At 64.5% G+C, this 227,724-nt stretch carries 217 protein-coding genes, 2 tRNA genes and 2 pseudogenes (2 of these 221 only partly in view); 142 read left to right on the forward strand and 79 right to left on the reverse strand.

Going from position 1 to position 227,724, the window contains the following annotated elements:
- Positions 1-566, reverse strand: partial view of a LuxR C-terminal-related transcriptional regulator gene (locus tag N2602_RS04245; RefSeq protein WP_260381864.1) — the 5' end (the start) only. The gene continues 1,384 nt to the left of window position 1, outside the view; the window shows 566 of its 1,950 coding nt (coding positions 1-566); it begins with the start codon at positions 564-566; its stop codon lies off the left edge, out of view.
- A 464-nt stretch (positions 567-1,030) separates the two neighbouring features.
- Here N2602_RS04245 and N2602_RS04250 point away from each other — a divergent pair, with 464 nt between their 5' ends.
- A complete protein-coding gene (locus N2602_RS04250; RefSeq protein ID WP_157283331.1) occupies positions 1,031-1,324 on the forward strand; it encodes a DUF718 domain-containing protein in 294 nt (97 codons plus the stop codon).
- Between the two features lie 158 nt (positions 1,325-1,482).
- Here the strand turns inward: N2602_RS04250 and N2602_RS04255 are convergent, their stop codons facing one another.
- Complete coding sequence (locus N2602_RS04255) at positions 1,483-2,085, reverse strand: PAS domain-containing protein (protein WP_172786743.1); 603 nt, start codon at positions 2,083-2,085, stop codon at positions 1,483-1,485.
- 210 nt (positions 2,086-2,295) lie between these two features.
- On the opposite strand from N2602_RS04255, the gene N2602_RS04260 reads away from it, so the two are divergent.
- Positions 2,296-2,535 (forward strand): hypothetical protein, encoded by a 240-nt coding sequence (locus N2602_RS04260; protein WP_172786744.1) that lies wholly within the window; start codon positions 2,296-2,298, stop codon positions 2,533-2,535.
- 432 nt (positions 2,536-2,967) lie between these two features.
- Here N2602_RS04260 and N2602_RS04265 read toward each other — a convergent pair whose 3' ends face one another.
- From N2602_RS04265 to N2602_RS04280, 4 genes are all read right to left on the reverse strand, one after another.
- Positions 2,968-3,189: a hypothetical protein gene (locus N2602_RS04265; protein WP_172786745.1), complete on the reverse strand. Its 222-nt coding sequence runs from the start codon at positions 3,187-3,189 to the stop codon at positions 2,968-2,970.
- 232 nt (positions 3,190-3,421) lie between these two features.
- Positions 3,422-4,468: a lytic transglycosylase domain-containing protein gene (locus tag N2602_RS04270; protein ID WP_260381865.1), complete on the reverse strand. Its 1,047-nt coding sequence runs from the start codon at positions 4,466-4,468 to the stop codon at positions 3,422-3,424.
- 295 nt (positions 4,469-4,763) lie between these two features.
- Entirely contained in the window at positions 4,764-6,788 is a 2,025-nt protein-coding gene (locus N2602_RS04275) for a GAF domain-containing protein (RefSeq protein WP_260381866.1), read from the reverse strand.
- A 225-nt stretch (positions 6,789-7,013) separates the two neighbouring features.
- Complete coding sequence (locus tag N2602_RS04280; protein ID WP_036035076.1) at positions 7,014-7,400, reverse strand: nuclear transport factor 2 family protein; 387 nt, start codon at positions 7,398-7,400, stop codon at positions 7,014-7,016.
- Between the two features lie 864 nt (positions 7,401-8,264).
- Here N2602_RS04280 and N2602_RS04285 point away from each other — a divergent pair.
- Together N2602_RS04285 and N2602_RS04290 are read left to right on the forward strand one after the other, a co-directional pair.
- On the forward strand, positions 8,265-9,398 hold the full coding sequence (locus tag N2602_RS04285; protein ID WP_172786748.1) for a helix-turn-helix transcriptional regulator: 1,134 nt from the start codon (positions 8,265-8,267) through the stop codon (positions 9,396-9,398).
- A 388-nt stretch (positions 9,399-9,786) separates the two neighbouring features.
- The gene (locus tag N2602_RS04290) at positions 9,787-12,666 is read left to right on the forward strand and encodes an FG-GAP-like repeat-containing protein (protein ID WP_260381867.1); all 2,880 of its coding nucleotides are present in this window, start codon (positions 9,787-9,789) and stop codon (positions 12,664-12,666) included.
- Between the two features lie 159 nt (positions 12,667-12,825).
- Here the strand turns inward: N2602_RS04290 and N2602_RS04295 are convergent.
- Positions 12,826-12,921, reverse strand: a pseudogene (locus tag N2602_RS04295) (DUF599 domain-containing protein); the annotation flags it as partial.
- Between the two features lie 635 nt (positions 12,922-13,556).
- Here N2602_RS04295 and N2602_RS04300 point away from each other — a divergent pair.
- Positions 13,557-13,838: a hypothetical protein gene (locus N2602_RS04300; RefSeq protein ID WP_172785216.1), complete on the forward strand. Its 282-nt coding sequence runs from the start codon at positions 13,557-13,559 to the stop codon at positions 13,836-13,838.
- Positions 13,839-14,650: 812 nt separating this feature from the next.
- Entirely contained in the window at positions 14,651-15,172 is a 522-nt protein-coding gene (locus N2602_RS04305) for a DUF4188 domain-containing protein (RefSeq protein WP_260381868.1), read from the forward strand.
- A gap of 629 nt (positions 15,173-15,801) precedes the next feature.
- Here N2602_RS04305 and N2602_RS04310 read toward each other — a convergent pair.
- From N2602_RS04310 to N2602_RS04330, 5 genes are all read right to left on the reverse strand, one after another.
- Complete coding sequence (locus N2602_RS04310) at positions 15,802-17,187, reverse strand: TAXI family TRAP transporter solute-binding subunit (RefSeq protein ID WP_212259559.1); 1,386 nt, start codon at positions 17,185-17,187, stop codon at positions 15,802-15,804.
- Positions 17,188-17,364: 177 nt separating this feature from the next.
- A complete protein-coding gene (locus tag N2602_RS04315; RefSeq protein ID WP_246571939.1) occupies positions 17,365-17,883 on the reverse strand; it encodes a hypothetical protein in 519 nt (172 codons plus the stop codon).
- 275 nt (positions 17,884-18,158) lie between these two features.
- The gene (locus tag N2602_RS04320) at positions 18,159-18,674 is read right to left on the reverse strand and encodes a Spy/CpxP family protein refolding chaperone (protein WP_172785213.1); all 516 of its coding nucleotides are present in this window, start codon (positions 18,672-18,674) and stop codon (positions 18,159-18,161) included.
- A gap of 269 nt (positions 18,675-18,943) precedes the next feature.
- Positions 18,944-19,699, reverse strand: coding sequence for an outer membrane protein (locus N2602_RS04325; protein ID WP_212259558.1), 756 nt, complete (start codon positions 19,697-19,699; stop codon positions 18,944-18,946).
- A 165-nt stretch (positions 19,700-19,864) separates the two neighbouring features.
- Entirely contained in the window at positions 19,865-20,134 is a 270-nt protein-coding gene (locus N2602_RS04330; protein ID WP_260381869.1) for a hypothetical protein, read from the reverse strand.
- Between the two features lie 269 nt (positions 20,135-20,403).
- Between N2602_RS04330 and N2602_RS04335 the strand changes: the two genes are divergently transcribed.
- A complete protein-coding gene (locus N2602_RS04335) occupies positions 20,404-20,742 on the forward strand; it encodes a hypothetical protein (RefSeq protein WP_260381870.1) in 339 nt (112 codons plus the stop codon).
- Positions 20,743-20,767: 25 nt separating this feature from the next.
- Here N2602_RS04335 and N2602_RS04340 read toward each other — a convergent pair whose 3' ends face one another.
- The gene (locus N2602_RS04340; RefSeq protein ID WP_260381871.1) at positions 20,768-21,253 is read right to left on the reverse strand and encodes a hypothetical protein; all 486 of its coding nucleotides are present in this window, start codon (positions 21,251-21,253) and stop codon (positions 20,768-20,770) included.
- Positions 21,254-21,632: 379 nt separating this feature from the next.
- Between N2602_RS04340 and N2602_RS04345 the strand changes: the two genes are divergently transcribed.
- Positions 21,633-21,890, forward strand: a complete 258-nt coding sequence (locus tag N2602_RS04345; RefSeq protein WP_260381872.1) for a hypothetical protein — start codon at positions 21,633-21,635, stop codon at positions 21,888-21,890.
- Positions 21,891-22,658: 768 nt separating this feature from the next.
- Here the strand turns inward: N2602_RS04345 and N2602_RS04350 are convergent.
- From N2602_RS04350 to N2602_RS04360, 3 genes are all read right to left on the reverse strand, one after another.
- Entirely contained in the window at positions 22,659-24,104 is a 1,446-nt protein-coding gene (locus N2602_RS04350; protein WP_260379597.1) for an IS1182 family transposase, read from the reverse strand.
- A gap of 276 nt (positions 24,105-24,380) precedes the next feature.
- Positions 24,381-25,238: an HD domain-containing protein gene (locus tag N2602_RS04355; RefSeq protein WP_172785208.1), complete on the reverse strand. Its 858-nt coding sequence runs from the start codon at positions 25,236-25,238 to the stop codon at positions 24,381-24,383.
- A gap of 721 nt (positions 25,239-25,959) precedes the next feature.
- Positions 25,960-27,981 (reverse strand): YgiQ family radical SAM protein, encoded by a 2,022-nt coding sequence (locus N2602_RS04360; protein ID WP_260381873.1) that lies wholly within the window; start codon positions 27,979-27,981, stop codon positions 25,960-25,962.
- A gap of 224 nt (positions 27,982-28,205) precedes the next feature.
- On the opposite strand from N2602_RS04360, the gene N2602_RS04365 reads away from it, so the two are divergent.
- A complete protein-coding gene (locus N2602_RS04365) occupies positions 28,206-28,343 on the forward strand; it encodes a hypothetical protein (RefSeq protein WP_172784656.1) in 138 nt (45 codons plus the stop codon).
- Here N2602_RS04365 and N2602_RS04370 read toward each other — a convergent pair.
- Positions 28,340-29,014 (reverse strand): GntR family transcriptional regulator, encoded by a 675-nt coding sequence (locus N2602_RS04370; RefSeq protein WP_172785206.1) that lies wholly within the window; start codon positions 29,012-29,014, stop codon positions 28,340-28,342. The two genes, N2602_RS04365 and N2602_RS04370, sit on opposite strands and share 4 nt — an antisense overlap.
- A 7-nt stretch (positions 29,015-29,021) precedes the next feature.
- Positions 29,022-30,434 (reverse strand): FAD-binding oxidoreductase, encoded by a 1,413-nt coding sequence (locus N2602_RS04375; protein ID WP_172785205.1) that lies wholly within the window; start codon positions 30,432-30,434, stop codon positions 29,022-29,024.
- 178 nt (positions 30,435-30,612) lie between these two features.
- Here N2602_RS04375 and N2602_RS04380 point away from each other — a divergent pair, with 178 nt between their 5' ends.
- From N2602_RS04380 to N2602_RS04410, 7 genes are all read left to right on the forward strand, one after another.
- Complete coding sequence (locus tag N2602_RS04380) at positions 30,613-31,497, forward strand: dihydrodipicolinate synthase family protein (RefSeq protein WP_260381874.1); 885 nt, start codon at positions 30,613-30,615, stop codon at positions 31,495-31,497.
- A gap of 203 nt (positions 31,498-31,700) precedes the next feature.
- Positions 31,701-34,040 (forward strand): TonB-dependent siderophore receptor, encoded by a 2,340-nt coding sequence (locus N2602_RS04385; RefSeq protein ID WP_409241910.1) that lies wholly within the window; start codon positions 31,701-31,703, stop codon positions 34,038-34,040.
- A gap of 2 nt (positions 34,041-34,042) precedes the next feature.
- Complete coding sequence (locus N2602_RS04390; protein WP_260381876.1) at positions 34,043-35,263, forward strand: PepSY domain-containing protein; 1,221 nt, start codon at positions 34,043-34,045, stop codon at positions 35,261-35,263.
- 76 nt (positions 35,264-35,339) lie between these two features.
- On the forward strand, positions 35,340-36,572 hold the full coding sequence (locus N2602_RS04395) for a rhodanese-like domain-containing protein (protein ID WP_260381877.1): 1,233 nt from the start codon (positions 35,340-35,342) through the stop codon (positions 36,570-36,572).
- Positions 36,573-36,876: 304 nt separating this feature from the next.
- Entirely contained in the window at positions 36,877-38,121 is a 1,245-nt protein-coding gene (gene serA / locus N2602_RS04400) for a phosphoglycerate dehydrogenase (protein WP_260381878.1), read from the forward strand.
- A 110-nt stretch (positions 38,122-38,231) separates the two neighbouring features.
- On the forward strand, positions 38,232-39,251 hold the full coding sequence (locus tag N2602_RS04405) for a patatin-like phospholipase family protein (protein ID WP_212259549.1): 1,020 nt from the start codon (positions 38,232-38,234) through the stop codon (positions 39,249-39,251).
- Between the two features lie 3 nt (positions 39,252-39,254).
- Entirely contained in the window at positions 39,255-40,709 is a 1,455-nt protein-coding gene (locus N2602_RS04410) for a GntP family permease (RefSeq protein WP_212259548.1), read from the forward strand.
- A gap of 196 nt (positions 40,710-40,905) precedes the next feature.
- Here N2602_RS04410 and N2602_RS04420 read toward each other — a convergent pair whose 3' ends face one another.
- From N2602_RS04420 to N2602_RS04430, 3 genes are all read right to left on the reverse strand, one after another.
- Entirely contained in the window at positions 40,906-42,627 is a 1,722-nt protein-coding gene (locus tag N2602_RS04420; RefSeq protein WP_260381879.1) for an ATP-dependent Clp protease adaptor ClpS, read from the reverse strand.
- A 109-nt stretch (positions 42,628-42,736) separates the two neighbouring features.
- Positions 42,737-44,362 carry a DHA2 family efflux MFS transporter permease subunit gene (locus N2602_RS04425; RefSeq protein WP_172785197.1) on the reverse strand — a complete coding sequence of 542 codons (1,626 nt, stop codon included), beginning with the start codon at positions 44,360-44,362 and terminating at the stop codon, positions 42,737-42,739.
- Positions 44,304-45,554, reverse strand: a complete 1,251-nt coding sequence (locus tag N2602_RS04430; protein ID WP_260381880.1) for an HlyD family secretion protein — start codon at positions 45,552-45,554, stop codon at positions 44,304-44,306. The genes N2602_RS04425 and N2602_RS04430 overlap by 59 nt, the downstream gene beginning before the upstream one ends.
- A gap of 141 nt (positions 45,555-45,695) precedes the next feature.
- On the opposite strand from N2602_RS04430, the gene N2602_RS04435 reads away from it, so the two are divergent.
- The 5 genes from N2602_RS04435 to N2602_RS04455 all read left to right on the forward strand — a co-directional run bounded on the left by N2602_RS04435 (position 45,696) and on the right by N2602_RS04455 (position 50,853).
- Positions 45,696-46,304, forward strand: coding sequence for a TetR/AcrR family transcriptional regulator (locus N2602_RS04435; RefSeq protein ID WP_260381881.1), 609 nt, complete (start codon positions 45,696-45,698; stop codon positions 46,302-46,304).
- 45 nt (positions 46,305-46,349) lie between these two features.
- Positions 46,350-46,799: a MarR family winged helix-turn-helix transcriptional regulator gene (locus N2602_RS04440; protein WP_260381882.1), complete on the forward strand. Its 450-nt coding sequence runs from the start codon at positions 46,350-46,352 to the stop codon at positions 46,797-46,799.
- 14 nt (positions 46,800-46,813) lie between these two features.
- Positions 46,814-47,584, forward strand: coding sequence for an enoyl-CoA hydratase (locus tag N2602_RS04445; RefSeq protein WP_260381883.1), 771 nt, complete (start codon positions 46,814-46,816; stop codon positions 47,582-47,584).
- Positions 47,585-47,705: 121 nt separating this feature from the next.
- Positions 47,706-49,787 carry a methyl-accepting chemotaxis protein gene (locus N2602_RS04450; protein WP_260381884.1) on the forward strand — a complete coding sequence of 694 codons (2,082 nt, stop codon included), beginning with the start codon at positions 47,706-47,708 and terminating at the stop codon, positions 49,785-49,787.
- A gap of 127 nt (positions 49,788-49,914) precedes the next feature.
- Complete coding sequence (locus N2602_RS04455; protein ID WP_172785191.1) at positions 49,915-50,853, forward strand: dihydrodipicolinate synthase family protein; 939 nt, start codon at positions 49,915-49,917, stop codon at positions 50,851-50,853.
- A 216-nt stretch (positions 50,854-51,069) separates the two neighbouring features.
- Here the strand turns inward: N2602_RS04455 and N2602_RS38885 are convergent, their stop codons facing one another.
- Together N2602_RS38885 and N2602_RS04460 are read right to left on the reverse strand one after the other, a co-directional pair.
- A complete protein-coding gene (locus N2602_RS38885; RefSeq protein ID WP_409241839.1) occupies positions 51,070-51,471 on the reverse strand; it encodes a transposase in 402 nt (133 codons plus the stop codon).
- A complete protein-coding gene (locus N2602_RS04460; protein ID WP_260379402.1) occupies positions 51,468-52,322 on the reverse strand; it encodes an IS110 family transposase in 855 nt (284 codons plus the stop codon). The genes N2602_RS38885 and N2602_RS04460 overlap by 4 nt, the downstream gene beginning before the upstream one ends.
- Before the next feature lie 629 nt (positions 52,323-52,951).
- Between N2602_RS04460 and N2602_RS04465 the strand changes: the two genes are divergently transcribed.
- Both N2602_RS04465 and N2602_RS04470 read left to right on the forward strand, forming a co-directional pair.
- Positions 52,952-54,352: a selenium-binding family protein gene (locus N2602_RS04465; RefSeq protein WP_260381885.1), complete on the forward strand. Its 1,401-nt coding sequence runs from the start codon at positions 52,952-52,954 to the stop codon at positions 54,350-54,352.
- 83 nt (positions 54,353-54,435) lie between these two features.
- Entirely contained in the window at positions 54,436-55,023 is a 588-nt protein-coding gene (locus tag N2602_RS04470; RefSeq protein WP_260381886.1) for a hypothetical protein, read from the forward strand.
- Positions 55,024-55,152: 129 nt separating this feature from the next.
- On the opposite strand, the gene N2602_RS04475 is transcribed toward N2602_RS04470, so the two are convergent.
- From N2602_RS04475 to N2602_RS04485, 3 genes are read right to left on the reverse strand one after another with little or no spacing between them, the layout of a single operon-like run.
- Entirely contained in the window at positions 55,153-55,851 is a 699-nt protein-coding gene (locus N2602_RS04475) for a DUF1045 domain-containing protein (protein ID WP_260381887.1), read from the reverse strand.
- A gap of 18 nt (positions 55,852-55,869) precedes the next feature.
- A complete protein-coding gene (locus N2602_RS04480; RefSeq protein ID WP_260381888.1) occupies positions 55,870-57,063 on the reverse strand; it encodes an alpha-D-ribose 1-methylphosphonate 5-triphosphate diphosphatase in 1,194 nt (397 codons plus the stop codon).
- Positions 57,060-57,731, reverse strand: coding sequence for a chloramphenicol acetyltransferase (locus N2602_RS04485; protein WP_260381889.1), 672 nt, complete (start codon positions 57,729-57,731; stop codon positions 57,060-57,062). Before N2602_RS04485 ends, N2602_RS04480 begins: the two co-directional genes overlap by 4 nt.
- Positions 57,732-57,906: 175 nt before the next feature.
- Here N2602_RS04485 and phnC point away from each other — a divergent pair, with 175 nt between their 5' ends.
- From phnC to phnE (N2602_RS04505), 4 genes are all read left to right on the forward strand, one after another.
- Positions 57,907-58,716: a phosphonate ABC transporter ATP-binding protein gene (gene phnC / locus N2602_RS04490; RefSeq protein WP_260381890.1), complete on the forward strand. Its 810-nt coding sequence runs from the start codon at positions 57,907-57,909 to the stop codon at positions 58,714-58,716.
- Positions 58,717-58,782: 66 nt separating this feature from the next.
- Entirely contained in the window at positions 58,783-59,718 is a 936-nt protein-coding gene (phnD, locus tag N2602_RS04495) for a phosphonate ABC transporter substrate-binding protein (protein WP_260381891.1), read from the forward strand.
- 73 nt (positions 59,719-59,791) lie between these two features.
- A complete protein-coding gene (gene phnE / locus N2602_RS04500; RefSeq protein WP_260381892.1) occupies positions 59,792-60,676 on the forward strand; it encodes a phosphonate ABC transporter, permease protein PhnE in 885 nt (294 codons plus the stop codon).
- Positions 60,673-61,521, forward strand: coding sequence for a phosphonate ABC transporter, permease protein PhnE (gene phnE, locus N2602_RS04505; RefSeq protein ID WP_212259533.1), 849 nt, complete (start codon positions 60,673-60,675; stop codon positions 61,519-61,521). The genes phnE (N2602_RS04500) and phnE (N2602_RS04505) overlap by 4 nt, the downstream gene beginning before the upstream one ends.
- A 122-nt stretch (positions 61,522-61,643) precedes the next feature.
- Here the strand turns inward: phnE (N2602_RS04505) and phnF are convergent, their stop codons facing one another.
- Entirely contained in the window at positions 61,644-62,372 is a 729-nt protein-coding gene (gene phnF, locus N2602_RS04510) for a phosphonate metabolism transcriptional regulator PhnF (RefSeq protein ID WP_172785180.1), read from the reverse strand.
- A 119-nt stretch (positions 62,373-62,491) separates the two neighbouring features.
- Between phnF and phnG the strand changes: the two genes are divergently transcribed.
- The 9 genes from phnG to N2602_RS04555 are packed head-to-tail and all read left to right on the forward strand — an operon-like array spanning position 62,492 to position 69,498.
- A complete protein-coding gene (phnG, locus tag N2602_RS04515; RefSeq protein WP_172785236.1) occupies positions 62,492-62,968 on the forward strand; it encodes a phosphonate C-P lyase system protein PhnG in 477 nt (158 codons plus the stop codon).
- A gap of 4 nt (positions 62,969-62,972) precedes the next feature.
- A complete protein-coding gene (phnH, locus tag N2602_RS04520; protein WP_260381893.1) occupies positions 62,973-63,581 on the forward strand; it encodes a phosphonate C-P lyase system protein PhnH in 609 nt (202 codons plus the stop codon).
- A 4-nt stretch (positions 63,582-63,585) separates the two neighbouring features.
- A complete protein-coding gene (locus tag N2602_RS04525; protein WP_260381894.1) occupies positions 63,586-64,701 on the forward strand; it encodes a carbon-phosphorus lyase complex subunit PhnI in 1,116 nt (371 codons plus the stop codon).
- Positions 64,698-65,594, forward strand: coding sequence for an alpha-D-ribose 1-methylphosphonate 5-phosphate C-P-lyase PhnJ (locus tag N2602_RS04530; RefSeq protein WP_260381895.1), 897 nt, complete (start codon positions 64,698-64,700; stop codon positions 65,592-65,594). Before N2602_RS04525 ends, N2602_RS04530 begins: the two co-directional genes overlap by 4 nt.
- Entirely contained in the window at positions 65,587-66,384 is a 798-nt protein-coding gene (gene phnK, locus N2602_RS04535; protein ID WP_260381896.1) for a phosphonate C-P lyase system protein PhnK, read from the forward strand. Before N2602_RS04530 ends, phnK begins: the two co-directional genes overlap by 8 nt.
- 22 nt (positions 66,385-66,406) lie before the next feature.
- Positions 66,407-67,105, forward strand: a complete 699-nt coding sequence (gene phnL, locus N2602_RS04540) for a phosphonate C-P lyase system protein PhnL (RefSeq protein ID WP_260381897.1) — start codon at positions 66,407-66,409, stop codon at positions 67,103-67,105.
- 12 nt (positions 67,106-67,117) lie between these two features.
- Entirely contained in the window at positions 67,118-68,266 is a 1,149-nt protein-coding gene (locus tag N2602_RS04545; RefSeq protein ID WP_260381898.1) for an alpha-D-ribose 1-methylphosphonate 5-triphosphate diphosphatase, read from the forward strand.
- Positions 68,263-68,874, forward strand: coding sequence for a phosphonate metabolism protein/1,5-bisphosphokinase (PRPP-forming) PhnN (gene phnN / locus N2602_RS04550; RefSeq protein WP_260381899.1), 612 nt, complete (start codon positions 68,263-68,265; stop codon positions 68,872-68,874). Before N2602_RS04545 ends, phnN begins: the two co-directional genes overlap by 4 nt.
- A gap of 12 nt (positions 68,875-68,886) precedes the next feature.
- The gene (locus N2602_RS04555; protein ID WP_260381900.1) at positions 68,887-69,498 is read left to right on the forward strand and encodes a pyridoxamine 5'-phosphate oxidase family protein; all 612 of its coding nucleotides are present in this window, start codon (positions 68,887-68,889) and stop codon (positions 69,496-69,498) included.
- A gap of 175 nt (positions 69,499-69,673) precedes the next feature.
- Here the strand turns inward: N2602_RS04555 and N2602_RS04560 are convergent, their stop codons facing one another.
- Positions 69,674-70,405: an SDR family NAD(P)-dependent oxidoreductase gene (locus tag N2602_RS04560; RefSeq protein WP_260381901.1), complete on the reverse strand. Its 732-nt coding sequence runs from the start codon at positions 70,403-70,405 to the stop codon at positions 69,674-69,676.
- A 384-nt stretch (positions 70,406-70,789) separates the two neighbouring features.
- Between N2602_RS04560 and N2602_RS04565 the strand changes: the two genes are divergently transcribed.
- Together N2602_RS04565 and N2602_RS04570 are read left to right on the forward strand one after the other, a co-directional pair.
- Entirely contained in the window at positions 70,790-71,011 is a 222-nt protein-coding gene (locus N2602_RS04565; RefSeq protein ID WP_260381902.1) for a hypothetical protein, read from the forward strand.
- Between the two features lie 21 nt (positions 71,012-71,032).
- Complete coding sequence (locus N2602_RS04570; RefSeq protein ID WP_260381903.1) at positions 71,033-71,986, forward strand: aliphatic sulfonate ABC transporter substrate-binding protein; 954 nt, start codon at positions 71,033-71,035, stop codon at positions 71,984-71,986.
- A gap of 14 nt (positions 71,987-72,000) precedes the next feature.
- Here N2602_RS04570 and N2602_RS04575 read toward each other — a convergent pair whose 3' ends face one another.
- The 4 genes from N2602_RS04575 to N2602_RS04590 form a co-directional block, all read right to left on the reverse strand.
- A complete protein-coding gene (locus N2602_RS04575; protein ID WP_260381904.1) occupies positions 72,001-72,504 on the reverse strand; it encodes a DUF6496 domain-containing protein in 504 nt (167 codons plus the stop codon).
- A 68-nt stretch (positions 72,505-72,572) separates the two neighbouring features.
- Positions 72,573-73,355, reverse strand: coding sequence for an alpha/beta fold hydrolase (locus tag N2602_RS04580; RefSeq protein WP_260381905.1), 783 nt, complete (start codon positions 73,353-73,355; stop codon positions 72,573-72,575).
- A 4-nt stretch (positions 73,356-73,359) separates the two neighbouring features.
- Positions 73,360-74,655, reverse strand: coding sequence for an O-acetylhomoserine aminocarboxypropyltransferase (locus N2602_RS04585; protein ID WP_260381906.1), 1,296 nt, complete (start codon positions 74,653-74,655; stop codon positions 73,360-73,362).
- 265 nt (positions 74,656-74,920) lie between these two features.
- Positions 74,921-75,721, reverse strand: coding sequence for an IclR family transcriptional regulator (locus tag N2602_RS04590; protein ID WP_212259518.1), 801 nt, complete (start codon positions 75,719-75,721; stop codon positions 74,921-74,923).
- A 132-nt stretch (positions 75,722-75,853) separates the two neighbouring features.
- Here N2602_RS04590 and N2602_RS04595 point away from each other — a divergent pair, with 132 nt between their 5' ends.
- The 6 genes from N2602_RS04595 to N2602_RS04620 are packed head-to-tail and all read left to right on the forward strand — an operon-like array spanning position 75,854 to position 80,470.
- On the forward strand, positions 75,854-76,819 hold the full coding sequence (locus tag N2602_RS04595) for a tripartite tricarboxylate transporter substrate binding protein (RefSeq protein WP_260381907.1): 966 nt from the start codon (positions 75,854-75,856) through the stop codon (positions 76,817-76,819).
- Between the two features lie 3 nt (positions 76,820-76,822).
- Complete coding sequence (locus N2602_RS04600) at positions 76,823-77,440, forward strand: flavin reductase family protein (RefSeq protein ID WP_260381908.1); 618 nt, start codon at positions 76,823-76,825, stop codon at positions 77,438-77,440.
- A gap of 52 nt (positions 77,441-77,492) precedes the next feature.
- Complete coding sequence (locus tag N2602_RS04605) at positions 77,493-78,353, forward strand: fumarylacetoacetate hydrolase family protein (RefSeq protein WP_260381909.1); 861 nt, start codon at positions 77,493-77,495, stop codon at positions 78,351-78,353.
- Positions 78,354-78,356: 3 nt separating this feature from the next.
- A complete protein-coding gene (gene hpaH / locus N2602_RS04610; RefSeq protein WP_260383610.1) occupies positions 78,357-79,160 on the forward strand; it encodes a 2-oxo-hept-4-ene-1,7-dioate hydratase in 804 nt (267 codons plus the stop codon).
- A gap of 25 nt (positions 79,161-79,185) precedes the next feature.
- Positions 79,186-79,581: a RidA family protein gene (locus N2602_RS04615; protein WP_260381910.1), complete on the forward strand. Its 396-nt coding sequence runs from the start codon at positions 79,186-79,188 to the stop codon at positions 79,579-79,581.
- Positions 79,582-79,594: 13 nt separating this feature from the next.
- Positions 79,595-80,470 carry an amidohydrolase gene (locus N2602_RS04620; RefSeq protein WP_172785159.1) on the forward strand — a complete coding sequence of 292 codons (876 nt, stop codon included), beginning with the start codon at positions 79,595-79,597 and terminating at the stop codon, positions 80,468-80,470.
- Between the two features lie 30 nt (positions 80,471-80,500).
- On the opposite strand, the gene N2602_RS04625 is transcribed toward N2602_RS04620, so the two are convergent.
- Positions 80,501-81,229 (reverse strand): LuxR family transcriptional regulator, encoded by a 729-nt coding sequence (locus N2602_RS04625; RefSeq protein ID WP_172785158.1) that lies wholly within the window; start codon positions 81,227-81,229, stop codon positions 80,501-80,503.
- Between the two features lie 139 nt (positions 81,230-81,368).
- On the reverse strand, positions 81,369-82,376 hold the full coding sequence (locus N2602_RS04630) for an LLM class flavin-dependent oxidoreductase (protein WP_260381911.1): 1,008 nt from the start codon (positions 82,374-82,376) through the stop codon (positions 81,369-81,371).
- 800 nt (positions 82,377-83,176) lie between these two features.
- On the opposite strand from N2602_RS04630, the gene N2602_RS04635 reads away from it, so the two are divergent.
- The 8 genes from N2602_RS04635 to N2602_RS04670 all read left to right on the forward strand — a co-directional run bounded on the left by N2602_RS04635 (position 83,177) and on the right by N2602_RS04670 (position 88,691).
- Positions 83,177-84,061, forward strand: a complete 885-nt coding sequence (locus tag N2602_RS04635) for a hypothetical protein (RefSeq protein WP_260381912.1) — start codon at positions 83,177-83,179, stop codon at positions 84,059-84,061.
- Between the two features lie 3 nt (positions 84,062-84,064).
- The gene (locus N2602_RS04640; RefSeq protein WP_260381913.1) at positions 84,065-84,349 is read left to right on the forward strand and encodes a hypothetical protein; all 285 of its coding nucleotides are present in this window, start codon (positions 84,065-84,067) and stop codon (positions 84,347-84,349) included.
- 76 nt (positions 84,350-84,425) lie between these two features.
- Positions 84,426-84,965, forward strand: coding sequence for a hypothetical protein (locus N2602_RS04645; RefSeq protein WP_260381914.1), 540 nt, complete (start codon positions 84,426-84,428; stop codon positions 84,963-84,965).
- Between the two features lie 12 nt (positions 84,966-84,977).
- The gene (locus N2602_RS04650) at positions 84,978-85,739 is read left to right on the forward strand and encodes a metalloprotease (RefSeq protein ID WP_260381915.1); all 762 of its coding nucleotides are present in this window, start codon (positions 84,978-84,980) and stop codon (positions 85,737-85,739) included.
- A 127-nt stretch (positions 85,740-85,866) separates the two neighbouring features.
- Entirely contained in the window at positions 85,867-86,370 is a 504-nt protein-coding gene (locus N2602_RS04655) for a Twin-arginine translocation pathway signal (protein ID WP_212259507.1), read from the forward strand.
- Positions 86,371-86,383: 13 nt separating this feature from the next.
- Entirely contained in the window at positions 86,384-87,022 is a 639-nt protein-coding gene (locus N2602_RS04660; RefSeq protein ID WP_260381916.1) for a ferric reductase-like transmembrane domain-containing protein, read from the forward strand.
- A 99-nt stretch (positions 87,023-87,121) separates the two neighbouring features.
- Positions 87,122-87,910, forward strand: a complete 789-nt coding sequence (locus N2602_RS04665) for a class I SAM-dependent methyltransferase (protein ID WP_260381917.1) — start codon at positions 87,122-87,124, stop codon at positions 87,908-87,910.
- Positions 87,911-88,214: 304 nt separating this feature from the next.
- Positions 88,215-88,691 carry a Crp/Fnr family transcriptional regulator gene (locus tag N2602_RS04670; protein WP_172785150.1) on the forward strand — a complete coding sequence of 159 codons (477 nt, stop codon included), beginning with the start codon at positions 88,215-88,217 and terminating at the stop codon, positions 88,689-88,691.
- Between the two features lie 515 nt (positions 88,692-89,206).
- Here the strand turns inward: N2602_RS04670 and N2602_RS04675 are convergent.
- From N2602_RS04675 to N2602_RS04695, 5 genes are all read right to left on the reverse strand, one after another.
- Positions 89,207-90,184, reverse strand: coding sequence for an ABC transporter substrate-binding protein (locus N2602_RS04675; RefSeq protein WP_260381918.1), 978 nt, complete (start codon positions 90,182-90,184; stop codon positions 89,207-89,209).
- Between the two features lie 299 nt (positions 90,185-90,483).
- Positions 90,484-90,951, reverse strand: coding sequence for a nuclear transport factor 2 family protein (locus N2602_RS04680; protein ID WP_260381919.1), 468 nt, complete (start codon positions 90,949-90,951; stop codon positions 90,484-90,486).
- A gap of 274 nt (positions 90,952-91,225) precedes the next feature.
- Positions 91,226-92,671, reverse strand: coding sequence for an IS1182 family transposase (locus N2602_RS04685; RefSeq protein ID WP_260381920.1), 1,446 nt, complete (start codon positions 92,669-92,671; stop codon positions 91,226-91,228).
- A 777-nt stretch (positions 92,672-93,448) separates the two neighbouring features.
- The gene (locus tag N2602_RS04690) at positions 93,449-93,799 is read right to left on the reverse strand and encodes a RidA family protein (protein WP_260381921.1); all 351 of its coding nucleotides are present in this window, start codon (positions 93,797-93,799) and stop codon (positions 93,449-93,451) included.
- Positions 93,800-93,862: 63 nt separating this feature from the next.
- A tRNA-Thr gene (locus N2602_RS04695) sits at positions 93,863-93,937 on the reverse strand.
- Positions 93,938-94,252: 315 nt separating this feature from the next.
- On the opposite strand from N2602_RS04695, the gene N2602_RS04700 reads away from it, so the two are divergent.
- The 19 genes from N2602_RS04700 (at position 94,253) to N2602_RS04790 (ending at position 110,836) form a co-directional block, all read left to right on the forward strand.
- Positions 94,253-94,441 carry a hypothetical protein gene (locus tag N2602_RS04700; protein ID WP_172785147.1) on the forward strand — a complete coding sequence of 63 codons (189 nt, stop codon included), beginning with the start codon at positions 94,253-94,255 and terminating at the stop codon, positions 94,439-94,441.
- Between the two features lie 38 nt (positions 94,442-94,479).
- Entirely contained in the window at positions 94,480-96,186 is a 1,707-nt protein-coding gene (locus tag N2602_RS04705) for an FAD-dependent oxidoreductase (RefSeq protein ID WP_260383611.1), read from the forward strand.
- 136 nt (positions 96,187-96,322) lie between these two features.
- Positions 96,323-96,631, forward strand: a complete 309-nt coding sequence (locus tag N2602_RS04710; RefSeq protein ID WP_172785146.1) for an EthD family reductase — start codon at positions 96,323-96,325, stop codon at positions 96,629-96,631.
- 295 nt (positions 96,632-96,926) lie between these two features.
- Positions 96,927-97,436: a hypothetical protein gene (locus tag N2602_RS04715; RefSeq protein WP_260381922.1), complete on the forward strand. Its 510-nt coding sequence runs from the start codon at positions 96,927-96,929 to the stop codon at positions 97,434-97,436.
- 158 nt (positions 97,437-97,594) lie between these two features.
- Complete coding sequence (locus tag N2602_RS04720) at positions 97,595-98,419, forward strand: alpha/beta fold hydrolase (protein ID WP_260381923.1); 825 nt, start codon at positions 97,595-97,597, stop codon at positions 98,417-98,419.
- Between the two features lie 141 nt (positions 98,420-98,560).
- Positions 98,561-99,004, forward strand: coding sequence for a DUF2948 family protein (locus tag N2602_RS04725; protein ID WP_172785143.1), 444 nt, complete (start codon positions 98,561-98,563; stop codon positions 99,002-99,004).
- Between the two features lie 145 nt (positions 99,005-99,149).
- Positions 99,150-100,445 carry a histidinol dehydrogenase gene (gene hisD, locus N2602_RS04730; protein WP_260381924.1) on the forward strand — a complete coding sequence of 432 codons (1,296 nt, stop codon included), beginning with the start codon at positions 99,150-99,152 and terminating at the stop codon, positions 100,443-100,445.
- Positions 100,442-100,939, forward strand: coding sequence for a UPF0262 family protein (locus N2602_RS04735; protein ID WP_260381925.1), 498 nt, complete (start codon positions 100,442-100,444; stop codon positions 100,937-100,939). Before hisD ends, N2602_RS04735 begins: the two co-directional genes overlap by 4 nt.
- Positions 100,940-100,945: 6 nt before the next feature.
- Positions 100,946-101,413, forward strand: a complete 468-nt coding sequence (locus N2602_RS04740; RefSeq protein WP_172785140.1) for a low molecular weight phosphatase family protein — start codon at positions 100,946-100,948, stop codon at positions 101,411-101,413.
- A 272-nt stretch (positions 101,414-101,685) separates the two neighbouring features.
- Positions 101,686-102,315: a Maf-like protein gene (locus N2602_RS04745; RefSeq protein ID WP_172785139.1), complete on the forward strand. Its 630-nt coding sequence runs from the start codon at positions 101,686-101,688 to the stop codon at positions 102,313-102,315.
- 155 nt (positions 102,316-102,470) lie between these two features.
- Entirely contained in the window at positions 102,471-102,653 is a 183-nt protein-coding gene (yacG, locus tag N2602_RS04750; RefSeq protein WP_260383612.1) for a DNA gyrase inhibitor YacG, read from the forward strand.
- A gap of 186 nt (positions 102,654-102,839) precedes the next feature.
- Positions 102,840-102,915 (forward strand) — tRNA-Phe (locus N2602_RS04755).
- 248 nt (positions 102,916-103,163) lie between these two features.
- Positions 103,164-103,796 (forward strand): DUF1326 domain-containing protein, encoded by a 633-nt coding sequence (locus N2602_RS04760; protein WP_172785138.1) that lies wholly within the window; start codon positions 103,164-103,166, stop codon positions 103,794-103,796.
- A 59-nt stretch (positions 103,797-103,855) separates the two neighbouring features.
- A complete protein-coding gene (locus N2602_RS04765; protein ID WP_260381926.1) occupies positions 103,856-104,635 on the forward strand; it encodes a DUF2182 domain-containing protein in 780 nt (259 codons plus the stop codon).
- Positions 104,636-104,989: 354 nt separating this feature from the next.
- The gene (locus N2602_RS04770) at positions 104,990-107,557 is read left to right on the forward strand and encodes an EAL domain-containing protein (RefSeq protein WP_260381927.1); all 2,568 of its coding nucleotides are present in this window, start codon (positions 104,990-104,992) and stop codon (positions 107,555-107,557) included.
- A 169-nt stretch (positions 107,558-107,726) separates the two neighbouring features.
- Complete coding sequence (locus tag N2602_RS04775; RefSeq protein ID WP_212254010.1) at positions 107,727-107,975, forward strand: hypothetical protein; 249 nt, start codon at positions 107,727-107,729, stop codon at positions 107,973-107,975.
- A gap of 190 nt (positions 107,976-108,165) precedes the next feature.
- Entirely contained in the window at positions 108,166-108,828 is a 663-nt protein-coding gene (locus N2602_RS04780) for an FABP family protein (RefSeq protein ID WP_212254011.1), read from the forward strand.
- A 19-nt stretch (positions 108,829-108,847) separates the two neighbouring features.
- Positions 108,848-109,555, forward strand: a complete 708-nt coding sequence (locus N2602_RS04785) for a RibD family protein (RefSeq protein WP_260381928.1) — start codon at positions 108,848-108,850, stop codon at positions 109,553-109,555.
- 9 nt (positions 109,556-109,564) lie between these two features.
- Entirely contained in the window at positions 109,565-110,836 is a 1,272-nt protein-coding gene (locus N2602_RS04790; RefSeq protein ID WP_260381929.1) for an NAD(P)/FAD-dependent oxidoreductase, read from the forward strand.
- 42 nt (positions 110,837-110,878) lie between these two features.
- Here the strand turns inward: N2602_RS04790 and N2602_RS04795 are convergent, their stop codons facing one another.
- The 6 genes from N2602_RS04795 to N2602_RS04820 all read right to left on the reverse strand — a co-directional run bounded on the left by N2602_RS04795 (position 110,879) and on the right by N2602_RS04820 (position 115,646).
- Complete coding sequence (locus N2602_RS04795; RefSeq protein ID WP_172785131.1) at positions 110,879-111,172, reverse strand: hypothetical protein; 294 nt, start codon at positions 111,170-111,172, stop codon at positions 110,879-110,881.
- 338 nt (positions 111,173-111,510) lie between these two features.
- A complete protein-coding gene (locus N2602_RS04800; RefSeq protein ID WP_260381930.1) occupies positions 111,511-111,858 on the reverse strand; it encodes a DUF3088 domain-containing protein in 348 nt (115 codons plus the stop codon).
- Positions 111,859-111,913: 55 nt separating this feature from the next.
- A complete protein-coding gene (locus N2602_RS04805) occupies positions 111,914-112,492 on the reverse strand; it encodes a hypothetical protein (RefSeq protein ID WP_172785129.1) in 579 nt (192 codons plus the stop codon).
- Between the two features lie 197 nt (positions 112,493-112,689).
- A complete protein-coding gene (locus N2602_RS04810) occupies positions 112,690-114,003 on the reverse strand; it encodes a tetratricopeptide repeat protein (protein WP_260381931.1) in 1,314 nt (437 codons plus the stop codon).
- Positions 114,004-114,017: 14 nt separating this feature from the next.
- Entirely contained in the window at positions 114,018-115,040 is a 1,023-nt protein-coding gene (locus N2602_RS04815) for an aldo/keto reductase (protein WP_260381932.1), read from the reverse strand.
- A gap of 180 nt (positions 115,041-115,220) precedes the next feature.
- Entirely contained in the window at positions 115,221-115,646 is a 426-nt protein-coding gene (locus N2602_RS04820; RefSeq protein WP_212254016.1) for a PaaI family thioesterase, read from the reverse strand.
- A gap of 67 nt (positions 115,647-115,713) precedes the next feature.
- Between N2602_RS04820 and N2602_RS04825 the strand changes: the two genes are divergently transcribed.
- Both N2602_RS04825 and N2602_RS04830 read left to right on the forward strand, forming a co-directional pair.
- A complete protein-coding gene (locus N2602_RS04825) occupies positions 115,714-116,343 on the forward strand; it encodes an NUDIX hydrolase (protein WP_409241911.1) in 630 nt (209 codons plus the stop codon).
- A 56-nt stretch (positions 116,344-116,399) separates the two neighbouring features.
- The gene (locus tag N2602_RS04830; RefSeq protein ID WP_260381934.1) at positions 116,400-117,617 is read left to right on the forward strand and encodes a hypothetical protein; all 1,218 of its coding nucleotides are present in this window, start codon (positions 116,400-116,402) and stop codon (positions 117,615-117,617) included.
- Positions 117,618-117,788: 171 nt separating this feature from the next.
- Here N2602_RS04830 and N2602_RS04835 read toward each other — a convergent pair whose 3' ends face one another.
- Positions 117,789-118,094: a hypothetical protein gene (locus tag N2602_RS04835; protein WP_172785123.1), complete on the reverse strand. Its 306-nt coding sequence runs from the start codon at positions 118,092-118,094 to the stop codon at positions 117,789-117,791.
- A 193-nt stretch (positions 118,095-118,287) separates the two neighbouring features.
- Between N2602_RS04835 and N2602_RS04840 the strand changes: the two genes are divergently transcribed.
- From N2602_RS04840 to N2602_RS04860, 5 genes are all read left to right on the forward strand, one after another.
- On the forward strand, positions 118,288-118,767 hold the full coding sequence (locus tag N2602_RS04840) for a hypothetical protein (protein WP_212254019.1): 480 nt from the start codon (positions 118,288-118,290) through the stop codon (positions 118,765-118,767).
- Between the two features lie 316 nt (positions 118,768-119,083).
- Entirely contained in the window at positions 119,084-120,031 is a 948-nt protein-coding gene (locus tag N2602_RS04845) for a TAXI family TRAP transporter solute-binding subunit (RefSeq protein ID WP_260381935.1), read from the forward strand.
- Positions 120,032-120,186: 155 nt separating this feature from the next.
- Positions 120,187-122,295 carry a TRAP transporter permease gene (locus tag N2602_RS04850; RefSeq protein ID WP_260381936.1) on the forward strand — a complete coding sequence of 703 codons (2,109 nt, stop codon included), beginning with the start codon at positions 120,187-120,189 and terminating at the stop codon, positions 122,293-122,295.
- On the forward strand, positions 122,256-122,675 hold the full coding sequence (locus N2602_RS04855) for a DUF1850 domain-containing protein (RefSeq protein WP_172785119.1): 420 nt from the start codon (positions 122,256-122,258) through the stop codon (positions 122,673-122,675). The genes N2602_RS04850 and N2602_RS04855 overlap by 40 nt, the downstream gene beginning before the upstream one ends.
- An 11-nt stretch (positions 122,676-122,686) precedes the next feature.
- Positions 122,687-123,493, forward strand: coding sequence for an SDR family NAD(P)-dependent oxidoreductase (locus tag N2602_RS04860; RefSeq protein ID WP_172785118.1), 807 nt, complete (start codon positions 122,687-122,689; stop codon positions 123,491-123,493).
- Between the two features lie 60 nt (positions 123,494-123,553).
- Here N2602_RS04860 and N2602_RS04865 read toward each other — a convergent pair whose 3' ends face one another.
- Both N2602_RS04865 and N2602_RS04870 read right to left on the reverse strand, forming a co-directional pair.
- Positions 123,554-124,324: a hypothetical protein gene (locus N2602_RS04865; RefSeq protein WP_212254024.1), complete on the reverse strand. Its 771-nt coding sequence runs from the start codon at positions 124,322-124,324 to the stop codon at positions 123,554-123,556.
- A 162-nt stretch (positions 124,325-124,486) separates the two neighbouring features.
- Positions 124,487-126,031 (reverse strand): sodium:proton antiporter, encoded by a 1,545-nt coding sequence (locus tag N2602_RS04870; protein ID WP_260381937.1) that lies wholly within the window; start codon positions 126,029-126,031, stop codon positions 124,487-124,489.
- 139 nt (positions 126,032-126,170) lie between these two features.
- On the opposite strand from N2602_RS04870, the gene N2602_RS04875 reads away from it, so the two are divergent.
- The 5 genes from N2602_RS04875 (at position 126,171) to N2602_RS04895 (ending at position 131,976) form a co-directional block, all read left to right on the forward strand.
- A complete protein-coding gene (locus N2602_RS04875; RefSeq protein WP_260381938.1) occupies positions 126,171-126,929 on the forward strand; it encodes a tetratricopeptide repeat protein in 759 nt (252 codons plus the stop codon).
- Positions 126,930-127,057: 128 nt separating this feature from the next.
- A complete protein-coding gene (locus N2602_RS04880) occupies positions 127,058-128,443 on the forward strand; it encodes a tetratricopeptide repeat protein (RefSeq protein WP_260381939.1) in 1,386 nt (461 codons plus the stop codon).
- A 190-nt stretch (positions 128,444-128,633) separates the two neighbouring features.
- Positions 128,634-130,544: a propionyl-CoA synthetase gene (locus tag N2602_RS04885; protein ID WP_260381940.1), complete on the forward strand. Its 1,911-nt coding sequence runs from the start codon at positions 128,634-128,636 to the stop codon at positions 130,542-130,544.
- A gap of 229 nt (positions 130,545-130,773) precedes the next feature.
- Positions 130,774-131,043, forward strand: a complete 270-nt coding sequence (locus N2602_RS04890) for a hypothetical protein (protein WP_172785112.1) — start codon at positions 130,774-130,776, stop codon at positions 131,041-131,043.
- Between the two features lie 186 nt (positions 131,044-131,229).
- Positions 131,230-131,976 carry an OmpW family protein gene (locus N2602_RS04895; RefSeq protein WP_260381941.1) on the forward strand — a complete coding sequence of 249 codons (747 nt, stop codon included), beginning with the start codon at positions 131,230-131,232 and terminating at the stop codon, positions 131,974-131,976.
- A gap of 102 nt (positions 131,977-132,078) precedes the next feature.
- Here N2602_RS04895 and N2602_RS04900 read toward each other — a convergent pair whose 3' ends face one another.
- Entirely contained in the window at positions 132,079-132,774 is a 696-nt protein-coding gene (locus tag N2602_RS04900) for a DUF1013 domain-containing protein (RefSeq protein WP_172785110.1), read from the reverse strand.
- A 265-nt stretch (positions 132,775-133,039) separates the two neighbouring features.
- Here N2602_RS04900 and ispH point away from each other — a divergent pair, with 265 nt between their 5' ends.
- Genes ispH through rnhA form a run of 3 tightly spaced genes read left to right on the forward strand, consistent with a single transcriptional unit; the run spans position 133,040 to position 135,459 of the window.
- Positions 133,040-134,008, forward strand: a complete 969-nt coding sequence (ispH, locus tag N2602_RS04905; protein WP_172785109.1) for a 4-hydroxy-3-methylbut-2-enyl diphosphate reductase — start codon at positions 133,040-133,042, stop codon at positions 134,006-134,008.
- A gap of 6 nt (positions 134,009-134,014) precedes the next feature.
- On the forward strand, positions 134,015-134,998 hold the full coding sequence (locus tag N2602_RS04910) for a homoserine kinase (RefSeq protein WP_260381942.1): 984 nt from the start codon (positions 134,015-134,017) through the stop codon (positions 134,996-134,998).
- Complete coding sequence (rnhA, locus tag N2602_RS04915) at positions 134,995-135,459, forward strand: ribonuclease HI (protein ID WP_212254030.1); 465 nt, start codon at positions 134,995-134,997, stop codon at positions 135,457-135,459. The genes N2602_RS04910 and rnhA overlap by 4 nt, the downstream gene beginning before the upstream one ends.
- Positions 135,460-135,569: 110 nt before the next feature.
- Here the strand turns inward: rnhA and N2602_RS04920 are convergent, their stop codons facing one another.
- The 5 genes from N2602_RS04920 to N2602_RS04940 form a co-directional block, all read right to left on the reverse strand.
- On the reverse strand, positions 135,570-136,055 hold the full coding sequence (locus tag N2602_RS04920; RefSeq protein WP_260381943.1) for a peroxiredoxin: 486 nt from the start codon (positions 136,053-136,055) through the stop codon (positions 135,570-135,572).
- Between the two features lie 233 nt (positions 136,056-136,288).
- On the reverse strand, positions 136,289-137,974 hold the full coding sequence (locus N2602_RS04925) for a long-chain fatty acid--CoA ligase (RefSeq protein ID WP_260381944.1): 1,686 nt from the start codon (positions 137,972-137,974) through the stop codon (positions 136,289-136,291).
- Positions 137,975-138,163: 189 nt separating this feature from the next.
- Positions 138,164-139,639 carry a D-alanyl-D-alanine carboxypeptidase family protein gene (locus N2602_RS04930; protein ID WP_260381945.1) on the reverse strand — a complete coding sequence of 492 codons (1,476 nt, stop codon included), beginning with the start codon at positions 139,637-139,639 and terminating at the stop codon, positions 138,164-138,166.
- 191 nt (positions 139,640-139,830) lie between these two features.
- Positions 139,831-141,627, reverse strand: a complete 1,797-nt coding sequence (locus tag N2602_RS04935) for a glucan ABC transporter ATP-binding protein/ permease (protein WP_172785103.1) — start codon at positions 141,625-141,627, stop codon at positions 139,831-139,833.
- Positions 141,628-141,709: 82 nt separating this feature from the next.
- Entirely contained in the window at positions 141,710-142,759 is a 1,050-nt protein-coding gene (locus N2602_RS04940; protein ID WP_260381946.1) for an ABC transporter substrate-binding protein, read from the reverse strand.
- Positions 142,760-142,985: 226 nt separating this feature from the next.
- On the opposite strand from N2602_RS04940, the gene N2602_RS04945 reads away from it, so the two are divergent.
- From N2602_RS04945 to N2602_RS04995, 11 genes are all read left to right on the forward strand, one after another.
- Positions 142,986-143,345 carry a hypothetical protein gene (locus N2602_RS04945; RefSeq protein ID WP_172785101.1) on the forward strand — a complete coding sequence of 120 codons (360 nt, stop codon included), beginning with the start codon at positions 142,986-142,988 and terminating at the stop codon, positions 143,343-143,345.
- A gap of 118 nt (positions 143,346-143,463) precedes the next feature.
- Positions 143,464-143,868 (forward strand): phosphoribosyl-ATP diphosphatase, encoded by a 405-nt coding sequence (hisE, locus tag N2602_RS04950; RefSeq protein WP_172785232.1) that lies wholly within the window; start codon positions 143,464-143,466, stop codon positions 143,866-143,868.
- Between the two features lie 67 nt (positions 143,869-143,935).
- On the forward strand, positions 143,936-144,517 hold the full coding sequence (locus N2602_RS04955; protein WP_246570560.1) for a YqaA family protein: 582 nt from the start codon (positions 143,936-143,938) through the stop codon (positions 144,515-144,517).
- Positions 144,518-144,562: 45 nt separating this feature from the next.
- The gene (locus N2602_RS04960) at positions 144,563-145,102 is read left to right on the forward strand and encodes a hypothetical protein (RefSeq protein WP_260381947.1); all 540 of its coding nucleotides are present in this window, start codon (positions 144,563-144,565) and stop codon (positions 145,100-145,102) included.
- Between the two features lie 30 nt (positions 145,103-145,132).
- Positions 145,133-146,533 (forward strand): aspartate ammonia-lyase, encoded by a 1,401-nt coding sequence (locus N2602_RS04965; RefSeq protein ID WP_260381948.1) that lies wholly within the window; start codon positions 145,133-145,135, stop codon positions 146,531-146,533.
- A 267-nt stretch (positions 146,534-146,800) separates the two neighbouring features.
- Entirely contained in the window at positions 146,801-147,769 is a 969-nt protein-coding gene (locus tag N2602_RS04970) for a nitronate monooxygenase family protein (RefSeq protein WP_172785097.1), read from the forward strand.
- Positions 147,770-147,791: 22 nt separating this feature from the next.
- The gene (locus N2602_RS04975) at positions 147,792-148,565 is read left to right on the forward strand and encodes a thioesterase family protein (protein WP_172785096.1); all 774 of its coding nucleotides are present in this window, start codon (positions 147,792-147,794) and stop codon (positions 148,563-148,565) included.
- A gap of 446 nt (positions 148,566-149,011) precedes the next feature.
- A complete protein-coding gene (locus N2602_RS04980; RefSeq protein ID WP_260381949.1) occupies positions 149,012-149,977 on the forward strand; it encodes a nitronate monooxygenase family protein in 966 nt (321 codons plus the stop codon).
- 134 nt (positions 149,978-150,111) lie between these two features.
- The gene (locus N2602_RS04985) at positions 150,112-150,360 is read left to right on the forward strand and encodes a hypothetical protein (protein WP_172785094.1); all 249 of its coding nucleotides are present in this window, start codon (positions 150,112-150,114) and stop codon (positions 150,358-150,360) included.
- A 132-nt stretch (positions 150,361-150,492) separates the two neighbouring features.
- Positions 150,493-151,206, forward strand: a complete 714-nt coding sequence (locus tag N2602_RS04990; protein WP_172785093.1) for a hypothetical protein — start codon at positions 150,493-150,495, stop codon at positions 151,204-151,206.
- Positions 151,207-151,295: 89 nt separating this feature from the next.
- Positions 151,296-151,982, forward strand: a complete 687-nt coding sequence (locus N2602_RS04995) for a hypothetical protein (RefSeq protein WP_260381950.1) — start codon at positions 151,296-151,298, stop codon at positions 151,980-151,982.
- 3 nt (positions 151,983-151,985) lie between these two features.
- Here the strand turns inward: N2602_RS04995 and N2602_RS05000 are convergent, their stop codons facing one another.
- The gene (locus N2602_RS05000) at positions 151,986-153,566 is read right to left on the reverse strand and encodes a GMC family oxidoreductase (protein WP_172785091.1); all 1,581 of its coding nucleotides are present in this window, start codon (positions 153,564-153,566) and stop codon (positions 151,986-151,988) included.
- A gap of 117 nt (positions 153,567-153,683) precedes the next feature.
- Positions 153,684-155,240 (reverse strand): winged helix-turn-helix domain-containing protein, encoded by a 1,557-nt coding sequence (locus N2602_RS05005; protein WP_260381951.1) that lies wholly within the window; start codon positions 155,238-155,240, stop codon positions 153,684-153,686.
- A gap of 322 nt (positions 155,241-155,562) precedes the next feature.
- Here N2602_RS05005 and pcaB point away from each other — a divergent pair, with 322 nt between their 5' ends.
- A complete protein-coding gene (pcaB, locus tag N2602_RS05010) occupies positions 155,563-156,924 on the forward strand; it encodes a 3-carboxy-cis,cis-muconate cycloisomerase (protein WP_260381952.1) in 1,362 nt (453 codons plus the stop codon).
- A 113-nt stretch (positions 156,925-157,037) separates the two neighbouring features.
- Positions 157,038-158,294: an aminopeptidase gene (locus N2602_RS05015; protein WP_172785088.1), complete on the forward strand. Its 1,257-nt coding sequence runs from the start codon at positions 157,038-157,040 to the stop codon at positions 158,292-158,294.
- Between the two features lie 181 nt (positions 158,295-158,475).
- Here the strand turns inward: N2602_RS05015 and N2602_RS05020 are convergent, their stop codons facing one another.
- Positions 158,476-159,030 (reverse strand): hypothetical protein, encoded by a 555-nt coding sequence (locus N2602_RS05020; protein ID WP_260381953.1) that lies wholly within the window; start codon positions 159,028-159,030, stop codon positions 158,476-158,478.
- 237 nt (positions 159,031-159,267) lie between these two features.
- On the opposite strand from N2602_RS05020, the gene N2602_RS05025 reads away from it, so the two are divergent.
- Positions 159,268-159,723 (forward strand): cupin domain-containing protein, encoded by a 456-nt coding sequence (locus N2602_RS05025; RefSeq protein ID WP_172785086.1) that lies wholly within the window; start codon positions 159,268-159,270, stop codon positions 159,721-159,723.
- Between the two features lie 82 nt (positions 159,724-159,805).
- Here N2602_RS05025 and N2602_RS05030 read toward each other — a convergent pair whose 3' ends face one another.
- The 7 genes from N2602_RS05030 to N2602_RS05060 form a co-directional block, all read right to left on the reverse strand.
- Positions 159,806-160,858, reverse strand: coding sequence for an amidohydrolase (locus tag N2602_RS05030; RefSeq protein WP_172785085.1), 1,053 nt, complete (start codon positions 160,856-160,858; stop codon positions 159,806-159,808).
- A gap of 180 nt (positions 160,859-161,038) precedes the next feature.
- Positions 161,039-161,560, reverse strand: a complete 522-nt coding sequence (locus N2602_RS05035) for a hypothetical protein (protein WP_260381954.1) — start codon at positions 161,558-161,560, stop codon at positions 161,039-161,041.
- A 65-nt stretch (positions 161,561-161,625) separates the two neighbouring features.
- Positions 161,626-162,438: an MBL fold metallo-hydrolase gene (locus N2602_RS05040; protein WP_172785083.1), complete on the reverse strand. Its 813-nt coding sequence runs from the start codon at positions 162,436-162,438 to the stop codon at positions 161,626-161,628.
- A gap of 65 nt (positions 162,439-162,503) precedes the next feature.
- On the reverse strand, positions 162,504-162,899 hold the full coding sequence (locus N2602_RS05045; protein WP_172785082.1) for a type II toxin-antitoxin system VapC family toxin: 396 nt from the start codon (positions 162,897-162,899) through the stop codon (positions 162,504-162,506).
- On the reverse strand, positions 162,896-163,150 hold the full coding sequence (locus N2602_RS05050) for an AbrB/MazE/SpoVT family DNA-binding domain-containing protein (protein WP_172785081.1): 255 nt from the start codon (positions 163,148-163,150) through the stop codon (positions 162,896-162,898). Before N2602_RS05050 ends, N2602_RS05045 begins: the two co-directional genes overlap by 4 nt.
- A 67-nt stretch (positions 163,151-163,217) precedes the next feature.
- Positions 163,218-164,744, reverse strand: coding sequence for a permease (locus N2602_RS05055; RefSeq protein WP_260381955.1), 1,527 nt, complete (start codon positions 164,742-164,744; stop codon positions 163,218-163,220).
- A complete protein-coding gene (locus tag N2602_RS05060; RefSeq protein ID WP_172785079.1) occupies positions 164,741-165,490 on the reverse strand; it encodes an ABC transporter ATP-binding protein in 750 nt (249 codons plus the stop codon). Before N2602_RS05060 ends, N2602_RS05055 begins: the two co-directional genes overlap by 4 nt.
- 274 nt (positions 165,491-165,764) lie before the next feature.
- Between N2602_RS05060 and N2602_RS05065 the strand changes: the two genes are divergently transcribed.
- The 6 genes from N2602_RS05065 to N2602_RS05090 all read left to right on the forward strand — a co-directional run bounded on the left by N2602_RS05065 (position 165,765) and on the right by N2602_RS05090 (position 172,533).
- On the forward strand, positions 165,765-166,640 hold the full coding sequence (locus N2602_RS05065) for a branched-chain amino acid ABC transporter permease (RefSeq protein WP_172785078.1): 876 nt from the start codon (positions 165,765-165,767) through the stop codon (positions 166,638-166,640).
- Between the two features lie 5 nt (positions 166,641-166,645).
- Positions 166,646-167,797 carry a branched-chain amino acid ABC transporter permease gene (locus N2602_RS05070; protein ID WP_172785077.1) on the forward strand — a complete coding sequence of 384 codons (1,152 nt, stop codon included), beginning with the start codon at positions 166,646-166,648 and terminating at the stop codon, positions 167,795-167,797.
- Positions 167,794-168,552 (forward strand): ABC transporter ATP-binding protein, encoded by a 759-nt coding sequence (locus tag N2602_RS05075; RefSeq protein ID WP_172785076.1) that lies wholly within the window; start codon positions 167,794-167,796, stop codon positions 168,550-168,552. Before N2602_RS05070 ends, N2602_RS05075 begins: the two co-directional genes overlap by 4 nt.
- A 4-nt stretch (positions 168,553-168,556) precedes the next feature.
- Complete coding sequence (locus N2602_RS05080; protein WP_260381956.1) at positions 168,557-169,345, forward strand: ABC transporter ATP-binding protein; 789 nt, start codon at positions 168,557-168,559, stop codon at positions 169,343-169,345.
- A gap of 74 nt (positions 169,346-169,419) precedes the next feature.
- A complete protein-coding gene (locus tag N2602_RS05085) occupies positions 169,420-171,258 on the forward strand; it encodes a long-chain fatty acid--CoA ligase (protein ID WP_260381957.1) in 1,839 nt (612 codons plus the stop codon).
- A 75-nt stretch (positions 171,259-171,333) separates the two neighbouring features.
- Positions 171,334-172,533 (forward strand): ABC transporter substrate-binding protein, encoded by a 1,200-nt coding sequence (locus N2602_RS05090; protein ID WP_260381958.1) that lies wholly within the window; start codon positions 171,334-171,336, stop codon positions 172,531-172,533.
- Between the two features lie 165 nt (positions 172,534-172,698).
- Here N2602_RS05090 and N2602_RS05095 read toward each other — a convergent pair whose 3' ends face one another.
- Complete coding sequence (locus N2602_RS05095) at positions 172,699-173,814, reverse strand: lysozyme inhibitor LprI family protein (RefSeq protein WP_260381959.1); 1,116 nt, start codon at positions 173,812-173,814, stop codon at positions 172,699-172,701.
- A 185-nt stretch (positions 173,815-173,999) separates the two neighbouring features.
- The gene (locus N2602_RS05100) at positions 174,000-174,731 is read right to left on the reverse strand and encodes a transglutaminase-like cysteine peptidase (RefSeq protein WP_260381960.1); all 732 of its coding nucleotides are present in this window, start codon (positions 174,729-174,731) and stop codon (positions 174,000-174,002) included.
- 655 nt (positions 174,732-175,386) lie between these two features.
- Between N2602_RS05100 and N2602_RS05105 the strand changes: the two genes are divergently transcribed.
- From N2602_RS05105 to N2602_RS05115, 3 genes are all read left to right on the forward strand, one after another.
- Entirely contained in the window at positions 175,387-183,741 is an 8,355-nt protein-coding gene (locus N2602_RS05105) for a VCBS domain-containing protein (RefSeq protein ID WP_260381961.1), read from the forward strand.
- A 148-nt stretch (positions 183,742-183,889) separates the two neighbouring features.
- Positions 183,890-186,121, forward strand: a complete 2,232-nt coding sequence (locus N2602_RS05110) for a CHASE2 domain-containing protein (protein ID WP_172785069.1) — start codon at positions 183,890-183,892, stop codon at positions 186,119-186,121.
- 139 nt (positions 186,122-186,260) lie between these two features.
- On the forward strand, positions 186,261-186,959 hold the full coding sequence (locus N2602_RS05115) for a nitroreductase (protein WP_212254054.1): 699 nt from the start codon (positions 186,261-186,263) through the stop codon (positions 186,957-186,959).
- Positions 186,960-187,061: 102 nt separating this feature from the next.
- Here the strand turns inward: N2602_RS05115 and N2602_RS05120 are convergent, their stop codons facing one another.
- Together N2602_RS05120 and N2602_RS05125 are read right to left on the reverse strand one after the other, a co-directional pair.
- A complete protein-coding gene (locus N2602_RS05120; protein WP_018316216.1) occupies positions 187,062-187,610 on the reverse strand; it encodes a sigma-70 family RNA polymerase sigma factor in 549 nt (182 codons plus the stop codon).
- Positions 187,610-187,843 (reverse strand): NepR family anti-sigma factor, encoded by a 234-nt coding sequence (locus N2602_RS05125; protein WP_025032292.1) that lies wholly within the window; start codon positions 187,841-187,843, stop codon positions 187,610-187,612. Before N2602_RS05125 ends, N2602_RS05120 begins: the two co-directional genes overlap by 1 nt.
- Before the next feature lie 231 nt (positions 187,844-188,074).
- Here N2602_RS05125 and N2602_RS05130 point away from each other — a divergent pair, with 231 nt between their 5' ends.
- The 11 genes and pseudogenes from N2602_RS05130 (at position 188,075) to N2602_RS05180 (ending at position 199,021) form a co-directional block, all read left to right on the forward strand.
- A complete protein-coding gene (locus N2602_RS05130; protein ID WP_172785067.1) occupies positions 188,075-188,881 on the forward strand; it encodes a response regulator in 807 nt (268 codons plus the stop codon).
- A 158-nt stretch (positions 188,882-189,039) separates the two neighbouring features.
- Positions 189,040-189,665: pseudogene (locus N2602_RS05135) on the forward strand (nuclear transport factor 2 family protein).
- A gap of 238 nt (positions 189,666-189,903) precedes the next feature.
- Positions 189,904-190,326, forward strand: coding sequence for a hypothetical protein (locus N2602_RS05140; RefSeq protein WP_260381962.1), 423 nt, complete (start codon positions 189,904-189,906; stop codon positions 190,324-190,326).
- A 108-nt stretch (positions 190,327-190,434) separates the two neighbouring features.
- Positions 190,435-192,312, forward strand: a complete 1,878-nt coding sequence (gene htpG / locus N2602_RS05145) for a molecular chaperone HtpG (protein ID WP_260381963.1) — start codon at positions 190,435-190,437, stop codon at positions 192,310-192,312.
- A gap of 176 nt (positions 192,313-192,488) precedes the next feature.
- A complete protein-coding gene (locus N2602_RS05150) occupies positions 192,489-192,770 on the forward strand; it encodes a DUF3551 domain-containing protein (protein WP_260381964.1) in 282 nt (93 codons plus the stop codon).
- 210 nt (positions 192,771-192,980) lie between these two features.
- Entirely contained in the window at positions 192,981-194,795 is a 1,815-nt protein-coding gene (locus tag N2602_RS05155; RefSeq protein WP_260381965.1) for a long-chain-acyl-CoA synthetase, read from the forward strand.
- Positions 194,796-194,939: 144 nt separating this feature from the next.
- Positions 194,940-195,185, forward strand: coding sequence for an acyl carrier protein (locus N2602_RS05160; protein WP_015688794.1), 246 nt, complete (start codon positions 194,940-194,942; stop codon positions 195,183-195,185).
- Positions 195,172-196,554 (forward strand): class I adenylate-forming enzyme family protein, encoded by a 1,383-nt coding sequence (locus N2602_RS05165; RefSeq protein WP_260381966.1) that lies wholly within the window; start codon positions 195,172-195,174, stop codon positions 196,552-196,554. The genes N2602_RS05160 and N2602_RS05165 overlap by 14 nt, the downstream gene beginning before the upstream one ends.
- Positions 196,547-197,269 carry an SDR family NAD(P)-dependent oxidoreductase gene (locus N2602_RS05170; protein WP_260381967.1) on the forward strand — a complete coding sequence of 241 codons (723 nt, stop codon included), beginning with the start codon at positions 196,547-196,549 and terminating at the stop codon, positions 197,267-197,269. The genes N2602_RS05165 and N2602_RS05170 overlap by 8 nt, the downstream gene beginning before the upstream one ends.
- 126 nt (positions 197,270-197,395) lie before the next feature.
- Positions 197,396-197,605 (forward strand): hypothetical protein, encoded by a 210-nt coding sequence (locus N2602_RS05175; protein WP_172785028.1) that lies wholly within the window; start codon positions 197,396-197,398, stop codon positions 197,603-197,605.
- 264 nt (positions 197,606-197,869) lie between these two features.
- Positions 197,870-199,021 (forward strand): DUF3095 domain-containing protein, encoded by a 1,152-nt coding sequence (locus N2602_RS05180; RefSeq protein ID WP_260381968.1) that lies wholly within the window; start codon positions 197,870-197,872, stop codon positions 199,019-199,021.
- On the opposite strand, the gene N2602_RS05185 is transcribed toward N2602_RS05180, so the two are convergent.
- The 3 genes from N2602_RS05185 to N2602_RS05195 form a co-directional block, all read right to left on the reverse strand.
- On the reverse strand, positions 199,018-199,452 hold the full coding sequence (locus N2602_RS05185) for a DUF2147 domain-containing protein (RefSeq protein WP_172785026.1): 435 nt from the start codon (positions 199,450-199,452) through the stop codon (positions 199,018-199,020). The genes N2602_RS05180 and N2602_RS05185 overlap by 4 nt on opposite strands.
- A gap of 108 nt (positions 199,453-199,560) precedes the next feature.
- A complete protein-coding gene (locus N2602_RS05190; protein WP_260381969.1) occupies positions 199,561-200,946 on the reverse strand; it encodes an MATE family efflux transporter in 1,386 nt (461 codons plus the stop codon).
- An 82-nt stretch (positions 200,947-201,028) separates the two neighbouring features.
- A complete protein-coding gene (locus N2602_RS05195; RefSeq protein ID WP_260381970.1) occupies positions 201,029-201,556 on the reverse strand; it encodes a GNAT family N-acetyltransferase in 528 nt (175 codons plus the stop codon).
- Between the two features lie 245 nt (positions 201,557-201,801).
- On the opposite strand from N2602_RS05195, the gene N2602_RS05200 reads away from it, so the two are divergent.
- The 12 genes from N2602_RS05200 (at position 201,802) to N2602_RS05255 (ending at position 210,575) form a co-directional block, all read left to right on the forward strand.
- Positions 201,802-202,398 carry a superoxide dismutase gene (locus N2602_RS05200; protein ID WP_172785023.1) on the forward strand — a complete coding sequence of 199 codons (597 nt, stop codon included), beginning with the start codon at positions 201,802-201,804 and terminating at the stop codon, positions 202,396-202,398.
- 257 nt (positions 202,399-202,655) lie between these two features.
- Positions 202,656-203,267: a permease gene (locus N2602_RS05205; protein ID WP_172785022.1), complete on the forward strand. Its 612-nt coding sequence runs from the start codon at positions 202,656-202,658 to the stop codon at positions 203,265-203,267.
- Positions 203,264-203,764 (forward strand): hypothetical protein, encoded by a 501-nt coding sequence (locus tag N2602_RS05210; RefSeq protein ID WP_172785021.1) that lies wholly within the window; start codon positions 203,264-203,266, stop codon positions 203,762-203,764. The genes N2602_RS05205 and N2602_RS05210 overlap by 4 nt, the downstream gene beginning before the upstream one ends.
- A 56-nt stretch (positions 203,765-203,820) precedes the next feature.
- Positions 203,821-204,063 carry a hypothetical protein gene (locus N2602_RS05215; protein WP_172785020.1) on the forward strand — a complete coding sequence of 81 codons (243 nt, stop codon included), beginning with the start codon at positions 203,821-203,823 and terminating at the stop codon, positions 204,061-204,063.
- A 2-nt stretch (positions 204,064-204,065) separates the two neighbouring features.
- Positions 204,066-204,821, forward strand: a complete 756-nt coding sequence (locus tag N2602_RS05220) for a metal ABC transporter ATP-binding protein (RefSeq protein WP_260381971.1) — start codon at positions 204,066-204,068, stop codon at positions 204,819-204,821.
- Between the two features lie 6 nt (positions 204,822-204,827).
- On the forward strand, positions 204,828-205,697 hold the full coding sequence (locus N2602_RS05225; RefSeq protein ID WP_212254067.1) for a metal ABC transporter permease: 870 nt from the start codon (positions 204,828-204,830) through the stop codon (positions 205,695-205,697).
- A 2-nt stretch (positions 205,698-205,699) separates the two neighbouring features.
- Entirely contained in the window at positions 205,700-206,563 is an 864-nt protein-coding gene (locus N2602_RS05230) for a metal ABC transporter substrate-binding protein (protein WP_260381972.1), read from the forward strand.
- Between the two features lie 56 nt (positions 206,564-206,619).
- Positions 206,620-207,669 (forward strand): GTP-binding protein, encoded by a 1,050-nt coding sequence (locus N2602_RS05235; protein WP_260381973.1) that lies wholly within the window; start codon positions 206,620-206,622, stop codon positions 207,667-207,669.
- The gene (locus tag N2602_RS05240) at positions 207,669-208,688 is read left to right on the forward strand and encodes a WD40 repeat domain-containing protein (protein WP_172785230.1); all 1,020 of its coding nucleotides are present in this window, start codon (positions 207,669-207,671) and stop codon (positions 208,686-208,688) included. The genes N2602_RS05235 and N2602_RS05240 overlap by 1 nt, the downstream gene beginning before the upstream one ends.
- A gap of 132 nt (positions 208,689-208,820) precedes the next feature.
- A complete protein-coding gene (locus tag N2602_RS05245; protein ID WP_172785015.1) occupies positions 208,821-209,537 on the forward strand; it encodes an MgtC/SapB family protein in 717 nt (238 codons plus the stop codon).
- A 79-nt stretch (positions 209,538-209,616) separates the two neighbouring features.
- Positions 209,617-210,177 carry a hypothetical protein gene (locus tag N2602_RS05250; protein WP_260381974.1) on the forward strand — a complete coding sequence of 187 codons (561 nt, stop codon included), beginning with the start codon at positions 209,617-209,619 and terminating at the stop codon, positions 210,175-210,177.
- Between the two features lie 59 nt (positions 210,178-210,236).
- Complete coding sequence (locus tag N2602_RS05255) at positions 210,237-210,575, forward strand: hypothetical protein (protein WP_260381975.1); 339 nt, start codon at positions 210,237-210,239, stop codon at positions 210,573-210,575.
- Positions 210,576-210,726: 151 nt separating this feature from the next.
- Here the strand turns inward: N2602_RS05255 and N2602_RS05260 are convergent, their stop codons facing one another.
- The 5 genes from N2602_RS05260 to N2602_RS05280 form a co-directional block, all read right to left on the reverse strand.
- Entirely contained in the window at positions 210,727-212,169 is a 1,443-nt protein-coding gene (locus tag N2602_RS05260) for a homospermidine synthase (RefSeq protein WP_260381976.1), read from the reverse strand.
- Between the two features lie 78 nt (positions 212,170-212,247).
- Positions 212,248-212,637 carry a RidA family protein gene (locus tag N2602_RS05265; RefSeq protein WP_172785229.1) on the reverse strand — a complete coding sequence of 130 codons (390 nt, stop codon included), beginning with the start codon at positions 212,635-212,637 and terminating at the stop codon, positions 212,248-212,250.
- 146 nt (positions 212,638-212,783) lie between these two features.
- Positions 212,784-213,371 (reverse strand): GNAT family N-acetyltransferase, encoded by a 588-nt coding sequence (locus tag N2602_RS05270; RefSeq protein ID WP_260381977.1) that lies wholly within the window; start codon positions 213,369-213,371, stop codon positions 212,784-212,786.
- Positions 213,372-213,503: 132 nt separating this feature from the next.
- Positions 213,504-214,646 (reverse strand): type III PLP-dependent enzyme, encoded by a 1,143-nt coding sequence (locus N2602_RS05275; protein ID WP_260381978.1) that lies wholly within the window; start codon positions 214,644-214,646, stop codon positions 213,504-213,506.
- A 688-nt stretch (positions 214,647-215,334) separates the two neighbouring features.
- Positions 215,335-215,589 carry a hypothetical protein gene (locus tag N2602_RS05280; RefSeq protein ID WP_172785010.1) on the reverse strand — a complete coding sequence of 85 codons (255 nt, stop codon included), beginning with the start codon at positions 215,587-215,589 and terminating at the stop codon, positions 215,335-215,337.
- A gap of 137 nt (positions 215,590-215,726) precedes the next feature.
- Between N2602_RS05280 and N2602_RS05285 the strand changes: the two genes are divergently transcribed.
- The 4 genes from N2602_RS05285 (at position 215,727) to N2602_RS05300 (ending at position 220,173) form a co-directional block, all read left to right on the forward strand.
- Positions 215,727-217,808, forward strand: coding sequence for a M3 family metallopeptidase (locus N2602_RS05285; protein WP_260381979.1), 2,082 nt, complete (start codon positions 215,727-215,729; stop codon positions 217,806-217,808).
- Entirely contained in the window at positions 217,808-218,446 is a 639-nt protein-coding gene (locus N2602_RS05290; RefSeq protein ID WP_260381980.1) for a DUF1007 family protein, read from the forward strand. Before N2602_RS05285 ends, N2602_RS05290 begins: the two co-directional genes overlap by 1 nt.
- Positions 218,443-219,564, forward strand: a complete 1,122-nt coding sequence (locus N2602_RS05295; RefSeq protein WP_260381981.1) for a nickel/cobalt transporter — start codon at positions 218,443-218,445, stop codon at positions 219,562-219,564. Before N2602_RS05290 ends, N2602_RS05295 begins: the two co-directional genes overlap by 4 nt.
- Positions 219,565-219,735: 171 nt before the next feature.
- Positions 219,736-220,173, forward strand: a complete 438-nt coding sequence (locus tag N2602_RS05300; protein WP_172785006.1) for a thioesterase family protein — start codon at positions 219,736-219,738, stop codon at positions 220,171-220,173.
- A 7-nt stretch (positions 220,174-220,180) separates the two neighbouring features.
- Here the strand turns inward: N2602_RS05300 and N2602_RS05305 are convergent, their stop codons facing one another.
- Positions 220,181-220,579, reverse strand: coding sequence for an MAPEG family protein (locus tag N2602_RS05305; RefSeq protein ID WP_172785005.1), 399 nt, complete (start codon positions 220,577-220,579; stop codon positions 220,181-220,183).
- Positions 220,580-220,659: 80 nt separating this feature from the next.
- Between N2602_RS05305 and hemH the strand changes: the two genes are divergently transcribed.
- The 4 genes from hemH to N2602_RS05325 all read left to right on the forward strand — a co-directional run bounded on the left by hemH (position 220,660) and on the right by N2602_RS05325 (position 224,405).
- Positions 220,660-221,697, forward strand: a complete 1,038-nt coding sequence (gene hemH / locus N2602_RS05310; RefSeq protein WP_260381982.1) for a ferrochelatase — start codon at positions 220,660-220,662, stop codon at positions 221,695-221,697.
- A gap of 10 nt (positions 221,698-221,707) precedes the next feature.
- Positions 221,708-222,685: an ABC transporter substrate-binding protein gene (locus N2602_RS05315; RefSeq protein ID WP_311738920.1), complete on the forward strand. Its 978-nt coding sequence runs from the start codon at positions 221,708-221,710 to the stop codon at positions 222,683-222,685.
- Between the two features lie 252 nt (positions 222,686-222,937).
- Entirely contained in the window at positions 222,938-223,936 is a 999-nt protein-coding gene (locus tag N2602_RS05320; protein WP_260381984.1) for an SPFH domain-containing protein, read from the forward strand.
- A gap of 25 nt (positions 223,937-223,961) precedes the next feature.
- On the forward strand, positions 223,962-224,405 hold the full coding sequence (locus tag N2602_RS05325; protein ID WP_260381985.1) for an NfeD family protein: 444 nt from the start codon (positions 223,962-223,964) through the stop codon (positions 224,403-224,405).
- 117 nt (positions 224,406-224,522) lie between these two features.
- Here N2602_RS05325 and N2602_RS05330 read toward each other — a convergent pair whose 3' ends face one another.
- Complete coding sequence (locus N2602_RS05330; RefSeq protein ID WP_260381986.1) at positions 224,523-224,861, reverse strand: helix-turn-helix domain-containing protein; 339 nt, start codon at positions 224,859-224,861, stop codon at positions 224,523-224,525.
- A 72-nt stretch (positions 224,862-224,933) separates the two neighbouring features.
- Here N2602_RS05330 and N2602_RS05335 point away from each other — a divergent pair, with 72 nt between their 5' ends.
- Positions 224,934-225,485, forward strand: coding sequence for a carboxymuconolactone decarboxylase family protein (locus N2602_RS05335; protein ID WP_260381987.1), 552 nt, complete (start codon positions 224,934-224,936; stop codon positions 225,483-225,485).
- A 116-nt stretch (positions 225,486-225,601) separates the two neighbouring features.
- Here the strand turns inward: N2602_RS05335 and N2602_RS05340 are convergent, their stop codons facing one another.
- Positions 225,602-226,609, reverse strand: coding sequence for an SIS domain-containing protein (locus N2602_RS05340; protein ID WP_212254874.1), 1,008 nt, complete (start codon positions 226,607-226,609; stop codon positions 225,602-225,604).
- A gap of 191 nt (positions 226,610-226,800) precedes the next feature.
- On the opposite strand from N2602_RS05340, the gene N2602_RS05345 reads away from it, so the two are divergent.
- A protein-coding gene (locus tag N2602_RS05345; protein WP_260381988.1) for an outer membrane beta-barrel protein crosses the window boundary here: on the forward strand, positions 226,801-227,724 show its 5' portion. It continues 819 nt past the right edge of the window; 924 of the gene's 1,743 nt are visible here — the first part of the coding sequence; it begins with the start codon at positions 226,801-226,803; the stop codon falls past the right edge of the window.

The raw sequence follows: 227,724 nt of genomic DNA on the forward strand, positions 1-227,724 counted from the left end.
CTTGCGAGTTCCGTCCGGTTCTTTATGCCAAGCTGCGCAGATATCTCTTCGATTCGCGCCTCAACTCGGGCTGGGGCGACCTTGATCTGGCGCGCAATCTGCTTGTTCGACATGCCGCTGGCGGCCAGTCGGATGATCTTGTGCTCCTGGTCCGTCAGTGCTTCGCCCAAGGCGCCATGACCGGTCCTGCGGGCTGCGGCCGGCGCCACCAGCCTCAACGACTGCAACAGGTTCTCCGGCTCTTCGCGCATCGGTATAGCAGCGCAGGCACCGGCAGCGATGGCCGCCGCGAGATCGCCACGGGCGATCGATGCGGTGTAGAAGACCAGCCGTGTGGCAAGGCTTTCGGCATTGACGGCGGCGAGCATTCCAGACGCCGTCACGTCGGAAAATCCGTCCTCGACGAGCGCGACATCCGGCGTCAACGTCCGGACGGCTTCGAGGCATTCGGCTCCATTGGTGCAGGATGCAACGATCTCGAAGTCACGCTCCGTCGCAAATAGCGACTCAAAACCCTGCAGGACGATCGGACGGCGATCTGCGATCACGAGTCGGATACGACGCATCTGGTCTGGCTCGCCTGGCTTCCCGCCTTGATTGGCTCAGCAAGGCGACCGGGTCTTGGCGGCGTCACCTTCAAGAGCACCGCAGCAACGCGGAGCACGTCGCTTGGTTCCGCAAGGTGTGAAGCCCAGGGATGCTGGCACCGGAAGCAGCGGAAGGGGCTCGTCCATCCTGCTACTTCCAATGCTGCCATTTTGCCCCTGTTCTGCCCGACGGTGCAACGGTTTCGTAAAATGAGCAGGACGCGCAGCAATCATTCGATCAGATCGTGCTTCGCGCGAGCGGCCAGGGCCGCGGCGGGAAGCCATCCCATCTCCTCCCGCACTAAGCCGTTGATTTTGCTGCATCCGGCTCCTGTGCAGAGGGTTGTTTTCGACTTTTTGTAACGGGGGTGCAAAAGTATCTGTCCGAACCCGATCTGGTCCGGCGCTCGCATTTTCATCCATTCATTTTTCGGAGACGCATCATGCAGGTTTACAATGTGGTCAAGTTCAAGGTGAAGCCCGGCGAGGAAGGCGCCTTCCTCGATGCGCACCGGGACGGCAAGGCCAAATGGCCGGGGCTGGAGCACGGCGTCATCATCAGGACCGGTGATCAGACTTTCTGCCTCATCGGCACGTGGTCCAGCCAGGATGCGCTGGTGGCGGCACGCTCCGCGATGATCAAGACCCTCGACAGCTTCAGGTCCGTGCTCGAGGACCAGGGCAATGGACGCGGTGTGACGGACGCGGTGTCGGGCGAGGTCGTGCTCGCGCTGTAGCCGGCGAGCAGCCCCGCGACTTCGTCACCCGCAAACCCTTGGTCGTGAACCGCTGCGTCTTGCCGCCGGGGCGAATCGGACGCCTGGTGCCGGCGGCCTTGCCGGTGCCGGGCGCTGGTGCGCAGCGACCAACTGGTGGGACTGCGAGCCGGGGGGTTTTAGCTTCTGGCTTTCATGCCTGCGCGGCATGCCAGAATGCTCTCGTGAGTCTGCCTCACCAGCTCTCGCGCTTCCCAAATCGCCTCGTCGGCCCGTTGCAAGACATCCTCTGACGAGCGGGATGACGAAGGCAGCGGCAATTTCTTTCTGCGCAAGACGGAAGCGGTCGCGTCGGCAACATGATGAACCAGCGCGACTGTTGATCCCTTGTCATCGAGGACTGACCAATTCTTCGGGTACCAATAACGTACCTGCCATGGTCGTCCATCGGGTTGGATGTCATAGCGCTGCAGAGGCATAACGTGTCCCCGCCCTGTGTGCAGCACGGTCTCGAACGACGCGCTCAGATTGCGAACGCCATCCGCCCCCGCACAAAGTGGGTTGTCCGGAAACGCCTCGAACATGTCCAGACCTGCCAGCGTCTCCCGCGAGCGCGAGACCTCGCGGAGGTAGCTCTCGTTGGCGTCGACTATTCTCAAGTCCGGCGCAAGGACCAATATCGGAAGAGGCGAATGCTCGAACAGCCGCCGCCACACGTTCTGTGCTTCGGCCATCACAGCAGCGGGCGACCGGAAGTTCGGTTGGCGAGTGGCGATCGTCATGTCTCGACCCGTTATTCAGCGCGTCTTGCCGCTTGGCTCGGTGCGGGCAACCTTGTTTGTATCGAAAATAGGCGTTCGCAAGCCTTTTTGGAACATGGAACCGATTGCGCGCTTCCCCCGGCTTGGCGGGCGACCTCTACTAGGGGGAAATGGTCGCTTCGGGAACTTCGGCCGTTCGATTTCACTTTCCTAACAGATTGGGAGAATGGCATGTCCTTGGACCGCAACGCCGAGGTTCAGCATCTTGCAGAGGCTGATCGTCACGTCGCCGTCGCAGAACGGTCCATCGGACATCAGCTGATCGAGATAGAGCGGCTACGCGAAGGTGGTCACAACACGGAGTTGGCGGAGCAAATGCTGGAAACTTTCCGCCGTACTCTCCAAGAGATGCAGGAGTACAGGAAGCACATCATCAGGACCATTGAGGGTATTGACGCTGGAGAGCTCTAGGTTCTGCAGGTAATCCCAGGAACACGCGCCGGGAACCTATCCGGAGCCAAGCGGCGTTTCAGGTGTTCCCGAGCCAGTGCGATGAGGTTCGACCGCTCGGATCGCGATGCTTGCAACTTTCCACTTGCCTGCCAGCGAAGGAGGCCACCACTTGAAGCGGCCTGCCTTGCTTCCTGGACAGCTCGTCCGCAATCCGGCTTGGTGGATACAATGAAGCTGCTGGTCTAGCTTCCTTGCCTTTTCCATCGCTGCGTACAGCTCATCGACGAGCCGTTCGCTCGCTGCAATCGCCGTGTCCGCCCGCTGAAGAAGTTCGTCCTGCATCGGACTATAACGCCGCACGACCTCGGCTTGTTCTGCAGAACAGTCCGCGCGAAAGCCAAGAAACGAAACTTAGGGCCGTGCCAAAGTTCTGCGGCGGTCAGCCCGCGACTATCGCCGCGCGGCGTGAAGGAAACGGTCAGCAGGCGCGCCGACGCCGTCGATTTGATGACGCTCCCGTTCGCGCAATTCATCGACGAGACGTTCGAGGTAGGACGGCAGTGGCGAGGCTTCGTGAAGTAAATGCTGTTGCAACCTGTCGCCCACCTCGTCGCAGATCGACCGGGCAGTCTTACGGTCGATGTGGTCCGATATTCGGTTGGCTGGTTCCATATCGAGACCTTTCGATTAGGCCCCACGATTAACTTAAGTTAGTGGAGTGAAAAATGTTTCGCGAAATTTCCGAAGCAGCCGGTGGTTCCCTCAAACGGAACACTTGGCCTCGCCGAGGCGGCGCAGCCTCATAAGGCCGCCAAAGCGCCGCCCCTTCGCGATGTACGCGGCAGACTTGTTGCCACCGTCAGCGCTGGTGTCTGCAACCCGTCAAGTTAGTGAAGCTTTTAAATTATTGGGGTGCCGCCGCCGCAGCAGTCGCCACGTATTTCGTGTAGAATTCGGCGACCCGGCCGCGCCACATGCCGACGAACGCCTCTGACGTCACGTTGTCGACCGATTTCCAGCTGCGCTTGAAGGCCGGAAGTGCATTGCCCCAGATCGCGCGTTTGCACCACCGCTCACCCTTCTCCTTGCCTTCGCTGCTGGCGCACATGGATTTCCAGGCGAGGCGAGCGGGCTTGCTGATGTGCTCGGCGGCGCCTTCCCAGCCCTGCTGATGGATCAGGTAGAGATCGCTCATGTCCGGCTTGCGGCGCGTGATCCACTCGAACTGGACGCCCTCGGTAATGATTTTGTAGGCGGCCGCAACGGCGTTGTCCCGCGGACTGCGAATCTGCCCGAAGCCGAATTTGCCGAACTCGTAATGGCTCAGCTGAAACAGCCCGATATACGACCCGGTGCGTTGATTGGGGTTGAAGCCGGATTCGATCTTGGCAACCGCCATCATGAAATTGAAATCGAGACCAAACGCGTCGGAAGCGCGCTTGATCTCCTCAGTCGGCGTTCCGACCGGAATGTCCTTGAACGCACGCAGGACGATCTCCGCCGGTTTCTCGGCGGGCGGCAGTTCGGACCAGACGTAGTAGACCAGATAACGGAAATCTGGCGTCGACGCCGCTTTCGGAGCAGCGTTGGACGCCTCGCGTTCCGGCGGCAGCGGTTGGACGACATCCTGTCCCAACGACGCCAATTTCGGCGCGACGGGTTCGTCGACGATCTCGGCTTCGGTGCGTGGCGGCCCGGAATCTGCTGACGTCACCGCGCCCAGCTCTGCGCTTTCTGCCCGAAGCGCTGCCGCGAGTCTGGCGGATGCCTCAGCGTACACCGCAGGCGCCACCACGTTCGCAGGAGCCGCTATGCGCGCTGCAGCCGGTATGCTCGCTGCCGCTTCCGGCATGACATCCGGCAATGTCGCGGCCGGTCTGTTACCGGCGGCCAGATAGAGTCCCGCGGATGCGACAACAGCCACGATGCAGCTGGTCTGCCAGACCTTCATTGCCCGAAGTCCACCGATGGCTTCCGTATGAAGGCTGTTGGCATGGTCCTGCGGCCTGTGGGTCAGTACTCTTCGTAGAATCTTAAGGTTTAAATGTGGTGAACGAGGGCAGGCTTTCGGCTCGCAACTCGATCTGTCCCCCTTTGGGTCACCGGCGACCGCTGGCGGGAGACGCTCGTAGGGTCGGCCAGGGGTCAAGCGTGTCGTTTCGGGCGGGCCTCAAGCATTTCCGATCTGGCTTCAAGTGCGGACGTTCCGGCCGAGACCGCGGTCGTCGCCTTCGGGCCAAAAGAGGTCATCGCGGCAGCGTGATGATGAGCTCGGTAAACACACCCAGCTCGCTCTGGACATCGATGGTTCCGCCGTGTTGTTTGACAATGATGTCATGGGTCATCGACAGACCGAGCCCCGTGCCTTCACCAGCTGGCTTGGTAGTAAAGAAGGGATTGAACATTTTTTTCTTCACCTCGATCGGAATCCCGGTGCCGTTGTCGCGGATGCGAATTTCGACCTTATCGTCAAGGTTGTTCGTGGTCGCACTCAGCACAGGCTCAAAGGTCTCGTCTCCCGCCTCGGACTTGCGCCTGGTCGCGGCATAGAAGCCGTTGGAGATCACGTTGAGCAGCGCGCGCGTGATCTCCTGCGGATATACCTCGATTTCGCCTGCGTCGGGATCGAGGTTCTGCGTGAGCGTGATGTTGAAGTCGGACTTCTCTGCGCGCGCGCCATGGTAGGCGAGATTGAGACTCTCCTGGACCAGGGCGTTGATGTCGACGAGGCGACGCTCGCCCGGTCCCTCGCGTGAGTGCAGCAGCATGTTCTTGACGATGGAATCGGCCCGCTTGCCGTGCTGCACGACCTTTTCGAGGTTGCTCTTCAAAAGCGCCGTCAGCTCGTCGACTTCGGTGCGGATCTTGTCGGCGAGTTCGGCGGGCTTGAGGGCCTCGTTCAACTCCTCGGTCAACGCCGCTGAAAGGGTTGCGAAATTATTGACGAAGTTGAGCGGGTTCTTGATCTCGTGCGCAATGCCCGCGGTGAGCTGGCCGAGCGAGGCAAGCTTTTCGGTCTGCACCAGGCGGTCCTGTGCGGTGCGGAGGTCGTCGAGGGATTGCGAGAGATCGTCGGTTCGCTGCCGCAGCTCCATGGGCAGTCGTGTGTTTTCGATGGCGATCACCGCTTGTGCCGCAAAATGTTCCAGCAACTCGACCTGCTTGTCGCTGAACTCTTGCACTTCCTTGCGGTAGACAGCAAAGCCACCGACAAGCTCGCTCTCCTTGAGCATCGGCACAATCAGAACGGTGCGGGCTGCGGCGACCTTGTAGATCAGATCGTCGGGATGCTCTGTGGCGATATCGGCAATGTGAACCAGCGCCTTGGTCTCGACGAGGCGCCCCAGCGAGGGCGCCCCATCAAACGGCGCGATGAAGTGTGGCGGCGTTTCCTGGTCGGGCGCGTACAATTGCGGCACGTTTTGCGCGGCCATTCGCGCCACCCGCCGCAACCTGTCGCCTTCGTATAGGAGCAGCGTCCCAAAACTGGCACGGCAGATGCGCACGGCATTTTCCAGCATGGCCTCGAACACCGGCCCAAGTCCGCCAGGCGAACTGGATATGACTTGTAGCACTTCCGACGTCGCGGTTTGCCGCTCCAGCGCTTCCCTCGCTTCATTGAACAATCGCGCGTTCTCGATCGCAATCACCGCCTGGTCGGCGAAGGTCTGTAGCAATTGCACGTGATGGTCGGCGAATGAACCGGTTTCGACTCGCGTCACGGTGATCAAGCCGATAGGCACCCCATTGCTCATCAACGGCGTGAACAACATGCTGCGAAAGCCGCGCAATCGCGCCAAATCCCTGGCCAGTATGTTTGGCGAGGATTCGGTATCGACAATCTGCATTGGTTTGCCATCACGCAGCAACTCGAAGGGCGCCGCAGACGTTGTGAGATGCCGCGGGAACGAAGCTCGCAATGCTTCGTCAGCGACCGGATTTGTCGGCGTGAACGCCTCTAGGTGCTGCATGCCGTCGATATAGCGAAACACTGCCGTAGAGAAACCGCCAATCAGCCTGTTGGCGCTGATCGCAATCGCCTCGAATACCGGATGTACATCGTCGGGCGAACTTGCGATGACCTTCAATATTTGGGCCGTCGCCGCCTGCTGCTCGCGGGCCTCCTTCAGGTCTTTGCTCAGACCGGCGACCGAACGACGATTCGCTCGGCTGGCCGCTGGCGCAATGCGGCGCTTGCTCTTGGTGGTCTTGCTGCCCTTGCGGGTCTTCGCCTGGCTCGTCTTGCTGCCCGTTCTTGATGGCCGCGCCATATCCGTCCCCAAAGGGTCAAGAAGGGTATCTTATCGGTCCAAACCATCATTCAGGAAGGGCCGGGATAGCCTGAATCGCATGTCACCGGGCCGGGCTGATGTCCGAGAAGGGTCATGAGCGCCGTTTTGACCAGCGGTCGAGCGCTTCCGGTTTACCTCCGACTCCGGACAACTCGCGGCTACGCCCTAATGGAAGCGATGGGCCACATTCGGACATGTGCGTCGTCAGGCTGACGAAGGTCCTTCAACAATCTTCCAATACGAGTCCTTGCGGATCACCTCGTCCGCGCGAAAAGTGTAAAAGTCACATCCTCGGACCTCGATCTTTTTTCCTTCGCCTGTCGTGCCCGTCAGCGTCCATTTTGAAATGCCCGTGTTTGCCATCGTATCCACAAAATGCTCGGCGTCGCCGTAGTGAACATCCGGTAAGCCTTCAAAGCGCGTCGCGAGCCCGTCTCGTACGTTGCGTTTGCCCTCGAAGCGGGAGCCCCAAGGCTTGCTTCCCCTCGGCATCTCCAAGACACAATCGTCGGCAAAGAACTCCATGATGGAATCCAAGTCGTGCGCGTTGAACGCTTCACACAGCGCCGTCAATTTCGATCGAATGTCCATCCTTCCCTCCATCGAGTTCTCGGAAGGGATACAATAACACAAGGGCACACAGGTGAGTTGAAGGGCCGATTAGACGTCTGGTCGATGTCGCCTTCGGGTCGAAAGCGCCGTTTTGACCAGCGGTCGGGCGCATCCGGTTTATCCCCGACTTCGGACAACTCGCCGCTACTTGGAAGCGGTGGGCCAGGAGGAGACATCCTGTGAGAAGTGGGTGGCGCCAAGGCATTCAGCGGAAGCGCTCGCAGATGCCCTGAAAGGAACTGGAGGGCAGGTGTCGGGACGGTTGAGCAGCGCGCCGTTTTTCAGCCGGTGCTGTTTGCAGCCTTGTGATCATCTCGATCTCGCAGTTGATCGCAGGATCGTACACGCTCGAAGCCATGCATCGGTCTTCCGTTCATGGTCGCTGGCATATGGATCGGCTCTAGGCTGTACGGAACAATCAACGATGAGATGTTCCGAAAGACTGTATTGGCATTGGGGGAATCCATTAGCATCGCATTAGCCCGCCTCCTACTTCTCGCCATGTCAGCCAAGAGCGCGCTGGAAGCCTGCCAGCCCTACAAGATGCTGCCGGCGGAGAATTATGAGGAATGGAAGGTGCTCGACCTGTCGTTCCCCCCGCGGGAGCGGGTCGTAGAGCTGCTGTCCGCGCTAGCTTTCGTGAGAAAAAGCGGGAGTTGTTCTCCCTGCCTGCCGTGCGTCAAATAACGTCCATTGATGTTGAGTAGGGCTTCGCGCACAAAGGACGTCTGCCCGAGAAAGGTCACCGTTTCTCACAGTATTAATGCGGGGTTGTTGTTCCGCGGATAGTTTGATGCAGTTTTGAACAGGCTAGCAGCCAACACGACCGGACGCGAGGCAGGCATGCGTACCTCGTGGGACCTAACCGCAATACATGCAGCGATCACCCAGGCGGCGCTCGACCCGTCCTGCTGGACGCCGGCAATGGATAAAATTGCGGCGGCTGCCGGCGCTGTCGGCGCGGCGCTGATTCCGATCAAAACAAGCGACAGGCCCCTCGGCCTTACCTTCACGGCCGGCGTCGCGGAATTGATGGACCGGTACATCAAGGAAGGCTGGTACGAGCACGACGAGCGGAGTCGAGGCATTCCCAAACTGCTCTGCACCGGGATCATGGTGGATCAGGATCATACCTCGCCGGAGGAAATGCGTCGCTCACCATTCTACAACGACCTTCTCGGCAGATGTGGTTTTCGATGGTTCGCCGGCGTGGCGTTAGATGCGGGTGAGGACAATTGGTGTCTTGCAATTCAGCGCAGTCCCAAACAGGGGCCGTTTAGCCCAGCTGAGCAACGACGGCTTGTCGCTCTTCGCGCCCCCTTGACCAGCGCCGCCACTGTAGCACGCGAACTGGGGTTCGTGCGGGCGCTCGCGATCTCCGACGCTTTCGACATGATGGAAACGGCCGCGTTGCTGATCAACCAATACGGACGCGTCGTCAGGACGAACAAGGTGGCCGACAGCAAACTCGGCGATCACCTGCGTATCGTCGACGGGCACCTGATCACAGATGATCGGAATGCCGCGAGCGCGCTCAAGCGGCTGATCGAGCGCGCGCTGGAAAACGCCGACGCGGGCGCGACCATCATGCCGCCCGTTGCCATTGCGCGGCCCGGCCGCCGGCCGATGGCGGTCTACGCGGTGCCAACGAGCGGCGGCGTGGTCCGCGACGTGTTGGCCGTCGTGCGTGCAATTGTGGTTATCCGAGATCTGGAAGAATGCTCCATGCCGCCCGAAGCGCATCTAAGGAACTTGTTCGGCCTGACTTCTGCCGAAGCCAAACTTGCGACGCGCGTGGCATCGGGCGAACACCTCGAGCACGTTGCCGATGAAATCGGTGTTGCCTACCAAACGGCGCGCAATCAGATGCAGGCGATCTTCGCGAAAACGGACACGCACCGGCAGGCGGAAATCGTGGCGCTGTTCGCGCGCTTACACTGCGCTGGCCCTCACGCCATGGACGGCGGAGAGGCTTAGCTTCAAAGGACTGCGCACAGAATTTTTCCCGCTTTGATTTGCTTCAAACGGAGGCGTTGCGCAGAACGTGTGGGCTGCTGAGGAAATTTTGCAACGCATAGTACATTTGCATCATGACTGCGGGAGAGAGCACAGTTACCAACGCAGGCAATATTTGCCACCTGCTGCCCGTAAATCGGCGACGTGCCGAACTCACCGTTTCTTGTAAGCGGCAGCGCTAGTGCCATCGGCAGGCCCTTTCACTTCCGCCTTACCGGCGGCTCCATATTCGTTCCGGTCGCAGACCTCAATGGGGCGACAAATTGGATCTTGGACGCGCGGCATTGATCGCTTCGCGCAGTCTCACACGGAGAAGGCGAGACCCACAGCTTTATTAGCTGAAACCGCGGTGCTGGCCTTCATCGAATGCGCAATGCCCTGCATTGCCAAACCAAAGGAGGCGAAGATGCCAACCGAATTCCAGCAGACGACCTACGCGACCGGATCTGGACCCTATTCGGTTGCAAGTGGAGACTTGAATGGGGACGGCAACCTGGACATCGTCACCGCAAATGCCAACAATAACACCCTGTCGGTGCTGCTCAACAATGGCAGCGGCAGCTTCCTGACACAGACGACGTATGGAACGGGACCTGGACCTATCTCCGTTGCGATCGGCGACCTGAATGGTGACAGCAAGCTGGACCTTGCTGTTGCGAATGGTAATTCGTTTAGCACGGACAGTATCCTGCTCGGCAATGGCGACGGTACCTTCCAACCCCAGACAAGTGTCGAGGTCGGGGAATCTCACCAGGTGGTCATTGGCGACTTGAACGGGGACGGGAATCTGGATCTCGTCAACGCCAACAGCAACTCCGGTACGGTTTCGATATCGCTCGGCAACGGCAACGGGACATTTCAATTCCGGACCACTGAAGCGGTAGCGTCTGCTCCCGGGCCTATTTCGGTTGCGATCGGCGACGTGAATGGTGACGGCAAGCTGGACCTCGCCACCGCAGACTACAGTGTGAATACGGCGTCGGTGCTACTCGGCAACGGCGACGGCACTTTCCAAGCGGCGGCCAGCTATGCGGCGGGAAGCCAGCCTGGTCTAGTACAAGTCGCCGACCTGAATGGGGACGGTCGACAGGATATCGTGGTCGCAAGTCAAACCTCCAATAACCTCTCGGTGCTGCTCGGCAATGGCGACGGCACCTTCCTGCCGCAGACCAACTATGATGTCGGAGCCGGTCAAGGTTTCGTTCAGGTCGGCGATGTGAGTGGGGACGGCAAGCCGGATATCGTCGCGGTCGCAAATGGAGTGGCGGTGCTGCCCGGCAATGGTGACGGCACCTTCCAGCCGGTGACCACCTTTGCGGCGGGCTCTGGAACTTCCTCCGATGTGCTCGGCGATGTGAACGGCGACGGCAAGCTTGACATCATCGCTTCAAATTTCGGCGACAATACCGTATCTGTGCTGCTGAACACGACCAACAACGATCCGCCCGTCGTGACGGTGACCGCCACCACCAGCACCGCGACCGAAGGTAATGACGTGGTGTTCACGTTCCATCGCACCGGGAGTCTCAGCAGCTCGATGCAGTTGGACTTCGGCTACAATGGTTCGGCCACCAACGAGGTCGACTTTACGTGGGCCGGCAACAATGGTCTTCCGCCCCGATTTGAGGCCGGCTCGGACACCTACGAGCACCGCCTCACGACTTTCAGCGACGGGATGACCGAGGGATCCGAGTCCCTCGGGGTCTATCTTGTCAGCAACTACGGCTACACGGTTGGTGATCCCGGTACCGCAACAGCAACCCTCTACGACGAGGACACGACGGCGGATGAACCACCAACAGCGTCTGTGACGATCAACGACGGCGACGGCTTCATCAACGCTGGCGAGAGGTCGGCAGTTGGTTTCACGATTGTGGGTGTTGATCCTGATGCGGTTGCGATGGTGAGGTTCTCGGATGGCAATCCTCTCCACGATGTTGTTCGTGGACCTGGCGGCGATGGCTCTAGCGCGGTTGATCTGTCCGGGCTGACTGACGGCCCAATCACGGCGTCGATCTCTGTGACCGACACGGCTGGCAATACGGCTGCTGGCACCGGCGACACCTCCACGAAGGACACGACGGCCCCGGGAACGCCGACTCTGGCCCTGACGAACGATTCCGGCAGCTTGAACAGCGACAAGGTCACCAGGGATCCTTCCATCACCTATACGGCCTCGGCCGAGGGCGACACGCTGTTGTACAAGGCCGACGGTGCGACGAGCTTCTCGACAATCGCGCCGGTGTTTTTGACCAACGGCACGGCCGATGGTCCACACACCGTCTTTGTCCAAGAGCAGGACAGTGCGGGCAACGTCAGTGCGGCTGCGAGCCTGACGTTCAGGCTTGACACCATCGCGCCGGTTGCGCCTTCGCTCAAGCTGCACACGGACAGCGGCAGCTCGAGCACCGACAAGATCACCAACTCGGGCCTCGTCGACGTAACTGGCCTCGAGACAGGAGCGAATTGGCAATACAGCACCGACAACGGCGCGCACTGGCTCAACGGCACCGGCACGAGCCTGACGCTCACGGGTGATGGCCCCAAGAGCGTGATCGTCCACCAAACCGACGTGGCGGGTAACACGTCGAGCAATTCAACGGCGTTCGCCTTCACGCTCGACACGGCCCCGCCCGTGACCGCCATCGGCGATATATTGGTCACGACTTCAAAGGGAACAAACGCGACAATCAGCGGCACGTCGGAAGCAGGGAGCACGATAACGCTAATTAAGGACGGCACTTCCGTAAGTAGTACCACCCCCATCAAAGTGGACGGCAACGGACATTGGAATTTCACGATTTCAAAATTGTCGGATGTGGTTCATACGTTTTTGGCACGCGCAGTGGACGTGGCGGGTAATCAGGGCGGATTGAGCTCAGTCGCAGTGCTCGGCAGCTCGAGCGGCGACAAGATCACGGGCGCGGGTGCTGCTGATCTCATCGAGGGCCTCGGCGGCGCAGATCAGCTCACGGGAGGAGCTGGAACGGCGGACACGTTCGTTTTTCACGCCGGCTTCGGAAAGGATACGATCACCAGCTTCGATCTCACGAAGGACGTTTTGGCCCTCGATCATAACTTGTTTGCGAATGTCGACGCGATTCTGAAAGCAACCGCGGACGTAAAGGGCAATGCCGTGATCACTTACGATAGTGCCGATACGATAACTCTTGTCGGTATCACGAAGTCTGATCTAGTGAACCACGCGAGCGACTTTTACATCCTTTGATGTCGGCTTCGTGCGCGTTGAGCAAGCAGGATGCGCTCTACCGCTGTTTGACCCCGGCACAAAGGCGTGTCGGGGCCATTCAGGATCCACAGGCCGCGGATGCACGCCGCCACTATATTGTCCTCCGGCCCGAGTGCTCTTGCCGACAGGGGAGGCGCCTTCCGGTACCATCTCCGCCCACGCGCTCGACGCAAATTGCCGCCGCCACGTTACGATGACCACCGCTGCGGTCGTGACGAACAGCACCCAGGGGGCTCACGAAGGGCGCGGTCCAACGACAAACTGTCGACCTTTCGTCGTTTCCCGATTTGGTCGTGGTGTATCTCGGCATGCGCGTCAATGCGTGGACCGGGATAAGAACCTTGTTCGGCTTGGGTCCGCAGATTCAGGACGCAGTCGACAACAGGCCTGAAGGGCTTCTCCTGCATGAGAATTTCATCATGTCCTTGTTTCCATTGAGCCCGTTGCGAAATCCATCATGCTTGGCATAAGCGGGGAATTGATGGGTTTCGCTGGCGCTCTACCCATCCTCCGAGCTAGCACGGCCCATAAAGCGGAGCTTACGAAACCGCGCGTGAGCCACCAAACGCTTCCCCAAAAGCGACGAGATGAATTGCGAACTCGACAGCCTCGCGACCGCGCGCTGGTTCCGCAATCGCAAAATTCTCAGACTGCTCTTTTCGTCCCGTTAACCTACTTGCAGCCGGTTGAGGAACGGACCCACAAATCGTCGCTTCCTCTTGGACAAGAATCTTGTTGCAGAGCGTCCCTTTGCGGGCGCCGGGAATTCATGGAGGCGTGTATGCGAATGAAGCTTTTCTATGCAGCCACGGTCTGCGTTGCATTGTCCGCAGCAGCACCACTCGCGCAAGCCCAGGTGGGCGCGGGTGTTGGCGCCGGTGTTGGAGGTGTCGGTGCAGGTGCTGGTGCGGGAGTGGGTAGCGGTGGCGTCGGCGCCGGTGTTGGTGCCGGAGTTGGGGGCGTTGGCGCGGGTGCCGGCGCCGGAGTGGGCGATGGTGGCGTGGGTGCCGGCGTTGGCGCCGGAGCTGGCGGAATTGGCGCTACGGGGGGCGTGGGTGTCGGCGGAGGCGCGGCAGGAGCTGGCGCAGGTGCGAGTGTTGCAGGAGTTGGTGGGGCAGGCGCGGGAGTTGGTGTCGGTTCTAGCAGCGTAGGTACTGGGGGCCTCGGCACCGGCGGGCTTGGCACTGTTGGCATTGGTCCTGGTGCCGCGGGAGCCGTGGGCATTTCAAATAATGGCGTTGCCAATGGAAACAACAGCTCTGGATTGGCAGGCCTCAATCCTGCCAACGTCGGCACAGCCTTCGCGACATTGGAGGTCGCAGAGCAGCAGCGGGTGTTGCGTCGCTGTGCAGCTGTCCTGAAACAGCCGGATCACTACGACCGAGAAACACGGGCCGTTTGCCGTGTGATAGCCGCCAAGTGAAGTAAAGATTCCTTTGTCTTTTCGAGATTGGAGTCGACGGATAGACAAATAGAAAGAAGGCTCGGCGAGAGAACGCCGAGCCTTATCTTTAGGTCGAGCGATCTGTCTCACTGCAAGCTGACCTTCGCTCCCAACTCCTTTGGAGAACAAGACCCAGTCTCCGCGAGCACGCAAAAGCGTGGTGATAATAAGTCATGCGTCCGCCGGCTCTCGCGCTCCCGCACGCGCGGGGATTGCTCTGCCGCGAGGAGCGGACCTCCGTCAGACCCCACGTAACTTCGCAGATGGGCGGGAAGCCGACCTTGCTGACATCGCGGAACTCGCTTACCTTGCGTGATGTGATCTGCCTGACATGCGTTCGAACCGGATGGCCCTTATGCTCCGTCAGCACACGGTGCCGCCCCTGATCCAAATTCGTCGGCGGTTCGCAAGGTGCACGCGATGGCTTGCAGGAACTCTTCGGGTGCAACACGACCACCGTCGTCATAGGCGGAGCTCGCGGCCATCCATGGCGGACCCATCATGCGTCAGGAGGTCAGAATGAAGGGCGCAGTCCAACGACAAACTGTCGACCTTTCGTCGTTTCCCGATCTGGTCGTGATTTATCTCGGGATGCGCGTCAATGCGTGGACCGGGATAAGAACCTTGCTCGGCTTGGGTCCGCAGATTCAGGACGCAGTCGACAAGCGGCCTGAAGGGCTTCTCCTGCATGAGAATTTCATCATGTCCTTGTTTCCGTTGCACCTTGGCATGCGACAATATTGGCGCGACTTTGATGCGCTGGAGGCGTGGTCCCGTTCGATGCCGCACCGCCAATGGTGGCAGGATTTTTTGAAGTCATCGCGCGGCACTGGCTTCTGGCATGAAACTTACTTCATGCGGGGCGGTATGGAGGCCATCTACGATGACCTGCCGACGCCCATTGGCCTCGCACAGTTCGCGCCGCTGCAGCCCGCCCGCGGGCCAATGTTCTCCGCCCGCCACCGGGCCAGATTATCCGGCCAGTTGCTTCCCTCAGTGATCGAAGAGGCCCAATTTTACGGTGGGGACGGACCCGCGTAGTTTTCGCTCTCGATTCCAGTGATGTCTCGTTTGAGGCAAGCGCGTCGGTTTAGTCCGGCCGCGATGGCTTCCGGTCAGATCCGATGGCGGATGACCCGCCAGCCTTGCAAAGGCCTGCGATACCCGCTGCCCGCTTGACCCTAGCCACACCGCGCTCGAGGTGCTCGCTATGTTGGGGTCCGGCGAAACACACTGGCGACCTTCACTCGTACAGAGCGCAAACGCCACCCTGCCAACGCACACACCTGCGAACCGCTCGGCGGGTTTGACGGATGGTCGTCCTTGCCACACATACACCGTTGACTCGCGTCCTGCCCGGACCACAGGCGGCTGCGATTTGCGTAATCTCATCATTTTCGATCGAAGGGAGCGGTGCAGGCCCCATGGCGTGCGCCGATGTTAGAACCGACAAGGTGAAGCCGAGAACAGCGATCAATCGGATCATTCGATCCTCCCTTGGCACTGGCCCCGCTCGAAAAGCTGGCAGCATCGGTCGCTGAGAGGCTTGAGATAAGTCAAGGTTCGCGTCGCGGTGCGTGTGGCTCGGGGGCCATTGCTCCGGGGTACGCGATAGGCGGCGATCTGCGATACTCGCCCAGCCTGCCCAGATCACTCACCTGTCCCGTGCGCTAACTGTCCTTCGATACTGGCCCGAGCGCTGCCCGCTTCGCATTGTGCGCTTCCCCGGGAGGTCGCGCACCGAGTGCCGCGCGACGATCTTGTATGAGGTTCTCGAGCCGATGTGCGGCAACGTTTAGCGTGGCCGTATCGAGGGTGGATACGTCCGCATCTGCTCTGGCGCGTTGCGCGCTCAGTACCTGGTCGATCTCAGTCTCGATCTCCAACAAATTCGCTTCGTTCTCGGCGTGCCTTATTCGTCTCCCCAATGCATAGAGCAAATCCAGCGCGGGTTCTCTCGGCTTGAGATCGCCGGATCTAAGAAACTGCCATGCCGCCGCAAGGATCGTGGCAAGCGCGCCGAGCGCCATTGGCGCCAGGAAGATGGCGTTGCTCCACTTGTCCAGGAAAGTCAGTTGACTACCGTTGTAGAACTCTGCAGCGCCGGGGTGAACGGGGAGGTAGGCGCCGGCGTCAGTATCGGGCGCCTTGAACTGCGCGAGAACCGGCAGTTCGGCCAAAACGTCTCTGCGAGCGCGTGCAATGGCTTGCGTGAAGTCGGCGATCATATCGTTGTCAAGGCTCTTCTTGCCGACGATGTAGAAAGAAGCCTTCAAAGTGGTCACGTCGTCCTCAGGAACGGGAGGAGATCCGCGTAGTGTTCCCTTTGGGATGTCGAAGCTCTCGTAAGCGCGCTCCTTCTCGGCAATTGCACCGGCATTCTCGATCGGAATCAGGACCGGTGCGCTCTTCGGAGTCTGCGGGAATAGACCTCGCACCAATGATACGTACTTCTCGCTCAGCGGCGCTACCAGAAGGACGGCACGTATTTCCTTTGTGTCGAGGGTGCGGCGAACCTGGTCGAGCGCGACACTTTTGAAAGCAACGTTGGCGCGGTCGAGGTCATATGCCTTTGTCAATACGCTGACGATCTTCTCATTGGTCTCGCCCGCAACCACCCCTATTGTTGTGCGCTTTAGGCCAGCCATGTCCTTGATCGTGGATCCCGGCGGTGCAAACAGCAGCGCAACGGCCTCGGCGAGGACGACGATGGCTTGCGCTTGTGAAAGGTCGCCGACATCACCGCGGACCACAGCAAGGTCCGTCTTGCCGGAGGAAAACGCTTCCGCGGATTCAATTGGGCCGGTCGTCTCCACCACCTTCAGCCGGACCGGCGCGTTGTTGAGGACAAGCCTGCTCGCCAGCGCCGACACGATTTTGGGGGCGTCGCCGTCCAATGACCCAACCGCGATCGACAGCGTCACCGGTTGGACGTACCAGCGATACGCGAACAGGCTTGCGCCCGCGGCCAGCAGTGCTAGCGCCAGGACGACGACGATGCGAAGCCAGATCGGCAGTTTGGCACCGTCAATGCGAATTCTCGACAGATCATCCATAGTACCCGGCTGGCCTTTCGTCCCAACGGCAGGCCTTGCAGACTTCCGAGCACCGCCGATTGGTCAAGGTTAGCTACCCGAACAGCGGGACGACTCTCCACACCCACCCGAGTTGCATTTCTGCCACCAGGAGGCGGCTCTTGAGCCGCCCCCTCCAGCCTCATTCGCGCTCGAGTTTTACTGACAGACATGCATCAGGCCATCAGGGCCTTTGATCATGGTGCCGGGATCGCAGACAATGCCGCCGCGAGCCTTGTAGTCGGCCCATCCGCTAAAGCCATACCAGGGGCCATTCGCCGGGTAGGCCTTTTGGAGATAGTAGGGACTGGTTTCAATCGGACCGCCATAGTAGGCGTTGGCCGCCAATGCGCCGCTGCCCACGTATGGCCTGCCATAGTATCCGGTACCACCCCAGTTCCAGGGTTGGGTGGCCGCAACTGCGGCGGCGGTGCCAACCGCTGCAGCGCCTACGCCGGCGCCGACGACGCCCGCCCCGTATCCATATGCAGCCCGCCGGTTTTGTCGGCGTGCAACACCCGCAACGCTCACGGGTGTCAGGGGACGACCGACCCGTGCTTGTGCGCTATCGGTAGAAAGCGAAGCGCCGCCTTGCTCGGACCAACTGAAGGAGAGCAGCATCGCACAAGTGAACGTCGAGGCTGCTAATGCAACGTTTCGTACATTCATCTGCATCATGGACCTTACTCCACCGTTTCCTGCCCCGGTCCGATGATTCAACCTCCTCTTCGAAGCGTGCGTTGCGCTAGATCAACGGTTCCTCCGCTTGTTGTGTCTCAACGAGGCACCAACGCTGACGCACCAGGGGGACTTCCAATCATTGGCTTTTCAAGAGACCCATGACCGTAGACGTTGGCCCGGGGGTGTCGGCTTTGGCAAAGCGGACATCGCCCAGGCCTAAAGTCAGTTAGCCGCGCATGTTCAGACCATCACGCGGCAGGTCTGAATCAAATTCAGTCTTCGTCGTCGGCCTGCGCACGACGTCGCTCCACGACATCACTCATGTCGTGAAGTACAAGGACCGCGATAGCCCCCATGCGCTGCCTCTGTTCGGGATTGAGGGTCTTGTAAAGTGGCTGCCACGCCTCGGCGAGCTTATCCAAATCGGCTGATCGTTGCGCCAATGCCTCCGAGCGTCGTTGCAAGAAGGCGATGGGGTCACGATTGCGGATGGTTTCGACGGCATTTTGGTCGGTCCGTCGACCCACTGTTTCCGAAATCTTTGCAACCCGGGCCTTCCGGTCCTCCGCCCTGGCACGAATGGCGCTCTCGACAGGCGGCCAGAGTTTTTCCTGGTCAGGTGTCAGCTGCAAGGCGGCCTTGGTCAAATCGATCCGCATATCCATCAGTGTATTTCGGTCTACTGCGTTGAGCCGTTCTGGCGTTGTAGCGGAGGTAGCTTGCGCCCTGGCAATCGACGGTGCGGCAAGAAGGAGTGCAACTGTTCCGATCACTACGATCTTCATCATCGGCGACCTCCTTGGTAAGTGGCCCCCAGGCACCGCGCAAACAATCGTCGGCAGGACGATGCCGCGTTGATTCAAATCAAGAGATCTGGAGAAAGAATTGTGGCGCACAGGTCAGGCGCGAACTCCGACATGTCCGTTCTTGCGCCCCATTCGGACGCGCGGCCCTCAACCTTTCCATCGCAGCACAGCGCGACGCGGCGTTCGTCATACGAACAACAGAAGGCCCCGGGGGGAAACCCCGGGGCCTTCTGCCGGGTACCGCTCGTGGACTAGTAACGTGCTGCGACCGGGGCCGTGTAACCGCCGAAGCGATAGTTGAGCCGTAGGGTGATCATATCGACGTCCTGGCTGACCCCGCTGCCCGTAAGCGTCAAGCCTCCGGGCGTGACCACGCCGGCGAAGGTACCGTTGTCGCGCCCCATCCAGAGATGGTCGTATTCCACGCCGAACGACCAGTTCGGTGCAAAGCCATATTCCCAGCCGACACCAAGGGCACCGCCCCAGCGCGTGTGGCCAGCCGAGGCGAGGCCGACACCGGTGACGTTGTTGAAGATGTCAAAGCGATTGTGAGTGACGGCCGCGCCACCCTTCACGTAGAACAGCGACGCATTCCATGCCCAACCGAGTTGGCCCGTGAAAAGGCCGATGCCATCGGTTTTGCCCGTGGTCGAAATGAGCGGATCGACCAGGCTCACACGCGTTCTCTCAATGTCGGCCCAATCGCCCTGTGCTTCGAGGCCGAAGACGAATTGATTGGTCTGCCAGCGATAGCCGATCTGACCACCGATCAGACCACCGTTGCGATCAGCACAACCGGCCGCCACTGTCCCGGCGAGCGTCACGAAATCCACGCAGCTTTCGGCTCGTCCCCAACCGCCGTTAGCGCCGATGTAGAACCCGCTCCAGTTGTAGATCGTCACGACCGGTGCTGGTGGCGGGGCCTTGACGGCCATGTCGGCAGCCGATGCAGGGGCAGCCAGGCCCATGGATGCCACGCTGACAGCGGCTACCAGGAGTTTCCTCATGAGATTGTCTCCGTATCCCTTGTTGTTGATTGATAACGCTTGTGCACGTAATCGTGCATAAGTACTTCATAACAATCGCGAGTTTAGTCGTGACCGCCTTATGCCCATGTAATAAAATGGCAACACCCAAGCGATATCCGACACGGCGCGTGCGGGTCACAGCGCTCATTCGTTGTCAGGAAGCGGCGTGGATTCGACGGAATCCTCCTGCCCTTCGGAAAGCCACTGGTGAACTTGACTGGACGGGATATGCCGCCGCGGCAGATGCGGATTGATCGTTCCCGTTGATACAATCAGCCCTTCCTCGACCTTTGAGCGCGCAAAGATCTTGGCTTCGTCCTCGGTTGCGAATGTTCTGGTTTCGCGCGGGCTTCGCCTTCTTGCGCGCAGGATGCGCGGACGACTCTCAAAAGTGACATACCAGGTTGGCGTCATCTCACGGGGACTCCGAACGCGCAGTCTCGCGAAACTGGCCAACGAGCGCACTTGGTCTGCGGCGTGCTGCCGTGGACGCGCACTTGCCGGCGAACGCGCTCACGTGGACTTGCGCCCTCACGCGACTGATTCCGGCCTACGCCAATCCCGTGTGCCCGCTGCCGCTTTGATTTAGGTCAACGGTTACCCCGCACTGAATCGTTCGATTGGAAGTCGGTACTTCAGTCGCAAGGAGAAGGAGAATGATGCGACTAGGCGACGGAGCCAACATGAAAGCAGCTTCGTTAGGCCTACTCGGTCTTGGAATGCTTGGGCTTTCCGCTGAGGTGCTCGCCGCCCCGTGCTCGTCTTACTACATTTCGGAAGTCACGGTTGTATCGGCGATCGACACCGAGGCCGGGCGTGTGCAGACTTTCGTTGGATTTGGAGCATCAAGGGAGGAGGCCGAGAAGAACGCCTTGGGGTCCTGCTCGCACATTCAGCTCGACCTCCAGACATGCATCGATTCGGATCGCCTCCTCGCTCGTAATGCACCTTCGGATGAGCCTCTCGGTTCGCTTCACATGAAGTACGCGAAGGCGGTGAAGCGCATCACGGGCTGCGATTAGTTCGATCGCAAATCGGTCCCAGAGGTCATGGCGATTTCCCTTTCTGCCCTGCGACGATCGTGATCAGTCGCATGACATCATCGACACTTTCCCGCACACCCTGAAGCTTTCCACTCGCGAAACCAAGTTCGGCATTTGCGCCCGGAATTCGATCTTCAAACCTGACGGTCGTTACTTGTGACACGTTGATGTGGATGAGCTTGCCGTTCGGTTCAGTCAGTTTGATCCAGGACATTTCGCCGCGATGTAACGTCATGATCAACTGCATGACCTCATCGACATTCTCCCGGACGCCTTGAGATTTCCCACTTGCGAGACCTAGTTCGGCGTTAGCACCTGAAATATGCGTGTCAGATCGGACGAAGGTCACCAGCGCAATGTTGATGTGAACCGGCTTTCCACTAGGCTCGGTTAGTTCGAGAGAACCTAGCGGGTCCGACCGCTGCGCCCGGGCCGAGTGCGACCATGCTGCCGCGCCGCAGATCAAGCCAAGAAAATCCCGTCGCAGCATTCCGCGCCCCCAGGATCAGAATGCAACAATGTAGCCTGTCACGCCCAGCGGCAGGAAGATGTCGGAGTCGGAAGGCCTCGCCATTTTCGATAAATCCCCACCTTCCCCGCGGGCCATTTCCAGCATCCGGCATTGTCGCTTGGCCTGCCGAGGAGCAGGACAGCGCCGCGCGGTCTTCGTAATGGAAGTAGCCTCGGCTGCCCAGTGTGCACCGATGGGACAATATTTGTGTCTGTCCTTTCGCAAGTCTCCGACATCGCAAATCGGCCTCAGGGCTTGACCTGGATCAACGGCGGCTATGCGTCGGCAGCCTCACAATGTCAGGCGCTGATCGCAGCCGACGGCATGCGATCAAGCCTCGTGAGATCAGGAGGCGCCGATGCTGCAGTTTCCCCCTCTTACAAAACTTGCATTCTCGGGTCTCGCATGCAGCGCGTTGCTGGGAATTGCGGGCGCAACGTTCAGCAGCAAGCCGGCAGGTGCGGTCGTGTACTGCACGTACGTCGGCTATCCCGCCGGTTGCGTTGCGCGCGCGGGAGTGGTGCTGAGGCCCCGACCGGTGGCTCGCGCTGCGGTCCGTCATAATGTCGGTGGCAATGCAAATGGCGGCGTCAATCGCATTGGGGCTGGTCGCTAAGGTGAAGCAGGATGGTTGAGCGCAACTCGCGCTCAGGCCGAAGATGGCAGGGTCTTACGACGAGCAATCTGCTCCCGGAAGGGCCCGGCCTTTGTCAACGTGTCGCGCATTGAGCCCGAGTAGTTTGAGGGTGCGGAGCGACAGATGCCTTTGTTGGCCTATTTCCGCAACGTCGGCGCCGTGTTGCTCGCGCTGCTGTTGATCGCGGGTTTCTATCTGCCAACCTCGCCCGTCGCCCAAAGAGCGGCAGCTAGTCCGCCTGTCATACACATCCACTCGGAGCGGAAATTACCCGCGCTCGTCGTCTTCGACACAACACAGGCGAGTCTTGCGGCGCCGACACCTGCGCCATGGGACACGAACCCTCCGGCGCCGCCTGGCACTGTACCGGCCGGTCCTAGTAATGATGCCAGAGTGCGCGACGCATTTGCGCGGCTGCCTCTGCCCGGGTCGCATCGCGCAGCATCGCTTGAACAGCGGAAGCGACAACCGAGCAGGAAATATGCTGGAAGGCGGCATGCGGAGCCGCCGATCCTTCTGGCGGCGCGGCAAGGACCGGCCGCTTGGTTTGGCTTTAGATATTGGTGACGATCTGTCGCCGAGTCCGGTCCGCTTTGGGTCTTGGCTGTGTGCAAACGGATGGTCGGCACGCGGCCGTGGGTCGCCAATCATTGCAGGCGGCCGATGTTCTCGCGTCGGATCGTCCAATGACCGGCCAAAGTAGGTATCGCGACGCGGTATTGCGCTTTTGGACGCACTTTCCGGGCTTCAGGCGGCGCGGATGGCTGCAATCAGGCGCGGTTTGCCGACGATGTTCATCACCCGTGTGAGGTTATAGGCGAGAACATGCAGCGCCATTTCGGCGGCGACGTTCCGTAGGCGCTTCATCAGGAAGTGGGTCGCCCCCATACGGGCCTTGATCGTGCCGAAGGGATGCTCGACCGTCTCGCGCCGCCTCCGCATGGCGTCGGGGTCGGAATCGAGCCGTCTCTGGACCTCCTCGACCACATGCTCATGCTCCCAGCGTGTGATGCGGCGCTCCTTGGACGGCGTACATTGGCTCTTGATTGCGCAGCCTTGGCACGCTGCTGTCGACCAGTAACGGCGCAGCGTCATTCCATGCTCGATGTTGGTATAGCGATAGGGCAGCACCTGGCCGGACGGGCAGCGGTAGACGTCCTCGTCAGGTAGATAGGCGAAGTCCTGTTTGCCGAACCGACCCTCCGCCTTGGCGTTCGACGTCATGGGCTTGGGCAGCGTGACTGCAACGCCAGCCTCTTTGCAGGCCAATATCTCCTCTCCGTCGAAGTAGCCACGGTCGGCGACCGCCTCGAGTTTGTCCACTTCGAGCACTTCTTTGGCTTGCTTCGACATCCGAGCAAGCTGCCCACGGTCATTGCCGACGTTTATGACCTCATGCGTAACAATCAGATGGTGTTCGGTGTCCACCGCGACCTGGACATTGTAGCCGACGACACCCGATCCGCGTCCACTGGTGGCCATCGAACGGGCATCCGGATCGGTCAGCGATATCTGTTGATCCGGCGTCTTGCGCATCTGCGCATCGAGCACTTCCAGGCGGCCCATCTCCTGCTTCAGTCGAGCGATCTTTTCCTTAATCCTCGTTGTCTTGATGCTGATCGCTTCCGATGGCTCCTGCCGATCGGCGCTATCCAGTTGACGCAGATATCGCCCGACGCTTTCCTCGATCTGCGCCATCCGCCTCGCCATCTTGGCATGTGTGAAGTTGCGATCGCGGTTGTTCACTGCCTTGAACTTGCTGCCATCGATTGCGACGCTTGGGGTCTGCAACAGGCCCATTTGCCGGCATAGCGCAACGAACTTCGCACAAACCTTCCGAAGCGCCGCACCATTGTCCTTCCGGAAATCGGCGATCGTCTTATGATCGGGAGCCAGGCGGCCGATCAGCCACATCACCTCGATATTGCGGCACGCCTCACGTTCCAGGCGGCGACTGGATTGCACCCGATTGAGATAACCGTAGATGTAAAGCTTCAGAAGGACTGCCGGATGATAGGAAGGCCGGCCCGTCTCCTTGGCGATCACACGCTCAAATCCCATTCCATGCAGGTCGAGCGCCTCGACAAACACGTCGATCACATGGACCGCGTTGCCCTCGTCTACCCAATCCTCCAGACATTCCGGCAAGAGCGTCAGCTGGGATCTGTCCGCGCCTTCAACGAAGCGTCCCATCCGTATCCCCCCATTAGGAAACGGAGGAATCGTAACCGACTCGCGGCTTTTCACACAGCCAGGGTCAAAACGTGAAGAACTCAGGTTGAGCTAATCTGGTCCGCTCTGGTTCAATGAGCTGACTACCGACCGCCGAGGTGCAACTTCGCCGATGGGCCAGGAGCAAACGCGCCGAACACCGGGACCCGACTGGAGCCACCGTCTAAGTCAGCTATTGTCGGTTCTGAGCGTCGGAGAATTGATCGGGATCCACTCGAAATCACGCTATTGGAACGCCTACAGCTCCGGACCAGAAAGTCCGACCTCTCGCTCAGCACGCAGGACATTCCCATAGAGACTGCCGATCCATTGTCTTCCGCTCGAGGTTACATTCAAATAGCGGACGGCAGTTTGGATGTGCGGTGCGACCTTGGTCCAGTAGAACTGAGGATATTTGTACACCACGTCCGCGGGCGTGGTGTATCCGAGCGATTTGTTGAGTCCTATCTCCTCGAACTCGTAGAACAGCGCATTTGATTTCTTCATGTAGTTCGGATCGCCGAGCTGACCGATCAGGTCGGCGGCGCGAAGCAACAAACCCTCCTCTTCGTCAAGATCATCCTTGAGTTCATTCGCTGATGCGTCTGCATAAGGAAAACGAGTGTATTCGATGGCTCGAGCAACGCGAGCGGCGTCAATTTCGTCAACTGCGTCAAGACGCTCCACGGTGAATAATTTTGAGCGGTCGACATGATAGGGCGCAAGCGCTGCATCGGAGGAGCCGACTGGTAATTCAACCGTTCGGCCAGTACCATCAACCACATAGGCACCGTCCTGGTCTCCGTGAACTATTCCCCGAACGTAGCCGATGTCGTGAAGCAGGCACGCCAGGATGAAGTGAGCATAGTCGCTAGCCGTCGTTGGCCTAAGAAGGGAGCGCCCGATCAGGATGTCGTGTCCCACCAGTGTGACCAACAAGGTGTGTTCGACGTTGTGGTAGAGTGCATCGCTGTTACCAATACATTCCAGGGCCAGCTTTGCTGCATAGGGGAGCAATTCCGGCAAGCTGGCGTGGGACGAGCCGAAGCGACCACTTGTCTCCGAGATCAGGAACGCACCGAGCGCCTGAGACGTCAGTTCTGGGATTGTTATCATGAGCAATCTCTCACTTTGATGCCGAACCTTCAGAAGGCCTTCTGCAGGTTCGGGAGGGAGAGGACGACCGAAGTAGTGTGAAGCCAAAGGATGGGTGATAGTTGACTTGGATCAACAGCAGCGACGCCGGACTACGCGTCTGCCCAGTAGCGCCTTCCGCTCAGGGTCAAAACGTGAAGGACTCAGGTTTGGCAATCTGGTCCGCTCTGCCGCGATGAGCGGACCTCCGTCAGACCCCACGCAACTTCGCAGATGGGCCACGAGCCGCGAGCACCTCGAGCGCGGTGCGGCTAGGGTAAAGCCGGCAGCGGGGTGTCGCAGGCTCTTGCTGGGCCGCCGGTGATCAAGCGATCAGGAGCACCGCCGCTTGCAGCGCGTCGAGCCGCTGAACGGATTGCGCGCGACGCAGTCGTGAGCTCGACGAGCCAGCGCTGAGCAACGGAAGGGGCTCCCGATCCCGGTCCTTCCGATGCTGTCATTCTGCTCCTGTTTTGCCCGACGAAGCAACCGTTTCGTAAAATCAGCAGAATGCGCAGCGGTTGTTCGAAAAGATCGTGCTCAATCAACAGGCTAAGGCGAGGTCACGCCTCATTCGACCGTGTGCCGCGCTAAGCCGTTGATTTTGCTGTCCCCGCCTACTGTGCATGGGGTTGTTTTCGAACTTTCTGTTTGGGAGGGCACGAAAGCGCAACCGAACCGCGCCTGATCCGGCCCTCGCGCGCTACTTCATCACCCGCAGGCCCTTGGTCGTGAACTTCTGCGTCTTGCCGCCGGGTCGAACGGGACGCTTCGTGCCGGCGGCCTTGCCGGTGCCGGGCGGCTGGTGCGCAGGCACGAGCTGGTGGGGCTGCGAGCCGATCAGATCGCGGCGGCCCATCTCGATCAGGGCCTCGCGCAGTAGCGGCCAATTATCGGGATCGTGATAGCGCAGGAACGCCTTGTGCAGGCGGCGCTGGCGCAGGCCCTTGATCGCCTCGACCTTGTCGCTGCCGCCGTGGCGCACGCCGCGCAAGGGGTTGACGCCGGTGTGGTACATCGCGGTCGCGGTCGCCATCGGCGAGGGCAGGAAGGTCTGCACCTGGTCGGCACGATAGCGGTTCTTCTTCAGCCACAGCGCGAGGTTCATCATGTCCTCGTCGGTCGTGCCCGGATGCGCCGCGATGAAATAGGGGATCAGGTAATATTTCTTGCCGGCCCGCTCGGCCGCTTCATCGAACATCCGCTTGAACTTGTTATAGGCGCCGATGCCCGGCTTCATCATCTTGTCGAGCGGGCCGCGCTCGGTATGTTCAGGCGCGATCTTCAGGTAACCGCCGACGTGATGGGTGACGAGCTCCTTGATGTATTCGGGGCTCTCGACCGCGAGGTCGTAGCGCACGCCGGAGGCCACCATCACCTTCTTGATGCCACGGGTCTCGCGCACCTTGCGATAGAGCCGGATCAGATCGTCATGCGAGGTGTTGAGGTTCGGGCAGATCTCGGGGAAGACGCAGGACGGCCGGCGGCAGGCCGCCTCGACCTTCGGGTCCTTGCACGCCATTCGGTACATGTTGGCGGTGGGGCCGCCGATGTCGGAGATGACGCCGGTGAAGCCGGGCGTCTTGTCGCGGATGCGCTCGATCTCGCGCAGGATCGAGCCCTCCGAGCGGTTCTGGATGATGCGGCCCTCGTGCTCGGTGATCGAGCAGAAGGTGCAGCCGCCGAAGCAGCCGCGCATGATCGTCACCGAGAATTTGATCATCTCCCAGGCGGGGATACGTGCCTCGCCATAGGATGGATGCGGCGCGCGCGCGTAGGGCAGATCGTAGACCGCGTCCATCTCTTCCGTGGTCAGCGGGATCGGCGGCGGGTTGAGCCAGAGATCGCGGTCGCCGTGGCGCTGCACCAGCGGCCGCGCATTGCCGGGATTGCTTTCCCGGTGCAGCACGCGCGAGGCGCGCGCATAGGCTTCCTTGTCCTGCTCGACCTGCTCCAGCGCCGGCAGGCGGATCACGGTTAAGCCCTTCTGGCGCGATGCGCCCTCGTCGGCGGAATCGAGATCGTCGGCGTGCAGCTCGGTGTAGCCGTCCGGGACTTTTCGGAACAGCGCCACGCCCCTGATGTCGTCGAGCTCACGCGGCGCTTCGCCGGCGGCAAGCCGATGCGCCACCTCGACCACGGCACGCTCGGCATTGCCGTAGAGCAGCAAGTCCGCCTTGGCGTCCGCCAGCACCGAGCGGCGCACCTTGTCGGACCAGTAATCGTAATGCGCGATCCGGCGCAGCGAGGCCTCGATGCCGCCGAGCACGATCGGCACGTCCTTGAACGCCTCGCGGCAGCGTTGGGCGTAGACGACGGTCGACCGGTCCGGCCGCTTGCCGCCTTCGCCGCCCGCCGTATAGGCATCATCGCTGCGGATGCGCCGGTCCGCAGTGTAGCGGTTCACCATGGAATCCATGTTGCCGCCGGTGACGCCGAAGAACACCCTTGGCTTGCCGAGCGCCCTGAACGGCTCGGCCGAATGCCAGTCGGGCTGCGCGATGATGCCGACCCGAAAACCCTGCGCCTCCAGCAGGCGGCCGATGATGGCCATGCCGAAGCTGGGATGGTCGACATAGGCATCCCCGGTCACCAGCACGATGTCGCAGGCGTCCCAGCCGAGCGCATCCATCTCGGCGCGGCTCATCGGGAGGAACGGCGCCGGCTTGCGCGGGCGGGCCTGGGCCATCAGCGGCTTTTCGGCGGTGATCATCTGGGTGTCCATGGCGCCTACGCATAGGGCGAGGGACGGGCGAATTCAACCGCTCGCTGTCCGATGATGCGGTTCCGGCGCCGGTTAAACCGGCCGCAGGAACCAACCGTGCCCGCGCGCATTCTGGTTACGGGTTCGACGCGGGCCCGGGTTGCGCGCGCCTCCATCGTTTCGGCGTCCGTGACGTCGCCTCTGGCGATGGGGGAATCGTGGGTACGGTCATAGAGAACTTGCTGATGCGGAAGCAGAAGCTGGTGGAGCAGCTGGAAGCGGCGCCGTCGGTGGAGGATCGCGACAGAATCGAGCATCAGCTCGAGCAGATCAACACCGCGCTGGATTTTCTGGACAGGCCGGGGTCGAAGGAGGAGCGCTAGACGCGCTCATCCACCTTCAGCGCCTTGGCGTAGACGATTCCCGAATTCGTGATGTGCGTGGTCATCAATTCGCCGAAGGCGGCGAAGTCGCCGCGTGCGAACAGATCGAGCAGCTTGCGGTGCTCGTCGAAGGAGGTGCGGGTGCGCACGTCGATCGGCGAGGTCAAGCTGGTGCGGAGCGCGGCGACGCGGCCGGAGACGAGCTGATAGGATTCGGCGAGATAGCGGTTGCCGCAATGGGCGAACAGCGCCTCGTGAAAAGCGGTGTCGGCGCGGCCATAGGCGATGTTGTCCTTTGCCGCGACGGCCGGCTCCATCGCCGCGATCGCGGCGCTCATGGTCGCAAGTGTGCCGTCGCGGTCGTGGCGGAAGGCGAGCTCGGCGGCCTTGGGCTCCAGCGCGATGCGGAAGGTGCAGAGCGCGTTGATGTCGTCCGCACTCGGCGTGAAGACGAAGCTGCCGACCTGCGGCCGGATCACGACGAGCCCCTGCGCCTGCAACTGTCCCATCGCCTCGCGCACCGGCGTGCGGCTGACGCCGAAGGAATTGGCCACCATCTCCTCGGAGATGGCCGCTCCAAGCGCAAACTCTCCGTCGATGATGGCCTGGCGCAGCCGCTGCATCACCCGCTGCGACAGCGATTTCGGCGTATCGAGCTTGAGCGATCGCATGGTGCGCTCAGATCACCTTGCCGGGATTGAGCAGGTGATCGGGGTCGAGCGCCGCCTTGAGCGTCCGCATCAGCGCGATCTCGGCCTCGCTCCTGGCATGGCCCAACCATTGCTTCTTCAAGGTGCCGATGCCGTGCTCGGCGGAGACGCTGCCGCCGAGCTCGCGGACGAGACCGTAGATGATCGCGTCCATCTCCTCCTTCGGCTGCTGCGCGACGGCAAGGCCCGCGACCCAGGAGACGAGATGCAGATTGCCGTCGCCGATATGGCCGTAATAGACGCTCTCGCAGCCATTGATGCCGGAAGCGAGCGCCGCCTTGCAGCGTGTGACGAACTCGTCCATGCGCGCCACCGCAAGGCCGATGTCGTAGGAGATGTGCGGGCCGAGCACCTGGCCGAACTCGGCGCAGATGTCGCGCACGCGCCAGAAGGCTTGCGTCTGCGCCAGCGACTGCGCCACCGCGGCATCCGCCAGCAGCCCGCGCTCCATCAGCTCCTCGAGCCAGCTCTCAAAGCGCGGCGCATCGACACTCTCGTCGGTGCCCTGCGCTTCCACCAGCACGTAGAGGCCCTGGCCTGCGGCGACCGGCGGCTTCACGCCGGCGCGCGCCGTGATCACGTCCCAATAATCCGGCCACATCACCTCGAAGGCGGACAGCAGCGGGCCGAGCCCCGAACGTGCCGCATCGAGCAGCGCGATCACGGCCGGGTAATCCTTCAGCGCGCACAGCGCGGCCATGGTCGAGCGCGGCTTCGGGAACAGCTTCAGCACGACGCGGGTGATGATGCCGAGCGTGCCTTCCGAGCCGATGAACAGATGCTTCAGATCGTAGCCGGCATTGTTCTTCATCAGCTTGTTGAGGCTGGTGATGATGGTGCCGTCGGGCAGCACCACTTCGAGGCCAAGCACCAGCTCGCGCGTCATGCCGTAGCGGATCACGCGGTTGCCGCCGGCATTGGTCGAGAGATTGCCGCCGATCGCGCAGGAGCCGCGCGAGCCGAGATCGAGCGGAAAGAAGAAGCCGGCCTCGTCCGCCGCCTTCTGGATCGTCTCCAGCGGCGTGCCCGCCTTCACCGTCATCGTCGCGGAGGCGCGATCGATCTCCTCGATGCCGGTCATGCGCTCCAGCGAGATCGCGACCCAGCCCGCTTCCGGCGAAGCGCCGCGGCACAGGCCGGTCAAGCCGCCCTGCGGCACGAACGGCAGATGCGCCTGCCGGCAGGTCGCAATCGCATCGGCAACGCCCTGCGCATCGACGGGGCGGATCACCGCCAGCGGCGTCTGCGGCAGGCTCGCGCTCCAGTCGTTGCAATTGCGCGCCGGCACATCGGTGCCAACGAGCACCGCGGCCGCGCCGAGCCTGTCGCGCAACGCGCCCAGCAATTGGTCGGGATGCTCAATGGGGCTCACCATGTTCATGCGAGACCTCCTTTAGGATTCGACTGCGCCGCATGCGCGCCGCGACGTGGAAAGGGTTTGCACCCGTCTTGTATGTAAGGTACAAGATAGAAAGTAAAGCAAAAACGAGGCTTCGCCTCGCAGAGAAGATCGTTTGGGATCAGAGGCTTAGCTGGCGGCCGCAACAAAGGGTGGTGTGATGACGGAGGCGATTCGCGGGTTCTGGGTGGCGTCGGCGACGCCGCTGGCAGCGGACGGCAGCGTGGACGCCGCAAAGCTGGCAGCACACGCCAAGCAGCTGTTCAGCAAGGGCGTTGACGGCGTCGTGCTGTTCGGCACCACCGGCGAGGGCACCTCGTTCAATGCCGCCGAACGCGTTGCGACCGTTGAAGCCGTCCTCAAGGCCGGTGTGGCGCCGGAGCGCATCGGAATCGGCGGCGGCTTTCCCGCCATCAGCGACAGCATCGCGCTGACGCGCGCCGCGCTCGGGCTCGGCCTGCGCCACGTTCTGTTGCTGCCGCCCTATTTCGACCGCAGCGTCACAGCCGAAGGCATCGAGGACGCCTTCGCTGCGATCATTGACGGCGTCGGCGACGATCGCCTGCGCGCCTATCTTTATCACATCCCGCAGATCTCGGGCGTTGCGATCCCGACCCATGTCGCTGCGAACTTGCGCAAACGTTACGGCAGGGTGGTCGCCGGTCTGAAAGACTCCAGCGGCGACTTCAAGCAGTTCCAAGCGTTCCGTGCCGCCGCGCCGGAGCTTGCCATCACCGTCGGCAACGAAGCCGATATCACCCGCGCGATCGCCGCCGGCGGCGCCGGCACCATCTGCGGCATGGCCAACATTGCGCCGGAGCTGGTCAAGGCGATGGTTGACGGCAAGGACGTCGAAGCGCGCATGCAGGCGGCGATCGACATCGTGGTGAAGTCGCCGTCCTTCCTCACGACGCTGAAGGCGATCCTTGCGGCGCAGACCGGCGATGCAAGCTGGCTGCGCGTGCGACCGCCGCTCCGCGCCTTGGCCGACGGCACCGCGCTCAAGCGGAAGCTCGACGAAATGGTGGCGCCCGCCATCGCGTGAGATCGCGCTGGCGTCCCGACAAGTTGCCGCGAATTCGCGTGCAGCGTGTCGCCATCGCTGCGGGGGCAATCGGTGATTGTTGCCCCGCGCCTCACGGTGCTTAGAACGATTCAACACTAGAGCGATTCAAGCTCGGCTACGGTTCTCTTCGATTGCGGCGACTGTTACAGGCGCACACTTCAACGTTCTTGACTTGAAGTGGAATCAAAGTGCGTGCCTTCGTGGATGGCTGCGTCAGCGGCCATCGAACCCGTGCCGGCAAGAGCCGAGCAGGTCTTCTCATCGGTGTGGCCGTGCTGCTTGCCGAAAGCCCCTCCAACACCACGAGCGCTCAGGCGCAATCGGCTCTGCCGCCGGTGACGGTTGAAGCGCCGGCGCTGCGGCCGAAGCCGGCCCGTGCATCGGATCAGTCTTCACGTCGCAACCAAGCCGTCGTGCGCCGCCAGCCCAGTCGCAATCCAGCACCCGCGGCGCCGACCTTGTCGGAGCGCGCCACCGCCGACGCCGCCGCGCAACAGGCGGCCAAGCTCGGCTATCGTGCAATGCCGAGCGCGACCACGCTCCGCAGCGGCGCCTCGCCGCTCGACACCTCGCAGTCCGTCAACGTCGTTCCTGCGCAAGTGTTGAAGGACCAGCTGCCGCGCAACATCGACGACGCTCTCGTCAATATATCCGGCATCACCCAGACCAACACGCTCGCCGGCACCCAGGACGCCGTGATCCGCCGCGGCTTCGGCGACAACCGCGACGGCTCGATCATGCGCAACGGCATGCCGCTGGTGCAGGGCCGCAGCCTCAATGCCGCGGTCGAGAGCGTCGAAGTGCTGAAGGGCCCGGCCTCGCTGCTCTACGGCATCATGGATCCCGGCGGCATCGTCAACACCATCAGCAAGCGGCCCGAGCTTTATCAGCACGGCTCGGTCACGCTGCTTGGCTCGACCTACGCCAACAACCGCAACGGAGCCGACGGTACGCTCGACATCACCGGTCCGATCGGCGACGGCGGTCTCGCCTATCGTTTCATCGGTTACGGCGTCAGCGAAGATTATTGGCGCAATTTCGGCCGTCACCGCGAGATGCTGGTGAACCCCTCGCTGGCTTGGTACGGCGACACCACGACGGTCCAGCTCACCTATGAGCACCGCGAGTTCATCTATCCGTTCGACCGCGGCACCGCTTTCGTCAACGGCGCGCCGCTGGCGATCCCGAAGACTCGCCGGCTCGACGAGCCCTTCAACAACATGTGGGGCACCTCCGACCTGATCCAGGGCTCGGTCGAGCAGAAGCTGGACGACAATTGGAAGGTCACGGCGGCCTACAGCTACAACACCGAGACCTACAGCGCCAATCAGCTTCGCATCACCGGCGTCAACGCCAAGACCGGCGTCGAGACCCGCAGCAACGACGGCACCAGGAACTCGCTGAGCAACGCCAGCTACGGCACCTCCTATCTGCAGGGTGACGTCTGGGTGGGTGGCTTCCGCAACGAGATCCTGTTCGGGGGCGAGGCGCTGTATCGCACGATCGACCGCCACGATTTGATCCGCCAGGCGACCCCGAGCTTCAATTTTTACAACCCCGTTTACGGATTGATCACACCGGGAACGACCGTTTCGGCAACGGACAGCGAGCAGACCGACAAGCTCGGCACCCGTGGCTTCTTCGCCCAGGACACGTTCCACGTGACCAGCTGGCTGTCGGTGGTCGGCGGCGTGCGCTGGATGGAATACGAGCAGCTCGCGGGAAGAGGCCGGCCTGTGTTCGTCACCAACACCAATCTGTCGGGCGACAAGGTGCTGCCGCTCGGCGGCGTCATCTTCAAGCTGAACGATCAGCTGTCCTACTATGTGAGCTACACGCAGTCGCTGAAACCGACCTCGACCATCGCGCCCTTCACCGGTGCTCCCATCGGCTTCGTCGTCGACTCCACCATTCTGCCCGAAGAGGGCACCCAATGGGAGACTGGCGTCAAGTTCGATGTCAACAAGCGGCTGTCCGGCACTCTTGCGGTCTACGATATCGAGAAGAAGAACGTGCTGGTCTCCGACCCTTTTACTAGCGGTACGGTCTTGGTACGAACGTCCGCGAAGGCGCGGTCGCGCGGCGTCGAGTTGGACGTGACCGGCAAGCTGAGCGATCAGTGGAGCATGATCGGAAGCTACGGCTATACCGATGCCCGCCTGGAGAACGATCCCATCAACGGCAACGCCAAGTTGCTGAATGCTGCGATGAACACGGCTTCGCTCTATCTCGTCTACGATTTCGGCGACAAGCTCCCCGGACGCCTGCGGCTTGGCGGCGGCGCGCACTATGTCGGTGACCGGCCGGGCGACTCCGCCAACAAGTTCTTCTTGCCGGCTTATACCGTCGCAGATGTCTTTGCGACTTACGACACAGAGATCGACAATCTGCCGGTGACCTACCAGTTCAACATCAAGAATCTGTTCGACAAGGTCTACTATACCTCCAGCACCGGAAACGCGCTCAATGTTGCTATCGGCGACGCGCGGCGCTTCTCGCTCTCGGCAACGGTGAAGTTCTAGCGATGGCAGTGCGGCCGGGGCACATGATCAAAGCTGTCCTGCTCCAGGTCCATTCCATCGCGGGCCTGGTGCTCGCGCTGCTGCTCGCCCTGATCGCGCTAACTGGCGCGATCATGAGTTTCGAGGACGAGATCGTCGATCATCTCAACGCCGGCATCATGCACGTAGCACCGCGCGAGATGCCGGCGCTGATGCCGGACGAGCTGGTCGCGCGGCTGATGGCGGGGCAGGATTTCGGCCAAGTCTCGGGTCAAGTCTCGGGTCAGGTCTCGGCCGTCATGCTGTCGAGCGATCCGGCCGCCGCCGTGCGCATCCGCTTCGCGCGCGACGAGCAGGGCGCGCGGCCGAACTCGCTCTATGTCGATCCCTATGATGCGCGCGTGCTGGGTGCGCCGCGTGGCGAGGCGTTTTTCGCGACGGTTCGGAAGCTGCATCGCTGGCTGCTGATCCCCGGCGATGCCAAGGGCTGGGGCCGCCAGATCACCGGTGTGGCCGCGCTCGGCCTGATCGTCATGCTGGTCTCGGGTCTCGTGCTGCGCTGGCCACGTCGCGCGCGCAGCGTGAAGATGTGGCTCAAGCCCAATCTCGGTCTCAGCGGGCGCGGGCTGCATCGCTCGCTGCATGCGGTGATCGGCACCTGGGTGCTTCCGGTCTATCTGGTGATGACGCTGACGGGCCTGTGGTACTCGTTCGACTGGTACAAGGACGGCGTCGTCTGGCTGCTGTCGCGTCCAGAAGTCTCTGCCGCGAAGATGCCGCCAAAAATGTCGGCGAAGGCGCCGCGTGCGGCGGCCCGTTCCGAGCCGGCCCGGCCGATCGGGTTCGACCTGGCATGGACGACGTTCCGGCGTGAGGAGGGCGACTGCTTTGCCAGGGCTCTGCTGACGCTGCCGCCCAGCCCCGGCACGGTGATACGGATCCGGTCGTGGGGAAGGGATTCGGCGCTCGACACCACGCGCGACGAATTCCGCATCGATGCCGTCACCGGTCAGGTCGCCTCCGCCGAACGTTATTCCGACAAGACGTTCGGCGAGAAGATCATCGCCAACGTGCTCGATATCCATCGCGGCGCTGTCCTGGGCTGGCCCGGCAAGCTCGCCTTCATGATTGCCGCGGCCCTGATGCCGCTGTTCTCGGTCACCGGCATTTTGCTCTATCTGTCGCGCCCCAGGCTGCGGCGCCCGGCGCAGGCGCCGCAGGGCCGGCTCGTTCCGGGCGAGTGAGCTGCTGCCGAAGAGGCTAGCCAACACCTCGACAATCGTTCAAAAGCCCGTGGCACGTCCTTGTCAGGTTCACGCCATGAAGCTTCCCACCGTTACCCCCGCCGATATCCGCCGCGCCTTGCTCTTGCGCAAAGAGATCGCGCTGCTCGATCTCCGATACGAGGCGGCCTTTGCCACCGGCCATCCGCTGTTCGCCGCAAACATGGCTGCGGACCGGATTGCAGTTGAGGCCGAGATGCGGCTGCCGCGCAAAGACGTTGCGATCGTGCTCTATGATGACGGCGAGGGGCTGGTCGTGACCGGTGCCGAGCGTCTGGCTGCACTCGGCTACACGAATGTCAGCGCACTCGACGGAGGGCTGACGGCGTGGCGCGATGCGGGCTTCGAGGTGTTCGAGGACGTCAATTCCTATTCCAAGGCCTTCGGCGAACTGGTCGAGTCGCGTCGTCACACGCCCTCGCTCAGCGCCGACGAGGTGGCAAAGCTGATCGCCGACAAGGCCAACATCGCCATTCTCGACGTCCGCCGCTTCGACGAATACGCGACCATGAACATCCCGGGCTCGGTCAGCGTCCCCGGCGCGGAGCTGGTGCTGCGGGCAGGGCAGGCCGCGCCCGATCCCGACACCACCATCATCGTCAATTGCGCCGGCCGCACCCGCTCCATCATCGGCACCCAGTCGCTGATCAATGCCGGCGTGCCCAACAAGGTGCGGGCACTGCGCAACGGCACGATCGGCTGGACGCTGGCGCGGCATGCGCTCAATCACGGCGCCGACAGGCGCGGCGCGATCGGCCCGTTCGAGGGCGGACCGGCCAAAGCCCGCGACGTCGCCTATCGCGCCGGTGTCCGTCATATCGGCGCGAACGAGATGGCGGCGCTGGTCGCAGAGACCGATCGCACGCTGTATCGCTTCGACGTGCGCGATGCCGAGGACTATGCGGCCGGGCATCTCCCCGGCTTCCGCCATTATCCCGGCGGCCAGCTCGTGCAGGAAACCGACATGGCCGCACCGGTGCGCGGCGCGCGCATCCTCCTGACCGACGACAGATGCGTCCGCGCTGACATGACGGCGTCCTGGCTGGCGCAGATGGGTTGGGAAGTCTACGTGCTCGAAGGCGGCTATGACGGGGCGCTGGAAATCGGTCCACCGCTGGTACGGCCGAAGCCCGACCCGGCCCACCGCTACCGCCGTCCCTATGAAGGCACCGATGTGGCCGAAGCTGCGATGCAGGCCTATCTCGATTGGGAATACGGCCTCGTCGAGCAGCTCCGCCGCGACGCCACGCACGGGTTCTATGTGATTTGACGCTGACGGAGGGGGGCGAACCCGTCTCCGTCACCCTGAGGTGGCCGCCTCTTCGGCGGCCCTCGAAGGGCGACGGCCCGGCTGCATCGGGGCGTTCATCCTTCGAGGCTCCCGGCGCGATGCCGGGCATCACTCCACTCGCACCTCAGGATGACGGGCAGCGTTGGGGATGCGCGGATAACGGGTGTGGTACACCAAGCATATCCATCGCTCCGGCCATCTTCTCCCCGTATCCAAGCCCTATTGTGCTGCGTATCGCCCGCGGTCTATGAGCTGCGGCAAAGCTGCCATTTACGGAGATGCCATGTCCGCCCCCGGCCAAAGCCCTGAGCGAAGCGCCAAGGCGCTGCTGCTCGAAGGCGTCAATGATAGCGCTGTCGATCTTTTCAGGAGCGCAGGCTTCACCAATGTCGAACGGCTGACCCAGGCGCTGGACGGCGCGGATCTGCAGCGCGCGCTCGAGGGTGTGTCGCTGCTCGGCATTCGTTCGCGCACCCAGATCACCGATGAGGTGCTGGGGGCGGCCGACCAGCTTCTCGCTGTCGGCTGCTTCAGCGTCGGCACCAACCAGGTCGATCTTTCGGCGGCGCGCAAGCGCGGTATTCCCGTCTTCAACGCGCCGTTCTCCAATACGCGCAGCGTCGCCGAGCTCGTCATCGGCGAGATCGTGATGCTGCTGCGGCGGATCTTTCCGCGCTCGGTGTCGGCCCATGCCGGGGGCTGGGACAAGTCGGCGGCCGGCAGCCGCGAGGTGCGCGGCCGCACGCTCGGCATCGTCGGCTACGGCAATATCGGCTCGCAGCTTTCGACCTTGGCCGAAGCCATGGGCATGCGCGTGATCTATTTCGACCGCACCGACAAGCTTCGCCATGGCAACACCGAGCCGGTCGAGAAGCTGGAAGAGCTGCTGGCGCAGAGCGATGTCGTCAGCCTGCACGTGCCGGAGACGCCGGAGACCGCGGGCATGATCGGCGAGAAGGAGCTCCGGGCGATGAAATCAGGCTCGTTCCTGATCAACAACAGCCGCGGCACCGTCGTCGATCTCGATGCGCTGGCGCGTGCCTTGCGCGATGGCCATCTCGCCGGTGCCGCCGTCGACGTCTTTCCCGTCGAGCCCTCGTCGAACGCCGATCGTTTCAACAGCCCCATTCAGGGCATCGAGAACGTCATCCTCACCCCTCATATCGGCGGCTCCACCGAAGAGGCGCAGGAGCGGATCGGCGGCGAGGTCGCGCGCAAGCTGGTCGACTATTTCATCACCGGCTCGACCATGGGCGCGGTGAACTTCCCGGAAGTGCAGTTGCACTTGCGTCCCTCCGGCGCGCGCTTCAGCCATGTCCATCGCAACGTGCCGGGCATGCTGCGGCGGCTGAACGAGGTCTTCCTCCAGCGCGACATCAACATCGCCGCGCAATATCTGGAGACCGCCGGCGATCTCGGCTACGTCGTGCTCGACGCCGATCTCGGTGGTCAGGACTCGGCGGCGCTGCTCCAGCAGATCCGCGCGCTCGACGGCACGGTCGGTGCGCGGCTGGTATTCGAGCACTAGACTGCCACCACGTTCCGGTTGCATTGTGCGGCCACTGCTCCCACACTGCGGTCGAATTCGACGTGTTCCAATCAGGTCGAATTTGAGCTTCAGTTGCGTGAGTGTCCGCCATGGAACGGGACGCCGTACTGATTGATCTCGCGCTTCAGGGCGGCGGTTCGCACGGCGCCTTCTCCTGGGGTGTGCTTGATCGCCTGCTGGAGGAAAACTGGCTCAGCATCGCCGCAATCTCCGGAACCTCCGCAGGCGCGATGAATGCGGCGGTGCTGGCGGACGGCTGGACCGCCGGCGGCGCCGAGGGCGCGCGTGAGGCGCTCGACCAATACTGGCGCCGTGTTTCGAAGGCTGCGGCCTTCAGCCCGCTGCAACGCTCACCGCTCGACCGCTTGATGGGGCGCTGGACCCTCGACACGTCGCCCTTCTACATCTTGACCGATTTGATGTCGCGCGTGCTGTCGCCCTACGATCTCAATCCGACCGGCTACAATCCGCTGCGTGCGGTGCTGGCCGAGAGCATCGATTTCGAACGCCTCGTGCGCTCGCCGATCCAGCTGTTCATCACCGCGACGCGGGTGCGCACAGGGCGCGGCCGCATCTTCCGCAACGCGGAGATCACGGCGGATGTGCTGCTGGCATCGGCCTGCCTGCCGACTATGTTCCGCGCCATCGAGATCGACGGCGAGCCCTATTGGGACGGCGGCTTCGCCGGTAACCCGACGATCACGCCGCTGGTCCGCGAAAGCGACGCGCACGACACCATCCTCGTCCAGATCAATCCGACCGAGCGGCTGGAGGCGCCGCGGACGGCCGCGGAGATCCTCAACCGGCTCAACGAAATCTCCTTCAACTCGCCGCTGATGAAGGAGCTGCGCATGATCGCGCTGCTGCGGCAGGCGGCCGATCCCGGCAGCGGCGAGGGCGCGCGCTGGGCCAAGATGCGGACGCACCGGGTCAAGAGCGACATGCTGGCGAAGTTCGGGGCGTCCTCGAAGCTCAACGCGGAATGGGAATTCGTCTCGATGCTGCGCGCCGAGGGGCGCATGGCCGCAGACGCCTTCCTCGCCGAGCATGGTGCCGACATCGGCCGTCGTTCGACCGCCGATCTCGACGTCCTCCTGTCGGAGTGTTGAGGCATGGGTCTCCTCGGCCTCCTCGTCGGGCTCGGCCTGCTCGTCCTGTTCGCTTTCCGCGGCTGGAGCGTCCTGCTGCTCGCGCCGTTCGCGGCCCTCGTTGCGGCGCTGTTCGGCGGTGAGCCGCTGCTCGCCAACCTGACCCAGGTGTTCATGGTGAACGCAGCGGGATTTCTGGCGCAGTTCTTCCCGATCTTTCTGCTTGGCGCCGTCTTCGGCAAGTTGATGGACGACAGCGGGGCGGTGACGTCCGTCGCCGGCTTCATGGCGGAGCGCCTCGGCGAACGGCGCGTGATCCTGGCGGTCGTGCTTGCCGGCGCGCTGGTCACATATGGCGGCGTCAGCCTGTTCGTAGCGTTCTTCGTCATCGTTCCCATGGCCCGTTCGCTGTTTCGCGCCGCTTCGATTCCGCGTCGCCTGATCCCGGCTGCGATCGTGCTGGGAACGTCGACCTTCACGATGTCGGCCCTGCCGGGCACGCCGTCGATCCAGAACGCGATCCCGATGCCGTTCTTCGGCACGACGCCGTTTGCAGCACCGGGCCTGGGCATCGTCGCCTCCCTCATCATGCTCGGCGCGGGATTGTGGTGGCTGCATCGCGCCGAAGCGTCGGCGCGCCGCACCGGAGAAGGCTACGGCGATGACGTTGAGGACTCGGCCGAGCGCGCAGCCGCCGACGAGCTCGTGCGCGAGCGCGCGACGACCGCCCGCGAGTTCGACCCGGCGGAGCTACAGCACGGTCATCGCAGCAAGCGGCCTTCGCCGGTGCTGAATGCCATCGCGCCGCTGGTCGTCGTCGTGACTGTCAATCTCTTGATGTCGCTCCTGGTGTTGCCGCGGCTCGATGTCAGCTATCTCGCCGAGCAACGCTTTGGAGATACCACGCTTGCAGCTGTTGCAGGCGTCTGGTCGGTCGCGGTTGCGCTGGCTGCCGCCATCGCCACCACCATCGCGCTGAACTGGGCGCGCCTGCCGGCGCTGCGCCGGACCATGGACGCCGGGGCCAATGCGTCGGTCCTGCCCGCGTTCAGCGTCGCCAGCCTCGTCGGGTTCGGCGCCGTCGTCGCCTCGCTGCCGGCATTCACGATCGTGCGCGACTGGGTGCTGGCGATCGAGGGCGGACCGCTGGTCTCGCTCGCCGTCGCGACCAACATCCTGGCCGCGCTGACCGGGTCGGCGTCGGGCGGCCTCACCATCGCCCTCGACGCTCTCGGCCCGACCTATGTCGAACTTGCCGCGCGCAACGGCATCGACCTTGCGTTGATGCATCGCGTGGCGGTGATCGGCGCGGGAACGCTGGACATCCTGCCGCACAATGGTGCTGTGGTCAGCCTGCTCGCGATCTGCGGCCTGACTCACCGCGACAGCTATTTCGACATCGTCATGGTGGGCATCGTGACCTCGCTCCTGGCGCTGGTGGCCGTGATTGCCCTGGGCAGTGCGCTGGGGTCGTTCTGACGGAAAGCCGGCGTCAGCGATTGACGGACGGGCGAAGGTTGCACGCGTTCCCTGTCGTCCGCGCGCTGCCACTGTGCCGCTGGCCGGCCTGGCCGCACTACAAGTCGGGACCGGTGACGGAGGCGTCGAGCTATTTCTGCGCGCAGTGACCCTTCACCTCTCCCCGCGAAGACGCGGAGAGGGAGACATGCTCCGCTCATCCCGCCGCCATCGCCTGCGCGCCGCCGAGCAGTCGCGCATTGAGCCGGCCGCCGGAGAACAGCATGTCATCGAGGGCTTCGTCGATATCGGCGGAAATGACGGAATTGCCGCCATCGCGCGCGAGGCTCGCTTGTGCCAGGCGCCGCATCAATTCCTTGATGAATGCGCAACTCGTGCCTTCGCTGCGCCTGGCGGCTTCGGCGACGACGGCGTCGTCGAGTGGCAGTCCCTTGCCGTAGAGCCGGACCAGTTTGTTGCGGCCGGTCTCGTCGGGAAGCGGCACTTCGATGGCCTGATCTATGCGACCGGGGCGGCCCGCTAGGGCGCCTTCGAGTTGCTGAGGCCGATTTGTTGTCAGCACGAACAGGATGTCAGCGTCCTGCTTCAAGCCATCCATCTCGTTAAGTAATCGGTTGAGCAGCGGTTCTTCGCAGCCGCTCATGTTCTCGCGCTGCCGCGCGATGAGATCGACGTCTTCGATCACAACCATGGCCGGTTGCAGGAGGCGAGCGAGATTCATATAGGCGCCGAGCAGGCCGATTTGCTCCGCAGTGATGATCAGCGTCGTATGACCGGGCAGATGGGCCGCGAGATAGCGGATGGTGTGAGTCTTGCCCGTGCCGGGTGGGCCGTAGAGTAAGATACCCTTCCGGGTCGACTGTCCGAGGCGGCGCAGCACGTCCCGCGTGCCCACGAAGTTCAGGACGTTACGATCAAGTAGCCGTAACGTCTGTCCAGGCAGGATCACCTCGTCACGACTGACGGAAGGAAGCCGGTGCACTGTGATCCCGCGCGAGCGCCCACGGTAGTCGGAATCGGCATCGAGAGAGAGAATCTTGCCACGGTAGGTGCGCGCGGCCTGAACGGCGTCCTCCAGCGCGCTGAAGCACTGCTGGACAAGCGCTGAGCCTGCGGCCCCGGCCGGCGCCATGATTTCGATCCGCACGCCGACCTCGCGGCTGTATTCACGATGAATGGCCAGAAGCACCGCGTAGCGGAGACCAGCGGTTGCGCAAAGCCAAAGACCATTGTCGAGGCACTTGGCTGGTGTCGGTTCGCCGATATCGACGTCGTTGTACTGAAGCGGTGCGATCGTCGCCGCGAAACCGTCGTTCTGCATCAATCTCGACATGGATAGCGTCTCGTAGCGGCGGTCCTCGGCGATACCGAATAGCCGGACCGGAGACGCAAATAATCGGTCGATGGCGGCCTGGACGTCTGCCCGCATGTGGCCAGGAAATTGGCGTACCGTGGTCACCAGCTGACTCCGCGGCACATCGGCGAAGTGCCAATTCAAGACACCGAACGTGTAATTGAACTCCTCCGAGGGGAGGTCCCGCGATGCGCTTGCTGCTGCGAGTACGCAATCGGCGCACAGCCACACTGTGCGGTCCACCAATTGTGCTTCCGACTGCGCGATCGGTCGGCCGCAAAGCTCGCAGCAGGGCTTCGCCGTTTCGCTTGTGATCAGGAGTGGGTGGCCGGCGGCAGCGACACGACGCCTTGCAGATTCCAGCAGGGCTCCTGCGACCGGTGGTGGGTAGGGACCGCAGGCTGCCGCGCCATGCCTCTCCATGTCGGCAATCACGGAGACGGCTTCACTTTCCGACTTGCCGAAGACGCGACGCAACAGGTCAACGATGAATTCACGCGGAGTATCTTCGTCAGCATGCAGCACGAGCTGAGCCGGCACGGCCTCGACCTGAGTATCGCTCATGAAGTGTCCCCTTGAGCAACCTATAATTGATATGAACAAATAGGGAACATAAAAGGACGCGGCCGTCAAGCGTGACGGCCGCGTCGATTTGGTCGTTCGTTTTCGAGCTCTAATGCGCGCCACCTCCGCCACCCGGCGCCTTCACCCTTCGCGTCAGCAGCACCGCGATCGCGGCGAGGACCAGCACCACGCCGATCACGGCAAAGGTGTCGGAATAGCCCATCACCAGCGCCTGGCGCTTCACGGTCTTGCCGAGCGCGATGATGGCCTGCTCGCGTGCGGCGTTGGGATCGGGGACGCCGTGGGCCATGAAATAGTCCGTCATCTGCGCGATGCGGGCGCGGACCTCCTCGCGGCCGAGCGTGACCGAATGGCCGATGATGTTGGAGTGGAACTGCTCGCGTTTGGTGACGATAGTGGCGAGCACCGCGGTGCCGATGGCGCCGCCGAGGTTGCGCATCATGTTCGAGATGCCGGAGGCGGCCGCCGCATCCTGCGCCGCGACGCTGCCGAGGCTGAGTGCCGAGAGCGGCGCGAGCGTCAGCGCCTGGCCGACCGCACGCACGATGTTGGGCATCAGGAACTGATCGCCGGAATAATCGAGCGACATCTGGATGTTCATGAAGGAGCTCGCGGCGAACAGCAGCAGGCCCACGGTCGCGACATAGCGGCCGTCGAAACGCTGCATCAGCTTCGGCACCAGCGGAATCAGCAGAAGCTGCGGCAGCCCGGTCCAGGCCAGCACGTTGCCGATCTGCTCGGCATTGTAGCCCTGCACTTGGCCGAGATAGGCGGGCAGGAGATAGACCGAGCCGAACAGTGCGAAGCCGAGGAACACCGCCGCGATGGTGCCGATGCCGAAATTCCACTGCGTCAACAGGCGCAGGCGCAGCAGCGGCTTCTCCACCATCAGCTCGTTGGCGATGAACAGCGACAGGCTGATCACGGCGATGACCGCGAGCCGCACGATGAAGGGAGAGCCGAACCAGTCGTCCTTGTTGCCTTCTTCCAGCACGGCTTGCAGCGAAGCGAGGCCGATCGCCATGGTCGCGATGCCGAACCAGTCGCCTTCGCGCAGCAAAGCGAGGTTCAGCGGTTGGCGCTCCAGCGTGAAGAACAGCGTGGTCACCATCACCGCCGTGGGCAGCACGTTGACGAAGAAAATGGTCTGCCAGCCGTAATTCTCGGTGAGATAGCCGCCGATGGTCGGCCCGATCGCCGGTGCGAAGGTCACGGCGAGCGAGAACATGGCAAGGCCGATCGGCTGCTGGCCCTTCGGCAGCTTGGTGAAGACCAGCGTGAACGCCATCGGGATCAGCACGCCGCCGAAGAAACCCTGCAGGCCGCGCATCGCGATCATCGACGGCAGATCATGGGTGAAGGCGCAGGCGACCGAGAAGGCCGCGAACAGGCTCGCGAAGCTCAGGATGATGTTGCGGAACGAGAATACCCGAGACAGATAGTCGGTCAGCGGGATGACGATGATCTCGCCGATCAGATAGGACGTCGAGATCCAGGATCCGTTGTCGGCGCCGGTGCCGATGCCGCCCTCGATGTTGAGCAGCGAGGCGTTGGTGATCTGGATGTTCAGGATCGCCATGAAGGCGCCGATCATCGCCGCGAACACGGCGATCCAGATCGTGGCGCTGGCCCGATTGGGGTCGGCGGCGACGCGCTCAGGCGTCGCGGCCGGAATTGCTTGTGCTGGCGTCGATATTGAGAGGCTGTTTGACATGGCACGACCCTCCGGAAACAGGTTTTGCTTTGGGCGTCGCTGCCGCCTGAGCGGCCGGCGCTGAACGCGTTGCGATCGTCGGGATCACGGACATGCCGGGCCGCAGCGCGATCGGAGGCACCGTCCCGGCGTCCAGCGCGATCTTCACGGGAATGCGCTGCACGATCTTGGTGAAATTGCCGGTGGCGTTGTCGGGCGGCAGCAGCGCGAACTCCTGGCCGCTGGCCGGCGCGATGGAATCGACGTGACCATGCACGACTTGGCCCGGGAAGGTGTCGACCTCGATCTCGACGCTCTGACCGGCGCGGACATGCGTGAGCTGGGTCTCCTTGAAATTGGCGACGACATAGGTGCCCGTGGCCGGCACGATCGACATCAACTGCGTGCCCGCCTGCACATACTGGCCGACGCGCAAGGTGCGGTTGCCGACGACGCCGTCGATCGGCGAGACGATCGTGGTGTAGCCGAGATTGAGCTCGGCCTGGTGCTGGACCGCGGTTGCGCGGGCGGCGGCGGCCCTGGCCTGCACGATCTCGGCCTTGAGAAGATCGACCTGCTTCTGTGCGGAGATGAGGTTGGCGTTGTCGCGCGCGATCGCGGCGTCCGCGCCGGCATCGCGCGCCTGCGCCTGCTGCGCATTCTGCACGCTGCCATAACCGGTCCTGGCGAGATCCGTGTAGCGCTTGTTCTCCTGCTGGGCGAAGGTCTTCGCGGCCGTGTCGACATCGATGGTCGCTTTCGCGGCTGCGATCACCGCCTCCTGAACCTCGAGCTGGGCCTGCTTGCTCGTCACCGTCGCGTTCGCGGCGGCGACGTCGGCCCTTGCCTGATCGAGCGCGACGCGGAAGTCGCGATCGTCGATCCGGGCCAGCACCTGGCCGGCCTTCACATGCTCGTTATCGCCGACCAGGACGCGGTCGAGATAGCCGCTGACCTTCGGCGCGATGGTGGTGTTGTCGGCCTTCACATAGGCGTCATCGGTGGAGACCAAGAAGCGCCCGACCGTCCAGTAATCGTAGCCGTACCAGCTCGCGCCGGCGAGCGCGGCGACGGCCACTCCCGCCAGCAACAGCTTGCGAAAGTTCAGCTTTCGGCGCGGGGCGGGGACCGGCGCGGCGGGCAGAATGCCTTCGGGCGGGCTGGTTGGCGCCACGATGGTTTCGCTCTTCGATGGATTGGTATGCACGGTCATGGCCGGCTCCCTGAATTAGGAAACTTGACGATTTCCAAAATAGGGCTAGCTTGAGGACTGTCAATGGAATGACAGGCATCATCTAAAAACATGGCTCAGGCAAAATCGTCATCAGAAGGCCGCCCGCGTGGGCGGCCACCAGTGCGCACCGACGACGAGACGAAGCGCATCGTCATCGAGGCGGCACGGCACGCCTTCGCAGTCGATGGCTACGCAGCAACCAGCACCGAAGAACTGGCGCGTGGCGCCGGCATCTCCACCAAGACTCTCTATCGGCTGTTTCCGGGCAAGGCAGCGCTGTTCGAAGCGATGTGCGCGGACCGGCTCGATCGGTTGCTCTCCGACGTCAATCTTCAGGCCGACAATCAGGCCGACGTCGAGACGAGTCTGGCTGCCGTGCTTGTCGCCTGTGCCGATCTCGCGCTCGATCCGGAGGTCGTGGCACTCCAGCGTATGGTACTGCAGCAATCGGCCACGTTCCCCGACCTTGCCGCGAATTTCTACAGGGATGGCATCTCCCGTACCGTGGCGGCGCTCGCGGGCTGGCTTCGCGATCAAGTCAGGAAGAAGCGCATCGCGCTCGATAACGTCGATGAAGCCGCCGGAATGATGATAGGCATGATGGTGTCGGCGCCGCAGCGCGCGGCGATCTACGCCAGCCTGGCACTGCCCTCGCGCAAGGAGATCGAGAGGCGGGCGCAGACATGCGCCGCAATTCTGCTCGACGGTTGTCGCGCCGCGTCGGCCTAGCGGCCCTGATTTGACAATCGGGATCCGTTGGGCTAGATATTTCGCATGCGAAATAATGAAGCCGCAGCGAAGCACCATCGGCTGATCTATTTGTTGAACGTCGCACAACGCCGTTTGCAGCGCTGGATGGCCGCGCAGCCTTCGAGCGAGGTGACGCCGGCGCAGGCGGGGTTGTTGTTCATCCTCGGCAGGCAGGACGGCATTCTGATGGGCGAGGCGGGTGCGGCACTCGATCTCGGGCCGGCCGGGATTTCCGGCCTCGTTGATCGCAGCGCAGCGGCGCGGCTGGTCGAGCGGCGGGCCGACCGCGAGGATGGCCGCGCCTTTCGCATCTGGTTGACGCCGAAGGGGCGCACCGCGCTGGCGCAGGCGAAGACTGGCGCGGCCGAGATCAATGCGGCGCTGACGGAGGGATTCACGGCCGCGGAAATCGACGTCGTCGCGCGCTGGCTGACGAGCATTCAGGACAAGTTTCCAAGAAGTTTAGACGACTAACACGGAGCAGACCAATGACCGAGCACGTCCGGATCGAGAATAACAACGGAATTCTCACCCTCACCCTGGCGCGTCCCGACAAGAAGAACGCGCTGACCGATGCGATGTACGGCAAGCTGGCCGACACGATCGAATCCGCCGAGCTCGACCCGTCCGCCCGCGTGATCCTGATCCGCGGCGAGGGCGACATGTTCACCGCCGGCAACGACGTCGGCGAGTTCGCGGCCGTCGCGGCCGGCAAGTCCGAAGGCAGCCGCAACGTGGTGCGCTTCATCCAGTCGCTGGCGCGCTGCACCCGGCCGCTGGTCGCGGCCGTGCAGGGCCGCGCCGTCGGCGTCGGCACCACGATGCTGCTGCATTGCGACCTCGTCGTGCTCGCCGACAACGCGCAATTGTCGACGCCCTTCGTCAGCCTCGCGCTGGTGCCGGAAGCCGCCTCCAGCCTGTTGATGCCGGCGCGCATCGGCTATGCCCGCGCCTATGAGATGTTCGCGCTCGGCGAGACCGTGCCGGCCAAGTCCGCGCTGGAATGGGGCCTCGCCAACCGCGTGTTGCCGCTGGACAAGCTCGATGCCGGTGCGCTTGCGCTGGCGCAGCGTCTCGCCCGCCAGCCGGCCGGCGCCCTCATCGCCACCAAGCGGCTGATGCGCAACGGCGAGGCGCTGGTCGCGCAGATGCAGGCCGAAGGCGAGCAGTTCGCGCAGCGACTGCGTACCGCCGAGGCGCGCGAGGCGTTTACGGCGTTTGCGGAGCGCCGCCCGCCGGATTTCACGAAGGTGGCGTGAGCCGGCTGCCCCGGACAGGGCCGGCAACTCCGGGGCGCTTATCATTTGATATAAACCTTAACGAAACTTTGGCATGTGGCCGTGCAAGGTGACCGCTCTCGGCGAGCGGGTCTTTGGGTCCATGTCCATTTTTAAGAAATCGGTAAGCACGCTTCTCCTGGTTCTGATGACGCTGCTGGCGGCCGGCGCGCTGACCAGCACGGCCATCCAGATGGTCGGGGCTTTCGGCCGCTATAGCGACAGTCTGGAGACCGAGCGGCTCGCGAATGCCGACAAGTCGATCTTCCACGGCGTGGTTGCCCTGCGCAGCAATCGCGGCGATGCCCAGAGCGCGCTGCTCGGCGAGGACGATCCGCGCGCCAAGCTCGGCGCCGCCGAGAAAGCCGAGCAGGCCGGTTTTGACGCCATCAGCGCTGCGCTCTCCACCGTCGAATTCGCGGCGCGCGACGAGCTCGCCAGCACGCTGAAGCAGCGCTGGAGTGAGGCCGCACCAAAATTCCAGTTGTTCTACGACGAGGCCAAGCTGCCGCGCGCCGAGCGCAAGCTGGAGCGCACCGCACCCTGGTACGATGCGGTCACCAAGGTGATCGAGACCGCCAATCTCGCCTCCACCGCGGTGTCGAACCGCGCCTGGATGAACGATCCTTACATCGCCCGCATGATCCAGGCCCGCCGCCTCGCCTGGCAGGTGCGCGACCGCTACGGCATCCAGTGCTCGACCCTGCGGCCGAACGTCAACGCCAGCAAGCCGCTCGACGACACCCAGAAGCAGACCGTGGCCGGATGGAACGGCGTCGTGACCGCCGGGTGGACCGGCATGGAGGAGCTCCTGGCTGCGCCTGACGTGCCGGCCGAACTCGTCAACACGGCCAAGGATGCGAGGGCCAAGACTGACGGCGCCCTCAAGCAGATCGGCGAGCTCACCAAGGGCTTCGACGGCAGCGGCCGGCCCGCGATGCCCGCCTCGGAATGGAACGCATTGTGCCAGTCCCCCTTCGCGTCCATCGTCGCGGTCGCGAGCAAGGCGCTCGACCTGTCGATCGCGCGCGCTGAGGCGGTCCAGGCCAAAGCGTTGACCAATCTCATCGTGCAATCCTTCGCGTTCCTGCTCGCGCTGGCCGTGACCCTCGCCGGCGTGTTCGTGGTGCGCAATCGCCTGATGCGGCCGGTGCGCGCCATCCTCGACGCCATCGCCCGCATCAGCGCCCGCGACTATGCGACGCCGGTGCCGCAATCGCGGCATCCCGACGAGTTCGGCACCATGGCGGCTGCGCTCGAAAGCCTGCGCGAGAGCGCGGCGACCGCGGAGCGGCTCGGCCGCGAACGCGAATCGCAGCAGGCGCTTCAGCTCGCCCGCTCCGGCACCGTCGATGCCGCCTGCCGCAGCTTCGACGATACGGTGCAGGCCGTTATCCAGAGCGTTGCGGCCTCGACGCGCGAGCTCGACGCCACCGCAAGCGGCGTGCGCTCGCTGGTCTCGGAATCGAGCAACCAGACCGCGGCGGTCTCCTCCGCCGCCGAGCAGGCCACCAACAATCTCGAGACCATTGCCGCCGCGACCGAGGAGCTCTCCGCTTCCGTGGGAGAGATCTCCGCGCAGGTGCAGTCGAGCGCGCGCGAGGCCCGCGAGGCCGTGGCCCAGGCCGAGCAGACCAATGCGACGGTCGAGATCCTCGATCAGACGGCCAGCCGCATCGGCGAGGTCGTGAAGATGATCAACGCGATCGCCGCCCAGACCAATCTGCTGGCATTGAACGCCACCATCGAAGCCGCGCGCGCGGGCGAGGCCGGCCGCGGCTTCGCCGTGGTCGCGGGCGAGGTCAAGAGCCTCGCGACGCAAACCGCGACCGCGACGGAAGAGATCTCGCGCCAGGTCGAGGAGATCCAGGGCGCGACCGGCCAGGCGGTCGCCGCGATCCGGTCGATCGGCGGGGCCATCGGCGGCATCGACGAGAAGATGACGGCGATTGCTGCCGCGGTCGAAGAGCAGCGCGCGGCGACGACGGAAATCTCGCGCAACTTCCAGCAGGCGGCCCAGGGCACCCGCGAGGTCACCGACACGATCGGCAGCGTCGCCAGGCTCAACCAGGAGACCGGCAATGCCGGGACCGTGCTGTCTGAGTCCGTCAAGAAGATGTCGGCGGATGCCGATCGTCTTCGCGTCGCCGTCGAGGGCTTCCTGGGCGCCGTGAAGAGCGCCTGATTTTGGTCCTCTTTCCATCGGACGTCGCGCGGGCATTGCCGCAGCCCGGCACTGCGGGTACATCTGTGCCGCCTCGCTCCCGCGAGCGCAGCGACAGACGCAAGACACATCAGGGATGGAGAGTTCGATGCCGGTCACCCCACACAAGGCCCAACGCCCTTATCGCGGCGTGTTCCCGGTCGCGCCCACCATCTTCGACGAGCGCGGCGAGCTCGACCTCGAGGGCCAGCGCCGTTGCATCGACTTCATGATCGATGCCGGCTCGCACGGCATTTGCATCCTCGCCAATTTCTCCGAGCAGTTCGTGCTTACCGATGCCGAGCGCGAGACGGTGATGCACACGGTGCTGGAGCATGTGGCCGGCCGGGTTCCCGTGATCGTCACCACCACGCATTTCAGCTCGGCCGTGTGCGCGGCGCGCAGCAAACAGGCCGAGGCGGCCGGCGCCGCCATGGTGATGGTGATGCCGCCCTATCACGGCGCGACCTTCCGCGTCCCCGAGAAAGGCATCGTCGAATTCTTCAAGGTGCTCTCCGGGGCGATCAATATCCCGATCATGATCCAGGACGCGCCGGTGGCCGGCACGCCGCTGTCGGTCGAGTTGCTGGCGCGGCTGTCGCGCGAGTTTGCCAACATCCGCTATTTCAAGATCGAGGTGCCGGGCGCGGCCTCGAAACTCCGCAGCCTGATCGAGGCGGGCGGCAAGGACATCGAAGGTCCCTGGGACGGCGAGGAGGCAATCACGCTGCTCGCCGATCTCGACGCCGGCGCCACCGGCGCCATGACCGGCGGCGGTTATCCCGACGGCATCCGCCAGATCATCGATCCCTATTTCGCCGGCGATCGCGAGAAGGCGAAGGCCGCCTACGAGCGCTGGCTGCCGCTGATCAACTACGAGAACCGCCAATGCGGCCTGATCGCCTGCAAGGCCATGATGCAGGCCGGCGGCGTGATCAAGTCGGAGGCGGTGCGCCATCCGCTGCAGCCGCTGCATCCGGCAACGCGGGCGGGTCTGCTGGAACTGGCCAAGGAGCGCGACGCACTGGCGCTCAGGTGGGGGAAGTAGAGCCACATACCCCGCGGCCGTAGGACCTCCTACCCTTGGTCAAGGGGAACGTCCTTATAGGGCAATATGGTAGCGCCGTGCTCGATGCAGTCCAGGACGCTGCGCGCCGGCTTTGCCGGTGCCTTCGGCATCCTGGACAGCATCTGCGGGCGGCGCTCTGGCGCTCGGCAGGTCGGGACGAAGGAATGGTCGCCCGGCCGAACAAAGGAATGGGGCTCACCCGTTCGCGGAGTTCTTTGTGCCGTTATGGTCCGCATCGTATGGGGTCTGTCGCTTGAGCGTCGTGCACAGGGCAAAAAGCAAGCGATCTCCCACGCTGCGCAGAGCCCGCGCGTGACCGTGTCCTTTTCTGCGCAAGGCATCATACCGTCGCCTGCTGGCAGCGTCGTGTTGGATGGCGACACGCGACCAGTGATGGACGGCGCTCTGTAGCCGCCTGTTGCAGGCGAGGCGGCGGATCACGAAGCGTTGTTTGCCGCTTTGCCGCGTCACCGGCGCAGCCCCTGCCAAGGCGCGCAGAGCATGGTAATCTCGTCTGCGCAGGGGCTCTGCGGCCTCGGCGAGCAGTGTGGCGAGATTGATCCTGCCGATTCCTGGCCAGGAGCGTAGGATCGTCACGTCGCACTGCTCCGAGCTCTGCCCCGACGGCTTCTCCTCTCCTTCGAACTCGGCACATAGCCGGTCCAGGTTCTGATGAGCCTCTTTGATCTGCCGATTGACCAGGTGCAGACGTGCCGCCAGGCTGCGGATGTGAGCGCAGGCTGCCTCCGTCGTGCCGGGGCTACGAACAGCGGTGCCTCGCGCAAAGTCCCGAGCACCGTCGCCGCATTGAGACGGCGGATACGATAGTCCCTGAGAACACCTGCGATGGCCTTCTCGCTGGCCTTGACCGCACTGGCGGGGGTCGGCACCTTCTGCCAAAGCGCCAGGAACCATTCGTCGGCGACATCGTCGGTCAACTTGGTGGCCTGGGGATAATATCGCCACAACTGCTGACGCAAGCGGTTGGCAAGCCGCGTGCGTTCCTGCTGCAGTTCGTCCGCCAGGCGCGACCACTCCCGCAGCTCAATCATCGCCGCATCGTCTGCCACAAGCCGACGGAAAGCAGCACGGTCAGTGCGCAGCGAGGCGCCGAGCACATGAGCATCGCGGCGGTCGTCCTTGGCACCGGCCACCGTGAAGCGATCGCGGAAGCGATCCAGTTGCTTGGGATTGATGGCAAACACCGCAAACCCGTGCTCGAGCAGCATCTCCACCACCGGGCCGTGCGGCATCTCGATCGCCACGGCGATCTGTCCCGGTGCGGCCTTGGTCTTCTCCAGCAGCCAGTCACGCAACTCCGTCAGCCCGGCGCCGCCATGGTCGAACTCGTGCTGCGCAACCTGTCTTCCCGCGGCATCCAGCAGGCAAACGCTATGGCTCCGCGTTGCCCAGTCGATCCCGACGAACCAGCGTACATCTTCGATCATTGTTGAGACCTCCTTGCTCGCAAGGCGGGCCACCACGATCCTGATCAGTCCCTGTACCGGCGCTCTTGGCGCGACCTCCTACCGGATCTCGATCGCGGTCGCTCCGCCGGGGCGCGGTTCCTACGTCGGTGCTCGAGGCACAGGTGGACAAGGCTGCTCCCGGCGGATCGGCCCGGACGGCCAGTCTACATCCGAAGGCCGCCACGAACCCCACAAGGGTACAGGGTGGGCAAAGCGAAGCGTGCCCACCACCTGTTGCCATCGCGAAAGTTGGTGGGCACGGCGCAAGCGCGCCTTTGCCCACCCTACGAAGGCTGCGCTGGGGGAAATAGGTCTCTCCCCGTCATTGCGAGGAGCGAAGCGACGAAGCAATCCAGACTGTTTCCGCGGAGACAGTCTGGATTGCTTCGCTTCGCTCGCAATGACGGGGGCGCTCATTTCGCCTGAAGGCGTCGAATTAACGCAATTCCGCCAGTTTCCGCCGGCCCGGCGATGGCATATTGTACGCCCGCCAACCGGCCCTGCGGAGAATCCCAGGCATCGCGTAACAGGACATCGCGCAACAGCTCTTCTTTTGCCACGATCCCGAGCCAGGTTGGTGCAAACCGACAGAACAGGGAGGCAGTGCCATGACGATGAGGCCGGATCCCACCTTTCACGCATCGCCCAAGCTTGCGATGGAAGCGCCTGCGGAGAACTTCGCTTACACCTTGCTGCTCAGTCCGGATTTCTCAAAGCCGGACGCTCTCGCGGTCATCGACGTCAAGCCGGGATCGCCGACCTACAGCCAGATCGTCCACACCGTCACAATGCCCAACAAGGGCGATGAGTTTCATCACTTCGGCTGGAATGCCTGCTCCTCCGCTCTGTCGCCGCTCGCCGGACACGCCTTCATCGAGCGGCGCTATCTCATCATCCCCGGGCTGCGCTCGTCGCGGATCTACGTCATCGACACCAAGCCCGATCCGACCCAAGCCAAGATCCACAAGATCATCGAGCCAGAGGAGGTCTTCAAGAAAACCGGCTACTCGCGGCCGCACACGATCCATTGCGGGCCGGACGGCATTTACGTGAGCACGCTGGGCGGCGGCGGCAAGGACGGCACCAACGGACCTCCGGGGGTCTTCATCATGGATTGCGAGACGTTCGAAGTTCTTGGACGATGGGAGATCGACCGTGGCCCGCAGACGCTGCATTATGATTTCTGGTGGAATCTGCCGCGCGACTACATGGTGACGAGCGAATGGGCGTTGCCGCCGCAGTTCGAGAACGGAATCGTCCCGGAAGATCTGCTTGCGAACAAATATGGCCATCGTCTCCACTTCTGGGACCTTCGCGCCCGTCGCAACGTCCAGACCATCGACCTCGGCGCCAATCATCAGATGGCGCTGGAGGTGCGGCCGGCGCACGATCCGGTTCGCGAATACGGGTTCGTCGGTGTGGTGGTCGACACCACCAACCTCGAAGCATCGATCTGGACCTGGTGGCGCGAGGATGGAAAATTCCATGCCGAGAAGACGGCGACGATTCCTCCTGAACCCGCGCCCAAGGAGCAGCTGCCGCCGCTGCTGCAGGGATTTGGCGCCGTGCCGCCGCTGGTGACGGACATCGACCTGTCGATGGATGACCGGTTTCTCTATGTCTCGTGCTGGGGCACGGGTGAGATGCGCCAGTACGACGTCAGCGATCCCAGAAAGCCGAAGCTTGCGGGCTCAGTCCACATCGGCGGTATCGCGCGGCGCACGCCCCATCCGAACGGCAAGGCCTTTGCGGCAGGTCCGCAGATGGTCGAGATCAGCCGCGACGGCCGGCGCGTGTACTGGACCAATTCGCTCTATTCCACCTGGGATGACCAGTTCTATCCCGACGGGGTTCCGGGCGTGGAAGTCATGGCGAATGTCGGTCGCAACGGTGGCCTCGAGCTCGACAAGAACTATTTCGTGAGTTTCCCCGACGGATATCGTGCGCACCAGATCAGGCTCGAGGGCGGCGACTGTTCGACGGACTCCTTTTGCTACCCGTCGGTCTAGATGGGACGCATGCGAGCCCGGCCCTTGGCTGGCTGTGGCCCGCGCTTGTTGCGAGCGGCCTCTACCACGGGGTCAATCCGGGAATGGGATGGCCGCTCGCCGTTTCGGCCGGGCTCATGGACAAGAGCCCGCGCGCGCTCTTCCGTGCATTGTGGGCTCTGGCGGCCGGGCATCTCCTGGCAACATTTCTCGTGCTGCTGCCGTTCGCCTTCCTGCTCGTGCTGGCCGCGTGGCAGCGCCCGATCCAGATCGGTGCGAGCCTTCTCGTCATCGGCTTTGGCGTCTATCGGCTGATCGACCGGCGTCATCCGCGCACGCTGGCACGAATTCCGCCGACGCAATTGGCGCTCTGGTCATTTGCCGTCGCCATCGCTCACGGCGCCGCCCTGATGCTCGTGCCGATCTATCTCGGGCTCTGCAAGGCCTTCGATCTCGATGCCGGCCATGAGGCGGCGGGCGCGCTGATGAAGGCAAATCTCGGGATGGCGGTGCTAGTGTCCCTGGTGCACGTTGCCGCCATGGTCGGCGCCGGCGGATGTCTGGCGTGGCTGGTCTACCGCCATCTGGGATTGAGGTTCGTCTCGCGAAGCTGGTTCAACCTGGATGCAGTCTGGGCGACCAGCCTCGTTGTGGTTGGCGCGGTGGCGCTCGCTTTCAATCTTGCGAGCTAGCGCTAAATTAGGCTGAGTATGTCTTTCCAACGTCATTGCGAGCGAAGCGAAGCAATCCAGACTTTCCCTCTGGAAACGGTCTGGATTGCTTCGTCGCTTCGCTCCTCGCAATGACGGAGGACGTGGTGACTATCTTGCCAGAGCCCACTCGCCGATGATGCGGAAGCGCGCCTTGGCATCATCCTGCTTGAACAGCGCGATGCGGTCGACCGCTAGCGCGTCGAGCTGCAGCGCCGCAAAACGCTCCCGCAACATCTGCAGGATCGGCCCGCGCCGTTCCGCATCCAGGCGCCCCGTCAGCGTCATGTGGAAGCGGAATTCTTCCATCACGTAGGGATAGCCCCAGCGGTCGAGATAGTCGCGCTGCCGCTCGCTGAGCTTCTCCGGCTTGCGCCGGGCGCGATCTTCCGCCGTCAGCGCGGCGCGAAATGGGTCGAACTCGCGAACGCAATCGGCGGCAAGTTGCTCCAGCGCCTCGACCGGCTCGGCCGGAATCACGGCAATGAAGCCGCTGATGGAATCCACAATTGGCGAGATCACGGGATGCGGCCGCGCCTCGGCGGCGAAGGCCGCGCAGGCAGCCTTCAGATCGGCTTCGGTCTTGCCAGGCGACAGCGCCATCGGCGCCTTCAGCGTGGCGTGAAAGCCGTATTTGCGGGGATCGGCGCTGACCTCGCGCCAGTCCGGCGCGACATGCAGCGCTTGTTGCGGAAACGGCAGCTCGTCTCCGGTATAGGCGTCATAGCCGAGCAGCTCCGCGCCGAAGCGGGAGAGGGCGCTGTCGCTGCCGGCGGCAAAATAGATCGCGTAGCGGGGGAAACCTGTCATTACCTCAGCATAACCAATTCATGCCGCAACGATAGCCTCGCGCGGCGTTGCTGCCGTGGTGAGCAGCCGCGTCGCGTCGGTGAGATACACGAGCTTGCCGCCTGAGATCACCGCGATCAGCCGCGGCCGCAGCTCCAGGCTGTCGTCGACGAGGAGAATGTCAGCGCGGCGTCCCTCCGCGAGCAGGCCGCGATCGGTGAGGCCGGTTGCGCGCGCCGGGCCGGCGGAGACCAGATCCCAGGCCTGAGCCAGCGGCACCACGCCATCGGCGGCCAACCGGAATGCGGCGAGCAGCTGCGCCGGATAGTAATAGTCCGACGCCAGCACCGAGCAGAGCCCTTTGGCGATCATGTCGGCGGCCCTGGTCCAGCCGGTGTGGCTGCCGCCCCGCACGACGTTCGGCGCGCCATAGACGATGGCATCGCCGTGGCTGGCCGCAGCCCGCGCCGTTTCCTCGTTGATCGGAAATTCCGCGATCAAGGCGCCGAGCTCGCGAAATTCCCGGCGCATCGTTGGGCTCGCGTCGTCATGCGAGAGCATCCGCACCTCGGCTGCGCGGGCAAAAGCGGCCAGCCGTGATACCGAAGCCGGCACCTCGGCGGCGCGCGAGACCACACGCTCGACCAGCTTGTCAAAATCCTCGCTCGACAGCCCGGTGCGCTCCACCATGCGGTTGCGCTTGCGCGGCTTGGCCATGTCGGCGACCGTGCCGTCCATGTGATCATTGAAAGCGAACAGGTCGACGCGGCCCTCGCTGAGCCATTGTGCGATCTCGGCCTCGGCATCGAGATTGTAGGTCTCGTGCCGCAGGTGGAAGCGGGTGTCGGCGGCGAATTGCGGGCGCTGCCGCTCGATCGCCTCCATCAGGCCGCGCGCATTGTCGGCGCTGCGCAGGCCCGGCTCCCAGGAGCAGGTCGTGGCGTGAAACACGGTGGTGATGCCATTGCTGATCGCCTGGCGGTCGCTGTCGGCGAGCGCAACGTCGGTCGGAAAGTCGACGCCGGCGCGCGGCATCATCTGCCGCTCGAAGGCATCGCCATGCAGATCGACGATGCCGGGCAGCACCAGCAGGTCACGCGCGTCGAGCGCCAGCCGCGCCCGGCCGCGAGAGGCATCGATCGCTGCAATGTCCGTTCCGGAGACGAGAAGAGAGGTTTCGGCGAGCTCGGCGCCGATCAAGGCCCGGCCGCCTTCGATGAATATGTCTGTCACGCGACCGCGCTTCGTTTGCTGGCAGGGGAATTGGCGAGTGAGCTTGCCCGTGCTTCGTATGTCGAGAGGAAATCTTCAATCCCGAGCTTGCGGAAATCGGGCAGCGTCGCGCGCAATTTGTCGTGATCCCAGTCCCACCAGGCAAGCTTTGCAAGGCGTCCGGCGATCTCCTCCGAGAACCGCCGCCGTACGATACGGGCTGGGTTGCCGGCGACGATGGTGTAGGCCGGCACGTCCTTGGTGACGATCGCGCCGGCGGCGATCACCGCGCCGGTGCCGATGTTGCGGCCCGGCAGCACGATCGCGCCATGGCCGATCCAGACGTCATGGCCGATATGAACGTGATGCTGGCGCCGCCAGTCGAAGAACTCGGAATCGTCGCTCTCACCCTCGAAATAGGCGCTGGAGCGGTAGGTGAAGTGCGCCTGCGTGGCGCGATGCATCGGATGGTTGCCGGGATTGATCCGGATCATCGCCGCGATCGAGCAGAATTTTCCGATGGTGGTGTAAGTGATCTGCGCGTCGTTCACGACATAGGAGTAATCGCCCATCGCCACTTCATGCAGGATGGTGCGGGCGCCGACCTCGGTATAGGCGCCGAGCTTGGTCTCGTGCAGCTTGGCCGAGGGATCGACGGTCGGCTGAACCGAAAGAGCTTTGGCGGCCATGTTGCATCCGAAGTGCGAGGGCGGGGCGTTTTTCTTCGAGCGGCTGGATGACGATGTCATGACAACGAGATGACAGGGGATGACGTGCGTAGGATCGCCGCATCGCAGCGCGTGTGTCACACAAGTGTTAAGCACGGGCGTTAGCGGTTGGCTCCAGCTACTCTGGAGCCCCTGTATGCTGGTGGTTGAAGGCCTGACGTGTCGCTTCGGCGCGAAAGCCGCGGTGGACGACGCTTCGTTTCAAGTTTCCCCCGGTTGCTTCGTCGGTGTGATCGGGCGATCCGGCGCCGGCAAGTCGACATTGCTGCGGACCATCAATCGCCTCGTGACGCCGACCGGGGGACGCATCCTGTTCGACGGCGTCGACGTCACCTTGCTGCGCGGCAAGGAGCTGCGGCAGTGGCGCGCCCGCTCGGCGATGATCTTCCAGCAGTTCAACCTGGTCGGTCGGCTCGACGTGCTCACCAATGTCCTGATGGGCCGTCTCGCCACGATGCCCGCCTGGCGCTCGCTGTCGCAGGCCTGGCCCGAGCAGGACAAGGCGCTGGCGATGTCGGCCCTCGAGCAGTTCGACATCGCTTCGCTCGCTGCCCAGCGGGCCGACCAGCTCTCCGGCGGCCAGCAGCAGCGCGTCGCGATCGCCCGCGCGCTGGTGCAGCAGCCCGACATCATCCTCGCCGACGAGCCGATCGCCTCGCTCGATCCGCGCAACACCAAGATCGTGATGGATGCGCTTTTGCGCATCAACAAGCATTTCGGCATCACGGTGCTCTGCAACCTGCATTCGCTCGATCTGGCCCGCACCTACTGCGACCGCCTGATCGGCATGGCCGCCGGGCGCGTGGTATTCGACGGCGCGCCTGCCGCGCTGACCGATCACGTCGCGCGCGAGCTCTACGATCTCGAAGCTGCCGACGTCGTGGGTGGCCTGCCTGTCCCGGCGCCCGAGGGCGTGCCGGCGCTCGGAACCGCCGCAGCCGCCTAAAGCCGCATCGCACCTGTTCAATTGCCAGTTTGCGTCAACCGACCCCCAACCGATGAAGAGGGCATCATGATCACTCGCAGATTAATCCTGGCCGGCGCCGCTGCGCTCGCTTTCACCGCCTCCGCCTCGGCCGACGACTGGAAGGCCAAGTATCCCGAGCTGACCTTCGCCGTCGTCCCGGCCGAGAACGCGTCGGGCGTCACCGAGCGCTGGGCACCGTTCATGACTTATCTATCGAAAGAACTCGGCGTAAAGGTCACGCTGCGCATCGCCAACGACTATGCCGCGGTGATCGAAGGCCAGCGCGCCGGCAATATCCACATCGCCAGCTACGGCGCGGCCGCGTTCGCGCGTGCCCGCCTGACCGGCGTCAAGTCCGAGGCCTTCGCCAACGACATCAACGCCGACGGCTCGACCGGCTACTATTCGGTGTTCTTCGTCAAGGCAAGCAGCGCCTACAAGAAGATCGACGACCTGAAGGGCAAGAACCTCGGCCTCGTCGACCCGAACTCGACCTCCGGCAACAACGTGCCGCGCTTCGAGCTCGACAAGATGGGCATCCACGATGCCGACGCCTATTTCGGCAAGGTCGTCTTCACCGGCAGCCACGAGAACGCGATGCTGGCGCTGGCGCAGGGCACGGTCGAAGTCGCTGCCAACCAGTGGACCAGCGACGACGATTCCACGCTGGCGCAGATGCTGACCAAAGGGATGCTGAAGAACGCCGACGGCTCGGCGATGAAGAAGGACGATTTCCGCATCATCCACAAATCGGCGCCGATCATCAACGGCCCCTATGCCTACAATTCCGACCTGCCGGAAGACGCCAAGACCGCCATTGCCAAGGCGTTCTTCGACGCGCCGGCCAAGGACAAGGCCGCGTTCGACCGTCTCTCCGACGGCCAGAAGAAGGGCTTTCATCCCGCCACCACCAAGGACTGGGATGGCACGATCGAGCTGATCAAGTTCGTCGACGCACTGCGTAAGAAGAAGGCGTCCTGAGTCTTCGGGACGATGCACCTGAGCCGGGTCCCAAAGACCCGGCTCTTTCTTTGACGGGACCTGTTTCGACCCCATGACGACAGCGGTTTCGATCCTCCCCGAGCAGCAGCTCGCCGCGCTCAACGCTGCCTATCGCCAGGCGGTTTCACGCAGGCGGCTTCGTCTCCTGTTGGGAGCGGGCGTGTTTGCCGCCGCGCTGGCTCTCGCCGCGATCGGCGCCGAAGTGAATTTGCGCACGCTGTTCACCTATTTCGGCAACTTCGTCAGCTATTTCGACCGCATCCTCACGCTCGACAGCGGCCAGCGGGTCTGGACCGATGTCGGCGAGTGGTTCTGGGGCTGGCGCAAATGGCTGAAGATGCTGGGTGAGACGCTGCTGATCTCCTATGTCGGCACGCTGATCGGCGCGACCTTCGCCTTCGCCCTCAATTTCTTCGCGGCCGAGAACACCTCGCCCGCGCCCTGGCTGCGCTTTACCGTGCGGCGCCTGCTCGAATTCGCCCGCACCGTTCCCGGCATCGTCTTCGCGCTGGTCTTCGTCATCGCCTTCGGGCTCGGGCCGATGGCGGGCGTGCTGGCGATTGCGATCCACTCCACCGGCGCGCTCGGAAAACTGTTCTCGGAGATCGTCGAGAATGCCGACATGAAGCCGGTCGAGGGCATCCGCTCGACCGGGGCGAGCTGGTTCTCCTGCATGCGCTTCGCCATCGTGCCGCAGGTCACCGCCGGCTACGCCAGCTACGCGCTACTGCGCTTCGAGATCAATGTCCGCGAAGCCTCCGTCATGGGCTTCGTCGGCGCCGGCGGCATCGGCCAGGAGCTCGTCGTCGCGATCCGCAAGTTCTACTATTCGGACGTCAGCGCCATCCTGCTCACCATCATCGTCACGGTCTTCATCATCGACATCACCACCGGCTGGCTGCGCGGCCGCCTGTTCGGCAAGGAGGCGCGGACGTGACGAGGCCGCAGGAGGTCGATACGCGCGAGATGCGTGCACGCTACCCCGATGTGTTCGATCGGCCGGCCTCGGCGCGGCTCGCGACGCCCGCGATGATCGTCGCGGCGTTCGCGATTCTCATCTACGGCCTCGTCGATCTCGATTTCTCGCCGTCGCGCTTCTTCGCCGGCCTCAGCCAGCTCGGCTGGATTAGCCTGATGATGATCCCGCCGGATCCCGGCTCCTCGCTGCCGGTCTATCTGAAGGCGCTCGGGGAGACGCTCTCGATCGCGCTGCTCGGCACCACGCTGGCAGCGGTGTTCGCGCTGCCGGTGAGCTTGCTGGCCGCGCGCAACATCGTGCCGTCGAACATCCTGCGCTTCCCGGTCCGTCGTTTCCTGGATTCGATCCGCGGCGTCGACACCCTGATCTGGGCGCTGGTGTGGATCAACGTCGTCGGCCTCGGCCCGTTCGCCGGCGTGCTCGCCATCGCGGTGTCGGATTTCGGCGCCTTCGGCAAGCTGTTCTCGGAGGCGATCGAGGGCGCCGACCAGAAGCAGGTCGAAGGCATCCGCGCCTCCGGCGGCAGCGCGCTGCACGAGATCCGCTTCGGCCTGCTGCCGCAGGTGCTGCCCGTGATTGCCGGACAGGTGCTCTATTTCATCGAATCCAACACGCGCTCGGCGACCATCATCGGCATCGTCGGCGCCGGCGGCATCGGCCTCCAGCTCGCCGAGCAGATCCGCGTGCTGGAATGGCAGAAAGTGTCGTTCCTGATCCTGATGATCCTGGTCGCGGTCGCCGCGATCGATTTCATCTCGGGCAAGCTGCGCTTTGCGATCATTGGGCGAAGGGCTGTGGCCTGAGCAAAGGTGCCGTAGGGTGGGCAAAGCGAAGCGTGCCCACCACCTCTGACGATCGAGAAAGATCGTGGGCACGGCGCAAGGGCGCCTTTGCCCACCCTACAGGTCCGGTGTCGTGGAGAGAGCTACGACTCCACCAAAAACTCCACCCGCTCTGCCGCAAACCGCGAGTGCTTGGTCACCAGCGGCCTACCCGTGAGATCGTGGTCGGTGGCGTCCACCACCAGGATCGGCCGCCCCAGCGCTAGATCGAGACGTGCCGCATCGGTCGCGTCGACGATGCCCGCGGTGATTCGGGTTGCGCCGCGGCGATAGTCGCGGACGCCGAAATGCTCCAGCAGCTTCGTCATCGAGCGCGTCGCCGCGAACACGGCGCCGGCACCCGGGAACAGGTCCGCCGACAGCCAGGTCGTGGAAACGCAAATCGGCGTACGGTCGGCAAGGCGGATCGCCTCGATCCGCACCAGGGGCGCGCCGGTCTTTAGTCCCAGCTCCCGCGCGAGCTCGCGCGTCGCGACGTCATCGGTCGCCTCGATCAGCCGGCCATGCGGCTCGCGGCCATCCGCGCCGACGATCTCGGAGAAGCGCGTGCGCGAGCGCAAGGGATAAGCGAGCTTCTGTGCCTCGACATAGGTTCCGCTGCCGCGCTCCGCGCGCACCAGGCCGCGCTCGGCAAGTGCCGCGAGCGCGCGCCGTACGGTGTGGCGGTTGACGCGATAGGTTTCGGCGATCTCCATCTCGCCCGGCAATTTGTCGCCGGCCGCAAAGCGGCCGTCGGCGATGCCGCGCTCGATGCCGTCGGCAACGAGGCGCCATAGCGCGACGCCCGACGAGGCTGTGTCCTGCATGCTCATGTCGCGGGAAACCTACTCCAGAAATCACAGCATTGTCACGAAACAGTCATGGCGCGTCCTTATGAAGTTGTCTATTATCATAGACAACTTCGATGCGGCAAGTTCTGTCAAAAGGTTCGGTGGACCAGGTGACCCAGCACAACAATCAGCAAGCCCAGCGCAAGGCCGCAATGGCGGTGCTGGCGCACGCGGAGGCGGGCGAGATCGCCGCTCGCCTCCGCAACTTGGCCTCGGACCGGGCCTTGCCGGACCATCAGGACCTGCGCACGCCGGAGAACGGCCTCGTCATGCTGCGCGGGCGGGTCGGCGGCGACGGCGCGCCGTTCAATCTCGGCGAAGCCACGGTGTCGCGCGCCGCGGTGCGGCTTGCGAGCGGCGAGGTCGGGTTCGGCTACACGCTCGGCCGCGACGGTGAGAAGGCGCGGCTGATCGCGCTCTGCGATGCGCTGGTGCAGTCCCGCGATTTCGGCGGAGCGGTGGAGCGCGACGTTATCGCGCCGTTGCGCGAGCAGCTTATGGTCAGGCGCAAGCAGGCGGCGGAAGCGACCGCCGCGACGAAGGTTGATTTCTACACCATGGTGCGCGGTGAGGGGTGAGATCATGACCACGATTGCGGAACTGCCGCCGGGTTTCGCCGACAAGGTGCTGTCGGCGCAATCGACCTTTCGCTCGGTCATGGACGCCATGGCGCGGCCGGGCTCGGTTCAGCGCATCGTGCCGGTGGCGGGGGCGCCTGATACGATGATGCGCGGCACCGCCGCGATCGCGCTGACGCTGTTCGACCACGACACGCCGCTCTGGCTCGATGCGCGGATGGCGGAGAGCGCGGACGTGACGAAGTGGCTCAAGTTCCACACCGGCGCGCCGGTCGTGCAGGATTCGTCAATCGCCTCGTTCGCGCTAATCGGCGACGGCGGTGCGCTGCCTTCGCTCGAGCGCTTCGCGCTCGGCACGAGCGAGTATCCGGACCGTTCGACGACCGTGATCATCCAGGTCGACAGCCTCGCCTCCGGCCGGAGCTTCGAGCTGCGTGGCCCCGGCATCGATGGGGTCGCCACGCTGCGGGCGTCGATCAAGCCTTTCGACCTGTTCGAGCGCCTGCATATGAACGAAGCGCTGTTTCCGCGCGGTATCGATGTGGTGCTGGTCGCCGATGACGCCGTGGTCGCGATCCCCCGCACCACGCGCGTCGTGAGCAAGGGAAGCTAGAAGCATGTATGTCGCAGTCAAAGGCGGCGAACGCGCCATCGAGAACGCCCATCGCTTGCTCGCGCATAAGCGGCGTGGCGACGAAAGCGTTGCGGAAATCGCTCTCGACCAGATCTCGGAGCAGCTCGGCCTTGCCGTCGATCGCGTCATGAGCGAAGGCTCGCTCTATGACCGCGAGCTCGCGGCGCTTGCGATCAAGCAGGCGCGCGGCGATTTGATCGAGGCGATCTTCCTGGTTCGCGCCTTCCGCGCCACGCTGCCGCGTTTCGGTGCCAGCGAGCCAGTCGACACCGGCGCGATGCGGGTGCAGCGGCGGGTGTCGGCGACCTTCAAGGACATCCCCGGCGGCCAGATCCTGGGGCCGACCTTCGACTACACGCACCGCCTGCTCGACCCTTCGCTCGCTGAGGGCTTCGTGCCGGAGACGCCGGCCGCGGCCGAAGCTTCGACCGCGCCGACCCCGCGCGTGACCGACATTCTAGGCCGCGACGGGCTGATCGAATCATCGCCGGAAGCCGAGGACGGCGCCAGCGTCGGCGATCTCACCCGCGAGCCGCTGAATTTCCCCGCGGATCGCGATTTGCGCCTGCAGAACCTCGCGCGCGGTGACGAAGGCTTTCTGCTCGCGATGGGCTATTCGACCCAGCGCGGCTACGGCCGCAACCACCCCTTTGTCGGCGAGATCCGCTTCGGTGAGGTCGAGGTCGACTTTGTCGCGGAAGACGTCGGCTTCGCCGTGCCGCTCGGCGCGATCGAGCTCACCGAGTGCCAGATGGTCAACCAGTTCAAGGGCTCCGCGACCGAGGCGCCGTGCTTCACCCGCGGCTATGGCCTCGCCTTCGGCCAGAGCGAGCGCAAGACCATGTCGATGGCGCTGGTCGATCGCGCGCTGCGCGCGCGTGAGCTCGGCGAGGAGGCGCTTGCCCCCGCGCAGGACGAAGAGTTCGTGTTGTCGCATTCGGACAATGTCCAGGCAACCGGCTTCGTCGAGCACCTGAAGCTGCCGCATTATGTCGATTTCCAGTCCGAACTCGGCCTCTTGCGCAAGCTGCGCCAAGAGTTCTCTAAAGCGTTCGCCGATGCCAACACGCCCGATGCCATGAAGGAGGCCGCGGAATGAACGCGCCCGCCTACAACTTTGCCTATCTCGACGAGCAGACCAAGCGCATGATCCGCCGCGCGATCCTGAAGGCGATCGCGATCCCCGGCTATCAGGTGCCGTTCGCCAGCCGCGAAATGCCGATGCCCTACGGCTGGGGCACCGGCGGCGTGCAGGTCACCGCCGCGATCCTCGGGCCCCAGGACGTGCTGAAGGTGATCGACCAGGGTTCCGACGACACCACCAACGCGATCTCGATCCGCAAATTCTTCGCCAAGACCGCGGGCGTTGCGACGACGACGGCAACGGACCAAGCAACCGTGATCCAGACCCGCCACCGCATCCCGGAGACGGCGCTGAACGCGAACCAGGTGCTGGTCTATCAGGTGCCGATCCCCGAGCCGTTGCGTTTCCTCGAGCCGCGCGAGACCGAGACGCGGCGCATGCACGCGCTCGCCGAATACGGCCTGATGCATGTGAAGCTCTACGAGGACATCGCCCGCTTCGGCCATATCGCCACCGCCTATGCCTATCCGGTGAAGGTGAACGCGCGCTACGTGATGGACCCGTCGCCGACGCCGAAATTCGACAATCCCAAGATGGACAATAGCCCGGCACTGCAATTGTTCGGCGCCGGCCGCGAGAAACGCATCTACGCGATCCCGCCCTATACGCAGGTGGTGTCGCTCGATTTCGAGGATCACCCGTTCGAGCCCTACCGCTTCAATGCGCCCTGCGCGCTCTGCGGCGCGGAGAATTCGTATCTCGACGAGATCGTGACCGACGACAAGGGCGGGCGCATGTTCGTCTGCTCGGACACCGATTATTGCGAGGGCCGCCAGGCCGCCGGCCATCACGGCAGCCTCGGTGCCGCGCCGTACAAGGAAAAGGCGCAGGAGGCCGCGAATGGCTGATCACAATTTGCTCGACAACGACGAGCCGCTGCTGGTCGCAACATCCCTCAGCAAGTCGTTCGGCCGCATCAATGCCTGCCGCGACGTGTCGTTTTCGCTCTATCCCGGCGAGGTGCTGGCGATCGTCGGCGAATCCGGCTCGGGCAAGTCGACGCTGCTGCAGATGCTGTCGGGCCAGCTCACGCCGACCGCGGGCCACGTGTCGTACCGGATGCGCGACGGCGTCACCCGCGATCTCGCCACGCTGGGCGAGGCCGAACGGCGCTTCCTGTTCCGCACCGATTGGGGTTTCGTGCACCAGGATCCCGCACAGGGCCTGCGCATGGCGGTCTCCGCCGGCGCCAATGTCGGCGAGCGGCTGATGGCGGTGGGCTGGAATCATTACGGCCGTATCCGCGACACCGCCTCCGACTGGCTCACCCGCGTCGAGATCGACACAGCGCGCATCGACGATGCGCCGCGCACCTATTCCGGCGGCATGCGCCAGCGCCTCCAGATCGCCCGCAACCTCGTCACCGAGCCGCGGCTCGTGTTCATGGACGAGCCGACCGGCGGACTTGACGTCTCGGTGCAGGCGCGCCTGCTCGACCTCCTGCGCAGCCTCGTCGCCGAGCTGAACCTCGCCGCAATCATCGTCACCCACGATCTCGCGGTGGCGCGCCTCCTGTCGCACCGCGTGATGGTGATGAAGGGCGGCCGCGTCATCGAGACCGGCCTGACCGATCAGGTGCTCGACGATCCACGCGAACCCTATACCCAGGTCCTCGTCTCCTCGATCCTGCCGCCATGAACCTTGCAATATGAGCCCCCCAATGACCGCCATGATCGACATCACCGACGCCGGCAAGACCTTCACGATGCACCTGCAGGGCGGCATCGAGCTGCCGGTGGTGCGCGGGGTAACCTTCCAGGTCAATCCAGGCGAGTGCGTCGTGTTGTCGGGCCCATCCGGCGCCGGCAAATCGTCGATCCTGAAGATGATCTTCGGCAATTATCGCTGCGACAGCGGCCGGATCGGTATCCGCCATCGCGGCGGGGTGGTCGATCTCGCCACCGCCGAGCCGCGTCAGGTGCTCAATATCCGCCGTTCCACCATCGGCTATGTCAGCCAGTTCCTGCGGGCCGTGCCGCGGGTTGCGACCATCGACGTCGTCGCGGAGCCGCTGATCCTGAACGGCATGAGCCGGGCCGACGCACAGGCGCGCGCCGGCGAATTGCTGCATCGTCTCAACATCCCCGAGCGACTTTGGCAGCTGCCGCCCGCGACCTTCTCCGGCGGCGAGCAGCAGCGCGTCAACATCGCGCGCGGCTTCATCTCGGACCTGCCGATCCTGCTGCTGGACGAGCCGACCGCCTCGCTGGATGCCGCCAATCGCGCCGTGGTGGTCGAGCTGGTCGCTGAAAAGAAACATCAGGGCGTCGCCATGGTCGCCATTGTCCATGACGACGAAATCCGTCATCTGATTGCCGACCGCATCGTTGACGTCACCAGCTTTGCCGCCGCGGCCTGAAGGAATGGGGAAATGAAGAAGGAATCCGTGATCGCCAATGCCAGGATCGTGCTGGCTGACCGGGTGATCGAGCAGGGCTGGCTCGCGCTTGCCGACGGCCGCATTGCGGAGATCGGCGAGGGCAGGGCGCCCGCGGGCGCCGAGGATGCCGGCGGCGACTTGATCATGCCCGGCCTGATCGAGCTCCACACCGATCATCTCGAAGCGCATTACGTGCCGCGGCCAAAGGTGTTCTGGAATCCGGTCGCCGCCGTCATCTCCTATGACGGCCAGCTTGCGACCTCGGGCATCACCACCGTATTCGATTCGCTCCGGGTCTGGCGCGAGGACGGCGCCGAGGAGGTCGATGGCCGCGCCGGCGTGCTCGCCGCCGCGATCACCAATGCGCGCGAGGCCAACCTGCTGCGCGCCGATCACTTCCTGCATCTGCGCTGCGAGATCCCGATGCCGAGCGTGGTCGAGGAAGCCAAGGAGCTGATCGACCGTCCGGACGTCAAGCTGATGTCGCTGATGGACCACACGCCCGGCCAGCGCCAGTTCCGCGACGAGGTCAAGCTGCGCGACTATTACCGCGGCAAGGGCGGCGGCAAGACCGATGCCGAGCTCGACGAATTGTTCGCAAAGCGTTTCGAATATCAGAGGCTCTATGCCGCGGCGAACATGCGCGAGATCGTGGCGCTGGCGCATCAGTACAACATTCCGCTGGCGAGCCACGACGATACCACCGAGGAGAACGTCGCGGACGCCGTGCGCGACCGTGTCTCGGTCGCGGAATTCCCGACTACGCTGGAGGCCGCACGCGGCCTGCACCAGGCCGGCATCGACATCCTGATGGGCGCGCCGAACGTGGTGCGCGGCGGCTCGCATTCCGGCAACATCGCCGCGGTCGATCTCGCGCGCGAAGGCCTGCTCGACATCCTGTCGTCGGATTACATCCCGTCGAGCCTTTTGATGGCCGCGCTGCAATTGCCCGAGCATGTGCCCGCGATCAGCCTTCCGGCAGCGGTTCGCACGGTGACGAAGGCGCCCGCCGAGGCGGTCGGCCTCACCGACCGCGGCGAGGTCGCGACCGGCAAGCGCGCCGATTTGATCCGGGTCCATGTCGCAGGCCACGTTCCCGTGGTCCGCAGCGTGTGGCGCGAAGGACACCGCGTCGCATGAGCGAAATGGTGACCACGGCGCAGGGCGAGGCGGGTGCGATCGGCCCCGGCCGGCTTGTGCTCGTGGTCGGCCCCAGCGGCGCTGGCAAGGATACCTTGCTGCGGCTGGCGCAAACTGTCTGCAGCGACGATCCCGACATCGTCTTCCCGCGCCGCATCGTGACGCGTGCGTCCTCGGCCGATGAAGACAATATCGCGGTCAGCCCCGACGAATTCCGCCGCGCGCGCGAGCACGGCGACTTCGCCGTGCACTGGGAGGCGCATGGGCATTGCTATGCACTGCCGCTCGAGATCAACGACGACATCCGCGCGGGCCGCACCATCGTCGTCAACGTCTCGCGCACCGTGATCGAAGCCTTGCGCCGGGCCTATGCCGAGGTCGTGGTGGTCGCGATCACGGCGCCGCCGGACGTGTTGGCGCAGCGGCTTGCCGCGCGCGCCCGGAAGAGCGACGGCGACATCGCCGAGCGGCTGTCGCGCAGCGTCGACGAGGCGTCGGCGCAGGCGGATGTCACCATCCTCAATGCCGGCAGCGCGGATTATCACAGCCGCCAGCTGGTACGCGTGATCAGGAATCAAGGCTGGCAAGACGAGTTGTCGGCGCGATAGAGAGAGTGTGGAATGACGGTGATCGAAACGATCGAACAGCTGGAAGCCATCTACGGCGCCACCAATGACGCCTCGACCGTGAAGGTCGCCGACCACGTCACCCCGCTCTACCGCATCTTCATCGAGAAGGCGCCGTTCGCCGCGCTCGCCACCATCGGGCCCGAGGGAATCGACTGCTCTCCGCGCGGCGATCTGCCCGGCTTCGTCCGCATCCACGACCCCAAGACGCTGATGCTGCCCGACCGCCGCGGCAACAACCGGGTCGATTCCTTGCGCAATATCGTGCGCGACCCGCGCGTGTCGTTGATGTTCCTGATTCCCGGCTCCGGCAATGCGGTGCGGACCAACGGCCGCGCGCATCTGTCGATCGATCCGGAGCTGCTGGCCTCGTTCGAGGTCGAGGGCAAGGCGCCGCGCAGCGTCATGGTGATGAACGTGGAGGAGATCTACTTCCAATGCGCCCGCGCCATCGTCCGCGCCGACCTCTGGAATCCCGACAAGCGCGTCGATCCGAAGTCGTTGCCGACGCCGGGGCAGATTCTTGCGGAGATGAGTGACAACAAGGTCGGCGGTGCGGAGTACGACCGGATCTGGCCGGAACGGGCGGCGGCAACGATGTGGTGAGTTCCTTCTTCCCCTCTCCCCTTGTGGGAGAGGGTGGCTCGCCGCGAAGCGGCGAGACGGGTGAGGGGTCTCCATCCTCACGAAGAGTGTTGCGCGCGGATAGATACCCCTCATCCGGCGCTTCGCGCCACCTTCTCCCACAAGGGGAGAAGGAAGAAGAGCCCGCCGCTCCGCTTCAATTAAACGCCATCCCGCCGCTCAGCGCGATGGTCTGTCCGGTCATGTAGGCATTGTCGACCAGCAGCATCACGGCTTTCGCCACCTCATCCGCCGTGCCGAAGCGGCCGAGGGGGATGCGGCCGACGAGCTGGAGCTGGCCGCTCATCATGTCGGTCTCGATCAGCGATGGCGCCACGGCGTTCACGGTGATGCCCTCCTTCACCAGCCGCGCCGCATAGCCGCGCGTCAGGCCCTCCATGCCTGCCTTTGACGCATTGTAGTGCGGGCCGATCGAGCCCGCACCGCGCGCGGCACCCGAGGAGATGTTGACGATGCGGCCCCATGTCCGCGCGCGCATCGATGGCAACACCGCTTGCGTGCACAGGAAAGCGGATTTCAGGTTGACCAGGATGGTGCGGTCGAAATCATCCTCGGTGAGATCGTCGACGATGCGCGTGATCGCAATGCCGGCATTGTTGACGAGGATGTCGATCGGCCCGAGCCCGGCCGTGACACGCTCGACCATATCAGCCACGGCTTCGCGCTGCGAGACGTCGGCGGCGACCACGATGGCGCGGCCGCCCTGCTTGCCAATCTCCCCCGCCAGCTGCTCGGCCTGGTTAATTCTCTCGCGGCAGTTGATCGCAACCGCTGCACCTGCTTCGGCCAACGCACGACAGACAGCTGCGCCAATTCCGCGCGAGCCGCCGGTCACGAGCGCCGTGCGCCCCTTCAGAGCATCCGCCATGCCTGGAACCTCCCATATCATTGGCGTTGGGAGCGTATCATGCCCGCTGCCCGCGCGCGTTGAACTCATCGCGAGATGAATCCGTCTGTCCGTGCTTGCGGCGAGAGAACCCGCCCAGCGCGCGCGCCGCAAATATGGATAGCCATTTCATTGACCAATCCTGCCGATCGCTCGATATTCGAGGCACCGAAACTGCTCATCGAGCCTGAAGCCGCATTATGAAACCCGATCGCCAGCGCAATCAGAACGACATGCATGCGTGCATGACGCGGCGCTGTTTCTCTGCGGCCACGGGCGCCTGTTGTTGCTGCTGACCGTTTCCTAGCAGCACCTCACACCGAAAATCCCAAGACAGAAACGCCGAACTTCGGCGAACGAGCAGTCATGTCCCAGATCCAGTCGAACGCCTACATCATCGAAATCCACGACCGCGCCGCCGGCATCATCACGCGTGATGAGCGCGGCTTCCGCTTCTTCTCCTCCGAGCGCCTGTTCGACAGCCTCGAAGGCCGCCAGTTCCGTTCGGCCCGCGAGGCCGAGCGCGCCGCCCGTGCGGTGTTCTCCGAGCGTGGCGGTCGCGCGAGCTCGCAACTTTTCGCCAACTGATCCCACCGAAAGGACCGCGTTATGATCAATCGACGACACATTCTGGCTACGACGCTGTTGCTTGCGACGGCCCTGGCTGTACCCGCCCACGCCGAGGACAAGCCGGCGGAAATCCGCATCGGCACGCAGAAGGGTGGTTTCTTCCCGGCGGTGCGCCAGCGCCAGACTCTGGAAAACGCCTTCAAACCGCTCGGCATCGAGATCAAGTGGATCGACTTCCAGTTCGGTCCGCCGCTGCTGGAGGCCATCAATGTCGGCAGCGTCGATTTCGGCTATGTCGGCGACTCCCCGCCGATCTTCGCGCAGGCCGGCGGCGCCAAGATCCGCTACGTCGCTGCGGTGAAATCCGACGGCAACACCCAGGCGATCATCGTGCCGAAGGATTCGCCGATTCGCTCGCTCGCCGATCTCAAGGGCAAGCGCGTCGCCTTCGGCAAGGGATCGAGCGCGCATAATCTGCTGGTCGCCGCGCTCGAAAAGGCCGGCCTGTCCTGGTCCGACATCACGCCTGCGCCGCTCGCCCCGGCCGATGCGACGGCAGCCTTCGTCAAGGGCTCGGTCGATGCCTGGTCGATCTGGGATCCCTATCTGGCGATCGCCGAATTGAAGGAGAGCGCGCGCGTGATCGCCTTCGACAAGGACGTGCACAAGCCGAATGCGTTCTACATCGCCAACACGGATTTCGTGGAGAAGTATCCGGCGCTGGTCGCGAAGCTGAACACGACCTTCGCGTCCGAAGGCGTCTGGGCCAACGAACACCACGAGGACGTCGCCAAAGCCCAGGCAGACGCGACCGGCGTTGACATCGAGGCCGTCAGGCGTTTCGTGGATCGCTCCAACTTCCGCGTAGTGCCGCTCGACGCCGAGGTGGTCAGGAGCCAGCAAGCGGTCGCCGATCGCTTCGCAAAGCTGGGCCTGATCCCGAAGCCGGTCAACGTCTCCGACATCGTCTGGAAATGGACGCCGGGTTCTTGAACCGGCGCGACTGATCAGCTCCGGCGGCGCGCCCTGGTGCGCGCCGCCTTCTTGGCGGCAGCGGAGCGGACCTTTGCGCCTTTGGTGCGGCTCGCCTTCCGCGCCGTGGCCGAGCGGGACGCTGCGGTTCGGCGGCTTGCGGCTCGCTTGGCCTGTTTCGACAGCGCACTGCGCGATGCGGTCGATCGCGGCTCCTTCTTCAGGACGTTCGTGACGGCGCGCGATACTTTCGGCCTCCGCTTCGGCGTCCGTTTGCCCTGGCCGACCTCATAGGCATATTTGGCACTGCGCCGCGTCGCCTTCTTGGTGCGTCCCTTGCGCGGTGGCGGCAGATCGACGCCGGCCCGGCGCGCCTCGGACAGGCCGATCGCGATCGCCTGCTTGGTCGAGCGCGCGCCGTGCTTGCCCTTGCGAATCCTGTCGATCTCGTCCTTGACGAATTCGCCGGCCTGCGTGCTGGCCGACTTGCCGGCGCGCTTGTCTTGCCTCGCTTTGCGAATGACTTCCTGTCTCGGCATGGTCGAGTTCCCCTTCTTGAGTGAGAGGGATGTCTGACCGCAACGCGCAAGACAGGAGATCGATCCGTTTAGTTCCGCAGCGCCGCCAGCAGCTCGTCCGGCCGCTCGGCCATGATCATGTGGCCGGCGCCGGGCACCACGACGGTCTTTGCATGCGGGATCGCGGCGGCGAGCGCCTTGCCCGCCTTGGCCGGCGTCATCATGTCCTTTTCGCCCAGGATCAGCGTTGTCGGCACCTTCACGCTCGCTGCAGCGGCAAGCGCATTCGTATAGGAGTTGCAAGCCGACAGATCCCTGAACAGCACGCCCGGCTCGCATGACTTCAGCACCGCCTGCGCACCGCCATGCATCCACAGACCGGGCGCAAGGCTGCCGCCGAGTTCCGCATTGAAACCGAGGCCCCAGATCGAGACCATGTCGTTGGCATCCTGCGAGTTGGCTTCGGCGGCCTTCAGGAGATCCGGACCCACCGTCATGGTCGCGGCAGTACCGATCAGGCTCAGCGCTGAGACCTTGTCCGGATGCCGCGCCGCCGTTTCCAGCGAGATCAGCGAGCCCATGGAGTGGCCGATCAGATGCGCCTTCGCAGCGCCTGCCGCTTCGAGCAGCGCTGCTGTCCAGTCGGCCATCTCGGCGATGCTGTCGAGTGAAGGCCCAATAGAGCGGCCGTGGCCGGGTAGGTCGGGCGCCAGAACGGAAAAACCGTGATGGGCGAACCAGCGCGTGTGCAGCGCCCAGGTTGAATGGTCGAAGCCGGCGCCGTGGATGAAGACGACCGCGGGCAGGGATTTGTCGAAGTCGCGGCCGCCGGTTGCGACAAACACATCGGTGCCGTTGACGGAGAGCTTCATGATGTCAGGCCTTTTGCGAGATGCGCAGCGCTTGATTGAGGTCGTCGATGATGTCGCTTGCGGTCTCGATGCCGACCGAGAGCCGCACCAGCTCCTCGCCGATGCCGGCCGCCTTGAGCTGCTCGGCGTCCATCTGTTGATGCGTGGTCGAGGCCGGATGGATCACCAGCGTCTTGGCGTCGCCGACATTGGCGAGATGGCTGATCATGCGCAAGCTCTCGATGAATTTGCGCCCGGCGGGGCGCCCGCCCTTGATGCCGAAGGACACGATCGAGCCGGCGCCGCGCGGCAGCAGCGTCTTTGCCAGCTGGTAGTCCGTGTGATCCTCGAGCGAGGGATGCAGCACCCAGTCCACCGCCTTGTTGGCCTTCAGCGCTTCCAACACCAGATGCGTGTTGTGTATATGCCGGTCCATGCGCACGCCGAGCGTCTCGACGCCCTGGAGCAGCTGGGATGCGTTGGTCGGCGACAGGCAGGCGCCGAAATCGCGCAGGCCTTCCGTGCGGGCGCGCATAATGAAGGCGGCCGTGCCGAACTGCTCGTCGAAGACGATGCCGTGATAACCGCCATAGGGTTCCGTCAGCACGCCGAACTTGCCCGATGCGCGCCAGTCGAAGCGGCCGCCGTCGACGATGGCGCCGCCGATCGCGATGCCATGGCCGCCGATCCATTTGGTCGCCGAATGCATGACGATGTCGGCACCCAGCTCGATCGGGCGGCTGAGATAGGGCGTGGCGAAGGTGTTGTCGATCAGAAGCGGAATCTTTGCCTCATGCGCGATCGCCGCAACCTTGGGAATGTCGAGCACCTCGAGCCCGGGATTGCCGATGGTCTCGCCGATCACGAGCTTCGTGTTCGGCTTGATCGCCGACCGGAACGCGTCGTGATCGCGCGGTTTCACGAACGTCGTGGTGATGCCGAAGCGCGGCAGCGTGTGCGCCAGCAGGTTGATGGTGCCGCCATAGAGCGAGCTCGACGCCACGATGTGGTCGCCGGCATTGAGCAGCGTGACGATCGCCAGATGCAGCGCCGCCTGGCCGCTGGCAGTGCAGATCGCGCCGACGCCGCCTTCGAGCGCGGCAAGCCGCTCCTCCAGCACGCCGGTGGTCGGATTGGAGATGCGGGTATAGATGTGGCCGGCGCGCTCCAGGTTGAACAGCGCCGCGGCGTGGTCGGAATCCTGGAACACGTAGGACGTGGTCTGGTAGATCGGCACCGCCCGGGCGCCGGTCGTGGGATCCGGATGCTGGCCCGCATGCAGGCTCAGGGTCTCGAAGGCAGGCGGTTTCGGCGCGGGCATGCGTGGCCTCGTTGGTCGGTCGGTGATGGCGGCCGTTGTGCCATAAAACGGTGTGCCAAGTCAGCCCATTGACAGCGCGACAGCGGCAGTGCGCCCCCTCGCCCCGTTCTTACGGGGAGAGGGTTGGGGTGAGGGGCTGCCTCCGCGAAAACGGTGGCAGTTAGACTCGCGGAGACTCCCCCTCACCCGGAATTCAAGCTTCGCTCGAATTTCGGCCTCTCCCCGCAAGCGGGGACAGGCGAAGAAATGCCGTCCGGTGTCGTCGCTAGCCCCCGATCGCCTGCTCGATGATCCGGGCTTCCCGCAGCAAGATCTCCGCGACCTCCTGCTCGCGGCGGGGGCCGAGCCGCGTGCGAACGGCGGAGACTGTCATCGCCGCAGCCGGTTGGCCGTCCGGCGTCTTGATCCAGGTCGATATCGATTTCGTCCCCTGCACCAGGCCGGTCTCTCTCAGGCCGTATCCGAGGCGCCGTGCGGCGGTGACCTCGCCGAGCACGGTCGCGACGTCGGTCCGGTAGGCCTCGAACCGCTTCTCGTTCGCCGCGACGATCCTTCGTGCCTCCTGCGCCGGCATCGCGGCGAGGATGACAACGCCCGCGCTGGAGACGCCGAGCGGCCGCCGCGCGCCGACCTCGATCGACAGCACCTGGATCGGATAGACGCCGATCCGGCGGTCGACGCACAGCGTGTCGTTGCCGGTGCGCACGGTCAGGAACAGCGTGTCGCCGATCTCGGCAGACGCGCGCTGCAGCGACGGCGTTGCCGCGACCAAGAGCCGCGAGGGCCGCGGGCGCGCCAGCGCCAGCTCCGGCACCTGGTTGCCGATCGCGTAGCGGCCGCTCCTGCCATGCCGCTCGACGATGCCTTCCTCGATCAGCACGTGGACGATGCGATGCACGGTCGGGCGGGTGAGGCCCGTGGTGCGGACCACCTCGGCCAATGGCACACCGTCCTCGCGCCCCGCGGCAAGAATGCGCAGCACCGCGAGCGCGCGCCGGATCGCCTGCGCGCCTTGTCGCGGTTCCACGGCGCTGCGGGCGAGTTTCGTTGCACGTCTCTTGTCCATAATATGGACAAGAACGCCACAATTCCCTCGACAGGGCAAGCGCGCATCGGGAGATTGCCCTCCGATCGGGATGCCATGCACGAAAGTCATCGGCGCCCGATATGGAATTGGAAGCGCCGCCGGGAGGTTAACATGCGATTAATCTGGATTGCCATAGCTGCCGTTACTGCGATGCTGGCCGGGCCCGCGTTGGGCCAGCAATGGCCGGCGCGCAACGTCAAGCTGATCGTGCCTTATCCCGCCGGCGGCAACGTCGACAGCGCCGCGCGCATCGTCGCCGACAAGCTCCAGGAAAAGCTCGGCCAACCCTTCGTCATCGAGAACAAGGCCGGCGCCGGCGGCATGATCGCGGGCGAAGCCTTCGCCAAGTCGGCGCCCGACGGCTACACGCTGTTCGTCGGCGCCAACGGCCCGGTGCTGTTCGCAACCGAGATCAACAAGCGCGACGCCTATAATTGGAAGAAGGACTTTCTCCCGATCTCGACGATCTCGATGACGCCGCTGGTGCTCGAGGTCCATCCGTCGGTGCAGGCGACCACGCTCAAGGAGTTTCTCGATCTCGCCAAGCGCGAGCCCGGCAAGCTGACCATGGCCTCGCCCGGCCCCGGCACCACCAACCATCTGCTGAGCGAGCTGATGCAGTCCAGCCTCGGGCTGCAATGGGTCACGGCGCATTACCGCGGCAACGCGCCGGCGATCAACGATCTCCTGGGCGGCCAGGTGCAGTTCGCGTTCGACCAGCTCACGGTCAGTCTCCAGCACATCAAGGCCGGCCTGTTCCGTCCGCTCGCCGTCACCAGCCCGCACCGATTGAAGTCGCTGCCAGATGTGCCGACCTTCGCCGAACTCGGCTACAAGGACTTCGACGGCCAGACTTTCACCGGCCTGTTCGCGCCAGCAGGCACGCCGGCGCCCATCGTCGAGAAGCTGCACGAGACGCTGGTCGCGATTCTCAAGGACCCCGCCGTGATCGACAAGTTCGAAAAACTCGGCGGCGAAGCCACGCCGATGACGCCGGACGAATTCAAGGCCTATCTCGAGCGCGAGGACGCCAAGTGGATTCCGGTGGTGCGCAAGGCCAATATCAGGGCGGATTGATCGATGCGGATCGACCCCACCGAGCTCGGCGCCGAGCGCATCTACCGTCTGATGACCGGCATCGTGGTGCCGCGCCCGATCGCGTGGGTGACGAGCCTGTCAGCCACGGGCGTGCTCAATCTCGCCCCGTTCAGCGCCTTCACCTTCGTCTCGCAGAAGCCGCCGATGCTCGCCATCAGCGTCGGCCGCAAGGGCGCCGACTACAAGGACACCGCGCACAACATCCTCGATACCGAGGAATATGTCATCCACATCGCCGACACCCCGCTGATGCAGGCCTTGCACGACAGCTCCGTCGAGCATCCACCTGAGGTCAGCGAGGTCGAGCATCTCGGGCTCGAAACGCTCGCTAGCGAGCGCATCAAGGTGCCGCGGCTCGCCGCCGCGCCGGTTGCGATGGAGTGCCGGTTCCGGCAGTGTCTCGAATTCGGTGACGCCAAGAGCCGGCTCATCGTCGGCGAGGTCGTGCTGTTCCATTTGCGCGATGGCCTCGTCAACGACGGCAAGGTCGAGACCAGGGCGCTCGACCCGATCGCGCGCATCGGCGGCCCGCGTTACGCCCGGCTCGGCGAGATCGTGACGCTCAACAGCGTGTTCCAGACTCCCAAATCGAAAGACTGAGCGCGCGGGGCTCATCGCCAGCCGCCGCCCCAAGATCATCGGAGGACATCCAATGCGACTGCTGAGCTATCTCCTGGACGGCGAGGCGCGCTATGGCGCGGCCGTGGACGGCGGCGTGGTCGATCTGACCAGGCGCATCGGCCGCGACTATTCGGATGTGAAGGCGCTGATCGCGGCCAACGCACGCGTCGACGCGCAGGAAGCCGTCGCGGGACAGAAGCCGGACCATGCGCTCGACCAGCTCGTCCTGCTGCCGCCGGTGCTGGCGCCGGAGAAGCTGTGGTGCATCGGCGTGAACTACGCCGAGCGCAATGCGGAATACAAAGACAATTCGGACCTGCCCAAATACCCCAGCCTGTTCGTGCGCAGCATGTCCTCGATATCAGGCTCCGGCCAGCCGATCGAGAAGCCCAAAGTCTCGGATCAGCTCGACTACGAAGGCGAGCTCGTCATCGTGATCGGGCAGGGCGGTCGCCACATTCCGCGCGAAAAAGCGTGGTCGCACATCTTCGGCATGACCTTGTGCAACGAGGGCACGATCCGCGACTGGCTGCGCCACGGCAAGTTCAACGTCACGCAGGGCAAGAACTTCGATCGCTCCGGCAGCATCGGCCCGTGGATCGTCACCGCGGACGAGCTCGACCCGCGTGGTCCCCACGACATCACAACGCGCGTCAACGGCGAGGTGAGGCAGCAGGACACCACCGAGCGGCTGATGTTCCCGTTCGACTTCCTGATCTCCTATCTCTCGACCTTCGCCACCCTCAAGCCCGGCGACATGATCGTGACGGGCACGCCGACGGGCGCGGGCGCGCGCTTTGATCCGCCGCGCTGGCTCAAGGCGGGCGACGTCGTCGAGGTCGAGTCGAGCCGCATCGGCGTGCTGCGCAACACGGTTGCCGCGGAGCAATAGATGATGCTGGATACCGCCACCATCGAACGCCTCGCCGCGCGCCTCGATGAAGCCGAGCGCACCAAATCGCTGATCCCGATGTTCACCAAGGACTATCCCGATTTCAGCATCGAGGACGCCTACGCCGTCCAGCGCGCCTGGACCAAACTCCAGCTCGGCCGCGGCCGCATCATCAAGGGCCACAAGATCGGCCTGACCTCGAAGGCGATGCAGAACGCGGTCGGCATCAATGAGCCCGACTACGGCGTGCTGTTCGCCGACATGTTTTACGCCGATGCCACGCCTGTTCCGTTCGACCGCTTCCACGCGCCAAGAATCGAGGTCGAGCTCGCCTTCGTGCTGAAGGCGCCGCTGCGCGGACCCGACTGCACCATCTTCGACGTGCTCAACGCCACCGACTACGTCACGCCCGCGTTGGAGATTCTGGAGACGCGCATGCACCGCGTCGACCCGGAAACGGGCAAGACGCGCAAGGTCATGGACACGATCTCGGACAACGCTGCGAATGCTGCGCTGGTGCTCGGCGGCCGGCCGATCCGCCCGATGGATGCGGATCTGCGCTGGATCGGCGCATTACTGTTCCGCAATGGCGAGGTCGAGGAGACCGGCCTTGCAGCCGGCGTGCTCAATCACCCCGCCAACGGTATCGCCTGGCTCGCCAACCGCCTCGCGCCCCATGACGAGCATCTCAAAGCCGGCGAGGTCGTGCTGGCGGGATCGTTCACGCGTCCGGTCGACATCCGCCGCGGCGACACCTTCCATGCCGACTACGGCGCCTTCGGCTCCGTGTCATGCCAGTTCGTCTGAAACAACAACAAGCAGGGAGCGCACCATGAGCGGCCAAACGCGGCGCAAGAGCATCCACATCGGCGGCTTCAAGCACGTCAACCCGATTCCGAACGCCTGCCGCATCGGCAATCTCGTGATGTCGGGCGTCATCCTCGGCCGCGATCCCGTGACCAATGCGATGCCGGAAAGCCTGGATGCCCAATGCGCCAACATGTTCGCGCATATGAAGGCGACGGTGGAGGCCGCCGGCGGCACCACCGACGACATCATCAAGATGACGGTGTGGCTGAAGGATCGCGCGCAGCGCGGGCCCCTCAATGTCGAATGGCTGAAAATGTTTCCGGACGAGCATTCGCGCCCCGCACGCCACGCGCTGCCGATGGACAACATGGATGGCGGCGCGCTGGTGCAGTGCGACTTCACCGCCGTGATCGACTGAGGAGTTCTAGCGCATGCCGACCTATCTGCCGTTCGACCCCAACCCGCGCCGTCCGATCAAGGCGCCGCCGCCCAAGACCATCGACAGCCAGTTCCACGTGCTGGGGCCGATCGAGAAATATCCGGAACGTCCCGGCGCCGCCTATCGGATGCCGACCGCGACGTGGGAAGCGGCGCTGCGCATGCACAAGGCGCTCGGCATCGAGCGCGGCATCATCGTGCAGACCACGACCTACGGCGCCGACCATGCCGTCGTGCTCGACGGGCTCAAAGCGATGGGCCCGAACTATCGCGGCTGCGCCAATGCGCTGGTGTTCGCGGAAGCCAGCGACTCCTATCTCGCCAAGCTGCACGACGCCGGCGTGCGCGGCGCCCGCTTCAGCTTCCGCCAGGAACTCGGCGCGGTGCTGTCGGACGCCGATTTCGCCCGCGCCATCGCCCGCATCCGCGAGTTCGGCTGGTACGTCAAGATCCAGCCGGAGAAGGACGGCATCGTCTCCAGCGTCGCCAAATACGAGAACCTCGACGTGCCCGTGCTGATCGACCACATGGCGCGGCCTGACCCTGAGGCCGGCAGGAACGATCCGAACCTGCGCAAGATGCTGGAGCTGCTGGCCAAGGGCAATTTCTGGGTGATGCTTTCGCTCGGCGAGAAGACCTCGAAGGCCGGTGCGCCCTACGACGACGTGATCCCGATCGCGCGCGCCTATATCGAGGCCGCCCCCGATCGCTGCGTCTGGGCCAGCGACTGGCCGCATCCGGTCTCGGTGAAGCAGCCGCCGAACGATGCCGATCTGCTCGAGCTGATGTACCGCTACGCGCTGGATCAGGCCGAGCTGGAAAAGATTCTGGTGCACAATCCGGCCAAGCTGTTCGGCTTTGCCGACTGATCGGCTCCGGTCGCGATCGGCCATTCACGCTCAGGGCGAGATGATCCGGTCGCGCATGGCGATCATCACGGCCTGCGTGCGGGTGGCTGCGCCGAGCTTCTTGCAGCAGCTGCTGATGTGCGCCTTCACGGTGCGTACCGTAATGGTCAAGGCGTCGGCGATCTCGTCGCTGGATCGCCCGACGGCCGCGAGCGTCAGCACCTCGCGCTCACGCGAGGACAGTACGAGCTGCGGAGCCTCGGGCCGGCCGCGCAGCGCCAGCACCCGGTCGAAGGCGTAAAGCGCCATGAGGTGGAGCGCGGGGAGATCGCGCTCCGGCAGGTCGATCTCGGCGCCGCCGAACCACACCTGGCCGGTGCGGCCCGCTGGCGAGATGACCGGGATCACCACGCCATCCACCATGCCGAAATCGCGGGCGCGTCGCACGAGCTCGACGGCGCGCGGCTCCCGTTCCGGATCGTACGGCGCTTCCCTGAACCAGCGGAACGGCTGAAGCGTTGTTCTGCAATGACGCAGCGCAGGATCGTGCCACACATACTGCGCCTCGGAATACATATCGAGAAAGCCGGCCGGCAACCGTTCGGCGAGAACCGCCTCGCGCGGCTGTTCGGTCGACAGCGGGGCGACATATGAAGTGCAGAAATAGTCGAAGCCGTGCTGGCCGAGCGTGCGGCTCATCGCATCCAGAATGCTCGCGGCGTCCGGGAGCTGCCGCACCGTCTCGACGAAATCGAATGCGCGACTGCGGACCACGTCCATCGGCGGCCTACGATCAGGCTTTGAGGGATCGGCGCTACGCTACCCTTCCAGGCACCGAGTGTAGGACGCCAAGGCCGCAACTGCAATCTGCGCGAATTTGCCACGCTCGGAGGGCATCGCCGACGTCCGGCCCCGGTGATCACCGGGCCGGCTGCGCCGCCAGGCGGCCGCGAATCTCTGCTGCGATCTCGAACGAGCGCAGCCGCGCGGAATGGTCGTAGATCTGCCCCGTCGTCATCAATTCGTCCGCGCCGGTCTCGGCGATCAGCGCCTTCAGCTTCGCTTCGACCATATCGGGCGAGCCGACCGCGGAGCACGACAGCGACTGGCCGACCATGGCCTTCTCAGCCGGCGACCACAGCGCCTCCATGTCGTCGACCGGCGGCGGCAACGGGCCGGGCGTGCCGCGGCGCAGGTTGATGAACTGCTGCTGCAGCGAGGAGAACATCCGCTGCGCCTCCGCGTCGCTCTCGGCCGCGAAGACGTTGACGCCGACCATCGCATAGGGCTTGTCGAGCTGTGCCGAGGGCTCGAAGCGCGCGCGATATTCGCGCAGCGCCGGCATCATCATCTGCGGCGCGAAATGCGAGGCAAAGGCGAAGGGCAGGCCGAGCATCGCCGCAAGCTGCGCGCCAAACGTGCTCGATCCCAAAATCCACAGCGGCACCTTGGTCCCCATGCCGGGCACGGCGCGGATCGCCTGGTTCGGCTGCACGTCGCCGAGCAGCGCCTGCAGCTCCAGCACGTCATGCGGAAAGTTCTCGGACGTGGTGGCGAGGTCGCGCCGCAGCGCCCGCGCGGTGAACTGGTCGGTGCCCGGCGCCCGCCCGAGCCCGAGATCGATCCGTCCGGGATAGAGCGATTCCAGCGTGCCGAACTGCTCGGCGATGACCAGCGGCGAGTGGTTCGGCAGCATGATCCCGCCGGAGCCGACGCGGATCGTCTTCGTGCCCCCCGCGACGTGTCCGATCACCACCGACGTCGCCGCGCTGGCGATGCCCGTCATGTTGTGATGCTCGGCCAGCCAGAACCGCTTGAACCCCCACCTCTCCGCGTGCTGGGCCAGATCGAGCGAATTGCGGAAGGCCTGCGCCGCGTCGCCGCCTTGGCGAATGGGGGCGAGGTCGAGCACGGAGAAGGGGATCATGGGGAGGGTACCGGTGAGTGGATGCGCATTGGCCTTTCACATGTAGTGCCCGTCCATGGGAATGTTAGCGCCGCCGCGCAACGCTCGACCATGTCGGTCAAGCATGGATGGATACGGATCGTATTGAAATAGCTGGCGTTTTTCAGGCGTCTGGCAAGCGTCCCTGCGTTGCCGCTGATGCGCGCTGGCAGGGCATCGGTGTGGAGCCTCAGCTCCCTCTCGCGGAGCAGGAACCTGCAGGCCAGCTACGGCACGACGGCGGTTGGGCCTGCGTGCGTCATTACGACCCGGCCCCCAGCCGCGCGGCAGGACCGCCAACTCCGGAATTGTGCGAATTGCCAGTGGCAACCATCGCGAGTTTCATGTTTAGTGACACGTATTGTTTGAAGGCCTGTTTTGTGAACGAAGCCGCATCCTGAGACGCGATTGATTGTCGATGGAGCGACCATCGTGAGTGAGCACCAGCAAAGCTGGGCTCGCGGAAAATGTTTTGGCAAGGCGTCCTGGCCGCGGGGCTGCGCCGCACAATAGAGAGTTGGATCATGGGTGGTCCTCCGGGCGAAGTGGCTCCTCCGGCGAGCGGCATGCCTGCCCCGGCAAGGAACGGTTTCAAGACCTGGATGGTGGTGACGGGCTTCATCGTTGTGGCAGCCGCGACATTCGCTTTGGTGCGTTGGGCCGAGACTGGCGAGCAGCCCAAGCTCTCGGTCGCAAAGCAATGGAACGAGGCGATCCAGAAACTCGGTTTCGAGCCGGTCTATCCACCCATCGAGGACATCCAGGTCGGCGATGTCTTTGCGATGATCTCCGACGACGCGGTCAGCGATTCGGCGACGGACGAGCCGTTCGCGGGGCGCTCCATCAAATTGCTGCATCTCGATATGACCTCGGAAATCGAGGATGCTTATCGGGCCGTCTATCAATTCCCCGCCACGAATGCCCGTCCCGACCATGACGGACAGGTCTGGCCGCAGACGGTCGCCACCGACTCGCTGTTTAAGCCGCCCGCGACCCGGACCACCCTTCCGCTCGTGCTGTTCCCGCGCTTCACCATCACCAATGTGAAGCGGGCAAGCGGCAGCGCCAGCGCGATGTCCCAGTTGTTGGGCGGCGGATTTGGTGCCGATGCAAGCTCGACCGAAACTGTCGAGGTCAGGTTTTCAGCCACCGAAACCTATGGTGTTCCGGCGGTGCCGGCGGAGCTTCGGCTGCTCGACTTCTGCGAAGATGACGCGACGAAAGGGTTCTGCACGCAGCAAGGGTTGCGCAAACAGCTTTCGATCCTGATCGGCAAGAGGATCGACGACAAGGTGAAGGATCGCAAGACTGGCGTTGAGCGGCCGCGCTTCTCGGTCGAGCTCGCGCTTGTCAGCCGCGTGTTCCTGGCACGCTCGATTCAAACCAGCATGGGCGAGGATGGCGGTACGCGGGGGAACGTGGGGGTGAACCAGCAGGCTGTATTGCCGGCGGCGGCCGCGCAGGCGGCCCCCGTGGCTGCAGGCGCGAGCGGCGACGGCAAGCCGCAATCCCCCGCTCCGACGCCGCAGGCTGGCCCGAACGGTGCGCCGGGCGGGGCGATCGCGTTCGAGCGCCGCGCGACGTCGAACGTGCTGTTGCCGGATACGCTGCTGCCGCGCCCGGTCGTGGTCGGTTTCAAGAGCGTTCGATTGAGGCCTGTGGAGTGAAGGATGAGCACACGCAAGACACTGATGCTGGCCAGTCTGGCGCTGATCGCGTTTCAACTGCCTCGCGCTGAGTTGTTCAGCCGGATCGCCGAAGGCTGCACCTGCGACCGAAGCAAGATGGCGTGCAGGATCCAATGCTCCGACATTGGGTCGGGATCCGGCACGGGCGGCGGGTCGAGTACGTTCAGGATTGCTCCTGATGTCGATCGTCCAGTCCCGGAGCGGCCGATCGTCGTGCCCTCGACGGTGCCGGATATCAGGAGTTCGACCGGGCAGATCAACAGGTGATCGGCTGACTGACCGATCGAGATGCCGGTGCATCTGGCGGCTTTGGCTTCGTAGTTTGGGGTGCAGGGGAATGCAGATGATGTCGAAGGGATCGATCCGGTTTTTGATCGCGGCCGTGTTGGCCTGCCTGCTTCAGACGCAGGGGACGCGGACCGCGGCGGCGCAGGCGGACCCGCGGCAAATCCTGACGGCCGTGATCCAGCAATTGCAGACAGGCACGCCGAACTGGACCTGGTACGGCCCGCAGCTCTGGCAGACGATCGCGATGCAGACGGGCAACAGCGGCGTCTACCCGCAACTGGTCCAACTCGGGCAGGTGACCAATGTCGTGCTGAACGGGCAGACCCAGCTCCCTGCGGGACCGGTCTATTCCTTGGTCGCGCAGCATCAGCAGGGCGTGTCGACCTGGCTGTTGGGCATCAGCCTCTATACCAACCGGATCGAATACGCGAACTTCAACATCGGCTCCACGCCCCAGTCCCTGCCGGCTCCACCCGTGCCGCTCCCGCAAACCGCGGCTCCAACTCCCGGAAGCGTGCCAAATCCGCCGGCGAATGCCCCGCCCCAGACAAGCGGCACCTCGGAGGCCTGCCGAAGATTTCCAAATCTCTGCTAGGGAGACATGCAGATGCTGACAAGAAGATGTTGCATCGGCTGCGGCCTTTTTCTCTTCGGCGGCATCGGCGCAGTGGCCGCCGACGCTCGCCACAATCCGGCCTATGGCTGCAGTCTGACCGCGAGCGAAGCCGGCAACATTCTCGGCAACAAGCCTGAGGGGCAGGGCGGCAGCGTGCGCGAGAGGCCGTCAATTCCCAAATCGGGCGACAAGGAATTCGACCGTGCGCTGGCAGAGACGCTGGTCCGGATTTCCGACTGTCTGAACGTCACGCCGAGCTTCGCCTATTTCGACGACTTTGACTCACCGAATGCGTTTGCATTGCGCGAGAAACGCGTGGCCGAGACCGATGGCACGGTGCTGTTCGGCCAACGACTCCTGAAGCAATTGATGGCCGACCCCGAGGCGGGAGATGCCGCGGTCGCCGGCATCTGCGCCCACGAGTTTGGACACGTGCTGCAGTGGAAGGTGGGGGTGGACGAAATTCTCCTCGAGGGGCAGCCCACCGTCAAACGGGTGGAACTGCATGCGGATTTCCTGGCCGGCTACTTCGCAGGCGTTCGCAAGTTGCAGCAATCGAGCTTCAATGCCGCCGCGATTGCGCTGACGCAATTCAACGCGGGCGACAACATGCTCAAGCACCCGAAACACCACGGCACCCCAGAGGAACGCGGCAAAGCGATCGTCAAGGGTTATCAGACCGGACACGACGACAGGAAGTCGCTGTTGGACGCCCTCAATATCGGCGAGAAGTTCATCAAGAACAACTTCTGACGCGGCTCTATTTGCTTTCACAACAGCGTTATTGCGACCCGGGGCGCCCTTCATCGCAACTGGGCGTCTGGCGTCTGTTGCTGTAGTCTCTTTGGTGCCACTGCACTGCTCGCCCGGAGGAACCGACATGACCACGGTCGCACTCACCCGCCGCAATCTCCTCGTCGCTGGCGCCTCCGTCCTGACGACCGGTGTCTTGGCAACCGGCGGTTCCGGCCTCCTGCTGCCGGCCCGCGCCAGCGGCCTCGCGCCGACCGAGTCGATGTCGGGCGGCGCGAACAATTACCGCAAGGGCGCGGCGATCGTGGATCGCATCGGCAAGGGCGGTTTCTGGATGAGCGGCACCGTGCGCCGCGCCGGGGACGGGGCTCCGCTGGCCGGGCAGCGCATCCAGATCTGGGCGCACACGGTCGAAGGGCAGGAGCATGAGCCGCAGAGCCACGGCGCCACGCTCACCGACAAGGACGGCAAGTTCCGGCTGGAGATGCCGCAGATCATTCCGATCTTCGGCCAGCCGCACGGTCATCTCGCCTATGACAGCGGCGAGTTCAAGACGGTCTTCCTGCGGCCGGTGATGCGGAGCGCCAAGGAGACCAGCCTCGAGGCGCACTTCGTGCTGCAGCCGGCTTGAACCCGATTTGCAGATGAAGGGATGGAGATCGGCCCGGGCGCCCCTGATCTGGGCCGCCCTTGCCTTGGCGATCGGCGTGCCGGTCGCCGCTGCCGCAGCCAGCGAGCAGCTCGCCTGGCGCGGTCCTGTCTACATCCTCGCCGGTTTCGCCGGGATCATCGCCCTCGGTCTCGTGCTCGTGCAGCCTTTGCTGATCGGCGGCTACCTGCCGGGCTTGTCGGCCTATCGCGGCAGGCGCGTCCATCACTGGATCGGCGGCACGCTTGCCCTGGCGATTCTGATCCACGTCGCGGGCCTCTGGGTCACCAGCCCGCCCGACATGATGGACGCGCTGACCTTCTCGTCGCCGACGCCGTTCTCCCCCTTCGGCGTGACCGCGATGTGGGCCATCTTCATCGTTGCGCTCCTGGCTCTGTTGCGAAGGCCATTGGGCTTGCGGCCGCGAACCTGGCGCATCATCCATATTCCCCTCGCCATCGTCATCGTCGCGGGCAGCGTGATCCATTGCCTCCTGATCGAGGGAACGATGGAGACGATCTCCAAGGCGGCGCTTTGTGCGCTCGTCCTCGCGGCAACGGTGAAAGTCATGATTGACCTGAAGGTGTGGCGAAAGCGGCGGCTGCTGCGCAGCGAGGGCATTGCGCGACAGTAATCCGGCGGATCAGGTCAGCTTCGGGACTTCCCCCGTCCCATCTCTTGTGAGCAGAATGGCGCGCGCCAAGCATCGTCATCGGGCCGGGAGGATCTCGACATGGCAGAGCAGACCATTCACTTCGACGACGGTGCTGCCTACGAGCAGATGATGGGAATCTGGAGCCGGTTCGCCGGCGAGATATTCCTTGATTGGCTGGCACCTCCTCCCGGCTTGCGGTGGATCGACATCGGTTGCGGCAACGGCGCCTTCACCGAACTCCTGGTCGAGCGCTGCAGCCCCGTCGAGGTCCAGGGCATTGACCCCTCGGCAGAGCAGCTTGCCTTTGCGCGCACGCGACCTGCGGCGCGCGTGGCAAAGTTTCACCAGGGCGATGCGATGGCACTTCCTTTCGCGGATGGCAGCTTCGATGCGGCTGTGATGGCGTTGGTTCTCGTGTTCGTCCCGGATCCCGCCAGGGGCGTCAGCGAAATGGTGCGGGTCGTCGTCCCCGGCGGTACGGTCATGACGTATATGTGGGACATGTTGGGTGGCGGCTTTCCGCTCGACCCGATCTACGACGAGATGAAGGCGATGGGCATTCCGGCAACCCGCCCGCCACGGATGGACGCCTCCCGCATGGACGCGTTGCGGGACCTGTGGCGAGGAGCAGGTCTCGAGGACGTGCAAACGCGAGAGATCACGGTGCAACGGACGTTTTCGGGTTTCGACGACTTCTGGGCAATCAGTCTGAAGTCCCCCGCGCTCCGGCCTGCCGTTGCCGCGATGAGGCCCGCAGACGTCGAGACGCTCATCGCGCGGGTGCGTGCGGCCCTGCCGGCGCATGCGGACGGTCGCATCACCTGCAGTGCGCGCGCACACGCGATCAGGGGGCGCCGGCCCAAATAGCCCGCATTGTGCAGGACGGGTAGAGCACTTCTCGAAACTCATCATCTCCGCCACCGAACGAGCCTGATGGATTTCGCTTCGCGCGGCAGTGGACCAGAGTCGAGAGGCGAAAATCTCTCGCCGCGTCATTGCGAGGAGCCCTTGCGACGAAGCAATCCAGACTGTTTCCGCGGGCACATTCCTGGATTGTTTCGCGGAGCCTGTCATCGGGCCGCGCTTCGCGCGGACCCGTTGGCTCGCAATGACGGAACCTGGCTGCGCCGCTTAGCTTGCCGCAGCCATCGACCGGGCGTAACCTCGCGCAATGCTCGTCACGTCCCCCGATCTGAAAGCGTTCCTGCTGGCGACGCCGTTCTTCGGTGGCCTTTCGGACGAAAGCCTTGACCTCTTGATCTCGATGCTGGTCGAGCGCGACTTCGAGGTGGGCGCGACCGTCGTGGCCGAGGGCGAGCCGGGGCGCTCGATGTTCATCGTCAAGTCCGGCCGGCTCGCGGTGAGCAAGCGGACCCATGCGGGCGGCGTCATCCCGATATCGCGTTTGGAGCCTGGGGATTTCTTCGGCGAGATGACGCTGATCGAAATGCAGAACCGCTCCGCTACGGTGGTCGCGGAGGCACCGACGGTGCTGTACGAGCTGACGGCCCAAAAGCTCTATGCCTGCTACAAGGCCGACATCCACGCCTACGTGATCGTCCTGCAGAACGTCAATCGCGAGCTGTGCCGGCGGCTGCGCCGGGCCGATGATCGCTTCGCGGCACTGCAGGTGAATGGCGACGATTGATGGTGCGCAAGAGAGAGAACCGTCGGGAAACCATCACGTTTCGCCACCGAGATCGGCCTCGACGGGTCCTCGCATCACGACTTGTCGTGCGCGTACTTCTCCAGGACCAGCCGATTATATTCGTCCCTGACGGCCCTTCGGGAAACATGCCCCTTCCGGTCTTTGGCAATTTTCAGAAGATCAGGGTCGGTCGGTGCCTTCGATTTCCGCCGAAATCTCGCAAAGAGAGGGGTCGTCGGCTCCGACAATCTTCCAAACAGGCGGTCGAACCATCCCATTGTGTCCTCCCGGACAGGCCGCGAGCTGAAAGACTATCACCATGAAATGAGGGGTCAACGTGCCGTGTGACCGCAGCTTTTCAAAAAGGCGCGCCAGCACAGTTTGCAACGGCCGCAGGCTTGAGCGACACAGTCAAACATCCGGCACCTCGGACGTCCGCGAAGGGGTGCGATCTTTGGACTGGCCAGCATCCCTTGGACCGCCTAGAGGCGAAGCTTGGCATGGCCGAGTCAAAGTCATTCGATCAATTCATCGGATGCGACAAGGACGGACTGTGGCACTGCAAGCCCAAACGCCTTGGCCGACTTCATGTTGATGACGAGCTCGAATTTCGTTGGCCGCAAGACCGGAAGATTGTCGGGCTTCGCGCCGTGCAAGATCTTGCCGGCATAGACGCCGAGCAGGCGATACGTATCGGAAAGACTGGCGCCGTAGCTCATCAGGCCGCCATCGGCCGGAAACTCTCGAATGTGGAAGATGCCTGGCAATTGATGCTCCGATGAGAGTGCCAATATCTGGCTTCGCCGGGAGTCGAAGAATGGATCGTTCTGCACGACCAAAGCCTTGACGCCAGCCTTGCCAAGCACGCCGAAAGCCGCGTCAAGTTCGGCATCCGTCGTCCCGGCCTGCACGACAAGTTCGCGCCCAAGGGACTTGGCCGCGTTGGCGACCGCCTGCCGGTGCTGCTCGACAACCTCACTCCCAAAGCGTGGATTGACAAGCAAGCCGATGACGCCGGCAGTGGGGACCATCGCGCAGATGAGTTCCAGGCGTTTGCCGCCCAAATCGCCTGTGAAGAAGTTCACGCCAGTTGCTACGCCCGGGCGGTTCATGCTCGTCACCAAGCCCGCGCGAACGGGATCGTCGCCAACGAGAAAGACAAGGGGGATCGCCGAGGTCGCCGATTTGGCCGCGCGGGCAGCGGGATCACCCGCTCCTACAATCAACGAAAGAGGATGGCCGACCAATTCAGCGGCGAAGGACGGCAAGCTGCCGTAGTCACCCTTCGCCCAGCGATACTCGATCTTTATGTTACGGTTCTCGACGTAACCCATCTCTTCGAGGCCGCGCCTGAAAGCATTGGTGTGCGTTGCGGCTTCATCGGGCGAACGCGTGCTGAGAAAACCGATGGTCGGGAATGTCTGTTGGGCTCGTGAAGCAGCAGGGAGCGCAGTCGCAAGTCCCAACCCTGCCATGAAGTCGCGCCTCTTCATAAGCGCCTTCTCCTCAGCCAGCGAACTGGGCGAGAGCTTACGTCGTGCCACAGGGTTGCTCAACGCTCGATTCGGGGCTCAAGCCGACTTCAAGTGATGCCCACCAACGGCCAAGGGACGACGCAAGCCGCCCGGTCGTTCGCCAAGGGCGGGCGCGCTCCATCGAACATAGAACCATCAGTGCGTAGGATGGGTAGAGCACTTGCGAAACCCATTATCTTTCGTCTCCGAGCAGCGCATTGATGGGTTTCGCTTCGCTCTACCCATCCTACGAGCTTCATGCGACGAATAAATCTGGTCTATGGCTGAGGCGCAGGAATTGGAAGGATGCTTGTTATCTTCCAACCGTCGCCTGTTTTCACCAGCACTTGATTCATCAGGAACCGTGTCGGCTGCGCAGTCTGTCCAGGCGGTGAAATCATGAAGGTTACTGGCACATAGAGTTGCGCCACCCCCGTCTGCAATTCGATGACCTTCAGTTCGTCCATTTTCGGGTCGAGGGACCAAGTGCCCTGATACAGGGTCTCGAAGCGCTTGATTGCTGCAGCGTGACCCCAGACAGGGGCGCCACGCGTGATCCACAGGAACTGAGCCGAGTCTTGCAGAAGCTCACCAACCGCCTTGAGGTCATGAGCGTTTTGTGCGGCAACAAATCTTGTGAAAAGAGCCTTCACTTCGTCCTCGCTGCCCGCGCGAACCGCGTCAGCCGTAGTCAGGAACAAGAATGAAGCGAAGAAAGCAAGATGACTTCGTGCACGGAAGGTCATGATCGTCCTCCCTTGATGCCGCGGCGAAATGACCGCCCGCGATGATCAGTTGCAACAGAAAATTACCCCAACGAGGGTCCAAAGACCACGTGATTTCAGGCGCCATGGATAGGCTTTCCGCATCGGGTCTTGGTTGTGTGCAAACAGATGGCCGGCACGCGGCCGTGGTCGCCAATCACCGCAGGCGGCTGATGTTCTCGCGTCAGATCGCCCAATGACGGCCAAAGTGGGTATCGGGACGCGGTATTGCGCTGTTGGACGTACTTTCCGGCCTTCAGACGGCGCGGATGGCTGCAATCAGGCGCGGTTTGCCGACGATGTTCATCACCCGCGTGAGGTTATAAGCGAGAACATGCAGCGCCATCTCAGCGGCAACATTCCGTAGGCGCTTCATCAGGAAATGGGTCGCACCCATACGGGCTTTGATCGTGCCGAAGGGATGCTCGACCGTCTCGCGCCGCGTCCGCATGGCTTTGGGATTGGAATCGAGCCGTCTCTGGACCTCCTCGACCACATGCTCATGCTCCCAACGAGTGATGCGGCGCTCCTTGGACGGCGTACATTGGCTCTTGATTGCGCAGCCTTGGCACGCTGCTGTCGACCAGTAACGGCGCAGCGTCATTCCATGCTCGATGTTGGTATAACGATAGGGCAGCAGCTGGCCGGACGGGCAGCGGTAGACGTCCTCATCAGGCAGGTAGGCGAAGTCCTGTTTGCCGAACCGACCCTCCGCCTTGGCGTTCGACGTCATCGGCTTGGGCAGCGTGACTGCAACGCCAGCCTCTTCGCAGGCCAATATCTCCTCTCCGTCGAAGTAGCCACGGTCGGCGACCGCCTCGAGTTTGTCCACTTCGAGCACTTCTTTGGCCTGCTTCGACATCCGAGCAAGCTGCCCACGGTCGTTGCCGACGTTTATGACCTCATGCGTAACAATCAGATGGTGTTCGGTGTCCACCGCGACCTGGACATTGTAGCCGACGACACCCGATCCGCGTCCGCTGGTGGCCATCGAACGAGCATCCGGATCGGTCAGCGATATCTGTTGATCCGGCGTGTTGCGCATCTGCGCATCAAGCACTTCCAGGCGGCTCATCTCCTGCTTCAGTCGAGCGATCTTTTCCTTGATCCTCGTCGTCTTGATGCTGATCGCTTCCGATGGCTCCTGCCGATCGGCGCTATCCAGTTGACGCAGATATCGACCGACGCTTTCCTCGATCTGCGCCATCCGCCTCGCCATCTTGGCATGCGTGAAGTTACGATCGCGATTGTTCACTGCCTTGAACTTGCTGCCGTCGATTGCGACGCTTGGGGTCTGCAACAGGCCCATTTGCCGGCATAGCGCAACGAACTTCGCACAAACCCTCCGAAGCGCCGCACCATTGTCCCTCCGGAAATCGGCGATCGTCTTATGATCGGGAGCCAGGCGGCCGATCAGCCACATCACCTCGATATTGCGGCACGCCTCACGTTCCAGGCGGCGACTGGATTGCACCCGATTGAGATAACCGTAGATGTAAAGCTTCAGAAGGACTGCTGGATGATAGGAAGGCCGGCCCGTCTCCTTGGCGATCACACCCTCAAATCCCATTCCATGCAGGTCGAGCGCCTCGACAAACACATCGATCACATGGACCGGGTTGTCGTCGTCTACCCAATCCTCCAGACATTCCGGCAAGAGCGTCAGCTGGGATCTGTCCGCGCCTTCAACGAAGCGTCCCATCCGTATCTCCCATCAGGAAACGGAGGAATCCTAGCTGACTCGTGCCTTTTCACACAGCCAGGGTCAAAACCCGATATCGCCAGCAACGCTTCTGACCCGTCGGGCAAAACACCACCCCTCCGCGCAAACCCCGTCAATCCCCTTCTGCAAAAACATTCCACTTTACCGAAATTCGGAATTACGGTATCTATCGCGCATCCCGGTCCAAGGAGAGGGGCGATCGTACGTCGTCACGAACGAGGGCCAGGGTGCGGTGGACGCGGCTGCGTCGGGCACGCGTGGCGGGACCAGGGCGAGATGAACCTCGTGAGGTCCCGGTCGGTGTGCGGAACGGACGGCGCCAACATCCGGCGAAGCCTCTTGGCGGAGCCGGAAGCTGCGTACGGCAAAACCGTGTGGTCCTGACCGTCGTTGCTACGGTCAAGCCTTGCGGAGATGGTTTTGGGCTCAACCGGGCCTGGAAGCATCAATTCGCGAGGTGACGGAGGCCAGAAGGAACTCGGCTCCGGGGAGAGCAGGCATAAGCCGTCAAACCATCGCGCAGGGAAGGCCGGGTGTTTTCCGGCCCACCTGTCGTCCCGCCTGCGCATTTGCGTGTGCAAATTTCTTCGCGCGGCGGATCATGGGTGCCAGCCGGCACCCGGCCTTCCCTGCGCCCTCTTCACAGAGGAGGGTCAAGGAAAACAGCAAAACTCGGACGCTTGCGTCGCGAGAGCGCGGCTTCATGTGCGAACGCAGGAATGATCGGGCTTGCTCGCCTCACCCGTCGCTCGTGGGTCAGCGGCGGGCGGCGACCGCCGTCAGCTCCAGCTTGACGCCCGGGCCGAGATCCGCAACGCCGATCGCGGCACGCGCCGGCAGATGCTCCGCGGTGAAATAGCGCTTCCACACCTGGTTGAACGCGGCCTTCTCAGTGAGGTCAGCCATGAAGATCGTCACCTGCAGAACGCAGGACAGATCGGAGCCGGCCCCCTCGAGCAGGGTCTTCATCTGGCGCAGCACATCGTCGGCCTGGCCCGCCATGTCGAGCCCGGCATCTCCAGGGACGATGCCGCCGAGATAGAGCACGCCATTATGCTCGACGATCTCGTGGAGCAGTCCTTCATAGGGCAGGGAACGTGTGATCACGATGGCATCCGTGGGTGTTGCGGGCTCGCTGCCGGGCGGAGGGCTCGCGTCGATGAGGAAAGCTGGTGCTGCCAGACAGGATTGAACTGTCGACCTCTCCATTACCAATGGAGTGCTCTACCACTGAGCTACGGCAGCATGTGCTGGGACAAGAATCGGCCGCCCGAGGGGCCTACCAAGCGGGCCGATATCTGCCACAAGCCCCCCTCCTGCGCAAGCTTGCTAGCCGCGCCAATACGAGAAAATCGGGCCGATATCGGCGCCAAAATGCCCGGTTTCGCCTGAACTGACCGACTTCACGCCGATTCGGGGTCTGGTATCCCTGCCCAAGAGGTCAGTTGGCCTGGGCGCGGATTCGATCCATCTCGCGTTTCGCAAAGGGCGTATCGCGTTGCCTCTTGAGCTGCCACACTTCGATGGCATCCTGCTGCCGGTTGCTGTGATGGAGCCGCGATGGCTGACGAGACTGACAAGAGCGCGAGGCAGGCGAGGGCGTCCCGGGACGACCGGCTGAAATCGGCGCTCCGCGAAAACCTGAAGCGGCGGAAGGTGCAGGCGCGCGAACGCGCCGCAAGCACCGACCCCTCGCAGAATGAGGATGGTTCCCTAAATGAGGGGGCCGCCGGCAAGATCCGTCGTTGAAAGCCGGCGGCTGGAAATTTGGAGTGCATGCAGTGACCATGGGGCAGGACGAGACACAACGAACCGACCGTGAAGCGCAGCTGGTGCGGTTCACCCGCCCCGAGCAGACCTTTCCGGCGCTGACGCCTGCCGAGATCGAACGGATCAGACACTTCGGCGAAATCCGCACCTATGCGGACGGCGAGTTGCTGTTCGAGACCGGCAAGCCCGGGCCCGGCATGTTCGTCGTGCTCAAGGGCCATGTCGCCATCAGCCAGCGCGACGGCCTTGGTCACGTCATCCCGGTGATCGACCAGGGGCCGGGGCAATTCCTGGCCGAGCTCAGCCAGCTCTCGGGACAGCCGGCGCTGGTCGACGGCCGCGCCGAGGGCGAGGTCGAGACGCTGCTGCTGCCGCCGGACCGGCTGCGCGCGCTCTTGGTCGCCGAGGCCGACCTCGGCGAGCGCATCATGCGGGCGCTGATCCTGCGCCGGGTCAATCTGATCCAGGGCGGCGTCGGCGGTCCCGTGCTGATCGGACCGTCGAACTCCGTCGGCCTGGTGCGGCTGCAGGGCTTTCTCACCCGCAACGGCCAGCCGCATCATCTGCTCGATCCCGATCGCGAACGCGGCGGCGCCGAATTGATCGCGCGTTATTCGCCCAAGCCCGAAGACTGGCCGCTGGTCGTCACCGCCGATGGCGCGGTGCTGCGCAACCCCAATGAGACCGAGCTTGCGCGGGCGATCGGCATGATCGGCGGCGCCAAGGGCGACCGCATCTACGACGTTGCCGTCGTCGGCTGCGGACCGGCCGGGCTCGCCACCGCCGTCTATGCAGCGTCCGAAGGGCTGTCGGTCGCCGTGCTCGATACCCGCGCCTTCGGCGGCCAGGCCGGCGCCAGCGCGCGCATCGAGAACTATCTGGGCTTTCCGACCGGCATTTCCGGCCAGGCCTTGACCGCACGTGCCTTCACCCAGGCGCAGAAGTTCGGCGCCGACATCATGATTCCCGTCACGGTGAAGTCGCTCGACTGCACGCGCAAGGACGGCGCATTTTCGGTGGCGTTGGAGGGCAGCGATCCCTTGCGCTCACGTTCGGTGGTGGTCGCGAGCGGCGCACGCTATCGCCGCCCCGACATCGCCAACCTCGACACGTTCGAGGGCCGCGGCGTCTGGTACTGGGCATCGCCCGTGGAGGCGCGGCTGTGCGCGGGCGAGGAAGTCGCCCTGGTCGGTGCGGGCAATTCGGCAGGCCAAGCGGCCGTGTTCCTGTCGGGCCACGCCAAACGCGTGCTGATGATCATCCGCGGCGGAGGCTTGGGTGCCAGCATGTCGCGCTATCTCATCGAGCGCATCGAAGCGACGCCGAACATCGAATTGATGTTCAACACCGAGATCACCGCACTCGAGGGCGACGAGGCGTCGCTGCTGCGGCGCATCCGCTGGAAGAGCCGGCTGTCGGATGACGAGGATTCCGCCGACATCCGCAATCTCTTCCTGTTCGTCGGCGCCGATCCCGCCACGTCCTGGCTCGACGGTTGCGGCGTGACGCTCGATCGCGGCGGTTTCGTCGTGACCGGCGCGCAGTCCGAGCAGAACCAGGGCAAGCTGGTGGCGCCGCTGGAGACCTCCGTGCCCGGCGTCTACGCCGTCGGCGACGTCCGCTCCGGCTCGGTCAAGCGCGTCGGCGGCGCCATCGGCGAGGGTGCGCAGGTCGTCGCCTCCCTGCACGGCTATCTCGGCGACGCCGCAAAACCGGCGCTTTAGGCAAGGACAAGAGCAAGGACAATACAAGGGAATGGCAAGCCGAATCCGGCTTGCCATCTTGCCGACAACTACAGACTATCCCCTCGTCGCGAGGCCAATCGCGCGCGGAAAAACAAGGATTCAACGGGAGGACTAAATGGCTGAAGTCGTTGTGCTCTACAAGACACCCAAGGATGCTGCCGCCTTCGACAAGTACTATGCCGAGACCCACATTCCGCTCGCCAAGAAACTTCCCGGCCTGAAGAACTACGCCGTCAGCAAGGGGCCGGTCGCCTCTCCCGCGGGTCCTTCCGGAATCCATCTCGTCGCCATCCTCACCTTCGACAGCGTGGCCGACGTTCAGGCCGCCTTCGCCAGCCCGGAAGGCAAGGCGACCGGCGCTGATGTGCCGAAATTCGCCAGCGGCGGCGCCGACATCCTGATCTTCGACACCAAGGACGTGTGAGGGATCGATTCAACTTTCGTTGAATCCTGCAAGCTCGTAGCCCGGATGGCGCGAAGCGCAATCCGGGGCCGCGATTGCTTGTGGCACGATTGTCGGATTTCGCTTCGCTCCATACGGGCCCCAAAACCAAACTGCCGTCGTTTGTGACAGCGCTGCAAAAAGTTCAGCCATGCGTTTTTCGATTTCGCGCGATGACGCATGGCTGCGCGCATGCATGTGACGACAACGCAGGTGGCAATCCCATGAGGATCGTAATACTACTCTCGTCACCTCAACGGAGAGTAGGAGAGATGTCATGATCTTTGGGTTGAGTCTGCCCGCCCTCACGCTGATCCATGTCATCATCAGCCTGATTGCCATCATCGCCGGGCTCGTCGTGATGTTCGGCCTGCTCGGCTCGAAGCCGATGCCGGGCCTGACCGCGATCTTCCTGCTGTTCACCATCCTCACCAGCGCCACCGGCTTCCTGTTTCCGTTCAAGGAGCTGCTGCCCTCGCACATCATCGGCATCATCTCGCTGCTGCTGCTCGCCGTCGCCTGCTTTGCGCTCTACGGCATGAAGCTCGCCTCCGTCTGGCGCCCGGTCTACATCGTGACCGCGATGATCTCGCTCTATTTCAACGTCTTCGTGCTGGTGATCCAGTCGTTCCTGAAGGTGCCCGCGCTTGCCGCGCTCGCGCCCGCCGTGCCGCCGGCGCCGCCATCGGGTCCGGTGTTCGCCGTCGTCCAGGGCATCGTGCTGGTGTTTTTCGTCGTGCTGACCATCGGCGCTTGGCGCCGCTACAAGCCCATGGCGCTTGCCTGACCGTTTGTGCGCGCCATTCGTCATTCCGGGGCATCGCGCAGCGATGAACTCAGGTGCGCAATCGCGCACCTGAGAATCTCGATTTGACAATCTCCAGAATCCGGGTCCGCGCTAAACGCGCGTCCCGGAATGACTCGAGCTTAAAAGGAGCCCCCACCATGCCCATCATCACCACCAAAGACGGCGTCGAGATTTTCTACAAGGATTGGGGTTCGGGCCAGCCGATCGTGTTCAGCCATGGCTGGCCGCTGTCGTCGGACGATTGGGACGCGCAGATGATGTATTTCGTCACACGCGGCTATCGCGTCATCGCGCACGACCGCCGCGGCCACGGCCGCTCGGCGCAGGTCGCCGACGGCCACGACATGGATCATTATGCCGACGATCTCGCCGCGCTCACCGCGCATCTCGACCTCAAGAACGCCCTCCATGTCGGCCATTCCACCGGCGGCGGCGAGGTCGTGCACTACATCGCCCGCCACGGCGAGAGCCGCGTCGCGAAGGCCGCGATCCTCTCGGCGGTGCCGCCGCTGATGGTGCAGACCGCGGCCAATCCCGGCGGCCTGCCGAAGAGCGTGTTCGACGATTTCCAGGCCCAGCTCGCCGCCGGACGCTCGGCGTTCTACCGCGACATCGCCGCCGGCCCGTTCTACGGCTACAACCGCCCCGGCGCGAAACCGCTGGAAGCGGTGATCGAAAACTGGTGGCGTCAGGGCATGATGGGCGGCGCGAAAGCGCATTACGACGGCATCGTCGCGTTCTCGCAGACCGATTTCACCGAGGATCTGAAAAAGATCAACGTGCCGGTGCTGGTGATGCACGGCGACGACGACCAGATCGTGCCTTATGCGGACTCGGCGCCGCTCTCGGCCAAGCTGCTGAAGAAAGGCATCCTGAAGACCTACAAGGGTTTTCCGCATGGTATGCCGACCACGCATGCCGAGACGATCAACGCGGATCTCCTGGCGTTTTTCAAGGAGTGAGGCTTCACGGACCCTCTCCCCCTTGTTGTGGGGAAAGGGTGGCTCGCCGCGTAGCGGCGAGACGGGCGAGGGCTTAACTTGAGTGGAAATTTCGGGGCTCGCGCGCGTTGAGCCCCGTCCACTTCAGGAGAAGCGCCGGCGATGTCGCCCCAGCTCAAACTGATTGCGCTCGACGCCGACGATCTCGCCGTGATCTCGACCCATGTCCAGGACGCCCGGGTCCAGGCGTCCGACATCATCTGGCGTCAGGGCGAAAAGCGGCTTGTGGTCGGAATGAGCCGGCTGGACTGGGAGCAGACATTGGAGGGCGAGACCGAGCCGCGCCGGCTGGTCGCCGCACTGCGTTTCGACCGTGTGCTCGCCTGCAAGTCGCGCAACATCGACCTCGCCGCGCCGGACAAGGTGCTGGATCTCGTCGGCATTGAATTTCACCCCCAGGATGGCCGCGCCGAGGAGCCCGGCGGCAGCGCCCTGCTTTTGTTCGCCCAGGGCGGCGCCATTCGCCTGGACGTCGAGTGCCTGGAATGCGAGCTGACCGACCTCGGCGCCGACACGCTGGGCACGGGAGTCGAGGGGGAGGGGTGAAGCGGCCGGTATACCAGCCGAATGGGCTCCGGCCCGGGCCCGAACGGCATCTCCCGAGGGTTGACGCAGCTTCCCCGCCGCGCCATTGAGCAGGGACCTGGTGCGCCGACCCGCCCCTCAAGACCAGCCGGAAGCCAAGCGAAACATGCCCGTTCGCCTCGACCGCAGCAGCGCCGATTTTGACCAGCGATTCGCCGCCTTCCTCGCCGCCAAGCGCGAGGCTTCGGCCGATGTGGAGGCCGCCGCGCGCGCGATCGTCGACGATGTGGCCAGGCGCGGCGATGCCGCCCTGCTCGAAGCGACAGCCAAGTTCGACCGCTTGAGGCTGGATGCGTCCTCGTTGCGCGTCTCCGCCGCCGAGATCGAGGCCGCCGTGAAGGCCTGCGAGCCTGCGACGCTGGATGCGCTCAAGCTCGCGCGCGACCGCATCGAGACCTATCACCGCCGCCAGTTGCCGAAAGACGAGCGCTTCACCGATCCGCTCGGCGTCGAGCTCGGCTGGCGCTACACCGCGATCGAATCCGCCGGCCTCTATGTGCCGGGCGGCACGGCCGCCTATCCGTCATCGGTGCTGATGAACGCAGTGCCGGCGAAAGTCGCCGGCGTGTCGCGCCTCGTGATGGTGGTGCCCTCGCCGGACGGCAAGCTCAATCCGTTGGTCCTCGCGGCCGCCCATCTCGGCGGCGTCACCGAGATCTATCGTGTCGGTGGCGCGCAGGCCGTCGCCGCGCTCGCGCATGGCACCGCGACCATCGCGCCGGTCGCCAAGATCGTCGGACCGGGCAATGCCTATGTCGCCGCCGCGAAGCGGCTGGTGTTCGGCAAGGTCGGCATCGACATGATCGCCGGCCCCTCGGAGGTGCTCGTCATCGCCGACGATACCGGCAATGCCGACTGGATCGCCGCCGACCTCTTGGCGCAGGCCGAGCACGACGCCAGCGCGCAGTCGATCCTGATCACGGACTCGGCGCGCCTCGCCGCCGACGTCGAAACGGCGGTCGAAGCGCAGCTGAAGGCACTCCCGCGCGCCGCCATCGCCAGCGCGTCCTGGGCTGATTTCGGCGCCGTCATCATGGTGAAGGACCTCACCGATGCCATCCCGCTCGCGGACGCCATCGCGGCCGAGCATCTCGAGATCATGACCGTCGATCCCGATGCGCTCGCGGCAAGGATCCGCAATGCCGGCGCGGTGTTCCTCGGACCGCATACACCTGAAGCGATCGGCGATTATGTCGGCGGCTCCAACCACGTGCTGCCGACGGCGCGCTCGGCGCGATTCTCCTCAGGCCTGTCGGTGCACGACTTCATGAAGCGCACCTCGATCCTGAAATGCGGGCCCGATCAATTGCGTGCGCTGGGTCCGGCCGCGATGACGCTCGGCAAGGCGGAGGGGCTGGACGCCCATTCGCGCTCGATTGGATTGCGCCTCAATCTGTCATGACAAAGCCGCCCGAACAGGACGACTCGACCAATCGCATCGTCGGCGTCACGCTCGACGAGGACTCGATCGGCCGTTCCGGGCCGGACATCGAGCACGAGCGTGCGATCGCGATCTACGACCTGATCGAGCAAAACCTGTTCGCGCCCGAGGGTGCGGACGGCAAGGGCCCGTTCACGCTGCATATCGGCATCACCGGCAATCGCCTGATGTTCGACATCCGCCGCGAGGACGGATCGCCCGTGGTCGCGCACCTGCTGTCGCTGACGCCGTTCCGGCGGATCGTGAAGGATTATTTCATGATCTGCGACAGCTACTACCAGGCGATCCGCACCGCGACGCCGGACAAGATCGAGGCCATCGACATGGGCCGCCGCGGCATCCATGACGAGGGATCGCGCACGCTGCAGGAGCGGCTGAAAGGCAAGGTGCGGGTCGATTTCGAGACCTCGCGCCGGCTGTTCACGCTCATTACCGTTCTCCATTGGAAGGGCTGATCACGGATGGCTGCGCCCCCACGCGCACGCGATCCGCAATCGGTGCTGTTCGCCTGTGCGATGAACAGCGTGCGCTCGCCGATGGCCGAGAGCCTGTTGCAGCACATGTTTCCGCAAGGCCTCTACGTGAAATCGGCCGGCGCCAGGAAGGGCGATCTCGATCCCTTCGCCGTCGCCGTGATGGGCGAGCTCGGCCAGGACATCTCGGCCCACAAGCCGCAGACCTTCGAGGAGCTGGAGGATTGGGAGGGGTTGAATTTCGACCTCATCATCACGCTCTCGCCCGAGGCGCATCACAAGGCACTGGAGCTGACGCGAACGCTCGCGGCCGAGGTCGAATACTGGCCGACGCAGGATCCCACCACCATCGAAGGCAGCCGCGACCAGAAGCTTGCGGCCTATCGCGAGGTCTGCGATCAGCTCCTGATGCGCATCCGCCGGCGCTTCGCCAAAGTCGGCGCGGCGAGCGGGTGATCTCGTGCCCCGGACGCAGTGCAGCGCGCCTTCGCGATGCGCTGCAGAGCCGGGGCCCATCTCACCGCATGTGCAAGACCGTGGGTCCCGGCTCAGCGTCGCAGCATTTCATGCCGCGCCAGCGTCCGGGACATGAGAGCGTCACAGACCGAGGGCACACGCATGTCGGAACCCTCGAATCAGCAAAGTCCGGGTTCCCGGGTTGTGAAATCAGCCCCCTTCCGATAGGTTCCGCGCGCAATTCACCCCTGCCTCATCCCCCAAATCACCTGATGCTCGGCCGCCCCAAATTCGTACTTGCCTCCGGTTCGCCGCGTCGGCTGTCGCTGCTCAACCAGGCCGGCATCGAGCCGGATGCGCTCCGCCCGGCCGACGTCGACGAGACGCCGAAGCGTGGCGAGCTGCCGCGCGCCTGCGCCAACCGGCTGGCCAGGGCCAAGGCCGATGCCGCGCTGAAGTCGGTGCAGCTCGACGACGAGCTGCGCGGCGCGTTCATCCTCGCCGCCGACACGGTGGTGGCGGTCGGCCGCCGCATCCTGCCCAAGGCCAATCTGGTCGACGAGGCCGCGCAGTGCCTCCGTCTCCTCTCCGGCCGCAACCATCGCGTCTACACCGCGATCTGCCTGGTCACGCCGCGCGAGGCCTTCCGCCAGCGCCTGGTCGAGACCCGCGTCCGCTTCAAGCGCCTCTCCGAGGACGACATCCAGGCCTATATCGGCTCCGGCGAATGGCGCGGAAAAGCCGGCGGCTACGCCGTGCAGGGCATCGCCGGATCCTTCGTGGTGAAGATGGTGGGGTCCTACACCAACGTGGTCGGCCTGCCGCTCTACGAGACCACCACGCTGCTCGGTGGCGAGGGTTTCCCGATCCGTTTCGGCTGGCTCAACTCCACCGCGGTGTGAGCCCCGGTGAGGCGCCGACAAAAACCTCGAAAACAACCCCATGCACAGTAGAATGGCCCGGCCGGTCCGCGCAGCGGCGCAGGTGCGGCTGCGCCAGGAACCCGTTTCCCGACAGACTCTTGAACTCCGTCACCCCGCGTAAGCTGCCGACACCCATGGACGAGCAAGTCACCAAGCCCACCGGCCCGCTCAGAACCTGCCCTATCTGCGGCAAGCCGCAGACGCAGGCCACCCGCCCGTTCTGCTCCTCGCGCTGCCGCGACGTCGATCTGAACCGCTGGCTGAAGGGCTCCTACGTCATCCCTGGCCGCGACGACGAGACGGATGACGTCGAATAATCAATCTATATCAATGCCTTAATGGCCTTCCTGAGGTGCCCCGCACCAGCCGCAGCAACCCCACCCGATGTTGTGCACAGAAGGGCCGCGCCCGGCGCAGCCACTTGGCGAAGCCGGGTGGACAGGCCGCTCTCGGCCCACTATAAACCGCCCGCTCGATGGGCTTTGGCCCCTCTCTTGGAGCGCGCCCAGGTAGCTCAGTTGGTAGAGCATGCGACTGAAAATCGCAGTGTCGGTGGTTCGATTCCGCCCCTGGGCACCATGGCTCTGACGTCGGATATCCCCGAGATGTGGCTGCCCCTGAGGCACTACCCTCGTTCGGTATACGTGGCCGGCGGCCGCTGATATGATCCTCGGACGGTAAACGGCAGCTCGCCACATGCTTTTTCTGCGATGCCGGCCTTCTGATCGGATCTCGATCCCGCTCGCGCCTTTCGCCTTGCCTCGACAAGAACGCTGAACAAATTCGTCAACGGCTGCCGCGTCCCCGCTCACATCAGGAGATGTGCCATGGCTGCATCGGACTGGCGTCTCGAAGGCGAATGGATGAAGAACTGCAGCTGCGCGTTTGGCTGCCCCTGCGATTTCAACGCACGGCCGACCCAAGGCTATTGCAAGGGATTGGTCGCCATGCGGATCGCCAAGGGACATTTCGAAGGGACCAGGCTCGATGGTCTCTGCTTTGCGATCACGGTCGATTTCCCTGGGCCGCTGCATGAGGGCAACGGGACAATCCAGCCCATCATCGACGAACGCGCTACGGCGGAGCAGCGTCAGGCGTTGTTCGATATCTTTTCCGGCAAGCATTCGGCCGAAGGCACGCTTTTCCAGATCGTCAGCATGATCGTCACCAAGATCCACGATCCGGTGTTTGTGCCGTTCGAGTTCTCCTTCGACAAGGACGGACGCATCGCAAGACTCCTCGCCAGGGGCGTGCTCGAGACCGATGTCGAGCCGATCAAGAATCCGGTGACCGGTGATCCGCATCGCATCCAGGTGGTCATGCCCGAGGGGTTCGAACATCGGGCGGCCGAGGTCGCATCCGCCAACATCCGCTCGACCGGCGCGATCCCGTTCGAGACCCGCGGTACGCATAGCTCGCTCGCCAATGTCGTGCAGACGCCGGAGGGCGTTGCGGCATGATGCGGCGCTGACACCGACACAAACCTCGGTGTCAGCTCCTCATCGCTATGGACAAGTCGATGCAGGGGCGCTCGATACTGGAACATTTGCTCCACCGCGACCGGCTGATCGTCGCGATCGGGACCGCCGCAGTGGTGGCGCTCGCCTGGGCCTACCTCGCTGCGGGCGCCGGCATGGACACCGAGATGATGGCCGACATGCCGGACATGGCGCCGATGCCATGGACGCCATTCTATGGCGTGCTGCTGTTCGTGATGTGGTGGGTGATGATGGTCGCGATGATGGCGCCGAGCGCGGTGCCCACCGTTCTCCTGTATGCGACCGTCAAGCGCAGGCAAGAGACTGCCTCCCGCGCCGCAACCGATAGCTGGACCTTCCTCGCCGGCTATCTCGTGACCTGGGCCGGGTTCAGTCTCGCTGCCGTCCTTGTGCAAGGAGCGTTCGAACGCTTCGGATTGCTGTCGATGGCGATGGCGAGCACCAGCGCGATCCTGGGGGGCGGCGTTCTGATTGCAGCAGGGATCTATCAGTTCACGCCGCTCAAACAGGCCTGCCTGCGCTATTGCGAGAGCCCGCTGTTGTTTCTCAGCCGACATTGGCGGCCCGGCACGCGCGGCGCATTCCGGATGGGACTTCGTCACGGCAGCTACTGCGTCGGCTGCTGCTGGTTCCTGATGGTATTGCTGTTCGTCGGCGGCGTGATGAACCTCGCCTGGATCATCGGCATCGCGCTCTATGTCGCCGGCGAGAAACTGCTGCCGTTCGGCCAACGACTGAGTTATGCGGCAGGCCTGCTCCTCATCCTGTCCGGCACGATCGTCGTTGCGCGCGCGATGTGAAAAGCGGTCCAAAGACGGTTAAAATGCGCCGCTTTTGACATGCCCATGTGCCTGATTGCTCAAAACCGGCCGACCTCCGTGATGATACGGATGATTTGAGCTGAAGAATTGAGCTACGTCCAAACAGAAACTTAAGGCTGTTTCAGCTACCTTTGCGCCATGAACGGCACCCGCGCGCCGCCTTCGGCCGCGGGTGTCCCTGTGCAGTCGAGGCGGAGACAAGGCGATGCCAATACTGCGAGCGAGCGCAGTTCTGCCCTGGCGGCCGGAGCGGGGGCGCGCGTCGTGATTCCCGCAGGAACAGTCCACAAAGCCGGAAGAACGATCCTGCGGAATGGTCCGCTGCAGATCGCATTGTTCTTTCTGCCCCTGGTCTGGATCGGCTATTTCGCAATCACCGCGTCTGAGCGGATGGATGCAATCCAGCAAGCGCGGTCGCACGGCAACAGCGTCGCCGAACTGTTCGAGGAGAACACCGAGCGCATCTTCGAGCGCGTGGATCAGTCGTTGCTGGTGGTACGGGCACTCTACGCCGAGGATCCGCTGACCTTCCGCCTGAAGTTCTGGTCCGAAAAGGCCCGTATCGCCACCGGCGACGTGGTCCAGCTCGCTCTGATCGGATCGGACGGATACATGATCGAGACGACGGCGGGCTATTCCGGTCCGCCGCTCTATCTCGGTGATCGCGAGCACTTCGTTCATACCATGTCGCAGGCCGACGATCGCCTTTACGTGGCGAAGCCGGTGCTGGGCCGCGCGTCCAAAAAATGGACGATACAGCTCGCGAGAAAGCTGTTCGACCTCGCCGGGAAGCCGGTCGGCGTGGTTGTCGGCTCGATCAGCGTCGACGTCGTCGGCAGGTTCTACGACACCGCAAAGCTCGGCGTCGGAGGAACGCTGATGCTCAGGAATGCGAACCACGTCGTGCTCGCTGCCCGGGGCGTGGACCAGGGCTCCGTGCTGGGACAAAGCGCGCCGAGCCGCGTCGAGAGCGAACTGGGCGACGGCTTCTATGCGCAATATTGGAACGAGAACCGGCCGAACCGCAGCGACCGGCTGATCACGGCGCGCAGGTCGCGCGCGTTTCCGCTCATCTTCACCGTCGGCGTTTCGGAGCAGGAGATTTATTCCCGCTCCGCCTTCAGGCAGAAGGTCTACCTCGGTGGCGCGCTGCTGCTTACGTTCATCATCCTCGCCGCGACGACCTTCCATTGGCGACGGCAGCAGGCGCTGGATCGCGCTCACCGCGAGCGGCGCGATTTCGCCAGCAAGTTCGAGGATGCGCTCAGGAACCTTCCCCAGGGCTTGAGCATGTTCGACGGCCGGGACCGCCTGATCGCGTTCAACGGGCAATGGCTCGAACTCTATGGCCTCGTGCCGGAAGACATTCGGATCGGCATGGACTTCCGGGAGGTGTTCGCGAAGCAGACCGCTGTGCTCGACGTCGAGACGTACCTCGTCGATTTGAAGGACCGGCTCGCTCAGTCGGAGCAGATCTCGAACACCGTGCAGTTTCCGGATGGGCGGGTCGTCTACATCTCCTACGGCCGGCGCGAGGGCGGCGGCTGGGTTGCCACGCATGAGGACATCACCGAGCGCAAGGCGTCGGCGGACCGCATCGAGCGGCTCGCGCATTACGACAGCCTGACCGGCCTTGCCAATCGCAACCTGTTCAAGGAGCGCCTCGACGAGGCGCTGGCCCGCTCGCGCCGGATCGAGCCCGCGTTCGCCGTACTCCTGCTCGATCTCGACAAGTTCAAGTCGGTCAATGATGCGCTCGGCCATCAATGCGGCGACGCGTTGCTGAAGCAGGTCGCCGACCGGATCAAGGCGCAGATCCGTGATGCCGATACGGCGGCGCGAATCGGCGGCGACGAGTTTGCCGTGATCGTGGCAGCGGGCCGGGCGGCGATGCGCGACGGCGCTGCAAGCCTGGCCGCGCGGCTGGTCCAGGCCATTGCCGAGCCCTATCACATCGACGGCCATCCCGTCGTGATCGGCTGCAGCATTGGCGTTGCGCTCGTGCCCGAGCACGGCACGCGGGTCGACGAGATCCTTCGCAATGCCGATCTTGCGCTCTACAGGTCGAAGAATGCCGGCCGAAGTTGCTTCCACGTCTATTCAGCGGAGCTCAAGGCCGAAGCGGATCAGCGCAACGTGCTCGAGATCGAGCTGCGTGAAGCGATCTGGCGCGAGGAGATAGAGCTCTATTATCAGCCTGTGATCGAGCTTGGCACCGGTCAGGTCAAATCGGTCGAGGCTCTGGCGCGCTGGCATCACGCCACCAGGGGCTACATCCCTCCGGCAGAGTTCATTGCGGTTGCGGAGGCGGGGGGATTGATCGTCGAGCTCGGCCAACAGGTGCTCGCCAGAGCCTGTCGCGATGCGATGAGCATGCCGGCCGACGTCAAGGTCGCCGTCAATCTCTCCGCCCTGCAATTTGCCAGCGCCAATCTCATCGACACCGTGACGTTTGCGTTGACGCAGAGCGGGCTTCCGCAAACCCGGCTCGAGCTCGAGATCACCGAGAGCGTATTTCTCGCCGACACCGAGGAGAACCTCAGGACGCTCCAGCGCCTCAAGGCGCTCGGCGTCTCCATCGCCCTCGACGATTTCGGCGTCGGATACTCGTCCTTGTCCTATTTGACGGCCTTTCCTTTCGACAAGGTCAAGATCGACAAATCCTTCATCGACAGGATCGATCGCTGCGAGACCGTCGCCGTGCTGAAATCCATCGTGCAGCTCGCAAAGACGCTGAAGCTGTCGATCGTCGCCGAGGGGGTCGAGTCCTCCGAACAGGTCAGGCTGCTCCAATCACTCGGTATACCGCTCGGCCAGGGATTTCACTTCAGCAAGCCCGTGCCGGTTGCAAACCTCTCCTGGCAAGCCCCGACGGCGCGCCGGAAACGGCGTGTGGCGTGAGCTGAATTCCTCCGGCGTTTGTCATCATGGCCGGCCACTGCAGCCCCTTGGGCCCAAGAGAGCTGCTCAACTGTTGGTCCGGCGCCTCCGCCGTCCTGGCACTCCACTTGCTCAGTCATGACCCAACCCCAGGCCTCGGCGGAGAGGCCGTTTCAGGTTGAGGCAAGTGATGCAGGAAGTGTCCCGTTCTGGTGCTGCTGATGAACTCCGGCTCGACGCGTTGATCGCCGATTTATGGTGGCGAGTTCGGCTGATTAATACCGACATTCTCGAGGAGGAAGCGCGCGCCGGGGTGTTCGACCCGGTTCAGCCGACCTATCCGCTTCTCGCGCTCAACCTTCGCGCGCGGCGCGACAATCTGGTCGCGACGATCGGCGTGCTCGAGCTGCGCGCGAAATCGGTGTCCGAAGCGGCCTGACGACGGCTCGCGGGCGCGCCGGCAGCTCAACGACCTGGTCAACCTGCGCGCTGCAGCGCCCGAGGCAGGCGCGGGATGCAATACGCATCATCGCATGGCTCGAATGCCTCCGGCGCTTTGCCGGTAACAGTTGAATTCAGACCGCCGCCGGCCCGTGTTATTGCTGGTCTCTGCAACTCCGCGAGGCCTCATGCTCCCCATTCCCGCCGATATCTTCACCGAACCCGAGGACGTCTCGCCCGACGGCCTGGCCAATCTCGGCCCGCTTCGGCGTCTTGCCGGCACCTGGCAGGCGGACAAGGGCATCGACATCAATCCGAAGGCGGAAGGGCCGGAGCGCCGGACCTTCATCGAGCGCATCCGCATGGACCCGATCGATCCGCAGGCCAATGGGCCGCAGCTGCTGTACGGGCTGCGCTATCACATCCACATCAACACGCCCGAGGAAGACATCACCTTCCACGACCAGGTCGGCTACTGGCTGTGGGAGCCGGCGACCGGGCTGATCATGCAGACCCTGGCGATCCCGCGCGGGCAGGTGCTGCTGGCCTCGGGCAAGGCCGGGCCGGATGACAGGGCGATCTCGGTCACCGCCAAGCGCGGCGACACCGCCTACGGGATCTGCTCGACCGATTTTCTGGAGCAGGCCTTCCGCACCGACGCTTATCGCTGCGACATCACTTTCAACGACGACGGCAGCTGGACCTATCTGATCCAGACCGAGTTGTTCGTGCGCGGCGCGCCGTTCAATCACCGCGACACCAACACGCTCCAGCTGGTGGCGCCGCCCAGGCTCAATCCGCTGGCGGCGATCGTGCATGGTCGTGCTGCAGGCGATGGACCCGCGGCCTGAGCGCTGCCCGGAGGATTGCATGAAGCCGTATGTCATCTGCCTGATGCACTCCAGCCTCGACGGCCGCACGCATCCGAGCCGCTGGCGTCCGAAAGGCGCGGGCACGGACTGGTTCGAGAAGATCCATGAAGAGCTCGGTGGTGATGCCTGGGTGATCGGCCGCGTCACCGGATCGGAATTCGCCAAGGGCAAGCCCTATCCCGCGACGAACGCGAAATTCCCACGCGAGAGCTGGTTCGCCCGGCGCGATGCGAAGACCTACGGTGTCGTGCTCGATGCAGAGGGCAAGATCGGCTGGGGGCGCGCGGAGATCGGCGGTGATCCGATCGTCGTCGTGCTGACCGAGAACGTCCCGGATTCGCATCTCGCCGGCCTCCGCGGCGAGGGCGTGTCCTACATCTTTGCCGGCAAATCCGAGATCGACCTCGCCCTGACGCTGGACATTCTCAGCCGCGAGCTCGGCGTGAAGCGTCTGCTGGTCGAGGGTGGTGGCGTCGCCAACGGCGCGTTCCTGCGCGCCGGCCTCATCGACGAATTCAATCTGATCCTCAGCCCCGCGATCGACGGCGCAAAAGGCGCCCCCTTCGTGTTCGATTCGACGGAGGCGGACGGCGACCGGCGCGCGCCGCTCACCGCGATGACGCTGGAGAGCACGCGCGAGCTCGGCGGCGGCGTTCTGCTGCTGCGCTATCTGATCCAGAACGATCCGCAAGCCGCGAGCCGGTAAGGCGCGGCCATGTCCGATCCATTCGAGCACATCGTCATCGTCGGTGCCGGCGCGGCCGGCCTGATGGCGGCGCGCGAGCTGGCGCGTGCCGGCCGCAAGGTGACGATCCTGGAGGCGCGCCAGCGCTGTGGCGGCCGCATTCATCCGCTGCCGGCCGCGGAGTTCGGCTATGCTGCCGATGGCGGCGCCGAGTTCGTTCATGGCGAGGCGCCGGTCACGCGCGCATTGCTGCGCGAGGCCGGCCTGTCGCTTCAGGAGATCGAAGGCGAGCGGTGGAGCTTTGACGGGACGAAGCTCACGCGCGCGGCGCGCGACGATCCCCATGAGGCGGAGCTTCAGGCCGTGCTGGGCGACTTGAAGGACGACCTGACGGTCGCCGACTTCCTGCGCCTGCATTTTGCAGGCGATAACTACGCGCCGATGCGCCATTCGATCGAGCGGATGGTCGAAGGCTATGACGCAGCCGATCCCGAACGCGCCTCCACGCTGGCGCTACGCGCGGAATGGATGGACGGCGGACACGCTCCGCAGGCGCGCATCGCCGGCGGCTACGGTGCGATGATCGAATGGATGGCGGCCGACTGCCGCAGGCACGGCGTCACCATCCGCCTCGGCTGCGTCGCGTCGGCCATTGCGGAGGAGGGCGGCCCGGTGACCGTTCGCTGCGCCGGCGGCGATGTGCAGACCTGCGACCGCGCGATCATCACCGTGCCGCTGCCGCTGCTGCGCGACATCGCGCTGCCGGCCGGCGCGCGGGCCAAGCTTGCGGCTGCCGACGACATCGGCTTCGGCAACGTCATCAAGATCCTGCTGCGCTTCGCGCGGCCATGGTGGCGCGAGCGCAAGGCAGACCTTGCCGACATGACCTTCCTGCTGTCGGATGAGGTGATCCCGGTGTGGTGGACGCGCTACCCGGACCAGCATCCCGTGCTCACGGGCTGGTTCGGCGGACCGCGCACGGCGGAGCTGGAAAGCCTCGACGCGCAAGCCCTGATCGATGCCGGGCTCGGCTCGCTGGCTACCGTCTTCGGCCAGCCGCGCGATCACATCGCGCGCGAGCTGGTGGCGTCTGCTGCGACCAATTGGGCGCATGATCGCTTCGCGCGCGGCGCCTATTCGTGGGCGACGCCGCGCACCCGCGAGGCACAGGCGATCCTCGCGCGTGCCGACGGCTTGGTGCTGTTTTCGGGTGAAGCGCTCTATCGCGGCCGCGACATGGGCACGGTCGAGGCGGCCCTGGCGAGTGGCCTGGAGACGGCGGCCGCGATCCTGCAGAGATAACAAAAGAGGCCCGCATCTCTGCGGGCCTCTCGTCTGTCCCTCTTACCAGCGACCGCCGCCGAAGCTGAACGTCACGCCGGGGCCTCCGCCGTAGTACCCATAGGGGCCACCGCCGTAATAGCTATGGCGCGGGTAGTAGCCGTAGCTTCTGTAATAGGGCCGATAATAGCCGTGATGGTGGTGACCGTGCCAGCGGTAGTGCCTGCGGTGCGCGCTGATGTCGGTGGATTGGCTTTCCTGCGCGGTTTGCTTGGCGCTTACGCTGCCGGCCGCGTTCGCCGATCCGCCGGCCAACGCCGCAGCACCGAGGGCGATCGCGGCAATGAGATATTTCATGTCATCACTCCAGTTGAATGTCGTGTGACAACACATGAGCATCCCGCGCGTTCCGGCCGGTGCGGGCGTCGAAACGACGCAGATATCAGTTCCGATGAACGCTCGTTAACGTTTGTGAACGATCGAAGGGCGCGCGTTCTATCGTCGCATGACGAGGCCTCGCCTGCCGATTGGTGCCCCGGACGCAGCGCAGCGTCTCTTCGACGATGCGCTGCTGAGCCGGGGCCTATTTTCCTGGTGGACCCGCTGCATGGGTCCCGGCTCTGCGCAGCAGCGCAAGGAGCGTTGCAGCGCGTCCGGGACACGAGAGTGGGGCATACAGATTTTCGCACACACTATCACGGATGCGGATCGGGAAAGCCGTGCCGCTCGGAGAGCGCGGCGAGGATCGCGTCCTTGTCTGCGATGAAGGCGCGGCCATGATGGCTGCCGGTCTGGTGCGGCGAAGTCGCCCCAGTCGCGAGCACGAGCAGCGGCAGCGACTGATTCTCCTTGCCGACCAGCGCGATCACCTCTTGCCGCGGCCGTGGCCAGGGGATCCGCTCGACGTCGAGCTTTTCGGCCAGCTGTGGAAACGAGGCCAGCACACCCTCGATCAGCGCGCAGTGCCAGCAATAGAAGCGTTGGCCCGGAAAGGCCGGATCCTCGAAGCCGGGACGCAGCAGAAACAGGCGGTCACGTTTCATGGGTCGCTCCGTGGCGGCATCGCCATCGTACGCGTTGACGCCAGCGGACACGGAGCTATTTGAACGGATCCTGGATCGACGGCGACGATTGACGGATGCGGCGCACGCTGACCGGGGTGCCGTCGGAGACGAACAGGAGCTCGTATTTGCGGCCCTGGCTGTCGGTCGCCGAGCAGGTGACGTCGTTCACCTTCCTGGCGGCGAAGTTGCCGGTCTGGCGGCAGATCCCGGTCGAGGTCTGCTCGGCCGGCACCGGCAGGCCATCGACCTTGGGGCGGTCCTTGGAGTTGAGCAGCACGCGGTCGATTGGGAGTTCATAGGAATTGTCGTCGGCGCGCTTGCCGTTCTCGCCGGAGAACGACACCACATGACTGTCATCGGAGGGATCGTCGACTGCGACCGCGAAATTGACCCGGCCCGTGTCGCCATGGGCATAGGCCACCGTCTTGCAGGGCAAGGTGCGGCCTGCGACCCTGAACGTCTTGCAGTGGCCCGACATCAGCGCCAGGAGATCGATGAAGGCGTTCGGCTGCGCCGGCGGATTGTTGACCGGAATGGGCTTGGAAGTCTCAGCAAAACAAGGACTTGCCGAGACCACGAGCAACGCGGCGAGAACCAATCGGCGAAGGCGCATCGTCGGGCTCACGGGGGCCATGGCGGCGGAACAATTCCGCACCATAACTATCGAATCGCAAATTGGTTGCGATCCCGTTTGTGCTGCGAGTCCCGACTGGAATACCACCGCGTCAACCCCGACGGCGATTCGTTCAAATCGCCCGATCCATCCCAGCGGGCACATGCCATCAGGCCGGTGTTTTTTTCGTGGCGGAGCTAGCCCACCGCCGCCTGCCACCGCTGATCGCGGAAGGAGGGGCGGCGGTGGAGGCGGGCGTCCAGCGCGGCGCGGGCGCGGGGCAGCTCGCCACTGCGCATGAGCGCGACGATATAGGTGTCCTCGATCAGCTCGCGCTGGGCGTGGCTGCCGCCGATGCGCACGACCTCGCCGAGCACCGGCGCGAGCATCTGCACGCAGTTCCGGTAATCCTCATCGGCGAAAGCCGCGAGCGCCCGTAAGACCGCCGGCACCACCGGGCCGGCCGGCAGCTTGCCGTCAGCCAGCCGCTGCTCGATCGCCGCAAGGCGGACGGCGAGCGCTTCGCGATTCTGCATCGCGGCCGCGAACAGCGCCATGTGGACGTCGGCAAAGGACAGGCTCGATTTCGGAAACAGTTTTTGCGCGGCGGCGTCGGCTTCCAGCCACAGCGCCTTCGGCACCGCATGGCCGTACATCGACAGGCGCCACAGCAGCGAGGCACTGTCGGTGATGACGTTGAGCGGCGGCGCCTGCGTGGCAGTGGGCTGAAGCACGTCGGCATAGATCGCGAGCGCCCGCGCCGCATCGCCATGCTCGAGCGCGCCGAGCGCCTGATGCCAACGGATATGGCCGTGGAGGAGTCCGGCGCGGCCGTAAGCCGGGATCCATTCCTCGACCAGGCGATCGGCTTCCTCGATCGATCCATCCTCGAACATCGCATGCAGCACCGCATGCGCGGCATGGGCATTCGCCCGACGCAGATTGAAGCCGCGCTCGGTGACGATGCGTCCCCGCGCGACGTCGCCATTCTCCGTCATCGCCCAGCCGGACATCGTGAGGAACCACCAGTCCTCGCCGTAATGCTGCGCGACCCTCTCGCAGAGCTCGTGCCGGGCGCGGTCGTGATCGGCCATGCCGGAGAAGGCGAACAGGCCGAACGCGCCGAGCGGCAGCGACAGCACCACGGCGTCGCGGGGCCATGCGTCGATGTGCTTCAGCGTCGATGCGATCGCCTCCGGTAGCCGGCCCTCGATCGCGAGCGCCAGCGTCTCGACATGCGAGCGCTCGCGCTCGCTGCCGCGCTTCGCCACGAGCTCACGCGCGCGTGCCGCCTTCTGTCGCGCGAGATCGCCCTGCTGGTAGAAGGCATGCACGCGGCCGCGGGCGATATGGGCCAGCGCGAAATCAGGGTCGGCCGCGATCGCGCGCTCCAGCATCTCCGCCGTGCCGGTCCAGCCCGCGAGCATGAGGTCGACGCCGTCACGATAGGCGCTTGCTGCCTCGTGCGATGAGGTGGAGAGCGGCAAGCCGTAGCGGTCTTCAAGCGTCATCGAGGTCGCCATCCTCACGCCGTCCGCGCGCGGCGGCCTTCGATCGGATAGGCCGGGTCGTTATAGCCCGGCGTCGAGGGATGGCCTGATGTCACCAGGCGGTCGATCAGCGCCTCGTCCTCCGCGGTGAAACGATAGTCGAGCGCGCTTATGTAGCCGTCCCATTGCTCCTCGGTGCGGGGACCGGCGATCACCGACGAGACGAAGGCGGAGTTGAGCACCCAGCCGACCGCGAATTGGCCGGCGGTGATGCCTTTCTTCTCGGCGTGAGCCTTGATCTCCTGGGCGAGCTGGAGCGATTCCGGCCGCCATTCCGTCTGCATCATGCGGGTGTCGTTGCGGCCGGCGCGCGTCTCCTTGTCGGGCGTCGCATCCACCTTGTACTTGCCGGTGAGCACGCCGCGCGCCAGCGGGCTATAGGGCACGATGCCGAGGCCGTAATAGGCGCAGGCCGGAAAATGCTCGACCTCCGGCATGCGGTTCATGGCGTTGTAATAAGGCTGGCTCACCGCGGGCCGGTCGATGCCGAGGCGGTCGCAGATGTTGCAGATCTCGGCGAGGCGCCAGGCGCGGTAGTTGGAGACGCCGAAATAACGCACCTTGCCTGATCGAATCAGGTCACCCATCGCGCGCACGGTCTCCTCCAGCGGCGTGGCATGATCTTCCTTGTGCAGATAGTAGATGTCGATGTGATCGGTGCCGAGCCGCATCAAGCTCTCGTCCGCCGCCTGCAGCACCCAGCGCCGCGACAGCCCGCCGCGATTGGGATCATCGCCCAATTCGCTATTCATGGGGTTTGCGAGCTTTGTGGCAAGCACCCAGGCGCCACGATTGCGCGCGATGGCGCGGCCGACGACCTCCTCCGAGCCGCCTTTCGAATAGGCGTCCGCGGTATCGATGAAATTGATGCCGGCGTCGTGGGCCTTATCGATGATCCGCTTTGACGTGGCTTCGTCGGTCGGCCCGCCGAACATCATGGTGCCCAGGCAAATCGGCGACACTTTCAGGCCGCTGCGGCCGAGCTGACGGTATTGCATGAGCGGGTCCTAGATATGTTATGGGCGCAGCATAGCCGCCGGGTTGCGTCATTGCGAGCGCAGCGAAGCAATCCAGAGATGCCTCCGCGGAGAGGTGCTGGATTGCTTCGTCGCAAGAGCTCCTCGCAATGACGGCGGTGGGTGCGGTGAGCAGCGTTGGCGGCCTTGCTGACCGAACAGCTACCCCGGCGCCTTCAAGATCTTGAACACGCCGTTCGCCATCACGATGCAGCGATCGTCTACCGTCAACTCGGTGCTCATGAAGATCAGGCTGCGGGTCGAGCGCACCACGCGGGGGCGGGAGATCAGGATGTCGCCGATCTGGCCGGCCTCGACGAAATGGGTGTCGAGCTGCACCGTCGCCAAGTACTCCTTGCCGGAGACGTGGCGGGCCGTCATGCCGCAGGTGCGATCGGCGAACGTCATCATCACGCCGCCCTGGACCATGCCGCGGCGGTTGTGGTGCTTGTCTTCGGTCGCGAGCGCGAACTCGTAATGACCGTCGACCTTGCGCTCCCACAAGGGGCCGATCAGGTGCAGGAAGCCCGTGGTCTCCAGGATGCTCCAGCCCTCTGATTTCAGCCTTGCGGCGGCCTTGCTGGTCATGTCGTCGTCTATCCTTGCAACGCGATCTCTCCTCGTTTCATCAGATGCGGTCCTGGTGTAGTCAAGCATCATGAGAGCGTTCGACGATGCCACGAGACGGAATATCGCAGAGGCCTGCGCGGCCTTCGCGCGGCTGCCCGAGATAGCCGCGCCGTCGGCGCTGAAGCGCGCCGCGGTGGTGCTGGCGTTGACTGAATCCGACGACGGTGGCGACACCGCCTTCCTGCTCACCAGGCGCGCCTCGCACCTGCGCGCCCATCGCGGCCAATGGGCGCTGCCCGGCGGACGCTGCGATGCCGGCGAGACGCCGGTCGAGGCCGCGCTGCGCGAGCTCGACGAAGAGCTCGCACTCGAGCTTTCAGCCGATGCGGTGCTCGGCCTGCTCGACGACTATCCGACGCGCTCGGGCTATCTGATCACGCCGGTCGTAGTCTGGGCGGCCGACAGTGCTGCGATCCGCCCGAACCCGGACGAGGTCGCCTCCGTCCATCGCATCGCGCTCGACACGATCGAGCGAGACGGTGCCTTCGACTTCACTGAGATCCCCGAGAGCAGCCGCCGCGTGATTCGCTTCCATCACCAGATGAGCCTGATCCACGCCCCGACCGCGGCGCTGATCTACCAGTTCCGCGAGGTGCTGGCGGGGCGGCACACCCGCGTGACCGACCTGGAACAGCCGATATTTGCCTGGAGGTGACGATGGTAAACGGCGCGTTAACGTGACGGTTACCGGATGCCTGCTAAGAAGGCAGCATGCATCATGCGATTCGAAACAAATTGGCGCTGGTTCCGCTCGCGCTCGTCCTGATCTCGCCCGCGGCGCGCGGCGCCGAGGCCGACGCGCTGCCGCCCGCCGTTCGCAATGCCAACGCCCAGCTGCTGTCGCAGTTTTTCGCGCAAGGCGCGGGGGCCTCGCCCGCGGTGCTCGAATATCGCCGCAAGCTCGCGGAATATCAGGCTGCGCGCGCGGCCTTCGATGCCGAGGCCGGCGCTTACTGGAGCCAGATCTCCGAGAAGCGGAAGACGCGGAACGCCAAGCGGCGCAGCGGGCAGCAGATCACGCTCGATGATTACGTTCTGGAGCATCCGCCGCTCTATACCGGGCCGAAGAAGCCGGTGAACCCGGAGCCGGAGGAAACCCCGGACCGGCCGCCCAAGAAGCCCATCCCCGTGGTCGCCGATCTGCTGCGCGCGGCGCAGGAGCACTACCAGTTCACGCCGCAGCGCCCCTCCAGCGAGCTCGAGTTCAAGCGCGCCTATGCGCGCTACGCGCTGGCCTCCGGGTTGACGCGCGAGCAGGCGGTGCGGGTCTATTCGTTCGAGACCGGCGGCACCGGCAGTTACGACGTGCAGGCGGGCATCGAGCATGGCGGCAAGCGCGCGATCTCGACCGCGATGGGCTACAACCAGCTGCTCACCACCAACAGCGTCGAGCTGCTCGCCGAGCAGGGCCATGAATTCATTCGCGCGCTGTCCGAGAAGGTGGCGCGGAGCTCGGGGCCGGCCCGCCAGGCGCTCGAGCACAAGCTCGCCGTGCTCAAGAAGATGGTGGCGCATGCGAAGTCGGTGCCCGACACCTGGTCGGAGCACGAGAAGATCGGCAACACGACGCAGGGCTGGGCCATGCATGCCATGGTGCTGGACATCGACATCGGCCCGATGCTGCAGACCCACAAGCTGCTGACATCCGTGCTGTTCGCCCGCGCCAAGGGCTTCACCCGCCCGCTGTCGGCGGCCGAGCTCGAGATGATGAACCTCACCGGCGACGGCACCGGCCTCGACATGGTGACGATGCCGCAGGCGATGCGCGAGCAGGTGCCGACCTCGAATTTCTTCCAGCGTGGCGGCTACGAGCGCAACCCGGTCGCGATCCGCCACAACACGGTGGCGAAGCTGCTGGCCGTGACGGACGAGCGCATGGACTTCAACAGCAGCAAAGCCGGCGCAAGGGAGCTGGCAGGGGCGTTTTAGGAGCGCCTTCTTCACCTCTCCCCGCTTGCGGGGAGAGGTCGGATTGCATCGTCAGATGCAATCCGGGTGAGGGGGTACAGGTCCCTCGACAATCTCATGCGTGGAGAGAGGCCCCTCACCCCAACCCTCTCCCCGTAAGAACGGGGCGAGGGAGCGCACCGACCGCGACTTCTACTGATCCGGCCCGAACTTGAACTTGCCGTCACCCTCCAGATACGGGCCGCTGCGCATGTAGAGCTGGCCGTTGTGGCCGAGGAAGAACAGCGTGCCCCTGGGCACCTTCTTGGCGCCCTTCAAGAGCTCGCCGGCATTGCTGGTACCCATTTTATAGGAATAGGTCTTGCCGTCCTTGTCATAGGCGTAGCCGGTGTCGGGCTTGAGCTCCCAGGGCATCGCTGCGGTTTGCGCCAATGCGGGCCCAGCCAATGCGCCGAGCGCGGCTGCGATTGCAAATGTCTTGATTGAAAATGCCGTCATCCCATCCTCCCAAGGTCGGGACATTCCAGGCTTGAACAAATCACGAACGATGCGTCCCGGTCAATTTGCGAAAGCGCCGCAGCGCATCACGTCTTGCCCAGCAGTTTGTGATTTTCCCTTCGTCCCCTCGCGACTATGTTCCGCTTTCCGTCTAGAACGCAACTCGACAAAAATATTGGTGGGGGTGATTCGAATGAACCTTGTCGTTAAAGCCTGCTCGGCTGCCGCGGTGCTGCTTACCGCGCTGGCGCCGGCCGCCCAAGCCGATGACTACCAGCTCAGCCACAACCAGCGGATTTCGTGCAGCCGCGGCCTTGCCCCGGGCAAGCTGAACACGGCGACCTGCAAGTCCTACACCTATCTCTTCAACACCAAGACGTCGGAATATTTCCGCTGCCAGGTCTCCCTGGCGCTGACCCGCGACAACAAGGAAGTCATCAACGTCCAGACCGACGGCGGCTGCACCAAGAAGCCGCGCATTTTCGAGACCGACGGCAAGTATGATTTCGACGCCACCGAGACCGAGCCGCCGAACACCAATTCGTTCTTCGGCCCCGGCGGCTATTCGGTCTGGGCGGCCGACGTCGGCGCGCAGAAGGTGCGCGGCTGCATCATCATCTCCTCCGGTCTCGGCTCCGACATCTCCAAATGCCTGGACATGACGTTCCAGTAGCATTCTGCTGAGGGTGTGCTCGACCATCGCCTCGTAGAATGTGCATTCCCTCCCCGCTTGCGGGGGAGGGCTGGGGAGAGGGTGTCTCCGCAATGGGACCCTCCCCTAGAGGAGATAGCCCTCACCCGGGCCTTCGGCGCGACCTCTCCCGCAAGCGAAGCGGGAGAGCTGAAGTGCGCCACCTCACCGCACCGTCGGGTTCCAAAGAAATCAGCGGGAACGGCCCTTTGCCGCAGTCCTGTTTTGCCTTTTGGATGGGTTGACCCGCATCCCTCATCCGGCCAATTTCGCCGCCGGTTTGGGGAGAACAACAACCATGAAACGGACCATTTTCGGCGCGGCCGCGGCTCTTACTCTGGCGGCGTCGGCACCTTGCGCGCAGGCGCAATCCTTCGTCAACGTGCTGACCGGCGGCACCTCGGGCGTCTATTACCCGCTCGGGGTCGCGATCGGAAAGATCTACGGCGACAAGATTCCCAAGGTGAAGACGCAGGTGCAGGCCACCAAGGCGTCGGTCGAGAACCTGATCCTGCTGCAGCAGGGCCGCGGCGAGTTGGCGTTCACGCTGGGCGATTCGCTGAAGGCCGCCTGGGACGGCGAGGAGGAAGCGGGCTTCAAGACCAAGCTCGACAAGCTGCGCACGATCGGCGCGATCTATCCGAACTACATCCAGATCGTCGCGACCGCTGAATCCGGCATCAAGACGCTGGCCGACCTCAAGGGCAAGAGCCTGTCGGTCGGCGCGCCGAAGTCGGGCACCGAGCTGAACTCGCGCGCGATCCTGGCCGCTGCCGGCATGAGCTACAAGGATCTCGGCAAGGTCGAATATCTGCCCTTTGCCGAATCGGTCGATCTCATGAAGAACCGGCAGCTCAACGCCACGCTGCAATCGGCCGGGCTCGGCGTCGCCTCGCTGAAAGACCTCTCGACCTCGAGCCCGATCACCGTGGTGTCGGTGCCGAAGGAGACGGTCGACAAGATCGGCCCGCCCTTCGTCTCCGCGATCATTCCGGCCAACACCTATACCGGCCAGGACAAGGACGTGCCGACCGCGGCCGTGATCAATTATCTCGTCACGAGTTCCGCGGTGTCGGACGATCTCGCCTATCAAATGACAAAACTGATCTACGAGTCCCTGCCGGAATTGCAGAATGCGCATGCGGCCGGCAAGGAGATCAAGCTCGAGACGGCAGCCACCGGCAGCCCGGTTCCGCTGCACCCTGGCGCGATCCGCTATTACAAGGAAAAGGGGCTGATCAAGTAGGATCGGCTCTCTCCGTATCGTCATGCCCGGGCTGTCCCGGGCATCCACGTTCTTAGAGGCAGCGTAACCGTGGATGGCCGGGACAAGCCCGGCCATGACGTGTGCGGGGACGGGCCTTTGCTATAACGACCTCCATCAGGGCGCGGGGAATATCGATGTCGCAGGCAGAGGCCACCGAGGGCCCTATCAAGGTCGAGTTCGACAATTTCGAGCACGGTTTTCCGGAAGGGTTCGGCCCGGGCTGGTGGGGCCAGCTCGCCTACTGGATCGGCATCGCGTTCGCGACCTTCCAGCTCTATGTCGCCGCGTTCAACTATCTGCCGAGCCAGGTGGTACGCGGCGTCCATGTCGGCTTCCTGCTCCTGCTCACCTTCGGCCTGATCGCCAACTTCACTGCGAAGAGCGATTTCGGCCGTGCGCTCGGCTGGGTGATCGGCGGCGCCGGCTTCTTCTGCGGTCTCTACCAATGGATCTTCTATGCCGACCTGATCGCGCGCGACGGCGATCCGACCAGGCTCGATCTCGCCGTCGGCACGCTGCTCGCGGTGCTGATCTTCGAGGGCACGAGGCGACTGATGGGCGCGGCGCTGCCGCTGATGTGCGGCGCGTGTCTCCTCTATTGGTTTTTCGGGCAGTACCTGCCGTCGCCGCTGAACCATCGCGGCTATGATTTCGACCAGATCGTCACGCATCTGTCGTTCGGCACCGAAGGCTTCTACGGCGTGCCGGTCTACGTCTCGGCGACCTACATCTTCCTGTTCATCCTGTTCGGCTCGTTCCTGGAGCGCGCCGGCATGATCCAGCTGTTCACCGATGTCTCGCTCGGCCTGTTCGGCCGCACCCGCGGCGGACCTGCCAAGGTCGCGGTGTTCGCCTCGGGCATGATGGGCACCATCTCCGGCTCGGGCGTCGCCAACGTCGTCACCGTCGGCCAGTTCACGATCCCCTTGATGATCAAGTTCGGCTACCGCCGCGCCTTCGCCGCCGGCGTCGAGGCTACGGCCTCGATGGGTGGACAGATCATGCCGCCGGTGATGGGTGCGGTTGCCTTCATCATGGCCGAGACGCTCGGCGTGCAATATTCGGAGATCGTGAAAGCGGCCGCTATCCCTGCGATCCTCTATTTCGCCTCCGCGTTCTGGATGGTGCATCTGGAAGCCGGCAAGCACGGCCTCGTCGGCATGAAGCGTTCGGAGATCCCGAGCGCCTGGAAGGCGCTGGTGACGCGCTGGTACCTCGTGCTGCCGCTCGCGGCGCTGGTCTACATGCTGTTCGAGGGTTTTACGCCGCTCTACGCCGGCAGCATGGGCCTTGCGCTGACCGTGACGCTGATCCTCGGCACCGCCATCACGACGGGCGCCTCCTCGAACGTGATCCGCACCATCTTCTGGGTCGGGCTCGCGCTCGTCGTCGCGGCACTGTCGCGCGACGGCCTCCAGATCGTGCCGGTCGCTACCGTCGTGGTCGGGCTGATCGTGATCACGGCCTTCGTGCGCGGCGGCTTTGCGGCGTTGCGCGCCTGCCGCGATGCGCTCGCCGAGAGCGCGAAATCCGCCATCACCGTCGGCATGGCCTGCGCCATCGTCGGCGTCATCATCGGCATGATGTCGCAGACCGGCGTCGGCACCATCTTCGGCGGCTGGGTGATCGGTCTCGGCGAGAAGAGCCTGTTCCTGGCGCTGGTCATGACCATGCTGCTGTCGATCCTGCTCGGTACCGGCATCCCGACCATCCCGACCTACATCATCACCGCGGCGCTTGCAGCGCCTGCGCTGGCCAAGCTCGGCGTGCCCTTGATCGCGAGCCACATGTTCGCATTCTACTACGGCATCATGGCCGACCTCTCGCCGCCGGTGGCGCTCGCCGCGCTTGCGGCCGCGCCGATCGCCAAGGAGAACCCGGACAAGATCGGCTGGGAGGCGATGCGCATCGCGCTCGCCGGCTACGTCATTCCCTTCATCTTCGTCTATTCGCCGGCCTTGATGCTGCAGGCCGGCGATCCCATGGCGGCCAAGCTCGGCTTCTACGGCGCGGTGGCGCTGGCGAGCTTGAAGGCGCTGGTGGCGATCGGCCTGTTCGGCATGGTCGCGATCGGCTTCCTGTTCAAGCGGCTGACGCTGATCGAGCGCGTGGTCGCGCTCGGCGGCGCACTCTGTCTGCTCGGCGAATTCCCGTTCAGCGACACCGCCGGCTTCGTGCTCGCCGCCGCGCTCGTGCTGTGGCAATGGCGGCAGCGTCCGCCGGCAACGGTCGAGGCGGTGTGAGTCTCTGTCTTGCGACAGTTGGCGGCGTGAAGGCGCTCGCCCTGTCCGCGTTCACGCTTGTCTGGACGCATTCGATCGCGAAGGTCGAATGGCAGGAAGACTGGCGCCTCACGCCCGCCGGCCTCGAACTGGTGCAGGCCCGCGTCAAGGGCACCGGCCCCGGCATGGAGCCGCCGCCCGAGGCGCGGCTGGTCGATGGCTGGTTTCAATGGCGACCGCACCGGGCGCCGATGCCGGAGGTGGTGCTCGGCAATTCCGGCGCGGCCGGGGAATGGCGACTGTGCCATGGCGGGAAGTGCCGGACGTTGTCGGAGATTGTCGGGCATCCCGTTGGTGCTAACGTGACCAAAATGAGCATCTGCGAACAACAAGAGAAATAAGGGAGATCACGATGGATCGGCTCAAGGGCAAGGTTGCGATGGTGGTGGGGGCCGGCTCGATCGGACCCGGCTGGGGCAACGGCAAGGCGACAGCGGTGACCTTTGCGCGCGAGGGCGCGCAGGTGTTTTGCGTCGATCGCAATGCTGCCGCGGCCGAGGAGACCGCGAAGATCATCACGGGCGAAGGCGGCAAGGCGACGGCATTCACGGCCGACGTGTCGCGCGCCAGTGAGATCGAGGCGATGGTCGCGGCGTGCCTGAAGGCCTATGGCCGCATCGACGTGCTCGACAACAATGTCGGCATCGCCGAGATGGGCAGCGTGGTCGAGGTGAGCGAGGACAGCTGGGACCGCGTCTTCAGCGTCAACCTCAAGAGCGCCTATCTCGCCATGAAGCACGTCATCCCGATCATGGTGAAGCAGGGCGGCGGCTCGATCATCAACATCTCCTCGATCGCCTCGATCCGCCACATGGGCATCTCCTACGTTACCTACGGCACCTCGAAAGCGGCGATGAACCAGATGACGCGCACCACGGCGATCGAGTTCGCGCGTCATCATGTGCGCGTCAACGCGATCCTGCCCGGCCTGATGAAGACGCCGATGGTCGAGCACTCCGCCGGCCTCGCCGCCAGCTACGCCAAGGGCGATGTCGAAGCGATGTGGCGCGCGCGCGACGCGCAGGTGCCGATGGGCCACATGGGCGATGCATGGGACGTCGCCAACGCCGCGCTGTTTTTGGCGTCGGACGAGTCGAAATACGTGACGGGCATCGAGCTCGTGGTCGACGGCGGGATCACGTGCAAGGCGGGGGCGTAGCTTTCAGTCTTCGTCGCCGTCCCGGATTGGCGCTCCACTTGTCCGGGACGACGCCGAGAGCTACTGCGCCAGCGCCAGGATGCCGCCGGCGAACGAATGCCACGCCGCCGTTTCGCTGACCGGCCAGTTCAGCACCTTCACCGCCAAAAGCGCGAGCGTGCCGGTGATGTAGACCGGATGCACGCGCCCTTCGGTGCGCCAGTCGCGCACCATGGCGACGACGAGCAGAAGGGAGGCGACGACAGCCGGCGCGATCGTCACGGGCACCGGCGGCGGGCCGGGCGGTCCGGGAGGCGCGAGGAAGGTCAGGAACCAGCGCGCGATCGCGGCGTCGAGGATCGAGACCGCCGCGAGCAGCATCAGGCGCTTGTGAACCTCGGGCCTGCGCGTATTCATGATCGCCAACACGAACACCACGGCGAAGAACGCGATTCCGCTCATCGGCACGATCGAGAAGGCGATGCCGGCGTCCTTCTGCCCGAGCGCGGCGGAATGCTGCATCACGTGGACCGAGGCGAGGAAACCGAAAATCGTCATCGCGGTCGCGAGCGACACGCCGGCAATGCCGAGCGAGCGGTGGTTGACCACGCGGCCGGAGGCCGCGAGCCAGGTCTGGAGCACGAAATACAGCGACCAGGTGAAGAACAAGAGTCCATGAAAATGAATCACCGGGCTTGCGGAGAATGTCCGGTGAGCAAGCGGCACCCAATAGGTCGGTGCGAAGCCGAGAAAGGCGGTGGCGGCGCAGGCCAGCGCCATGTGGAAATAAAAGTATCGTGCGGGCGACGCATCACGCGCGCGTACACGACGATCGTCGATCAAGGTCGTCATCAGGAGTGAGTCTGGGAAAGCGGGGTCCGGTTCAAACTCCGGGACGCTGTGTGTGACGAGGCGCACGTTGCTGAACGCACCAAACTCGCCGTCGCCCCGGATCTGCGCGCCCCTAGGGCTCGCTCGTCCGGGACGACCCCGAGTTTGTGTCGCGGAGCTGCCTCATCCGCCCGCGCTCAATTCTGCGCGATCGAGCTCCTCCTCGAGCCGGTGAAACGCATCGTCGCCGATCACCTCGGTGGCGCGCAGATCGAAGATCGCCTTGCGCGCGGCCTCGATGGCGCGGCGGCGGAGGGGATCGGCGGGAAGTTCGCCGTTGCTGATGCCGCCGTTCGGATCGGTCTCGGTCTGCATCAGGATGGCGCGATATTCGAGCCGCAGGATTTCCGCCTCCTCCGACGGATCGCTCTCGATCGCATCGAGCGCGGCGCGATAGGCGACCGCGCGGCCGCGGGCGACCTCGATACCGACGGGATCGTCGTCCTTGAGGTTGAAAGCGAGGATCAGCGGCCGCAGCGTCAGGCCCTGGATCACCAGCGAGCCCAGCACCACCGCAAAGGCGATGAAGACAATGAAGTCGCGATAGGGAAAGTTTTCCGGCAGGGCAAAGGCGGTGGCGAGCGTGACGAGACCGCGCATGCCGCACCAGGAGATGATGAGCCCGCCCTTGGGCGAGGCCATCTGCTTCGGATCTTTAGGGCGATAGAGTCCCTGCGCGATCAGCACCCGGAGACTTGTGCGATAGAACGTCACCCAGAACAGGCGCACCAGGATCACCGTGAGCAGGATCCAGGCGGCGGCCACGCAATATTCCCAGCGCACGTCCGCGTCCAGCCGCGTCCAGATCGGCCGCATCTGCATGCCGATCAGCATGAAGGCGAGCACGTTGAGCACGAACACGGTCGTGTCCCACACGGCATAGGACGGCACCCGCAGCCGCGCCGGGATGCGTGCCGGCGCGGTCCGTGCGACCGTGATGGCATAGACCACGATCGTGAGGATGCCGGAGAGGCCGAGATGCTCGGCGGCGATCCACACCAGGAAAGTGGTGGCGAACTGCACGATGATGGCGCTCGGCGCCTCCGTCACCCGCTCCATGAACAGCGGAATGATGCGGCCTGCGGCCAGACCCGCGATGACGCTGCCAACCAGCGCCAGCGCCATGGTCGGCGCGACCTGGCTCCAGGTCAGATGCTCTGTGGCGACCGCGCCGACGGCGATGCGATAGATCAGCAGCGCGCTGGCGTCGTTGAGCAGGCTTTCGCCTTCCAGCACTTTGACCATGCGATGGGGCAGCTTGACCTGGCTCAGGATCGCGACCGCAGCGGCCGCATCCGGCGGCGCCACGATGGCGCCGAGCGCGACCGCGGCGGCCCAGGGCATGTCGGGCATCAGCCGGTGCGCGACATAGGCGACGCCCGCCGTGGTCAAGCCGACCGCGGCGACGACCAGAGTCGAGACCGGAACCCAGTTGTTGCGAAGGTCGCGCAACGACGTGTCGAAAGCGGCATCGAGCAGGACCGGTGCGACAAAAAGCGCCAAGGCCAAGTCCGGCTCCAGCGCCCAGGACGGGCTCGAGGGCACAAAGGCGATCAGCGCGCCGCCGATGGCGAGAAAGGTCGGGTAGGGCACCTTGATCCGCCGCGCCAGCGCCGATAAGCCAACGGCGCCGAGCAGCAGCGCGATGATCCATTCGAATGTCGACACGATGATCCCCGAAGCCGATCTGAGCGTGCCACAAGCTAGCACCAATCTTGCCGTATGATGGATAGTACGGCTTCAAGGCAAGACCTCTTCAAGACAACATCTTAAGAGGATGGACGGCAAGGTTTCGACCGCAACGAGCATGCGTTTTCTCATCCACCTGTTCGGCGCCGGGCTGCTCTACGCGCTCTCGCTCGCCCCGGCCGATGCCGCGACCGGCGGCGAGCCGGTGGCCGTGACGCCGGTCGATGTCGCGCCCTGCCTCGCGGCGGCCGCAGCCGACGACATGGACAAGGCGGCCACGGCCTGCGACGCCGTGATCGACAACGAGAAGACGGTGAAGGGCGACCTGATCAAGGCGCTGATCGCGCGCGGCGCGCTCTATGCGCGGCACGACCAGATCGACCGCGCCATCGCCGACGACAGCCGCGCTCTTCTGCTCGACCCCGGCCTTGCGGACATCTTGAACGCGCGTGGCGAGCTCTGGCTGAAGAAGGGCGACAAGCCGAAGGCGGTGCAGGATTTCGGCGCAGCGCTCAGGATCGATCCGAACCACGAGAAGGCCAAGGCCAATCACAAGGCGATGGCGCGCGAGATCGAGCGGATCGGCGCGCAGATGGCGGTCGCGGGCAAGCCCAGCTTCAATTGCGCGCGAGCGCGTCTGGCGGTGGAAAGGGCGATCTGCGGCAATCGCGAGCTCGCCGATCTCGATCGCGAGGTCTTTGCCTCCAATGCCCGTGCGATCCGTGAAGCGCGCAATGCGGCCGAGGCCAAAGCGCTCCAACGTGAGCAGGACGCGTTCATCGCGCGCCGCAACGCCGATTTCGGCCGCCCGGGGTACGACCTGAAGAAGGCGATGCAGGAGCGCTTGCAGCGGCTGAACGGGGTGGATGGGTATTGAGTCCTTCGCCTCTCCCCGCGTGCGGGGCGAGGGAGAGCAGGCACTGGCCGTCCTGCCAGGCCCGGTTTGAACCCATCCCTTGCCAGCTGCGACAACGGTGAGAACCCGACGTCACGGAGCCCTATGTCATGTGCGGCACTCACGCCTCCGCGCAAGCGCTTTCGCCTGCCAAGATCTCGCTTCGCGCCCTATTCCTCGGCGCGGCAATCAGTTTCGCTCTCGCGGCCCCCGCCGCGGCGAGCACCGAGTGCGTGCTGGGGAGCAAGGCTGACCCGGCCGAGCTGATCCCGGCATGCAGCGCCATCATCGACCAGACCGCCAATCCGGCCGCCGAACGCAGCGCGGCGCTCGTTGCGCGCGCCGACGCCAATGCACGGACCTCCGGCGGCCAGTCCCAGGCGCTGCGGGATCTGGACCGCGCCATCGCGCTCGACGGCAAGAACGCGAAGGCCTGGCGCGTGCGCGGCGACCTCCTGCGCGAGGCCGGCGGCGATCTCAACCGCGCCGCGGCGGATCTGACCAAGGCGATCGAGCTCGACCCTCGGGATGCCGAAGCTTACGAGCTGCGCGGCGTCGTCTACACCAATCAGCGCCGGCTCGACCGCGCGCTCGCCGATTACGACCAGGCGATCAAGCTGAAGCCGGACGATGCGCAAGCCTGGTCCGACCGCGGCGTGGCCTATTATCTCGGCGGCGACAACGAGAAGGCGATCAGGAATTTCGACGAGGCGCTGCGGCTCGATCCAAACCGCGCGCGCACCTACACCAATCGCGGCGCGGCCTACAAGAAGCTCGGCCAGCTCGACAAGGCGGTCGCCGACGACGGCGAGGCGATCAGGCTCGATCCGAAGGTGCCGGAATATTACGACAACCGCGGCCTGACTTATGCTGCGATGGGCGAGTACGACAAGGCGATCGCCGATTACGACCAGGCGATACGACGGGAGCAGCGCGCCAATTTCCTGACCAACCGCGGCGATTCCTACCAGTTCAAGGGCGAGCTCGGGGCGGCGCTGAGCGACTACGAGGCTGCGCTCAAGCTCGATCCGAATTTCGCGAAGACCTACAACAACCGCGCCGTGCTCTACAAGAAGATGGGCGAGCGGAAGAAGGCGCTGGCCGACTATGAGACGGCGCTGAAGCTGGACCCGGGCAACGAGAATGCGGCGAACGGCCGCCGGGTCATGATCGCCGAGATCGCGAAGTTCGGCGCCGAGTCCCCGCGTGCCCTGAATGCGGAGGCGGGCAACGGCCCGTCCTTCAATTGCGCCACTGCCAAGCGCGAGGTCGAGAAGGTGATCTGCGCCGATGCTCAGCTCGGCGTGCTCGATCGCCAGATTGCCGAGACCTATGAACGCGTGCTGAGGGCCTCCAAGGGACGTTCCGCCAGCGACCTGCGCAAGACCCAGCGCGAGTTCCTCACCACGCGCAATGCAAGCTTCCGCCGCCCCGGCTACGATTTGAAGAAGATCATGCAGGACCGCTTGCAGCGGCTGAACGCGATGGAGAGCTGAAAGCCCGTTCTTCGCCCTTGCCCTGCAAGAACGGGGACAGGGAGAAGACGCGTTCTTTTCGGCTTGAACCGCGGCCCGTTCCCGGGAAAATACCCGTCAAACAAGGCCGGCAATTGATCCTGGTCATGGCGGGACGCTCGTCCTGTCGTCAGGTCAGGGCCAGGCGAACAAAGGGAACGGGAGCGCGGGCATGAACGTCCAGGGCAAAAGCAGCTATCACGAGGTCCACGCGCGTTCGCTGACGGATCCGGAAGGGTTCTGGGCCGAGGCAGCCAAGGACATCGACTGGATCGAGCCTGCGAAACAGATCTTCGATCCCTCGCAAGGAACCTACGGCCGCTGGTTTGCCGGAGGCGTCGTCAACACCTGCTACAACGCCCTCGACCGCCACGTCGAACGCGGACGTGCCGACCAGGTCGCGCTGATCCATGATTCGCCGCTGACGGGTTCGGTCACCAAGCTCACCTATGCCGAACTGCTGAACGAGGTCCAGGCGCTCGCCGCAATCATGCAGGATTTCGGCGTCACCAAGGGCGACCGCGTCATCCTCTATATGCCGATGGTGCCGGAGGCGGTGGTCGCGATGCTCGCCTGCGCGCGGCTCGGTGCGGTGCACTCGGTGGTGTTCGGCGGCTTTGCCGCAAAGGAGCTTGCCACCCGCATCGACGATGCGCAGCCCAAGCTGATCCTGTCCGCCAGCTGCGGCATCGAGCCCGGCCGCATCGTGCAGTACAAGCCGCTGCTCGACGAGGCGATCAGGCTTGCCGGCAGCAAGCCGAAGGCCTGCATCGTATTGCAGCGCCCGCAGCTCACCTGCGAGATGACGCCGAGCCGCGATTACGACTGGGCCAGCCTGCGCCGCAAGGCGCTGAACGACGGCAAGCGCGCGGCTTGCGTGCCCGTCGCCGCGACGGATCCGCTCTACATCCTCTACACGTCGGGCACGACCGGCGTGCCGAAGGGCGTCGTGCGCGACAATGGCGGGCATCTCGTCGCGGTGAAATGGTCGATGTTCAACCTCTATGGCGTCCAGCCGGGCGAGGTCTGGTGGTGCGGCTCCGACATCGGCTGGGTGGTCGGCCACAGCTACATCGTCTACGGCCCGCTGCTGCATGGTGCGACCACGATCATGTACGAGGGCAAGCCGGTCGGCACGCCCGACGCCGGCGCGTTCTGGCGCGTGATCTCCGAGCACAAGGCTGTCGCCTTCTTCACCGCTCCGACGGCCTTCCGCGCCATCCGCAAGGACGACCCGGAAGGGAAATTCATCCGGCAGTACGATCTCTCGAAATTCCGCACCCTGTTCCTCGCCGGCGAGCGTGCCGATCCGCCGACCGTGGAATGGGCGGAGCAGCAGCTGAAGGTGCCGGTGATCGACCATTGGTGGCAGACCGAGACCGGCTGGTGCATCGCCGGCAATCCGGTCGGCCTCGGCATGCTGCCGGTGAAGCACGGCTCGCCGACGGTGCCGATGCCGGGCTACCAGGTCGATGTCGTCGATGAAGCGGCAAAGCCGGTCGGCCCCAACACCATGGGCTCGATCGTCATCAAGCTGCCGATGCCGCCGGGCTGCCTGCCGACGCTGTGGAATCAGGACGCGCGCTTCAAGGAAGCCTACTTGAGCGAATTCCCCGGCTATTACAAAACCTCCGACGCCGGCTACAAGGACGAGGACGGCTATGTCTTCGTGATGGGCCGCACCGACGACATCATCAACGTCGCCGGCCATCGTCTCTCCACCGGCGGCATGGAGGAGATCCTGGCCTCGCATCCCGATGTCGCCGAATGCGCCGTGCTCGGCGTCAAGGACGCAATCAAGGGCGAGGTGCCGTGCGGCTTCCTGGTGCTGAAGGCGGGCGTGAAGCGCCCGCCCGCCGAGATCGAGAAGGAGATCATCGCGCTGGTGCGCGACAAGCTCGGCCCGGTCGCCGCGTTCAAGCTCGCCATCACCGTCGGCCGCCTGCCCAAGACGCGCTCCGGAAAGATCCTGCGCGGCACCATCAAGAAGATCGCCGACGGCGAATCCTGGACCATGCCGGCGACGATCGAGGATCCCAAGGCGCTCGACGAGATCGGCGAGGCGCTGAAGGGAAGGGTGTGAGGAAGTTCTGCGGTCATACGGGCGAGGCGCGAGGTCGTCCCCAACTCAACTGTCATCACCCGCGGAAGCGGGTGATTCAGTACCCGCGGCGATTGTGTGAGCCAATGACCGCCGCGGCGTACTGGATTCCCCGCCTGCGCGGGGAATGACAGCGAGCGTGGAACGGCGCCCGGGGACTTACAATCTCCTCATTCCGCGCTAAACAGGGGCGGTCAACAAGGGACCCTCGATGCCACTTGCCGCCGCGCCACGCCTGCTGACCGCCTTAGCTCTCGCCATCGCTCTCTCCGCCTGCTCGGCGCGCTACCAGAATCCGGTGGCGATGGGCGGCGATGATGACGACGCGGTGTGCCAGAGCCGAGGCTATGCGCAAGGCTCGCCGGAATACGTGGCCTGCCGCAAGGACCGCGACGTCCAGCGCAACGCCGCCACCGCGCGCGCCGATCGCCGCCAGCGCGATCTCGGCGAGTACATGTTGAACAACCCCGTGCGCCCATGATGTGAGCTGCGGCACTATGTTGCCGCCCGCTTCGGATTCGCGCCTTCCGTGACACATCTGCAACGCCGGGGTCAAATCGCGTCGCGATGGTCCTGGTTTGATCGGCATCAAATCCTTCACCGTCCTCTTTCTGCTCTGACGCTGATGTCGCGCAACGATGCGCGGACATGGTTGAAGGGGATTGCTATGGATGGAACGATAAGAAACTTGGCGCGGATCGCGACACTCGGCGCGCTGCTCGTGGGCACGCTTGCATCAGTGCAGGCCGCAGATCTGCCGGCCTACAAGAAGGCGCCGCCGCCGGTGGAGGCGTTCAATCCGTGGATGGTGCGCCTGCGGGTGCTCGGCGTGTTGCCGGATGCGGGCGGGAGCACCGTCAATGTCGCGGGCGTGCCGTCGCTGTCGTCGCCGAATTCAGGTCTGTCGATCAGCGACCAGGTCGTTCCCGAGCTCGACATCAGCTATTTCTTCACCAAGAACATCGCGGCCGAGCTGATCCTGGGCGTGACCAGACATTCGATCAGCGGCACCGGCTCGCTCGCGAACCTGCCGATCGGCAAGACCACGCTGCTGCCGCCGACGCTGACGCTGCAATATCACTTCGACCAGTTCGGCGCGTTCGAGCCGTATGTCGGCGCGGGCGTGAACTACACCGTGTTCTTCAACAATTCCGCCGCCAACGTGCCGGCGGCCATCGTCGGACCGCCCGCGATGGTCGCCACCGCAACGAACCTGCACGTCAGCAATGCCTGGGGCGGTGCCGTCCAGTTCGGCTTCGACTACATGATCGACCGGCACTGGGGTCTCAACGTCGACGTCAAGAAGCTCTGGCTGCGCCCGAACTACAGCGCGACCGTCTCCGGCCTGCCGGTCACCGGCACAGCGCATATCGATCCCTGGCTGGTCGGCGCCGGCGTGACGTACAAGTTCTGAGGCGTTTGCGGCGTCCGTCTCGACGCTCGCGCTCTCACACGCAAAAAAACGCGGCAGGTTTCCTTGCCGCGCTTTTCGTGCGTTCGATCGTCGAGGAGGGGGCTACTCCTCCTCTTGGTCCTGCTTCTTTCCGCCGAGCGTCTTCAGCTTGGCGAACACGGCGTCGACGTTGAGGTCGTCGCTCGATCGCTCGGCAGGCTCGAACTCGTCTTTCTTGGTGGTCTCGGACGCCGGCAGCAGGGTGGCGCCGCCATAGGCTGCGTCGATCGGCTTTTCCTTCGCCGCGCGCTGCACCTCGAAATCGAGCTCGATCTGCGAGCACAGGCCGAGGGTGACCGGGTCGATCGGGGTCAGCGACGAGGTGTTCCAGTGGGTACGGTCGCGCACGCTGGCGATCGTGCTCTTGGTGGTGCCGACCAGGCGCATGATCTGAGCGTCCTTGAGTTCCGGATGGTTCCGCAGCAGCCAGAGGATGGCGCTCGGGCGCTCATGGCGGCGCGAGACCGGGGTGTAGCGCGGGCCCTTGCGCTTGGGCTGGGGCGGCAGCACCACCTTGCTCTCCTGGAGGCGGAGCCGGTAGTCCGGGTTCTTCTCGCCCTTCTCGATCTCCTCGCGGGTCAGCTGGCCGTTGGAGAGGGGATCCATGCCCTTGATGCCCTGGGCGGCGTCGCCGTCGGCGATGGCGCGCACCTCGAGGGGATGCATCTTGGTGAAATCGGCGACCTGATCGAAGGTCAGCGCGGTGTTGTCGAGCAGCCAAACGGCGGTCGCCTTGGGCATCAGAGGTGCGTTGCTCATGGCAAATCTCCTTTGTGCTTCGCCCACCCCTCTGGAGGCGAAACCGGTGGTCATCAGCGATGACAGGGAATTCGCGCTATATAAGCCCGGAGGGGGTAGCCATGCAATGGTTCTGCTATAGATAGTGCCTTGACACCGCCCGAAAGGGGGCCCAATTCCCTTTGAACCGCTGTAGGGTTCAAGCCGACAGTTTTAAGCCCAATTCCCATCCATCGACCGCCCCCGCCAGAAGGCGAAACGGGTGATTCGGTCCCGAGATCGCTCAATGTCAGCCAAACCAGACCTCAAGATCGTGCTTTGTTCTCCCCGCGGCTTTTGTGCCGGGGTGGTCCGGGCGATCGACACCGTGGAACGGGCGCTCGATAAGTACGGTGCCCCCGTCTATGTTCGCCACGAGATTGTGCACAACAAGTACGTCGTCGATGGGTTGAAGAAGAAGGGCGCTATCTTCGTCGAGGAGCTCGCCGAAATCCCCGAAAACACCACCGCCCCGGTGGTGTTCTCGGCCCACGGCGTGCCGAAGTCGGTTCCGGCCGACGCCCAGTCCCGCAACCTGTTCTCGCTGGATGCGACCTGCCCGCTCGTGACCAAGGTGCATCGCGAGGCCGCGATCCACTTCAAGCGCGGCCGCGAGATCTTCCTGATCGGCCATTCCCACCATCCCGAGGTGGTCGGCACGCTCGGCCAGCTGCCGCCCGGCGCCGTGACCCTGATCGAGACCGCCGAGGATGCCAAGACCATCACGCCGAAGGACCCCAACAACCTCGCCTTCGTGACCCAGACCACGCTGTCGATCGACGACACCGCGGAGATCGTCGCGCTGCTCAAGGAGCGCTTCCCGAACATCAACGGGCCGCACAAGGAAGACATCTGCTACGCCACCACCAACCGCCAGCTCGCGGTGAAGAAGGTGGCGCCGGTGGTGGACGCGCTCATCGTCGTCGGTGCCCCCAATTCGTCGAACTCGCAGCGCCTGCGCGAGGTTGCCGAGCGCGAGGGCTGCAAGATCGCGGTGCTGGCGCAGCGCGCCGCCGACCTCGACTGGGGCAGGTTCGGCAACATCAAGAGTCTCGGCATCACGGCGGGCGCGTCGGCGCCGGAGGTGATCGTCGAGGAGATCATGGACGCCTTCGCCGAGCGCTACACGCTGCACGTGGAGACGGTCTCGGCCGCGGAGGAGAATGAGTTCTTCCCGCTGCCGCGTCAGGTGCGCCCCGAAGCTGCCGCCGAGTAGACCTTTATGGCGGTCTACACCGACGTCGCCGCCGACGAGCTTGCGGATTTCCTGAAGCAATACGATCTCGGCGAATTGCTCTCCTACAAGGGCATCGCCGAGGGCGTCGAAAACTCCAACTTCCTGCTGCACACGAGCAAAGGCTCGTTCATCCTCACGCTCTACGAAAAGCGCGTGGCGAAGAACGATCTGCCGTTCTTCCTCGGACTGATGACCCACCTCGCCGAGCACGGCGTCAATTGTCCGCTGCCCGTGCGGGGACGCGACGGCGAGGCGTTGCGCGAGCTCGCAGGCCGGCCCGCCGCGATCATCACCTTTCTCGAAGGCGTCTGGCCGCGCAAGCCGAACGCGACCCATTGCGCCGGGGTCGGCGAGGGGCTGGCCCGGATGCATCTGGCCGGCGCCAATTTCACGGTTCGGCGCGCCAACGCACTCTCGGTCGCCGGCTGGCGGCCGCTGTTCGATGCGGCTTCGAACCGGGCCGACGAGGTGCAGCCGGGGCTGCGCGCCTTCCTCGCCGCCGAGCTCGACCATCTCTCGAGCGGGATCTGGCCGAGCAACCTGCCCGAAGGCGTGATCCATGCCGACCTCTTCAACGACAACGTCTTCTTCCTCGGCGACAAGCTCTCGGGGATCATCGATTTCACCTTCGCCTGCTACGACATGCTGGCCTATGACGTCGCGATCTGCCTCAACGCCTGGTGCTTCGAGCCTGATCATTCCTTCAACGTCACAAAGGCGCGCGCCTTCCTCAACGCCTATGGCCGCGTGCGCCAGCTGAGCGAAGCCGAAGAGGCCGCGCTGCCGCTGTTGGCGCGCGGCGCCGCCATCCGCTTCCTGCTGACGCGGCTGGTCGACTGGCTCAACGTGCCGCCGGGCGCGCTGGTCAAGCCGAAGGACCCGCTGGAATATGTTCGCAAGCTGCGCTTCCACCAGAGTGTGACGAGCGTGCGCGACTACGGGCTGACGCCGTCGGGGCTGGTGGCGTGAGCGAGCTTCCCAATGTCACGATCTATACCGACGGCGCCTGCTCGGGAAATCCCGGGCCGGGCGGCTGGGGCGCGATCCTGAAGTTCGGCGACAAGGAGAAGGAGCTGAACGGCGGCCAGCCGCATACCACCAACAACCAGATGGAATTGATGGCGGCGATCTCGGCGCTCGAAGCGTTGAAGAGGCCGTGCACGGTCGATCTCTATACCGACAGCCAGTATGTCCGGCAGGGCATCACCGGCTGGATCTTCGGCTGGAAGCGCAACGGCTGGCGCACCGCCGACAAGAAGCCGGTGAAGAACGTCGAGCTATGGCAACGCCTCGACGCCGCGCTGAAGCAGCACGAAGTCCGCTGGCATTGGGTCAAGGGCCACGCTGGCCACCCCGAGAACGAGCGCGCCGATCAGCTCGCGCGCGACGGCATCGCCATGGCGCGGTTGCAGCAGCGGGTGAGGGAGTAGGTGTCATTCCGGGGCGCCCGAAGGGCGAGCCCGGAATCCATTCCTCTACGCGTTGTGACGTGAGATGGATTCCGGGCTCGCGCTGCGCGCGCCCCGGAATGACCAGAGTCTTACAGCTGCCCGAGCAACGTATCTCCGCCCGACACCTCGACCTTGCCGGGCATCGCCTCGAGGTTCAGCTTCTTGACCACGCCGTCTTCAATCAGCATCGAATAGCGCTTGGAGCGGATGCCGAGGCCGTTGGCGGAGGCGTCCAGCTCCATGCCGATCGCCTTGGTGAAGTCGGCATTGCCGTCGGCGAGGAAGATCGCCTCGTCGCGCTGGTCGGTGTCGCGCTTCCAGGCGTTCATGACGAAGGCGTCGTTGACCGAGACGATGGCGATGGTGTCGATGCCCTTGTCCTTCATGGCATAGGCGTTGAGGAAGATGCTCGGCAGATGCATCTTGTGGCAGGTGCCGGTATAGGCGCCGGGCACCGCGAACAGCGCCACCTTCTTGCCCTTGAAGACGTCGTCGGTGGTCTTCACCTGCGGGCCTTCCGCCGTCATCACGCGGAATTTCGCCTCGGGCAGCTTGTCGCCAATCTGGATCGCCATCGTCGTTTCTCCATGGAAATGGGCCGGGGGCTGTTCTAGAGCATTTTACCGCCGGAGGGAAACGGCTTCACCGCGCTGTGATGAGGCGACGGTCGCAATTTTCTCGTCATTGCGAGGAGCTCTTGCGACGAAGCAATCCAGACTGTCTCTGCGGAAATAACTCTGGATTGTTTCGCTACGCTCGCAATGACGATGGGGCGCGTGGGCGCGCCCCATCGAGCCGAAGCGCGCCTTTAAGCCGCTTCCGCCTTCTTCTCGTCGCGGAGTTGCCGGCGCAGGATCTTGCCGACATTGGTCTTCGGCAGGTCGTTGCGGAATTCGATGTGCTTGGGCACCTTGTAGCCGGTGAGCTGCTCGTGACAGAACTTGATCACGGCTTCGGCGGTGAGGTTCGGGTCCTTCTTCACCACGAAGGCCTTCACCGCTTCGCCGGACTTGGAATCGGGGATGCCGATCACGGCGCATTCGAGCACGCCCGGATGGCTCGCGATCACTTCCTCGATCTCGTTCGGATAGACGTTGAAGCCCGAGACCAGGATCATGTCCTTCTTGCGGTCGACGATCTTGGTGTAGCCCTTCTCGTCCATCACGCCGATGTCGCCGGTGCGGAAAAAGCCGTCCGCGGTCATCACCTTGGCGGTCTCCTCCTGCCTGTTCCAGTAGCCGGACATCACCTGCGGGCCCTTGGCGCAGATCTCGCCGGCCTGGCCGAGCGGGACTTCGTTGCCGTCATCGTCGCGGATCGAGATGTAGGTCGAGGGCACCGGGATGCCGATCGTCCCGGTGAACTCGGTTGCCGTCGCCGGGTTGCAGGTCAGCGTCGGCGAGGTCTCCGACAGGCCGTAGCCTTCGGCAATGAAGCAGCCGGTGATCGCCTTCCATTGGTCGGCCACGGGGCGCTGCACCGCCATGCCGCCGCCGTTGGAGATCTTCAGCTTGGAGAAGTCGAGCTTCTTGAAGTCGGGATGGTGCATCAAGCCGTTGTAGAGCGTGTTCACGGCCGGGAAGCTGTTGACCGGGTATTTCGCCAGCTCCTTGACGAAGCCGGCGATATCGCGCGGGTTCGGGATCAGCAGGTTGCAGCCGCCGGCGCGCACCGCCAGCAGATAACAGGCCGTCAGCGCGAAGATGTGATAGAGCGGCAGCGCGCAGACGATCATGAGCTGCTCGACATGCGGCGGCGCATTGAGCGCCGGCTGCAGCCAGGCGTCGTTCTGCAGGACGTTCGCGACGATGTTGCGATGAAGCAGCGTGGCGCCCTTGGAGACGCCGGTGGTGCCGCCGGTATATTGCAGGAAGGCGACGTCACCCGGCGACAGCTTCGGCTTGTTGAACGTCATGCCGCGGCCGGCGGATAGCGCGTCGTTGAAGGGGACCGAGCCTGGCAGCGACCAGGCCGGGACCATCTTCTTGACCCGGCGGACGACGAGGTTGACGATCACGCCCTTGAAGCCGAGCAGGTCGCCCATGCTGGCGACGATGACGTGCTTCACCTGCGTTCTCGCGATCACCTGCTCGACGGTGTGAGCGAAGTTCTCCAACACGATGATGGCTTCGGCGCCGGAATCCTTGAGCTGGTGCTCGAGCTCGCGCGGGGTATAGAGCGGGTTGACGTTGACCACCGCGAAACCGGCGCGCAGCACGGCGGCGGTTGCGACCGGATATTGCAGCACGTTCGGCATCATGATGGCGACACGCGCGCCGCGCTGCAGCCCGCGGCCTTGCAAGTACGCGGCGAGCGCGACCGACATCTGGTCGAGGTCGCGATAGCTGATCGACTTGTCCATGCAGATGAACGCCTTGCGGTCGGCGAACTTGGTGAAGCTCTCCTCCAGCAGGTCGACCAGCGATGCGTATTGCGTCGGCTCGATATCGGCGGGCACGCCAGGCGGATATTGCTTGAGCCAGATGCGCTCCATGGAAGACTCCCCTCATTGACCAGGGCCCGTTGTCCTCGGGCTTGCCTCGTTGCCGCCAGTATCCAGCTTGCCGGAACGGGTGGCAAGCCATCGTGGCTTAGGGCAAAGGTCGGGGTGTCGCTACTGGAATCGTCGCAAAACCGCGCTGCCGCAGGTGCGAAGCGCGGGCTGGCTCAATTCCGAGAGGCGTTAACTGTTGTTCGCCGGCTTCGCGGCAGCGGCCGGCTTCGCAGCCTTGGGCTTGGCGGGCTTGGCGGCCTGGTCGCCGCTTGCAGGCTTCTCGGCAGGTTTGGCCGCATCGGGCTTGGCAGCAGCATGCTTGGCGCCCGCCGGCTTGGCAGCGGCCGGTTTGGCTGCGGTCTTGCCGTCAGCCTGCTTGGCGTCGGGCTTCACCGCCGCGGTCTTCGTGCCAGCCTCCTTGTTTCCCTCCTTGGGCTTGTCGGCGGCGTCTGGCTTCTTGGCGACGCGCGACTTCTTGCCACGCGGCTTGGACGCGGCCTGCTGGTCGGCATCGGCCGCGACCGCGGCGATCAAGGCCGTGCCGGTGCGGGTCGGGCCGGTATAGACCTGCACGGGCTCTGTGGCCGCGGGGGCCGAGGCCATCAGCTCGGAAGCCTTCATCAGCGGCGGCTGCAGGCCGGCCGTGAAGAAGGTGAACTGGGCGGCGCCGCCGGTGGCGGAGGCGGATCCGGTCGCGCCGCCATTGGCAGCAATCAGCGCATCGTCGTCGTCGCTGGCCGGCCGCTTGCGGTTGGGTCCGCACATCTCGTCGCGCAGATTCGGCGGCGTGGCATCGACCGGCACGAGATTGTCGACGGTGCCGAGCGAGGGGCGCAGCCAGGTGAGGTTGTCCTGAGCGAAGCCGCGCTCCAGCAGCTGCGCCGCCTTCACCGCGCGCGCCGTGCCGGAATTGGCGCCGAGCACCACCGCGATCAGCCGGCGGCCGTTGCGCGTGGCCGAGGCGACGAGGTTGTAGCCGGAGGCGCAGATGAAGCCGGTCTTGAACCCGTCGGCGCCGGGATAGCGGCCGATCAGCTTGTTGAAATTGCCGGTGACGCGCTTGCCGAAGCGGATCGCCGGGATGTGCACGAAGTACTCGTACTCCGGCAGGTCGCGCAGGAACGAGCGCGCCAAGATGCCGAGGTCGCGCGCCGAGGTGACCTGGCCTTCGGCGGGCAGGCCGTTCGGGTTGACGTAGCTCGTCTGGGTCATGCCGAGCTTCCTCGCGGTGTCGTTCATCACCGCGGAGAAGCCGTCGACCGAGCCGCCGACGCCTTCGGCGAGCACCACGGCCATGTCGTTCGCCGACTTGACCATCATCATCTTCAGCGCGTTGTCGACGGTGACCTGCGTTCCCGGGCGGAACCCCATCTTCGAGGGCGATTGCGAGGCCGCGGTTGGCGACACCGTGAGCAGCGTGTCGAGCGTCAGCCTGCCGTCCTTGACCGCCTTCAGCGTCACATAGGCTGTCATGATCTTGGTGACGGAGGCCGGATACCACGGAATGGTCGCGTTTTCGGCCTGCAACACCTTGCCGCTGTCGGCCTCGATCAGCAGGAGCGCTTCGGCGTCCGCCGCGCGCGGTGCGAGCAACGCGGCACAGGCGAGCGTCGCAGCGAACAGGTTGAACAGGGATTTGCGAAGCAGCGGGCGAAGGGCGTGCACTATCCGATTCCGGTCCTTGGAGATCCGTGCCCGAGAGGGTCGGTTCTCGTGATCTGATTGTCGGTTCTGAAATCCAGCGCCGCCGCTTGCGGCGTCGCAAACCTATACCGGCTGGTGCGTCGAGAATAGGGGCTTCGGGCGGGTATTCCGCAACGAAGTAGGCCGAATTTCGACGGTCCTCTCGGGACTTGCTAGGGGGATTTGGCAGCTGTCGCGGCAGCCTCGGCGGCCGTCACGCTGGCCCGCGCGTTCTCCTGCACCATGAACTGGGCCTTGGCCATCTCGGCAAAATGGCCGCCTTTGGCCACGAGTTCCTCGAAAGTTCCGGTTTCGATCACGCGTCCATTCTCGAACACCAGGATCCGGGTGGCGTTGCGGATGGTGGAGAGGCGATGGGCAATCACGAAGGTGGTGCGGCCCCTCATCACTTCGTCGAGAGCGGCATTCACCTTGACCTCGGTGACGGCGTCGAGCGCGGAGGTCGCCTCGTCCAGGATCAGGATCGGCGGGTCCTTCAGCAGGGCGCGGGCGATCGACAGCCGCTGCCGTTCGCCGCCGGAGAGCATGCGGCCGCGCTCGCCGGCATTGGTCTCGAAACCGCCGCTGCGCTCGATGAATTCCAGCGCCTGCGCGCGCTCCGCCGCCTTGCGCATCTCGGCCTCGGTCGCATCCGGCTTGCCGACGCGCAAATTCTCCGCGATCGAGCGGTTGAACAGCAGTGCTTCCTGGAACACCACGCCGATGTTCCGCCGCAGCGAGGTCAGCGTGACGCCGCGCACGTCCATGCCGTCGATCTTGATGACGCCGGATTGCGGATCGAAGGCGCGATGCAGGAGCGCAATCGCGGTCGACTTGCCTGCCCCTGTCGGGCCGACCAGCGCGATGGTCTGGCCCGGCAGCGCGGTGAAGGTGAGGTCCTCGATCGCCGGCCGCTTGCCGTCATAGGAGAACGTGACGTCGTTGAACTCGACGAGGCCCGACAGCCTGCCGGCATCGATTGCGTCGGGTCGGTCGTGCACCGCGGGCACGGCGTCGAGCACATTGAAGAACTCGCGCAGGCGCGGGGCTTCCATGAACACGCTGTTGATGAAGCTCACCACCTGCTCGAGCTTCTGGATCAGCAGCGTCGCGAAGCTCACGAACATCACGATCTCGCCGACCGAGGTCAGGCCCTGGTCGTGCAGCGCGATGCCGAGGGTGAAGATCGCCAGCACCGTGATGGTGGTGGACGCGCGCGTGATCACCGTGACCAGCGCCCACCACGACAGCACCGGCATCTGCGCGGCCAGCAGCTCGTCGGCGACTGAACGCAGTCCTTTGACCTCGGATTCGACGCGCACGAAGCTCTGCACCAGCGCGACGTTGCCGAGCGCGTCCGACGCGCGCGCGGAGAGTTCGCTGTAATGCTCCTCGACCTCCATCTGCATGCCGAAGGTCTTGCGCACAACGAAGGTGGTCAGGCCAGTGAAGACGATGCAGAGCACGAACAAGAGGATCGCCAGCCGCCAGTTCAGGTAGAGCGACAGCGGCAGCAGCACCAGGACCGAAAGGATCGCGGCAAAATGCTCGCGGAAGAAGCCGAGCCACAGCCGCCACAGCGCGTCCGTGCCGTTGAGCATGACCTTCATCAGCCGGCCGGAATGGGTGCCGGAGTGGAAGGTCAACGGCAGCTGCAGGATGTGCTCGAAATAATCGGTCAGCACCGCCTGGCGCTGGCGATGCGAGAGCCGGTCGGCCTGCAAGGCCACCAGCGCGCTGCAGACGATGGTGAACAGCCCGAACGCGACCCAGGCGGCCAGGAACGGCCAGGCCGAGCTCGAGCCGGCCACGGCCTTGCCCGAGAGCACGTCGACGATCCGGCCGAACAGCACCGGCTCGGCGAACTGCGATCCCGCCAGCAGGAGGTTGGCGACCGCAAGCACCCAGCCGAGCCGCGCCTCCTTGCCGAGCAGCTCGAGAACGCGGGTGTAGAGACGGAGGATGGACATGTGGGCGAGGGACTCGGCGACGAGGGAGCCCACATTCTAAGCAGGGACCGGCGCGAGATACAGCGCAAGCTTGCAGTTTTGCTCAGTTGATCAGCCGCTCTGCCAGCGGCGGCAGGAACTGGTCGTCGAAGACGTCGCGAAAAGCCGGCCGTTTGCGGAATTTGAAGTCCTGCGCGATCTGATCGATCGAGCGCTCCAGGCGCGCCGGCTCGATGCCGCCGACGCCGTTGCGCTTGACCTCCTCGGTCAGGATGTTGTCGGCAAGGACGGCGCGCAGGCGCTCCAGCTCCAGATTGCGGTCGCCGTCGTCGATGCGGCTCGCGGCCTCCTCCGCCGCCCGCGCCGGCTCCCTGGCCGTCGCTTTGATGCCCTCGATCAAGGCGCGGACGAAGCCCCTCACGGCATCCGGCTTCAACGCGGCGAAGGCGGTGTTGGCCACCACGGCAAAGCCGTAGGCTTCGCAGCCGTAATCCGCATAGCGCAGCACGACGAGATCGGCTTCGGGCACGCCGCGATCGCGCAGGTTCACCGCCGAGAGGTAGCTGAAGCCGGCGACGGCATCGACTTGTCCTGCGGACAGGATCGGCTCGCGCACCGCGGCGCCGATCTTGTGGAATTTGACGTGCGATGCCTTGATGCCGTTCTGCTGCGCCAGTGCCGGCCACAGCCGCATCGATAGATCGCCGTCGGCAACGCCGACGGTCTTGCCGTCGAGATCGGGCAGGACGCGGACACCGCGGCTCCTGCGCGCGACGATCGCGTAAGGCGCGCGGTCGAACAGCACGAACACGGCCTTGACCGGCGCCGCATCGTCCTTGTCACGAAACCGGATCAGCTCGTTGATGTCGACGAGCGCGAGCTCGCTGTCGCCTTTGGCGATGCGTGCGAGCGCCTCCGGCGATCCGTTCGCGCTGTTGAAGGACACGTTCAGATGCTCGGCGCCGAACCTGCCGTCCTTCGCCGCAAGGAAAAACGGCGCCATGCTCGCATCGATCGGACGGTCGAAGGTGAAGTGGATGGCAGTCGAGGGAGCGCCGCTCTCGGCCGCAATGGCCTTGCGCACACTCAATGCGGGGAACGAGATTGCAAGGGCCAGCAGGCACTGAAGGGCGATCGTCTTGAATCCGGACATCGGTCGCGCCGGCCCCGCATTGTTATGGTTTCGTGACGGCTTGCAGCGCCGGCCCGCGACGAGCGTGCGCGCGCGAACATGAACGGTGGATGAGCGGGCTTGCGGCATCGTTACGCAACCCCGTTCAGCTTGTGTTGGGGTTGGGGAACCTACTTAGGGGGCGAGTGTTTGACAGACATCAGCCTGTCGTCAGGCACAATCCGAGGTCCCAAGGAGGGTCCAGATCATGTTTGACAGCTTTTCGAAGTTCGTCGGCCGCAAGGCCGTTCTTGCCACGGCCGCCGTGGTGGCCCTGACTGCCGCTGCACCCAGCGCCTCTTACGCGGGCGGTCGTCATTGGCATGGCGGTGGTGGTGGCGCCGCCGCTGCCGCGATGTTCGGCCTGGCCGCGACCGGCCTCGCGATCGCAGCCAGCCGCAATGCCTACGCCTATGATCCGGGTCCGGGTTACTATTACGAGGGCGGCCCGGTCTATTACAGCAGCCCCGGCTATGGTCCCTATTATTACGACTCCGGCAACCGCTACACCTATGGCGGCTACAAAAACCCCTGCGCCCACGGCTATTCCGGCTATAGCTGCTATTAACCGATCGGCCATACGTCATCGGCGAACAGGCCGTCGCGCTTGCCGCGGCGGCTTGTTTTTTGCTTATATTGCCGCGTGTTAACACGCCGGCCATTTGTTTCGAGTAGTTTTGAGTACCATGAGTGATTCGCTTGAGCGGCTATATCTGGCTGTGCTCGCGGCCAGAGATCTTGATCCGGCAACATCGCGCACAGCCCGGCTGTTTCAGCGTGGGCCCTCAAAAATGGCGAAGAAACTGGCCGAAGAAGCCATCGAGGTCGTCATCGATGCGGTCAATGGCGATAGTGAGGCCGTGATCCGGGAAAGTGCCGACCTGCTCTACAATCTCACCGTGCTGTGGGCTTCGGCCGGAGTACGCCCCGAGGACGTCTGGCGGGAAATGACGCGGCGGGAGGACATGCTCGGTATTGCCGAGAAACTGCCGAAGACGCCGGCGAAATTGCCCAAAGTCGCGTCACCGCGCATGGCCTCGCGGCGGCCTATTGTCGCGCTCGACGGCCGCGCCGCGCGCAAGCGCCACTGAAAACGTCACAAATCGCCCAAAAACTGGCGATGGACAAATCCGTCCCATGGTGCTTCATCGCGGCGCCATGCTGAAACGTATCTACGACTGGTGCATCGACGCCGCCCACAAGCCCTACGCGCTCTGGATCATGGGCATCGTGTCTTTCGCCGAAAGCTCCTTCTTTCCGGTCCCGCCGGATGTGATGCTGATCCCGATGTCGCTGGCGCGCCCGCAGCGCGCGTGGGTGTATGCAACGGTCTGTACCATCACCTCGGTGATCGGCGGCGTCGTCGGCTATGCCATCGGCGCGCTGCTGTTCGACTCGGTCGGCCAGTGGCTGATCCAGGTCTACGGCCTCGGTGACAAGGTCGACGCCTTCAGGGCCTCCTATGCCGAATGGGGGGCGGTGATCATCCTGCTCAAGGGGTTGACGCCGATCCCCTACAAGCTCGTCACTATCACCTCGGGCTTTGCCGGCTACAACATCATCCTGTTCATCCTGTGCTCGATCGTCGCGCGCGGCGGGCGCTTCTTCGTCGTCGCGATCCTGCTCAACCGCTATGGCGACTGGATCCGGGTTCGGATCGAGAAGCATCTCGGTCTCTGGGTTGCGATCGGGGCCGCGGTGCTGGTGCTCGGCTTCGTCATCGCGGTCAAGCTGATCTAGGGCGGCGGCTTTGCCGCCGCGCCGGCTTCGGTTACGGTTGCCGTCATGATGGTTCGATCCGGCAATCCGGCCGCACGGTCTGGGACGCTGATGTCAGCTGCGCTGCTGCTCCTTCTCGCGGCCGGCGGAACAGCCCGGCCGCAATCCGCCCCGCCGACGCTCGGCCTTCGGGAGCAGGGGGCGCAGGCCGCCCCGCCGCCGTCGACGCCCGCTCCATCGGCGTCGCCGGCAGCTGAGGAGAATCCCGGGCTGATCAACGAAATGGGCAAGCTGTTCGACAAGCTGCCCTCGATCCTGCCGCCGATCAAAAGCCCCAGCGAAACCATGGACGACCTGTCGCGGCTGGCCAAGCCCTCGACCATGGTGTCGGGGCGCGTGATCTGCCCGGTCTCTGCGAACGGCGCACCCGACTGCAAGCAGGCGGCCGACCAGCTCTGCCAGGGCAAGGGCTACAAGGAAGGCAAGAGCCTGAACGCCGATTCCGCGGAAAAATGCTCCGCCAAGGTCCTGATCCCCGGCCGGCAACGCAAGTCGGACGACTGCCGCACCGACACTTTCGTGACCAGCGCGCTGTGCCAGAACTGAAGGCCCTCGCGCGAGAACCAAGGAGCGCCCATGAGCCGTACGGAGCAGGACTTCCTCGGACAGCGTGAGATCGCCGACGACATCTATTACGGCGTCCAGACCATCCGGGGTAAGGAGAACTTCCACATCACCGGCATTCCGATGAACCAGGAGCCTTACTTCGTGAAGGCGCTCGGTTACGTCAAGAAGGCCGCCGCGATGGCCAATCGCGACCTCGGCGCGATCGACGCCAAGGTCGCGGACGCCATCATCCTCGGCTGCGACCGCGTCATCGCCGGCGACATGATGGATCAGTTCGTCACCGATTTCATCCAGGGCGGCGCCGGCACGTCGACCAACATGAACGCCAACGAGGTGATCGCGAACCTCGCGCTGGAATCGCTCGGCTTTGCCAAGGGCGACTACCAGCACGTCAGTCCGAACGATCACGTCAATTACGGCCAGTCCACCAACGACACCTATCCGACCGCCTTTCGCCTCGCCCTGATCCTGCGGCTCGAGAGCTACATGACGGCGTTGCGCCAGCTCCAGGAAGCCTTTTTCGCCAAGGGGCGCGAGTTCGACCGGGTGCTGAAGATGGGCCGCACGCATCTGCAGGACGCGGTGCCGATGTCGCTCGGCGCGGAATTCCGGGGCTGGGGCACCACGATCGGCGAGGAGGTCGACCGTATCTCGGAAGCGCGCGCGCTGCTGCGCGAGATCAATCTCGGCGCCACCGCGATCGGCACCTCCGTCACTGCGGCGGTCGGTTATCCCAAGCTCGCCGTCCGCCACCTCAGCGCGCTCACGGGCGTCGATTTCATCCTCGCCGGCGATCTCGTGGAGGCGACCTCCGACACCGGCGCCTATGTGCAGCTCTCGGGCGTGTTGAAGCGCACCGCGAGCAAGCTGACCAAGATCTGCAACGACATGCGCCTGCTCGCCTCGGGCCCGCGCGCCGGCTTCAACGAGATCAACCTGCCGCAGCTGCAGCCGGGCTCCTCGATCATGCCGGGCAAAGTCAACCCTGTGATCCCCGAGGTCGTCAACCAGACCAGCTTCCTCGTGATCGGGCTCGACACCACGGTGACGCTCGCGGCATCCGCCGGCCAGCTCCAGCTCAACGTGATGGAGCCGGTGATCTCGTTCGCGCTGTTCTTTTCGATTCGCACCATGGAGCGCGCGGTCAACAGCCTGCGCGAGAACTGCGTCGTCGGCATCACCGCCAACGAGGAGCACACCCGCAACATGGTGCTGAACTCGCTCGGCATCGTCACGGTGCTGAAGCCGCTGCTCGGCTACAAGCAATGCGCCGAGATCGCGCGCGAGGGCTACAAGAGCGGCAAGTCGCTGCACCAGATCGTGGTGGTCGAGCGCAAGCTGCTGACGCAGGAGAAGTGGGACGAGATGTTCTCGTTCGAGCGGCTGATCAATCCGGATCTGATCGGGTAGGGTGTCATCTGCAGCTCTCGCCGCGTCATTGCGAGGAGCCCTTGCGACGAAGCAATCCAGACCGTCTCCGCGGATACATTTCTGGATTGCTTCGCTTCGCTCGCAATGACGGGCGGGTAGACCTGGAAGGCTCGAATTCCGCTGCTTGGAATTGCGGTAGCCGCATCGGACACGGCGCCAAAACGCAATACTTGACAGTGGAAAGATTGCCTTGTTGGTATGGCTCCCAGCTTTCAATTCGACCGGCCAACAAAGGATCGTTCCGCAATGTCCATGCCTGCCTTGTTCAAGGGGCGCCTGTCGATCCCCGTGATCGGCTCGCCGCTCTTCATCATCTCGGTGCCCGATCTGGTGATCGCGCAGTGCAAGGCGGGGGTGGTCGGCTCGTTTCCGTCGCTGAACGCGCGGCCGCCGGAGCTGCTCGACGAATGGCTGGCGCGGATCACCGAAGAGCTCGCGGCCTATGACCGCGCCCATCCCGACAAGCCGTCGGCGCCGTTCGCGGTCAACCAGATCGTGCACAAGTCGAACAACCGGCTCGATCACGACATGCAGCTCTGCGCCAAGTACAAGGTGCCGATGATCATCTCCTCGCTCGGCGCCCGCGAGGAGCTGAACCAGGCCGTGCACGGCTGGGGCGGCATCGTCTTCCACGACGTAATCAACCAGAAATTCGCGCACAAGGCGATCGAGAAGGGGGCCGACGGCCTGATCCTGGTCGCGGCCGGCGCCGGCGGCCATGCCGGTACCATCTCGCCGCTGGCCTTCGTGGCCGAGACGCGCAAGTGGTTCGACGGCCCGATCGCGCTGTCGGGGGCGATCGGCAACGGCAAGGCGATCCGCGCCGCGCGCATCTTGGGGGCCGACTTCGCCTATATCGGCTCGGCCTTCATCGCGACCAAGGAGGCCAATGCGGTCGAGAAGTACAAGGAGATGATCGCCGGCTCGAGCGCCGACGACATCGTCTATTCCAATCTCTTCACCGGCGTGCACGGCAATTACCTGAAGCCCTCGATCCTGGCCGCAGGCATGGACCCGGAAAACCTGCCGACGTCCGATCCCTCCAAGATGAACTTCGGCACCGACGCCTCAGGCGAGCGCGCCAAGCCGAAGGCCTGGAAGGAGATCTGGGGAAGCGGCCAGGGCATCGGCAGCGTCGAGGGCATCGTGCCCGCCGCCGAGCTGATCGCGCGCTTCAAGAAGGAATACGACGAAGCGATCGATCCGCCGCTGTGATCGCTCCCGGATCGAGTGCAGCATGACCGCCATCTACCGCGTCGACGGCAACAACGTCGTCACCAGCCCCGATGCGGCCGGTCCCTGGGACCGGCGCATGCAGCACGGCTCGGCACCGGCATCGCTGGTGACGTGGGCGGCTGAGCGCATCCCGACGGCGGCGCCGATGGACGTCGCGCGCGTGACCATCGATCTGATGCGTCCGGTGCCGGTGGCGCCGCTCACGATCGCGACCGAGGTCTTGCGCGAGGGCCGCAAGATCCAGCTCTGCGGAATCAAGCTGCTCGCCGATGGCGTGCAGGTGGTCGGCGCCACCGTGCTGAAGATCAGGCGCCAGGAGCTGACGCTGCCGGACGAGGTCGAGGAGCTGCCGGTCACGTTGCCCGCGCCGGAGGATTCATTGGTCGAGGACGGTCACGCCGCCACCAGCCCGTTCGTGCGATCGGTCTCGATGCGCGCCGCGCGCGGCCGCTTCGGCCAGGCCGGCGCCGGTGCGATCTGGTTTCGCGTCGATCATCCGCTGATCGAAGGCGAGGCCATCTCGCAGGCGATGCGCGCCGTGGTCGCTGCCGACTTTTCCAACGGCACCGCCTCGACGCTCGACTTTCGCGCCTGGACCTACATCAACGCCGACCTCACCGTGAGCTTTGCGCGCCAGCCGGTCGGCGAGTGGATCCTGCTCGACGGCGATTCCTGGATCGGCCCCGACGGCGCGGGCCTTGCGATGTCGCGCCTCGCCGACCGTCAGGGCTATTTCGGCCGCGCGGTGCAGAGTCTGGTGATCGAGAAGCGGTGAGCGTCACGGCGGGGCCGCGATTGCTCCTTCCGAATGAACGGCAGGCTTCCGCCGCCGCGGAAGGGATGCTCGGCATCCTGCCAGTTCACACACCGTAGAAGATCTTGATCCCCCACAGCACCACGATGATAGCCGTGATCAACGTAATCGCGGCGACCGCACTTTCCAGGGAAGCGACTCTCATTTCACTCTCCGCTTCCCCAGCCCCGTCAGCGGTCTAGTTGATTCCCTGATTCGCCGGCAATTGCGCGGGCATCGTCGCCGTAGACTCCGTTGTGCGCTGTGGTGCCGGAGCAACAACGATACCGTAGAATCCCGGAGTATTTACTCTACCATCCGGTCCCGCCGCTCCCGAAGCCCGCGCGCAGCACCTTGTCACAAGCCGGGGACGACGCTGGCACAGAGACTGCGGGAGGACACGAAACGCCCGCGAGAGGGAGGCACGCATGCCATCGGATCGACTGCAACGCTTCCGCGATCGTCTCGCGCTGCCGCTGATCGCGGCGCCGATGTTTCTGGTCTCAGGCGTCGAGCTCACGGTCGCGGCCTGCCGCAACGGGGTGATCGGCAGCTTCCCCACGGCGAATTGCCGTGGCGCGGACCAGCTCGATGAATGGCTGACCGCGATCGAGACGCGCTTGCGCCGGTACGAAGATCAGGCCGGCCGCAGGGCCGCCCCGCTTTGTCCGAATCTGATCGTGCACCGCTCCAATGCGCGGCTGGAGCAGGATCTTGCCGTGCTGCTGCGGCACAGGCCGGAGATCGTCATCACATCGGTCGGCTCGCCCGCGCCCGTGTTGAAGCCGCTGCACGACGCCGGAGCGCTGGTGCTGGCGGACGTCGCTTCCATCCGCCATGCCGAACGCGCGGCACAAGCAGGCGCCGACGGGTTGGTGCTGCTCGCCGCGGGCGCGGGCGGGCAGACCGGCTGGCTCAACCCGTTCGCCTTCGTCCGCGCGGTGCGCGCGTTCTATGACGGCATCATCGTGCTCGCGGGCGGCATCGGCGACGGCTGCGCGCTGCACGCGGCAGAAGTGCTCGGCTGCGATCTCGCCTATATGGGCACGAAGTTCATCGCAACGCGCGAGAGCATGGCGGACGAACGTCACAAGCAGATGCTGGTCGAGAGCAGCGCCGACGACATCTTGCTCACCACCGCGTTCACGGGACTTCAGACCAGCATGCTGAGGCCGTCGATCGTGGCCGCCGGGCTCGATCCCGACGATCTGCCGGCGCGCGGCGCAATCGACATCGCCGAGGATATCGACGTCGCCGCGCGCGAAAGCCGTCCCAAGCGCTGGCGCGACGTCTGGAGCGGCGGGCATTCGACCTCTGGTGTCACCGAGGTGCTCGCGGTCGACGATCTCGTCGCGCGGACCGTCGCGGAATATCACCGGGCGGGTGGGCGGTAGCGTCGTCGCCTCTCCCACGGTGCATCGCACACGGTTAATCCCGCATGCCTCCAGTCCGCCCCACTTAACGGCGGATTAACCATCGCCAGCCAAGAATCCCCTCGTGGCCGCCAATCAGGACGAGAGGACAGGCGATGGACTTCAATTATCTCAACAGCAAGACGGCTGCGACCATGGACGAGATCCGCGTCCGCGTCGCCCACGCACTGGCCCGCCACCCGCTGTGCCGCAACGTCCGCTTCGACATCGTCAGCGTCCCCCAGACTCGCCGCGGCGGAAATTGGACGGTGACGCTGCAATCGGTCGAGCCGCGCGCAGTCTGGGAGGCCTCGGAGATCGTGGCCGACATCCAGGACGCCTATGATCTTGCGGCGGCGGCCTGATTTCGCTGGGATTTCCGGGGGATGTCGCCGTAGTCCGCGCGATTGCCGCCGCATTGGCACGGTTCAGCCTTAATTATCGCCCAGTTACCGGGCAGTGATCACGTGGACTTGAAGTCGGACGCGGAGAGACGTTTGTCCAAAGCCATCACCATCGTCGCGCTGACCTGTTTCCTCGTCCTCGGCGCCGCCACAGCCGCCATCCTCGGCCGCGACAGCGTTCCCAGCGTCAGCGCCGAGATGATAGCCGAGACGCCCCCGCCCAAGCCGCTCGCGACCAACCGCGCCGCCAAGGCCGACCGCCTGGTTCCGACGCTCGCACTGGCCTCGGCCGCGATCGAGCCGGTCCAGGTCGCCGCCGACAAGTTGGCGCAGGCACCGGTCCTGACCGAGCCGCTGCGTCAGGCCTTCGCCGCCGCCACCCCCTCCGATTTCCCGATGCCGAAGGCGAGCGCGCACGAGGCCCCTGCTACTGCCGAGGTTCCGGCCGTCGAAGTTCCGGCCAAGCCGAAGGTCGTCGCCAAGCCGCAGCCGCAAAAATCCTATTCGCTGCTGTCCGACGTGCAGATCGCGGGCATCAGGGATCGCCTGAAACTCTCCTCGTCGCAGGAATATTACTGGCCCTCGGTCGAGACCGCACTGCGCAACGTTGCCCGCAAGATGCAGGCGAACAGGCTGTCGAATCCGAATGCGCCGCCCAGCGCGCAGATCGATCCGAATTGCGACGAGGTGCAGCAGCTGAAGTCGGCCGCGATGCCATTGTTGTTCCAGCTTCGCGACGACCAGAAGGAAGAAGTGCGCAAGCTCGCCCGCCTGATCGGGCTCGAGAAGGTCGCACAGCAGATCTGATACGCGCGGTTCCTCATCGAGGAGCCGCGGCCATCAGGAACATCTGGCAATCCCCACGCGTTGCCCGCTCCAAAAGAGGGAGTGGATGAATGCGCGCCTCGACAGCCTATTTTGTCGGTGCCGGAACCATCATCGGGGCCATCGCCATTGGTCTCGGTGGCGGTATCGTGGCCGGCAACATCATGAATCCCGTGGCGTCCAAGCAGGGGCCGGACACCAGCAAGGTGGCGCAGCGCACGGCGACATCAGCTGCGGCGACGACGAACGCTCCTTCCGAGCGCGTGAACTATCTCACCGGCTCGCAAGCCTTCGGCACGATGATCGCAGCGCCGGCGCAGGCCGAAGCAAAGCCTGAAGCCGCAAAGCCCGACACGCAAGCCACGCAGGCAAATGCTGCGCCGGCGGCGCCGCAGCCCTCGCAAGCCGCCGCCGAGGAGCCGCCCAAGCCCGCCGCTGCATCGTCGCCACTGGCTGCAAAGCCTGCCGAGCAGCAGGCTTCGACCGAGCCGTCGTCCTCCTCGAACAACGCCTATGCCAAGGCGAGGGATTCCGACGTGAAGCGCGCCGCGTCCGAACGGCGCCGAGCCGAGCGTCGCGAGCGCTGGGCCGAGCGCCGCTATTATTACGAGTCCCGCGAGCCGCGCGGCATGCGCGACCGCACCGATTGGGATGACGTCGCACGCAACATCCGCGAGGATTCGGATGCGCGCGATGTCGCGAGCCGGCCGCGCGGCGCCTTCCCCCAGATCAAGCTGTTCGGGCCTGACGACGATTAGCGTCTAAGCCAGGATCGCCGCCGCGGCGCATTCGGCAATCAAGATCGTCGGCGTCTGGATATTGCCTGAGATCATGATCGGGATCACCGAGGCATCGGCGACATGCAGACCGTCGATGCCGCGCACCTGCAATCGTTTGGGATCGACGACGGCGAGGTCGTCCATGCCCATCCGGCAGGTCGAGGCGGCATGATAGAGCGTCGTGCAATGGCCGCGGATATAATCGGCGATCTCGGCATCGCTGATCGCCTCCGCGCTTGGCGTGACCTCGGTTTCGATCATCTCCTTGAGCGGTGATTGCGCGGCGATGCGTCGGTTGATGCGCACGCCTTCGATCATGGTCGCGATGTCGCTGCCGTTCGGGTCCGACGCGAAATAGCCGGGGTCGATCGCGGGGTCTTCGATCGGATCGGACGAGCGCAGCGTGATCTCGCCGCGGCTCTTCGGTCGCTGCAAGGTTGCATGCAGGGTGATGCCCGGCCTGGACGACAGGAAGCGGACATAGTCGCGGTGCGGGCTGATCGCGCCATAGAGCTGGAGATCGGGCTCGACGTCGGGGCGGCTGCGCACATGGGCGCCGGCGGCGACCCAGGGCGAGGTGCGCGGTCCGGTGCGATGCGCCTGCCACTCTGCAAGGCTCGCCGCGAGACTTTCGTCGGTCCAGGCGCCGACGCCGATCCTCTCCTTGGTGTAGAAGGTGATGGGAATGTTGATGTGGTCCTGGAGATCCTTGCCGACGCCGGGCAGCTCATGCAGGACGTCGACGCCGACCGCCCTCAATTCGTCAGCCGGGCCGACGCCTGATAGCAGGAGCTGTTGTGCCGAGCCGATGGCGCCGGAGGCGAGCACGATCTCGGTGGTGGCGAAGGCGCTCTTCAGTTCACCATTGTCGAGAAAGGCCACGCCGATCGCGCGGCCGCGCTCGATGATGATGCGCGTGACGCGTGCGCCGGTCTTCAGGACGAGATTGGGACGCGCCAGCGCCGGGTGCAGATAGGCCTTGCCGGTGCCGAAGCGCTCGCCGTCCTTGATGACGAACTGGAAGAAGCCGGCGCCTTCCTGGGTGGCGCCGTTGAAATCGGGGTTGTGCGGAAGCCCCGCGGCCTGGGCTGCCTCCAGCCATTTCAATTCGTTGGGATCGACGAAAGGGACGTCGGCAACGTGCAGCGGCCCGCTGGTGCCGTGGAAGGGATCGTCGGCGAAGCGGGCATTGTTCTCGAAGGCGATGAATTTCGGCAGCACGTCGCCCCAAGCCCAGCCTGCGCAGCCCGCCCGCGCCCATGCATCGTAATCCGACGGCAGGCCGCGGATATAAATCATCGCATTCATCGCGCCGGAGCCGCCGACCATCTTGCCGCGCGGCCAGAAGATGCGCCGTCCGCGGCAGCCTGCTTGCGGCTCGGTATGAAACCCCCAATCAACCGCCGTATTGAACATCGTCGGCCAGTCGGACGGAATGTCCGAGGCGGGCGGGGCAGCGCGACCGGCCTCCAGCACCAGAACCTTGCGATTTGGATCGGCCGACAACCGATTGGCCAGCACACAGCCGGCCGAGCCGGCGCCCACGATGATGGTGTCGTACATAGACGAGCGCTCCGCGATCATTCACGTCGCGGAGTGCTTGCAAGTTTCGTGCTTTGCGGATCGGCACAGTGCAATTCCTCCCCATCCACAAAGGGGGGATGCCGTCAGCATTGTGCCCTACGTCATGCCTGCACGGCGCAAGCCTTGGAGGTAATGCGCGCGATCCTCTTCCCGCAGCATCGGCAGCTCGCGCGTGATCCAGGCAAGCGAAACCTCGGGCTGGGTGCGGCGCAGGCCTTCCAGGGCGGATGCCGCCAGGGCCGGATCGTCGAGCATGCCGGCGGCCGCCGTCAGCACGCGGTGCGCACCGACGAAATCTCCGCGCTGGCGCATCGATTCCCGAGCCATCTGCACGGCGCCCCCGTAGTCATGGCCGACGAACCGGGCATAGGCCGCAACCCCGCAATAGATCGCCGCGAGCGGGTCGCGCGGGCTCAGCCGCAGCGCGCGGCGGGCGGCGGCATCGCCGTCCTGCCAACGCCCGGCATAGCACAGCGTCACGCCGTGGAAGGCATGCGCCATCGCGAAATTCGGATTGAGCCGCAAGGCCAATTCGAATTCAGCCAGCGCGTCGTCGAAGCGGCGGCGGAACAGGTATGTGTAAGCAAGGCCGTGATGGGCCCAGGCATCCTCGCGATCGGCCTCCACCGCCGCTAGCGCCGCACGCTCGGCGACCGGCACGGTGGCAGCCATGTCGGCCCAGCCCATATGCGCGCCGAAGATATGGCTGGTCGCGAGCAGGCCCAGCGCCTTGCCATAGGCGGGATCGACCGCGACGGCTTCTTCCAGCAGCTTTTGGGCGGCCGCATTGTCCTCGCGGGTGATGCGCCAATAATGCGACAGCGCGCGCATCACGAGGTCCCATGCATCCAGGCTGCCCGGCGGTTTCTGCTGGGCCCGGAAGCTTTCGGCGGCGTAGAGCTGCGGCTCGATCGCGGCGACGATCGCTTCCGTAATCTCGTCCTGCACGGCGAAGATGTCGGCGAGCTCGCGGTCGTAGCGTTCGGCCCAGAGATGGCTGCCGGTCGAGACGTCGTTGAGCTGGGCCGAGATGCGCACCCGCTCGCCACTCCGCCGCACGCTGCCTTCGACCACGTAGCGCACCCCGAGCTCCCGCGCGACCTCGTGGATGTGCACGGCGCGGCCCTTGTAGACGAAGGAGGAGTTGCGCGCGACGACGAAGAACCAGCGCAGCTTCGACAGCGCGGTGATGATGTCCTCGCTGATGCCGTCGGAGAAATAATCCTGCTCGGCCTCGCCGCTCATATTGGTGAAGGGCAGCACGGCGATCGCGGGCCGCTCGGGCAGCGCGAAGGCCGCCTGGGGCGGGCTGATACGGACCGGCCCCGACGCGACCGCGCCGATTTGTGTCTGGACATCGCCGACGAAGCGAAAACCCTTGCGCGTGATGGTGCGGATCAGCGACTGGCTCACGCCATTGTCGCCGATCGCCTTGCGCGCCGCGTTGATCCGGCTGGTCAGGGTGGATTCGGAGACGCTGCGCCCGTGCCAGATCTTATCGATCAGCTCGTCCTTGCTGACGACCCGGTCGCGGTTCTGCATGAGATGGACGACGAGGTCGAAAACCTGCGGTTCCACGGCAATGGGAACCTGCTCGCGGCTCAGCTCGCGCCGGTCGGTGTCGAGAAGGTGGTCCTGGAACAGAAACTGCACGTCGAAAACTCAGGCCTCATTGCGAAATCGGGCAAACAAACAAAATGAAATTTGGGTCGAAAACCGTGTGTCTGCCGAAGGGGGCGCTTGGTTCATCGCAATCGCGTGATGGCTGCCATGCCGTTTTCAGACGGGAATACAACCGCAACTGGAATGTTGCGGCCGCGAGCCGCCGAAATCTGCTTCGCCGAACACCGTCATCCTCAGGCGCCTCGGCACAATGCCCCCACAATAGATGTGGCGAAGGGTGAACGCCCTTTGCCGAATTGAGTGGCCTGCGTAAGTTACCGCTTACAGAAAACACCAACCACGAAGAAACGCCATGCCTGCTTTTCCCGCCGCCACCACCGTGCTCGACTCCCTGCTGTTTCGCGACGCCTTCGGCACGCCCGAGATGCGCGAGGTGTTCTCCGACGTCGCGACGGTCGCGCGTTATGCCGAGGTCGAGGTGGCGCTGGCGAAGGCGGAGGCGAAGTGCGGTGTGATCCCACAGGAGGCGGCCGCAGCGATCGCGGCGCGGACCGACGTCGCCGCGCTGGATTTCGATCTGCTCAGGCAGGAGACGGATGTCGTCGGCTATCCGATCCTGCCCTTGGTGCATCAGATGGTGAAGCAATGCGGCGAGGCGGGCCGCTACGTGCATTGGGGCGCCACCACGCAGGACATCATGGACACCGCCGTGGTGCTGCAACTGCGTGCCGCGCTCGAGATCGTGGAGCGCGACATCGCCGAGCTGCGCAAGATCCTCGCCGATCTGTCGAAGCGCCATCGCGACACGGCGATGGCGGGCCGTACCCATCTGCAGCAGGCGCTGCCGGTGACCTTCGGCTACAAGACCGCGATCTGGCTTGCGATGTTCGACCGCCACGCCGAGCGGCTGGCGCAGCTGAAGCCGCGCGTGCTGGTCGGCCAGTTTGCCGGCGCGGCCGGCACGCTGGCTTCGCTCGGCGACAAGGGGTTCGAGGTGCAGGAGGCGCTCTGTGCCGAGCTGAATCTCGGCGTTCCCGCCTCGACCTGGCACGTCGCGCGCGACGGCTTTGCCGAGGCCGTGAATTTCCTCGCGCTCGTCACCGGCTCGCTCGGCAAAATCGCGCTCGACATCATGATCATGGCCTCGACCGAGCTCGCCGAGGTCTACGAGCCCTTCGTCAAGGGGCGCGGCGCCTCCTCGACCATGCCGCAGAAGCGCAACCCGATCTCCTCGGAGCTGATGCTTGCGGCGTCCAAGGCGGTGCGCCAGCACGCCGGCCTGATGCTCGACGCCATGGTGCAGGATTTCGAGCGTGCCACCGGCCCCTGGCACGCGGAATGGATGGCGATCCCGGAAAGCTTCGTGCTGACCGCCGGCGCGCTGCACCAGGCGAAGTTCGCGCTCGCAGGCCTCATCGTGGACGAGGCGAAGATGAACGACAATCTCGCCATCAGCCGCGGCCTGATTGTGGCCGAAGCGGTCATGATGGGCCTCGCCCCGCAGATCGGCCGGCAGGAGGCGCATGACGTCGTCTATGACGCCTGCCGTCAGGCCAACGAGAAGGGAATGAGCCTTGCTGATGCGTTATCCGCAGATTCACGGATATCGAGCCGCATCGATCGCGCCACAATCGAGGCGCTCACCTCACCGAAAAATTACCTCGGGCTCGCGCCTGCCATGGTCGACCGGGTGCTGGCATCGGCAACGCGTTGAAAACCAAAATGCGTGAAACCGCGTATCTTTCCAAGGCCGCAAGACGCTCGCATACTTGTGTCTCGCGGTGCTAGGTTTAAATTGAGTGAGCGACTTTCGGCAGAGGGCCCGGTATGACTGACCAACGCAATACTTCCACTCCCATCGATCCCGCGAAGCTCGACCGGTTGGCCGAGGTGGCGGTGAAGGTGGGCCTGGGCTTGCGGCCGGGACAGGATCTGCTTCTGACGGCGCCCGCAATCGCGCTGCCGCTGGTGCGGCGGATCGCCGTGCATGCCTACAAGGCCGGCGCCGGCCTGGTGACGCCGATCCTGTCGGACGAGGAGATGACGCTGGCGCGCTACCGTCATGGCCACGACAACAGTTTCGATCGTGCCGCCAGCTGGCTCTACGAGGGCATGGCCAAGGCGTTCTCGGACAACACCGCACGGCTCGCCATCGTCGGCGACAACCCGATGTTGCTGTCGGGCGAAGATCCTTCCAAGGTCGCGCGCGCCAGCAAGGCCAATTCAATGGCCTACCAGCCCGCGCTGGAAAAGATCGTCAATTTCGACACCAACTGGAACATCATTGCCTATCCGAGTCCGTCCTGGGCCAAGCAGGTATTCCCGAACGATCCGGAAGATATCGCCATCGGCAAGCTCGCGGATGCGATCTTCGCAGCGTCCCGGGTCGATCGCGAGGACGCGATCAGCAATTGGGCGAGCCACAATGCGGTGCTGCGCGAGCGCACCAACTGGCTCAACGGCCAGCGCTTCCGCGCGCTTCAGTACTCGGGTCCCGGCACCGATCTCACCATCGGCCTTGCCGACGGACACGAATGGGAAGGCGGCGCCTCGCTCTCCAAGAACGGCATCAGCTGCAACGCCAATATCCCGACCGAAGAGGTCTTCACCACGCCGCATTGCCGCCGCGTCTACGGCCATGTCGTGAGCTCGAAGCCGCTGTCCTACCAGGGCACGCTGATCGACAACATCGCGGTGCGGTTCGAGGACGGCAAGATCGTCGACGCCAAGGCCTCGCGCGGCGCCGAGGTGCTGAACAAGGTGCTCGATACCGACGAGGGCGCGCGGCGCCTCGGCGAAGTGGCCTTGGTGCCGCATTCCTCGCCGATCTCGCAGAGCGGGCTGTTGTTCTACAACACGCTGTTCGACGAGAACGCGGCCTCGCATATCGCGCTCGGCCAGTGCTATTCGAAATGCTTCGTCAACGGCGCCCAGCTGACGCCGCAGCAGATCGCGGCGCAAGGCGGCAACCAGAGCCTGATCCATATCGACTGGATGATCGGCTCGGCGGAGACCGACATCGACGGCATCTTGGCCGACGGCAGCAAGGTGCCCGTCTTCCGCAAGGGCGAATGGGCGAAGTAGCCTTCACCTCTCCCGTAGGGAGAGGTCGGATCGCATCGATAGATGCGATCCGGGTGAGGGGTTACGGTCTCACCGAACGCCGCGGCCCCTCACCCGGATTGCTGCGCAATCCGACCTCTCCCCGCTGGGGAGAGGTAAGGATCGGCCTATAGACTTCAGGAGACTCACGTGAAGCGCGCTCTCACGCCGCCGCGTTGCGCAGCGTTGGGTTGTTGTCGATGCTGAAGCGGTTGAACAGCGTCGTGAACGGGCTGCCGTCGGTGGCTCGCACGATCGCGTCGGACGCCGCCACCGCCTCGTAGAGCGCGCCGATCGGATCGTCCGCCCCCGGCAGTGCGAGCGCGCCGCGGATGTCTTCGCGGGCCTCGTTGACCTCGTCCTCGTCGTCGAGCGTCGCCTCCAGCGCATCCGCCGCGCGCCGCATTTCGGCAAGGTCGCCGCCCCCGGAAAATTTGAGGATGTCGCGCCAGTAGGGGCGGGCGAGGACGAGCTGGATGAATGCTTCAAAGCTCTTCGCGATGATGCCCGCGCGGCCCTCCGATGACACATAGAGCACAGTTTGCGACGGCAGCAGCACGAACGCGCTGCCGGAGCCGTCACTGCCGACGTGCCGAGGGCCTTCGACGCCGTCGATGGCGAACCAGTGCTCCTCGTCCGGCGCGAAGGAGACATCGAGACTGCGGAGCCTGGCGACGACCTCGCTGTTGGCTGTCAGAATCTCGGGCGTGAGGGGCATCGGTGCGGCTCCTTCCCAATACTTTGCGCACTTTGTCGCACCCCGGACAGGATCGGTTCATGTGTGCGAATTCGCAGAGGAAATCGTGACGTTAACCGTTTCGCAGCTGCAACTCAGGGCTGATTGTCGAGCCCCGCGTAAGAAAGAATTAAAAACCGGCAACTAGCGTCCCAGCTTCTTTCGAAAACAATCCGGGCCGAGGCCCGGTCATTCATATTATATCTTCTGGGGAAGCAGATGTCGCGCGCATTGATTGAAATTGGTAGTTGCAATGTCGACCTCGAGCTGCGGCCGATCGAGCCGTCCTGGATCATCGAGGGAAATCCGGTATCCCGCTCTCGCGTCCTGTCGACCAGCGCCGACGGCACCGCGCAGACGATCATCTGGCATTGCACCGAAGGCCGCTTCAACTGGTACTACGACATCGACGAGACGATCATGATCATGGAAGGATCGATCGTGCTCGAAAGCGACGGCATGCCGCCCAAGCGCTACGGCCCCGGCGACGTCATTTTCTTCCGCGACGGCGCGCATGCCAAATGGCATGTCGAAGGCCACGTCAAGAAGATCGCCTTCTGCCGCAAGACTAATCCGGTGATGATCGGTTTCCTGATCCGCGTCGTCAACAAGCTGAAGAAGATCTTCACCCCCACCGGCGAGCGCCGCCCGGCCTCGTTGATGGGCGCCGGCTAGAGCTCGCAAGCGCGTTTCAAGGACGCTTCCCAGCGGCCACGACGAAGAGGGGTCGGGATCAATGTCCCGGCCCCTCTTTTCGTCATGACGGCAGCTCGAGCCGGTAGACGTCGATCGCGGTCTGCGAGAACAACGCCGTCTTTTCGGCCTCGCTCAGCTTTGAGGTGATACGCTTGAAGGCGTTGAAGATCACCTGGTAGCTGCACTGGCCCTTGTCCGGGGGGAAATTGCTTTCGAACATCGCGCGCTTCGGGCCGAACGCCTCGATGCAGGTCTCGACATAGGGCTGCCAGGCCGTGGCAAGCTGCTCGGATGTCGGCGGCCTCTCGCGCAAATGGAAGTCGTAACCAAGCAGGCACATCGCGAGACCACCGAGCTTCACCACCACGTTCTCGCATCTCGCGATCTCCCGGATCGAGGCGCGCCATTGCGCAAACACCTCCTCGCGCCGCCCTGCGAAGCGGCCGGTTCCGGCCGGGCCGCCGCAATGGTCGAGCACGATCCTGGTGTCGGGGAAGGCGCGCGCCAGCGCCGTGAGCTCGCCGATCTGCGGATGGAACAGCCAGGCATCGAAGCTGAGTTTGAGGGGCGCGAGGCAGGCAAAGCCTTTGCGGAAGGTCGAGTCCTGCAACAATCCCTTCGGCCTGTTCGCATACATGCCGGCGACGACAGGATCTTCGTCCCAGGCCGAGGAATGCCGGATGCCGCGAAAGCGGCCGTTGCCGGCGGCGATCTCGGCTTCCAGCACGCCCTTTGCGGCGTCGCCGAGCAGCAGATTGGCGTGGCTGACGATGCCGGCGCAGATCGCGGCCTTGCCGTAGCCACCGCTCGCGCTCATGGCGGCGACGCCGTTGGCGAACTCGACCTCGCCCACGGGGCGGAATGCTTCCGGCCCATGCGCGCGATACATCGAACGGCAATCGACATAGACGGTGGCGATGACGTTGTGACCGGAGGCGATATCGGCGGCCATCTCCTCGATCAGATAGCGGTGCCCGCGATTCCACAGATGGTGATGGGGATCGACGATCGGCCGCAAGGGATCGATGATCTCCTCCCGATGCAGCGCGAGCCAGTCCTCGCGCGGATCGACGAACAGCCCGCTCGTGTTGGCGGGCACACCGCTTGCTGCCATCGGCCTTCGCTCCCTGATTTTTTGTACCCGGAGCTTAGCACCTCATTCTGACGCACAGCAGCGCGCGTTGTTCAGAGCACCATGGCGGCGGCGGAGGAGGTGCGCTCCCTCCCGCTTGCGGGGCCCGCCAGCCGGAGAGGTTGTTTGCCGCCCGATCGATCCAATCAATATCTGTTTGCCTTAGGCCTTGCGCCGTCTTGCTCTGACCTCGACCATCAACCGCCATTCCGCTGCCGTGGCTGGCTTGACCTCCCCACGCCAAAGGAAGGAGTCGCCGGTGATCTCCGTAAAGCTCCAGCGCGTCAGGTCGCCGGCTTCGGTCGTGCCTTCCTGCACGATGTCGTCGCCACGGGGACGGCCGATCTGTTGCCTGAACGCGCGGCGGCCCGGATCGAACCAGGAAATCCGCCACGCATCGATACCCGGATCGTAAACGCGCAGTGTCGTGCCATACCAATTGCCGGCGATCGGAAAGGCCGCGCCGCCCGCCGGCCGGGGAATGATCCAGACGTCCTGCACCGCGCGGCCTTCGAGCACCCAGCCGAAATGGATCTCGCCCGGCGCGGTGTGGCTCGTTCCGTCCGGCCCGAAGGCGGTGATCTCGGCGTCCCAGTCGCCGACGAAGCGGCCATAGAGCTGGAGCGCCGCGGCGTGTTCGGGGTTGGGTCCGTTCGCGTGCAATAGTCGCGCAAAGTCGGTCATATCGCTCTCCTGTTGCAGGGAGATCAGCATGACCCGCCAATGGCCGGCTTGGAGAAAATTGCGCTTCAGACCCCGTCGAGGATGATCACCGTCGGCTTCGTCGGCAGCGTATCCCGCGACATCCGGAACGAGCGCTCGATGCGCCGGTCGATCTCGAACTGCTGGCCGATCCGGCGCATGAAGTCGTCGAGCGGGGTGGCGAAGCGGTGCATCGGCAACACCACCGAGGCGCGCAAGCGCTTGGTGATGTCCGAGATCCCTTCGAGCGACATGGTGTAAGTGCCGTCAATCGGCACCATCACGATGTCGAGCCGTCCGATCTGGGCGAAATGGCTGTCGTCGAGCTTGTGGTGGAGATGGCCGAGATGGCCGATGCAGAGGCCGGCCGCCTCGAAGATGAAGATGGAATTGCCGTCGCGGATCATGTCCGCGCCGACATCGTCGCCGTAATAGCGGCGGATGTCGGTCGTGACGTTGCGGACAAAGGTATCGCCGATGCGCTGCGACACGATGGCCGGCTTGCCGTCGTCGCTCCAGCCGTGCAGCACGTGGGGAATGCGCTTGTCCGGGTATAAGGAGTAATGGGTGCTGTGCGCCCGATTCATGGTGACGACGTCGGGCAGGCGGCCGACCTGATAGGCGCCGCTATAATCGGTGGCGATGCGCAAGCCGCCGGGCGTGTCGATGTAGTAGGTGGAATGGCCCGCATAGGTGATCTCGACCTCGGCAGAGCCGGCGGCCGGCCGGAACGCGACCGGCATGGCCCGCGGAGCAGCATGGGCCATCGCCAGACATTCGCTGCGCTGTGGCTGCTGGGCGAGGGCAGGCGAGAGGAGCAAGCCGAAGAAGGCAAAGATCGTCAGGACCAGTCGAGGCATAACGCGATCACCCGTTGCGCATTCGGCGAGAGTGTATCGTCGAATTTGTGCGACGTCATGCGCCGCTACGGCAGCCGCGCCAATCCGCCGCTTGCCTCTACCAGCTTTACGGCCTTCTTATCGAATGAAATGAAGGTCTCGGCCCCAAGCCAATAGCCTTCATGAGCAATGATCCCATCGACAAAATCGCCGCCAGCATCGAGGAGTGCCAACCCAGCCTCAGCCAGAGGCCGGTTGACGACCACATTGGAGGCGCTGATGAAGTGCCGGATAGACGCCGCAATATTCACAGCGGAAGTTTTGTAGCCTCGCGAGAGGACCCAGGCCAACTCGCACAGTGCCGAGATCGAGATGGCTACTACGTCCGCCTTTTTGAGAACGGCTTCGGCTGCTTTGCTCTGTTCGGCATTATCCCCGACCAGAACCCGTACCAGGACATTGGTGTCTGGTGTGATCTTCATCGCTTGCCGGACCAGCCGTCAGCTATGATCTCGTTCATCTCTTCGATCGAAAGCGATCGACCGTTCGTTTTCCCTTTCAGGAAGCCGAACGCATCCGAAATCTTTCCGGTGGGCCGAACTGCCCTCACCTCAACTCGACCCCCAGGGAGCTTTTCTATCGAAATCTTGTCGCCGGGATGCACACCAAGGTGCTCCAAAAGGTCTTTCCGGAGCGTAACCTGCCCCTTCGCCGTGACGGTGAGCGTGCTCATGGGATTCCTCAATCCTTGAGATCTTCGATAAGTAAGGAAATTTCTCCTTACTTTCAAGGGGCGCCGCTTACTCCCGGCGCGGGCTGAACTTCCAAGTGATGGCAACGAGGCTTGCGGTGATCAGGCCGCTGATGAGGCCGGCGAGCGGCAGGGCGAGCAGCAGTGCGGCGCTGGCTGCCCAGCCGATCGAGGAGAAGGCCTCGGCGAAGGTCGCGAGCCGCGATGAGGTCTGCCGGCGGCGGAATTGGCTGCGCCTTGCCTGCACCCGGAACCAGAGCTGGATCGCGGTCGCCGAGGCCGCGCTGACGATGATCGCGCCGGCACTGACCGCGGCCTGGAATGGCGAGGCAAAGGCCAGTGCCGCCAGCAGCGGACCGAAGATCACGGCGATCGCGATCAGCACTACCTCGATCTTGGCGCGAATGACGGCGGACGGCATCAAGGGCGCGGTCGCGACCAGGTCGGGGGCGTCCTCGCCCGAGATCGTCAGCCAGGCGAGCCCGCCGGCGAGCTGTCCGGCCGCCATCACGATGACAGGTGTGATCAGCGTCAGCGCCGCCGAACTGTCGGCAAAGTTGCGCCAGAGCAGAAGCGCCGGCGGCACAAGATAGAGCAGCTGCATCAAGGTCTGCGAGATCAGCCATGGATCGCGCCACAGCAGCATGAATTCCTTGCGGCGCAGCGCCTGCTGGCGCGATCCGCCGCGGAACGCGCGCTCCTCGGTATGGACGCGGCCCGACGTGGTGTAGGCCGCCGCATCGATCGCCGTGTCGGCAAAGCGGTGCGAGAAGATCGCCATCACGCTGCCGAGCATCACGAGCGCGAGCGCGAGAATCAGCGACAGCGCCTCGTTGTCGCCCATCGCTGCCCGCGCCGGCCACCACCAGATGCTGTCGACGTCGGGGGCGTAGGCGGCCACGCTGCCTGAGGTCAGGATGGTGAAGCGCGAAAGCGTGCCGTAGGACATGATCGCCGCGACCTGAAGCGCGATCACGAAGCCCGCGCCGATGATCGCTGCGAGGATCTGGGCGATCAGGCGCGTCCGCGCCGGGCCGATCAGCCGGAACAGGAGAATGGTGACGGCGATCGCGATCGCCGCCGCCGACAGGCCCATCGCAATGACGACGCCGAAGGCCGCGAGCCAGCGCGCGCCGCCGCCGATCACCAGCACGTCGATGAAGGGTGTCGAGAACAGCAGCGCGAGCACGGTGACGGTCAGCGCAATCGCGGCGATGCGGACCGAGAACAGATTGGCGAGCCGCGCCGGCGAGGACATGATCAGGTCGAGATCGGCGCGGGCGTAAAATACCCGTGTCACCGATTCGATCGCCTGCGACAGCATCAAGGTCCAGGCGAGAAAGATAGTCGCCGAAATCACGATCAGCGAGGATTTGTCGAGCGGCAGCTGCAGGTCGGCGAAACGGCCGATCACCGCCCAGGCCGGCAGGTGCAGCAGCGCGGCGAAGCAGACGAGGCCGATCATTGCCGCGCGCGCCCGTTTGCGCCGCCCGCCCGTCATCATGGCGAGCCATTCGCGCCAGGCGAGCCGCAGCTCGTGGCGGGCAAACCAGGACAGCGCGGTGGCCGAGCTCATGCCGCTTCCTGAAGCGTCACCAGCGCGATGAAGAGATCTTCCAGGCTGGTGTCGGCATGGCCGTTCTGCTGGCGCAGCTCGGTAAGCGTGCCTTCGGCGACCAGGCGGCCGGAGGCGATCACGCCGATGCGGTCGGCCATGCGCTCGGCGACCTCGAGGATATGCGTGGTCATGATGACCGTGCAGCCGGCGCGGACACGCGCGCTGAGCAGGCCCTTCACATGGCGAGCGGAGACGGCATCGAGCCCGGTCAAGGGTTCATCGAGGATGATGAGGCGGGGGTCGTGCACCAGCGCCCCTGCGAGAGCGACCTTCTGGCGCATGCCCTTGGAAAAGCCCTCGCAGCGCTCGTGCCGGTGCGCCTCCAGCCCGAGCGAATCGAGCAGGTCCTCGGCGACCGGTTGCGCGATCGACGGCGCGATGCCCCAGAGGCCGGCGACGAATTCGAGATATTCGAGCGGGGTGAGCTTGTCGTAGATCATGGGCTCATCGGAGACCCACGCCATCACCTGCTTGGCGGCGACGGGATCCTGCAGCGCATCGATGCCGAAGATGGAGACGGCGCCGGCATCGGGCCTGAGCAGGCCCGCAACCATGCGCAGGGTGGTGGTCTTGCCGGCACCGTTGGGGCCGACCAGCGCGTAGAATTCGCCGGCGTGGATGGTGAGATCGAGGCTGTCGACCGCCAGACGGTCAAAACGCTTCGTTAACCCCACCACTTCCAGCGCCGAGTTGTCCGGCTTCATGACGGCCATACCATCCGGTTTGCATCGCCCGCGACCATGACCCGAAGATATTTCGGCACCGTGAATCGCACTGCCGCAAATTCCGTCAACCGGATTGGACTAAAGACAAGGCATCCGGACAAGTCACCGTTTGTTGACAGCGCGCGGGCGTTCAGGCTGAATTGATTCCGGACAAATGGCGCGAACGCGGCGAAACGACTGCGTAGCGACTGGACACAAGATGCGGCAAGGCGGCCAAAAGAACCCGCCGGATGCATCGGGAGGACGCGCGTCAATGCTGGATTTCGTTCAGCAGCTGGTCAGCGGTGTTGCGCTCGGCTGCGTCTACGGCCTGATCGCGCTCGGCTTCGTGCTCGTCTACAAGGCCACCGAGGTCGTCAATTTCGCCCAGGGCGACCTGATGATGCTGGGCGGCTTCTTCGCCTTCACCTTCATCGGCATGATGGGCCTGAACTACTGGATCGGCTTTGCTGGTGCGGTGGCGGCGATGGCGCTGTTCGGCATGCTGGCCGAGCGCGTGGTGGTGCGGCCGATCCTCGGCTATCCGCAATTCTCCATCATCATGGCCACGATCGGCCTCGGCTATTTCCTGCGCTCGATTGCCGGCATGATCTGGGGCACCGACGACCTGAAGATCGAGACGCCGTTCAGCCAGGGCGTGCTGCGCATGGGTTCGCTGGTGCTCGCCTACGACAAGCTCTCGGTGATCGCGGCGACGATGATCCTGTGCACGCTGCTCTGGCTGTTCTTCAACAAGACCACGCTCGGCACAGCGATGCGCGCCAGCTCCGAGAACATGCTGGCAGCCTATTACATGGGCATTCCGGTCAAGCGCGTGGTTTCGGTCGTCTGGGCGATCAGCGCGGCGGTCGCGACCTGTGCCGGCGTGCTGCTGGCGCCGATCACCTTCATCCATTCCAATGTCGGCCTCGTGCTCGGTCTGAAGGCGTTTCCCGCCGCGGTGCTCGGCGGTTTCGGCTCGATCCCGGGCGCCGTGGTCGGCGGCGTTCTGATCGGCGTGATCGAGAGCATGGCCGGCTTTTACCTGCCCGAGGGCTGGAAGGACGTCGCGCCCTACATCGTGCTGCTCGCCGTGCTGCTGCTGAAGCCCGAGGGCCTGTTCGGCCTGCACGTCCGCAAGAAGGTCTGAACGCCATGCGCTTCCTGTTCAAGACCGACTACGAGGACGACATCAAGCTGTTCCCGCATTCGGGCTACGTCGCCACTTACGGCGTCCTGCTCGCGCTGCTGCTGATCGCGCCTTACGTGCTCTCCAGCTATCTGATGAGCCAGCTGGTCTTCGTCTGCATCTATGCGACCGTCGGCGTGGCGCTGTTGATCCTGACCGGCTTCACCGGCCAGGCCTCGCTCGGCCATGCCGCCTTCCTCGCCATCGGGGCCTACACCGCGGCGTACTTGCAGAAGTACAACGTGCCGTTCCCGGTCTATTTCCTCGCCGCCGGGCTCCTGACCGGCATCATCGGCGCGATGGTCGGCTTTCCCGCCCTGCGCCTTACCGGCATCTACCTCGTCATCGCAACCATCTCGTTTGCCCTGATCGTGGAGGAGATCCTGGCGCGATGGGAGAGCGTCACCCACGGCAACGAAGGCATGCGGGTCAAGACGCTGTCGCTGCTCGGCGTCGCCGTGCCGCGCGACAGCCCGACCTTCTATTACCTCTGCCTTGCCGTGCTGGTGCTGACCATCGTCGGCACGCTCAATCTGCTGCGCTCGCCGACGGGGCGTGCCTTCGTCGCGATCCGCGATTCCGAGACGGCGGCGCGCAGCATGGGCGTCAATGTTGCGCTCTACAAGGTGAAGTCGTTCGCGATCTCGGCCGCGATCACCGGCTTTGCCGGCGTGCTGTTCGCGCACAAGCTCTCCTTCATCTCGCCGGAGATGTTCACGCTGCAGCTCTCGATCGAGTTCATCATCGTGATCCTGATCGGCGGCACCTTCAGCCTGCATGGCGCCGTGCTGGGGGCGATCTTCATCGTGATGATCGATCCGTTCCTGACCTATCTGAAGGACGACATGCCCGGCATCATCGCAGGCATTGCCGCGACATTCGGGGCGGGCACGGCGATGGCGGGCAACATCCAGGCGAAGGTCGCGGCCTTCGCCTCGCTCAACGGCCTGAAGGGCGCGATCTACGGCGTCATCATCGTGCTGTTCGTGCTGTTCGAGCCGCTCGGCCTCTACGGCCGCTGGCTGAAGATCAAGCTCTTCTTCCAGCTGTTCCCGCTCTACAAGCGCGCCACCTTCAAGCGGCAGAAGATCTACGTGAAGTCGGAGCGCAATCGATGAGCTATTTCCGCGCCGAGAACCTGTCGCTGCATTTCGGCGGCCTCAAGGCGGTCGATGCGGTGTCGTTCGCGGTCGAGAAGGGCGAGATTCTCTCGATCATCGGGCCCAACGGCGCCGGCAAGAGCTCGATCTTCAACCTGATCTCGCGGATCTACCGGCCGACCTCGGGCCGCATCTTCTTCGAGGACCAGGACATCACCGAGCAGCCGCCCTACGACATTGCCAAGCTCGGCATCGCCCGCACCTTCCAGAACATCGAGCTGTTCGAGAATGCGAGCGTGCTGTCGAATCTTCTGGTCGGCCGCCACCGCCATTCGACCACGCAGCTCTGGCAGGAGCTCTTGTTCCTGCCGAGCGTGCGGGCCAACGAGAAGGTGCACCGGCGCAGGGTCGAGCAGGTCATCGAATTCCTCGACCTCGAACCCTATCGCGACAAGCTGATCTCGGGCCTTCCTTACGGCGTGCGCAAGGTGATCGAGCTGGCGCGCGCGCTGTGCTCCGAGCCGAAGCTGATCCTGCTCGACGAGCCGTCCTCCGGCCTCAATGTCGAGGAGACCGACGACATGTCGTTCTGGATCCGCGACATGAAGAGCGAGCTCGGCGTCACCGTGCTGATGGTCGAGCACGACATGTCGCTGGTCAACCGCGTCTCCGACCGCGTCATCGCGCTGAACTACGGAAGGGTGCTGGCGATGGGCTCGCCCGCCGAGGTGCAGCAGCATCCCGATGTCGTCGCCGCATATCTCGGAGCCTGACGCAATGGATGCCGCCGTGACCCCGGACATCATCCTCAAGCTTTCCAACGTCGAGAGCTATTACGGGCCGATCATGGCGATCCGTGGCATCTCGCTCGAGGTGCCGCGCGGCCGCATCGTCACGCTTCTCGGGGCCAACGGCGCCGGCAAGACCACGGTGCTGAAGACGATCTCCGGCATCCTCGATTCGCAGAAGGGCGCGATCGAGTTCATGGGCAAGCCGATCCAGCGCATGGAGGCCGACCGCATCGTGCGGCTCGGCCTCAGCCACGTGCCGGAGGGACGGGAGGTGTTCCCGTTCCTCTCCGTGCGCGAGAACCTGATGATGGGCGCCTATCCGCGCAAGGACCGGGACGGCGTCGCCGAGGATCTGGAGCGTGTCTACGGCTATTTCCCGCGCCTGAAGGAGCGCATCAACCAGCCGGCCGGCCAGCTCTCCGGCGGCGAGCAGCAGATGCTCGCGATCGGCCGCGCCCTGATGAACCGGCCGACGCTGCTCTTGCTCGACGAGCCCTCGCTCGGCCTGTCGCCGCTGCTGGTGAAGGAGATATTCACCATCATCCGCCGGGTCAACGAGGAGCAGGGCATGTCGATCCTGCTGGTCGAGCAGAACGCCAAGGTGGCGCTGGAAACCGCCCATTACGGCTATGTGCTCGAGATCGGCCGCATCGTGATGAACGACAGCTGCGACCGCTTGATGCATTCCCAGGACATCCAGGAATTTTACCTTGGCGCCAAGGAAGCGGGCGCTAGAGGCGAACGGCGCTGGAAAAAGAAGAAAACGTGGCGTTAGATGGATAACCCCTCCAGCGCAAAGACCGCCGGCAAGGCAGGCAGCGGGGGGAAGGCGACAAGGAGGAGAGGTGCATGGCCGGAGCGGCGGTGCTGACGGTCGCTGATACGATCGCGAAGAGCTTCTTGCGCGCCGCCGAGACGCGGGGCGACAGGCCGGCGATCCGCGAAAAGAAGTTCGGCATCTGGCAGCCGACGAGCTGGCGAGAGTGGCTCGCGATCTCGAAGGAGATCGCCTACGCGCTTCGTGCCGTCGGTTTCATGCCCGGCGACGTCGCCTCCATCATCGCCAATGCCGTCCCCGAATGGGTCTACGCCGACATGGGCATATTGTGCGCCGGCGGCGTCTCCTCCGGAATCTATCCGACCGATTCTGCGTCCCAGGTCGAGTATCTCGTCAACGATTCCGCGACCCGGGTGATCTTCGCCGAGGACGAGGAGCAGCTCGACAAGATTCTCACCTGCCGCGCGCGCTGCCCGAGCTTGCAGAGGATCATCGTGTTCGACATGGAGGGCCTCAGCGGCTTCTCCGACGACATGGTGATGTCGCTCGACGAGTTTCGCGCGCTTGGCCGCAACCACATGGTCGGCCGCGAGGCGTTGTGGCAGGAGATGATCGACAGCCGTGTCGCCGGCGATCTCGCGATCCTCGTCTATACGTCCGGCACCACCGGTCCGCCCAAGGGCGCGATGCACGCCAATCGCAGCGTGACCCACCAGATGCGGCACGCCAACGACTTCATCCCGGCGCGGGAGGACGAGGATCGCCTGGTGTTCCTGCCGCTGTGCCATGTTGCCGAGCGCGTCGGCGGCTATTACATCTCGGTCGCGCTCGGCTCCGTGATGAATTTTGCCGAAAGCCCGGAAACCGTGCCGGACAATCTGCGCGAGGTGCAGCCGACCGCTTTTCTGGCGGTGCCGCGCGTCTGGGAAAAATTCTATTCCGCCATCACCATCGCGCTGAAGGATGCGACGCCGCTGCAGCAATGGGTCTATCGCCGCGCCATCGGCATCGGCTACCGCATGGTCGATTGCCGGCTCGAGGGCAGGGCGCCGCCGCTGTCGCTGCGCATCGCCAACCGCATCGCCTATGTGGTCGCGTTCCGCAACATCCGCCGCATGATCGGGCTCGACCGCTGCCGCATCGCATTCACCGGCGCAGCGCCGATCGCGCCGGAGCTGATCCGCTGGTATCTGGCACTCGGCATCGACATGCACGAGGTCTACGGCCAGACCGAGAATTGCGGGGTCGCCACCATGATGCCCGCGGACAGGATCAAGCTCGGCTCGGTCGGCACCGCCGTGCCCTGGGGCGAGGTCGCGCTGTCGCCCGACGGCGAGATCCTGATCAAGGGCGACTTCCTGTTCATGGGCTACCTGAACCAGCCGGAGAAAACCGCAGAGACGATCGATCCCCGCGGCTGGCTGCACACCGGCGACGTCGGCACCATCGACAACGAGGGCTTCGTCCGCATCACCGACCGGATGAAGGACATCATCATCACCGCCGGCGGCAAGAACATCACGCCGTCCGAGATCGAGAACCAGCTCAAGTTTTCGCCCTACATCTCGGACGCCGTCGTGATCGGCGACAAGCGGCCCTATCTCACCTGCCTCGTGATGATCGACCAGGAGAACGTCGAGAAGTTCGCCCAGGATCACGACATCCCCTTCACCAATTATGCCAGCCTGTGCCGGGCGAGGGAGATCCAGGACCTGATCGGGCGCGAGATCGAACAGGTCAACGGCAATTTTGCCCGCGTCGAGACCATCAAGAAGTTCTACCTGATCGAGCGCCAGCTCACCCCCGAGGACGAGGAGCTGACGCCGACCATGAAGCTGAAGCGCGGCTTCGTGAACAAGCGCTACGCCGCCGAGATCGAGGCGATGTATCGCGAGCGTGCGGTGGCGTGAATAGCTTTCGAAAAAGCGAGGGAGCGATGGCCCCGCCCTTCGCACAATACGGGCCCAAAAGGAGAGGAGACCTCAATGTCGAAGTCGTTCCACGCGTTCGGCCTTGCTATGGGCGCTATCGCGCTCACTTGTCTGCCGGCCGTCGCGCAAACCAAGATCACCAATGAAGGCATTTCGGCAACCGAGATCGTCATCGGCACCCATCAGGACCTGTCGGGTCCGATCAAGGGCTGGGGCGTGCCGGTCTCCAACGGCATGAAGATGGCCGTCGAGGAGGTCAACGCCGCCGGCGGCATCAACGGCCGCAAGATCCGCCTGGTGGTCGAGGACAGCGGCTACGATCCGAAGAAGGCCGTGCTGGCTTCGCAGAAGCTGATCGAGCGCGACAAGATCTTCGCGATGGTGGGACCGATGGGATCGCCCACCGTGCTCGCCGCGCAGGATATCCTGCTCGACGCCGGGGTCATGCAGCTCTTCCCGCTGACGGCAGCCGAGTTCACCTTCAAGTTCGATCCCGCCAAGCCGCAGGAGCGGCTGAAGTTCAACAACCTGCTTCCTTACGTCGAGAGCACGCGCGCGGCGCTCAAATACATGATTGAGGCAAAGAATTTCAAGAAGCCCTGCATCATGCATCAGGACGACGAGTACGGAAAAAACGTGCTCGATGGTTTTAACCAGCAGCTCGCCGCCATGAAGGTGCAGCCGGCCTCGATCACGAGCTACAAGCGCGGCGCCTCCGACTTCTCGGCGCAAGTCGCCAAGATGAAGTCCGACGGCTGTGATCTCGTCGTGCTCGGCGCGGTGCTCCGTGAGCCGATCGGCACGATGAGTGAAGCGAAGAAGCTCGGTTGGGACGTCACCTTCCTCGGCGCCACGCCCGTCAACGTGCTCGAGGTGCCGGCGCTCGGCAAGGAAACGGTGGAAGGCTTGTATGCTGCTTCGAACTTCGAAATTCCCTATGAAGACACCGCAAAGGGAAAGGTGAAGGACTGGCTCGTCAACTACAAGAAGATGTTTGGCGCCGACGCCAACACCCAGGCCATCATCGGCTACAATTCAGTGATGACGTTCGCGCATTATGCCAACAAGGCTGGCAAGGATCTGACTGGCCAGAAGATGCTCGACGCGCTGGAGTCCGGCGACAAGTTCCAGGACATCTTCAATTCGCCGCCGACGGTGTTCTCGAAGACCAACCATCTCGCGACCACCGTCACCCAGGTCCAACAGGTCAAGAACGGCCGCTGGGTGCTGGTGAAGGACAATCTGATGTTTTGATCTCTTGCCTCTCCCCGCTCGCGGGGAGAGGCCGCAGCGCATCGAAGATGCGATGCGGGTGAGGGGGACTCTCCGCGAGTCCAGTTCTCACCGTGATCGCGGAGGCAGCCCCTCACCCCAACCCTCTCCCCGTAAGAACGGGGAGAGGGAGAAGGAAGATAGCCCCTACGATCCCCCGCCTGCGGTGCCCGAGCTCACCGGGGCGAGCTCGTCTTCCCGGCAGCGCCAGCCATCGTCGGCTTTGACGAAGGCGAAGGTTCGCTGGATTCTCAGCCGGCGCGTGACGTTGAAGGCGTCTGCGGCGCGCTCCTTGTTGCCGGCTCCCGGCTGCGGACGACCCGTCGTGGGGTCCCAGCAGGTGCCGGTGCAGATGGAGGCGATCTTGCTGCACACGGTGAAGGGGGCCAGCACGGCCATCTCGATTTCGCCGGTGACCTGCGCCTCCTGGTCGCTCATCTGGCTGTCGAGCGCATAGACGCGGTTGATGCGCAGGAAATTGCCGCAGGAATTGGCCGCATGAATCCGCGCGGCGCAGAAATCGACCGCGTCGGTGTCGGGTGATCGGGCCGCGACCTGCCGGCCGAACACCTTCTTGGGATCGCCTTTCGCCGCGCGGATTTCGTCGGTCTTGCGCTTCAAATGTTCGGCGAGACAGTCCTCCGCGGATTCCAGCTCATGCAGCGGTACGTTCTCCTTGCCGACCAGATTGCATTTGCGGTCGCGCTCGCGTGTCCACCGTCCATATTCGGCGAAGGCAAAGCGTGCCGCGGTCGGGTCCAATTTGCCGATCAGGCCGAGCACCAGGCCATTGAGCTCGGTTTCGGCAAGCGCCAGCGTGGGGTCGGCGCAGATCACCGCGCCCGCAGCGGTGTTGGCCGCAAGGCAGTCGAAATCCGGATCGCGAACGATCGCGGCGCGCTCCTCGGTGACCTTGAGCAGGCACGCCTTGACCTGGTCGAATTCGTCCGGGCGGATCGCGGTCTGGCCGACGATGCCGCAGCTGAGGTTGCGTTGGCGGACCCAGATCGCATTCTCCTCGATTCCAGGCAGGCGATCCGGCAGGCGGGCGAGCCGCGCCTCGATCGCGACGCTCAGCTTCTCGGCGGCGGCGGCAAGGGTCGCATCACCGCAGAACAATTGATTGCCGGGGTCGCGAATCTGCTGGCAGTTGTTCCTGGAGAACAGCGGCAGCCTGTCGGCGATTGCGCGGTCGGATTGCGCCGACGCGGACGCCGCCGGCAATGCCAGCAGCGCAAGCACAGACAGCACGATGAACCGCATTCCAGTCGCCCCCCGCACGGAAGGCGCCATGCTAGCGTCTGGTCTTGCGCGGTGAAATGGGTTTGTGCGGAAGAGCAGCGGGAGGTCTGTAGCCCGCATGGTGCGCAAGCGCAATCCGGACCCGGTGCGAGTGGCAAGAGTCCCGGATTTTGCTGCGCTCTAGCCGGGCTAGGAGGCCGATTCGATCAACGCGCCTCGGCGGCCGCCATCGAGACCTGTACCGGCTCGTCGACATATTTCAGCACGGCCGATTGGTGGAGCACGAACAGCGGCTGATAGCTCCGCGTCGCGTCGTCCCTGATCATCGCCATGCGGCGATTGTCGAGCATGAGCCATTGGCCGTCGAGCTTTGCTGCGGCAATGGCGTGCGCCTCGCCGGCCCTGACGTCGCGCACCACGACCATGCGGAGGTCTTCAGAGGCAAGTCCCGCCAGCCGCAGCGCGGCCAGCTTGGCGATGGCATAGTCCTCGCAATCGCCGGCGCCGCGCGCGAAGGTCGCAAGCGGCGAGCTCCAGAGGTCGGCGCTGCCGTCGTTGGCGGCATGGATGGCGAGATTGATGGCGCGGTTGATCTCGCCGAGCCGCGCACGGCCGTCGCGGGCGCGGGCCTGATCGACGATGGCGAGCAGCTCGAGCGCCGCGGGTGAAGCGCAATTGTCCCGGTCGCCGTCGCACAGCGCGAGCTGCACCATGTCGTCGTCGAGCTTGTCCTTCAGCGCGGACCATTTCTGCTGCAGGCTGCCGGATGAGATGGCGAAGGCGAACACGCCAAACGGTTCGGCGGATTTGCGCACGAGGACGCCGGCGCCCGGCGAGAGCAGCGTGCCGGCGCGAAGCTCGGCGGCCGATCCGAGCAGGATCAAGCCGCACATGACAAGGATTGCGCGAAAGGCGCGCGAGCGAGCAGCGGTCTCCATCTGACATCCCCTTCCCAGGCTTCGCGAGATCCCCCTCGATCTCGTCGTGCCGGGCTTTGTTGCTTTCGCGGAGATAGTGCGAGACGGGCCGTTTTGTTCTGCTTAACGCGCCCGGCAGGGGTCTCAAAACCGGGTGGCAGGCTGAATCGGACCCGCCCGAATTGCGTAAAATTTTACGATTCGACGGCTAGGAGAGCCTCGCTGCCGCGAAATGGAACCAATTGCAGGCAGAAGTTGCGACGGGTGCCGAATCTCACCTATGGCTAACGACCCGCTATTTCACGGGTTCTGTTAGTTAGGTCACAGATTTAACGCCGTATTTGCCGCAGGATGTTGCAGGGCATCACGAACAAAAGATGACGCAAGTATCTGTTCTACCAGTTTTACTTCGAATGACTTGGGGCGGCGGGAAATGCGTGCATCTAACCCTGTTTCGACTTCCGAATTCTTGGAATATGACTTCCGCTCCTCTGGGAATGCACCGCCCGGCGCAGGCTCTTACGGTCAAGTGACGCGAAATCACACAAGCAATAGATGGTTTCGCTAAGGACTTGGTAATGCTAAGCAAGCTTAGGTCGTCGATACTTACATAAATTTTAACCCTTTTTACGGTGCCCGGTTGAATTACGCTGGCAAATTTGACGCCGCGACGTCTTTGGACGGCCAGAGTTCCAACTCGCCCGTCTTTGTCCACGTCGATTCCTTTGCCGCCAAGCCCTTCATTGCCAAGGCGCATGGCCATGTGCCCGACGGTGCATTCGTCGTTCCCGACGCCAATCTGATCTTCAACGGCGAGTTCAAGCGTGCCGGGCTCGACCTCGTGCTGTCGCACGACGGTCACGAGTTCGTCGTTCACGATTATTTCAGGGGCGACAAGCGCGCCGCGATCGCTTCGCCCGACGGCGCCCACCTCGGCGGCGACGTCGTCAACGCCCTCACCGGCCACGTCCAGGTCGCCCAGGCCGCGCCCGGCGCCGGTGCGGCCCAGGTCATCGGTCACGTCACCAAGCTCGTGGGCAGCGCGACCGCCATCCGCAACGGCGTCTCGGTGATCCTGAACAACGGCGACAACGTCGAGAAGGGCGACGTGGTCTCGACCGGCGCCGATTCGACGCTCGGCATCACCTTCATCGACGGCACCGTGTTCGGCTTGTCCTCCAATGCGCGGATGGTGCTGAACGAGATGGTCTACGACCCCAACGGGTCGAACAATTCCTCGCTGCTCAGCCTGGTCGCGGGCACCATCACCTTCGTCGCCGGCGAAACCGCCAAGCACGGCGACATGAAGGTCGACACGCCGGTCGCCACCATGGGCATCCGCGGCACGGCGGTGCTGACACAGATCAACTTCGTCGTTCCCGCCGGCGGCGGCGATCCGCAGCCGCAGGCGAGCTTCCAGGTGCTGGTCGAGCCGAACGGCACGACCGGCTCCTACATCCTGTTCGACAAGGTCACGCTGCTGCCGATCGCGACGGTCAACCAGGCCGGCCAGATGATCCAGATCAGCGGCGGCAACGTCTCGGTCACCAATGCACTGATGTCGCCCGATGTGCAGAAGCTGATCACGGACGTGTTCACGCTGAAGTTCACCGACAACAACACCAACACCAAGCTGACCACGAACTACACCGACACGATCACGCCGTTCGGCCATGAGGTGGTGCTCAAGTCGGGGTCCGGTCCGATCGTCACCGCGACCTTCGTCAATCTCAATCCGCAGACGCAGGAAGGCCCGACCACGTCGACGCCGACGCCCGGCCGCATTCCCGGTCAGCCGATCGCGCAAAGCTTCGACCTCGGCGGCAACGTGAAGACGGCGTTCGCGCTGACCGAACGGGCGGACACCACCGGCGATACGCACGCCGACACGATTTCCGGATTGATCAGATTCCTCGATCAAAACCTCGGCGACCTGCCGACGGTGAGCGTGAGCCTCGCCGAGGCGCCGAACTACGTCTACAAGAGCGCCGGCCAGCAGGATGTCACCGGCTCGCTCACCGCGCTGCAGAAGCAGGACATCGCGGCGACGCAGATTCAGATCAGTGTCGTCGCCGACCCCGCCAACAACAATAACGGCTCGGCGGTCTGGACCTACACGATCCCGGACAAGGTCTTCGATTTCCTCGCGGCCGGCGAGACCCTGACGCTGACCTACATGGTCCGCGTCGACACCAATTTCTCGGTGAACCCCGAGTCCAAGTTCATCCCGATCACGATCACGATCACGGGAACGAACGACAAGCCGGTGGTCACCACCGACGTTCCCGTCATCACTTTCGAAGGCGGCACCAGCGTGCCGGGTGGCCCGCTCACCAGCGACGTTCCGACCTCGGGCACGCTGAGCTTCGATGACGTCGATCTCACCGACAAGCATACGGTGTCGGTGGCGCTGACCAGCGCGACCCTGCCCGGCGGCACCGTTCCGCCCGGTCCGCTCGCGGCATTCCAGAGCGCGATGTCGGTCGCGATCGCTGCGGGCGCCGACAGCACCGGTGACGGCACCGGCACCATCAACTGGTCACTGGCCGATCTCCCGGTCTATCTCGCCGACTTCATCCCGAAGGGCGTGGTGCTGACGCTGGTCTACACCGTCACCGTCACGGACTCGCAAGGCGCGACGGCCCAGCAGACGATCACCGTCACGATCACCGGCACCGACGCGCCCGCCGTGGTCTGGATCGCGACCGACAAGGCGGGCGCGCCCTCCGGCGGCTTCTGGAAGGACGCGGCCAATTGGGAGACCGGGACCGTCCCGACCATCGATGACGACGTCATTGTCATCACCGATCAGCTGCACGGCCTGACGCCGTCCTATCCGGTGACGATCGATGCGGCCGCCTATGCGAAATCGCTGACGATGAACGATTTCGGCGGCCCGCCGCCGAAGCTGATCAACCAGAGCTCGCTGACCATTGCCGGTGCGCTCAACATGAGCGCGGACTCGATCCTCACCAACGCCGCGACCGGCACGATGTCGGTCGGCGGCAAGGCCGAGATATTGGACACGAGCGTGCTCACCAATGCGGGCCACCTGACGCTCGCCGGCGGCGGCGATTTCGCTGCCGGTACCACGATCACCAATTCCGGCACGCTGGAGCTGTCGGGCGGCACCTTGAAGATGCTGGCCGACATTACCAATGCCGGCGGCACGCTGAAGGCTGACGCGGGCACGACGCTGATCGTGGACAATGCGGCCGTCCATGGCGGCACGGTCACGATTCTCGGGACACTGGAACTCGACGGCGCCAGCTTGATCGAGAACGGCTCATTGACCAATTCCGGTACGGTCAACGTCGGGGGCACGGTCGAATTTGCCAACGAGACGGTCTCCAACACCTCCGCCGGCACGATCAAGGTACTGGCGAATGGCTGGTTGACGATCGACCAGGGATCTAGCGTCGCCAACGCCGGCCACGTCACGGTCGATGCCTCGGGCAAGCTGTCGATCAGCGGCGCAACCATCAGCGGCGGCATGATCGACGGTGGCGGCAACATAGACGTCACCGGCGCCAGCAGGATCGACGGCGGGGCGACATTGAGCACGAGCGCCGTCACGGTCGGAAGCGGGGTGACGCTGACGCTCGACGATGTCACCGTTGCGGGGGCCGCGATCGCAAATGGCGGCACCGTCAAGATCGATGCGAGCAAGAAACTGACGCTCTCGGGCGCGAGCGTCACCGGCGGCCAGCTCAACGTGCTCGGTACGCTGGCCTCGTCCGGCGCCAGCACCGTCACCAATGCGTCCATCACCAACAACGGCCTGATCGAGGCGATCGGCGGCGTGTTGACGCTCGCCGCCACGACCTCGGCCGCCATTGCCAATGCCGGCACCCTCCGCGCCAACGGCGCCGAGCTCGATATCGACCATCAGGCCGTCACCAACACCGGCACTCTGGCCGCGATCAACGGCGGCACGCTGAAGCTGACCGCGATGACGGTGACCAACACCGGCGGCACCGTGTCGGTCGCATCGGGCTCGTCGCTCGATCTCGCCGGTTCGACCATCAGCGGCGGCACTGTGACGATCGCGGGCACGCTGGAATCGACCGGCACGAGCGCAGTCGACGGCGCCGACCTCAACAACACCGGCACGATCTCCGTGACCAGCGGCACGCTGACGATCGATCCCGGCCTGCTTCATGCCATCACCAATCTCGGCCTGATCGAGGCGGCGGGCGGGAGCATCCTCAAGCTCGCGACCGCGACGGTCAGCAATGCCGGCGGCACGATCGCGGTCGACGGCGCCTCGAAGCTCTATCTGGCCGACGTCTCGATCAACGGCGGCACCCTGAGCAATGCCGGTCATCTCTACGGCGTCTCCGGCAGCAGCACGATCACGGGCGCGGTCACCAACACCGGCACGATCGAGGTGCAGGCCGGCACGCTGAACCTCGCTGGCGGCATCACCGGCGTCGGGACGCTGCTCGTCGACGACGGCGCGACACTCGCGCTGGGCGGCGCGGATGCGCAGACCGTCACTTTTGCCGGCGGTGCCAATACGCTCCGGCTCGATGCCACGAGCCATGATTTCACCGGCACCATTACGGCCGGGGCCTCGACCGGCGGTACCTTCAGCGTCACCGGTGATGCCGATATCGCCAGCGCGAGCGGCGACGCGCTCACGCTCGCTGCATCCGGCGGAACCAGCGGCAACCATGGCGACGTCATTCTGACGCCAACCGGCGCACTGACCGGCGCGGCCAACGGGCTCGTCGTCACCCAGAACGGCGCCGGCGACGTCTCGTTGACCGCAACCAAGGACATCACGGGCCTCGCCGGCAACGGCATCACGCTGCGCGACAGTGCGACCGGCTCCGGCGACATCACCGTCAACAATCTCACCGGCAAGGCGACCGGCACCGGCACGAATTCGGTCGGCGTTCTCGTCGAGAATTTGAACGCTGCCAATAGCGGCGACATCTCGATCACTCAGCTCGGCGGCGCGGCGGGCGGCGCGTATGGCATCGATGCAGCGACGCTGGGCCACGGCGACATCGACATTGACGCCGGTGGCTCGATCACCGGCGGCTTCATCTACGGCATCCGGACGCGCAGCTATGGCAGCGGCAGCCAGACCGTCACGACGGAGGCCGGCAGCATCGTTACGTCGGCCAGCTCGGGCATCGTCGCCGTCAATCGCGCGACATCGATCAACGCTGCGGCCGATAGCAGCGTCACGGTCACCAGCTACGGCACGATCAATTCGGGAAGCAGCCCGAACCTGGCCGGCAATGTTCCGGCCGGCATCGAAGCCGGCTACACCGGCGCCACCAGTGGCACCCACGCCAATACCGGCGTCAACGGCTCGGTGGTCGTCAACAACCATGGCAACATCACCGCCGCGGCCGGTTACGGCATCAACGCCTATAATTACGGGAGCGGCGACGTCTCGGTGACCAGCTTCGCCGGCACCACGATCTCGGTGTCCGGGGCGCAGAGCATGGGAATCAACGCCGCAGCATTGAGCGGCGGCACCGGTGACGTCACGGTCACGCTCGGCGAGAATGTCACGATCTCGGGTGCGGCCAGCTATGGCATCAGGGCCCACAGCATCGACCAGGGCGACATCAGCGTCACCCTGGCGAAAGGCGACAGCATCACCTCCGGCAGCTCCGGCATCGTGGCCGTCAATTTTGCGACGGCCATTGCCGCCGGCGTTGCGAGCACGATCTCGGTCGAAGCACACGGCACGATTCATTCCGGCACCACGCTCAACAACGACGGCACCACGCCGGGCGCGATCATCGCCGGCTACAAGCCCGGCGGAAACGGCACATTCTCGAACGCGGTCAACGGCGACGTGGTCGTCAACAGCGATGCGAACATCACCGCGGCTGCCGGCTATGGCATCGAGGCGTTCACCTGGGGTGTTGGCGACATCACCGTCACGACCGGCCAGAATTCACAGATCTCCGCCGCAGGCACCGCGATCGCGGCGTTCGATCATGGCGGCGGCGACGTCAGCATCACCAATGACGGTTCGGCCTCCGGGGCGGTCGGCGTGGCTGCCCTCGCCACCGGCGCCGGCGACGTCACCATCGTCAATCATGGCGACATCGGCAGCACGAGCTTCGCCGGCATCAGCGTCACGCAGAATGGGGCCGGCGCGACCGGCTCGACGCACATCACCAATTCCGGCTCGATCTCGGCTCCCACCGGTCACGCGGCGATCTACATCCAGGAGAACGCGACCGGCACGGCGACGATCGACAATTCCGGCACGATCGGTGCTGCGGACGCATCCGGCGTGACCTCGACGACCTATGCGATCGTCGAGACCGGCGGCGCCATCACGATCAACAACTCTGGCGACATCAATGGCAACATCTCCGTCGCCACGGCCACCTTCAACAACAACGCGGGCGGCATCTGGACCGTCTCCGGCACCAGCGTGTTCGGCAGCCTGTCGTCGATCGTCAACGACGGCGATATCGACCTGCTCGATGGGGCCTCGATTGCCGGGACCGGCCTGAGCATTGCGAACTATCATGAGATCGACAGCTGGGGCACGGCGACGATCTCCGGCGCCATCACCAACGCCGGTACGATCGAGGTCAACGCCGGGACCCTGACGCTGTTCGGCTCGCTGTCCGGCGCGGGGTCGGTTACCGTCGATGCCGGCGCGCTCCTGAAGCTCGAAGGCACGGTCACGCAAACGGTCACGCTCGCCGGTGATGGCGCCGCGCTTCAGATCGATACGTCGTCCTTCGGCGGATCGATCGCGGGGCTGTCCGCGGGCGACACGATCGACCTGTCCACGATCAAGTACGGTCTCGGCACCAGTGCGGTCTATGTCGCCAATGCCGACCCTGCGACCGGAGGCGTGCTGACGGTCACCGACGCCGATGGCAACCACATCGATCTGAATCTGACCGGTGCCGACTACAGCAACGCCCATTTCGCCGGCAGCAGCGACGGCCATGGCGGCACCCTGATCACGTTCAATGCGGATGATGATGCACCGGTCTTCACCGCGGCAGAGGCCTCGCCGAGCGTGAGCTTCTCCGAGCTCGAGAGCACCACCGGCGATCCGACGCTCGATCCGGTCTCGGGTGGGACGGGCGCGATCCATTTCACCGACATCGACCTCACCGATCGTCCGACGGTGACGAACGTCGCGTATGCCTTGACTTGGCTCGACGCCGACCACACCACGCAGCTGACGCTGTCGCCGGACGAAATCACCGCGTTGGAGCAGGCGCTGACGCTCTCTGCGCCCGGCAACAAGAACAACGGCGCGATCGGCTGGAGCTATTCCATCGCCGATAGCGCGCTGGATTTCCTCGGCGAAGGCCAGACCGTGACGGTGGTCTCCACCATCACGCTGGCGGACCATCAGGGCAAGACCGATACGGCCGCGGTGACGGTCACCATCACCGGCAAAAACGACGCGCCGGTGATCACGGTCGCAAGCGGCGACAGCGCCGGCGCGACTCTGGACGAGGCCAATGCGGGGCTGGACAAGACCGGCACGCTGACCCTGTCCGACGCGGACGCCACCGATCATGTGAGCGTCGCGCGCGATCACCTCTCGGTCTATCTTGACGGTGTGTTGCAGACCGACGACGTCGGCGGGCTGTCGAACACCGATCTACTGAACTATCTGACCGTTCCGGCTGCCGATATCCTGAACGGCACCGCCACCCACGCGCAGTTCACCTGGACCTTCAACTCGCAGGGGGAGGACTTCGATTTCCTCGCCGCCGGCCAGACCCTGTCGCTGCAATACACGATCGTCCCGTCGGATGCCGATGGCGCCGGCACCAGCAGCACCGTCACGATCGACATCGTGGGCAGCAACGACGCGCCGACGCTCGATGATGCGACGCTGGCGTCCGTCGCCGGCAACGACAGCGATCCGAGCGGAGCTGCGATCAGCAGCCTGTTCACGGACAAGTTCCACGACGCCGACACCGGTGCGACATTCAAAGCCCTCGCGGTGACCTCCGACGCCGCCACCACGGCGCAGGGCGTCTGGCAGTACGAGCTCGCCGGCACGGATCAATGGGCCGACATCGGGTCGGTCAGCAACACGAACGCGCTGGTGCTGGGCCCCGATACGCTGATCCGGTTCGTGCCCGCCAACGGCTTTTCCGGGACGCCGGGCGCGCTGGGAGTCCACGCGCTCGACGACACCTATACCGGTGCCATCACGACTGATCTGTCGACCGCGACAATCGATCTTTCAGTGACCGGCACCGGCGGTGAGACTCCGGTCTCGCAGGATCTCACCACCATCGGCACGGAAGTGACTGCTCCCGCCGACGGCCCGGTGATCAACACCGAGAGCTTCCAGGTCGAGCATATCATCGAGAACAACTCCGACATCATCACCGATCTCATGGTCACCGGCTCGGCGGACCACGACTTCACCGTCACCATGTCGACGGCGCATCCAGGTCTTAGTCAGGTGGACTTCTATCCGGCCTCGGGCTCGCTCGAGGAGATCAACCTCGGTTTCGAGACCGGCGCCACCTACAATCCGACAGCGGCCAGCTCCGATCCTCAAGCCCAGCCGCCGGACATCGAGCAGATCACGCTGACTGTGACGGACCAGGCCACGGGGCTGTTCGACACCGTCCATTTCATCTTCCACGAGGCCGGCGACACCAGCCAGGCCGTTGCCCTGGAAGGCACCAGCGGCAAGGACGTCATCTTCGCGACCGATACGAACAGCACGCTGACAGGCGGGGAGGGCAAGGATCAGTTCGTGTTCGCGCCGGGCTTGTTGTATGACGACAACGGGCAACCCGTCACCGATTTCTCCCACACGATCACCGATTTCAAGGTAGGGCTCGACAAGATCGATCTGCGGCAGTTCTCCGACGTCGGCTGCAAGGGCGACCTCGCCATCGCCCAGCAGCAAAATGGCGACACCCTGATCACCTGGAATCAGGAGGTCTCGCAGCAATCCGGACTGATACAGGAGCACGAGTCGCTCCTGCTCAAGAACGTGGTCGCCGCAAATCTCCAGGCCAGCGATTTCATCTTCGGCACGCATGTCACGTGAGGACGTGCGGGTCCTATCGGCCAACAGGCGCGTAGCTTGACCGCGGCAAAAAATTCACCGTCTACCACCGTCAGGGAATAGCCAATCGCGGGCCGAGGCTCCATGATCGGTCCGCCCGGCGTGGTGCGGGGCGGGAAGTTCGGCTGGCATGAAACGTCTGAGGATCCTGCGGCGGTGGTTTGCGCGGAAGCTCGGCTTTGCGCGGCTGATGTGCCTTGCGCTGCTGGTTCTATTCGCCGTTGCGCGCCTCTGGGATCCGCCGCCGATCCAGGAATTGCGGCTGCGCACCTTCGACATGTTCCAGCTGATCGATCCCAGGCACAAGACGGCGCGGCCGGTCACCATCGTCGACATCGACGACAAGAGCCTCGCCAAGCTCGGGCAATGGCCGTGGCCGCGGACGCGGATCGCCGATCTGATCCAGAGCCTCACCAACAACGGCGCGGTGGCGATCGGCTTCGACGTGGTGTTTTCGGAGCCCGACCGACTCAATCCGGATCTGGTCGCGGGCCAGATGCGCTATCTCGACGACGCCACGCGCGCCAAGCTGCGCGGGCTGCCGACCAACGACCAGATCCTCGCCGAGGCGATCAAGCGCTCGCGGGTGGTGCTGGGCGAGACGGGTCTGCCCGATATCCTGGCCGAGCCCGACAAGTCACTTCCGCTCACGGGCGTGGCGACGGTCGGGGAGGAGGGCGCCGACCGCTTCCTGTTCGAATTTCCAGGCCTGCTGCGCAACGTGCCGGTGATCGAAATGGCGGCCGCCGGCCGCGGCCTGTTCTCGATCAGAAAGGAGCGCGACGGGTTCATCCGCCGCGTGCCGATGGTCATGCGTGCCCAAGGCAACATCATGCCATCGCTCAGCCTCGAGATCCTGCGCGTCGTCACGGGGACACCGACGCTGCTGATCAGGACCGACAAGACCGGCGTGCGGGCCGTGCGCCTCAAGGGCGTCGAGATCCCCACTGACAAGAACGGCCAGTTCTGGGTGCACTACGCCCGCAGGGATCCTTCGATTTACGTCTCCGCGGCCGACGTGCTCGACAACAGCGCGTCGCCGAGCAAGTTCGCCGGCAAGCTGGTGCTGGTCGGGACCTCCGCGGCCGGGCTCAACGACATCAAGACGACGCCGGTGTCCGCGACCATGCCGGGCGTCGAGATCCATGCCCAGGTGCTGGAGAGCGTGCTCAGCGGCGCGGTGATCTCGCAGCCGAACTACGCGCTCGGGATCGAGCTGATCACGGCGCTGGTGATCGGCCTGCTCGTCATCATCTTCACGCCGAATCTCGGCCCCGTCCGCCTGGTGCTTGCGGGTGGGGCCTTCGCCGCCATCCTGGTCGGCGTGTCCTGGTTCTTCTACGTGCAGCACCGCCAGCTCATCGACTTCACCTATCCGCTGCTGTCGACCACCGCGGTCTATCTGACGCTGATCTTCGCCAGCTTCGTGCGCGAGCAGCGCCAGCGCGTGCAGATCCGCGGGCAGTTCGCGCAATACATGTCGCCGGTGCTGGTCGAGCAGCTGGCGCAATCGCCGGAAAAGCTCGTGCTCGGCGGCGAGGAGCGCGAGATGACGATCATGTTCTCCGACGTGCGCGGCTTCACCACGATCTCGGAGAGCTACAAGCACGATCCGCAAGGGCTGATCGCGCTGATGAACCGCTTTCTGACGCCGCTGACCGACGTGATCATCGAGCGCAAGGGTTACATCGACAAGTACATGGGCGACGCCATCATGGCGTTCTGGAACGCGCCGCTCGACGATGCCGAGCACGAGATCAACGCCTGCGAAGCCGCGATCCAGATGCTGGAGCAGATCGACGAGGTCAACAAGGAGCGCGAGCAGGAAGCCGCCGACGGCGGCCACGTCTACATCCCGCTCAATGTCGGGATCGGTCTCAACACCGGCATCGGCGTGGTCGGCAACATGGGCTCCGACCTGAAGAAGAACTATTCGGTGCTCGGCGACAGCGTGAACCTGGCCTCGCGCCTCGAGGGCCAGTCGAAGGCATACGGCTTTCCGATCATCGTGGGCTCGCGCACCGCGCTCGCCGCCAAGGAAAAGTTCGCGATCCTCGAGCTCGACTTCATCATGGTCAAGGGCAAGTCCGAGCCGGAAGTGATCTACGCCATCGCCGGCCGCGAGGACGTGATGCATTCGGCCGCGTTCCAGCGCCTGCGCAACATCACCATCGAGATGCTCGGTTGCTACCGTAGCCGCGACTGGCAGGGCGCGCTGGACGCGATCGAGCGCGGCCGCAAGAGCGAGGACGCCGACACGCTGGAGAAGCTGTTCAGGCTTTACGAGGCGCGGATCAAGGATTTCCAGATCGAGCCGCCGCCGGAGGGCTGGACCGGCGCCTATGCCCTGCTGACCAAGTAATGGTCGCCGTCACCGCCTCCCGCAGGGTGGGCAAAGCGAAGCACGCCTACCATATGCAGGTGCATCGAGGTAAGTATGGCCGAGGGGTACGGCGCCTGGCGCCATTGCCCAACCAGAAGAAAAAAGGGCGAGCTGAGTGATGGACGCACAAGTGAAACAAAACGACCGCATCGGTGTGCTCGAAGAGCTCCTCAACGAGCGCTACTCCGTTCGCGCCTTTCTCCCTAAGGAGGTCGATCGCGCTATCATCGAGCACGTGCTGGCGACCGCGCAGCGCACGGCGTCCTGGTGCAACAGCCAGCCCTGGCAGATCATCATCGCCAGCGGCGAGGCCAAGGAGCGCTTTCGCAAGGCGATTTACGCCGAAGCTTCGAAGGGTCTCGGCGATGATTACGACTTCACGCCACCGCGCGAATATGCCGGCGTCTATCTCGATCGCCGCCGCGAGAGCGGCTTCCAGCTCTACAACACGCTCGGCATCGCCCGCGGTGACAAGGCGGCCTACGCCAAGCAGGCGCTGGAGAACTACAATTTCTTCGGCGCACCGCATGTCGCCATCATCCACACCAACGAGCCGCTCGGCATCTATGGTGCGATCGATTGCGGCGCCTATGTCTCCAACTTCATGCTGGCGGCGCAGGCGCTCGGGCTCGGCACCATTCCGCAGGCCGCGCTGGCGCGGCATTCGGGACTGATCCGCCGCCACTTCGATCTGCCCGGCGACCGCCGCGTCGTCTGCGGCATCTCGTTCGGCTATGCGGACCATGCGCACAAGGTCAACAGCTACCGCACCTCGCGGGCGAGCGTGGCCGAGACCGCGACCTTCGTGGATGTGTGATCGCGCGCCGTGAGCCCGATGCCATCAGCGTCGGACGCGCGCGCGAAGACGGCCGTGGAAACGGCCGTCTTCCTCTCGTCCCGGTTCGATTGACGCCGGCGGTCAGCCGCCGCTGCCGCCGATCACGGCTCGCACGGTCTCGTCCGGGCCGAAATCCTCGGCGCCGTCGACATAGAGCAGCGCGGCGAGCTTCGAGCGGGCGCGGTTGACGCGGCTCTTGATGGTGCCGACCGCGCAGCCGCAGATCGAGGCCGCGTCCTCATAGGAGAAACCGGACGCGCCGACCAGGATCAAGGCTTCACGCTGATCCTGTGGAAGCTTGTCGAGCGCGGTGCGAAACTCCTCGAATTCGAGATGCGCATTCTGCGAAGGCTGGGTCTTCAGCGTCTTGGCATAGTTGCCTTCGGCATCCTCGACCTCGCGCCGCCGCTTGCGATAGTCGGACCGGAACAGGTTGCGCAGGATCGTGAACAGCCAGGCCGGCAGGTTGGAGCCGGGCTGGAACGAGTCGATGTTGGCGAGCGCGCGCAGCAGCGTCTCCTGGACCAAATCGTCGGCGCGGTCCGCATTGCCGCTGAGCGAGATGGCGAAGGCGCGCAGACTGGGCACGGCCGCCAAGATGTCGTTACGCAGGGAGTCCGTGAGAGGCATTAATCCCTCCCATTGTTGTTGTCGTTGGATCCGCCCTCATTTTCCACGTGGGGTGACGCTCCCGGCGCATCAAGCTTCTTGATCAGTTCTGCGAACCGATCTGGAACCCCCTGTCGTACGACATCGTCGTACATGGCGCGCAACTGGTGCCCAATCCGGGATTGAATTTCCGGAGTGAGGCCTCCCTTGCCGGGGGTCGTGCTTCTGCTGGCTTGAGACTTGAGATCTTTCATGACCTGTTCCACGTTTCCCCGAGTTAAGTGACTGTAAAATCGAGAAGTTTTCTCAACCGGGAGCCGTTCCCTGGATAGGCACAATTCCAGCTGCGCCAAAAAGTTCCCAGCTTGGCGGAACTTTTGTTGAGGTGAGGCGTAGACAGCCCAGCAGGGGAACCTGGGCCCCCCGCGTGATGCCTGACCTCAGGATTGGACCTCAAGGTTGGCCCGAAGACGAATGGAGTGGGGATGTCCCGTTCACAGGTAGTTGCTGAACACTTGCCGCTGTTGCGCCGGTACGCGCGGGCTCTGACAGGCAGCCAGGCCTCCGGTGACGCCTATGTCGCCGCCATGTTGGAAGCCATGCTGGGCGATCCCTCGGTGCTCGACGAGAGCCATGGGCCCCGGGCCGGCCTGTTCCGGCTGTTCACCCAGATCTGGAATTCGGTCTCCATCAATGACGATGCCGAGGTGACGACCCTGCCGATGCCACCGGAGCGGCGGCTGTCGAACATCACCCCGCTGCCGCGACAGGCCTTCCTGCTGCTCTCGCTCGAGGGCTTTTCCGAAGAGGAAGTCGCCTTCATTCTCGGCACCGACGTCGCCGAGACGCGCCGTCTTGCCGACGCAGCCGGACGCGAGATGGCCGCCGAGATCGCCACCGACGTGCTGATCATCGAGGACGAGACCTTCATCGCCATGGATCTCGAGAGCCTCGTGAAGAATCTCGGCCATAACGTCGTCGGCGTCGCCCGCACCCATGCCGATGCGGTGGCGCTTGCCAAGAACAGGCGACCCGGCCTGATCCTCGCCGATATCCAGCTTGCCGACGGCTCGTCGGGCCTGGACGCCGTCAACGAGCTGCTGCGCACCTTCGAAGTGCCGGTGGTGTTCATCACCGCCTACCCGGAGCGCTTCCTCACCGGCGAGCGTCCCGAGCCGGCGTTCCTGATCTCAAAGCCGTTCCAGCCCGCGATGGTGTCGGCGGTGGCGAGCCAGGCCCTGTTCTTCCAGCGCAACTCGCGCAACCGTACGCCGAAGGCGCCGGCGGCGTAACAGAGCGCTAGCGGCTTGCCTATTGGCGAGTTTGGTCCGGCGTGCCGCGAGGCACGCCGGATTTTTCATGCCGCCCGCCCGCTTGACGGGCGCTGAATTCGCCGCCCATAGCTGATGCAGCAGCTGCGCGTGCGACCACGCCAATCGGAGACGGGCCCATGGATCAGCAACTCCTCGACCGTCTCGCCATCCGCGACCTCGTCGAGAACTGGGCGGTGTGGCGCGATGCCGGCGACTGGGAGCGCTTGCCACGGTCTGGCACGAAGAAGGCTGGATGTCCGCGACCTGGTTTCAGGGGCCGGCACGGGATTTCATGCGCGTCAGCCAGGAGGGTTTTGCCAAGGGGGTGCGCATCCTGCATTTCCTCGGTGGCACCAGCATCGATCTCGCCGGCGAGCGGGCCATCGCGCAGACCAAGATGACGATCTCGCAGCGCGGCCTCGTGCACGACGTGCTCTGCGACGTCGTTTGCACCGGACGCTTCTACGATTTCCTTGAGAAGCGGCATGACAAATCAGGTACCGGCAAATGGGGCATCGTCCGCCGCCAGCCGATCTACGAGAAAGACCGGATCGATCCGGTCGATCCCGCCGCGACGCTTCGCCTCGACCAGACAGCGCTCGCTGCACTCCCCGAAGGCTACCGCCACCTCGCCTACATGCAGGAGCTGATCGGCTACAAGGTCAAGCGCGACATGCCGGGCCTCACCGGCACTGAGGTCGAGAAGCTCTATAGGGAAGGGCGCGAGTGGCTCGCCGGCAAAGGCGAAGTAGACGCCAGATAAAAGTAAGGCGCGACTGGCATCACCACAGTCGCGCCCTACGTCGCCGGCTTATGGGGCAGGGGGGAATAGCCGGCTGCTGAGACGACTCCCGTGCGCTAAAGTCGTTCCACACGTCGCGAAATATTTTGCCGGTCTGCTGCATTTTTCGCACACGGTTAAGTGATCGTAACGGCCAAGAACCCCCGGTCCTTCGGCGGAGTTGTTCCCGCGATCGCCATGGGGCGAGGGATCGACAGCCATGTCACAGATTCAAAAGGTTTTTTTGAGCGCCATCGCGATCGCCGCGACGCTCGGTGCCGTGCAATTGGCCTCCGGCCACGATCTCGCCGACCGCTGGCAGGCGGTCGGCGAGATCTCCAGCCACAGCTCCAGCATCGCCCCGGGGCACAACGTCAATCGTGTCGCCAAGGCAGACCGGCTCGCCGAGATCAAGCCGGCAGCTGTGCCCACCCGGACGGTGTCGATGCGCCTGAACGACCTCGCCGATACGTCGGTGCTGCTGAGGGTCCCCGCCGTCATCGAGACCGGCAATGCCAAGTCGCCGGTGCTGCTCCAGAACCAGAAGAAGCCCCGCAACAAGCCGACGATCGCCTGTGAGCCGATGGTCAGCTCCCTGACCGAGGTCGCAAGGCTGCTCCAGCCCGGTCGCTGCGTGACCTGACCCGCGCCGCCAGGGTGGCTTGGCGGACCCAGACTTCACATCCTCTTGATCCGCCGTTGCATCGCGCTATATCCGGGTTCCCTCCCTTTTGTTTGACCGGGTAAGCGCATGACGACGTCAGATACGGCTGTGCATACGCAGCCTTTCCAGGCCGAAGTTTCCGAACTGCTGCACCTGATGGTGCACTCTGTCTATTCGGAAACCGACATCTTCCTCCGCGAGCTCATCTCCAACGCCTCCGATGCCTGCGACAAGCTGCGCTACGAGGCCATCGCAAGTCCCGCCCTGCTGGGCGAAGGCGACGCGCTCAAGATCCGCATCATTCCGAACAAGACGACCAAGACGCTCACGATCGCCGACAACGGCATCGGCATGGAGCGGCAGGAGCTGATCGACCACCTCGGGACCATCGCCCGCTCCGGCACCAAGGCGTTCGTGTCCAAGCTGAAAGAGGCCAAGGACGGGCTCGGCCTGATCGGCCAGTTCGGCGTCGGCTTCTATTCCGCCTTCATGGTCGCCGATAAGATCGTCGTGATCAGCCGCCGCGCCGGCGAGAGCGACGTCTGGACCTGGAGCTCCCAGGGCGGCTCCGGCTTCGAGATCGCCCGTGCCAGCGTCGAGGAGACGGCGCGCGTGACGCGCGGCACCGAGATCGTCCTGCACCTGAAGGACGACGCCAAGAAATATCTCGAGACCTACGAGATCGAGCGCATCGTCACCGCCTATTCCGACAACATCCTGTTTCCGATCGAGCTGGTGCCCGAAGACGGCGAGCCGCGCCAGATCAATTCGGCGAGCGCGTTGTGGCAGCGCTCCAAATCCGAACTGACGGCTGACGACTACAAGAAGGCCTATCAGCAGATCGCCTCCGCCTTTGACGATCCCGCGATGACGCTTCACTATCGCGCGGAAGGGCGTTACTCCTACGCCGTGCTGCTGTTTGCGCCCTCGACCAAGCCGTTCGACCTGTTCGAGCCGAACCGCAAGGGGCGGGTAAAGCTCTACGTCCGGCGCGTCTTCATTACCGATGACGCCGACCTGTTGCCGGGGTACCTGCGCTTCATCCGCGGCGTCGTCGACAGCGAGGATCTCCCGCTCAACATTTCGCGCGAGATGCTGCAGAACAATCCGCAGCTGGCGCAGATCCGCAAAGCCGTGGCGACCCGGGTCGTATCCGAGCTCGAAAGCCTCGCCGAGAAGGATCCGGAGAATTTTGCCAAGATCTGGGACGCCTTCGGCGCGGTGCTGAAGGAAGGCATCTACGAGGATTTCGAGCGGCGCGAAAAGCTGCTCGCGCTGTCGCGCTTCACCACCACGTCGGGCGAGAAGCGGTCGCTGAAGCAGGTGATCGGCGATTTCAAGCCGAACCAGACCGAGATCTATTATCTCGTCGGCGACAGCATCGAGCGGCTGAAGTCCAATCCGCGGCTGGAAGCTGCCACCGCGCGCGGCATCGAGGTGCTGTTGCTGTCGGATCCCGTCGATGCGTTCTGGACCTCGATGCCCTCGGAGTTCGAGGGCAAGCCGCTGAAGTCGCTGAGCCAGGGCGATCTCAACCTCGACCTGATCCCGCGTATCGACGAAAAGGACGAGCCGAAGAAGGACGAGCCGGCTGCGGACGAAGCCGCCACCATCGCCGTGATCAAGGCCGCGCTCGGCGAGCGCGTCAGCGACGTCAAGGCCTCGACGCGCCTCACCAGCTCGGCCTCCTGCCTCGTCGCCGACAGCCAGGGCCCGAGCCGCGAGCTCGAGCGCATCTTGTCGCAGCAGAATCGCGGCATGAAGACCAAGCCGATCCTCGAGATCAATCTGCGCCATCCGCTGGTCACCGCGGTCACCAAGGCGCAGGCTGGCTCGACGGTCGTCGACGATCTCAGCCTGCTCCTGCTCGAACAGGCGCAGATCCTGGACGGCGAATTGCCGGAAGACCCGGCAGCGTTCGCGGCGCGGCTGAACCGGCTCGTCTTGCAGGGACTCGGCGGCTAGCGCCGCTTCGCAGCATCGTTCCGACCGGGGGCCGCCCGGGTCGTCAAACCGTTCGGCGCGCATCGGCTCTGGCGCTGCGCGTCCCACTCAACTTGACGTCAATTGGCCCGAGGAACAGTCGCGAACGACGAGATGATGTGTCATATGAAGCGACGTCACTATTCGAGGATTTCCCCATGCGCTTGTCATTCCTCACTCTTACCGCGATCTTCACGCTGCTGGGCGCAGCGGATGCCAGCGCGCAGCGATACGATCCGGCCTATCCCGTCTGCATGCACCGCTACGTCGGTGGCGGCCCTGGTGGCGGAGGCAGTGACTATTTCGACTGCTCATTCACCTCGTTGGAACAGTGCCGCGCCACGGCCTCGGGCCTTGCCGCGACCTGCGACCTCAATCCCTATTACGCCTTCAACGAATCGCCGCCGCCGCCGCGCCGGCGTCCCAAGAAGGTGCACTAGGTGAGTCAGCCGGGCCCAAGCCCGCGACATTCTGCATTCTTTGCTCTTTCGACCTGGTCACACGCGTCGGCGCGCTGCCGGCGGGCGCGACCTTGGCTGCGCGCTGCCGACGACGGTTAATCGCGCCCTAACCGGGTTTTACCTTGTCTCTTAACGCCTGGGTCAGGGCGCGCGGGCTAAGCTGCCGGAAACCGCAGACCGCCCGAAAGAGTGAACAATATGACCACCGGCGTCATCGAGCAGCCGAAAGCCGCGCGCGCACCGTCGGCTTCCAAGATCTGGTTGAGGGCGATCGAGCTCACCGCGCGGATCGAAACGCTGCCGGGCCGACTGTTCGCTGATGTCATCGACGATTGGGCGCAGCGCCAACCGAACCGCGTTGCGCTGGTGGCGGACGAGGCAAGCCTCGATTACGAAGGCCTGTCGAGGAGGATCAACCGCTACGCCCGCTGGGCGCGCTCGGTCGGCCTTGCCAAGGGCGACACCGTCGCGCTGATCATGCCGAACGGCATCGACTATGTCGCGGCCTGGCTCGGCATCAGCCGTGTCGGCGGCGTGGTCGCGCTGATCAACACTAAGCTCGTCGGGCCATCGCTCGCGCACTGCCTCGACGTGGCAAAGCCGTCGCATCTCATCGTTGCGCATGCTCTAACGGGGATGCTGGACAGCGCGGCGCCTCATCTGAAGGCGCAGGCCAAGGTCTGGACGCACGGCGATGGCCGCGGCGAGCGCGCGATCGATGACGCGCTTGCCGTTCTTGATGACGGCCCGCTCGCTTCGGAGGAGCATGGCGACGTCACCATCGACGACCGTGCGTTGCTGATCTACACCTCGGGCACCACTGGCCTGCCGAAAGCAGCCAGCATCAGCCACCGCCGTATCCTCAATTGGGGCTTCTGGTTCGCCGGCCTCGCCGGCGCGACGCCGCAGGATCGGCTGTACGATTGTCTGCCGCTGTTCCATTCGGTCGGCGGCATCGTCGCGCCGTGCAGCATGCTGGCCGCCGGCGGCTCGGTGGTGATTGCGGAAAAATTCTCGGCCTCGCATTTCTGGTCCGACATCGTCCAGCACGACTGCACGCTGTTTCAATATATCGGCGAGCTCTGCCGCTATCTGCTCAAGGCCGCGCCCTCGGAATACGAAAACCGGCACCGCCTGCGGCTCGCCTGCGGCAACGGCCTGCGCGGCGACATCTGGGAGGATTTCCAGGCGCGCTTCGCCATTCCGCGCGTCCTCGAATTCTACGCCGCGACCGAAGGCAATTTCTCGCTGTTCAACGTCGAGGGCCAGCCGGGCGCCATCGGCCGTATCCCGCCGCTGCTCGCGCACCGCTTTCCTGCCAGTCTCGTCAAGCTCGACCCCGATAGCGGCGCGCCGCTGCGCAATGACGAGGGCTTCTGCATCGCCTGCAGCCGCGGCGAGGCCGGCGAAGCCATCGGCCGCATCGGCACCGCGGACGAGGGCGGGGGACGGTTCGAGGGCTACACCGACGAGGGTGAGACCGAGAAGAAGATCCTGCGCGACGTCTTCGCCAAGGGCGATGCCTGGTTCCGCACCGGCGATCTGATGCGGATGGACGACAAGGGATTCTTCCATTTCGTCGATCGTATCGGCGACACGTTCCGCTGGAAGGGCGAGAATGTCGCGACCTCCGAGGTGAACGACGCGGTGCGCGATTTCAGCGGCGTGGTCGATGCCACCACCTATGGCGTCAGCGTTCCCGGCGCCGACGGCCGGGCCGGCATGAGCGCGATCGTCGTGAACGAGGGCTTTGACATCAGCGCGCTGCCCGCCCATCTGGCGCAGCGCCTGCCGGTTTACGCCCGCCCGCTCTTCATCCGCATCTCGCGCGAGCTCGATGCCACCGAGACCTTCAAGCAGAAGAAGGGCGAGCTGGCTCGCGAGGGGTTTGACCCGGCCGCGGTCTCCGATCCGTTGTTCATGCTCGATCCGACATCCGGCGCCTACGTTTCGCTGGACGAGAAGGCGTATGCGGCAATCGCGGGCGGCACGATCAGGCTGTAGAGCAACCGAAATCGAGAGATAGGTCCAATTTTATCTGAATTGTCCAAGAAGCCATTTACTTCTGTCGGGTAAACAGACCGCCATGGGGAGGCGGTCATCAAGAGCCGCCGCAACAACGAGATCGATAACAAAAGCGAGCCAGCCATGTCGGTAAGATCAAAGGTCATTGAAGCGATCCAGCAGATCGCCAAGGAGCAGCACGTCACGCTTCCCGCCCTCTCGGACGATCTGTCCCTGCATGAGACGGGTTTTGACTCGCTCGCCTTCGCCATCCTGGTCGCGCGCCTCGAGGACGAGACCGGCGTCGACCCCTTCACCATTTCCGAGGACGCTGCGTTCCCCGCCACGGTGGGCGATTTCGTGCGGGCCTACGAAAATGTCCCCGCGTGAGATCTTTGCGCTTCGCGACCATCTCGGCGCTGAGCTGAAAGGCCGCACCATCTCCGATGCGCACGATGTCGTGTCGCTGACCGACATCCTGTCGCACACGGTTCTGGGCGGCCGGCTGCACGAATTGTCAGGCCGCGCCGTGCTGCTCAAGCTGTCGGACCAGCTCCGGTCCGGCCTTGCCATGATCGAGCTCGACGGCATCGCCCGCCGCATGCTGCTGTGTCCGCCGGACCTCAATCCGGCGCATCTCGATGCATTGATTGCGGACGCCGGGATCGATGCTGTCGTCACCGATGAGCCCGATCGCTGGGCTGCGTCCGACGTGCCGCTGATCGTCACCGCGCAATTGCCGCTTCAAGCCGCCGCGCCGGCCAGGACCGAGCGCGCCACCGAGTGGCTGATGCTGACTTCGGGCACCTCGGGCGTGCCAAAGATCGCCGGCCATACGCTGGAAGCGCTGACCGGCGCGATCGTCGCCGAAGCCCCCGCACGCGGACCTGCACCGGTCTGGGCGACGTTCTACGACATCCGCCGCTATGGTGGCCTGCAAATCTTTCTCCGCGCCATCCTCTCCGGCGGCTCGTTGGTGCTATCCGATCCCCATGAGGCGCTCGCCGATCACGTCGCGCGGCTGAAGGCGCGCAATGTCTCGCATATCTCCGGCACGCCCTCGCACTGGCGCAAGCTCCTGATGAGTGGCTCGGCCGCGCAATTCGCCCCGGCTTACGTCCGCCTCTCCGGCGAGATCGCCGACCAGGCCGTGCTCGACGGCCTGAAGGCGGGATTTCCCAATGCGTCAGTCGGCCATGCCTATGCCTCGACCGAGGCCGGCGTTGGTTTCGCCGTCAATGACGGGCTGGAAGGCTTTCCGGCCGACTATCTCGGCAACCGCAACGGCGTCGAGATGAAGGTCGTCGACGGCTCGCTGCGCATCCGCTCGGCGCGCACGGCCCATGCCTATATCGGCCGCAATGCCGCCGCGCTCACCGACGACGACGGGTTTGTCGACAGCGGTGACATCGTCGAGCTGCGCGGCGACCGCTATTATTTCGTCGGCCGCCGCGGCGGCATCATCAATATCGGCGGGCTGAAGGTCCACCCCGAGGAGATCGAGGCGGTGATCAACCGCCATCCCGACGTGCGGATGTCCCGCGCGAAGTCGCGCAAGAGCCCGATCACCGGCGGCATCGTCGTCGCGGACGTGATCCTCGCTGAGGGCACCGATCCTGCGCGCGCGAAAGAGATCCGCGACCAGATCCTCGCGCTGTGCCGCGCCCAGCTCGCATCCCACAAGGTGCCGGCGGTGCTCCGCTTCGTCGAGGCGCTCGACGTCACCCCGGCCGGAAAACTGGCGCGCACCGATGCATAACGTCCTCGTCACCGGCGGCAGCCGCGGCATCGGGCTCGCGATCGGCAAGCGCCTGGTCGCCGCCGGCTTCAACGTCATCGCGGCGGCGCGGCGCGAAAGCAACGAGCTCAACGCGGCCATCGCTGCCGCCGACGGCCGCCTGCATTTCCGCGCCTGCGATCTTGCCGTAATCGATGCGATCCCGGCTTTCGCGAAGCTCGTGCGCGACGAATTCGGCCCGATCTACGGCCTCGTCAACAATGCCGGTCTCGGCACCGAAGGCCTGCTCGCCACCATGCACAATTCCGAGATCGAGGCGCTGGTGCAGCTCAACGTGCTGTCGCCGATCATCCTCACCAAATATGTGGCCCGGCAGATGATGGCTGACGGCGCCGGCCGCATCATCAACATCTCCTCCATCATCGCCACGACAGGCTACAACGGCCTGTCCGTCTACGGCGCGACCAAGGCCGCCGCGACCGGCTTCACCCGCTCGCTCGCACGCGAGGTCGGCAAGCTCGGCATCACCGTGAACGCGATCGCGCCGGGCTTCATCGACACCGAGCTGACGCACACTCTCTCCGACGAAGGCCGCAAGCGCATCGCCGGCCGCAGCGCGCTGCGCCGGTTGCCGGAGACGGACGACGTCGCGCGCATGGTGGAATACCTTCTGGGCGACGGCGGCCGCAACGTCACCGGTACCGTGTTCACCATCGATGCCGGGAACACGGCGTAAGCGGAACCCGGCTGCCACAATTACGTTGATCGGGCGCAATGACAGCCAGCCGGATTTGGTCGTAAGATGCCCCGCAATCGATTGGGTTACGTCAATCGATCTGCCCTAGTCGAAGAGGAGCAGTCGATGGCCACTTCAAACATGACCGCTTCAAATCGGGCCCTGACGGAGCCAGTCCGTGTAAAGCCGGATGAGGTTCGCTGTCCGCCGATGTCGCATCAGAATTCCGGCGCTCACGGTCACGAGATGTATCCGCAGCAATTCGTGCGTCTCGTCGGCTGCCACGATGTCCCTGCATCCCGGCTGCGCAAGCGCGAGGACGAGCAGCTGCACTAGCCGCTCACGGCCGCTGCTTCGGCAAGTCGATTCGTTCGTGTGAAAATTCCGGCGGCCCTCAACCTCTTGGAGCCGACCGTCGATAGCCGCTCTCCCCGGGCGGTCGTTTGATGCCGATCAATGATACGTCGCGCCATTGCAACGCGGCCGCATCTTGTTGTCCGGGCCGGTTTCGGCCAATGATCGAAAGCGGGTGCCGGCCAGCGAACCCGGATCGATCCTGCCACGTATTTTGTTTCGCGTTCCAACCATCCGGTAATCCCGATGAGCTCAGGCGAGTCCTTCTATGGCGGCATTCCCGTCTTCCGAGGCTTCACCAGCCTGATGGATCCCACACTCTATGCGCCGCTGCCGGACGACTGGAGCATCGGTGTGGCCGATATCGTCGATTCGACCAAGGCGATCGCGGCGCAGCGCTACAAGGCCGTGAACATGGCGGGCGCCGCCGTGATCGCGGCGGTGACCAATGCGCTGCAGGGGCGGGAATTCCCCTTCGTATTCGGCGGCGACGGCGCCAGCTTCGCGGTCGCGCCTGACGATGTCGAGCTTGCCCGCGAGGCGCTGGCGGCGACCGCGACCTGGGTGCGGGAAGACCTCGATCTGACCATGCGCGTCGCATTGGTGCCGGTCAGCGTCATTCGCGCACAGGGCCTCGACGTGCGCGTCGCCCGGTTCGGGCCGTCGCCCAATCTGTCCTATGCGATGTTCTCGGGCGGCGGGCTCGCCTGGGCCGACGCCGCGATGAAGCGCGGCGAGTTTGCCGTCGAGGAGGCGCCCGCCGGCACGCAGCCGGACCTCTCGGGCCTGTCGTGTCGTTTCGAGGTGATGCCGGCTGCGCGCGGCCTGATCCTGTCGGTGCTGGTGATGCCGGCGCGCGGCGTCGATCCGCCGGCCTTCCGCAAGGTGATCGAGGACATCATCCATCTCGTCGAGCGCAGCCCGGAGGGCGGGCGCCCGGTGCCGCCGCAGGGGCCGCCGCTGAAATGGCCGCCGCAGGGCGTGGAATTCGAGGCCCGCACCAGGCGCGGGGGGCCACTGCTCGCGCGCAGAGCCAGCGTGCTGGCCTATACGCTGTTCGCCTATCTCATCATGCGCTTCGACATCAAGATCGGCGGCTTCGTGCCCAGCCTCTACAAGCGCCAGGTCGTCGAGAACTCGGACTTCCGCAAATATGACGACGGCCTGCGCATGATACTGGACTGCACGCCGCAGCTCGAGCGCGCGTTGAACGATCGTCTCAAAGCCGCCGCGCGCGAAGGCATCGTGCGCTACGGCCTGCATCGGCAGGACGCCGCGATGATGACCTGCTTCACGCCGTCGGCACTGCGCAGCGATCACGTCCATTTCATCGACGGCGCGCGCGGCGGCTATGCCTCGGCGGCGACGGCGTTGAAGGCGATGATGGCAGCGGGTTAGCGGCCCGTGCGCGTCCAGGTCTCGCCGCCGCAGAGCGCGCCGACGCAGCCTTCGACCCGCAGCGCGTCCGCGCCAGTCAGGCTGATGTTGCTCGCATAGGTGCCGCCGTCGTCGGCATTGTAGATCTGGCCCGACCATTTGTTCGGTCCCGCCGGCTCCATGCCGCTGAACAAGGGCAGGCCGATCATCGGACGCCTGGCGAGCGCGGGATTGGGATTCTTGCTGTCGGTGGCGGGCTGGCCGGTCGCGGTGTCCATGGGCTCGCGCAGCCAGACGATGTGGCCGCAGATGCCGCCGCCGCATTTGCTGATCTTGACGCGCGCATCGCCCGCCTGGGTGAGCCAGGTCCCTTCGGCGTTCTGCGCATAAGCGGAAGGCGCACCGATCAGCGCAGCCAGAATGACGGTGAGAGCGGCGAATCTGAATGTCATGGAGAGGAGCCCTGGAATGGAGGCGCCTCCATAGCAGCAAATCGAGCGCGCGCAACGCCTGATGGAATCACATTCCTGCGTTCAGTTGCCCGAACATTTTGCCTGCGATCATTTGCCCCAGCGCGCGAAAGCGACCGAGGCAGCGGTCGAGAGCCCGAACACGACCATGGCGCCGCCGACCAGCGCGAACAGGGTCCAGGCCGGAGCCTGCGCGGTCATCAGTCCGATGCCGCCGATCGCGACGATCAGAAGCCGTGCCGTGGAAGCGAGCACGGGCCCGCCGACGCGTGCGGCGCCTTGCGAGGAGAAGTAGAGCGACACGCCCATGCCGAAGAACACGAAGGCTGGACCGGCCCAGTGGAAATAGCTGTGCGCGGCGGCGGTGACGCCGGGATCGCGCGTGAACAGCCCCACCCACAGCGACGGCGCGAGCGCAACGGCGAGGCCGATCAGGCCCACCGTGAGTCCTGAGGCCGCAGCCGCGGTCCAGGCCACACGCCGCGCGCGCTTCACATGTCCGGCGCCGATCGCCATGCCGACCATCGGCACCGAGGCGATGCCGAAGGCGAAGGTGATCGGGATCAGCAGAAATTCCAGCCGCGAACCGATGCCGTAGCCGGCCAGCATCTCGGTGCCGAAGGTCGCGAGGATCTTTGTGAAGATCAGGATGGTGAGCACGGTCTGAAGCGGCGACAGGCAGGCCACCGCGCCGACTTTGAGAATGTCCAGGAACATCGCGCGCTCGAAATGGAAGGCGCGGAGATCGAGCGGCAGCCGGCTGCGGCCGGACAGGAGATACCAGAGGAAGAACAGCGCGGCGCAGCTGAACGCGATCAGCTGGCCGCTGGCCACCCCCGGCATGCCGAGTTGCGGCACGCCGAACAGCCCGAGGCCCAGCGTGCCGCCGAGCACGATCTGCAGCACGCTCGTCCCGATCAACGTCATCGAAGGCAGGCGCATGTCGCCGGTGCCGCGGATCACCGAGGCCAGCGTGTTGACGAGCCAGATCGCGACCGCGCCGGAGAACAGCACCTGTGAATAGCCGCTGGCCTCCTCGAGGACGCGCTCGCGTCCGCCGAGCAGCGCGAAGAAGGAGCGACCGAAGGCGAGCATCATCACCGTGAAGAACAGCCCGCCGCAAAGGCCGATGATGGCGGCATGCAGCGCCAGCGTCGCGGCGCGGTCGCGATCCCCTGCGCCGAGCGCGCGGCTGATCGCAGAGGAGACGCCGCCGCCCATCGCGCCGGCGCTCATCATCTGCGTCAGCATCGCGAACGGAAACACCAGCGCGATCGCGGCGAGCGGGATGGTGCCGAGCCGGCCGATATAGGAGGTCTCGGCCACCGCAACCAGCGTGCTGCCGACCATCGCGATCATGTTGGGGATCGCGAGCCGCAGCAATGTCGGCAGGATCGGCGCGGTCAGGAGGCTTGCGATGGGGGAGGCGACCGGCGCAACCGGCGGGACGGCATCTGCGGGGGCGTCGATCGTCATGTTCACCGGGCGGAATATTAAATGATGATCGACATATTATAAGAGAATGAGGCGGCCGGCGCAGCCCTGGCTCATGCAGGGCTCACCACGGCAGGCCGCATAGGTCGATCGTGCCCAGCGTCGGTGCGCGCACGATGTGGAAGACATAGGGCGCCATGTAGGTGAACCGGATCCGCCCTTCCGGCTGCTCGCAATAGACCTCGCCGTTGAAGGGCAGCCAGCTCCGGGCCTGGTAGAAGGCCGCGTTGTGCGGCTCGCAGACCAGCAGGGCGAAACGGACCGCCTCGTTGGCGCGGATCGTATGCACCGCTGCCTCGATAGCCGTGGTTGCATAGCCACGGCCGCGCTGGTCCTCGCGCGTGGAGACGCCGCCGATGCCGCCGACATGAACCTTCTGTCCGTTCCAGGTGATGGTGCGGAAGTAGATGCCGACGTGGCAGACGAGACCGTCCTCGGGCGTCTCGAGCAGCACGCGGAGATCGGCATTGGCCCATTTGACGTGAGCCCAGGGCTTGCCTGCGACCAACTGCGGTGCCCAGACCGCCTGAAGCAGCGGCTCCGCGATCGGCCACGAAGCGTCGCCGTTCAATATGTCGATTTCGATGCTCATGGCGTGGTCCTCCACAGCTCCGTTTCGTGGCGCGCTTGTTCTGTCTTAAGCGCTTCAAAGGCAATGATATTTTACCACGGCCCGCAGGCCTGATCGACGGTGGCCGATTGCGATCAATTTGTGCATTCGGGCACGGCGCGCCCCGTCACGCCTTTTCGCAAATTCTGAGGTATTTAATGGCGGCGGAACCTTCTATAAGGGGTGACCGTTAGAACTCGTTCCCCACCAGTTGCGGACAAGAAGCCATGACCTTTACGCTGCCCCCACTTCCTTACGCCTATGACGCCCTCGGCCAGTACATGTCGAAGGAGACGCTGGAATATCACCACGACAAGCATCATCAGGCCTACGTCACCAACGGCAACAACGCGCTCAAGGGGACCGAATGGGAAGGCAAGTCCCTTGAAGAGATCGTCAAGGGCTCGTTCGGCAAGAACCCTGCGGTGTTCAACAACGCCGGCCAGCACTACAACCACATCCATTTCTGGAGCTGGATGAAGCCCAATGGCGGCGGCACCAAGCTGCCGGGCAAGATCGAGAAGAAGATCAACGAGGACCTCGGCGGTTTCGAGAAGTTCAAGACGGACTTCCAGGCGGCCGGCGTCGGCCAGTTCGGCTCCGGCTGGTGCTGGCTCCAGGTCAAGAACGGCAAGCTCGAGATCTCCAAGACCCCGAACGGCGAGAATCCGCTGGTGCACGGCGCCACCCCGATCCTCGGCTGCGACGTCTGGGAGCACTCCTACTACATCGACTATCGCAACCGCCGCCCTGATTATCTCAAGGCGTTCGTCGAGAACCTCGTGAACTGGGAATACGTGGAGTCCCTGTTCGAGAAGGCGTGACGATGTCATTCCGGGGCGCGCGAAAGCGCGAGCCCGGAATCCATTGTCCGTTCGGGTGACGCCCGATGGATTCCGGGCTCGGCGCTGACGCGTCGCCCCGGAATGACAGAAACAAAGGCGGTCGCAGGCGCGACCGCCTTTTTTGCTGTGCGGAATTGCCCTGCGCCGAGCGCGCACGGGTCTGTCATCGTACCGTTTGCATCGGGGGAACACGGCCCTTAATCAGGGCGGGCATCATCCTCGAGCGACCCAGCCCGTTGTCAGAACCTTCCCCGAACAATCCGGCGCCTGGCGGCGACGCGGAATCCGAGCCGCGGCCGGGCCGGGTCCGCAAGCCGATCGGCTGGTCGACCATCATCATCGCAGCTCTGGTGGCGGTGAGTGCGGCACTGGTCTGGCGGCGCGACGGCACCGACGGCGTTCTGGACATACTCACCCACGATCTCTCGCTGTTCTCGGGCATCCTGCCGCGCGTGCTCGCCGGCTGCCTGCTCGGCGCCTTCATCTCGGAAATCCTGCCGCACGAGAAAGTCTCGCGCTCGCTCGGGCCGAAATCCGGGCTGATGGGCCTGCTGATCGGCACCGCCTTCGGCGCAATCCTGCCCGGCGGTCCCTTCACCGCCTATCCGGTCGCCAGCGCACTCCTCGCGGTCGGCGCCGATTTCGGCGCAACCATCGCCATGGTCGTGAGCTGGACGCTGATCGGCTATGGCCGGGCGGTCGCCTGGGAAATCCCGATCATGGGCACCGATTTCACGCTGTGGCGGATTTTGATCTCGCTGCCGCTGCCCGTGCTCGCCGGCGCGCTCGGCCGCTTCGTCTACATCAGGCTCTATCCGAAGCCCCTCGCGAAGGACGACGAGAGTTGAGCGCAGCGCTTCTGATCGACGTTCTGCTGTGGGGTTCGGTGCTCGGCGTCGGGCTGATCGCCTTTCGCCGCGGCGCGCCGGTGTTCAAGGCATCCTTGCGCGAAGGCACGATGGACTTCGTCAACATCGTGCCGCGGATTGCGCTCGGCGTGATCGGCTCCGGCTACATCGCCGCCATCATCCCGCAGGAGGTGATCACCGGCTGGCTCGGCCCGGATAGCGGCTGGCTCGGGGTTGCCACCGCCGTGGTCGCCGGCGCAGCCACGCCCGGCGGCCCCGTGGTCGGCTTCTCCATCGGCACCGTGGCGCTGAAGTCGGGCGGTGGGATGCCGCAGGTGGTCGCCTATGTCGTCGCTTGGGCGTTGTTTGCCTTCCAGCGGGTGATCTTGTGGGAGATCCCGTTCATGCCCGCCCGTTTCGTCTGGTTCCGCTGCGCCGTCTCGGTGCCGTTCCCGTTCGTGGCAGCGGCGATCGCCATGGTGATCGGCAAGCCCTGAGCCGGGATGTCGGTCCAGCCGTGGACAGGCGTAATGTTATAATATAACGTCTGCAAATGGCTCCCGCCGCGTCCCACGCCCACCAGCACGACCATGCTCATGGCCACTCCCACGGTCACGGCGACGAGCATTCGCACGGGCACGATCACACCCACGCCCATGTCCACGATGCGGCTTCGCCGCACCCCGCCCAGGCCGCGCCCTGGTCGATCCTGCGCATGACCATGGCGGGCCGTCTCGCGGCCGCGCTCGCCGTCTGTGCCGTGCTGTGGGGCATCGTCTTGCTGGCGATGAGGTGAGGATGGCAGCGCTGCATTTCCACAATGTCACGCTCGGCTACGACCGGCACCCCGCCGTGCATCATCTCAGCGGCGAGATCGCGCCGGGTGCGCTGGTTGCGGTGATCGGTCCGAACGGCGCCGGCAAGTCGACGCTGCTGCGCGGCATCGTCGGCATCCTGAGGCCGCTCGACGGCAGCATCCATCTCGGCGGGCTCGACAGCAGGGACATCGCCTATCTGCCGCAGAGTGCGGAGATCGACCGCAGCTTCCCGATTTCGGTGTTCGATTTCGTCGGCACCGGGCTGTGGCGTGGCACGGGCCTGTTCGGCGGCATCGGCAAGGCCGCGCGCGACAAGATACTCCGCGCAATCGGAGCCGTTGGCCTCAGCGGGTTCGAGAACCGCCCGATCGGCACGCTCTCCGGCGGCCAGATGCAGCGCGTGCTGTTCGCGCGGGTGCTGCTCCAGGATGCCAGCCTGATCGTGTTGGATGAGCCCTTCAACGCCATCGACAGCAAGACCACCACCGACCTGCTTGCGCTGGTGAAGCGCTGGCACGGCGAGGGCCGCACCGTGCTCGCCGCGCTGCACGACATGGAGATGGTGCGCAACCATTTCGCCGAAACACTGGTGCTGGCGCGCGGCCCGGTCGCGTGGGGACCGACGGCGGAGGTGCTGACGCCGGAAAACCTGCTGGTCGCGATGCGGATGTGCGAGGCATTCGACGACAGCGCGGCGGCCTGCGCGGCCGATGATATCAGCTCGCGGGCGGCCTGAACTCCGATGCTCTATGACGCGCTGATCGGTCCGTTCACCGAATTCGAGTTCATGCGGCGGGCGCTGGCCGCCGTGATCGCGCTGGCGCTGGCGGGCGCGCCGATCGGGGTGTTCCTGATGCTGCGCCGGATGAGCCTCGTCGGCGACGCCATGGCGCATGCGATCCTGCCCGGCGCGGCCGTCGGTTTCCTGCTCTCCGGCCTCAATCTGTTCGCGATGACGGCCGGCGGCCTGATCGCCGGCTTTGCCGTCGCGATCCTCGCCGGTGTGGTCGCACGCTCGACCGGGCTGAAGGAGGACGCCTCGCTCGCGACCTTCTATCTCGCTTCGCTGGCGCTCGGCGTCACCATCGTCTCGATCAAGGGCACCAATATCGACTTGCTGCACGTGCTGTTCGGCAACATCCTCGCGATGGACGACCAGACCCTGCTGGTGGTCGCCTTCAACGCCACGGTGACGCTGCTGGTGCTCGCGGTGATCTACCGCCCGCTGGTGATCGAGAGCGTCGATCCCCTGTTCCTGCGCACCGTGAGCCGGGCCGGCGGCCCGGCCCATCTCGCCTTCCTCGCGCTGGTCGTCATCAACCTCGTCAACGGCTTTCAGGCGCTGGGCACGCTGCTGGCGGTGGGGCTGATGATCCTGCCCGCGGGCATCGCAAGGTTCTGGTCGCGCGATCTCACCGCGATGATCTGCATCGCCGTGGTGGCCGCTGCCGTCTCCGGCTATGCCGGCCTCGTGCTTTCGTTCCAGACCCGCGTGCCTTCAGGCCCCGCGATCATTCTGGTGGCGACGGTGCTCTACATCGTCTCCGTCCTGTTCGGCCGCGTCGGCGGCATCGTCCGGCAGCTATTTCCCGGCCGGCATCTGGAAGCATGACGATGCGGCTCATCCTGCTTTGTGCACTGTTGCTGATCGCCTCGCCGCTTGAGGCCGCGGAGCGGCTCAACGTCGTTGCGAGCTTCTCGATCCTCGGCGATTTCGTTCGCAATGTCGGTGGTGACCGCATCAACCTGACGACGCTGGTCGGGCCTGACAGCGACGTCCACGTCTATACGCCGGCCCCTAGCGATGCGAAGCGGGTCGCGGCGGCGAAGCTTGTCATCGTCAACGGGCTCGGGCTGGAGGGCTGGCTGCCGCGCCTCGTGCAATCAGCGGGCAGCAAGGCGCAGGTAATCACCGCGAGCGCCGGCATTGCGCCGCTGAAATTAGGTTCGGCCGCTGATCCCCACGCCTGGCAGTCCATTCCCAACGCAAAGATCTACGTCACGGACATTGCCAATGCGCTGGCCGTAGCCGCTCCTGACGACGCGGAGTTCTTCCAAGACCGGGCCAAGGCCTATTTGGAAAAGCTCGAAACACTCGACCGCGAGGTCCGCGAGGCCGTTGGCAAGATCCCAACCGAGCGGCGCAAGGTGATCTCTACCCACGACGCCTTCGGCTATTTTTCCGCCGAGTACGGTATCCAGTTCATCGCGCCCCTGGGCGTCTCCACGGAAACCGAGCCGAGCGCGCGCGATATCGCCGCGATCATCGGCCAGATCAAGGCCCAGAAGATCCCGGCCGTGTTCCTTGAAAATATCACCGACGATCGCCTGATCCGGCGGATCGCGGCCGAGACCGGGGCCAAGGTCGGCGGGACCCTGATTTCGGACGGTTTGACCGGCGAAAAGGGGCCTGCACCCACTTACATTGACATGGTCAGGCACAATATAAAGGCCCTGACCAGCGCGCTTGACCACTAGGGCAGGGGCCACCCCGCCTCGCGTCGCGCGAAAAAGCCTTGAAGTCCGGAGTTGTTATGTCTGAAGCGACCTCCCAGAAGATTCCCGTGACCGTGCTGACCGGCTATCTCGGAGCCGGCAAGACCACGCTGCTGAACCGCATCCTGTCCGAAAACCACGGCAAGAAATACGCCGTCATCGTCAACGAGTTCGGTGAGATCGGCATCGACAACGATCTCATCATCGGCGCCGACGAGGAAGTGTTCGAGATGAACAACGGCTGCATCTGCTGCACCGTGCGCGGCGACCTCGTCCGCATCATGGACGGCCTGATGAAGCGCAAGGGCAAGTTCGACGCCATCATCGTCGAGACCACCGGTCTTGCCGATCCGGCGCCGGTCGCGCAGACCTTCTTCGTCGACGAGGACGTGCAGAAGAACGCGCGGCTCGATGCGGTCGTGACGGTCGCCGACGCCAAATGGCTGTCCGACCGGCTCAAGGACGCGCCCGAGGCGAAGAACCAGATCGCTTTTGCCGACGTCATCGTGCTGAACAAGACCGATCTCGTCAACAAGGGCGAGCTCGCCGAGGTCGAGGCGCGCATCCGCGGCATCAACCCCTATGCGAAGCTGCACCGCACCGAGCGCTGCTCGGTGGCGCTGGCCGACGTGCTCGATCGCGGTGCGTTCGATCTCGACCGCATCCTCGACATCGAGCCGGATTTCCTCGAGGCCGACGATCATGATCACGACCATGATCATCACCACCATCACGACCACGACCATCATCACCATCATCACGGTCACGGCCTCAAGCACTATCACGACGAGGACATGCAGTCGCTCTCGCTGAAGACCGACAAGCCGCTCGATCCCAACGTGTTCATGCCCTGGCTGCAGAACCTGGTGCAGGTCGAGGGCGGCAAGATCCTGCGCTCCAAGGGCATCCTCTCCTTCCACGACGACGACGACCGCTACGTCTTCCAGGGCGTCCACATGATGCTGGAGGGCAACCACCAGCGGAAGTGGAAGGATGGCGAGCCGCGCGAGAGCCGCCTCGTCTTCATCGGCCGCGAATTGCCCGAAGAGGCAATCCGCAAGGGCTTTGAGAGCTGCATCGTCTCGTGATGAAAGAGTTTACGCCGGCTCCCGATTCCGCTTCGATCGTTTCCGTCACCGACCGCGTCAAGCCTGTTGCGCTCGGCATGGCCGTGACCTCGGTGCATTTCCTGAGGGATCGCGCCGTCTTTGTCGGCGGCGAGGAGAACGTCGCATTCGTCGATGCCAATTGCGAGATCACCACGGTCGCCGTGCATGGCGGCGGCATTCTCTCGACCGCCTCCGACGGCAAGCGCATCGTGATGGGCGGCGACGACGGCAAGGTGGTCTCGCTCGACGCCAAGGGCGAGGTGACGCTGCTCGCCACCGATCCCAAGCGGCGCTGGATCGACGCGGTGGCGCTGCAGGCCGACGGCGCCTTCGCCTGGTCCGCCGGCAAGACCGCGACCGTCAAGAGCGGCAAGGCCGAGGAGAAGTCGCTCGACGTGCCCTCGACCGTCGGCGGCCTTGCCTTCGCGCCGAAGGGTCTGCGGGTCGCAATCGCGCATTACAACGGCGTGACGCTGTGGTTTCCGAACATGGCGGGATCGGCCGAATTCCTGCCCTGGGCCGGCTCGCACCACGCGGTCACCTTCAGCCCCGACAACAAGTTTCTCGTGACAGCGATGCACGAGCCGGCGCTGCACGGCTGGCGGCTTGCCGACAACAGGCACATGCGCATGACCGGCTATCCCGGCCGCGTCCGCTCGATGTCCTGGAGCGCCGGCGGCAAGGGGCTCGCGACCTCGGGCGCCGACACCGTGATCATCTGGCCGTTCGGCAGCAAGGAGGGTCCGATGGGGAAGGAGCCTGCCATGCTCGCGCCGCTGCAGGCGCGCGTCTCCGTGGTCGCCTGTCATCCCAAGAACGACATCCTCGCCGCCGGCTATAGCGACGGCACCGTGCTGATGGTCCGCATGGAGGACGGCGCGGAGATCCTGGTCCGTCGCAACGGCACGCCTCCCGTGGCCGCGCTCGCCTGGAACGCCAAAGGCACGCTGCTGGCGTTTGCCGACGAAAATGGGGACGGCGGTCTGCTCGAGCTTTAAACTGTCATCCTTCAGGCCGTAGGGTGGGCAAAGGCGCTCTTGCGCCGTGCCCACATCTCTCTCCGCAAAGCAAAAGTGGTGGGCACGTCGCGCGAAGAGCGCGCCTTTGCCCACGCTACGGCAGCTCAATTCATGCGCTTTCTGACGACCTTCCAGCTTGCCGATTTCGCCGACACGCTGATCAGCCTGACCACGGCCTTCGTGCTGGGCACCTTGATCGGCGCCGAGCGGCAGTACCGCCAACGCACCGCGGGGCTGCGCACCAACGTGCTGGTTGCGGTGGGAGCGGCCGCCTTCGTCGATCTCGCCATGCACCTGACCGGCGCCGACGGCGCGGTGCGGGTGATCTCCTACGTCGTCTCCGGCATCGGCTTCCTCGGCGCCGGCGTCATCATGAAGCAGGGCATGGACGTGCGCGGCCTCAATACGGCAGCGACGCTATGGGCCTCGGCCGCGGTCGGCTCCTGCGCCGGCGCCGACATGGTCGCGCAGGCGGCCGCGCTGACCGTGTTCGTCATCGCCGGCAACACCATGCTGCGCCCGCTGGTCAACGCCATCAACCGCATCCCGCTGAATGAGAAGGCGCTGGAGGCGACCTACTATTTCAAGCTCGCGGTGGCGGCCGACGCATTGCCCGACATGCGCGACCGCCTCGTCGACAAGCTCGAGGCGGCGAAATATGCGGTGGCCGATATCGAAGTCGCCGAGATCAGCGAGGACATTCTGGAGATCGCCGCCAGGCTGGTTGCGAGCGCGGTCGACCCGAACGAGCTGAACGCGGTCGCGACCGATCTGCAGCATCTCCCAGGCGTGCGGCATGCGACCTGGCAAGTCAGCACAACGGAGTGACGCTCGACGGGTAGGCCTTCGTTCGTGGAAATGTTCAGACCCAAGTGGCAGCAGCTGTTAGTTGTGGTAACTGTCGCCCATGATCATGCGGATAGTACTCGGGCTGTCGGTTCTCATGGCCATTCCGGCTCGGGCGGATATGGTCGGCTATCGCGGAGTTGTCGACCTCTCGGTTGAGGCAGGTACGCTTCGCGCGGAGCATCATCACGATTGGGGCGGCGCAAGCCAGAATGCACGATGGAAGATGATCTCGTCGACAAGAGATCCTTTCACAGCGGACAATGACTATTCCTATTTGCGCCTGCGCGACCCCACGATGGGGACCGAACTGTTTCGCCGCCCCGTGCCGGCGCTGACATACATCTGGATTTCGCCCGATCTGAAATATGTAGTCGGGCTTTCCCATGTGATGCTTTGGAATCCGTATCAGCTCGTTGTCTTTTCAAGATCGGGCGATCGCTTGCTCGCGCGCGACATGGTGGGTGCGCCGGGAGCGAGACGGAGCGTGACAAACTGGGTCTATTGGTACAAGGAACCCGCACCGAAGCTAACCATCGTCGAAAAGGAGGCGACTGCCACCCTTTCGGTTGAGAACGAGTCCGGCGTTCCTCGTGAATTTCAGTTCCCCTCAGCCCGCTGACCGGCCGGAACCGGCGCGCCCCAGTTTCGTTGATCCCCCGGACAAAGGCGGTGATCGACATGCCCGGCCGAGATGACAAGCACAGACTGAAGCTCAATCTGACAATCGCCGGTGCGCTGTTCGCAGCAGGCGTTGTGGTATCGGTGATGTCGCTGGCGCAAATCCGCACCGAAAGCCGGATGCAGCTGGCACAGGCGACGCCCCCGCTCCAGGGCACCCCGTCCGACGAACAGAGCAAGGTGCCCGCGGAGGCGAAGCCCGGCGGCGACCGGCCGACCACGCCGGCCCCCGAGCCCGCGCGGCCGGAGCCGCAGACGCAGGGCGCGGCAGGCGCGGCCAAACCAGCACTGCCGCCGGCCCCGGCCGAGAAGATTGCGCCGCCGATTGAGAAGAAGTAGGCGGGGAACGAGCTCTCTATACCGAGACGGTGTCATCGCCCGGCTTGACCGGGCGATCCAGTATTCCAGAGACAGCTATGGAATGCGGAGAAGCCGCGGCGTACTGGATGCCCCGGTCAAGCCGGGGCATGACAGTCGAGCGCTTGCCCCCTTACCGCACCAGAATATTCCGGAACTGCCAGGGGTCGCTGCTGTCGATATCCTCCGGGAACAGTCCCGGACGATCCGTCAGCGGGGTCCAGTCGGTATAAAAACCCTTCACCGGGCCGAGATAGGGCAGCTGAATTTCGAGCAGGCGCTCGAAATCCATCTCGTCGGCCTCGACGATGCCCTCATTGGGGTTCTCCAGCGCCCAGACCATGCCGCCGAGCACGGCGGAGGTCACCTGCAGGCCGGTGGCGTTCTGGTAGGGCGCGAGCTCGCGCGTCTCTTCGATGGAGAGCTGCGAGCCGAACCAATAGGCATTCTTGTCATGGCCGAACAGCAGCACGCCGAGCTCGTCGATGCCGTCGACGATCTCGTTCTCGTCGAGGATGTGGTGCTTCTCCTGCATCTTCCCGGCGCGGCCGAACATTTCATGCAGCGACAGCACGGCATCGTCAGCCGGATGATAGGCATAGTGGCAGGTCGGCCGGTAGATCGCCTTGCCCGAGGCATCGCGCACGGTAAAGTAATCGGCGATCGAGATCGACTCGTTGTGGGTGACCAGGAAGCCATACTGGGCGCCGCGGGTCGGGCACCAGGTGCGCACGCGCGTGTTGGCGCCGGGCTGCATCAGGTAGATGGCGGCGCCGCAGCCGGCTTCATGGGTGTGCGCATTCTCGGGCATCCATTTCTCATGGGTGCCCCAGCCGAGCTCGGATGGCTGCATGCCTTCCGACAGGAAGCCTTCCACCGACCAGGTGTTGACGAAGACGTCAGGCTCCTTCGGCTTCTTCGAGCGCTGGGTGTCGCGCTCGGCGATGTGGATGCCCTTGATGCCGGCCTGCCGCATCAAATCCGCCCATTCGCCCTTGGTCTTCGGCCTGGGGGCATTGAGCTTCAGATCGGCGGCGACATTGAGCAGCGCCTGCTTGACGAAGAAGGAGACCATGCCCGGATTGGCGCCGCAGCAGGAGACCGCCGTGGTCGAGCCGGCTGGACGGGCCTTCTTGGCGGCCAGCGTCGTTTCGCGCAGCGCGTAGTTGGAGCGCGCTTCCGGGCCCTTCGAGGGATCGAAATAGAACCCGAGCCAGGGCTCGTTGACGGTGTCGATGTAGAGCGCGCCGAGCTCGTTGCAGAGCTCCATGATGTCGGTCGAGCCGGTATCGACCGAGAGATTGACGCAAAAGCCCTGGCCGCCGCCCTCGGTTAGCAGCGGGGTCAGAACCTCGCGGTAATTGTCCCTGGTCAGGCCCTTCTGGATGAAGCGGACATTGTGCTTCTCGCAAAGTGCCTTGCGGCCCTCGTCCTTGGGATCGAGCACGGTGATGCGCGACTTGTCGTAGTCGAGATGCCGCTCGATCAAGGGCAGTGTGCCTTTGCCGATGGAGCCGAATCCGACCATGACGATGGGGCCGGTGATCTTCGCGTAGATCTGCGAGGGAGGGCTCATGGGATGGATTCTCCGGAAAGTGCTGGCAGTGAGGGATGGATCAGGCGCTGCGGCGCTTGTCAGATGCTGCGGCGCTTTTTAGGTGCCGCGGCGCTTGGCGGTGACTTCGATCTCGACCTTCATCTCGGGCCTGGCGAGGGCGCTGACGACCAGCAACGTCGCCGCCGGCCTGATGTCGGCGAGGACCTCGCCGCAGACGGCGAAGTGGGCGTCGATGTAGCTGGCGTCGGTCACGTAGTAGGTCGCACGGACGATATCGGCCATCTCGAAGCCGCCCTCCGTCAGCGCGGCGGCGATGGTCTTGAAGCAGTTGCGTGACTGGCTCGTGACATCTGATGGCATCGTCATCGTGGTGTAGTCATAGCCGGTGGTTCCCGCGACGAAGGCGAACTCGCCGTCGATCACGGCACGGCTGTAGCCGACGGTCTTCTCGAGCGGGGAGCCGGTGGAGATCAGGCGACGGGACATGGTCATGGGCCTCGACTGAAGGGGTGTTTCGCGGGGTTTAAAGGGCGTTTCGGGGGCCTGCGCAACCCCAAAGGAAGAGCCTCGCGCAGGCGCGGCAGGGCGTTGCCGCTCGATGCGGCCTAGGTCGTCGCTACAGGAGCGATCCCTCAGGCCGCGTGCGCCTCAGGCGCGCGAACCGACCTCCGTTTGGGCAGGGCCGCGCCGGTCGGGACGATCATCCCGGCGGCGCCATCGAGCGCACCATCGGTGAACTCGATCGCCAGCAGGCGGTCGCGCTCGAACGGGCCGGGCAGCGAGAGTTCGGCCGTCTTGTCGGCCGAGAAGCCGAAGCGGGCGTAATAGGGGGCATCGCCGAGCAGGATCACGGCGTCATGCCCGCGCGCCCGGGCGGCGGCCAGCGCTTGATGCATCAGCGCGGCGCCGATCCCGAGCTCGCGGCAGGCAGGGTCGACCGCCAGCGGTCCGAGGACCAGAGCGGGCCTGCCTCCGGCGCTGACATGCCACAGCCGCACGGTTCCCACGAGCTTGCCCTCGCGCATCGCCGACAGGGCAAGGCCTGCAGCGGGCGCGCGTCCGTCGCGCAGGCGCTGGCAGGTGCGGCCGTGGCGGTTCTCGCCAAAGCAGGCATCGAGCAGCGTTTCGCGCGTCGCGACGTCGCTAGCACGTTCCGCGCGGATCACGAACGGAGCGGCTTTCGAGGTGAGGGCAACTTGCGGCTTCCGAGGAGCAGTCATGGCACGTCAGTCCCCGCTTGAACCGGCGTGCGCGCAGCACGCCTGTCCAAGACGTCGTCAGAAATCGAGATGGTGGATGAGGAGCCGGCGGACCGGCTCCCGGGTTCGTCAGGCCTCAGACAGAGAGGCGGATCAGATGTGATACGTCTTCAGCGGCGGGATGCCGTTGAACGCCACCGACGAGTAGGTCGACGTATAGGCCCCGGTGCCTTCGATCAGCACCTTGTCGCCGATCTCGAGCGTGACGGGAAGCGGATACGGGTTCTTCTCGTACAGCACGTCGGCGCTGTCGCAGGTCGGACCCGCGAGCACGCACGGCGTCATGTCCGCACCGTCATGACGGGTGCGGATGGCGTAACGGATCGACTCGTCCATGGTCTCGGCGAGACCGCCGAACTTGCCGATGTCCAGGTACACCCAGCGCACCTCGTCCTCGTCGCTCTTCTTCGAGATGAGCACGACCTCGGATTCGATGATGCCGGCGTTGCCCACCATGCCGCGGCCCGGCTCGATGATGGTCTCCGGGATCTGGTTGCCGAAGTGCTTGCGCAACGCGCGGAAGATCGAGCGGCCGTAGGTGACGACCGGCGGCACGTCCTTCAGGTACTTGGTCGGGAAGCCGCCGCCCATGTTGACCATGGACAGGTTGATACCGCGCTCGGCGCAGTCGCGGAACACTTGCGAGGCCATCGCCAGCGCACGGTCCCACGCCTTCACCTTGCGCTGCTGCGAGCCGACATGGAAGGAGATGCCGCACGGCTCCAGGCCCAGGCGCTTGGCGAGGTCGAGCACCTCGACCGCCATTTCCGGGTCGCAGCCGAACTTGCGCGACAGCGGCCACTCGGCGCCGGCGCAGTCATAGAGGATGCGGCAGAACACCTTCGCACCGGGGGCGGCACGGGCGACCTTCTCGACCTCGGCGGCGCAATCGACCGCGAACAGCCGAATGCCGAGCGCGAAGGCGCGCGCGATGTCGCGCTCCTTCTTGATCGTGTTGCCGAAGGAGATGCGGTCGGGCGTCGCACCCGCGGCCAGCGCCATCTCGATCTCGGCGACCGTGGCGGTGTCGAAGCAGGAGCCCATGGACGCGAGCAGGGCTAACACTTCCGGCGCCGGGTTCGCCTTGACGGCATAGAACACGCGGCTGTCGGGCAGCGCCTTGGCGAAGCTCTGGTAATTGTCGCGCACGACCTCGAGGTCGACGACCAGGCACGGCTCGGTGTCGAGGCCTTCGTTGCGGCGGTTGCGCAGGAATTCCTGGATACGTTCGGTCATGGCACTCTCCAACGGCCCCAGCGACGGGAGCCGTATCAACATGACGTCTGATGAGAGTGCTTCGGCCGCATCGCGCGATGGAGGCGCGTCGAGGCCAAAAAACTCAAACCAGACTGTGCTGCCGTGGATTGGTTGGGAGAGTTTCCCGCCCGCTCACCTGGCAATGAAGGACAAGCCTTTTCAGTAGCCCGCGCCGGCGTTGGAATGCCGGTAGAGACCAAAAAAGCCCGATCCGTCGTTGCTTTAAGTCGCGTCCCCCGTTGAGAGCGGGGTGCGCCGGTTCGCCTCCGGCTGCCAGTCACGGTTGCAAAGAGCGAAGTCACCTTCGACATGGCATCTCTTTGAGAGAGATGCTGGGCGCTCCGGGTTTGCTTCGTCTTCCGACTTTCTGGTCTTGCGACCTCGGTCTTCCGACTTCCGCACTTCCGAAGAGCCCCTCGGCTTCTTCACCCCTTGGCGGCTGTCCGGCCTCTTGTCCGGATACCTACCGACTGACACACGACCACAGGCACGTGCGAAATTGGGCAAGTCCGCACATAAGCGTTTTGACTCTGCTTCGCAAGAATTTTTTTAGGCTGCGGACAGAATTGCCTAACATCTGCTTGCGCGCTGTTGCGCGAGCGACGCGGGAGATGAACGCGCGTTAAGTTTTCGCTGCGCTGCGCGTGTTGCCCACGCGCGAGACGCGTCAGCCGCGCTTGGTGAAGGGCTCGATGCGCTGAGCGCCGCGGATGAAGGCGGTCATCACGAGCACGCCGAGTGCGAACAGCACGGCCTGCAGGATATGGGCGCCCTGGTCGCCGAGCCCGAACAGGATCGCGAGCGCCCAGCCGCCCGCAAAGGCCGCGCCGAACACCTCCGCGCCGATCAGGATGGCGGCGCTGATGACGGTGATGACGCTGGGCCAGACGATCCGGCGGGACGATGAGGAAGGCGCGTTCATGGTTTCAGAGGGTCCTGGCTTTCGAGGGCCGCAATCTCCCCGAAAAGGCGGCCGGGAGCAAGGGCAAACGGCCCAAAAAAGCCCCACGCGTGCTATAGCTGGCCGCAGCAATAGAGCCACGAAATCCGGGACTTGTGATGTCAGAACCCCGCCAAATTACGGACCCCGAGACCAATCCGCTGCTGAAGGCCTGGGTGACGCCGTTCGCGACCCCGCCTTTCGACGAGATCAAGCCGGAGCATTTCCTGCCGGCCTTCGAGCAGGCCTTCGCCGACCATTCCGCCGAGATTGCGGCGATCACCAACGATCCCGCGGCGCCCGACTTCGCCAACACCATCACGGCGCTGGAGCGCTCGGGCAAGCTGCTGAGCAAGGTCGCGGCGGTCTTCTACGACCTCGTCTCGGCGCATTCCAACCCGGCCATCCTGGAGATCGACAAGGAGGTCTCCTTGCGGATGGCGCGGCACTGGAATCCGATCATGATGAACGCCGTGCTGTTCGGCCGCATCGCCCATCTGCACGAGAACCGCGCGGGTCTCGGTCTCACGCCCGAGCAGCTCCGCCTCTTGGAGCGCACCTACACCCGCTTCCACCGCGCCGGCGCCGGCCTCTCCGAGGAGGCCAAGACCCGGATGGCCGAGATCAACGAGCGGCTGGCCCAACTCGGCACCGGCTTCAGCCATCATCTGCTCGGCGACGAGCAGGACTGGTTCATGGAGCTCGGGGAGGCCGATCGCCAGGGCCTGCCGGAGAGCTTTGTCGCCGCCGCCAAGGCTGCGGCGGAAGAGCGCGGCATGGCGGGCAAGGCCATCGTCACGCTCTCGCGCTCCTCGGTCGAGACGTTCCTGAAGAGCTCCGCCCGGCGTGACCTCCGCGAGAAGGTCTACAAGGCCTTCATCGCGCGCGGCGACAACGGCAACGCCAATGACAACAACGCGACCATTGTCGAGATCCTGAAGCTGCGCGAGGAGAGCGCCAGGCTCCTGGGCTATCCGACCTACGCCGCCTACCGGCTGGAGGATTCCATGGCCAAGACGCCGGACGCGGTGCGCAACCTGTTGGAGCGGGTCTGGAAGCCGGCCCGGGCCCGCGCGCTTGCCGACCGCGACGAGATGCAGGCGCTGATCACGGAAGAGGGCGGCAATTTCAGGCTCGCCCCCTGGGACTGGCGCTTCTACGCCGAGAAGCTCCGTCTGCAGCGCGCCAATTTCGACGATTCCGCGATCAAGCCGTATCTCGGCCTCGACAACATGATCGCCGCCGCCTTCGACTGTGCCACGCGCCTGTTCGGCGTCACCTTCGAGGAGCGCAAGGACATTCCGGTCTGGCACCCGGACGTCCGGGTCTGGGAGATGAAGGGGCCGGACGGCAAGCACAAGGCGCTGTTCTATGGCGACTACTTCGCCCGGCCATCGAAGCGCTCCGGCGCCTGGATGACCTCGCTGCGCGACCAGCAGAAGCTCGACGGCGACGTCGCGCCGCTGGTTCTCAACATCTGCAATTTCGCCAAGGGCGCGGGCGGCGAGCCGTCGCTGCTGTCGCCCGACGATGCCCGCACCCTGTTCCACGAGTTCGGCCACGGCCTGCACGGCATGCTCTCCAACGTGACCTATCCCTCGCTGTCGGGCACCTCGGTGTTCACCGATTTCGTCGAGCTGCCCTCGCAGCTCTACGAGCACTGGCAGGAGCGGCCCGAGGTGCTGCAGAAGTTCGCCCGCCACTACCAGACCGGCGAGCCGCTGCCGGACGACCTGCTGCAACGCTTCCTCGCCGCGCGGAAATTCAACCAGGGCTTTGCCACGGTCGAGTTCGTCTCGTCGGCGCTGGTGGACCTGGAATTCCACACCCAGCCGGCAGCCGCCGCGGAGGATGTCCGCGCCTTCGAAAGACGCGAGCTGGAGAAGATCGGCATGCCCGAGGAGATCGCGCTGCGTCACCGTCCGACGCAGTTCGGCCACATCTTCACCGGCGACCACTACGCTGCCGGCTATTACAGCTACATGTGGTCGGAGGTGATGGACGCCGACGCCTTCGGCGCGTTCGAGGAGGCCGGGGACATCTTCGATCCTGCCGTGGCCAAGCGTCTGCACGACGACATCTATTCGTCGGGCGGGTCGGTCGATCCGGAAGCCGCCTATGAGGCGTTCCGCGGCCGTCCGCCGGAGCCGGATGCGCTGCTCCGCCGCCGCGGTCTGCTCGACGACGCCAAGGCGGCCTGATGAGCATGCGGGCCCTGTTCGGAATGCTGTTCGCCGCCGCGATGACGCTCGCGGCGGGGGCAGCAAGTGCGCATCCACATGTCTGGATCACCGCGACCAGCGAATTGCTCTATGCCGCTGACGGCAGCATCACCGGCGTGCGCCACGCCTGGACCTTCGACGACATGTTCTCGGCCTATGCCGTGCAGGGGCTCGAGAGCAAGACCAAGGGCGCCTACACGCGCGAGGAGCTCAAGCCGCTGGCGCAGACCAATGTCGAGTCGCTGAAGGAATACGCCTACTTCACCTTTGCGCGAGCCGACGGCAAGAAGGAGCGATTCCAGGAGCCGGTCGACTATTTCCTCGACTACAAGGACACGGTCCTGACCCTGCACTTCACCTTGCCGCTGAAGAACCCGGTCAAGCCCAGGCAGCTGGTGCTCGAAGTGTTCGACCGCTCCTTCTTTATCGACTTCCAGATGGCCAAGGACAGTCCGGTCAAGCTGGTCGGTGCGCCCGCGGGCTGCCAGATGAAGCTGGAGCGGCCGAACGACGGCACCGCGAGCGCCCAGAAGCTGAACGAGCAGACCTTCCTGGACGGCGAGAACTCGAATTTCGGCATGATGTTCGCCAACAAGATCACGGTGGATTGCCCTTGAAGCCAAAGCTCTCCCCGCTCGCGCGCGGGCTTCTCGCCTGCAGCGCAGTTCTTCTCGTCGTCGGTGTGGCCGATGCCGCGCTTCATGATGTCCTCGCGCAAAATCCGTTCGGCGCGCCGAAGCCGGCGCAAGCACCCGAGCCCGAGGCCAGCGGGGTCATCGGCTGGCTCTTGGCAAAACAGTCGGAATTCTATCGCCAGATGTCGGTGACCATCCGTGCCGCAAAATCCGACGGCTCGGCGGTGTGGACGCTGCTCTTCATCTCGTTCGCCTACGGCATCTTCCATGCCGCCGGTCCCGGCCATGGCAAGGCGGTGATCGCCTCCTATCTGGTCGCCAACCGCGAGACGGCGCGGCGCGGCATCGCGCTGTCGTTTGCCTCGGCCCTGATGCAGTCGCTGGTCGCGATCCTCATCGTCGGCATTTCGGCCTGGGTGCTGAATGCGACGGCCAAGACCATGTGCAAGGCCGAAGGCGTGATCGAGATCGCGAGCTACGCCCTGATCGCGCTGTTCGGCCTGCGCCTGGTCTGGGTCAAGGGCCGCACCTTCATCCGCGCACTTCAGGCCGCCCAACCGGTGCCGGTGATGGCGGGCGTGCCGCACGACCATGATCACGGCCATCACCATCATCACGATGCGCATGACCATCATGAGCACGATCATCATCACGACGGTCATGCCCATGCCCATGCCCATGTCCATCACGGGCACGATCACGTCCATGACGAGCACTGCGGGCATTCCCACGGCCCCACCCCGAGCGAACTCGCCGGCCCCGGCGGCTGGCGGCGCGGCCTCGCGGCGATCCTGACCGTCGGCATCCGCCCCTGCTCGGGCGCGATCCTGGTCCTGGTGTTCGCGCTCGCCCAGGGCCTGTTCTGGGCCGGCATCGCCGCCACCTTCCTGATGGGATTGGGCACCGCGATCACGGTGGCGACCATCGCGGTTATCGCCGTCTCCGCCAAGGACATCGCCGCCCGTCTCAGCGCCGGCCGCGACGGCGGTGGCGCGCTGTTCATGCGCGGCATCGAGTTCGGCGCCGCAGGCCTGGTCCTGCTGTTCGGCGTCGGCCTCCTGTTCGGCTACATCGCCGCCGAACGGACCACGTGTTTTTGAGGGTGCATCTGCACTTCTCGGCGCTAATTGGGCAAAGACGGTCGAGCGCCAGCTCCGTCATTGCGAGCGCAGCGAAGCAATCCAGAATGTCTCCGCGGCGGCGGTCTGGATTGCTTCGTTGCAAGGGCTCCTCGCCATGACGAGCCTGAAATATCTTGGTCGGGAGACGCCATGTCGCGCGAACAATTCTGGTTCTTCCATCCGTTCCGGGTGCGCTATTCCGAGATCGACGGCCAGGGCGTCGTCTTCAACGCGCATTATTTGACCTATTTCGATACCACCATCACCGAATATTTCCGTGCGCTGGGCTTTGACCAATATGCGGATGCGCAGACGAGCGGCATCGATTTCCACGTCGTCAAATCGCTGATCGAGTACAAGGCGCCGGTGCGGTTCGACTGGGAGCTCGACGTCGGCTCGCGCGTGGCGCGGATCGGCAATTCGAGCCTCGTCTTCGAGCTCGCCATCTTCCGGAAGGGTGGCGCCGACGCGCTGGTGACCGGCGAGATCGTGTGGGTCTACACGGACCAGAAGACCCATCGTCCGGTCACGATCCCCGCATCGATGCGGGCGCTGATCGCGACGCGCGAGCGGCACCTCTCGACGTGAAGCCGCCTCACACTGGCAGAAACCGCTTCAACGCCGGCATGAAGAAGATCCCGAGATTGATCGCAAAGCCGATGCTCCAGAGGATCGAGCGCAGCGTCGGGCGATTGCCGAGATAGGTCAGCACATAGGCGATCCGGACGATCAGGAACAGCGCCGCGAGCTCGTCGATCAGCCGCTGCGGCGATTCCCTGTATTCGGCGAGCAGCACCGCGAACGCGAAGAACGGAAACGTCTCGATGCCGTTCTGGTGTGCGCCGAGCGCGCGTTGCGACAGGGCGTCCTCGTAGAAGGCGGGATCGCGCGGCCGGGAATTGTCGAAGCGGCGAAACCTGATCCATTTGACCGAGGCGATCGTAGACAGATAGAGCAGCAGCGCCCCGAAGACACACCATTCCGCGAGCGTCATCGTCCCTCCCCCTTGGGTGCGACCCTAGCGAACCCCGGCTCATCTTGACAAGTTCGGACCAACGCGCGACCCAACCAGCCATGAACAGCGTCGTCCCCCTCGAGACTGCGAAACCGGCCACCCGATCCGCCCTGCCGAGGGTCGGCGTGCTCCTGATCAATCTCGGAACGCCTGATACGGCCGATGCCCCCGGCGTGCGGGTCTACCTCAAGGAGTTCCTCAGCGACGCCCGCGTCATCGAGGACCAGGGCCTGATCTGGAAGCTGGTGCTGAACGGGATCATCCTGCGCAGCCGTCCCCGTACCAAGGCGCTCGACTACCAGAAGATCTGGAACAATGATCGGAACGAGTCGCCGCTGAAAACCATCACGCGGTCGCAACGCGACAAGCTCGCAGCCGCCTTGTCCGACCGCGACAACGTCGTTGTCGATTGGGCGATGCGCTACGGAAATCCGTCGATCAAGTCGGGCATCGACGCGCTGATCGCGAAAGGCTGCGAGCGCATCCTGGCCGTCCCGCTCTATCCGCAATATTCGGCCTCGACCTCGGCGACGGTCTGCGACGAAGTGTTCCGGGTGCTCGCGCAGCTGCGCAACCAGCCGACGCTGCGGATCACGCCGCCCTATTACGTGGACGAAGCCTATATCGAGGCGCTCGCCGTCTCGATCGAGGGGCATCTGGCGACGCTGTCGTTCAAGCCGGAGCTGATCGTTGCGTCGTTCCACGGCATGCCGAAAGCCTATGTCGACAAGGGCGATCCCTATCAGCAGCACTGCATCGCGACGACCGAGGCGCTGCGCCGCCGGCTCGGCATGGACGCAACAATACTGCTGCTGACCTTCCAGTCGCGCTTCGGCAACGACGAGTGGCTGCAGCCCTATACCGACAAGACCATGGAGCGGCTCGCCAAGGAAGGCGTGCGCCGCATCGCGGTGGTGACGCCGGGCTTTTCCGCCGACTGCCTGGAGACGCTGGAGGAGATCGCGCAGGAGAACGCCGAGATCTTCAAGCACAATGGCGGCGAGCAGTTTTCCGCGATCCCCTGCCTCAACGACAGCGGACCGGGCATGGACGTGATCCGCACCCTGGTGCTGCGCGAGCTTCAGGGCTGGATCTGATGGGTGTCCCATGAACCGCCGCCGGTGCCTGGCGCTTCTTGGAATGCTCACAGCGCTGCCGGGCCCGACCCTGGCGCAGCAGCCGAACGCGATACGGCGGCTCGGCGTGCTCTCGGTCACGGCCGCCGATGATGCGATCGGCCGGACGCGCAGCATGATCCTGGTCGAAGCGCTCGCCGGCCAGGGCTGGAAGGAGCGCGACAATCTCAAGGTTGATTGGCGCAGCGGCGGCGGCAATCGTGACCGCATCGCGCAGCTCGCCGACGAGCTGATCGCGCTCAAGCCCGACATCCTGCTTGCGGTCGGCACACCCTCGGTCGAAGAGCTGCGCCGGCGCACCACGACGATCCCGATCGTGTTCGCCGTCGTCACCGATCCCGTCAGCCAGGGCTTTGTCGAAAACCTCGCGCATCCCGGCGGCAACCTCACCGGCTTTACCGACTACGACGGTCCGCTCGCCGGCAAATGGCTGGAGATGCTGACGCAGGTCACGCCAAAGGTGTCCCGCGTTGCGATCGTCTACAATCCCGCCACCGCGCCGTTCGCGCCCCTGATGCTGCGCACCATCGAGGACGCCGGCCGCGCGCTTCATATGACGATCGAGCCCGCGCCGGTACATGACACGGCCTCGATCGCGGCGCTGGCCTCGCGCAAGGCCGATGGGCTGCTGGTCCTGCCGGATTTCTTCACCATGGCCAACCGCGCGGAGCTTCTGGCCGCCGTTGCACAGGCGCGCGTGCCCGCGGTGTTCTGGAGCCGCACCTTCGTCGACGAAGGTGGGCTGATGTCCTACAGCACCGACAGCGCCGAGCAGCTCCGCCGCGCTGCGGGCTACATCGATCGGATCCTGAAGGGCGCACGGCCGGCCGACCTGCCGGTGCAAAATCCCACCAAGTTCGAGCTTGCGGTCAACCTGAAGACGGCCAAGGCGCTTGGCGTCGCGCTTGCCCCGGGGCTGCTCGCAATCGCGAACGACGTCATCGAATAGAGCGCGCCACCGGACGGTAGCGTTCAAATGAGAGGACGCGAAATCCTTAACGTTCGCCGCTAGGTCTGCGCCTGCTCGCTTTCAAGAGCCTGTCGCAAATACATATCGTGACCGTTCTCTTGCTGTGCGTCTTGTGCAGAATCGCGCCGGTACCGACGTTACTTGCGACCGCTGAACCGGTAAGGTCGTGATCCCGACCAATGACAGCGCGGGAAAGGGCTTTCCCGGCGTCTTGCCCGCCTTGGAGGAGAAATGAGCGGCTTCGACATTTTCGCGATCGTTCTGGTGTTGCTCGTCATCGTCACGCTGGTCGCCGGCGTGAAGACGGTGCCGCAGGGCTATGACTGGACCATCGAGCGGTTCGGCAAATACACCCAGACGCTGAGCCCCGGGCTCAATCTGATCGTGCCCTATTTCGATCGCGTCGGGCGCAAGATCAACATGATGGAGCAGGTGATCGACATTCCCGAGCAGGAGGTGATCACCAAGGACAACGCCACCGTGACGGTGGACGGCGTCGCCTTCTTCCAGGTGTTCGATGCCGCCAAGGCGAGCTACGAGGTCGCCAACCTGAACCAGGCGATCACGGTGCTCACAATGACCAACATTCGCTCGGTGATGGGCTCGATGGACCTCGACCAGGTGCTGTCGCACCGCGACGAGATCAACGAGCGCCTGCTCCGCGTGGTCGATGCCGCGGTCTCGCCCTGGGGCGTCAAGGTCAACCGCATCGAGATCAAGGACATCGTGCCGCCCGCCGACCTCGTCGAAGCCATGGGTCGGCAGATGAAGGCCGAGCGCGTCAAGCGCGCCGACATTCTCGCGGCCGAAGGCCAGCGCCAGTCCGAGATCCTGCGCGCCGAGGGCGCCAAGCAGGGCCAGATCCTCCAGGCCGAAGGCCGCCGCGAGGCCGCCTTCCGCGACGCCGAGGCGCGCGAGCGTCTCGCCGAGGCCGAAGCCAAGGCGACTCAAGTGGTGTCGGAAGCCATCTCCAAGGGCGACGTCGCCGCGTTGAACTATTTCATCGCCGACAAATATATCAAGGCGTTCGGCCAGTTCGCCGATGCGCCGAACCAGAAGATCATCATGCTGCCGGTGGAAGCCGTGAGCATGCTTGGCTCGCTCGCCGGTATCGGCGAGATCGCCAAGGCGACGTTCGGCGAGAGTGCCGCATCCGCAGCCGCTGCCGCGCGCCGCGGCGGATCGGTCCCGTCGTCGGGTCCGATCCCGCCCGCAGTGCCGCCGCAGTAACGGGGTATTTTACAGAGGTCGTGTCATGACCGACATGTTCGTATCGCTCGGCAACTGGAATTGGCTGATTTTCGGCTTCATCCTGATGGCGCTGGAGGTGCTGGCGCCGGGCATCTTCCTGTTCTGGCTCGGGCTGGCTGCGCTGCTGGTCGGCCTGATCTCGTTCGCGGCTGCGATCTCCTGGCAGATCCAGCTCGTGATGTTCGCGATCTTTGCCGCCGCTGCCGTGCCGGTCTGGCGCCACCTCGCCAAGCCGAAGCCGGATGCGAGCGCCAGCCCGTTCCTCAACAAGCGCACCGAAGCCTTGCTCGGCCGTGAGTTCACGCTGGAGAAGCCGATCATCGACGGCACCGGCACCGTGCGCATCGGCGACACGGTGTGGCGTGTTGCGGGCCCCGATACGCCCGCCGGCACGCGGGTGAAAGTGGTGCAGGTCGACGGCGCGAATCTGACCGTGGCGGCGGCTTAACCGCCGTCATTGCGAGGAGCCCTTGCGACGAAGCAATCCAGAATCTTTCCGCGGCGGCAGTCTGGATTGCTTCGCTTCGCTCGCAATGACGAGTTTGTTGAGACGGCGTCGCCGGACTTAGGCGCCGTTCTTGTTGCGCCATTTCTCCGCAAACCTGTGCAGCGGCATGAACGTCTCGCACAACTCCCGGCCCAGCGGCGTCAGTCCGTAACCTCCACCGGTACCCAGCTCTACGAAGCCCGCCTCGCGCAGCTCGGTCAGTCGTGCCTGCAGCACCGTTGGCGAGGCCTCGTCGCAGGCGCTGCGCAGGGCGCGCGAGGTGAGGGGCTCTTCGCGCAACTCCCACAGGATCCGCAAGGCCCAGCGGCGGCCGAGCAAGTCGAGCAAAGCCATGATCGGCCGCCCGGTGCGCGAGCCGCGGACGCTGCGTTCTGCTGTTGTCGGCCGTTTCGCCATTGCCGCCCTCTTGCGTATTGCTACGGATAATGTAGCGTCGTGCTACGATAAATGTAGCAATGGAAATCGCTCATGTCCCAGGCCTCACCGCGCATCGCCCCGCTCTCGCCGCCTTATCCCCCGGAGATCCAGGCGCAATTCGACCGCATCATGCGCGGTGCGCCGCCGCTGGTGCTGTTCCGGGTGATGGCGGGCCATGGCCGGGCCTGGGACAAGTTTCGCGCCGGCGGCCTGCTTGATCCGGGGCCGCTCTCGCTGCGCCAGCGCGAGATTGTCATCGACCGCACCTGTGCGCTGAGCGGCTGCGAATACGAATGGGGCGTGCATGTCGCGATCTTTGCCGGGCCGGCGAAGCTCACCGCGGAGGAGGTGCGTGCGACGGTGCTGGGTGATGCGGCGTCGGCCTGCTGGTCGCCGGCCGAGCGGGCGCTGATCGCAGCCGCCGACGCGCTGCATCATCGCGCGACACTTACGGACGAGGAGTTCGCGGCGCTCTCCGTGCATTACGACGAGGCGCAGATCCTGGAGATCATGCTGTTGGGCGGCTTCTATCGCACGGTGTCGTATCTGGCGAACGGGCTGCGCTTGCCGCTGGAGGAGGACGCGGCGCGGTTTCCGGCGTAGGTCTCTCCACCGTCATTGCGAGGAGCCCTTGCGACGAAGCAATCCAGACTGTCTCCGCGGAGGCAGTCTGGATTGCTTCGCTGCGCTCGCAATGACGAGGTGAGAGGGCGCAAACCCTACGCCACGCCCGCGCGCAGCAGATCGTGCAGGTGCACGATCCCCACCACCTTGTTCGCTTCCGTCACCAGCAGCGTGGTGATCTTGCGCGTGTTCAGCACCTCGATCATCTCGGTCGCGAGCATCGAGGGCGGAACGGACTTGGGCTGCTTGGTCATGATCTCGTCGACGGTCACCGTCAAAAGATCGGGCCGCATGTGGCGGCGCAGATCGCCGTCGGTGATGATGCCGACGGCCTCGCCCGCATCGTTGACGATGCAGACGCAGCCGAGCCCCTTGGCCGACATCTCGACCACGGCTTCCGACATCTCGGTGCCGAGTGGCTTGAGCGGAATCTCCGCGCCGGTGCGCATGTAGTCGCGGACGAATTTCAGCATCGCGCCGAGCTTGCCGCCCGGGTGGAAATGCGCGAATTCCAGCGCCGTGAAGCCGCGTCCCTCGAGCAGCGCGATCGCTAGCGCGTCGCCGATCGCGGCCTGCATCAGCGTCGAGGTGGTCGGCGCCAGATTGTGCGGGCAGGCCTCGCGCGCCTTCGGCAGCTCGATGACGAGATCGGCGGCCTGGCCGAGCGACGACGAAGCGTTCGAGGTCACCGCGATCATGGGGATCGCGAAGCGCGCCGAATAGTTCACCAGGTTCTTCATCTCCGGCTGCTCGCCGGACCAGGACAGCGCCATGATGACGTCGTCGGACGTGATCATGCCGAGGTCGCCATGACCGGCTTCGGCGGCGTGCACGAAGAAGGCGGGCGTGCCGGTCGAGGCCAGGGTCGCCGCGATCTTGCGGCCCATATGGCCCGACTTGCCGAGGCCGGTGACGATGACGCGACCCTTGGCGTTGCGGATCAGTTCGACCGCCTTGGCGAAGGGCTCGCCCAGCGGGCCGCGCAGCGCGGCAGCGAGCGCGTTGATGCCGCCGCTCTCCGTCTCCAGGGTGCGGAGCGCGGATTCGATGCTATCGGGAATGGAGCCGGATGATTGGGTCATCAGCGGTTTCGAGCTCGGCATGGTGTGGTCCAGGGAGGAGGGGCGTTCGCCCATTGGCGCCTGCTTAGCACGCCCCGATCAGCGAGGCGACGCGCGCCCGAGCGCCCTCAACGGCTCATTAACCATAATTGTTTTAACTCCATTAACGATGGTTCCGGCCGGCCGGCGGGGATGATCGAGAAAGTATTTGATTTCGTTGGGGTAATTCCATCGTGGGGTCGTCTCCAGGCAGGGGCCGGAGCACTGTCGCGCTTTTCCTGCGCGCCGCTTTGCCGTGCCTCGCGCTGACCGCCCTCGCAAGCAGCCCGGCGGCCGCCCAGAGCCTGACGCCCGACCTGTTCAATCCCAACCGCGGCGGCTTTGCCTCGCCCGATACGCTGCCGACCCGCCGCACCGCCGGCGTTCTGCAGGCGCCCTCCGACGCGTTGCCAAAACTGCCCGATCCCAATGCCGACCCGCGTCAGCGCCAGCAGACGCCGGCGAGCTCGCGTGTCGGTCAGGTCCCGACCTATGGCCTGCCCGCCGCCACCGGCGCGAGCGGCTCCGGCTACGATTCGCTCAACCGCAAGCGGCAGCAGCCCAAGCTCTATCCGGGCCAGCCGAAGCCGAAGCGCGCCGGTCCCGGTTCGCCGCCGCCACCCGCAACAACGCCGGCCACGACGCTCGGCCCACCGCGCATTGCGCCGCCGCCGTCCGAGACCGCGCACAAGGTGCCGGTGCCGGCAGCGATGGCGGGCAACGCGCCCGGCCAGCCGCTGCGCCGCCGCCTCAGGGCCGATGACGATCCCTTCGGCGCGGTTGGCGATTATGCCGGCAGCTTCCTGATCAAGGGCGGGCTCGAGCTGTCCGCCGGCTACGACAGCAATCCGACGCGCCTCAACAAGCCGGTCGGCTCGCCCGCCTATGTGGTCGCGCCCGATCTGCTCGTGGTGTCCGATTGGGAGCGCCACGCGCTGGTCGCCGATCTGCGCGGCTCGTTCTCGGGCTACACCAACGATATGCCGGCGACGATCAACGGCTTCGCCTCGCCGTCGCCGGTCGAGGCCAACCGCCCCGATTTCAACGGCCATGTCGACGGCCGGCTCGACGTCACCCGTGATTTCAAGCTGACCTCGCAGCTGCGCCTGCGGCTCGCC

It is taken from the genome of Bradyrhizobium sp. NC92, from assembly GCF_025200865.1.
In the GTDB taxonomy this organism is placed as follows: Bacteria; Pseudomonadota; Alphaproteobacteria; order Rhizobiales; family Xanthobacteraceae; genus Bradyrhizobium.

Bases quoted from the DNA above. Each gene is read 5' to 3' on its own strand.
- N2602_RS04250 (WP_157283331.1), top strand. From the start codon at position 1,031: ATGCAGGTTTACAATGTGGTCAAGTTCAAGGTGAAGCCCGGCGAGGAA.
- N2602_RS04255 (WP_172786743.1), bottom strand. From the start codon at position 2,085: ATGACGATCGCCACTCGCCAACCGAACTTCCGGTCGCCCGCTGCTGTG.
- N2602_RS04260 (WP_172786744.1), top strand. From the start codon at position 2,296: ATGTCCTTGGACCGCAACGCCGAGGTTCAGCATCTTGCAGAGGCTGAT.
- N2602_RS04265 (WP_172786745.1), bottom strand. From the start codon at position 3,189: ATGGAACCAGCCAACCGAATATCGGACCACATCGACCGTAAGACTGCC.
- N2602_RS04270 (WP_260381865.1), bottom strand. From the start codon at position 4,468: ATGAAGGTCTGGCAGACCAGCTGCATCGTGGCTGTTGTCGCATCCGCG.
- N2602_RS04275 (WP_260381866.1), bottom strand. From the start codon at position 6,788: ATGGCGCGGCCATCAAGAACGGGCAGCAAGACGAGCCAGGCGAAGACC.
- N2602_RS04280 (WP_036035076.1), bottom strand. From the start codon at position 7,400: ATGGACATTCGATCGAAATTGACGGCGCTGTGTGAAGCGTTCAACGCG.
- N2602_RS04285 (WP_172786748.1), top strand. From the start codon at position 8,265: ATGCGTACCTCGTGGGACCTAACCGCAATACATGCAGCGATCACCCAG.
- N2602_RS04305 (WP_260381868.1), top strand. From the start codon at position 14,651: ATGAAGGGCGCAGTCCAACGACAAACTGTCGACCTTTCGTCGTTTCCC.
- N2602_RS04310 (WP_212259559.1), bottom strand. From the start codon at position 17,187: ATGGATGATCTGTCGAGAATTCGCATTGACGGTGCCAAACTGCCGATC.
- N2602_RS04315 (WP_246571939.1), bottom strand. From the start codon at position 17,883: ATGATGCAGATGAATGTACGAAACGTTGCATTAGCAGCCTCGACGTTC.
- N2602_RS04320 (WP_172785213.1), bottom strand. From the start codon at position 18,674: ATGATGAAGATCGTAGTGATCGGAACAGTTGCACTCCTTCTTGCCGCA.
- N2602_RS04325 (WP_212259558.1), bottom strand. From the start codon at position 19,699: ATGAGGAAACTCCTGGTAGCCGCTGTCAGCGTGGCATCCATGGGCCTG.
- N2602_RS04330 (WP_260381869.1), bottom strand. From the start codon at position 20,134: ATGACGCCAACCTGGTATGTCACTTTTGAGAGTCGTCCGCGCATCCTG.
- N2602_RS04335 (WP_260381870.1), top strand. From the start codon at position 20,404: ATGAAAGCAGCTTCGTTAGGCCTACTCGGTCTTGGAATGCTTGGGCTT.
- N2602_RS04340 (WP_260381871.1), bottom strand. From the start codon at position 21,253: ATGCTGCGACGGGATTTTCTTGGCTTGATCTGCGGCGCGGCAGCATGG.
- N2602_RS04345 (WP_260381872.1), top strand. From the start codon at position 21,633: ATGCTGCAGTTTCCCCCTCTTACAAAACTTGCATTCTCGGGTCTCGCA.
- N2602_RS04350 (WP_260379597.1), bottom strand. From the start codon at position 24,104: ATGGGACGCTTCGTTGAAGGCGCGGACAGATCCCAGCTGACGCTCTTG.
- N2602_RS04355 (WP_172785208.1), bottom strand. From the start codon at position 25,238: ATGATAACAATCCCAGAACTGACGTCTCAGGCGCTCGGTGCGTTCCTG.
- N2602_RS04360 (WP_260381873.1), bottom strand. From the start codon at position 27,981: ATGGACACCCAGATGATCACCGCCGAAAAGCCGCTGATGGCCCAGGCC.
- N2602_RS04365 (WP_172784656.1), top strand. From the start codon at position 28,206: ATGCGGAAGCAGAAGCTGGTGGAGCAGCTGGAAGCGGCGCCGTCGGTG.
- N2602_RS04370 (WP_172785206.1), bottom strand. From the start codon at position 29,014: ATGCGATCGCTCAAGCTCGATACGCCGAAATCGCTGTCGCAGCGGGTG.
- N2602_RS04375 (WP_172785205.1), bottom strand. From the start codon at position 30,434: ATGAACATGGTGAGCCCCATTGAGCATCCCGACCAATTGCTGGGCGCG.
- N2602_RS04380 (WP_260381874.1), top strand. From the start codon at position 30,613: ATGACGGAGGCGATTCGCGGGTTCTGGGTGGCGTCGGCGACGCCGCTG.
- N2602_RS04390 (WP_260381876.1), top strand. From the start codon at position 34,043: ATGGCAGTGCGGCCGGGGCACATGATCAAAGCTGTCCTGCTCCAGGTC.
- N2602_RS04395 (WP_260381877.1), top strand. From the start codon at position 35,340: ATGAAGCTTCCCACCGTTACCCCCGCCGATATCCGCCGCGCCTTGCTC.
- serA (WP_260381878.1), top strand. From the start codon at position 36,877: ATGTCCGCCCCCGGCCAAAGCCCTGAGCGAAGCGCCAAGGCGCTGCTG.
- N2602_RS04405 (WP_212259549.1), top strand. From the start codon at position 38,232: ATGGAACGGGACGCCGTACTGATTGATCTCGCGCTTCAGGGCGGCGGT.
- N2602_RS04410 (WP_212259548.1), top strand. From the start codon at position 39,255: ATGGGTCTCCTCGGCCTCCTCGTCGGGCTCGGCCTGCTCGTCCTGTTC.
- N2602_RS04420 (WP_260381879.1), bottom strand. From the start codon at position 42,627: ATGAGCGATACTCAGGTCGAGGCCGTGCCGGCTCAGCTCGTGCTGCAT.
- N2602_RS04425 (WP_172785197.1), bottom strand. From the start codon at position 44,362: ATGTCAAACAGCCTCTCAATATCGACGCCAGCACAAGCAATTCCGGCC.
- N2602_RS04430 (WP_260381880.1), bottom strand. From the start codon at position 45,554: ATGACCGTGCATACCAATCCATCGAAGAGCGAAACCATCGTGGCGCCA.
- N2602_RS04440 (WP_260381882.1), top strand. From the start codon at position 46,350: ATGCGAAATAATGAAGCCGCAGCGAAGCACCATCGGCTGATCTATTTG.
- N2602_RS04445 (WP_260381883.1), top strand. From the start codon at position 46,814: ATGACCGAGCACGTCCGGATCGAGAATAACAACGGAATTCTCACCCTC.
- N2602_RS04450 (WP_260381884.1), top strand. From the start codon at position 47,706: ATGTCCATTTTTAAGAAATCGGTAAGCACGCTTCTCCTGGTTCTGATG.
- N2602_RS04455 (WP_172785191.1), top strand. From the start codon at position 49,915: ATGCCGGTCACCCCACACAAGGCCCAACGCCCTTATCGCGGCGTGTTC.
- N2602_RS04460 (WP_260379402.1), bottom strand. From the start codon at position 52,322: ATGATCGAAGATGTACGCTGGTTCGTCGGGATCGACTGGGCAACGCGG.
- N2602_RS04465 (WP_260381885.1), top strand. From the start codon at position 52,952: ATGACGATGAGGCCGGATCCCACCTTTCACGCATCGCCCAAGCTTGCG.
- N2602_RS04470 (WP_260381886.1), top strand. From the start codon at position 54,436: ATGGGATGGCCGCTCGCCGTTTCGGCCGGGCTCATGGACAAGAGCCCG.
- N2602_RS04475 (WP_260381887.1), bottom strand. From the start codon at position 55,851: ATGACAGGTTTCCCCCGCTACGCGATCTATTTTGCCGCCGGCAGCGAC.
- N2602_RS04485 (WP_260381889.1), bottom strand. From the start codon at position 57,731: ATGGCCGCCAAAGCTCTTTCGGTTCAGCCGACCGTCGATCCCTCGGCC.
- phnC (WP_260381890.1), top strand. From the start codon at position 57,907: ATGCTGGTGGTTGAAGGCCTGACGTGTCGCTTCGGCGCGAAAGCCGCG.
- phnD (WP_260381891.1), top strand. From the start codon at position 58,783: ATGATCACTCGCAGATTAATCCTGGCCGGCGCCGCTGCGCTCGCTTTC.
- phnE (WP_260381892.1), top strand. From the start codon at position 59,792: ATGACGACAGCGGTTTCGATCCTCCCCGAGCAGCAGCTCGCCGCGCTC.
- phnF (WP_172785180.1), bottom strand. From the start codon at position 62,372: ATGAGCATGCAGGACACAGCCTCGTCGGGCGTCGCGCTATGGCGCCTC.
- phnH (WP_260381893.1), top strand. From the start codon at position 62,973: ATGACCACGATTGCGGAACTGCCGCCGGGTTTCGCCGACAAGGTGCTG.
- N2602_RS04525 (WP_260381894.1), top strand. From the start codon at position 63,586: ATGTATGTCGCAGTCAAAGGCGGCGAACGCGCCATCGAGAACGCCCAT.
- N2602_RS04530 (WP_260381895.1), top strand. From the start codon at position 64,698: ATGAACGCGCCCGCCTACAACTTTGCCTATCTCGACGAGCAGACCAAG.
- phnK (WP_260381896.1), top strand. From the start codon at position 65,587: ATGGCTGATCACAATTTGCTCGACAACGACGAGCCGCTGCTGGTCGCA.
- phnL (WP_260381897.1), top strand. From the start codon at position 66,407: ATGACCGCCATGATCGACATCACCGACGCCGGCAAGACCTTCACGATG.
- N2602_RS04545 (WP_260381898.1), top strand. From the start codon at position 67,118: ATGAAGAAGGAATCCGTGATCGCCAATGCCAGGATCGTGCTGGCTGAC.
- phnN (WP_260381899.1), top strand. From the start codon at position 68,263: ATGAGCGAAATGGTGACCACGGCGCAGGGCGAGGCGGGTGCGATCGGC.
- N2602_RS04555 (WP_260381900.1), top strand. From the start codon at position 68,887: ATGACGGTGATCGAAACGATCGAACAGCTGGAAGCCATCTACGGCGCC.
- N2602_RS04560 (WP_260381901.1), bottom strand. From the start codon at position 70,405: ATGGCGGATGCTCTGAAGGGGCGCACGGCGCTCGTGACCGGCGGCTCG.
- N2602_RS04565 (WP_260381902.1), top strand. From the start codon at position 70,790: ATGTCCCAGATCCAGTCGAACGCCTACATCATCGAAATCCACGACCGC.
- N2602_RS04570 (WP_260381903.1), top strand. From the start codon at position 71,033: ATGATCAATCGACGACACATTCTGGCTACGACGCTGTTGCTTGCGACG.
- N2602_RS04575 (WP_260381904.1), bottom strand. From the start codon at position 72,504: ATGCCGAGACAGGAAGTCATTCGCAAAGCGAGGCAAGACAAGCGCGCC.
- N2602_RS04580 (WP_260381905.1), bottom strand. From the start codon at position 73,355: ATGAAGCTCTCCGTCAACGGCACCGATGTGTTTGTCGCAACCGGCGGC.
- N2602_RS04585 (WP_260381906.1), bottom strand. From the start codon at position 74,655: ATGCCCGCGCCGAAACCGCCTGCCTTCGAGACCCTGAGCCTGCATGCG.
- N2602_RS04590 (WP_212259518.1), bottom strand. From the start codon at position 75,721: ATGGACAAGAGACGTGCAACGAAACTCGCCCGCAGCGCCGTGGAACCG.
- N2602_RS04595 (WP_260381907.1), top strand. From the start codon at position 75,854: ATGCGATTAATCTGGATTGCCATAGCTGCCGTTACTGCGATGCTGGCC.
- N2602_RS04600 (WP_260381908.1), top strand. From the start codon at position 76,823: ATGCGGATCGACCCCACCGAGCTCGGCGCCGAGCGCATCTACCGTCTG.
- N2602_RS04605 (WP_260381909.1), top strand. From the start codon at position 77,493: ATGCGACTGCTGAGCTATCTCCTGGACGGCGAGGCGCGCTATGGCGCG.
- hpaH (WP_260383610.1), top strand. From the start codon at position 78,357: ATGCTGGATACCGCCACCATCGAACGCCTCGCCGCGCGCCTCGATGAA.
- N2602_RS04615 (WP_260381910.1), top strand. From the start codon at position 79,186: ATGAGCGGCCAAACGCGGCGCAAGAGCATCCACATCGGCGGCTTCAAG.
- N2602_RS04620 (WP_172785159.1), top strand. From the start codon at position 79,595: ATGCCGACCTATCTGCCGTTCGACCCCAACCCGCGCCGTCCGATCAAG.
- N2602_RS04625 (WP_172785158.1), bottom strand. From the start codon at position 81,229: ATGGACGTGGTCCGCAGTCGCGCATTCGATTTCGTCGAGACGGTGCGG.
- N2602_RS04630 (WP_260381911.1), bottom strand. From the start codon at position 82,376: ATGATCCCCTTCTCCGTGCTCGACCTCGCCCCCATTCGCCAAGGCGGC.
- N2602_RS04635 (WP_260381912.1), top strand. From the start codon at position 83,177: ATGATCTCCGACGACGCGGTCAGCGATTCGGCGACGGACGAGCCGTTC.
- N2602_RS04640 (WP_260381913.1), top strand. From the start codon at position 84,065: ATGAGCACACGCAAGACACTGATGCTGGCCAGTCTGGCGCTGATCGCG.
- N2602_RS04645 (WP_260381914.1), top strand. From the start codon at position 84,426: ATGATGTCGAAGGGATCGATCCGGTTTTTGATCGCGGCCGTGTTGGCC.
- N2602_RS04650 (WP_260381915.1), top strand. From the start codon at position 84,978: ATGCTGACAAGAAGATGTTGCATCGGCTGCGGCCTTTTTCTCTTCGGC.
- N2602_RS04655 (WP_212259507.1), top strand. From the start codon at position 85,867: ATGACCACGGTCGCACTCACCCGCCGCAATCTCCTCGTCGCTGGCGCC.
- N2602_RS04660 (WP_260381916.1), top strand. From the start codon at position 86,384: ATGAAGGGATGGAGATCGGCCCGGGCGCCCCTGATCTGGGCCGCCCTT.
- N2602_RS04665 (WP_260381917.1), top strand. From the start codon at position 87,122: ATGGCAGAGCAGACCATTCACTTCGACGACGGTGCTGCCTACGAGCAG.
- N2602_RS04670 (WP_172785150.1), top strand. From the start codon at position 88,215: ATGCTCGTCACGTCCCCCGATCTGAAAGCGTTCCTGCTGGCGACGCCG.
- N2602_RS04675 (WP_260381918.1), bottom strand. From the start codon at position 90,184: ATGAAGAGGCGCGACTTCATGGCAGGGTTGGGACTTGCGACTGCGCTC.
- N2602_RS04680 (WP_260381919.1), bottom strand. From the start codon at position 90,951: ATGACCTTCCGTGCACGAAGTCATCTTGCTTTCTTCGCTTCATTCTTG.
- N2602_RS04685 (WP_260381920.1), bottom strand. From the start codon at position 92,671: ATGGGACGCTTCGTTGAAGGCGCGGACAGATCCCAGCTGACGCTCTTG.
- N2602_RS04700 (WP_172785147.1), top strand. From the start codon at position 94,253: ATGGCTGACGAGACTGACAAGAGCGCGAGGCAGGCGAGGGCGTCCCGG.
- N2602_RS04705 (WP_260383611.1), top strand. From the start codon at position 94,480: ATGGGGCAGGACGAGACACAACGAACCGACCGTGAAGCGCAGCTGGTG.
- N2602_RS04710 (WP_172785146.1), top strand. From the start codon at position 96,323: ATGGCTGAAGTCGTTGTGCTCTACAAGACACCCAAGGATGCTGCCGCC.
- N2602_RS04715 (WP_260381922.1), top strand. From the start codon at position 96,927: ATGATCTTTGGGTTGAGTCTGCCCGCCCTCACGCTGATCCATGTCATC.
- N2602_RS04720 (WP_260381923.1), top strand. From the start codon at position 97,595: ATGCCCATCATCACCACCAAAGACGGCGTCGAGATTTTCTACAAGGAT.
- N2602_RS04725 (WP_172785143.1), top strand. From the start codon at position 98,561: ATGTCGCCCCAGCTCAAACTGATTGCGCTCGACGCCGACGATCTCGCC.
- hisD (WP_260381924.1), top strand. From the start codon at position 99,150: ATGCCCGTTCGCCTCGACCGCAGCAGCGCCGATTTTGACCAGCGATTC.
- N2602_RS04735 (WP_260381925.1), top strand. From the start codon at position 100,442: ATGACAAAGCCGCCCGAACAGGACGACTCGACCAATCGCATCGTCGGC.
- N2602_RS04740 (WP_172785140.1), top strand. From the start codon at position 100,946: ATGGCTGCGCCCCCACGCGCACGCGATCCGCAATCGGTGCTGTTCGCC.
- N2602_RS04745 (WP_172785139.1), top strand. From the start codon at position 101,686: ATGCTCGGCCGCCCCAAATTCGTACTTGCCTCCGGTTCGCCGCGTCGG.
- yacG (WP_260383612.1), top strand. From the start codon at position 102,471: ATGGACGAGCAAGTCACCAAGCCCACCGGCCCGCTCAGAACCTGCCCT.
- N2602_RS04760 (WP_172785138.1), top strand. From the start codon at position 103,164: ATGGCTGCATCGGACTGGCGTCTCGAAGGCGAATGGATGAAGAACTGC.
- N2602_RS04765 (WP_260381926.1), top strand. From the start codon at position 103,856: ATGCAGGGGCGCTCGATACTGGAACATTTGCTCCACCGCGACCGGCTG.
- N2602_RS04775 (WP_212254010.1), top strand. From the start codon at position 107,727: ATGCAGGAAGTGTCCCGTTCTGGTGCTGCTGATGAACTCCGGCTCGAC.
- N2602_RS04780 (WP_212254011.1), top strand. From the start codon at position 108,166: ATGCTCCCCATTCCCGCCGATATCTTCACCGAACCCGAGGACGTCTCG.
- N2602_RS04785 (WP_260381928.1), top strand. From the start codon at position 108,848: ATGAAGCCGTATGTCATCTGCCTGATGCACTCCAGCCTCGACGGCCGC.
- N2602_RS04790 (WP_260381929.1), top strand. From the start codon at position 109,565: ATGTCCGATCCATTCGAGCACATCGTCATCGTCGGTGCCGGCGCGGCC.
- N2602_RS04795 (WP_172785131.1), bottom strand. From the start codon at position 111,172: ATGAAATATCTCATTGCCGCGATCGCCCTCGGTGCTGCGGCGTTGGCC.
- N2602_RS04800 (WP_260381930.1), bottom strand. From the start codon at position 111,858: ATGAAACGTGACCGCCTGTTTCTGCTGCGTCCCGGCTTCGAGGATCCG.
- N2602_RS04805 (WP_172785129.1), bottom strand. From the start codon at position 112,492: ATGCGCCTTCGCCGATTGGTTCTCGCCGCGTTGCTCGTGGTCTCGGCA.
- N2602_RS04810 (WP_260381931.1), bottom strand. From the start codon at position 114,003: ATGACGCTTGAAGACCGCTACGGCTTGCCGCTCTCCACCTCATCGCAC.
- N2602_RS04815 (WP_260381932.1), bottom strand. From the start codon at position 115,040: ATGCAATACCGTCAGCTCGGCCGCAGCGGCCTGAAAGTGTCGCCGATT.
- N2602_RS04820 (WP_212254016.1), bottom strand. From the start codon at position 115,646: ATGACCAGCAAGGCCGCCGCAAGGCTGAAATCAGAGGGCTGGAGCATC.
- N2602_RS04830 (WP_260381934.1), top strand. From the start codon at position 116,400: ATGCATCATGCGATTCGAAACAAATTGGCGCTGGTTCCGCTCGCGCTC.
- N2602_RS04835 (WP_172785123.1), bottom strand. From the start codon at position 118,094: ATGACGGCATTTTCAATCAAGACATTTGCAATCGCAGCCGCGCTCGGC.
- N2602_RS04840 (WP_212254019.1), top strand. From the start codon at position 118,288: ATGAACCTTGTCGTTAAAGCCTGCTCGGCTGCCGCGGTGCTGCTTACC.
- N2602_RS04845 (WP_260381935.1), top strand. From the start codon at position 119,084: ATGAAACGGACCATTTTCGGCGCGGCCGCGGCTCTTACTCTGGCGGCG.
- N2602_RS04850 (WP_260381936.1), top strand. From the start codon at position 120,187: ATGTCGCAGGCAGAGGCCACCGAGGGCCCTATCAAGGTCGAGTTCGAC.
- N2602_RS04855 (WP_172785119.1), top strand. From the start codon at position 122,256: ATGGCGGCAGCGTCCGCCGGCAACGGTCGAGGCGGTGTGAGTCTCTGT.
- N2602_RS04860 (WP_172785118.1), top strand. From the start codon at position 122,687: ATGGATCGGCTCAAGGGCAAGGTTGCGATGGTGGTGGGGGCCGGCTCG.
- N2602_RS04865 (WP_212254024.1), bottom strand. From the start codon at position 124,324: ATGACGACCTTGATCGACGATCGTCGTGTACGCGCGCGTGATGCGTCG.
- N2602_RS04875 (WP_260381938.1), top strand. From the start codon at position 126,171: ATGCGTTTTCTCATCCACCTGTTCGGCGCCGGGCTGCTCTACGCGCTC.
- N2602_RS04880 (WP_260381939.1), top strand. From the start codon at position 127,058: ATGTGCGGCACTCACGCCTCCGCGCAAGCGCTTTCGCCTGCCAAGATC.
- N2602_RS04885 (WP_260381940.1), top strand. From the start codon at position 128,634: ATGAACGTCCAGGGCAAAAGCAGCTATCACGAGGTCCACGCGCGTTCG.
- N2602_RS04890 (WP_172785112.1), top strand. From the start codon at position 130,774: ATGCCACTTGCCGCCGCGCCACGCCTGCTGACCGCCTTAGCTCTCGCC.
- N2602_RS04895 (WP_260381941.1), top strand. From the start codon at position 131,230: ATGGATGGAACGATAAGAAACTTGGCGCGGATCGCGACACTCGGCGCG.
- N2602_RS04900 (WP_172785110.1), bottom strand. From the start codon at position 132,774: ATGAGCAACGCACCTCTGATGCCCAAGGCGACCGCCGTTTGGCTGCTC.
- ispH (WP_172785109.1), top strand. From the start codon at position 133,040: ATGTCAGCCAAACCAGACCTCAAGATCGTGCTTTGTTCTCCCCGCGGC.
- N2602_RS04910 (WP_260381942.1), top strand. From the start codon at position 134,015: ATGGCGGTCTACACCGACGTCGCCGCCGACGAGCTTGCGGATTTCCTG.
- N2602_RS04920 (WP_260381943.1), bottom strand. From the start codon at position 136,055: ATGGCGATCCAGATTGGCGACAAGCTGCCCGAGGCGAAATTCCGCGTG.
- N2602_RS04925 (WP_260381944.1), bottom strand. From the start codon at position 137,974: ATGGAGCGCATCTGGCTCAAGCAATATCCGCCTGGCGTGCCCGCCGAT.
- N2602_RS04935 (WP_172785103.1), bottom strand. From the start codon at position 141,627: ATGTCCATCCTCCGTCTCTACACCCGCGTTCTCGAGCTGCTCGGCAAG.
- N2602_RS04940 (WP_260381946.1), bottom strand. From the start codon at position 142,759: ATGTCCGGATTCAAGACGATCGCCCTTCAGTGCCTGCTGGCCCTTGCA.
- N2602_RS04945 (WP_172785101.1), top strand. From the start codon at position 142,986: ATGTTTGACAGCTTTTCGAAGTTCGTCGGCCGCAAGGCCGTTCTTGCC.
- hisE (WP_172785232.1), top strand. From the start codon at position 143,464: ATGAGTGATTCGCTTGAGCGGCTATATCTGGCTGTGCTCGCGGCCAGA.
- N2602_RS04955 (WP_246570560.1), top strand. From the start codon at position 143,936: ATGCTGAAACGTATCTACGACTGGTGCATCGACGCCGCCCACAAGCCC.
- N2602_RS04960 (WP_260381947.1), top strand. From the start codon at position 144,563: ATGATGGTTCGATCCGGCAATCCGGCCGCACGGTCTGGGACGCTGATG.
- N2602_RS04965 (WP_260381948.1), top strand. From the start codon at position 145,133: ATGAGCCGTACGGAGCAGGACTTCCTCGGACAGCGTGAGATCGCCGAC.
- N2602_RS04970 (WP_172785097.1), top strand. From the start codon at position 146,801: ATGTCCATGCCTGCCTTGTTCAAGGGGCGCCTGTCGATCCCCGTGATC.
- N2602_RS04975 (WP_172785096.1), top strand. From the start codon at position 147,792: ATGACCGCCATCTACCGCGTCGACGGCAACAACGTCGTCACCAGCCCC.
- N2602_RS04980 (WP_260381949.1), top strand. From the start codon at position 149,012: ATGCCATCGGATCGACTGCAACGCTTCCGCGATCGTCTCGCGCTGCCG.
- N2602_RS04985 (WP_172785094.1), top strand. From the start codon at position 150,112: ATGGACTTCAATTATCTCAACAGCAAGACGGCTGCGACCATGGACGAG.
- N2602_RS04995 (WP_260381950.1), top strand. From the start codon at position 151,296: ATGCGCGCCTCGACAGCCTATTTTGTCGGTGCCGGAACCATCATCGGG.
- N2602_RS05000 (WP_172785091.1), bottom strand. From the start codon at position 153,566: ATGTACGACACCATCATCGTGGGCGCCGGCTCGGCCGGCTGTGTGCTG.
- pcaB (WP_260381952.1), top strand. From the start codon at position 155,563: ATGCCTGCTTTTCCCGCCGCCACCACCGTGCTCGACTCCCTGCTGTTT.
- N2602_RS05015 (WP_172785088.1), top strand. From the start codon at position 157,038: ATGACTGACCAACGCAATACTTCCACTCCCATCGATCCCGCGAAGCTC.
- N2602_RS05020 (WP_260381953.1), bottom strand. From the start codon at position 159,030: ATGCCCCTCACGCCCGAGATTCTGACAGCCAACAGCGAGGTCGTCGCC.
- N2602_RS05025 (WP_172785086.1), top strand. From the start codon at position 159,268: ATGTCGCGCGCATTGATTGAAATTGGTAGTTGCAATGTCGACCTCGAG.
- N2602_RS05030 (WP_172785085.1), bottom strand. From the start codon at position 160,858: ATGGCAGCAAGCGGTGTGCCCGCCAACACGAGCGGGCTGTTCGTCGAT.
- N2602_RS05035 (WP_260381954.1), bottom strand. From the start codon at position 161,560: ATGACCGACTTTGCGCGACTATTGCACGCGAACGGACCCAACCCCGAA.
- N2602_RS05040 (WP_172785083.1), bottom strand. From the start codon at position 162,438: ATGCCTCGACTGGTCCTGACGATCTTTGCCTTCTTCGGCTTGCTCCTC.
- N2602_RS05045 (WP_172785082.1), bottom strand. From the start codon at position 162,899: ATGAAGATCACACCAGACACCAATGTCCTGGTACGGGTTCTGGTCGGG.
- N2602_RS05050 (WP_172785081.1), bottom strand. From the start codon at position 163,150: ATGAGCACGCTCACCGTCACGGCGAAGGGGCAGGTTACGCTCCGGAAA.
- N2602_RS05055 (WP_260381955.1), bottom strand. From the start codon at position 164,744: ATGAGCTCGGCCACCGCGCTGTCCTGGTTTGCCCGCCACGAGCTGCGG.
- N2602_RS05060 (WP_172785079.1), bottom strand. From the start codon at position 165,490: ATGAAGCCGGACAACTCGGCGCTGGAAGTGGTGGGGTTAACGAAGCGT.
- N2602_RS05065 (WP_172785078.1), top strand. From the start codon at position 165,765: ATGCTGGATTTCGTTCAGCAGCTGGTCAGCGGTGTTGCGCTCGGCTGC.
- N2602_RS05070 (WP_172785077.1), top strand. From the start codon at position 166,646: ATGCGCTTCCTGTTCAAGACCGACTACGAGGACGACATCAAGCTGTTC.
- N2602_RS05075 (WP_172785076.1), top strand. From the start codon at position 167,794: ATGAGCTATTTCCGCGCCGAGAACCTGTCGCTGCATTTCGGCGGCCTC.
- N2602_RS05080 (WP_260381956.1), top strand. From the start codon at position 168,557: ATGGATGCCGCCGTGACCCCGGACATCATCCTCAAGCTTTCCAACGTC.
- N2602_RS05085 (WP_260381957.1), top strand. From the start codon at position 169,420: ATGGCCGGAGCGGCGGTGCTGACGGTCGCTGATACGATCGCGAAGAGC.
- N2602_RS05090 (WP_260381958.1), top strand. From the start codon at position 171,334: ATGTCGAAGTCGTTCCACGCGTTCGGCCTTGCTATGGGCGCTATCGCG.
- N2602_RS05095 (WP_260381959.1), bottom strand. From the start codon at position 173,814: ATGCGGTTCATCGTGCTGTCTGTGCTTGCGCTGCTGGCATTGCCGGCG.
- N2602_RS05100 (WP_260381960.1), bottom strand. From the start codon at position 174,731: ATGGAGACCGCTGCTCGCTCGCGCGCCTTTCGCGCAATCCTTGTCATG.
- N2602_RS05110 (WP_172785069.1), top strand. From the start codon at position 183,890: ATGAAACGTCTGAGGATCCTGCGGCGGTGGTTTGCGCGGAAGCTCGGC.
- N2602_RS05115 (WP_212254054.1), top strand. From the start codon at position 186,261: ATGGACGCACAAGTGAAACAAAACGACCGCATCGGTGTGCTCGAAGAG.
- N2602_RS05120 (WP_018316216.1), bottom strand. From the start codon at position 187,610: ATGCCTCTCACGGACTCCCTGCGTAACGACATCTTGGCGGCCGTGCCC.
- N2602_RS05125 (WP_025032292.1), bottom strand. From the start codon at position 187,843: ATGAAAGATCTCAAGTCTCAAGCCAGCAGAAGCACGACCCCCGGCAAG.
- N2602_RS05130 (WP_172785067.1), top strand. From the start codon at position 188,075: ATGTCCCGTTCACAGGTAGTTGCTGAACACTTGCCGCTGTTGCGCCGG.
- N2602_RS05140 (WP_260381962.1), top strand. From the start codon at position 189,904: ATGTCACAGATTCAAAAGGTTTTTTTGAGCGCCATCGCGATCGCCGCG.
- htpG (WP_260381963.1), top strand. From the start codon at position 190,435: ATGACGACGTCAGATACGGCTGTGCATACGCAGCCTTTCCAGGCCGAA.
- N2602_RS05150 (WP_260381964.1), top strand. From the start codon at position 192,489: ATGCGCTTGTCATTCCTCACTCTTACCGCGATCTTCACGCTGCTGGGC.
- N2602_RS05160 (WP_015688794.1), top strand. From the start codon at position 194,940: ATGTCGGTAAGATCAAAGGTCATTGAAGCGATCCAGCAGATCGCCAAG.
- N2602_RS05165 (WP_260381966.1), top strand. From the start codon at position 195,172: ATGTCCCCGCGTGAGATCTTTGCGCTTCGCGACCATCTCGGCGCTGAG.
- N2602_RS05170 (WP_260381967.1), top strand. From the start codon at position 196,547: ATGCATAACGTCCTCGTCACCGGCGGCAGCCGCGGCATCGGGCTCGCG.
- N2602_RS05175 (WP_172785028.1), top strand. From the start codon at position 197,396: ATGGCCACTTCAAACATGACCGCTTCAAATCGGGCCCTGACGGAGCCA.
- N2602_RS05180 (WP_260381968.1), top strand. From the start codon at position 197,870: ATGAGCTCAGGCGAGTCCTTCTATGGCGGCATTCCCGTCTTCCGAGGC.
- N2602_RS05185 (WP_172785026.1), bottom strand. From the start codon at position 199,452: ATGACATTCAGATTCGCCGCTCTCACCGTCATTCTGGCTGCGCTGATC.
- N2602_RS05190 (WP_260381969.1), bottom strand. From the start codon at position 200,946: ATGACGATCGACGCCCCCGCAGATGCCGTCCCGCCGGTTGCGCCGGTC.
- N2602_RS05195 (WP_260381970.1), bottom strand. From the start codon at position 201,556: ATGAGCATCGAAATCGACATATTGAACGGCGACGCTTCGTGGCCGATC.
- N2602_RS05200 (WP_172785023.1), top strand. From the start codon at position 201,802: ATGACCTTTACGCTGCCCCCACTTCCTTACGCCTATGACGCCCTCGGC.
- N2602_RS05215 (WP_172785020.1), top strand. From the start codon at position 203,821: ATGGCTCCCGCCGCGTCCCACGCCCACCAGCACGACCATGCTCATGGC.
- N2602_RS05220 (WP_260381971.1), top strand. From the start codon at position 204,066: ATGGCAGCGCTGCATTTCCACAATGTCACGCTCGGCTACGACCGGCAC.
- N2602_RS05225 (WP_212254067.1), top strand. From the start codon at position 204,828: ATGCTCTATGACGCGCTGATCGGTCCGTTCACCGAATTCGAGTTCATG.
- N2602_RS05230 (WP_260381972.1), top strand. From the start codon at position 205,700: ATGCGGCTCATCCTGCTTTGTGCACTGTTGCTGATCGCCTCGCCGCTT.
- N2602_RS05235 (WP_260381973.1), top strand. From the start codon at position 206,620: ATGTCTGAAGCGACCTCCCAGAAGATTCCCGTGACCGTGCTGACCGGC.
- N2602_RS05240 (WP_172785230.1), top strand. From the start codon at position 207,669: ATGAAAGAGTTTACGCCGGCTCCCGATTCCGCTTCGATCGTTTCCGTC.
- N2602_RS05245 (WP_172785015.1), top strand. From the start codon at position 208,821: ATGCGCTTTCTGACGACCTTCCAGCTTGCCGATTTCGCCGACACGCTG.
- N2602_RS05250 (WP_260381974.1), top strand. From the start codon at position 209,617: ATGATCATGCGGATAGTACTCGGGCTGTCGGTTCTCATGGCCATTCCG.
- N2602_RS05255 (WP_260381975.1), top strand. From the start codon at position 210,237: ATGCCCGGCCGAGATGACAAGCACAGACTGAAGCTCAATCTGACAATC.
- N2602_RS05260 (WP_260381976.1), bottom strand. From the start codon at position 212,169: ATGAGCCCTCCCTCGCAGATCTACGCGAAGATCACCGGCCCCATCGTC.
- N2602_RS05265 (WP_172785229.1), bottom strand. From the start codon at position 212,637: ATGTCCCGTCGCCTGATCTCCACCGGCTCCCCGCTCGAGAAGACCGTC.
- N2602_RS05270 (WP_260381977.1), bottom strand. From the start codon at position 213,371: ATGACTGCTCCTCGGAAGCCGCAAGTTGCCCTCACCTCGAAAGCCGCT.
- N2602_RS05275 (WP_260381978.1), bottom strand. From the start codon at position 214,646: ATGACCGAACGTATCCAGGAATTCCTGCGCAACCGCCGCAACGAAGGC.
- N2602_RS05280 (WP_172785010.1), bottom strand. From the start codon at position 215,589: ATGAACGCGCCTTCCTCATCGTCCCGCCGGATCGTCTGGCCCAGCGTC.
- N2602_RS05285 (WP_260381979.1), top strand. From the start codon at position 215,727: ATGTCAGAACCCCGCCAAATTACGGACCCCGAGACCAATCCGCTGCTG.
- N2602_RS05290 (WP_260381980.1), top strand. From the start codon at position 217,808: ATGAGCATGCGGGCCCTGTTCGGAATGCTGTTCGCCGCCGCGATGACG.
- N2602_RS05300 (WP_172785006.1), top strand. From the start codon at position 219,736: ATGTCGCGCGAACAATTCTGGTTCTTCCATCCGTTCCGGGTGCGCTAT.
- N2602_RS05305 (WP_172785005.1), bottom strand. From the start codon at position 220,579: ATGACGCTCGCGGAATGGTGTGTCTTCGGGGCGCTGCTGCTCTATCTG.
- hemH (WP_260381982.1), top strand. From the start codon at position 220,660: ATGAACAGCGTCGTCCCCCTCGAGACTGCGAAACCGGCCACCCGATCC.
- N2602_RS05315 (WP_311738920.1), top strand. From the start codon at position 221,708: ATGAACCGCCGCCGGTGCCTGGCGCTTCTTGGAATGCTCACAGCGCTG.
- N2602_RS05320 (WP_260381984.1), top strand. From the start codon at position 222,938: ATGAGCGGCTTCGACATTTTCGCGATCGTTCTGGTGTTGCTCGTCATC.
- N2602_RS05325 (WP_260381985.1), top strand. From the start codon at position 223,962: ATGACCGACATGTTCGTATCGCTCGGCAACTGGAATTGGCTGATTTTC.
- N2602_RS05330 (WP_260381986.1), bottom strand. From the start codon at position 224,861: ATGGCGAAACGGCCGACAACAGCAGAACGCAGCGTCCGCGGCTCGCGC.
- N2602_RS05335 (WP_260381987.1), top strand. From the start codon at position 224,934: ATGTCCCAGGCCTCACCGCGCATCGCCCCGCTCTCGCCGCCTTATCCC.
- N2602_RS05340 (WP_212254874.1), bottom strand. From the start codon at position 226,609: ATGCCGAGCTCGAAACCGCTGATGACCCAATCATCCGGCTCCATTCCC.